Annotated in this window: 208 protein-coding genes, 4 pseudogenes and 1 other annotated feature (1 of these 213 only partly in view); of the genes and pseudogenes, 93 read left to right on the plus strand and 119 right to left on the minus strand. The window is 65.9% G+C overall.

Going from position 1 to position 226,830, the window contains the following annotated elements; translation table 11 throughout:
- Positions 1-145 precede the first annotated feature (145 nt).
- The gene (locus tag AB4118_RS03110) at positions 146-685 is read right to left on the minus strand and encodes a MarR family winged helix-turn-helix transcriptional regulator (RefSeq protein ID WP_441488352.1); all 540 of its coding nucleotides are present in this window, start codon (positions 683-685) and stop codon (positions 146-148) included.
- Between the two features lie 221 nt (positions 686-906).
- Between AB4118_RS03110 and AB4118_RS03115 the strand changes: the two genes are divergently transcribed.
- The 8 genes from AB4118_RS03115 to AB4118_RS03150 all read left to right on the plus strand — a co-directional run bounded on the left by AB4118_RS03115 (position 907) and on the right by AB4118_RS03150 (position 8,574).
- A complete protein-coding gene (locus AB4118_RS03115) occupies positions 907-1,932 on the plus strand; it encodes an ABC transporter substrate-binding protein (protein ID WP_441488353.1) in 1,026 nt (341 codons plus the stop codon).
- Positions 1,933-2,065: 133 nt separating this feature from the next.
- On the plus strand, positions 2,066-3,148 hold the full coding sequence (locus tag AB4118_RS03120) for an ABC transporter ATP-binding protein (RefSeq protein WP_441488354.1): 1,083 nt from the start codon (positions 2,066-2,068) through the stop codon (positions 3,146-3,148).
- A complete protein-coding gene (locus tag AB4118_RS03125) occupies positions 3,145-3,996 on the plus strand; it encodes an ABC transporter permease (RefSeq protein WP_441488355.1) in 852 nt (283 codons plus the stop codon). Before AB4118_RS03120 ends, AB4118_RS03125 begins: the two co-directional genes overlap by 4 nt.
- Positions 3,993-4,796, plus strand: coding sequence for an ABC transporter permease (locus tag AB4118_RS03130; protein ID WP_441488356.1), 804 nt, complete (start codon positions 3,993-3,995; stop codon positions 4,794-4,796). The genes AB4118_RS03125 and AB4118_RS03130 overlap by 4 nt, the downstream gene beginning before the upstream one ends.
- Before the next feature lie 15 nt (positions 4,797-4,811).
- A complete protein-coding gene (locus AB4118_RS03135; RefSeq protein WP_441488357.1) occupies positions 4,812-5,645 on the plus strand; it encodes a polysaccharide deacetylase family protein in 834 nt (277 codons plus the stop codon).
- Positions 5,642-6,403: an SDR family NAD(P)-dependent oxidoreductase gene (locus AB4118_RS03140; protein WP_441488358.1), complete on the plus strand. Its 762-nt coding sequence runs from the start codon at positions 5,642-5,644 to the stop codon at positions 6,401-6,403. Before AB4118_RS03135 ends, AB4118_RS03140 begins: the two co-directional genes overlap by 4 nt.
- A 10-nt stretch (positions 6,404-6,413) precedes the next feature.
- Positions 6,414-7,175, plus strand: a complete 762-nt coding sequence (locus AB4118_RS03145) for an SDR family NAD(P)-dependent oxidoreductase (RefSeq protein ID WP_441488359.1) — start codon at positions 6,414-6,416, stop codon at positions 7,173-7,175.
- A gap of 13 nt (positions 7,176-7,188) precedes the next feature.
- Complete coding sequence (locus AB4118_RS03150; RefSeq protein ID WP_441488360.1) at positions 7,189-8,574, plus strand: amidase; 1,386 nt, start codon at positions 7,189-7,191, stop codon at positions 8,572-8,574.
- A gap of 166 nt (positions 8,575-8,740) precedes the next feature.
- Here the strand turns inward: AB4118_RS03150 and yghX are convergent, their stop codons facing one another.
- Positions 8,741-9,628 (minus strand): YghX family hydrolase, encoded by an 888-nt coding sequence (gene yghX, locus AB4118_RS03155; protein ID WP_441488361.1) that lies wholly within the window; start codon positions 9,626-9,628, stop codon positions 8,741-8,743.
- Positions 9,629-10,149: 521 nt separating this feature from the next.
- On the opposite strand from yghX, the gene AB4118_RS03160 reads away from it, so the two are divergent.
- On the plus strand, positions 10,150-10,716 hold the full coding sequence (locus AB4118_RS03160) for a manganese efflux pump MntP (protein WP_441488362.1): 567 nt from the start codon (positions 10,150-10,152) through the stop codon (positions 10,714-10,716).
- A gap of 3 nt (positions 10,717-10,719) precedes the next feature.
- On the opposite strand, the gene AB4118_RS03165 is transcribed toward AB4118_RS03160, so the two are convergent.
- Positions 10,720-11,613 carry a LysR family transcriptional regulator gene (locus AB4118_RS03165; protein WP_441488363.1) on the minus strand — a complete coding sequence of 298 codons (894 nt, stop codon included), beginning with the start codon at positions 11,611-11,613 and terminating at the stop codon, positions 10,720-10,722.
- A gap of 504 nt (positions 11,614-12,117) precedes the next feature.
- Here AB4118_RS03165 and AB4118_RS03170 point away from each other — a divergent pair.
- Together AB4118_RS03170 and AB4118_RS03175 are read left to right on the plus strand one after the other, a co-directional pair.
- A complete protein-coding gene (locus tag AB4118_RS03170) occupies positions 12,118-13,287 on the plus strand; it encodes a mandelate racemase/muconate lactonizing enzyme family protein (protein ID WP_441488827.1) in 1,170 nt (389 codons plus the stop codon).
- Between the two features lie 486 nt (positions 13,288-13,773).
- A complete protein-coding gene (locus AB4118_RS03175) occupies positions 13,774-14,655 on the plus strand; it encodes a DMT family transporter (protein WP_441488364.1) in 882 nt (293 codons plus the stop codon).
- On the opposite strand, the gene AB4118_RS03180 is transcribed toward AB4118_RS03175, so the two are convergent.
- Positions 14,610-15,533, minus strand: a complete 924-nt coding sequence (locus AB4118_RS03180; RefSeq protein ID WP_441488365.1) for a LysR substrate-binding domain-containing protein — start codon at positions 15,531-15,533, stop codon at positions 14,610-14,612. The two genes, AB4118_RS03175 and AB4118_RS03180, sit on opposite strands and share 46 nt — an antisense overlap.
- Positions 15,534-15,721: 188 nt before the next feature.
- Between AB4118_RS03180 and AB4118_RS03185 the strand changes: the two genes are divergently transcribed.
- On the plus strand, positions 15,722-17,539 hold the full coding sequence (locus AB4118_RS03185; protein ID WP_441488828.1) for a chloride channel protein: 1,818 nt from the start codon (positions 15,722-15,724) through the stop codon (positions 17,537-17,539).
- A 162-nt stretch (positions 17,540-17,701) separates the two neighbouring features.
- On the opposite strand, the gene AB4118_RS03190 is transcribed toward AB4118_RS03185, so the two are convergent.
- The 8 genes from AB4118_RS03190 to AB4118_RS03225 form a co-directional block, all read right to left on the minus strand.
- Positions 17,702-18,583, minus strand: coding sequence for a hypothetical protein (locus AB4118_RS03190; RefSeq protein WP_441488366.1), 882 nt, complete (start codon positions 18,581-18,583; stop codon positions 17,702-17,704).
- A 12-nt stretch (positions 18,584-18,595) separates the two neighbouring features.
- On the minus strand, positions 18,596-18,880 hold the full coding sequence (locus AB4118_RS03195) for a hypothetical protein (RefSeq protein ID WP_441488367.1): 285 nt from the start codon (positions 18,878-18,880) through the stop codon (positions 18,596-18,598).
- A gap of 113 nt (positions 18,881-18,993) precedes the next feature.
- The gene (locus tag AB4118_RS03200) at positions 18,994-19,356 is read right to left on the minus strand and encodes a hypothetical protein (protein ID WP_441488368.1); all 363 of its coding nucleotides are present in this window, start codon (positions 19,354-19,356) and stop codon (positions 18,994-18,996) included.
- A gap of 291 nt (positions 19,357-19,647) precedes the next feature.
- The gene (locus AB4118_RS03205; protein ID WP_113517473.1) at positions 19,648-19,779 is read right to left on the minus strand and encodes an ABC transporter; all 132 of its coding nucleotides are present in this window, start codon (positions 19,777-19,779) and stop codon (positions 19,648-19,650) included.
- 335 nt (positions 19,780-20,114) lie between these two features.
- Positions 20,115-20,333 carry a hypothetical protein gene (locus AB4118_RS03210; protein ID WP_441488847.1) on the minus strand — a complete coding sequence of 73 codons (219 nt, stop codon included), beginning with the start codon at positions 20,331-20,333 and terminating at the stop codon, positions 20,115-20,117.
- Entirely contained in the window at positions 20,302-20,739 is a 438-nt protein-coding gene (locus AB4118_RS03215; protein WP_441488369.1) for a GNAT family N-acetyltransferase, read from the minus strand. Before AB4118_RS03215 ends, AB4118_RS03210 begins: the two co-directional genes overlap by 32 nt.
- A gap of 147 nt (positions 20,740-20,886) precedes the next feature.
- Complete coding sequence (locus AB4118_RS03220) at positions 20,887-22,977, minus strand: catalase (RefSeq protein WP_441488370.1); 2,091 nt, start codon at positions 22,975-22,977, stop codon at positions 20,887-20,889.
- 335 nt (positions 22,978-23,312) lie between these two features.
- Positions 23,313-24,389: a D-alanine--D-alanine ligase family protein gene (locus AB4118_RS03225; RefSeq protein ID WP_441488371.1), complete on the minus strand. Its 1,077-nt coding sequence runs from the start codon at positions 24,387-24,389 to the stop codon at positions 23,313-23,315.
- A gap of 247 nt (positions 24,390-24,636) precedes the next feature.
- Between AB4118_RS03225 and pdxR the strand changes: the two genes are divergently transcribed.
- Positions 24,637-26,142, plus strand: a complete 1,506-nt coding sequence (pdxR, locus tag AB4118_RS03230) for a MocR-like pyridoxine biosynthesis transcription factor PdxR (protein ID WP_441488372.1) — start codon at positions 24,637-24,639, stop codon at positions 26,140-26,142.
- A gap of 39 nt (positions 26,143-26,181) precedes the next feature.
- Here the strand turns inward: pdxR and AB4118_RS03235 are convergent, their stop codons facing one another.
- The 3 genes from AB4118_RS03235 to AB4118_RS03245 form a co-directional block, all read right to left on the minus strand.
- Positions 26,182-26,583 carry a GFA family protein gene (locus AB4118_RS03235; protein ID WP_441488373.1) on the minus strand — a complete coding sequence of 134 codons (402 nt, stop codon included), beginning with the start codon at positions 26,581-26,583 and terminating at the stop codon, positions 26,182-26,184.
- A gap of 101 nt (positions 26,584-26,684) precedes the next feature.
- Positions 26,685-26,945, minus strand: a complete 261-nt coding sequence (locus tag AB4118_RS03240; RefSeq protein WP_441488374.1) for a hypothetical protein — start codon at positions 26,943-26,945, stop codon at positions 26,685-26,687.
- Between the two features lie 312 nt (positions 26,946-27,257).
- Complete coding sequence (locus AB4118_RS03245) at positions 27,258-28,130, minus strand: DMT family transporter (RefSeq protein WP_441488375.1); 873 nt, start codon at positions 28,128-28,130, stop codon at positions 27,258-27,260.
- Between the two features lie 152 nt (positions 28,131-28,282).
- On the opposite strand from AB4118_RS03245, the gene AB4118_RS03250 reads away from it, so the two are divergent.
- A complete protein-coding gene (locus tag AB4118_RS03250; protein ID WP_441488376.1) occupies positions 28,283-28,900 on the plus strand; it encodes a TetR family transcriptional regulator C-terminal domain-containing protein in 618 nt (205 codons plus the stop codon).
- Between the two features lie 89 nt (positions 28,901-28,989).
- Here the strand turns inward: AB4118_RS03250 and AB4118_RS03255 are convergent, their stop codons facing one another.
- From AB4118_RS03255 to AB4118_RS03295, 9 genes are all read right to left on the minus strand, one after another.
- On the minus strand, positions 28,990-30,477 hold the full coding sequence (locus AB4118_RS03255; RefSeq protein ID WP_441488377.1) for a mannitol dehydrogenase family protein: 1,488 nt from the start codon (positions 30,475-30,477) through the stop codon (positions 28,990-28,992).
- Between the two features lie 4 nt (positions 30,478-30,481).
- A complete protein-coding gene (locus tag AB4118_RS03260) occupies positions 30,482-31,240 on the minus strand; it encodes a glycerophosphodiester phosphodiesterase family protein (protein WP_441488378.1) in 759 nt (252 codons plus the stop codon).
- Between the two features lie 31 nt (positions 31,241-31,271).
- Positions 31,272-32,162, minus strand: a complete 891-nt coding sequence (gene ugpE / locus AB4118_RS03265; RefSeq protein WP_441488379.1) for a sn-glycerol-3-phosphate ABC transporter permease UgpE — start codon at positions 32,160-32,162, stop codon at positions 31,272-31,274.
- Positions 32,163-32,177: 15 nt separating this feature from the next.
- Positions 32,178-33,182, minus strand: coding sequence for an ABC transporter permease subunit (locus AB4118_RS03270; protein ID WP_441488380.1), 1,005 nt, complete (start codon positions 33,180-33,182; stop codon positions 32,178-32,180).
- A complete protein-coding gene (locus AB4118_RS03275; RefSeq protein WP_113517495.1) occupies positions 33,166-34,479 on the minus strand; it encodes an extracellular solute-binding protein in 1,314 nt (437 codons plus the stop codon). Before AB4118_RS03275 ends, AB4118_RS03270 begins: the two co-directional genes overlap by 17 nt.
- Positions 34,480-34,663: 184 nt before the next feature.
- On the minus strand, positions 34,664-35,611 hold the full coding sequence (locus AB4118_RS03280) for a sugar-binding transcriptional regulator (protein WP_441488381.1): 948 nt from the start codon (positions 35,609-35,611) through the stop codon (positions 34,664-34,666).
- A gap of 6 nt (positions 35,612-35,617) precedes the next feature.
- Positions 35,618-36,292, minus strand: a complete 675-nt coding sequence (locus tag AB4118_RS03285; protein ID WP_441488382.1) for an HAD family hydrolase — start codon at positions 36,290-36,292, stop codon at positions 35,618-35,620.
- Between the two features lie 76 nt (positions 36,293-36,368).
- Positions 36,369-37,829, minus strand: coding sequence for a xylulokinase (gene xylB, locus AB4118_RS03290; RefSeq protein ID WP_441488383.1), 1,461 nt, complete (start codon positions 37,827-37,829; stop codon positions 36,369-36,371).
- A gap of 209 nt (positions 37,830-38,038) precedes the next feature.
- On the minus strand, positions 38,039-39,079 hold the full coding sequence (locus AB4118_RS03295) for a zinc-dependent alcohol dehydrogenase (protein ID WP_441488384.1): 1,041 nt from the start codon (positions 39,077-39,079) through the stop codon (positions 38,039-38,041).
- Between the two features lie 216 nt (positions 39,080-39,295).
- On the opposite strand from AB4118_RS03295, the gene AB4118_RS03300 reads away from it, so the two are divergent.
- Positions 39,296-40,243 carry a sugar-binding transcriptional regulator gene (locus tag AB4118_RS03300; RefSeq protein ID WP_441488385.1) on the plus strand — a complete coding sequence of 316 codons (948 nt, stop codon included), beginning with the start codon at positions 39,296-39,298 and terminating at the stop codon, positions 40,241-40,243.
- Positions 40,244-40,263: 20 nt separating this feature from the next.
- On the opposite strand, the gene AB4118_RS03305 is transcribed toward AB4118_RS03300, so the two are convergent.
- A complete protein-coding gene (locus tag AB4118_RS03305) occupies positions 40,264-40,500 on the minus strand; it encodes a DUF1127 domain-containing protein (RefSeq protein WP_441488386.1) in 237 nt (78 codons plus the stop codon).
- Between the two features lie 127 nt (positions 40,501-40,627).
- Between AB4118_RS03305 and AB4118_RS03310 the strand changes: the two genes are divergently transcribed.
- Positions 40,628-42,142 carry a winged helix-turn-helix domain-containing tetratricopeptide repeat protein gene (locus AB4118_RS03310; protein ID WP_441488387.1) on the plus strand — a complete coding sequence of 505 codons (1,515 nt, stop codon included), beginning with the start codon at positions 40,628-40,630 and terminating at the stop codon, positions 42,140-42,142.
- Between the two features lie 28 nt (positions 42,143-42,170).
- Here the strand turns inward: AB4118_RS03310 and AB4118_RS03315 are convergent, their stop codons facing one another.
- The 15 genes from AB4118_RS03315 to AB4118_RS03385 all read right to left on the minus strand — a co-directional run bounded on the left by AB4118_RS03315 (position 42,171) and on the right by AB4118_RS03385 (position 58,925).
- Positions 42,171-42,560, minus strand: a complete 390-nt coding sequence (locus AB4118_RS03315; RefSeq protein WP_441488388.1) for a GFA family protein — start codon at positions 42,558-42,560, stop codon at positions 42,171-42,173.
- Between the two features lie 74 nt (positions 42,561-42,634).
- Entirely contained in the window at positions 42,635-43,426 is a 792-nt protein-coding gene (locus AB4118_RS03320) for an inositol monophosphatase family protein (RefSeq protein ID WP_441488389.1), read from the minus strand.
- Positions 43,419-44,264, minus strand: coding sequence for a phosphodiesterase (locus tag AB4118_RS03325; protein WP_441488390.1), 846 nt, complete (start codon positions 44,262-44,264; stop codon positions 43,419-43,421). The genes AB4118_RS03320 and AB4118_RS03325 overlap by 8 nt, the downstream gene beginning before the upstream one ends.
- Before the next feature lie 92 nt (positions 44,265-44,356).
- A complete protein-coding gene (locus AB4118_RS03330) occupies positions 44,357-45,628 on the minus strand; it encodes an ABC transporter substrate-binding protein (protein WP_441488391.1) in 1,272 nt (423 codons plus the stop codon).
- 108 nt (positions 45,629-45,736) lie between these two features.
- The gene (locus tag AB4118_RS03335; protein ID WP_441488829.1) at positions 45,737-46,501 is read right to left on the minus strand and encodes a carbohydrate ABC transporter permease; all 765 of its coding nucleotides are present in this window, start codon (positions 46,499-46,501) and stop codon (positions 45,737-45,739) included.
- A 110-nt stretch (positions 46,502-46,611) separates the two neighbouring features.
- Positions 46,612-47,535 (minus strand): carbohydrate ABC transporter permease, encoded by a 924-nt coding sequence (locus tag AB4118_RS03340; RefSeq protein ID WP_441488392.1) that lies wholly within the window; start codon positions 47,533-47,535, stop codon positions 46,612-46,614.
- 2 nt (positions 47,536-47,537) lie between these two features.
- Complete coding sequence (locus AB4118_RS03345) at positions 47,538-48,719, minus strand: ABC transporter ATP-binding protein (protein ID WP_441488393.1); 1,182 nt, start codon at positions 48,717-48,719, stop codon at positions 47,538-47,540.
- A gap of 75 nt (positions 48,720-48,794) precedes the next feature.
- A complete protein-coding gene (locus AB4118_RS03350; protein ID WP_441488394.1) occupies positions 48,795-49,616 on the minus strand; it encodes a metallophosphoesterase family protein in 822 nt (273 codons plus the stop codon).
- A gap of 507 nt (positions 49,617-50,123) precedes the next feature.
- Positions 50,124-51,260 carry a M24 family metallopeptidase gene (locus AB4118_RS03355; RefSeq protein WP_441488395.1) on the minus strand — a complete coding sequence of 379 codons (1,137 nt, stop codon included), beginning with the start codon at positions 51,258-51,260 and terminating at the stop codon, positions 50,124-50,126.
- A complete protein-coding gene (locus AB4118_RS03360) occupies positions 51,257-52,477 on the minus strand; it encodes a M20 family metallopeptidase (RefSeq protein WP_441488396.1) in 1,221 nt (406 codons plus the stop codon). The genes AB4118_RS03355 and AB4118_RS03360 overlap by 4 nt, the downstream gene beginning before the upstream one ends.
- 17 nt (positions 52,478-52,494) lie before the next feature.
- A complete protein-coding gene (locus AB4118_RS03365; protein ID WP_441488397.1) occupies positions 52,495-54,117 on the minus strand; it encodes a dipeptide ABC transporter ATP-binding protein in 1,623 nt (540 codons plus the stop codon).
- A gap of 4 nt (positions 54,118-54,121) precedes the next feature.
- Positions 54,122-54,946, minus strand: a complete 825-nt coding sequence (locus tag AB4118_RS03370) for an ABC transporter permease (protein ID WP_441488398.1) — start codon at positions 54,944-54,946, stop codon at positions 54,122-54,124.
- The gene (locus AB4118_RS03375; RefSeq protein ID WP_441488399.1) at positions 54,939-55,886 is read right to left on the minus strand and encodes an ABC transporter permease; all 948 of its coding nucleotides are present in this window, start codon (positions 55,884-55,886) and stop codon (positions 54,939-54,941) included. Before AB4118_RS03375 ends, AB4118_RS03370 begins: the two co-directional genes overlap by 8 nt.
- A gap of 89 nt (positions 55,887-55,975) precedes the next feature.
- Complete coding sequence (locus tag AB4118_RS03380) at positions 55,976-57,532, minus strand: ABC transporter substrate-binding protein (RefSeq protein WP_441488400.1); 1,557 nt, start codon at positions 57,530-57,532, stop codon at positions 55,976-55,978.
- Between the two features lie 34 nt (positions 57,533-57,566).
- Complete coding sequence (locus tag AB4118_RS03385) at positions 57,567-58,925, minus strand: M20 family metallopeptidase (protein ID WP_441488401.1); 1,359 nt, start codon at positions 58,923-58,925, stop codon at positions 57,567-57,569.
- Between the two features lie 182 nt (positions 58,926-59,107).
- Between AB4118_RS03385 and AB4118_RS03390 the strand changes: the two genes are divergently transcribed.
- On the plus strand, positions 59,108-59,872 hold the full coding sequence (locus tag AB4118_RS03390; protein ID WP_441488402.1) for a GntR family transcriptional regulator: 765 nt from the start codon (positions 59,108-59,110) through the stop codon (positions 59,870-59,872).
- A 134-nt stretch (positions 59,873-60,006) separates the two neighbouring features.
- On the opposite strand, the gene AB4118_RS03395 is transcribed toward AB4118_RS03390, so the two are convergent.
- Together AB4118_RS03395 and AB4118_RS03400 are read right to left on the minus strand one after the other, a co-directional pair.
- Positions 60,007-61,266 (minus strand): flavin monoamine oxidase family protein, encoded by a 1,260-nt coding sequence (locus AB4118_RS03395; RefSeq protein WP_441488403.1) that lies wholly within the window; start codon positions 61,264-61,266, stop codon positions 60,007-60,009.
- A complete protein-coding gene (locus tag AB4118_RS03400; RefSeq protein ID WP_441488404.1) occupies positions 61,263-62,807 on the minus strand; it encodes a cation:proton antiporter in 1,545 nt (514 codons plus the stop codon). The genes AB4118_RS03395 and AB4118_RS03400 overlap by 4 nt, the downstream gene beginning before the upstream one ends.
- 315 nt (positions 62,808-63,122) lie before the next feature.
- Between AB4118_RS03400 and AB4118_RS03405 the strand changes: the two genes are divergently transcribed.
- The 6 genes from AB4118_RS03405 to AB4118_RS03430 all read left to right on the plus strand — a co-directional run bounded on the left by AB4118_RS03405 (position 63,123) and on the right by AB4118_RS03430 (position 67,550).
- Positions 63,123-64,520 (plus strand): metal-dependent hydrolase family protein, encoded by a 1,398-nt coding sequence (locus AB4118_RS03405; RefSeq protein ID WP_441488405.1) that lies wholly within the window; start codon positions 63,123-63,125, stop codon positions 64,518-64,520.
- Positions 64,521-64,694: 174 nt separating this feature from the next.
- The gene (locus AB4118_RS03410; protein WP_441488830.1) at positions 64,695-65,168 is read left to right on the plus strand and encodes a VOC family protein; all 474 of its coding nucleotides are present in this window, start codon (positions 64,695-64,697) and stop codon (positions 65,166-65,168) included.
- Between the two features lie 205 nt (positions 65,169-65,373).
- The gene (locus tag AB4118_RS03415; protein ID WP_441488831.1) at positions 65,374-65,649 is read left to right on the plus strand and encodes an AbrB/MazE/SpoVT family DNA-binding domain-containing protein; all 276 of its coding nucleotides are present in this window, start codon (positions 65,374-65,376) and stop codon (positions 65,647-65,649) included.
- Positions 65,636-66,025, plus strand: coding sequence for a type II toxin-antitoxin system VapC family toxin (locus AB4118_RS03420; RefSeq protein ID WP_441488406.1), 390 nt, complete (start codon positions 65,636-65,638; stop codon positions 66,023-66,025). The genes AB4118_RS03415 and AB4118_RS03420 overlap by 14 nt, the downstream gene beginning before the upstream one ends.
- A 363-nt stretch (positions 66,026-66,388) precedes the next feature.
- Complete coding sequence (locus tag AB4118_RS03425; RefSeq protein WP_441488407.1) at positions 66,389-66,853, plus strand: Rrf2 family transcriptional regulator; 465 nt, start codon at positions 66,389-66,391, stop codon at positions 66,851-66,853.
- Positions 66,843-67,550, plus strand: coding sequence for a class I SAM-dependent methyltransferase (locus tag AB4118_RS03430; protein ID WP_441488408.1), 708 nt, complete (start codon positions 66,843-66,845; stop codon positions 67,548-67,550). Before AB4118_RS03425 ends, AB4118_RS03430 begins: the two co-directional genes overlap by 11 nt.
- A gap of 34 nt (positions 67,551-67,584) precedes the next feature.
- Here AB4118_RS03430 and AB4118_RS03435 read toward each other — a convergent pair whose 3' ends face one another.
- Positions 67,585-68,172 (minus strand): LysE family translocator, encoded by a 588-nt coding sequence (locus tag AB4118_RS03435; RefSeq protein ID WP_441488409.1) that lies wholly within the window; start codon positions 68,170-68,172, stop codon positions 67,585-67,587.
- Between the two features lie 152 nt (positions 68,173-68,324).
- Here AB4118_RS03435 and AB4118_RS03440 point away from each other — a divergent pair, with 152 nt between their 5' ends.
- The 3 genes from AB4118_RS03440 (at position 68,325) to AB4118_RS03450 (ending at position 71,156) form a co-directional block, all read left to right on the plus strand.
- Positions 68,325-69,260 (plus strand): LysR family transcriptional regulator, encoded by a 936-nt coding sequence (locus AB4118_RS03440; RefSeq protein ID WP_441488410.1) that lies wholly within the window; start codon positions 68,325-68,327, stop codon positions 69,258-69,260.
- A gap of 95 nt (positions 69,261-69,355) precedes the next feature.
- Positions 69,356-70,126: a class II aldolase/adducin family protein gene (locus AB4118_RS03445; protein WP_441488411.1), complete on the plus strand. Its 771-nt coding sequence runs from the start codon at positions 69,356-69,358 to the stop codon at positions 70,124-70,126.
- Positions 70,127-70,169: 43 nt separating this feature from the next.
- Positions 70,170-71,156: a Bug family tripartite tricarboxylate transporter substrate binding protein gene (locus tag AB4118_RS03450; protein ID WP_441488412.1), complete on the plus strand. Its 987-nt coding sequence runs from the start codon at positions 70,170-70,172 to the stop codon at positions 71,154-71,156.
- Positions 71,157-71,241: 85 nt separating this feature from the next.
- On the opposite strand, the gene AB4118_RS03455 is transcribed toward AB4118_RS03450, so the two are convergent.
- A complete protein-coding gene (locus AB4118_RS03455; protein ID WP_441488413.1) occupies positions 71,242-72,252 on the minus strand; it encodes an aldo/keto reductase in 1,011 nt (336 codons plus the stop codon).
- A gap of 67 nt (positions 72,253-72,319) precedes the next feature.
- On the opposite strand from AB4118_RS03455, the pseudogene AB4118_RS03460 reads away from it, so the two are divergent.
- Positions 72,320-72,648, plus strand: a pseudogene (locus tag AB4118_RS03460) (type 2 periplasmic-binding domain-containing protein); the annotation flags it as partial.
- Between the two features lie 158 nt (positions 72,649-72,806).
- Here AB4118_RS03460 and AB4118_RS03465 read toward each other — a convergent pair.
- From AB4118_RS03465 to AB4118_RS03525, 13 genes are all read right to left on the minus strand, one after another.
- Positions 72,807-75,455 (minus strand): AMP-binding protein, encoded by a 2,649-nt coding sequence (locus AB4118_RS03465; protein ID WP_441488832.1) that lies wholly within the window; start codon positions 75,453-75,455, stop codon positions 72,807-72,809.
- 409 nt (positions 75,456-75,864) lie between these two features.
- Positions 75,865-77,037, minus strand: coding sequence for an acyl-CoA dehydrogenase family protein (locus tag AB4118_RS03470; protein ID WP_441488414.1), 1,173 nt, complete (start codon positions 77,035-77,037; stop codon positions 75,865-75,867).
- A complete protein-coding gene (locus AB4118_RS03475; protein WP_441488415.1) occupies positions 77,034-78,266 on the minus strand; it encodes a dihydrolipoamide acetyltransferase family protein in 1,233 nt (410 codons plus the stop codon). The genes AB4118_RS03470 and AB4118_RS03475 overlap by 4 nt, the downstream gene beginning before the upstream one ends.
- A gap of 2 nt (positions 78,267-78,268) precedes the next feature.
- On the minus strand, positions 78,269-79,051 hold the full coding sequence (locus AB4118_RS03480) for an enoyl-CoA hydratase/isomerase family protein (RefSeq protein ID WP_441478142.1): 783 nt from the start codon (positions 79,049-79,051) through the stop codon (positions 78,269-78,271).
- A gap of 17 nt (positions 79,052-79,068) precedes the next feature.
- Positions 79,069-80,043, minus strand: coding sequence for an alpha-ketoacid dehydrogenase subunit beta (locus tag AB4118_RS03485; RefSeq protein ID WP_441488416.1), 975 nt, complete (start codon positions 80,041-80,043; stop codon positions 79,069-79,071).
- Positions 80,043-81,056 (minus strand): thiamine pyrophosphate-dependent dehydrogenase E1 component subunit alpha, encoded by a 1,014-nt coding sequence (locus AB4118_RS03490; protein ID WP_441488417.1) that lies wholly within the window; start codon positions 81,054-81,056, stop codon positions 80,043-80,045. The genes AB4118_RS03485 and AB4118_RS03490 overlap by 1 nt, the downstream gene beginning before the upstream one ends.
- A gap of 136 nt (positions 81,057-81,192) precedes the next feature.
- Positions 81,193-82,551 (minus strand): MmgE/PrpD family protein, encoded by a 1,359-nt coding sequence (locus AB4118_RS03495; RefSeq protein ID WP_441488418.1) that lies wholly within the window; start codon positions 82,549-82,551, stop codon positions 81,193-81,195.
- An 18-nt stretch (positions 82,552-82,569) separates the two neighbouring features.
- A complete protein-coding gene (locus AB4118_RS03500; protein WP_441488419.1) occupies positions 82,570-83,301 on the minus strand; it encodes an ABC transporter ATP-binding protein in 732 nt (243 codons plus the stop codon).
- Positions 83,298-84,050, minus strand: a complete 753-nt coding sequence (locus AB4118_RS03505; RefSeq protein WP_441488420.1) for an ABC transporter ATP-binding protein — start codon at positions 84,048-84,050, stop codon at positions 83,298-83,300. The genes AB4118_RS03500 and AB4118_RS03505 overlap by 4 nt, the downstream gene beginning before the upstream one ends.
- A complete protein-coding gene (locus AB4118_RS03510; protein ID WP_441488421.1) occupies positions 84,043-84,831 on the minus strand; it encodes an SDR family NAD(P)-dependent oxidoreductase in 789 nt (262 codons plus the stop codon). Before AB4118_RS03510 ends, AB4118_RS03505 begins: the two co-directional genes overlap by 8 nt.
- On the minus strand, positions 84,828-85,826 hold the full coding sequence (locus tag AB4118_RS03515; protein ID WP_441488422.1) for a branched-chain amino acid ABC transporter permease: 999 nt from the start codon (positions 85,824-85,826) through the stop codon (positions 84,828-84,830). The genes AB4118_RS03510 and AB4118_RS03515 overlap by 4 nt, the downstream gene beginning before the upstream one ends.
- Before the next feature lies 1 nt (position 85,827).
- Positions 85,828-86,730 (minus strand): branched-chain amino acid ABC transporter permease, encoded by a 903-nt coding sequence (locus AB4118_RS03520; RefSeq protein WP_113517917.1) that lies wholly within the window; start codon positions 86,728-86,730, stop codon positions 85,828-85,830.
- Positions 86,731-86,832: 102 nt separating this feature from the next.
- Positions 86,833-88,092: an ABC transporter substrate-binding protein gene (locus AB4118_RS03525; protein ID WP_441488423.1), complete on the minus strand. Its 1,260-nt coding sequence runs from the start codon at positions 88,090-88,092 to the stop codon at positions 86,833-86,835.
- 202 nt (positions 88,093-88,294) lie between these two features.
- Here AB4118_RS03525 and AB4118_RS03530 point away from each other — a divergent pair, with 202 nt between their 5' ends.
- Together AB4118_RS03530 and AB4118_RS03535 are read left to right on the plus strand one after the other, a co-directional pair.
- Entirely contained in the window at positions 88,295-89,785 is a 1,491-nt protein-coding gene (locus AB4118_RS03530; RefSeq protein ID WP_441488424.1) for an AMP-binding protein, read from the plus strand.
- Between the two features lie 55 nt (positions 89,786-89,840).
- On the plus strand, positions 89,841-90,479 hold the full coding sequence (locus AB4118_RS03535) for a TetR/AcrR family transcriptional regulator (RefSeq protein WP_441488425.1): 639 nt from the start codon (positions 89,841-89,843) through the stop codon (positions 90,477-90,479).
- A gap of 88 nt (positions 90,480-90,567) precedes the next feature.
- Here AB4118_RS03535 and AB4118_RS03540 read toward each other — a convergent pair whose 3' ends face one another.
- Positions 90,568-91,509 (minus strand): LysR family transcriptional regulator ArgP, encoded by a 942-nt coding sequence (locus AB4118_RS03540; protein ID WP_441488426.1) that lies wholly within the window; start codon positions 91,507-91,509, stop codon positions 90,568-90,570.
- Between the two features lie 69 nt (positions 91,510-91,578).
- Between AB4118_RS03540 and AB4118_RS03545 the strand changes: the two genes are divergently transcribed.
- Positions 91,579-92,229, plus strand: coding sequence for a LysE/ArgO family amino acid transporter (locus tag AB4118_RS03545; RefSeq protein WP_441488427.1), 651 nt, complete (start codon positions 91,579-91,581; stop codon positions 92,227-92,229).
- A gap of 150 nt (positions 92,230-92,379) precedes the next feature.
- On the plus strand, positions 92,380-92,841 hold the full coding sequence (locus AB4118_RS03550; RefSeq protein WP_441488428.1) for a DUF6894 family protein: 462 nt from the start codon (positions 92,380-92,382) through the stop codon (positions 92,839-92,841).
- On the opposite strand, the gene AB4118_RS03555 is transcribed toward AB4118_RS03550, so the two are convergent.
- Together AB4118_RS03555 and AB4118_RS03560 are read right to left on the minus strand one after the other, a co-directional pair.
- Positions 92,797-93,570: a CE1 family esterase gene (locus AB4118_RS03555; protein ID WP_441488833.1), complete on the minus strand. Its 774-nt coding sequence runs from the start codon at positions 93,568-93,570 to the stop codon at positions 92,797-92,799. The genes AB4118_RS03550 and AB4118_RS03555 overlap by 45 nt on opposite strands.
- Positions 93,551-94,021 (minus strand): annotated as a pseudogene (locus AB4118_RS03560) (CE1 family esterase); the annotation flags it as partial. The pseudogene AB4118_RS03560 and the gene AB4118_RS03555, both read right to left, overlap by 20 nt.
- Between AB4118_RS03560 and AB4118_RS03565 the strand changes: the two are divergent.
- Positions 93,906-94,187, plus strand: coding sequence for a hypothetical protein (locus AB4118_RS03565; RefSeq protein ID WP_441488848.1), 282 nt, complete (start codon positions 93,906-93,908; stop codon positions 94,185-94,187). The pseudogene AB4118_RS03560 and the gene AB4118_RS03565 sit on opposite strands and share 116 nt — an antisense overlap.
- A gap of 47 nt (positions 94,188-94,234) precedes the next feature.
- On the opposite strand, the gene AB4118_RS03570 is transcribed toward AB4118_RS03565, so the two are convergent.
- Both AB4118_RS03570 and AB4118_RS03575 read right to left on the minus strand, forming a co-directional pair.
- A complete protein-coding gene (locus tag AB4118_RS03570; protein ID WP_441488429.1) occupies positions 94,235-94,891 on the minus strand; it encodes a hypothetical protein in 657 nt (218 codons plus the stop codon).
- 52 nt (positions 94,892-94,943) lie between these two features.
- A complete protein-coding gene (locus AB4118_RS03575) occupies positions 94,944-95,282 on the minus strand; it encodes a hypothetical protein (RefSeq protein ID WP_441488430.1) in 339 nt (112 codons plus the stop codon).
- A gap of 400 nt (positions 95,283-95,682) precedes the next feature.
- On the opposite strand from AB4118_RS03575, the gene AB4118_RS03580 reads away from it, so the two are divergent.
- A complete protein-coding gene (locus AB4118_RS03580; protein WP_441488431.1) occupies positions 95,683-95,865 on the plus strand; it encodes a DUF3606 domain-containing protein in 183 nt (60 codons plus the stop codon).
- Positions 95,866-96,302: 437 nt separating this feature from the next.
- Here the strand turns inward: AB4118_RS03580 and AB4118_RS03585 are convergent, their stop codons facing one another.
- Complete coding sequence (locus AB4118_RS03585; protein ID WP_441488432.1) at positions 96,303-96,626, minus strand: hypothetical protein; 324 nt, start codon at positions 96,624-96,626, stop codon at positions 96,303-96,305.
- A 101-nt stretch (positions 96,627-96,727) separates the two neighbouring features.
- The gene (locus AB4118_RS03590) at positions 96,728-97,627 is read right to left on the minus strand and encodes a LysR family transcriptional regulator (RefSeq protein ID WP_441488433.1); all 900 of its coding nucleotides are present in this window, start codon (positions 97,625-97,627) and stop codon (positions 96,728-96,730) included.
- A gap of 165 nt (positions 97,628-97,792) precedes the next feature.
- Here AB4118_RS03590 and AB4118_RS03595 point away from each other — a divergent pair, with 165 nt between their 5' ends.
- The 4 genes from AB4118_RS03595 to AB4118_RS03610 all read left to right on the plus strand — a co-directional run bounded on the left by AB4118_RS03595 (position 97,793) and on the right by AB4118_RS03610 (position 103,904).
- On the plus strand, positions 97,793-99,913 hold the full coding sequence (locus tag AB4118_RS03595) for a hydantoinase/oxoprolinase family protein (protein ID WP_441488434.1): 2,121 nt from the start codon (positions 97,793-97,795) through the stop codon (positions 99,911-99,913).
- A complete protein-coding gene (locus AB4118_RS03600) occupies positions 99,910-101,631 on the plus strand; it encodes a hydantoinase B/oxoprolinase family protein (protein ID WP_441488834.1) in 1,722 nt (573 codons plus the stop codon). Before AB4118_RS03595 ends, AB4118_RS03600 begins: the two co-directional genes overlap by 4 nt.
- 91 nt (positions 101,632-101,722) lie before the next feature.
- Positions 101,723-102,538, plus strand: a complete 816-nt coding sequence (locus AB4118_RS03605) for an NAD-dependent epimerase/dehydratase family protein (protein ID WP_441488435.1) — start codon at positions 101,723-101,725, stop codon at positions 102,536-102,538.
- Between the two features lie 82 nt (positions 102,539-102,620).
- Positions 102,621-103,904, plus strand: a complete 1,284-nt coding sequence (locus AB4118_RS03610; protein ID WP_441488436.1) for an NAD(P)/FAD-dependent oxidoreductase — start codon at positions 102,621-102,623, stop codon at positions 103,902-103,904.
- Between the two features lie 108 nt (positions 103,905-104,012).
- Here the strand turns inward: AB4118_RS03610 and AB4118_RS03615 are convergent, their stop codons facing one another.
- A complete protein-coding gene (locus tag AB4118_RS03615) occupies positions 104,013-108,029 on the minus strand; it encodes an AAA family ATPase (RefSeq protein ID WP_441488437.1) in 4,017 nt (1,338 codons plus the stop codon).
- 189 nt (positions 108,030-108,218) lie between these two features.
- On the opposite strand from AB4118_RS03615, the gene AB4118_RS03620 reads away from it, so the two are divergent.
- Positions 108,219-112,703 carry an autotransporter domain-containing protein gene (locus AB4118_RS03620; protein WP_441488438.1) on the plus strand — a complete coding sequence of 1,495 codons (4,485 nt, stop codon included), beginning with the start codon at positions 108,219-108,221 and terminating at the stop codon, positions 112,701-112,703.
- 118 nt (positions 112,704-112,821) lie between these two features.
- Here AB4118_RS03620 and AB4118_RS03625 read toward each other — a convergent pair whose 3' ends face one another.
- The 3 genes from AB4118_RS03625 to AB4118_RS03635 form a co-directional block, all read right to left on the minus strand.
- A complete protein-coding gene (locus AB4118_RS03625) occupies positions 112,822-113,496 on the minus strand; it encodes a phosphoribosylanthranilate isomerase (protein ID WP_441488439.1) in 675 nt (224 codons plus the stop codon).
- Positions 113,497-113,618: 122 nt separating this feature from the next.
- Positions 113,619-114,236, minus strand: a complete 618-nt coding sequence (locus tag AB4118_RS03630; protein WP_441488440.1) for a GyrI-like domain-containing protein — start codon at positions 114,234-114,236, stop codon at positions 113,619-113,621.
- A 301-nt stretch (positions 114,237-114,537) separates the two neighbouring features.
- Positions 114,538-116,325: a peptide ABC transporter substrate-binding protein gene (locus AB4118_RS03635; protein WP_441488441.1), complete on the minus strand. Its 1,788-nt coding sequence runs from the start codon at positions 116,323-116,325 to the stop codon at positions 114,538-114,540.
- A gap of 967 nt (positions 116,326-117,292) precedes the next feature.
- Between AB4118_RS03635 and AB4118_RS03640 the strand changes: the two genes are divergently transcribed.
- The gene (locus tag AB4118_RS03640) at positions 117,293-118,009 is read left to right on the plus strand and encodes a carbonic anhydrase (RefSeq protein ID WP_441488442.1); all 717 of its coding nucleotides are present in this window, start codon (positions 117,293-117,295) and stop codon (positions 118,007-118,009) included.
- A gap of 163 nt (positions 118,010-118,172) precedes the next feature.
- A complete protein-coding gene (locus AB4118_RS03645; protein WP_441488443.1) occupies positions 118,173-119,138 on the plus strand; it encodes a LysR family transcriptional regulator in 966 nt (321 codons plus the stop codon).
- A 27-nt stretch (positions 119,139-119,165) separates the two neighbouring features.
- On the opposite strand, the gene AB4118_RS03650 is transcribed toward AB4118_RS03645, so the two are convergent.
- From AB4118_RS03650 to AB4118_RS03685, 8 genes are all read right to left on the minus strand, one after another.
- Positions 119,166-119,996 (minus strand): ABC transporter substrate-binding protein, encoded by an 831-nt coding sequence (locus tag AB4118_RS03650; RefSeq protein WP_441488444.1) that lies wholly within the window; start codon positions 119,994-119,996, stop codon positions 119,166-119,168.
- Positions 119,997-120,137: 141 nt separating this feature from the next.
- Positions 120,138-120,917: an amino acid ABC transporter ATP-binding protein gene (locus AB4118_RS03655; protein WP_441488445.1), complete on the minus strand. Its 780-nt coding sequence runs from the start codon at positions 120,915-120,917 to the stop codon at positions 120,138-120,140.
- The gene (locus AB4118_RS03660; RefSeq protein WP_441488446.1) at positions 120,914-121,798 is read right to left on the minus strand and encodes an amino acid ABC transporter permease; all 885 of its coding nucleotides are present in this window, start codon (positions 121,796-121,798) and stop codon (positions 120,914-120,916) included. Before AB4118_RS03660 ends, AB4118_RS03655 begins: the two co-directional genes overlap by 4 nt.
- 270 nt (positions 121,799-122,068) lie before the next feature.
- The gene (locus tag AB4118_RS03665) at positions 122,069-123,343 is read right to left on the minus strand and encodes a M20/M25/M40 family metallo-hydrolase (protein WP_441488447.1); all 1,275 of its coding nucleotides are present in this window, start codon (positions 123,341-123,343) and stop codon (positions 122,069-122,071) included.
- Positions 123,344-123,633: 290 nt separating this feature from the next.
- Entirely contained in the window at positions 123,634-124,983 is a 1,350-nt protein-coding gene (locus tag AB4118_RS03670; RefSeq protein WP_441488448.1) for an LLM class flavin-dependent oxidoreductase, read from the minus strand.
- A 23-nt stretch (positions 124,984-125,006) separates the two neighbouring features.
- Complete coding sequence (locus tag AB4118_RS03675) at positions 125,007-125,750, minus strand: ABC transporter ATP-binding protein (RefSeq protein WP_441488449.1); 744 nt, start codon at positions 125,748-125,750, stop codon at positions 125,007-125,009.
- Positions 125,747-126,631 carry an ABC transporter permease gene (locus AB4118_RS03680; protein WP_441488450.1) on the minus strand — a complete coding sequence of 295 codons (885 nt, stop codon included), beginning with the start codon at positions 126,629-126,631 and terminating at the stop codon, positions 125,747-125,749. The genes AB4118_RS03675 and AB4118_RS03680 overlap by 4 nt, the downstream gene beginning before the upstream one ends.
- A gap of 8 nt (positions 126,632-126,639) precedes the next feature.
- Positions 126,640-127,683: an ABC transporter substrate-binding protein gene (locus AB4118_RS03685; RefSeq protein ID WP_441488451.1), complete on the minus strand. Its 1,044-nt coding sequence runs from the start codon at positions 127,681-127,683 to the stop codon at positions 126,640-126,642.
- A 403-nt stretch (positions 127,684-128,086) separates the two neighbouring features.
- Here AB4118_RS03685 and AB4118_RS03690 point away from each other — a divergent pair, with 403 nt between their 5' ends.
- The gene (locus AB4118_RS03690) at positions 128,087-128,563 is read left to right on the plus strand and encodes a CYTH domain-containing protein (protein ID WP_441488835.1); all 477 of its coding nucleotides are present in this window, start codon (positions 128,087-128,089) and stop codon (positions 128,561-128,563) included.
- A gap of 147 nt (positions 128,564-128,710) precedes the next feature.
- Here AB4118_RS03690 and AB4118_RS03695 read toward each other — a convergent pair whose 3' ends face one another.
- Positions 128,711-129,043 (minus strand): hypothetical protein, encoded by a 333-nt coding sequence (locus AB4118_RS03695; protein ID WP_441488452.1) that lies wholly within the window; start codon positions 129,041-129,043, stop codon positions 128,711-128,713.
- Positions 129,044-129,375: 332 nt separating this feature from the next.
- Here AB4118_RS03695 and AB4118_RS03700 point away from each other — a divergent pair, with 332 nt between their 5' ends.
- From AB4118_RS03700 to AB4118_RS03710, 3 genes are read left to right on the plus strand one after another with little or no spacing between them, the layout of a single operon-like run.
- Entirely contained in the window at positions 129,376-130,365 is a 990-nt protein-coding gene (locus AB4118_RS03700) for an aldo/keto reductase (RefSeq protein WP_441488453.1), read from the plus strand.
- A 32-nt stretch (positions 130,366-130,397) separates the two neighbouring features.
- Entirely contained in the window at positions 130,398-130,580 is a 183-nt protein-coding gene (locus tag AB4118_RS03705; RefSeq protein ID WP_441488849.1) for a hypothetical protein, read from the plus strand.
- A 47-nt stretch (positions 130,581-130,627) separates the two neighbouring features.
- Complete coding sequence (locus AB4118_RS03710; protein WP_441488836.1) at positions 130,628-130,816, plus strand: hypothetical protein; 189 nt, start codon at positions 130,628-130,630, stop codon at positions 130,814-130,816.
- Here AB4118_RS03710 and AB4118_RS03715 read toward each other — a convergent pair.
- On the minus strand, positions 130,813-131,487 hold the full coding sequence (locus AB4118_RS03715) for a LuxR C-terminal-related transcriptional regulator (RefSeq protein ID WP_441488454.1): 675 nt from the start codon (positions 131,485-131,487) through the stop codon (positions 130,813-130,815). The genes AB4118_RS03710 and AB4118_RS03715 overlap by 4 nt on opposite strands.
- Before the next feature lie 322 nt (positions 131,488-131,809).
- On the opposite strand from AB4118_RS03715, the gene AB4118_RS03720 reads away from it, so the two are divergent.
- Positions 131,810-131,935, plus strand: coding sequence for a hypothetical protein (locus AB4118_RS03720; RefSeq protein ID WP_274533569.1), 126 nt, complete (start codon positions 131,810-131,812; stop codon positions 131,933-131,935).
- A 115-nt stretch (positions 131,936-132,050) separates the two neighbouring features.
- Here the strand turns inward: AB4118_RS03720 and AB4118_RS03725 are convergent, their stop codons facing one another.
- The 5 genes from AB4118_RS03725 to AB4118_RS03745 form a co-directional block, all read right to left on the minus strand.
- Positions 132,051-132,920, minus strand: a complete 870-nt coding sequence (locus AB4118_RS03725) for a DUF4344 domain-containing metallopeptidase (protein WP_441488455.1) — start codon at positions 132,918-132,920, stop codon at positions 132,051-132,053.
- Between the two features lie 773 nt (positions 132,921-133,693).
- The gene (locus AB4118_RS03730; protein ID WP_441488456.1) at positions 133,694-134,392 is read right to left on the minus strand and encodes a RibD family protein; all 699 of its coding nucleotides are present in this window, start codon (positions 134,390-134,392) and stop codon (positions 133,694-133,696) included.
- 101 nt (positions 134,393-134,493) lie between these two features.
- The gene (locus AB4118_RS03735; protein ID WP_441488457.1) at positions 134,494-135,561 is read right to left on the minus strand and encodes an NAD(P)-dependent alcohol dehydrogenase; all 1,068 of its coding nucleotides are present in this window, start codon (positions 135,559-135,561) and stop codon (positions 134,494-134,496) included.
- On the minus strand, positions 135,558-135,914 hold the full coding sequence (locus tag AB4118_RS03740) for a carboxymuconolactone decarboxylase family protein (RefSeq protein WP_441488458.1): 357 nt from the start codon (positions 135,912-135,914) through the stop codon (positions 135,558-135,560). Before AB4118_RS03740 ends, AB4118_RS03735 begins: the two co-directional genes overlap by 4 nt.
- Positions 135,911-136,327 carry a (R)-mandelonitrile lyase gene (locus AB4118_RS03745; protein WP_441488459.1) on the minus strand — a complete coding sequence of 139 codons (417 nt, stop codon included), beginning with the start codon at positions 136,325-136,327 and terminating at the stop codon, positions 135,911-135,913. Before AB4118_RS03745 ends, AB4118_RS03740 begins: the two co-directional genes overlap by 4 nt.
- Positions 136,328-136,453: 126 nt before the next feature.
- On the opposite strand from AB4118_RS03745, the gene AB4118_RS03750 reads away from it, so the two are divergent.
- Complete coding sequence (locus AB4118_RS03750; protein WP_441488460.1) at positions 136,454-137,347, plus strand: LysR family transcriptional regulator; 894 nt, start codon at positions 136,454-136,456, stop codon at positions 137,345-137,347.
- 257 nt (positions 137,348-137,604) lie between these two features.
- On the opposite strand, the gene AB4118_RS03755 is transcribed toward AB4118_RS03750, so the two are convergent.
- Entirely contained in the window at positions 137,605-138,537 is a 933-nt protein-coding gene (locus AB4118_RS03755) for a LysR family transcriptional regulator (RefSeq protein WP_441488461.1), read from the minus strand.
- 291 nt (positions 138,538-138,828) lie between these two features.
- On the opposite strand from AB4118_RS03755, the gene AB4118_RS03760 reads away from it, so the two are divergent.
- The 10 genes from AB4118_RS03760 to AB4118_RS03805 all read left to right on the plus strand — a co-directional run bounded on the left by AB4118_RS03760 (position 138,829) and on the right by AB4118_RS03805 (position 148,471).
- Positions 138,829-140,262 carry an NAD-dependent succinate-semialdehyde dehydrogenase gene (locus tag AB4118_RS03760; RefSeq protein ID WP_441488837.1) on the plus strand — a complete coding sequence of 478 codons (1,434 nt, stop codon included), beginning with the start codon at positions 138,829-138,831 and terminating at the stop codon, positions 140,260-140,262.
- 40 nt (positions 140,263-140,302) lie between these two features.
- Complete coding sequence (locus AB4118_RS03765; RefSeq protein ID WP_441488462.1) at positions 140,303-141,289, plus strand: dihydrodipicolinate synthase family protein; 987 nt, start codon at positions 140,303-140,305, stop codon at positions 141,287-141,289.
- Positions 141,290-141,322: 33 nt separating this feature from the next.
- Positions 141,323-141,874: a 3-hydroxyanthranilate 3,4-dioxygenase gene (locus tag AB4118_RS03770; RefSeq protein ID WP_441488463.1), complete on the plus strand. Its 552-nt coding sequence runs from the start codon at positions 141,323-141,325 to the stop codon at positions 141,872-141,874.
- Between the two features lie 118 nt (positions 141,875-141,992).
- Positions 141,993-143,159 carry an ABC transporter substrate-binding protein gene (locus AB4118_RS03775; protein ID WP_441488464.1) on the plus strand — a complete coding sequence of 389 codons (1,167 nt, stop codon included), beginning with the start codon at positions 141,993-141,995 and terminating at the stop codon, positions 143,157-143,159.
- A 15-nt stretch (positions 143,160-143,174) separates the two neighbouring features.
- On the plus strand, positions 143,175-144,089 hold the full coding sequence (locus AB4118_RS03780) for a branched-chain amino acid ABC transporter permease (protein WP_441488465.1): 915 nt from the start codon (positions 143,175-143,177) through the stop codon (positions 144,087-144,089).
- Between the two features lie 4 nt (positions 144,090-144,093).
- A complete protein-coding gene (locus tag AB4118_RS03785; protein WP_441488466.1) occupies positions 144,094-145,095 on the plus strand; it encodes a branched-chain amino acid ABC transporter permease in 1,002 nt (333 codons plus the stop codon).
- Entirely contained in the window at positions 145,092-145,844 is a 753-nt protein-coding gene (locus tag AB4118_RS03790) for an ABC transporter ATP-binding protein (RefSeq protein WP_441488467.1), read from the plus strand. The genes AB4118_RS03785 and AB4118_RS03790 overlap by 4 nt, the downstream gene beginning before the upstream one ends.
- Positions 145,844-146,545 (plus strand): ABC transporter ATP-binding protein, encoded by a 702-nt coding sequence (locus AB4118_RS03795; RefSeq protein WP_441488468.1) that lies wholly within the window; start codon positions 145,844-145,846, stop codon positions 146,543-146,545. Before AB4118_RS03790 ends, AB4118_RS03795 begins: the two co-directional genes overlap by 1 nt.
- Entirely contained in the window at positions 146,532-147,653 is a 1,122-nt protein-coding gene (locus tag AB4118_RS03800) for an alpha/beta hydrolase (protein WP_441488469.1), read from the plus strand. Before AB4118_RS03795 ends, AB4118_RS03800 begins: the two co-directional genes overlap by 14 nt.
- A gap of 2 nt (positions 147,654-147,655) precedes the next feature.
- On the plus strand, positions 147,656-148,471 hold the full coding sequence (locus AB4118_RS03805; protein WP_441488470.1) for an aspartate dehydrogenase: 816 nt from the start codon (positions 147,656-147,658) through the stop codon (positions 148,469-148,471).
- Positions 148,472-148,694: 223 nt separating this feature from the next.
- Here AB4118_RS03805 and AB4118_RS03810 read toward each other — a convergent pair whose 3' ends face one another.
- The gene (locus tag AB4118_RS03810; RefSeq protein WP_441488471.1) at positions 148,695-149,318 is read right to left on the minus strand and encodes a class I SAM-dependent methyltransferase; all 624 of its coding nucleotides are present in this window, start codon (positions 149,316-149,318) and stop codon (positions 148,695-148,697) included.
- 370 nt (positions 149,319-149,688) lie between these two features.
- Here AB4118_RS03810 and AB4118_RS03815 point away from each other — a divergent pair, with 370 nt between their 5' ends.
- Positions 149,689-150,096: a hypothetical protein gene (locus AB4118_RS03815; protein ID WP_441488472.1), complete on the plus strand. Its 408-nt coding sequence runs from the start codon at positions 149,689-149,691 to the stop codon at positions 150,094-150,096.
- Positions 150,097-150,195: 99 nt separating this feature from the next.
- Here the strand turns inward: AB4118_RS03815 and AB4118_RS03820 are convergent, their stop codons facing one another.
- The 5 genes from AB4118_RS03820 to AB4118_RS03840 form a co-directional block, all read right to left on the minus strand.
- Positions 150,196-151,704 (minus strand): amidohydrolase family protein, encoded by a 1,509-nt coding sequence (locus tag AB4118_RS03820; protein WP_441488473.1) that lies wholly within the window; start codon positions 151,702-151,704, stop codon positions 150,196-150,198.
- Positions 151,705-151,733: 29 nt separating this feature from the next.
- Positions 151,734-152,522 (minus strand): ABC transporter permease, encoded by a 789-nt coding sequence (locus AB4118_RS03825; RefSeq protein WP_441488474.1) that lies wholly within the window; start codon positions 152,520-152,522, stop codon positions 151,734-151,736.
- Positions 152,509-153,288, minus strand: a complete 780-nt coding sequence (locus AB4118_RS03830) for an ABC transporter ATP-binding protein (protein WP_441488475.1) — start codon at positions 153,286-153,288, stop codon at positions 152,509-152,511. Before AB4118_RS03830 ends, AB4118_RS03825 begins: the two co-directional genes overlap by 14 nt.
- Positions 153,289-153,325: 37 nt before the next feature.
- A complete protein-coding gene (locus tag AB4118_RS03835; RefSeq protein WP_441488476.1) occupies positions 153,326-154,330 on the minus strand; it encodes an ABC transporter substrate-binding protein in 1,005 nt (334 codons plus the stop codon).
- Between the two features lie 136 nt (positions 154,331-154,466).
- Positions 154,467-155,378 carry a LysR family transcriptional regulator gene (locus tag AB4118_RS03840; protein WP_441488477.1) on the minus strand — a complete coding sequence of 304 codons (912 nt, stop codon included), beginning with the start codon at positions 155,376-155,378 and terminating at the stop codon, positions 154,467-154,469.
- Between the two features lie 116 nt (positions 155,379-155,494).
- Between AB4118_RS03840 and AB4118_RS03845 the strand changes: the two genes are divergently transcribed.
- From AB4118_RS03845 to arsH, 6 genes are all read left to right on the plus strand, one after another.
- Complete coding sequence (locus AB4118_RS03845) at positions 155,495-156,436, plus strand: N-carbamoyl-D-amino-acid hydrolase (protein ID WP_441488478.1); 942 nt, start codon at positions 155,495-155,497, stop codon at positions 156,434-156,436.
- A 287-nt stretch (positions 156,437-156,723) separates the two neighbouring features.
- A complete protein-coding gene (locus AB4118_RS03850) occupies positions 156,724-157,173 on the plus strand; it encodes a helix-turn-helix domain-containing protein (protein ID WP_441488479.1) in 450 nt (149 codons plus the stop codon).
- A 185-nt stretch (positions 157,174-157,358) separates the two neighbouring features.
- Entirely contained in the window at positions 157,359-157,730 is a 372-nt protein-coding gene (locus AB4118_RS03855) for an ArsR/SmtB family transcription factor (RefSeq protein ID WP_441488480.1), read from the plus strand.
- A complete protein-coding gene (gene arsC / locus AB4118_RS03860; protein WP_441488481.1) occupies positions 157,708-158,133 on the plus strand; it encodes an arsenate reductase (glutaredoxin) in 426 nt (141 codons plus the stop codon). The genes AB4118_RS03855 and arsC overlap by 23 nt, the downstream gene beginning before the upstream one ends.
- A gap of 40 nt (positions 158,134-158,173) precedes the next feature.
- Positions 158,174-159,226 (plus strand): ACR3 family arsenite efflux transporter, encoded by a 1,053-nt coding sequence (gene arsB / locus AB4118_RS03865; protein WP_441488482.1) that lies wholly within the window; start codon positions 158,174-158,176, stop codon positions 159,224-159,226.
- Positions 159,223-159,921, plus strand: coding sequence for an arsenical resistance protein ArsH (gene arsH / locus AB4118_RS03870; protein ID WP_441488483.1), 699 nt, complete (start codon positions 159,223-159,225; stop codon positions 159,919-159,921). Before arsB ends, arsH begins: the two co-directional genes overlap by 4 nt.
- Positions 159,922-160,014: 93 nt before the next feature.
- Here the strand turns inward: arsH and AB4118_RS03875 are convergent, their stop codons facing one another.
- Positions 160,015-161,490, minus strand: a complete 1,476-nt coding sequence (locus AB4118_RS03875; RefSeq protein WP_441488484.1) for a SulP family inorganic anion transporter — start codon at positions 161,488-161,490, stop codon at positions 160,015-160,017.
- Positions 161,491-161,595: 105 nt separating this feature from the next.
- Positions 161,596-161,651, minus strand: a sequence feature (sul1 is cis-regulatory element that is thought to sense ions involved in sulfur or methionine metabolism; They are found in Alphaproteobacteria).
- 215 nt (positions 161,652-161,866) lie between these two features.
- Here AB4118_RS03875 and AB4118_RS03880 point away from each other — a divergent pair.
- Positions 161,867-163,045, plus strand: a complete 1,179-nt coding sequence (locus AB4118_RS03880) for an acyltransferase family protein (RefSeq protein ID WP_441488485.1) — start codon at positions 161,867-161,869, stop codon at positions 163,043-163,045.
- 21 nt (positions 163,046-163,066) lie between these two features.
- Here AB4118_RS03880 and AB4118_RS03885 read toward each other — a convergent pair whose 3' ends face one another.
- Both AB4118_RS03885 and AB4118_RS03890 read right to left on the minus strand, forming a co-directional pair.
- Entirely contained in the window at positions 163,067-164,392 is a 1,326-nt protein-coding gene (locus AB4118_RS03885; RefSeq protein ID WP_441488486.1) for an O-antigen ligase family protein, read from the minus strand.
- 272 nt (positions 164,393-164,664) lie between these two features.
- Positions 164,665-165,786: a 2OG-Fe(II) oxygenase gene (locus tag AB4118_RS03890; protein WP_441488487.1), complete on the minus strand. Its 1,122-nt coding sequence runs from the start codon at positions 165,784-165,786 to the stop codon at positions 164,665-164,667.
- 212 nt (positions 165,787-165,998) lie between these two features.
- Here AB4118_RS03890 and AB4118_RS03895 point away from each other — a divergent pair, with 212 nt between their 5' ends.
- Positions 165,999-167,339 carry a hemolysin family protein gene (locus AB4118_RS03895; RefSeq protein WP_441488488.1) on the plus strand — a complete coding sequence of 447 codons (1,341 nt, stop codon included), beginning with the start codon at positions 165,999-166,001 and terminating at the stop codon, positions 167,337-167,339.
- Between the two features lie 100 nt (positions 167,340-167,439).
- Positions 167,440-168,108: a hypothetical protein gene (locus tag AB4118_RS03900; RefSeq protein ID WP_441488489.1), complete on the plus strand. Its 669-nt coding sequence runs from the start codon at positions 167,440-167,442 to the stop codon at positions 168,106-168,108.
- A gap of 174 nt (positions 168,109-168,282) precedes the next feature.
- Here the strand turns inward: AB4118_RS03900 and AB4118_RS03905 are convergent, their stop codons facing one another.
- Genes AB4118_RS03905 through AB4118_RS03920 form a run of 4 tightly spaced genes read right to left on the minus strand, consistent with a single transcriptional unit; the run spans position 168,283 to position 171,574 of the window.
- Entirely contained in the window at positions 168,283-169,038 is a 756-nt protein-coding gene (locus tag AB4118_RS03905; RefSeq protein ID WP_441488490.1) for a transporter substrate-binding domain-containing protein, read from the minus strand.
- A gap of 38 nt (positions 169,039-169,076) precedes the next feature.
- Complete coding sequence (gene hpaI, locus AB4118_RS03910; protein ID WP_441488491.1) at positions 169,077-169,841, minus strand: 4-hydroxy-2-oxoheptanedioate aldolase; 765 nt, start codon at positions 169,839-169,841, stop codon at positions 169,077-169,079.
- 19 nt (positions 169,842-169,860) lie between these two features.
- Positions 169,861-170,643 (minus strand): 2-oxo-hept-4-ene-1,7-dioate hydratase, encoded by a 783-nt coding sequence (gene hpaH / locus AB4118_RS03915; RefSeq protein ID WP_441488492.1) that lies wholly within the window; start codon positions 170,641-170,643, stop codon positions 169,861-169,863.
- Positions 170,644-170,680: 37 nt separating this feature from the next.
- The gene (locus tag AB4118_RS03920; RefSeq protein WP_441488493.1) at positions 170,681-171,574 is read right to left on the minus strand and encodes a dioxygenase family protein; all 894 of its coding nucleotides are present in this window, start codon (positions 171,572-171,574) and stop codon (positions 170,681-170,683) included.
- Positions 171,575-171,854: 280 nt separating this feature from the next.
- Between AB4118_RS03920 and AB4118_RS03925 the strand changes: the two genes are divergently transcribed.
- Together AB4118_RS03925 and AB4118_RS03930 are read left to right on the plus strand one after the other, a co-directional pair.
- A complete protein-coding gene (locus tag AB4118_RS03925; RefSeq protein ID WP_441488494.1) occupies positions 171,855-172,580 on the plus strand; it encodes a GntR family transcriptional regulator in 726 nt (241 codons plus the stop codon).
- A 16-nt stretch (positions 172,581-172,596) separates the two neighbouring features.
- On the plus strand, positions 172,597-173,496 hold the full coding sequence (locus AB4118_RS03930; protein WP_441488495.1) for a sugar phosphate isomerase/epimerase family protein: 900 nt from the start codon (positions 172,597-172,599) through the stop codon (positions 173,494-173,496).
- A gap of 28 nt (positions 173,497-173,524) precedes the next feature.
- Here AB4118_RS03930 and AB4118_RS03935 read toward each other — a convergent pair whose 3' ends face one another.
- The 9 genes and pseudogenes from AB4118_RS03935 to AB4118_RS03975 form a co-directional block, all read right to left on the minus strand.
- Positions 173,525-174,451, minus strand: a complete 927-nt coding sequence (locus AB4118_RS03935) for a Gfo/Idh/MocA family protein (RefSeq protein ID WP_441488496.1) — start codon at positions 174,449-174,451, stop codon at positions 173,525-173,527.
- 10 nt (positions 174,452-174,461) lie between these two features.
- Positions 174,462-175,556 carry an ABC transporter ATP-binding protein gene (locus tag AB4118_RS03940; protein WP_441488497.1) on the minus strand — a complete coding sequence of 365 codons (1,095 nt, stop codon included), beginning with the start codon at positions 175,554-175,556 and terminating at the stop codon, positions 174,462-174,464.
- A 71-nt stretch (positions 175,557-175,627) separates the two neighbouring features.
- Positions 175,628-176,938, minus strand: coding sequence for an alpha-glucosidase/alpha-galactosidase (gene melA / locus AB4118_RS03945; RefSeq protein WP_441488498.1), 1,311 nt, complete (start codon positions 176,936-176,938; stop codon positions 175,628-175,630).
- Between the two features lie 36 nt (positions 176,939-176,974).
- Complete coding sequence (locus AB4118_RS03950; RefSeq protein WP_441488499.1) at positions 176,975-177,832, minus strand: carbohydrate ABC transporter permease; 858 nt, start codon at positions 177,830-177,832, stop codon at positions 176,975-176,977.
- Entirely contained in the window at positions 177,829-178,761 is a 933-nt protein-coding gene (locus AB4118_RS03955) for a carbohydrate ABC transporter permease (RefSeq protein ID WP_441488500.1), read from the minus strand. Before AB4118_RS03955 ends, AB4118_RS03950 begins: the two co-directional genes overlap by 4 nt.
- Positions 178,762-178,799: 38 nt before the next feature.
- Positions 178,800-180,095, minus strand: a complete 1,296-nt coding sequence (locus AB4118_RS03960) for an ABC transporter substrate-binding protein (RefSeq protein WP_441488501.1) — start codon at positions 180,093-180,095, stop codon at positions 178,800-178,802.
- A 69-nt stretch (positions 180,096-180,164) separates the two neighbouring features.
- The gene (locus tag AB4118_RS03965) at positions 180,165-181,235 is read right to left on the minus strand and encodes a LacI family DNA-binding transcriptional regulator (protein WP_441488502.1); all 1,071 of its coding nucleotides are present in this window, start codon (positions 181,233-181,235) and stop codon (positions 180,165-180,167) included.
- A gap of 234 nt (positions 181,236-181,469) precedes the next feature.
- A pseudogene (locus AB4118_RS03970) lies at positions 181,470-181,643 on the minus strand (helix-turn-helix domain-containing protein); the annotation flags it as partial.
- Positions 181,644-181,732: 89 nt separating this feature from the next.
- The gene (locus AB4118_RS03975) at positions 181,733-182,221 is read right to left on the minus strand and encodes an MgtC/SapB family protein (RefSeq protein WP_441488503.1); all 489 of its coding nucleotides are present in this window, start codon (positions 182,219-182,221) and stop codon (positions 181,733-181,735) included.
- 373 nt (positions 182,222-182,594) lie between these two features.
- Between AB4118_RS03975 and AB4118_RS03980 the strand changes: the two genes are divergently transcribed.
- Both AB4118_RS03980 and AB4118_RS03985 read left to right on the plus strand, forming a co-directional pair.
- Positions 182,595-182,906: a hypothetical protein gene (locus tag AB4118_RS03980; protein ID WP_441488504.1), complete on the plus strand. Its 312-nt coding sequence runs from the start codon at positions 182,595-182,597 to the stop codon at positions 182,904-182,906.
- A gap of 273 nt (positions 182,907-183,179) precedes the next feature.
- Positions 183,180-183,842 (plus strand): annotated as a pseudogene (locus tag AB4118_RS03985) (hydrolase).
- 211 nt (positions 183,843-184,053) lie between these two features.
- Here AB4118_RS03985 and AB4118_RS03990 read toward each other — a convergent pair.
- Positions 184,054-184,920 carry a LysR family transcriptional regulator gene (locus AB4118_RS03990; RefSeq protein WP_441488505.1) on the minus strand — a complete coding sequence of 289 codons (867 nt, stop codon included), beginning with the start codon at positions 184,918-184,920 and terminating at the stop codon, positions 184,054-184,056.
- A gap of 378 nt (positions 184,921-185,298) precedes the next feature.
- On the opposite strand from AB4118_RS03990, the gene pcaD reads away from it, so the two are divergent.
- From pcaD to AB4118_RS04030, 8 genes are all read left to right on the plus strand, one after another.
- Entirely contained in the window at positions 185,299-186,108 is an 810-nt protein-coding gene (gene pcaD, locus AB4118_RS03995) for a 3-oxoadipate enol-lactonase (RefSeq protein WP_441488506.1), read from the plus strand.
- A 9-nt stretch (positions 186,109-186,117) separates the two neighbouring features.
- A complete protein-coding gene (locus AB4118_RS04000) occupies positions 186,118-187,488 on the plus strand; it encodes an MFS transporter (protein ID WP_441488507.1) in 1,371 nt (456 codons plus the stop codon).
- A gap of 238 nt (positions 187,489-187,726) precedes the next feature.
- The gene (locus AB4118_RS04005) at positions 187,727-188,899 is read left to right on the plus strand and encodes a muconate/chloromuconate family cycloisomerase (RefSeq protein ID WP_441488508.1); all 1,173 of its coding nucleotides are present in this window, start codon (positions 187,727-187,729) and stop codon (positions 188,897-188,899) included.
- Positions 188,900-188,904: 5 nt separating this feature from the next.
- Complete coding sequence (gene catC / locus AB4118_RS04010) at positions 188,905-189,195, plus strand: muconolactone Delta-isomerase (protein ID WP_043230486.1); 291 nt, start codon at positions 188,905-188,907, stop codon at positions 189,193-189,195.
- A 56-nt stretch (positions 189,196-189,251) separates the two neighbouring features.
- Positions 189,252-190,181, plus strand: a complete 930-nt coding sequence (locus AB4118_RS04015; RefSeq protein ID WP_441488509.1) for a dioxygenase family protein — start codon at positions 189,252-189,254, stop codon at positions 190,179-190,181.
- A 160-nt stretch (positions 190,182-190,341) separates the two neighbouring features.
- Positions 190,342-191,145, plus strand: coding sequence for a benzoate diol dehydrogenase BenD (gene benD, locus AB4118_RS04020; RefSeq protein ID WP_441488510.1), 804 nt, complete (start codon positions 190,342-190,344; stop codon positions 191,143-191,145).
- An 8-nt stretch (positions 191,146-191,153) separates the two neighbouring features.
- Complete coding sequence (locus AB4118_RS04025; RefSeq protein ID WP_441488511.1) at positions 191,154-191,990, plus strand: 3-oxoadipate:acetyl-CoA acetyltransferase; 837 nt, start codon at positions 191,154-191,156, stop codon at positions 191,988-191,990.
- Between the two features lie 184 nt (positions 191,991-192,174).
- Positions 192,175-198,162: a DUF3320 domain-containing protein gene (locus AB4118_RS04030; protein ID WP_441488512.1), complete on the plus strand. Its 5,988-nt coding sequence runs from the start codon at positions 192,175-192,177 to the stop codon at positions 198,160-198,162.
- A 110-nt stretch (positions 198,163-198,272) separates the two neighbouring features.
- Here AB4118_RS04030 and AB4118_RS04035 read toward each other — a convergent pair whose 3' ends face one another.
- Positions 198,273-199,040, minus strand: a complete 768-nt coding sequence (locus AB4118_RS04035) for an SDR family oxidoreductase (protein ID WP_441488513.1) — start codon at positions 199,038-199,040, stop codon at positions 198,273-198,275.
- Between the two features lie 11 nt (positions 199,041-199,051).
- Entirely contained in the window at positions 199,052-200,251 is a 1,200-nt protein-coding gene (locus tag AB4118_RS04040) for a mandelate racemase/muconate lactonizing enzyme family protein (protein WP_441488514.1), read from the minus strand.
- Between the two features lie 205 nt (positions 200,252-200,456).
- On the opposite strand from AB4118_RS04040, the gene AB4118_RS04045 reads away from it, so the two are divergent.
- From AB4118_RS04045 to AB4118_RS04070, 6 genes are all read left to right on the plus strand, one after another.
- On the plus strand, positions 200,457-201,218 hold the full coding sequence (locus AB4118_RS04045) for a GntR family transcriptional regulator (RefSeq protein WP_441488515.1): 762 nt from the start codon (positions 200,457-200,459) through the stop codon (positions 201,216-201,218).
- A 23-nt stretch (positions 201,219-201,241) separates the two neighbouring features.
- Positions 201,242-202,228, plus strand: coding sequence for a 2-hydroxyacid dehydrogenase (locus AB4118_RS04050; RefSeq protein ID WP_441488516.1), 987 nt, complete (start codon positions 201,242-201,244; stop codon positions 202,226-202,228).
- A gap of 84 nt (positions 202,229-202,312) precedes the next feature.
- Complete coding sequence (locus AB4118_RS04055; protein ID WP_441488517.1) at positions 202,313-203,116, plus strand: transporter substrate-binding domain-containing protein; 804 nt, start codon at positions 202,313-202,315, stop codon at positions 203,114-203,116.
- A 69-nt stretch (positions 203,117-203,185) separates the two neighbouring features.
- Positions 203,186-203,881, plus strand: coding sequence for an amino acid ABC transporter permease (locus tag AB4118_RS04060; RefSeq protein ID WP_113516339.1), 696 nt, complete (start codon positions 203,186-203,188; stop codon positions 203,879-203,881).
- The gene (locus tag AB4118_RS04065; RefSeq protein WP_441488518.1) at positions 203,881-204,534 is read left to right on the plus strand and encodes an amino acid ABC transporter permease; all 654 of its coding nucleotides are present in this window, start codon (positions 203,881-203,883) and stop codon (positions 204,532-204,534) included. The genes AB4118_RS04060 and AB4118_RS04065 overlap by 1 nt, the downstream gene beginning before the upstream one ends.
- Positions 204,515-205,246, plus strand: coding sequence for an amino acid ABC transporter ATP-binding protein (locus AB4118_RS04070; RefSeq protein WP_441488519.1), 732 nt, complete (start codon positions 204,515-204,517; stop codon positions 205,244-205,246). The genes AB4118_RS04065 and AB4118_RS04070 overlap by 20 nt, the downstream gene beginning before the upstream one ends.
- Positions 205,247-205,361: 115 nt before the next feature.
- Here the strand turns inward: AB4118_RS04070 and AB4118_RS04075 are convergent, their stop codons facing one another.
- Both AB4118_RS04075 and AB4118_RS04080 read right to left on the minus strand, forming a co-directional pair.
- Positions 205,362-206,585 (minus strand): mandelate racemase/muconate lactonizing enzyme family protein, encoded by a 1,224-nt coding sequence (locus AB4118_RS04075; protein WP_441488520.1) that lies wholly within the window; start codon positions 206,583-206,585, stop codon positions 205,362-205,364.
- Between the two features lie 41 nt (positions 206,586-206,626).
- Positions 206,627-207,580, minus strand: a complete 954-nt coding sequence (locus AB4118_RS04080) for a dihydrodipicolinate synthase family protein (protein WP_441488521.1) — start codon at positions 207,578-207,580, stop codon at positions 206,627-206,629.
- 112 nt (positions 207,581-207,692) lie between these two features.
- Between AB4118_RS04080 and AB4118_RS04085 the strand changes: the two genes are divergently transcribed.
- The 5 genes from AB4118_RS04085 to AB4118_RS04105 are packed head-to-tail and all read left to right on the plus strand — an operon-like array spanning position 207,693 to position 212,867.
- The gene (locus tag AB4118_RS04085) at positions 207,693-208,418 is read left to right on the plus strand and encodes a FadR/GntR family transcriptional regulator (RefSeq protein WP_441488522.1); all 726 of its coding nucleotides are present in this window, start codon (positions 207,693-207,695) and stop codon (positions 208,416-208,418) included.
- Positions 208,419-208,430: 12 nt separating this feature from the next.
- The gene (locus AB4118_RS04090; protein ID WP_441488523.1) at positions 208,431-210,008 is read left to right on the plus strand and encodes an ABC transporter substrate-binding protein; all 1,578 of its coding nucleotides are present in this window, start codon (positions 208,431-208,433) and stop codon (positions 210,006-210,008) included.
- A gap of 55 nt (positions 210,009-210,063) precedes the next feature.
- The gene (locus AB4118_RS04095) at positions 210,064-211,023 is read left to right on the plus strand and encodes an ABC transporter permease (RefSeq protein WP_441488524.1); all 960 of its coding nucleotides are present in this window, start codon (positions 210,064-210,066) and stop codon (positions 211,021-211,023) included.
- Positions 211,023-211,925: an ABC transporter permease gene (locus AB4118_RS04100; protein WP_441488525.1), complete on the plus strand. Its 903-nt coding sequence runs from the start codon at positions 211,023-211,025 to the stop codon at positions 211,923-211,925. The genes AB4118_RS04095 and AB4118_RS04100 overlap by 1 nt, the downstream gene beginning before the upstream one ends.
- A 24-nt stretch (positions 211,926-211,949) precedes the next feature.
- Positions 211,950-212,867 carry a dihydrodipicolinate synthase family protein gene (locus AB4118_RS04105; RefSeq protein ID WP_441488526.1) on the plus strand — a complete coding sequence of 306 codons (918 nt, stop codon included), beginning with the start codon at positions 211,950-211,952 and terminating at the stop codon, positions 212,865-212,867.
- 127 nt (positions 212,868-212,994) lie between these two features.
- Here AB4118_RS04105 and AB4118_RS04110 read toward each other — a convergent pair whose 3' ends face one another.
- From AB4118_RS04110 to acnA, 4 genes are read right to left on the minus strand one after another with little or no spacing between them, the layout of a single operon-like run.
- A complete protein-coding gene (locus tag AB4118_RS04110; RefSeq protein ID WP_441488527.1) occupies positions 212,995-213,690 on the minus strand; it encodes a transporter substrate-binding domain-containing protein in 696 nt (231 codons plus the stop codon).
- Entirely contained in the window at positions 213,687-214,604 is a 918-nt protein-coding gene (locus AB4118_RS04115; protein ID WP_441488528.1) for a GntR family transcriptional regulator, read from the minus strand. The genes AB4118_RS04110 and AB4118_RS04115 overlap by 4 nt, the downstream gene beginning before the upstream one ends.
- Before the next feature lie 5 nt (positions 214,605-214,609).
- Entirely contained in the window at positions 214,610-215,758 is a 1,149-nt protein-coding gene (locus tag AB4118_RS04120; RefSeq protein WP_441488529.1) for a 2-methylaconitate cis-trans isomerase PrpF family protein, read from the minus strand.
- A complete protein-coding gene (gene acnA / locus AB4118_RS04125) occupies positions 215,755-218,427 on the minus strand; it encodes an aconitate hydratase AcnA (protein WP_441488530.1) in 2,673 nt (890 codons plus the stop codon). The genes AB4118_RS04120 and acnA overlap by 4 nt, the downstream gene beginning before the upstream one ends.
- A 103-nt stretch (positions 218,428-218,530) precedes the next feature.
- On the opposite strand from acnA, the gene AB4118_RS04130 reads away from it, so the two are divergent.
- From AB4118_RS04130 to AB4118_RS04140, 3 genes are read left to right on the plus strand one after another with little or no spacing between them, the layout of a single operon-like run.
- Positions 218,531-219,481 (plus strand): Bug family tripartite tricarboxylate transporter substrate binding protein, encoded by a 951-nt coding sequence (locus AB4118_RS04130; protein ID WP_441488531.1) that lies wholly within the window; start codon positions 218,531-218,533, stop codon positions 219,479-219,481.
- Entirely contained in the window at positions 219,478-219,984 is a 507-nt protein-coding gene (locus AB4118_RS04135) for a tripartite tricarboxylate transporter TctB family protein (RefSeq protein WP_441488532.1), read from the plus strand. The genes AB4118_RS04130 and AB4118_RS04135 overlap by 4 nt, the downstream gene beginning before the upstream one ends.
- Entirely contained in the window at positions 219,984-221,492 is a 1,509-nt protein-coding gene (locus AB4118_RS04140; protein WP_441488533.1) for a tripartite tricarboxylate transporter permease, read from the plus strand. The genes AB4118_RS04135 and AB4118_RS04140 overlap by 1 nt, the downstream gene beginning before the upstream one ends.
- A gap of 112 nt (positions 221,493-221,604) precedes the next feature.
- Here AB4118_RS04140 and AB4118_RS04145 read toward each other — a convergent pair whose 3' ends face one another.
- Both AB4118_RS04145 and AB4118_RS04150 read right to left on the minus strand, forming a co-directional pair.
- Positions 221,605-225,381: a DUF2339 domain-containing protein gene (locus AB4118_RS04145; protein WP_441488534.1), complete on the minus strand. Its 3,777-nt coding sequence runs from the start codon at positions 225,379-225,381 to the stop codon at positions 221,605-221,607.
- A 323-nt stretch (positions 225,382-225,704) separates the two neighbouring features.
- Positions 225,705-226,049 carry a hypothetical protein gene (locus AB4118_RS04150; RefSeq protein ID WP_441488535.1) on the minus strand — a complete coding sequence of 115 codons (345 nt, stop codon included), beginning with the start codon at positions 226,047-226,049 and terminating at the stop codon, positions 225,705-225,707.
- Between the two features lie 204 nt (positions 226,050-226,253).
- Here AB4118_RS04150 and AB4118_RS04155 point away from each other — a divergent pair, with 204 nt between their 5' ends.
- A complete protein-coding gene (locus AB4118_RS04155; protein WP_441488536.1) occupies positions 226,254-226,379 on the plus strand; it encodes a hypothetical protein in 126 nt (41 codons plus the stop codon).
- Between the two features lie 48 nt (positions 226,380-226,427).
- Here the strand turns inward: AB4118_RS04155 and AB4118_RS04160 are convergent, their stop codons facing one another.
- Both AB4118_RS04160 and AB4118_RS04165 read right to left on the minus strand, forming a co-directional pair.
- Positions 226,428-226,742 (minus strand): hypothetical protein, encoded by a 315-nt coding sequence (locus tag AB4118_RS04160; RefSeq protein ID WP_441488537.1) that lies wholly within the window; start codon positions 226,740-226,742, stop codon positions 226,428-226,430.
- A gap of 73 nt (positions 226,743-226,815) precedes the next feature.
- Positions 226,816-226,830, minus strand: partial view of a hypothetical protein gene (locus AB4118_RS04165; RefSeq protein WP_441488538.1) — the 3' portion only. The gene runs 327 nt beyond the window's last position; the window shows 15 of its 342 coding nt (coding positions 328-342); its start codon lies off the right edge, out of view; the stop codon is at positions 226,816-226,818.

Below are 226,830 nucleotides of genomic sequence, written 5' to 3' on the forward strand. Positions count from 1 at the left end.
CTCCGACCCGAGCCTCCAGATCCACATAGGAAAACAGCGATCCAGAGCGCTCATCCGACCCGCGCATCAAATGCCCCCAGCCAACTCCTCAAGCCGAGTGAATCACGCCAAACGCCGCCCCGCTACAGACTTTTTCAACAGCCTGTTAGCGGGTTCCCAGCATCATCTGCCCTAGCGCTTGCCCGACCTGCTGCTGATCGGCGGCCGAGAGCATCGCGACCAGGCGGCGTTCGGTCTCGGCGTGATCGCGCATCGCCGGCTCGACGATGGCGCGGCCGCGTTCGGTCAGTTCGACAATAACGCCGCGCCCGTCGGTTTCGTCAGCCATGCGTCGGATATGGCCGGCCTTCTCCAGCTTGCGCAGCAGGTTGGACAAGCCGCCCGAAGTCAGGATCAGCGAGTCGAGCAGAGCCTTGGGGGACATCCGGTAGGGCGCGCCCTCGACGCGCAAGGTCGCGAGCACGGCAAAGGCGGGGTATTTTAGCCGATGCTTGGCCAATGTCCGGTTGATCGCGGTGAGGAAGACCTCATGCAGATGCAACAGACGGCCGACCACCGCCTTGCCGGAGCAATCGACATCCGGGAACTCGTGACGCCAGCGCTGCATGCCAGCTCCGACGCGGTCATTCTCCCAGAGCGCGGCCGGCCCATCCGGCTCGATGCGTCGCTGGGCGTTGTTGCGCATGCCATTCCTCCTGCAGAGGTCTTTTCCGACCATGATGTGCGCCGCGGCGCAAGCGCGGCACGCCTCACCGGTGGCAAGAGAATATCTTTTATTTATCTTTCTTGAAAGACAAATCGGAGCGTGCCATGCTCCTCCCCGGAGGACAGGAGAGACCCGTCCTCCGCGCCGAGAAGCCGCGGGACAGCGGTGGGCGCTGCGCAACAGACGGGGAAACTAAGACCATGCGCCACACGCTCCGCTTCGCGACGGCCACCGCCATTCTCAGCGCCGGCCTCTCCATGACCGCCCATGCCGAGGAACTGGTCGTCGGAGCTTTCGGAGGCTCCTTCGCCGAGAACGTCAAAGCCTGCCATATCGCCGCTTTCGAGAAGGCGACGGGGGCAACGGTCGCGCTGAAGCTCGGTAATTCCTCGCAATTCGCCGCGTCCATCCGCGCGACCGCCGGCAAGCCCGATATGGATATCGTCTATATCGACAACGCGCTGGCCGCACAGACGCATGGCGAGAAGCTCAACGAGACCATCGACAGGAAGAAGTTGACCAATGCGGGCGACGTGATCGCCTCGGCCTGGGGCAAGGACGACAGCTATGTCGTCGCCATGGTGAGCGCGACGGCGCTCGTCTACAATCCGAAGCTCGTGAAGGCTCCGCCGACCTCCTGGCTCGACCTTGCCGACCCGGCCTATGCCGGCAAATACGCGATCGGCGATATCAGCGGCACGTCCGGCCTGCATTTCCTGTTGGCGCTCAACAAGATCAAGGGCGGCACGCTGGAAAACGTCGACCCAGGGATCGAAGCGATGAAGCCGATCGCGAAGGGCTCGGCCGTGCTCTACACCCAGGCCGACCAGCTCCTCTCATTGTTCGAGCGGCAGGAGATTGCGATCGCTCCCTGGTATCCTGACCGCGCCGGGGTCGCCATCGACAAGGGGCTCTCGCTTGCCGTCGCCTATCCCAAGGAAGGTGCGGTCGGCATCCTGCCGGCGGTGATCATCCCAAAGGGCACGGCCAAAACGGAACTGGCGCATAAATTCCTCGACCAGATCCTCTCGGCCGATGGCCAGGGCTGCTTCTCCGAGCGCGCCTATATCGGCGCGGTCAACACCAAGGTGAAGCTCTCGGACAAGGTCCAGAAGATCGTCCCCAACGGCGAAACGCTCGAGAAGGCCTGGTTCATCGATCCCGAGGTCATCGCCAGGAACACGGCCAACTGGACGCGTCGCTGGCAGCGCGAAGTGGCGCGCTGATCCCTGGATCATCGGACCCGATAGCGCATCCGGCCCGATGATCTAACCTTTTTGTGTTTGCATCGGCTTTCCCGAAAACCGCAATCCACTTTTCGGGCCGATGCTTTGAAACTCCGAAAGACAGGAGCAGCCGATGAGCGCGCTGACCTTCGAGCGGCTGGGCAAATCCTATGGCGATGTCGCCGTCGTCCAGGACGTCTCGCTGGCGATCAAGGAGGGCGAGTTCGTTTCGCTGCTCGGCCCCTCGGGCTGCGGCAAGACGACGATCCTGCGCATGGTTGCGGGGCTGGTGACGCCGAGCCGCGGGCGCATCCTGATCGGCAGCGACGATGTCACCGCGCTGCCGCCGAACAAGCGCGGGCTCGGGATTGTCTTCCAGTCCTATGCGCTGTTTCCGCATCTCACCGTCTACGAGAACGTCGCCTTCGGCCTGCGCCGGCGCAAGGTCGCAGGGGCCGAACTCGAGAAGCGGGTCAAGGAAGCGCTCGCGATGGTGCGGCTTGCCGCCTTTGGCGAGCGCTATCCCCGCCAGCTTTCGGGCGGCCAGCAGCAGCGCGTCGCAATTGCGCGCGCACTTGCTCCCCACCCGCGCGTGCTCCTTTTCGACGAGCCGCTCTCCAATCTCGATGCCCAGCTTCGGGACGAGATGCAGATCGAGCTGAAGCGCCTGCAGCGCGGGCTCGGCATCACCACGCTCTTCGTCACGCATGACCAGGGCGAGGCGCTGTCGATGTCGGATCGGGTCGGCGTCATGGCCAAGGGCGTGATGCAGCAATTCGCGACGCCCGAGGACATCTATCACCGCCCGGCGACGGGCTTCGTCGCAAGCTTCATCGGCAAGCCGAACCGTCTCGCCGGCTCGGTCGCCTCGCGGAATGGGGCAGGAGGAACACTGAGCCTCGCCGGCGGACTTCAGCTGCCCGCCAGTCAGATCGCCCAGCCTGAAGGCGCTCAGGTCGATATCGTGATCCGGCAGGAGGCGATCCGGCTGCATCGCGACGGCACGGAAGCCGTTGCACTTGCGGGCACGATCACGCTGCGCTCCTTCAGCGGCGCGCGGGTGCAATATGTCGTGAAACTCGCCGAGCAGGTTGAACTCGTGGCGGAGGCGCCGTCGAGCGGACCCGATTCCGAACTGGCGATCGGGAGCCCGGTCGCGCTCGCGATCGATCCCGCATCGGTCTTTGCAATGAGCGCCGAAGGGACCGCGGCGTGATCGCGACCCGGCACGGCCTGATGCTGATCGCGCCTCTGGCGCTGGTGCTGGCGGGGTTCTTCCTGGTGCCGGTGCTGATGATGCTGCCGACCAGCTTCGCCGAATATGTGCCGGGCGCGGGCCTGGCCAAAGGCGTCTGGACGCTGGAGAACTACACCCGCATCGTCACGGACGAGTATTATCGCGAGGTGATCTGGCGGACGCTGGGGCTCGGTTTTGTCGTCACGCTGGCCTGCCTCGTCATGGGCTATCCGCTGGCCTATCTGATCGCGCGGGGCCCGGAACGCTGGCGCGTGCCGCTGATCCTGCTCGTTATCTTCCCGATGATGCTGAACCTCGTCGTGCGCTCCTTCGGCTGGATCGCGCTTCTGGCCAATCGCGGGCTGGTGAACAATCTGCTGATCGATCTCGGCCTGATCTCCGCGCCGCTCAAGCTGATGTTCAACCTGACCGGGCTGATGATCGGCCTCACGCATATCTATCTGCCCTTCATGGTGCTGATGCTGGTCGCGGCGATCCGCAACGTGCCGCGCGACGTTGAATCGGCGGCGGCAACGCTGGGCTCGAGCCGGCTTCATGTCTTCACCTCGGTGACGCTGCCGCTGTCGGCGCCGGGCATCCTGGCTGGATCGATCCTGGTCTTTGTCTTGACGATCAGTGCGCTGGTGACGCCGCGCATGCTGGGCGGGCCGACCTACAAGGTCATGGCGACGCTGATCTACGACGAATTCATGCAGCTTCTCGACTGGCCAAGCGGCTCGGCGCTGTCCTTCGCGCTGACCTTCATGGCGATCGGCGTGATCTGGCTGTCGAGCCGGCTGACCAAGCGTTGGGCGGGGATGGCATGACAAGCGCAAGCGACAGCGACGACCGGCCAGGCCTGGCCGTCACCACGACGGCGCTCGCGGTCATCGTCTTCCTGCAGGTGCCGGTGATCGTCGTCATGCTGGCGGCTTTCTCGACGACGTCCTATCTCACCATCCCGCCGCAGGGCCTGACGCTCGCCTGGTTCGGCAAGGTGCTGAGCGACCCGACCTATCTCTCCGCCATCCGGATGAGCCTGATCCTGGCCTGCGGCTCGACCGTGATCTCGCTCGTACTCGGTGTCGCGGCCGCCTATGCACTGTTCCGCAAGACAGTGCCGGGGTCGGAGGCGATCACCTCGTTCCTGATGGCGCCGCTGATCCTGCCCGCGGTCGTGATCGGCGTCGCGCTGCTACAGTATTTCAGCCTGACCGGCCTGCGTGGCAGCCTGATTGGCCTGTTGATGGCCCATGTCGTGATCACCGTGCCCTATATCGTGCGCTCGGCGCTGGCCAGCCTGAGCGGTCTCGATCTCGCGGTCGAGGAGGCGGCGCGGGTGCTGGGCGCCACGGGTTTCGAAGCCTTCCGGCTCGTCACATTGCCGCTGATCCGGCCGGGCCTCGTTGCCGGCGCGCTCTTCGCCTTTATCACGTCGCTCGACAATGTCCCGGTGACGATCTTCCTGATCGGCGCCAACCAGACGACGCTGCCTGTCCTGATCTTCTCATCGGTCGAGATGGGGATCGACCCGAGCGTCGCCGCCGTCTCGACCCTCCTCATCGTCGCGACCGGCATCGTCCTGCTCATCGCCGAGCGCCGCGCCGGCTTCCACCGCTTCGTCTGACGCGAGTTTTTCATCATGCCGCTGACCAGCAAGGGCTTCCCGCTGTTCCTGACCTTCGATCTCGATGCCGAGACGATGTGGACGGGGCGTGACCCGGATTATGCCAACCGTCCCATCCTGATGTCCCAGGGCGCCTATGGCTGGAAGGTGGGCACCGGCCGCGTGCTCGACCTGCTCGACCGCTACGGCATCAAGGCGACCTTCTTCGTGCCGGGCCTGATCATCGACCAGCGGGAATGGCTGATGGAGGAGATCCTGAAGCGCGGCCATGAGATCGCGCATCACAGCTACAGCCATACCTGGATCCTGAACCTTTCGCCGGAGCAGGAGCGCGAGGAGATGGAGCGGGGCTTTCAGTCGATCAAGCGGGTCAGCGGGCGTGCCCCGCGCGGCTGGCGCTCGCCGGCAGCGGAGATCAGCCCGATCACCATGCCCATGCTGGTCGAATATGGCTTCGACTACTCCTCGAATTTCTTCGACGACGACTCGCCCTATCTGCACGAGGTCGAGGGCAAGGAAACCGGGCTCGTCGAGCTGCCCTTCCGCTGGGTGCTCGATGATGCTCCCTTCTTCCAGTACTCGATCGTGCTTCCGGGCCGCACCATGCAGCCCCCCTCTGCGCTGCTCGAAGCCTGGAAGGGCGAGTTCGACGTGCTCTACGCCGAGGACCGGATGATGATGGTCGGCATGCATCCCGAGATGATCGGCCAGCCCTCGCGGATCAAGGCGCTCGAGGGGCTGATCGAGCACGCGCTGAAACATCCCAATGTCTGGATCGGCCGCTGCGACGAGATGGTCGAGGATATGCGCCCGGGGCTGGAGCAGGCGCGCGCCGGAGCGCGCCGGTGAGCGGCGCCCTTGCCGGCCGGCGGATCCTGATCACGGGCGCAGCCAAGGGCATCGGCCTCGCCAGCGCTGCCCGTTTCATCGCGGAGGGCGCACGTGTCGTAGCGCTCGATCGCGACAAGGCGGCTTTGGCCGAGCTGGCCGCCCGCTTCGACAAAGCCTCGCTCCATGCGGTCAGCGCCGATGTCGTCGATCCGACCGCGGTTGCCGCTGCGGTGGCCGCCGGCGCCGATGCGCTGGAGGGGCTCGACGGCATCGTCAACGCGGCTGGCATCGACCTGCTGGCCGAGATCGAAGCGATGACGCTGGCCGACTGGAACCGGATCATCGCCGTGAACCTGACCGGGCCGATGCTGGTGATGCAGGCCGCGTTCCCGCATCTGCGGGCGGCGGGCGGCGGCACCATCGTCAATGTCTCCTCGGGCGCGGGGCTCTCCCCCCTGAAGCATCGGACGGCCTATTGCGCCTCCAAGGCGGGCCTGCAGATGGCGTCCAAGGCGCTGGCGATCGAAGCCGCGGAATTCGGCATCCGCGTCAACACGATCTGTCCCGGCGCAGTCGAGACCGAGCTGTTCCGTTCGAGCATCGACGGCGCCGACGATCCGCAGGCCGCCTATGACGCCGTGCGGGCCCGTTATGCCCTTCGGCGCATCGCCTCGCCAGACGAGATCGCAGCGGCGATCCTGTGGCTGACCAGCGGCGAGTCCTCCTACGTCACCGGCACCGCCATCGCTGTCGATGGCGGCCGGACCTTTCATTGAGGAGCGAGCGATGACGGCGATCACGCAACGCTTTTTGGGCAAGACCGTCGCCATCACGGGCGCAGCGCATGGCATCGGTGCGGCAACCGCGCGCCGCTTTCTGGCTGAAGGTGCCAGCGTCGCGGTGATCGATCGCGAGGCGGACGACTTCGCCGAAGCCCTCGGCGCGTTCCCGCCGCAGCGCCAGTTCTCCCTGGTCGGCGATTGCACGGATGCGGCGGTCCTGGCCGAGTTCCACGCCCGCACCATTGCCGCCTTCGGGCCGGTCGACATCCTCTTCAACAATGTCGGCCAGAGCGGACGCGAGCGCGCGACGCAGTTCCATGAATCCGAGGAGGAAGTCTGGCGCTTCGTCCTCGAGATCTCGCTCTTCACCACGATGCGGATGTCGCGGCTCGTTGCCCCCGCCATGCGCGAACGGGGAAGCGGTCGCATCATCAACATGTCGAGCGATGCGGCCCTGGTCGGCGATGCCGGCCTTGCCGATTATGCGGCGGCCAAGATGGGGATCATCGGCTTCACGCGCTCCCTTGCCCGCGAGCTGGCGCCGCATCGCGTCACCGTCAACGCGGTTGCGCCTGGCGCGATCCGCACGCGCGCCCATGACCGCCTCACACCGGAGGTCATCGAGCGGATCAAGGCGACCACGCCTGCCGGCTTCATCGCCGAGCCTGAGGACGTCGCCGGCTGCGTCGCCTTCCTTGCCAGCGAGGATGCCCGCTACGTCACCGGCCAGACGCTGCTGATCGATGGCGGCCGCTGGATGATCTGACAAGGAAACGACCATGACCGCCATTGCCGATCTGTCTGCCGGCGCCCTCGCCTCTGCGATCAGAAGCAGGACTGTATCGCCGGTCGAGGCGGTGGAGGCCGCCCTCTCCCGCCTGGAGGAACGCTCCGAGCTCAACGCCTTCATGGCGGTCTGTTCCGATCGCGCCCGGGCCGAGGCAAGGCGCGCGGAAGAGCAGATCATGCGTGGTGAGCCGCTCGGCGCGCTCCACGGCATCCCCTTCTCGGTCAAGGACCTGACCAATACCGAAGGCGTGGTCACGACGCAGGGTTCGGCCCTGTTCGCCGACACCGTCCCGGCGGCAGATGCCGTCGCCGTAGCCCGGACGCGCGCGGCCGGCGCGATCCTGATCGGCAAGACGACGACCCCGGAATTCGGCCACAAGCCCTTCACTGAAGGACCGTTCTTCGGCCGCACTCTCAATCCGCATAGCCACGCCCACACCTGCGGCGGCTCTTCCGGCGGCGCGGCCGTCGCGGTGGCAGCCGGAATCGGGCCGCTTGCCCTGGGCTCAGATGGCGGTGGCTCGATCCGCATCCCGGCGGCGTGCTGCGGCGTGGTCGGTCTCAAGGCGACGCTGGGCGCCATTCCGAACCTGCAGGCGCCCGATCTCTTCGGGGCCAACTCCTATGTCGGGCCGATGGCACGGGATGTGGCCGGCACGCGAGCGATGTTCGATGTCCTGGTCGGGCCCGATCGGCGCGATCCATACGGCCAGATCGCCCCCCTGCCGCGCCGGTCGTTGGCTCAGGGCGAGCGACCGCGCATCGCCTTCCTGCTGCGCTGCGGCAACCTGCTCGATCCGGAGGTCGAAACGGCGGTGGTTGCCGCCATGAAGCGGGCCGAGGCGCTCGGCATGATCATCGAGCCGATCGAACTCGATCTCGTGGCGATGGAGCCGCATTTCCTGGTGCTCCTGCGCTCGCTGCTTCTGGCGCGGCTCGGGGCACGCGCGGAGCGTTCGCCGGAGCTGTTCGATCCGACCCTGCTGGCCACGATCGAGACTGGGCGCCATTACAGCGCCACCGATCTCTGCGAGGCGCAATTCGCGCGGACCGACTGCTTCGGCAAAGTGCAGGAGATCCTGTCGAAGCACGACGTCATCGCGTCGCCGACGCTGTCAGCGCCGGCGCTCCCCGTCGGCCTCGCCCCGCTGGGCTCGATCAGGATCGCGGGCCAGGATGCCGGCACCATTCGCGGAGCCTGGTACCCCTACACATTCCCGTTCAATCTGACGGGCCATCCGGCGCTGTCGCTTCCCTGTGACCGTTCGACAGAGGGCTTGCCGATCGGGCTACAGCTTGTCGGTCGCTGGCACGAGGACAGCTATCTCCTCGACATCGCCGCACGGCTGGAGCAGACCATCAGGGATGGCTGCTGAACTGCGGGTCGGCGGCGCCGACCCTGTCCGTTTGGGCGCTTTCCCGACCTATGGCCGCACAGCGCGGAGCGCCGTTGGGCCATAGTCAAGCCTTGGCCCTCGATCGCCAATTCCCGGGGGTCTGGCCGCCGCCACCCTGCACGTGTGGGATGACGCGGCTCGTCGTTCAACTCAGGTAGCGCTTGAACCAGGCGATGGTCCGGTCCCAGGCTAGCTTGGCGGCCGCCTCGTCATAACGGGGGGTGGAGTCGTTGTGGAAGCCATGATTGGCGCCAGGATAGATATAGGCCTCATAGGTCTTCCCGCCCGCCTTCAAAGCCGCCTCATAGGCCGGCCAGCCGGCATTGATGCCGGTGTCGAGAGCGCCGTAATGGATCAGGAGCGGCGCCTTGATCCGCGGCACGTCCTCGGCGCGGGGCTGACGGCCGTAGAACGGCACGGCCGCGCCGAGTTCGGGATAAGCGACGGCAGCCGCGTTGGCGACGCCACCGCCATAGCAGAAGCCGGTGATGCCGACCTTGCCGGTGGTCTGATCGCTCTTCATCAGGAATTCGATGGCCGCGAAGAAGTCATTCATCAGCTTCTCCGGATTGACCTGCTGCTGCAGTTCTCGGCCCTTCTCGTCATTGCCGGGATAACCGCCGACGGAGCTCAGGCCATCCGGAGCAAGCGCGATGAAGCCTGCCTTCGCGACCCGGCGCGCGACATCCTCGATATAGGGGTTCAAACCGCGGTTCTCATGCACGACGACCACCGCGGGGACGCGGCCGGATAGTTTTGCCGGACGCACCAGATAGCCGCGGACATCGCCATGGCCCTTCGGCGAGGGGTAGGTGATGTAACTGGCGGTGATATCGGGGTCCGTGAACGAGATCTGTTGCGCGAGCGCGTAGTCGGGGCTCATCGAGGCCAGGATCGACGCCGCCGTCATGCCACCCACGGCGAATTTGCCGGCGCGATCGAGAAACTCGCGCTTGGTGATCTTTCCGTGCGCGTAATAGTCGTACAGTTCGAGCAGTTCCTGCGGAAAATCCTTGGCGGTCAGGCGCGGCACAGTCGTTCTCCCCTGTGGTGTTATTGGCATCACGCGGCCGATCCTACGCACCGGGCCAATCCTGTCTTGGGAATTCCGGTTGCTGCCGTTTCAAGATCGCGTGTTTGACGTCCGGCAGGGACAGGACTGGCGCAAGCGCGATGGTCGAGAGGCACGAAATCGGACTGGCGGATGTGCCCCTCCCCGCGTGATCTCACCAGCCGTAACCTTTCGACGCAGAGGTCGTCGAGCGCGCCCGGCGTCGCGTCCGCAGGGCCGCGGCATTTTTCTACATGCAAATGCATCTCAATGCTAAGAATTTGAAATCATTATCGAATTGACATCAGGAGCGCGATTCACTAGGTGCAGACGCATCGGGGAGTAGCGGCGTGCTTCGGCGCGCGATCGCATCAACACGCTCGCGGCGAGGACTGCGTGGTGCGATCAGCCGGATGATTTCGGCCAAGCGAGACCGTGACGGAGAGGCCTTGCGGACAAGGCCCGAGATCCGTCTGGTCCTCCGTCCGCAATTTGAGACTGCCATGTCACCTGCTTCTATCGCCGTGCTCGCCGTGGGCATGTCCGTCGACGCCCTGCTGGCCTCGATCGGCCGGGGCGCCGCCTCCAGCCGCCCGCGCTTCACGCAGGCGCTTCGCACCGGTGCGGTCTTCGGCATCGTCGAGGCCATTACGCCGCTCATCGGCTGGGCCGCGGGGTTTGCCGCAAGCCAGTATGTCGCGGCCGTCGACCACTGGATCGCCTTCGTTCTGCTCGGCATCGTCGGCGGACGCATGCTGCTGCATTCCATGAAGCCTGCGGCCGAGCGCAATGATGCTGCGCAAGGCAACTCGCTCTGGGCCCTGATGGCGACCGCGATCGGCACCAGCATCGATGCTATGGCGGTCGGCGTGTCGCTCGCCTTCCTGGACGTGAACATCTTCGTCGTCGCGCTGGCCATCGGCTTTGCGACATTCGTGATGTCGACAGGGGGCATGATGGCCGGCAACCTGGTCGGCGCCAAATTCGGGCGCTGGGCCGAGCGGATCGGCGGTCTCGCCCTCATCGGCCTCGGCACCTCGATCCTGTGCAGCCACCTGATGGCGGGCTGAACCTCAACCCCGCTCGAATGCGGCCCAGACGGCCTCGGCAATGGGTCCCTGACGAGCCATAGGACGAAACAGTCGGATCTCAATCGGTATGGCCAGGCCCGGATCACCGGCCTGGACCAGCCGGCCGAGTGACATATCCTCCTCCGCCAAAGTTCGGGGCAGCCATGCGACACCGTCTCCGGCGCGCGTCATCGAGAGCAGCGTGGCGGCGAGGTGCGATGTAAAGACAGTCTCCAGCGCAAAGTTCCGATCTGCAGCGCCCCGAAGTCCGGCAATGATCCGCCCCAGGCCGGACTGCTCGCTGTAACCGAGATATCTGACCGGCACAGTGCGCTCGAGCCGCCAGCGTGGCGCCCCATCCTGGTCAGGCGCACTGAGTGGCACGAGCGTATCGGCCCCGACCACGATGCTCTTGAACTGGCTGGTTTCGATCCGGCTGCCGATGCTGGGGTGATGGTGGCAAAGCAGGAACTGCACATCCCCCCGCAGCATCATCTGCTCGCAGGCCTGCATGCTGTCGGAGATCAGGTTGAGGGTCCCAAGAGCCAGGATCTTCTCATTTCCACGAACCCATTTCGGAAAGAACGTGAAGGAAAGCGCATGGGTTGCCGCGATCGACAACGGACCGGCGCCACGTCCGGCAACCTCCAGGGTATCGCGCCGCAATTGATGCAACGCGCGTGTCAGGACCTCGGCCTGATTGCGGAACTGCTTGCCTGCCGGTGTCAGCACGACGCTATGCGTGGTGCGGACGAACAAGGGCGCACCGATCCAATCCTCAAGCGCGCGGATCCTCCGGCTGAAGGCCGGCTGGGTCACGTGCCGTGCAGAAGCGGCCCTGGAGAAATTCAAGGCATCAGCCAGCGCCAGGTAATCCTCAAGCCAGATCAGTTCCATTGGTAATGCCTAAAACGCATGATCAATCCCGGCAACAGCATTGGCGTTTGCCGCAAGCCAGTTCTAACCATCGCTCCCGTCGACACCTGCGATCGTTTCCGTCGGCGCGGCCCCCTCGGTGCGGAGGTTCCGCCCGACGGCGGCCGAACAGAGGCAGGCAAGTGCCTCGCGGGAGCAGAATGGGGCGCCTTTGTGAATGGAAAACCCTTCAATAATCAACCGGATCAGCGAATTCTGCTTCCAGCGTCGATCGACCTTCCGGCAGGATCGGACGGCGCTCGCCCTAGGTCGACACCAGCTTGCAGCCGATCGCCCAGGCTTCACCAGGCGAGCGAATGTCCCCAGCCGCCCCTCTTCGGGAACGTTCGTTATCGGCATAGCCAAGCCGAGCGGCCCCACGGAGGCCAGCCGATGCCGGCCGCGGCCGGCCAGCGGGCCAGGATCGCGCCGACTCCGGCGCATTGACGCTCCACCAGCACAAAATCCAGAACCAAACGGAAGGACCTGACCATGCGTATCGTCGATGTCGTCGAGATCACGAAGCCCATCTCCTCTCCCATCCGCAACGCCTATATCGACTTCTCGAAGATGACAGCGAGCCTTGTCGCGGTCGTGACCGATGTCATGCGCGACGGCCGACGCGTGGTCGGATACGGCTTCAATTCCAACGGGCGCTATGGCCAGGGCGGCCTCATCCGAGAGCGCTTCCGCAATCGCATTCTCGAGGCCGAGCCGAAGAGCCTGCTCGATGATGCCGGCACCAATCTCGATCCCCAGCGCGTCTGGGCAGCGATGATGTCGAATGAGAAGCCGGGCGGACATGGCGAGCGCTCCGTCGCGGTCGGCACTCTCGACATGGCGGTCTGGGATGCGGTCGCGAAGATCGCCGGCAAGCCCCTGTTCCGCCTTCTGGCCGAGAAGAAGGGCCGCGAAGCCGATCCGCGTGTCTTCGTCTATGCGGCAGGCGGCTACTATTATCCAGGAAAGGACAACTCGGCGCTCCAGGCGGAGATGCGGGGCTATCTCGATCGTGGCTACACCGTCGTCAAGATGAAAATCGGCGGGGCCCCGATCGACGAGGACCGCGAGCGCATCGAGGCGGCGCTGAAGGAGATCGGATCGCAAGCCCAGCTGGCGGTGGATGCAAATGGCCGTTTCGACCTGGAGACCGGCATCGCCTACGCCCGGATGCTGCGGGACTATCCTCTATTCTGGTACGAGGAAGTCGGCGATCCGCTCGACTACGCCCTCCAGGCCGCCCTCTCGGAATTCTATCCGGGGCCGATGGCGACGGGCGAGAACCTCTTCTCTCACCAGGACGCACGCAACCTGCTGCGCTACGGTGGCATGCGCCCGGATCGCGACTGGCTTCAATTCGACTGCGCCCTGTCATACGGGCTTGTCGAATATCTCAGAACGCTCGATGTCCTCCAGCAATTTGGCTGGTCGCCGTCCCGCTGCATTCCCCATGGCGGGCATCAGATGTCGCTGAACATTGCGGCTGGCCTCGGCCTGGGCGGCAACGAGAGCTACCCCGATCTCTTCCAGCCCTATGGCGGCTTCCCGGATTCGGTTCGTGTCGAGGACGGCCACATCGTCATGCCGGACCTGCCGGGAATCGGCTTCGAGGGAAAATCCGACCTGATCAAGGTCATGCGAGCGCTGGCTGAGTGAGCGCGCGCCGACGTACCGATGCTCAAGCGGCACCGGCGCGCTGACGCTGACCGGCGCCTCCTCGCACCGCCTCAGCGGCAATGTGACGATCAACGCAGGCGCCGGTTTCGGGTTCGCGCAGGCCACTAACGGGGTCTTTGCCGGGACATTCGCGGGCGCTGGCGTTCTCGCCAAGACGGGAACCGGGACAGTGATGCTGACCGGTGACAGTTCCGGGCGCGCATTTGCGCCCACCAAGACATCCCGCTTCGGCGCGGGTCGCCCGCTCTGGGATGCCTGGCCCCGTGTCCGGCTGCGTCAACTCGACACCCGGTGCTCCGCCGTCCCGGTTTCACCGGCTCGCGGCGCCGGCAGAGCGGACTCGTCGCCTCGGGAAACGCACCCGGTCGCCGCGATCATTTCCATTGATGCTGGCATTCGAATTATGGATTTCTTCTGAGCGCGCTTTTCTGCGCCTAGTTTCCTGGCTCAACCGGGGATGACGAGATGGATCAACGACAGCTGACCGGGGTCGTTCTGCTCGTTCTCGCGCTCCAGATACTTCCGATCTCCGACACCATCGCGAAATACATGTCACTGACGCTGCCGGTCATCCAGGTGATCTGGGCGCGCTTCTTCTTCCATTGCCTGGCGACCGGCGCCTATATCTCAGTTCGGCACGGGCCTGGGTCCCTGCTACCCGTGCTGTCCTGGCGGCACGCCGCCAGAAGCGCCGCACTCTTTCTGGCGGTCGCGCTGTTCTATGTGGCGATCCATTTCATGCCCCTGACGACGGCCCTCACCCTGTGGTTCGTCGCCCCCTTCCTGCTGACGATCCTGGCCATGGTCTTTTTCAAGGAACGGGTCAGCCAGGTGCAGTGGGCCGCGATCGCCGCCGGCTTCCTCGGCATCGTCCTTGCGATACGGCCGAGCGCGACGTCCTGGGAATGGACCTATCTCGTCGGATTGCTGGCGGGCGTTGGCTATGCCGTCTTCCTGCTCCTCACCAGGATCGTCGAGAACCGCATCCCCCCTCTCGTCTCGGTCTATCAGACCGGCCTTGTCGGCTGCATCGCATCCAGCGCCATCGTCGCGGCCGTCTGGAAGCAGCCCGTCTGGTTGGAATGGTTCCTGCTCGCCGCGATCGGGATCGTTGCCGCGGTTGCTCACCTCCTCATCATCAAGGCGTTCGAGCGGGCCGATGCCAGCACATTGGCGCCCTTCACCTATGCGGAAGTCGTCGGCGCCGCGCTCCTCGGCTTTATCGTGTTTGGCGACGCACCCGATCTCCTGGCCTGTGCCGGCCTCGCGATCATCATCCTGAGCGCGGTCGCTGTCGTCGCCTATGATCGGCCCACAGCACCTGCCGCAGCCGCGAGCGATGCCTGACGGGGCAGCGTTGCCGGCAAGTGCCCGGCCACGGCCAGCCCCCGCCGAATTTCCTCGCCAAGTGCTGCGACGGCCGGCGACGTGCTCATCGGATTTGCCTTGAGCACCAGGCAGATCTGTCCCAGCGCGGGAAGGCCATCCCCGCGCTCCGCAATCCGGACGCCGCTCGGCACCAGATTGCGCTCGACCGCGGTGACGGCGATGCCTGATCGAACGGCGGCGTGAATGGCAGCAATGTTGTCGCTTGCAAACACGACGCGCCAGTCGAGAGCGGAGCGATGGAGCGCATCGGCCATGGCGCTGCGGCACACGCATCCCTCGGGGAAGACCGCCAGTGGAATGGGGCGAGCCCGCGTCAGCTCCTGCCTGCCACTGATCCAGACGAGCTCCTCCGTTCTGAGCGTGTCGCGGTCGGAGGCTGCGCCAGGGCGAGCGACGAGAACGAGGTCCAGCACGCCTTCGCCGAGCTTGCGCTCCATCGCCTCGCCGTTTCCGCAGACGAGTTCGATCTGGATTCCCGGGTGCAGGCTTGCAAAGCGCCGCAGACTATCGGGCAGCAATAGCGTGGCGTAATCGTCGGATGTCCCGAGGCGCACGATGCCCTGGGCGCCGGCTTGCGCGATCCGGGCCTGGGCCTCGTCATCGAGGGCCAGGATACGCCGCGCGTAATGAAGCAGGATGTCGCCTTCGCGCGTCAGCCGGATTCCCCGGCTGGCTCGATCGAAGAGCGTTTTCCCAAGCGCCTCTTCGAGCCTCTTCATCTGCATGCTGATCGCCGGCTGCGTCCGCCGGAGATGTTCACCACTGCGGGTGAAGCTCTGCGTCTCGACGATCGTCACGAAGGTCTTGAGAAGCTCGGAATCAATCGGCGATGCCACGGCCATCTCGCGTCGGTTTCGAGGAGGCTACACCATCGACGCTCCGGCCGCCACGCGAAGCCATGGGGCAGTTCGCCCTCCATTGCGGTCCCGGCAGCGGGTTGACGCGCAGGGGTCGGGCCATCTAGCACGCGGCAGGTTGACACGGCCGGGGCGGCTCGATGCGCCTCGTCGTGGTTCCCAGCCGAATGCGGCTAGCTGGGGTGACAGGCGTGGTGGAGCCAACGGTCTTCGGAACCCTCGGTCGCAACCGTCTGCGCCGCAACGCGCGTGCGGCCTGGCTACGCTTCAGACGGGACCTGCCACGGCGGCTGCGCAGCGACGAGATCGCGCTCGTCGTCTTCGCCGGCCTGGTCGGCATCGCGGCCGGCCTGCTCGTCGTTGCGATGGTCGGGGCTTCGAAATTCCTGCACCTGTCCTTCTTTGCGACCCATAAGGGCGACGTCAGCGGGGCCGCCCTGGTCGATCCGCTCCGCGCGGTCGCAATACCTGTCCTGGGGGGCCTCTTGATGGGGGTGCTCGGCGTGGTGCTGGCTCGCCGCAGGCGGGGCTCCGTCGTCGACCCGATCGAGGCCAATGCTCTCCACGGCGGGCGCCTGTCGCTTCGGGACAGCCTGATCCTCGTGGCCCAGACGCTGGTCTCGAACGGTTTTGGCGCGTCCGTTGGCATGGAGGCCGGCTATACGCAGGGCGGTGCCGCCTTCGCCTCCAAGATCGGACGCCTGCTGCAGGTCCGGCGCGCCGACTTGCGGGTGCTGGTCGGCTGCGGCGCCGCCGGCGCGATCGCCGCGGCCTTCGATGCGCCGCTGACCGGCGCCTTCTACGCCTTCGAGCTCATCATCGCGACCTATACCGTCGCGATGCTCGCCCCGGTCGTCGTCGCCTCGCTCTGCGCCATAGGCGTGACCCGGCTCTTCCTGACGCCGATGCCGTTCCAGGTCGACATCACCGCGCCGCTCACCGGGCAGGACTATGTCCTCGTGATGGTGATGGGGGCACTCTGCGCCGGCCTCGGCATCCTGCTGATGCGGGGCGTATCGCTGGCCGAGTACCTGTTCAGGCAAAGCCGACTGCCGCTCGCCCTGCGTCCCGCCATCGGGGGGTTGATGGTGGGCCTGCTGGCCCTGCTGACGCCGACCGTCCTGTCCTCGGGACACAGCGCGCTGCATGTCGGCTTCGCCGCCGACTACACGGCGTCCTTCCTCCTCACCGTAATCCTGCTGAAATCGGTCGCCTCGGCGGTCTCGATCGGCTCTGGCTTTCGCGGCGGCCTGTTCTTCGCCTCGCTCTTCATCGGCGCCATGTTCGGCAAGCTGATGGCTCTGGCCTGGACCGCCGGGTTCGGGATTCCGGCCGCTTCGACGGTCTTCGCCGTCGTCGGCATGAGCGCGATGGCAACCGCGGTCGTCGGTGGCCCGCTGACCATGGCCCTGCTCGCCCTCGAGACGACGGGCAGCCTGCCGCTCACGGTGGCGGTGCTCGCCGCCTCGGTCGTCTCCTCGATCACGGTGCGCCGCACCTTCGGCTATTCCTTCGCGACCTGGCGCTTTCACCTGCGCGGCGAGGCGATCCGCAGCGCTGCCGATATCGGCTGGGTTCGCGACCTCGCCGTCGGGCGCATGATGCGCCGGGATGTCAGGACGGTCGCGGAAGGCACATCCCTCGAAGGCTTCCGCCGCGCATTCCCGCTGGGCGCGAACCAGCGCGCCGTGCTGGTCGATGGACAGGGCCGCTATGCCGGCCTGGTGCTGGTATCCGAGGCGTATGGCGCCGATCTGGAGGTCGCCACGGTCGCTGAACTCGCCCGCAACCAAAAGGACGTCCTGCTGCCCTCGATGAATATCCGCGAGGCTGCGGCGCTGTTTGCCGCATCGCAGAGCGAGGAGCTCGCCGTCGTCGACAGCCGCGAGACGCTGCAAGTGATCGGCCTTCTGACCGAGCAGTTCGCCCTGCGCCGCTACAATGCGGAGCTCGATCGCCAAAGCCGCGACCTGACCGGCGGCTGAGCGCAACCCAAACAGGGGTGCTCCGGCCCCTCCAGTGCCGTGATTGCGGAGTCCTGGGCCCGAGAACGCAGAAGGGCCGCCAATCCCGGCGGCCGCTTCATCCTGCCTGAATGCAAGGACAGGGCGAAACCCGGCGGGCTTCGACCTGTCGGAACGACTGGATCAGAGCCGGCGCCGGCCCCAACCCGGCATTTCGCGCTGCTCGTCACGGTGGCCACCTCCAAGCACCGCCCCGAACCAGCCCGCGGCAGCACCGACGAGAAGCACGGCGGCCGTCAGGAAGGCCGAGATAATGCCGACCTTCCGTGCCTTTTCGGCGGCCTGCTTCGCCGTCTCCTTGGCCTGGTTCAGTTTTGCCAGCGTGTCATCGACACGCTTTTCCGCCTCGGGCTTGCCGATCCCGGCACGGCTTGCCATGCGGGTCGCGATATAGTCGCGGTCCGCCGGATCGAGCGTGCCATTCACCATCGCCGTCGACATCAGCCGGCTCAGCTCCGAACGCTCTTCGGGCGTCACCGGCGCACCGGCGCCGGGCGCCCGCAGGATGCCATCGAGGGCCGAGCCGAGCGGATCCGGCTTCAGCTTCAGGAGCGAAGTCGCCCCCGAGGTTGCGGCTCCCGCGCCCTCAAGGGCTGTGCGGCCGGCGCCGACAGCTGATGACGTCGCGATGAAAGCCAGCAGGAGCGCCCCCGTTGCCCAGACCAGGAGGCCATGCGCTCCGTCACGCATCTCCCGTTCGTGGGCGGTGGCATCGGGAACAGGGCGCCGCATCCGGCCGGCCACATAGCCGCCGGCAATGCAGGCCGAGACGGTGACCCAGAGCGCCCATAGCGCTGCTGCGATGCCGAGCACGGCGAGCGAAGAGCTGCGCGACGGCTCCGCCGAAACCAAGGAAAGCCCGATCGCCGACCCGAAGGCCGTCATGATCGAGGAGATGGCGGCTGCGAGCACCGCTCCCCCCAGGATGGGGGCCCATTCCAGATAGGAGGACGGAGCCGGCGCGACCGCGATCGAGACATCGGTTTCTGTGGGAAGAACAGCCATTCTCGCCTCCTCTCAACGCAGACCAAGGAACGAGAGGATGGCCATGACCACCACAATCAACCCGACGAGATAGATGATACCGTCCATTGCCCCCTCCTCCTGATTGCCCGTGGCCAGCGCCACAATCGAGCAACATCCGGTGGGGCATTCGGTTCCCTGCGCTATGGGGCGGCCTCTCAGGCCAGCGAACGAGCGGCTACCATTGCTCAGGACGACGGGCTGAAGCTGCGCCGTGACGGGCCGGGCCTCTTTTTTTGGGCAGTGACGGAGCAGGACATGGACAGCACCGACACGCATGACCAAATCGTTGCGATGCTCCCGGCTCCGCAGCGTGCTGTGTATTTCTCGTCCACGGGCAGGTTTGGCTGATCCGCCCGCTCGTTACTCCTCGCCCATACGATCGCGCGCAATTACGACCCCTGCCCGCACTTCGCGCCAATAAATCGTTTGGTCGATGCGGCGAGATGCTCGGTGCCTCGGTGGAAATCTCCGTCGTATAAAAATTCCTTGCTGCCCATATGGAGAATAAATCTGCGGTACCCCACAAAAGCGCCGAAGCTATTCTTTGAATCGATCCATCCGCAAAGGTATACGTTCTCAGACACAGGCCTGACATTTCTGATTTTAGTCGAAGTACCGTCGTTCATGTGCAGATCGATAGCCTCAATCAGAGTCGCTCGGTCTATCGGATCCAGCTTGGCCAAACTGCCATCGATATCTTCGAATGCGACGACGCCTGTCACGAGCAGCGCCGCAATGACCACAATGGACATTCGCAACATCTGGCTTCAATCCTCGATGACAGGCCAAGTTCGCTGAACAGCAGGGTGTCGTTGCCAGCAGTTCGGATCGCGCGGTCGGCAGCCGATCATCCACCCCACCCTTGATCATCGTCAACACCCAGGGGACGAGGCGCTCGTCCGTTCGGCAGCGGGTGCCACGCGCGGCTCGCTACGTCGGGCCGATCCGCGGCAGGACCGGCACAGGCAGACAAAAAAAGACCCGCCGCCCCTTTCGGAGCAGCGGGCAAACTCGGGCGACCCGAGGGTCGCTGGATTCGGGCCTCAGCCCTTGGTCACGATCGGCGAAGCCACCGGCGGCGGGGCTTTGCCTTTGCCCTTGCCGTACATATCGGCGGCACAGCCACCAATGCCCATCAGCCCCACAGAAACGGCCAGAACCAGTATGGTTTTCATATCGGTTATCCCTCGTTGCCAGGACGACGACGCCGCCCATTCAATGTAGCATGACGGAAGGGAAATTCCCATTTCCCCAATCGGTTCCATCGATTGAGGAAGTTATCTTGCGAAGGTTAACGAAAAAGACCCGCCTTCTCTCTCGGGATGGCGGGCCAGTTCGTGGGAATCCTCGCGGATCACTGTGAAACGAGCGGGCATCCCTCTGGTCCCCGATGGGCCGCGCCCGGCGCCCCGGTCGCCCGCGTCCTGGCCGGCACGGTGCCGGGACGCGACTGCTGACGGGTCAAGCGCAGGCCGGCTCTGCACATGCCGGATTGGCAAGGTTGCAGAGGCTAGACGAGCAGAGTGCGCATATTGTCGATGTTTTCGAGATATCGAATGTCGGCAAGCAGTTTCGCTGGATCCAAAACCTTGCTGCCCGCGAGTTTCATGAATTTCGTACCGAATTCAACGGCACCGGCCGAAAGCGCTCCGGAGACGGGCCAGTCGGCGGAGATCCGATGCCAGCGCGTGGAACGGCTAGAGTGTCTTGCGAAGAACCCATTCGCCATGGGGCGTGGTCTCATTCGCCTCTGTAAATCCAAGCGACAGGTAAAAGCCCAGCGGGCTGTGCTGGCCCAGAACAACGCTGGTGATCACCCGGTCGAAGCCGAGCGCACGCCATTCCGTAAAGGCCAATTCCATCGCGGCACGCGCATGGCCCTTCCCCTGGTGCTTCCTGTCGACCATGAAGCGCCAGAGATAAGCCGATTTCGGCGGTTCCCCGCTGCGCCACAGGATGAAGCCCACGGGCTCGTCATCCGCATAGATCGCTCGAAACATCGATGTCGGCTCGAAATGAGCCTGAGCTATCGATACCGCTACAGGCGCAACATACGTGCGCTGTTCGTCGGCGACCTCCAGACTGCAGATCGATCGAACGGTTGCGGCGGTCACTTCGCGCAGCTCGACGCCCATGCTTCGCCTATCCGCGTCCCACCCGATCTGCCGCATTCCTAGCAGCAAACCGCTTTGACGCCTCCTGCCCAACGGAAAGACCCACCACCGTTCTGCATGGTGGGCCCATCCTGACGGCCGAGCCTTGCGGGTTCCCGGCCTTCCGGCTCAAGCCAGGGTACGAACCTTTGGCTCGCGGCCCCATTGGCGCGTGCGGGCGGGGGCAAGAAAGGCCTGAGCCTTGGCACCAAGCTCCACGACGCCCGCATCCGCGACGATGCCCGCCTTGTCGAGGAGCGGTTTCGCTTCGGCGCTGAAGCCGATCGCCTTGAGATGGCCAAAGGCGTCCTTGGCGAAATCGATGGCTGCACCCTCGCTGAGCAGGGCTGCGCAACCCGCTTCGGACAGCACGAGGGCGATAGCGTCGAACATCACCGACGGCGTGCCCGCCAGTTGACCGTCGGCCTTCAGCGTCCTGCCGCCCTTTAAGGTCACGCCGCCGATCCTTGGCGCGACGATCTTGACCGTGCCGCCCTCGCCCTCGACGGCCTTCCCAAGCATGTCGATCAAGGCTCCGTCCGCCCCGTCCGAAACCAGGACACCGACCACCCGGCCCTTCAGCGTCTCGGGATACTTGCCGACGATGCGCAGGGCTGGCGAAACCTCCATGTCCTGCGGGGCCACGGCCGGCGCCGATGCCTTGGGCAGCGCCATGTTCATGCCGTCCGCGACGCGACCGGCCAGTGTCTCGTCGACATTGCGCAGATTGGAGAGAACCCGCAGGCGGACATGGTCGAGCGAGACCTTCGACAGCTCGAAGACCAGCGCGCTGGCGATGTGGGCCTGCTCGATCTCCGTCTGCGATCGAAAGAACAGTCGGGCATGCGAGTAATGGTCGGCGAAACTCTCCGAACGCAGCCTGAGCTTCGTCTCCTCCACCGGCAGGGCGAAGGTCCGGAAGCCGCCGTTCGGATCCTCGCGCGGCCCGCCGTCCTCGCCGGCCTCGCTGAGGCTGTTGGGCTCGTAATTCGCTCGCCCCGTGAACACCTTTGTCTGCATCTGCCCGTCGCGCTGCAGATTCTGGAAGGGGCAGCCCTTGGCCTTGTTGATCGGGATCTGGTGGAAGTTGACGGTGCCAAGGCGCGAGAGCTGCGTGTCCTGATAGGAGAAAAGCCGCCCCTGCAGCAGCGGATCCTCCGAGACGTCGATGCCCGGCGGCATGTTGGTCGGCAGGAAGGCGACCTGTTCCGTCTCGGCAAAGAAGTTGTCCGGGTTGCGATTGAGCACCATGCGGCCGATGAAGCGGATCGGCACGAGCTCCTCGGGTATCAGCTTGGTGGCATCGAGAATGTCGAATGGCAGCGCGTCCGCCTCCTTCTGGCTCAGGAGCTGGACACCGAACTCCCATTCCGGAAAATCACCCGCAGCGATGGCTTCATGCAGATCGCGACGGTGATAATCGGGATCGGCACCGGCGATCTTCACGGCCTCGTCCCAGCAAGTCGATTGCGTGCCGAGCTTCGGCCGCCAGTGGAACTTGACGAAGGTCGGCTCATCCTTGTCGTTCAAAAGCCGGAAGGTGTTGACTCCAAAACCCTCCATCATGCGCAACGAACGCGGAATGGCCCGGTCCGACATCGCCCACATGATCATGTGGGTGGCCTCGGGCATCAGGCCGATGAAATCCCAGAAGGTGTCATGGGCGCTGGCGGCCTGCGGATACCCGCGATCGGCCTCCATCTTCACGGCGTGAATGAGATCGGGAAACTTGATCGCGTCCTGGATGAAGAAGACCGGGATGTTGTTGCCGACGAGGTCCCAGTTGCCCTCCCGGGTGTAGAACTTGACCGCAAAGCCACGCACATCGCGCGGCGTGTCGACAGAACCGGCGCCGCCCGCGACGGTCGAGAAGCGCGTGAACAGCTCCGTCTTGACGCCGACTTCGGTGAGGATCCTGGCGCGGGTGAATTCGGCCAGCGACTCAGTCAGCTCGAAATAGCCGTGCGCCGCCGAGCCGCGTGCATGGACGATCCTCTCGGGAATGCGCTCGTGGTCGAAATGCTGGATCTTTTCCCGGAGCACGAAATCCTCGAGCAGGGTCGGGCCACGCCGCCCCGCCCTGAGCGAGTTCTGGTTGTCGCTCACCGGCACGCCGTGGTTCGTCGTGATCCGCTTGTCCGGAGCAGAAGCAGTCTGGTGCGTCTCGCCCCCGTTGCCGGGGTTTGCCCTTGGCGTTCCCGTCGATCTTGATTTGCTCATGATGGCTGCCCGTCGCTGGCTTGCAAGTCGTCGGGGCCAGGTTTGGCGCCGCCCGGATCTTGCATGTGCGGCTCCAACGTCCGAGCCGGCCGCCCGTTCCCACCGAGACCGCTCCCGAAGCCCTGGTCCGGCGCCGACAGCGCGGGATCGAGTGCTCGCCTGCGCTGACGGTTGCTCGCCCCGGCTCCTTGCCAAATGCTCGCCCCTCAGAGGATCGAACTGCCGAACGAAGGCCGGAGTTGCCGGCAATCATCCGTTGAGAACAGCGACGCCGATCGGTCCGTTGCTCCAACCGCTGCTCGCCTCGGCGGCACTGATCCTGTTCACCGTCAGTGTCAGCCGGCCCGACCGGCGCGCGCCAGGCCATGCGAGACGAGACGATCGATGATTTCGGCATAGCTCACGCCGCTGGCGGCCATCGCCTTGGAATACATGCTGATATTGGTGAAGCCCGGAATCGTGTTCACCTCGTTCACGAGAGGCTGCATATCCGCCGTCAGGAAGAAATCGACGCGCGCCATGCCATCGCAGCCGAGAGCCCTGAATGCCCTGGCGGCCATCTCCCGCATCTGCGCCTCGACCTCTGCGGGCAATTCCGCCGGTACCTTCAACGCCGCACCGTTCTCGTCGATATATTTGGCGTCGTAGCTGTAGAAGCCATGGCTCTCGGCCGGAACGATCTCTCCGGGCCGGGATACGAACAATCCGCCCCTTTGATCTTCCAGCACACTGAATTCGATCTCGCGCCCCTGGATGAATTCTTCGGCAAGCAACTTGCGGTCATGCCGGAACCCCTCGCTCAGCGCCGGCCTGAATTCCTGGCTTCCGGAGACCTTTCTGACGCCGATCGAAGAGCCCTGCCGCGCCGGCTTGATGAAAAGCGGTAGCCCAAGTTCTCGTTCCAAAGCAGGAAGGTCAGGTGCAGCATCGTCGCTGATGGTCACGGATCGGGCGACCGGAAGGCCGGCAGCCCGCAGCAGGCGCTTGGCGATATCCTTGTCCAGCGCCGCCGCAGAGCCGAGGATGCCGCAGCCCGCGAGCGGCACGCGCGCGACTTCCGCAAGCCCCTGTATCGAACCGTCCTCGCCATAGAGCCCGTGCAGGACGGGAAACAGGATGTCGATCGTCCCGGCGTCGACCATCCTGCCGCCGGCCTCGATCGCGATCATTCGCCCGCGTCCGCCCGGGACGAGGGAGACCTCCGTACCGCTCTCGGGTTTGGCGAGCATGCCCCCCTCGAGGCGGCTCAGCAGCCATTGCCCTTCGCGCGTCACGAAAATCGGTACCGCGTCATATTTCGCGGGCTCCAGCGCATTCATCACATTGGTGGCCGACAGCACGGACACGTCATGCTCGGCGGAGCGTCCGCCGAACAGCACGGCAATCCGCAATCGGGGCGAAGACATCGACATCAGGAACTCCGGGAGATTCGCTTTGCAGAAGGCTCAAAAACCGACCGCGAAGCCGTGATGGGCGAAGACGCGGTCGAAGAGGGCCTGCAGCGGCGTGGCGCCTGCATCTCCATCCCTGCTTCTCCTCGTCGATCTGCGGCGGCATTTTGAAAGTGGCTCAATCAGAATGCATTATTGATTCAATTTACAGAGCCACTATACGATTCCACCCTGAGCCACTTGGTGAGCTATTTGGATGGGAGGCTTGATGAACCTGAAGCGGCGCAGGGAAAGCCCATCGGCTCGCTTTCAGCCGGGTATCAATCCATCCTCCCCGGCATCCCTGGCGCGGCAACTCTACCTTGCCCTGCGCGGTGCGATTGCCGACGGCCGGTTGGATGCGGGACAGCGCCTGCCCTCGACCCGCCTGGCGTCGCAGGAATGGAAGCTGTCGCGCGGCACCATTGCCGAGGCCTATGAGATCCTGATCGCCGAGGGCTACGCCATCGCCCGCCACGGGTCGGGCACCTATATTTCTGCAGGCGCACCGGATGGGCTTTTGAGAGCCGGTGAACGCAAGGAGCCAGTGGCTCACGCGACCGGCCGCACGCTCTCGCAAGCGGTCACGCGGGTTCTCACCTCCGGACCCAGCCTCGAACCACAAAGGCCCCTGCCGTTTGTGACGGGCCGGATCGCCCATGATGAGCGCACCGCCGGCCTCCTGAACCGCATTGCCGGCCGGCACATGAACTACGCCTTTGAAGGCTACGGCGATATTCAGGGGGAGCCCGCGCTTCGGGCTGCGATCGCCGCTCACCTGGCCGTTTCACGGGGGGTGCGCTGTACGCCTGATCAGCTGTTCATCACGGCCGGAACGCAGCAGGCGCTCGACCTGGCCTTTCGCGTGCTGGCCTCGCCTGGCGACAGCGTTGTTGTCGAGGACCCGTGTTATCCGCCGGCCAGACAATGCCTGACTCTCAATGGCGCGCAGATCGTCGGCCTGCCCGTGGATCACGAGGGGGTCATGACGGAGGTCTTGGCGGCCGGCTCGCTGCAACCACCGGCGCTGTTCTATGTGACGCCGTCAAACCAGTATCCGGTCGGCTCCGTTCTTTCCCTGCCGCGGCGGCTCGAGCTTCTCGCCTATGCAAGGGAGCATGGCTGCTGGATTGTCGAGGACGACTATGACAGCGAATTTCGCTATGACGGTCATCCGATCGCCTCGCTGCAAGGCCTGGATCAGGCCAATCGTGTCCTCTACACCGGCACGTTCAGCAAAGCCCTGCTGCCGAGCCTGCGGCTTGGCTATCTCGTGGTCCCGGCCGATCTGGTGCCGGTGTTCCGGGCGGTGCGCCCGGCGCTTGACCGCTGCCCGCCGACTTTCCAGCAACGCGTCGTCGGCGATTTTCTCAATGAGGGCTATTTTCCAGCCCATCTGCGCCGCCTCAGGGAGCGGCTGCGCGCTTCGCGGGATCTGCTGACGGGCCTCCTGAGGGACCGTACCAGCGAGCATCTTGCCGTCGTCGTTCCTGATCAGGGCATCAATCTCACCGCACGCAGCACGGGGACCTGGAGCAACGACAGGGCTGTCTCCGCGGCCGCTTTGGCGAAGGGCGTCGTCGTCATGCCGCTGTCCCGGATGAACGTCGCATCCTCCGATACATCGAGACTGCTGTTCGGATTTTCCGGGCTTTCCGAGGCGGAAGCCGATCTGGGAACGCGGCTTCTGGCGGAGGTGCTCGACGGTACGGATTTTCGCAAGGCGCCCGATTGAGGCGGCAATCCGGGAGGCGCGAGGCCGGTATCCGACCGCTCAGTCCGGGTCTCGCGGAAACGCCTGGATGCCGGTGGGCAGCGCAACCCATCCATGCCGCCGGATGTCGTAGACGGACACCTGGGGCAGCGGGAAATCCGGGTCGCCGAAGGCGCCGACAGCAACCGAGACCGACCCGGTCGCCCCCTCCTCGCCGTGGAAGAGATTGCTCCCGCAGACCGGGCAGAAGCGGAATTTGAACGCCGCTCCCTGGTCGCCGGTACGAACATATTCGGACGCCCGCCCGGCCACCGTGTAGGGAGCGGCGAAGCTGGCCAGATAGGCGAAAGCGCTTCCCGTTCGGCTCTGACATGCCAGGCAATGGCACAGGCCGACCCCACGCGGCTCGCCTTCGACGGTGATGCTCAGCTGGCCGCATGTGCAGGAGGCGACGCGTTGCATGGGATCTCCCGGACCTTCCAGGGCCGGCCGCCTGTGCACAGCGGACGCCCATTCGCCGCGCGGTCTCCTGTTGCAGCAGCGCGCTACGCGCCCGCGGGGGCTCAGTGCTTTGACGACCGGTGCTGGCCCGACTGGCGCTGCATCTCACCGGCCAGGCTTGTCTCGGAAGGGTGCCGCGTATCCGTCAGGGGCCTGCCGTCCCGCACGCAATAGCCCTGGGCCCGGCCGGCCAGGATCCATTGCTCGATCTGCTTGCCCAAAGCGTCGCCCTCGTCGTCATGGCCTGCGAGATAGTGCTCGCGCTGGGTTCGCTCCATGCGCTCCAGCACGGCCATCCAGTCTGTGTAGGTGGCTTTCGTCATCCCGGCCTCCCCTGCTGCAATCCCCGCGAAGCATGAATTGTGCCTGTCCGATATTCCTCCAGTCCGCCCGCGATCGAGCGCCGCAATCCATCCCATCTCTGCCCATTCCCGGACGACAGGGTCTGCCATATCCGACCACGCGTCCACGCCCGGTCAAACAAAAATCCGTGTTGGTTCATGGCCCGCCGATCGGGCTCGCTGATCACACCGGACATTCCAGGGCCTCGGGATGATCAGGGGGCCCGATCCGCAAGCGTAGCCAGACCCGACGTTTCGAGCCGACCTGAACGACCGGGCTGGCCGCATGTCACATCAGGAACGGCTCAGCCGGCGGGTCCGCGTCAATTCGATCGCCGTATGGCAGACGACCGCTGCGAAGATGACTGCGCCCCCGATGACCGTGGCAACCGGCGGTTTCTCGGCCAGCAGGAGCCAGACCCACAAGGGGGTCATCACGATCTCCGTGGTCCCGATGAGCGCCGCCTCGGCCGGCGGCAGGTGACGTGCGCCCATGATGAAGAGCACCAGGGCTATCGAGAAATTCGTGGCGCCGAAGGCCGCAAGCACGACCCAGTTATGGAGGTCGAGCGAACCAGCCGAGCCGAAAGGGGCAAACAGCACGAAGGTCAAAAGCGCGCTGACGATGATGGGCGGCAGCGCCGGCAGGTCCGGGTTAAGCCTTGGCAGCACGATGACCATGGCGAACGAGGCCGTCATGACGAGGGCAAGCAGGTCTCCGACGACCCGCCCGCCGCCGATCGACGACGCCATGATGATGCCGACCCCGATCAGGCAGACCAGGCCCGTCGCCAGCGTGCGCCAGGAGGCGCGCTCCTTCAGGAGCAGCCAGCCCAGCAATGCGGCAATGAACGGCGCTGTCGCATAAATCGCGGCCACGTTGGCGACGCTGGTCGTGTAATAGGCACCGATGAAGCTCGCCTGGCTGATCGTCTGGCAGGCGATCATGGCCAATCCGGCCGGCTGCACGACCGTCCGCCAGTGCCGGCGCGACAGGCCGCCGCCGAGAAAAAGCAAGGGCCCGATCAGGAAGAGGCCGGCGAACAGGGAGCGCCATCCGATCGCCGTCCAGACATCGGTGGTCAGCAGGCGCGAATAGAGACCGCTGGCGCTCCAGCAGATCGTCGCCGCCAGGACGAGGAACGTCCCCCTGGAGCGCTCGCTCATGTGTGTCGAATGCTGGGTCAAGCGCTGTGTCTGCCGGTGCGTCGGGTTCGGGATCGTGGCGGGTCTTGTGGCGCGGGACTATGCGAATGTATTGCAACTATGCAAGCGCATAATCCCGGCATGCCGACCCTGACTGCATCGGAGGCACAGTGATGACGGCGACATTCAGGCGGGCCCCCGACTTCAACCGACGCGCCGACCTGATCGAGGCCGCGCTCGACTGCATCGCGGAGCTCGGCATCCAGGGCACGACGGTACGCGCCGTGGCTGCCCATGCCGGCGTCAGCAACGGCCTGATCCGGCACCACTTCGCGTCGAAGGACAATCTGATGGTCGAAGCGTACCGTCGGACGATCGAGATCATCACCGGACCGCCTCTCGCGATCGTCGAGACGGAGGGCAGCGCGCATGAGAAGCTGCGTCGTTTCATCCTCGCGAGCATCAGCGGGCCGGTCGCCGATCCTCGCGTCCTGTCGCTATGGGCGACCTTCATCAGCCAGGTTCCGATCAACCCTGCCTTCGCCGAGGTGCATCGCGACAAATATCTCGCCTACCGACGCGCCTGCGACATCCTGATCGGCGAAGTGCTGACGGCCGAGCAGCGCAATCCAGGCCCAGCCGAGCGGCAACGCCTCAGCATCGCGCTCAACGCCGTGATCGACGGCCTCTGGCTTGAAGGATGCCTCAGCGCAGAGGAGATCGACGAGAGGCTCCAGGGGGAGACCGGGATCAGGACGATCGAAAGCCTGCTGGACATCAAGCTTGCCTGATAAGCCAGATTCCCGCCCCGTTCCGCGAACCGGACTAGCCTGATGCCCCGATTGTAGCCTGGCAGCGCGGCGCCCGAACGCCGACGCGCTCAGCCCTGGGCGTTGCGGGCCAGATAGTGGTCGAGGCTCGCCCGCGTGCCGACGTGCCAAATTCGTTGCAGGGTCTGACCAAAAGCCTCCCGGAAGCGCGTGTCGTCCGCCAGATCGCCATAGACATCCCGCATCGCGAGCCAGGACTCCGGCTGGATTCTGGCCTTGCGGGCCTGCTCCGTCAGCCTTTGCCAGCTCGGATCGTTCGGCGCGATCGCCTGCCCGCTTTCGGTTTCGCCATAGCAATAGCGGCACCAGAGCGCGGAGACGAGCGCGAGACCGTCGATGGGGCGGCCTGCCCCGAGCGCGTCGCGCAGCGTCGGCAGGATGAACTTGGGCTGGCGGTTCGACCCGTCCAGGCAAAGCCGGCGGATCGTGTCGCCGATCTTCGGATTGGCGAAGCGCCGCTCGATCGTCCGCCGATAAGCCCCGAGGTCGGTATTGGGCACAGGGGGCACGAGCGGGATGATCTCGTGATCGAGCAGGGCCCGGAGGAAACGCGCGATCTGCGGGTCCTCCATCGCCTCATGTACGAAATGGATATCGAGCAGGCCGGCGGGATAGGCGATCGCCGCGTGCCCGCCATTCAGGATGCGGATTTTCATCAGCTCGAAGGGCGCGACATCGGCGACGAATTCGACACCGACCTGTTCGAGCCGCGGCCGCCCGGCGGGGAAGCGATCCTCCAGCACCCATTGCCGAAAATCCTCGCAGAAGACCGGGCGCCGGTCGTCGATGCCGAAATCGCTGCGCAGGGCCGCGCGCTCGCGCTCCGAGGTCGCGGGCGTGATGCGGTCGACCATCCCGTTGGGAAAGGCGACGCTCTCGCGGATCCAGTGCGCGTCGGAACGGTCGACCAGTTCCACCAGCCCGGCGACGGCATTCTCCGTGACATGGCCATTGCCCGGCAGGTTGTCGCAGGACATCACCGTGAAGGGCGCAAGGCCGGCGGCGCGGCGCTGCAGAAGGGCGGCGCCGATCAGCCCGAAGGCGGTCTTTGGAGAGGCGAGCCTATCGGCGGCATCCGCAATGATATCGGGGTGGTTCGCGTCGAAGGCCTGCGTCGCCGGATCGATGTAGTAGCCGCCCTCGGTGACGGTGAGCGAGACGATCCGCGTGCGGGCATCGACGAGGCGAGCGAGCAGCCCTGCCCTGTCGCCGGGCGGGATGAAATTGATCATCGCACCGGTGATCCGCGCCTGCGCGGAGGTCGCTTCCTGCGCGACGACCGTGGTCAGGAAGTCCTGGGCGGCAAGCTCGCGCCCCATCGCCGCATCGCTTTCCTGCACGCCGGTGCCGATGATCGCCCAGTCGCGATCGAGCCCGCTCTCGAAGAGTTCGTCGAGATAGCAGGCCTGATGCGCGCGGTGGAAATTGCCGACGCCGAAATGGACGATGCCGGCGCTCAGATCCTCCGGCCGATAGCGCGGCCGGGCGACCGCGCTGCCGATTTCGCCGAGCCGGGCCCGCGACAGAGTGACGGCCATCGCCTCACCCAGCCTTCGCGGCCAGCAATTGCAGGGCGAGATCGGGGCGATCGCTGGTGATCTGCGCGATCGGCTGCCCCAGCCAGTAATCAAGCTCGCGCAGGGTGTTCGGCACCCAGACACCGAGTTTCTCGCGCCCGACAATGCCCAGCGCACGATCGAGTGCCAGCCGCAGCAGCGACTGCTCGACCGCGATGATGCAGCCGAGATCGACGAAGCGCCGCAAGGTGGCATCAACGCCGCCGAAGGCTTCGCAGGAGCGGCGATCGACCGAAGCGAGGCGGCGCATGTGCGGGGCCTTCGCCCGGATCTCCTCGATGACCTCGGGAACGAAGCAGGTCAGGACGACGCGCGAGGCCATGCCTCTGGCCTCGACCAGGGCGATGACCTTCTCCAGCAGTCCCGCATGGGGATTGCCGAGCGCGTCCATCTTCATCTCGATCTCGAGCTCTATGCTGGTCGGCGCGAAGACGTCGAGCACGGCCGCCAAGGTCGGGATCGTCTCGCCCAGCGTGTCGTTGAGCCGAACCTTGCGCAGCGCCTCGCGGGAGAGCCCGGCGACCGGCCCCTTATGGTCCGTGGTGCGCTCGAGCAGCGGATCATGGATCACCATGATCTCGCCATCGGCGGAGAGATGCACATCGAGTTCGACCGCGTCGACCTTGAGGTCGCAGACGTTCTTGAGGTCGCAGACTTGCCGGAAGCCGCTGAGACTGTTCTCCGCCCAGATATTGCGCGCGCCGCGATGTCCGATGATCCGCATGATGGTCGCCTTGGTTTTATGGTGCTGGCCGCTACTTGCCGCTGTCGACAAGTCCCTTCACGAACCAGCGCTGAAGGAGAAGGATGACGAGGGTCGGCGGCAGCATCGTCAGCAGGGCCGCGTTCATCAGGAGATGCCAGGTCGGCAGCGAGTCGGCCTGCGGCATCAGCTTCTTCAGCCCGATCACGGCATTGGCCATGGCGGGCTCGGTGGTGAGCAGCAGCGGCCAGAGATACTGGTTCCAGCCCATCAGGAAGAGGATGATCGCGAGCGCGACGATGTTGGAGCGCGAGAGCGGCAGCAGGATCAGGCGGAAGAACTGCCAGGGGCTGGCGCCGTCGATACGGGCGGCCTCGCAGAGTTCGTCCGGAATGGTCAGGAAGAACTGGCGGAACAGGAAGGTCGCGGTGGCCGAGGCAATCAAGGGCAGGATCAGGCCGGAATAGCGGTTGACCATGTTCCAGTCGAGATCGACCAGGACCTGCATGCCGAGCCATGAGCCGAGGATGTTGAGCGGCAGGGCGACATTCGCCGCCGATTCATAGGTCGGGACGATGCGGACCTCGATCGGCAGCATCAGCGACATGAAGATCAGCCAGAACACGGTCAGCCGGAAGGGAAAACGGAAATAGGTGACGGCGAAGGCCGCGATCACCGAGACCGAGAGTTTTCCGATGGTGATGCCGCTGGCGATGATGAAGGAGTTGAGCAGGAGCCGGCCGAAATTGGCGCTGCTCAACACGGTCTCCAGATTCGTGAAATAGGCGTCGCCAGGCAGCCAGGACATCGGCACCCGCATGACCTCCTGCTGGGTCAGCGTTCCCGTGACGAAGACGAAATAGAGCGGCAGGCAGACGAGTGCTGCGCCGACCAGCAGGATGAGATGGCAGACGACGTCAAGGACGGGCGTGCGCTCGTTCATGCTCAGGCGCTCCCCTTACACGCTGTAGTTCACGCGCCGCTCGATGAAGCGGAACTGCGCATAGGTGAGGAGCAGGGCCAGCCCCATCAGGATCACGGACTGGGCGGCGGACGAACCGAGATCGAGCGTGACGAAACCGTCCTGATAGACCTTGTAGACCAGGATCGAGGTCGCTCCGGCCGGGCCGCCGCGCGTCGTCGCGTCGACGATGGCGAAGGTCTCGAACAGCCCGTAGACGAAATTGATGACGATCAGGAAGAACAGCGTCGGCGCGATCATCGGCAGCGAGATGCGCAGGAACCGCTGGATCGGCCCGGCCCCGTCGAGATAGGCGGATTCCAGGATCGAATGGGGCACCGAAAGCAGCGCCGCGACCAGGAAGATGTAGTTGTAGCAGATGTGTTTCCAGGACGCCGCCATGACGATCAGGGCGAGCGCATGCGAGGAATTGCGGTTCGGATCCCAGTCGAAGCCGAGCCCCTGCAGCATATGGGCGACCGGGCCGACGCGCGGGTTGAACAGGAAGGCGAGCATGATGCCGGCGATCGCGGGCGCGATCGCATAGGGCAGCAGCAGGATGGTGCGGTAGGCACCGCGCCCGCGCAGGATGTGGTTCGAGGCGAAGGCGAGCAGCAGCGCGAGCGACAGCGTCAGCACGTTCTGCGCGACGGTGAACACGACCGTGACCTGGACCGAGGACCAATAAACGCTGCTGCGGAACAGCCGCTCGAAATTCTGGAAGCCGACCCATTGCGTCGTCGCGCCGAACGGATCGGTGAGCTGGAACGCCTGGATCAGCGCCCTGACGGAGGGGATGAAGAAGAACAGCAGGAGGATGAAGAGCTGCGGCGCCAGCAGCCAGAAGGGCAAGCGCCATTCCGTGAAATGGGCCCGCTTCAAGCCGCTCTCGGCCTGCCCGTCGGAGAAAGCCGGAGCAGTCCGGCGCCGCAGCGGCCAGCGCAAGCGCCAGCCGCCGGCAGCCGCCGCGGGAAGCTCCGCCGCGCTATTTCTTGCCAGCATTGAGCTGCTCGTAGCGGCGCAACGACTCGTTGCCGCGCGAAACGGCATCGTCGAGCGCCTGCTGCACCGGCTTGCGGCCGAGGAAGGCGGCCGAGACCTCTTCCATGATCGCGACATTGATCTGGTTGCTGTTGCCGATGCGGAAGCCCAGAGAATTGTCGCTCGGCGTGCCGCGCATCAGCTGCACGACCGCGATCTCGCGCGTCGGGTTCTTCTGGTAGTAGCCCTGCGCCTTGGCTGCGTCATAGGCGGCGACCGTGACCGGCACATAGCCGGTGGCCTGGTGCCACCAGACCTGCGTGTCGGTCTGCGCCAGGAAATTGTAGAAGGCGCCGATCGCCTTGTACTTCTCCGGCGTGTGCCCCTTCAGGGTCCAGAGCGCCGCGCCGCCGATGACGCTGTTCTTCGGCGTCACGCCCTGCTCGAACGGCATCTCGGCCGCGCTCCAGTCGAATTTGGCGGCGGCGACGACGGCGGCATGCGAGGCCGTCGAGGCGATGATCGTCGAGCATTCACCCGAGGTGAAGAGCTGGATCGGGATGACACCCTGCCCCGCGAGCTGCATCACGCCCGGGCCGATCAGGCGCTTCATCCGCTCAACCTGGCCGACGAGCTTGCCCTTGTTAAAGACGAAGCTGGTGTCGAGCCCGTCCATGCCGTTGCGCTTGGTCGCATACGGGATGTCGTTCACGGCGCTGTAGTTTTCCAGGAAGCTCCACTCGTAGTCGCCCGGCAGCACCATGGCGCATTTCGACACGCCCTTGGCCTTGATCGCTTCGAGCTGCGGCTCGAGTTCCTGCCAGGTCGCGCCGGGCTTGTCGAAGCCCGCGGCTTTGAAATGGTCGCGGTTGTAGAACAGGATCGGCGTCGAGGAGTTGAACGGCATCGCCTGGAGCTTGCCGTCGATGGCGTAGTAGCTGACGACCGGCGCGATGTATTTCTTGACGTCGATCGGCTGACCCTGCTGGGCCATCAGTTCGCTGGTCGGGATGATCGCCCCCGAATTGACCATGGTCAGGAAGGAGCGCTCGTTCGACTGCACGATCTCCGGCTGGCGCTTGGCCCGATAGGCGGCGATCGTGCCGTTCAGGACCTCGTCATAGGTGCCCTTGCCGACCGCCTTGACGACATAGTCCTTCTGCGAGTCGTTGAACTTCTTGACCAGCTCGTCGACGCGTTCGCCGAGCGTGCCGCTCATCGCATGCCAGAACTCGATTTCGGTTGCCGCCTGGGCGCAGGACAACCCCGCCAGAAGCATCGCACCCGCACCAGCGAGCGCACCAAAGACAGGTCGCATTCAAAGCCTCCCTCGTCGGTTTATATGAGCATCTGCTCTTGATTGAAGCATATGCTCGCACACTCCGCTTCTATGTCAACCATCGATGACAAAGCGATGACGGCCGCCGGCAATCAGGGGCACGGGCCGGACATCAGGACGAAGCGGAAGTGACGCGATGGACGCAGGGAGCTGCCAGCCGGACTCAGAGCGCCAGCAGGGCGCGCGCCGTATCCTCGTCCGTGACGAGGCCATTGATGAGACGACCGCTGAGCGCGGCACGCAGAGGAGCGACCTTGGCGGTACCCTGTCCGATGCAGATCCGCAGCCGGTCGCTGCCGGGCTCCGGCGGCACGGAGGTGACCCGCAGATTGGTACCGCGGTCGAGCAGCCTGCCCTCACCGTCGAAGACCCAGCCGGTAACCTCGCCGACCGCGCCGTGACGCACCATTTCGAGCAATTCGCTGCGCGTCATGAAACCGTCCCGATAGAGCACGGCGTCCTCGCCGATCTGGCTGATGCCCATTAGCCAGAGATCGGCCTCGCCGGCGATCGCGCGGATACGCCGGATCGCCTCGATCTCGATCAGCTGCGCCCGCTCCTCGGGGCTAGAGACATAGAGCGGCAGCGGCATCGGGAAATGCTGGGCCTTGGTGATCTCGGCGAGCTTGACCAGCGTGTCGAACGGGCTGGCGGAGCCATCCGGCGAGATCGTGCCGACCAGCGAGACGAGCCGGTGCAGCGGGCAGGACATCGGCGACACCCGCTCGATGCTGGCGCGCATCGAACGCCCGGTGCCGAGCGCCATGACCAGCGATTTGCGCGAGCGCAGCCAGCGCTCGATCAGCACCCCGCCGAGCGAGGCGACGCCGGCCGCAGCCGTATCGGCCGAGCCGTCGGAGGGCGCGATCTCGCAGTGCTGCAGCTCGAAACGATCGCGCAGCCGTGCCGCAAGCTCCATGCAGGCGCCGATCGGATGGTTCATCTGGAAGCTGATCAGCCCCTCGCTGCGGCTGAGCGAAACCAGGCGCTGCGCGGCGGGGCGCGAAATGTTCAGGATCCCGGCGATGTCGTCCTGGGTGCGGCCGGCAATGTAGTAGAGCCAGCCGGCGCGGGCGGCATCGTCGAGGCGCGCGCTGTCATTATCGGCCATGGCGCGTCAGCCCGCCGTTGCAGGCAGCGCGAGCTCGCGCCAGGCGCCGAGCAACCTGTCGGCTCCGGCCTCGACCAGGGCGCGCCGCTGGTCCAGCACCGCGAAGTGGCTGCCGGCGGTCAGGCCATAGGCGGTCATTCCCGCCGCCTTGGCGGCGAGCACGCCGCTGACGCTGTCCTCGATGACGAGGCAGCGCTCGGGTGCCACGCCGCGTTCACGCGCCGCGAGCAGGAAGAGGTCGGGCGCAGGCTTGCCGCGCTGGACGCGCGTCGTGCTGAAGATCCGCCCCGCGAACAGATCCCAGAGCCCCACCTTGCGCAGACAATGCTCGATGCGCTCCTCGTCGCTGGAGGACGCGACGCAATAGTCGACATCGAAGGCGTCGACCGCCTCGCGCACGCCAGCGACGGGCTGCAGCGCCGCGCTGAAGGCGGAGAAGAGCCGCGCCCGCCAGTCCTGCCTGAAACTCTCCGGAGCCGGCCGGCCGGTCATGCGCTCATAATCCTCGACGACTGCGCTGGCGGGGCGCCCGAGATAGCGCCGCATCACCGCTTCCAGATCATAATCCGGGTCCAGTGGCGAGAGAATATCGACCAGGGTGCGGCAGCTGATCGTCTCGCTGTCGACGAGCACGCCGTCGCAGTCGAGGATGATGAGGTCGAAGCGTGGATGCGGAGCCATGAGACAGCAACAATCTTGAACGGATGCTCCGATCAAGAGCATCCGCTCGCATTTCTGTCAAATCCTGCAACCGCGCCTACTGCAGCGCGCGACTGAATTCAGCGGCGCTCTGCCAATCGTCGTAGCGCTCCCGATAGGCCGCAACGAGATCCCGCTGCGGATTGAAAATCTCGGGGCTGCCCAGGGGTTGGGTACAGATTTCGCCGGAGTTCTCGCCGGTGCAGGCCAGGCGGGCGAGCCGCGCCGCCCCGAAGGCGGCGCCGGTCTCGGTCTGAGGATAGCGATGCAATCTCATGTCCAGGACGCTGGCGAGGATGGAGAGCCACAGGCCCGAGCGCGCCCCGCCGCCAATGACCACGGCCTCCGCGATCGGCCCGCCCGCGCTTTCCAGCGCCGCCTTGCCGTCCCTGAATGCGAAGGCGACGCCCTCCAGCACCGCCTGCGTCATGGCATTGCGGCCGGTTTCGTGACCGAGGCGGGCGAAGCCGCCGCGCATCTGCGGGTCGTTATGGGGCGTGCGCTCGCCGGAGAGATAGGGCGTGAACAGCACCGGCGATGGCGCCGTGACGGTCTCGCCGAGCGCCGCCAGCAGTTCGGCCTCTGTATGCCCCGCCACGTTCGCCCACCAGTTCAGGCTCGCGGCGGCGGAGAGATGGACCGACATCTGGTGCCAGAGGCCGGGCAAGGCATGGCAGAAGGCATGAACGGCCCTGTCGGCCCGCGGCTCGAAACCGGCGGTGGTACGCCAGAGCACACCCGATGTGCCGAGCGACAGGAAACTCGCCCCGGCGGCGACGGCGCCCAAGCCAACCGCGCCGGCCGCATTATCGCCTGCCCCTCCGGCAAAGAGCGGCGGTGAATCAAAGCCGAGTTCGCGGGCGAGATCCGCGCGCATCCGTCCGGCGGGCTGTGAGCCCTCGACGAGGGCTGGCATCTGGCTGCGATCGAGCCCGGTCGCAGCAAGCATCCTCTGCGACCAGTCGCGGGAACCGACATCGAGCCAGAGCGTGCCTGATGCGTCCGACATCTCCTCGATCGCTTCCCCCGTCAGCACAAGGCGCAGATAGGCTTTCGGCAGCAGGACCTTTCGGATGCGCCGGAAGAGACCGGGCTCATGCCGGCGGACCCAGAGCAGCTTTGGCGCGGTGAAGCCCGGCATCGCGATGTTGCCGGTGATGGCGCGCGAGGCCGGCTCGGCCGCCTCAAGCGCGGCGCATTCCGCGCTGGCGCGGCCATCATTCCAGAGGATGCAGGGACGCAGCGGCCGGTCGGCCTCGTCCAGGAGAACCGCGCCATGCATCTGCCCGGAGAGCCCGATGCCCCGGCAGAGACGAAAGGCAGCCGGAGCAGCGTCCCTCAGGTCGTGCAAAGCGCCCAAGGCGGCGGCGACCCAATCGCCCGGCTCCTGCTCCGACCAGAGCGGCTGCGGACGATGCACGGTGAGCGCGCGCGCCGTATCGGCGACGACGCGTTGTTGCCCGTCGACCAGGATGGCCTTGAGCGACGAGGTGCCGAGATCGATGCCGATATAGCTCACGTCAGGCGCCACCTAGCCAGTGTCGGACGCCCATCATGTTTCCACGAGCGCTTCGGTCATCGGACCGGATATTGTGTCCGGTCTGATGATCTAAGCTTATGTGTTTGCATCGGCTTTCCCGAAAACCGCAATCCACTTTTCGGGCCGATGCTCTTATGTGCTTGCATCGGCTCTTCCGAAAACCGCGATTCACTTTTCGGGCCGATGCTCTAGCGCGCGTCATCAGCGGGCCCTCGCGGGTAGATCAGGCTCTTCACCATGCCGGGCTCATTGGCGGCGTGGCGACGAAAGGCGTCGGGCCCGTCGGCAAGCGAGAAGCGGTGGCTGACGACCGCATCGACATCGACCTTGCCCTGCGCGACGAGTTCGATCGCCCGGGGATAGACATGGCCCATGCGCCGCGAGAACTTGATGGTGAGGCCGCGCCGGCGGGCTTCGGCGGCGGGAACGACATAGCTGTCGCCATCGGGAATACCGACGAGCACGACCCGCCCGCCGATGCGCGCGGCGCGAATGGCATCGCGAAAGCCTTCCGGTGCATTGGTGGCCTCGACCACCAGCGGCATGCCCTCGCCCTTCGTCCAGTCCGCGATCTCGGCCACGCTGGCGCCGGCCTTGCTCGCGCCGAGCTTGAGCGCCAGCGCGCGCCGATGCTGCTGCGGATCGCAGGCCAGAATCTCGCCGACGCCGACGGCCCGGAGCACCTGCAGGATCAGGAGCCCGATCGGGCCGCAACCAATCAGCGCGACGCGTTCGAGCAGGCGGGGCTTGGCGAGGTCGACCGCGTGGATCGCGACGCCGAGCGGCTCCAGCATCACGGCATCGCTCGGCGTGAAGCGTTCCGGCACGGGAACGATCTGCGATTTCGGCACCCAGATCCGCTCGGTCATCGCGCCATCATGCGGGGGCGCACCGATGAACACGACCTCGGGGCAGAGATTGGGGTGGCCGTCACGGCAATGCTGGCACTGGCCGCAGGCCTGATTCGGATCGACCGCGACCAGTGCGCCCCGCGCCAGGCCAAGCTCCGGCAGGTCCTCGGTCAGCCAGCCGCTGAACTCGTGGCCCGGCACGAAAGGGGTGGCAATCACGGCCGAACCGATGCCGCCATCCTTGTAATAGTGCAGATCGCTGCCACAGAGGCCGACGGCCGCGACATCCAGCAGGGTTTCACTGGCAGCCCCCTCGCGCAGGTTGAACGGCGCGAAGCGCGCGTCACCCGCGGCGTGAAGAAAGATGGCGTGGGACATTCTGCAACGCACTCCGGCTTCGCTGGGTCTTCTACAAATGTATTTGTGTATTTACATTAGTGAAGGTCAAGGCAAATCCGCAGCGGCAGGCCGCATCGCTGTGCGTTGTCGCAGCAAACGAAAGCGATGTAAGCCCGGTGCAGGAACGCAATCTCGACCGATTCCGCCGCGAAGGGCTGGCGGTCTCGACGCCGCTCTCGCCCTTGGGATGACGCGATGCCGGAGGATCCGCAAACCCAGGTCAGGGCCGCCTGGCTCTATTACATGGAAGGCCTGACCCAGGCGGATATCGCCGACCGGCTGAAAATGACGCGGCTGCGGGTCAACCGCCTGCTGAACGAGGCGCGCAGCAGCGGGCTCGTGAATATCACGATCAATTCGCGGCTGGAGAGCTGCGTCAGGCTGGAACAGGCGCTGGTCGAGGCGTTCGGCCTCAAGGACGCGATCGTCGTGCCGACGCCGAGCGACCCGGCACAGATCTCCGCGCAGATCGGCAAGGCGGCCGGCGAGCTGGTCTCGCAGATCATCGACGAGCATCCCTCGGGCGTCTTCGGCGTCGGCTGGGGCGGGACGCTGCGCGAGACGATCCGGCATGTGCGGGCCGGCCAGTATCGCGACCTGACCGTGACCTCGATGATGGGCGGGCTGACCTATGGCATCGAAATCAACACGTTCGAGATCGCCAGCCATTTCGCCAGGCTCTGGCAGGCGGAGTGCCATTATCTGGCGGCACCGATCTATGCCGGCACGCCGCAATCGCGCGACACCATCCTGGCGCAGGACGTGTTCGAGGCCGCCTTCGCCCGCATCCGCGCGACCGATGTCGCGATCCTCAGCGCCGGTGATCTGAGCGAGCGCTCGCTTTTGGTGCGCTACGGGCTACCCGGCGATGTCGGCCCCAGGGAATTGGCGGAGCATGGTGCGGTCGGCGACATGCTCGGGCAGTTCATCGACGCTGAGGGCAACGCGATCGACCACCCGATCAACCGCCGCGCCATCGCCCTGCCCCTGGACGGCCTGCGCCGCATCCCGACCGTGATCCTGGCATCCGGCGGCACGAACAAGGCCGCGGTGATCGCAGCCGCACTCCGCGCCAGGCTGGCGTCCGTGGTGATCACCGATGAAGACGCCGCCGCGGCGGTGCTGGCGCTGCATCGTGGCTGACGCGTGAGCGCGCGAGGCGCTCATCGCCGCCAGAAGGGCTTGGCGATCTCGGCCTCGACCTGCCATGTCGTCAGGCCGATATCCCTGATCAGACGCGGATTCTCCTGCAGGTTCCGCGCGAGCTGCCAGCGGAAGCGCAGCCGCCAGCGCCAGGTCGTGAGAATGCTGCGCAGGCTCGCCAGACTGGACTGCAAACGCGACATGCCCGGCGGCGCGGCCCGGTGCGGGACTGAGGCAAGGGTACAAGATCCGTCCATGACAACCTCCATCCGGTTTGAGGGGTCGGGAGCCCTCGGCCTGAATGAGGTTGAAGACTGCGGGAGACGAGCAGCGTCGTACTTAAGCCAGCCCAAATAGTTCCAAAAACTTCCAAACGGGCTATAAATGCGCCGCATGCAGGGATCGCGCTTTGCCTTTGGTCCGTTCGTGCTTGATTCAGGTGCGGGAACGCTGCTTCGCAACGATGTCCCCGTTGCCCTTGGCCAGCGCGGGCTGAAACTGCTTGCGGCGCTCGTCGAGCGGCCCGGCGAAATCCTGGAGAAGGCCGCGCTGATGGATGCGGCCTGGCCGGGTACGGCCGTCGAGGAAGGCAATCTCACCGTCCAGATCGCGCAGTTGCGGAAGCTGCTGGGCCCGGGCGCCGATAGCGGCGAATGGATCGTGACCGTTCCGCGCGTCGGTTACCGCTTCACGGGGGCGATCGAACAGCTTGACGGCGCGAGGCGCGCCCCTTTGGCGCTGCCCGGGAAACCCTCGATCGCCGTTCTGCCCTTCGTCAATCTCAGCACCGATCCCGAGCAGGAATCCTTCGCCGATGGCTTGACCGAAGACCTGATCACCGACCTGTCCCGCAATGCCGGCCTGTTCGTCATCGCCCGCAACTCGGCCTTTGCCTATAAGGGCAAGGCGATGGATGTGCGCGCGATCGCAAGCGATCTTGGCGTGCGCTACCTGCTGGAGGGCAGCGCCAGACGCGCCGCGGGCCGCGTGCGCATCAACGCACAGCTGGTCGACGCGGTGAGCAGCGAACATCTCTGGGCGGAGCGCTTCGATCGCAGCCTGGAGGATATCTTTGCCGTCCAGGACGAGGTCACCGGCAAGATCGTCGAGGCCCTGCTCGGCCGGCTCAGCGCCCCGCCGCCGCGCAACCGGCCCAAAAACCTCGAGGCCTATGACCTCTGCGTGCGGGCGCGCAAGCTGATCGATGAATCCCCGCAGACGGCGCGGGAAGCGCATCTGATGCTGACGCGCGCGGTTTCGCTCGATCCGGACTACGCCGAGGCCTATCGCTGGCTGGCCATGAACCACTGGATGGGCTGGGTGCATTGGGGCGAGCCGATGGAACCCGCCCGCAGCACCGGCCTGGCCCTGGCGCGCAAGGCGGTGGCGATCGACCCCAATGATGCCGGCTGCCGCTGGGTCCTGGCCTATCTGCTGGCCTATGACCGCAGCTTCGCCGAGGCGGATGCAGAATTCGCCCGGGCGATCGACCTCGACCCGAACGAGGCCGATATCTTTGCGACATTATCCGACATCGCGGTCCTCGCCGGGCGGACCGAGGACGGCCTCGCGCATATCGGCAAGGCGTTCCGGTTGAACCCGTATCCGGCGGGCTGGTACTATCTGACGCTCGGCCAGGCGCAATATGCAGCGGGCGACTACGAAGCCGCCGTCGAGACGCTGCGCAAGGACGAGACCTATCGCACGAGCTCACGCCGCTTCCTGGCGGCAAGCCTGGCCCAGCTCGGCCGGCTCGACGAGGCCGGCTCCGAGGCCGCGCTGTTCCTCGTCGGCAATCCGCATTTCACGACCAGGCACTGGGCCGCGACGGAGCCCTTCCGCGACGCCCGGACGCTCGCGCATTTCGTTGATGGCTTCCGCAAGGCCGGTCTGCCCTGACGTCGCTGGCGTGCACCGTTCCTGCGCCCTATTCCTCACGCCCCGGGGCGTCGCGATCGCGCTCGTAGCGTCTCGCAAGCGGAAAGGGCGGCAACCAGGATTCGCGCCGGATGATCCAGCTTTCATAGGTCGGCATCAGCTGGTCCGGGGCATCGAGCGAGCCCAGATTGACTTCGATTTCATCGCCGCTGCGTCCGAACAGGGGCGAACCGCAACGGGGGCAGAAGAAGCGCCCGCGATAGTCGCGGGTTTCGCCCTCGACCGTCACCGCATCCTCAGGAAACACCGCGGACGCATGGAACAGGGCGCCATGATATTTGCGGCAGTCGAGACAATGGCAGAGGCCGACGCGGTAGGGGCGGCCCGAGGCCACGATCCGGACATTGCCGCACCGACAGCCGCCCGTGAAACGGTCCATGCTGCGTCTCCTCGCGAGGTCAAGCCGCCGGAATGGTTACAGCGATCCCTGGGAAGCGTCCATGCGAGTGGGGCTCAGGCGCCCCTGATCGCCTCCAGGAGCTCCTCATGGATCAACCCGTTCGAGACGACCTTCTCCAGGTCCTCGTCGCGTGAATCCTGTCCGCCGACCGTCGTGACCTTGCCGCCGGCCGCGCGCACCAGCGGCATGGCGGCGGCGTGCGAGACGATGTCGGCCTTCAGCCCGATGAAGGCATCGAGCCGGCCTGCCGCCACCAGCGACATTTCAAGCCCGCCGGAGACGATGACGCGCACGCCGCGGCAGAGGCCCGACAGCCGCCGGATGACGGCGCAGGTCCGCTCCGTATCCTCAATCGAATAATGCGAGGTCAGGCAGATCGAGACGACCGCGTCGGCAAGGCTCTTGGTCCGGGAGACGGCGGCAGGCTCTCCATTGATGCTCGCGACGGAACCTTCGGCATAGCGCGCGACCAGCCCGGCGAGCGGGGCATGGGTCAGGCCGAGCACGGTGCGGCCCTCTTCCTGATAGGCGAGCGTCACCGAGAACCAGGGCAGGCCGCCGGCATAGTTCACCGTGCCGTCGAGCGGGTCGATGATCCAGCAGGGCGCGTCGGACGCGCCGGAGAAGCCGGCCTCCTCGGAGAGGATCGCCGCCTCCGGCGTCAACCGGCGCAGGCCCGCGATGACGAGACGCTCCGAGGCGAGATCGGCGGCGGTGACGACATCGCGCAATTCCTTGCGCGTCACGGAAAGCTGCTCGCCCTGCATCGCGACCAAGAGATCGGCGGCCTCGCGCGCCAGCGCGCCGGCCTGTTCGAGAAGGGAAATCAGGCGCTGGTCAGACATGGGCTGCCACCGCCTGCTGCTTGCCGGGATAGGCGGGGTCGAGCACGAAGGGCCGGCGCGGGCCGAAATCGCCGATCGGCTGGAGATGGCTGACCAGGCCGGTCTCCGGTTTCCAGACATGGATCGCGAGCGCGGGCGGCTCCATGACGAACCAGTTCTCCGTGCCCGGGCACAGGTCGAGCGCGACCTGATGGGCGGTGCCCGGCGCGACAAAGCCGATCGTGCCGGCGAAACGAAGCTGGATCGGGCGATGGTAATGGCCGCAAAGCACCCGCTCGATCTCGGGATGACGGGCGATCAGCGCGACAAAACCCGGCGAGACCCGGCAGGGCATGATGTCCATGCCGTCGACGCCGACCGCGAAGGGCGGGTGATGCATGAAGATCAGCGTCGGGCGGCCGCGCCCCTCGGCAAGGCGCTCAGCGAGCCAGGCCTCGCGCTCGGCACAGATCTCGCCGCCATCCTCGCCGGGAATGACCGTATCGAGCCCGATCAGCCGGACCGGGAAGTCCTCGATTACGTAGTGCAGGAAGCCGCTCTTCGGCAGGTAAGAACCGCCCTCCCCGAGCACGGAAGCGAAGACCTCGCGCCGGTCATGGTTGCCGGGCACGGCATAGACCGGCATCGGCAGCCGCGCGAGCTCGGCGCGGACGATCTCGTATTCCTCCGGCAGCCCGCAATCGCAGAGATCGCCGGTGACGAGCACGCAATCCGGCCGGGGCTCCAGCGCCAGCACCGCGTCGATCGCCCGTCGCGTCGCAGCATTGGTGTCGACGATGCCATAGGCCGGCTGGCCATGCGGGCGCACATGGAAGTCGCTGAGCTGGGCGATGATCATGAGGGCTCCGTAGGGCCAGGCAAGGATGATCGAAAGGATTTGCCGCCCGGCTGGCGCCGGGCGGCGTGGAGCGAAGCGTCAGGCGCGCCTGTTCACTTCATCAGCGCTTCGGTCTCGGAGACGATGCGCTCGATGCCGGCCTTGGGCTGGATGTCGCCGCGCATCACGCCGGAGATCACCTCGCGCTGTTGGCGCCAGATGCGGACCGAGTTGCCGCCGGGATAGCCTTCCCAGGGAGCAGCGCGCTGGACCTGGCCGTTGATCGTCCGGAAATTGGCGTTGTCCTTGTAGAACGGACCGAGATACGCGTCCCCGCCGGCGCGCAGGTTGGTCGGCATGTAGCCGGCGGTCTCGACGACGATCTTCTGGGCCTCGGGGCCGGTCACGAACTTGATGAATTCCCAGGCCGCCTTCTGCTTGGCTGAATCCTTCGCCGTGATCAGCGCGGCGTTGCCGCCGGTCGGCAGCTTGCCCTTGGCCTTGTCATCGACCGGGAAGAGCGCGGTCTTCAGGGTGAAGCGGTCGCCGATCAGGTCGGTGACCTGGCGCAGCCGTGCCGGCGTGTCGAAGAAGATGCCGATCTTGCCGGCGATGAACTGCTGGCGCGACTGGTCCCAGTCGATCACCGGCATGCCGCCTTCCGTGACGAGACTGCGCAGCAGGCCCAGCGTCTTCTCGCCCACCTCGCCGCCGAAGGCGACTTTCTTGCCGTCGGGCGACAGCATGGAATGGCCGCCCTGCAGGATCACGCCGCGCCAGAGCCAGTCGTCGGGCCAGTCATGGATATTGTAGGCGAGACCGGCGGTGTCGCCGCTACGGATCTTTTTGGCGAGCGCAACCACCTCGGCCCAGGTGTCGGGCAGTTTGTCGGGGTCGCCGCCCGCCTTCTTCACCAGCTCGGCATTGACATACATCAGCGGTGTCGAGGCGTTGAAAGCAAGGCCAGCCTGCTTGCCGCCGACCTGGCCGAGCGCGAGCAGCGCGTCGGAGTAATTCGCCTTGCGCCAGTCTTCCGGCTCCCCCTTCAGCAGCGGGCCGAGATCGACGACCTGCTTGCGCTTGTCGAGCGTCTCGACCAGTTCGCTCAAGAGATGGAAGCCGGAATAATAGACATCCGGCAGCTGGTTGGTGACGGACTGACGCAGCATCGCCTGATGCCCCTCGTCATAGCTCGCCGCCGGCGCGCGGAAATTGATCTTGATCTTGGGGTGCGCCTTCATGAATTCCGCGGCTATCGGCTCGTGGAACTTGGCGAAGGCCGGGAAGGCATAGAGCACGTCGAGCGTGACATCCTGGGCGCGGACGGCCGTGGATGCGACGAGGGCGAGCGCTGCCGCAGCAAGCGCCTTGCCAAAGGGTTTCATGTTTGATCTCCGTGACATGGACAGCGAAGCTGCCGGGTTGAATCGATGCGTCAGGCCTGAGCGTCTTGCGGTTGGAGCTTGGCAGTGCCGGTCCTTGTCGGAGCCTGCCTACTTCACCCCGGTCATCGTGATGCCGTCGATAAACCTCCGTCTGGCGATGAGGAAAGCGAGGACGAGCGGCGCGGTCAGGATCGTCGCCGCGGCAGTGAGCGCGCCGTAATTCGAGCCGGTCTCGGCATCGGCGAAGAACATCATCCCGAGCGGCGGCGGGGCGAGCTTGGCATCGGAAATGACGATCAGCGGCCAGTACAGGTCGTTCCAGTGCGCCACCGCCGAGAAGACCGAGAAGGCGGCGATGGCCGGCCAGGCGCTTGGCGTCACGATGCGCCAGACGATCTCGAACTCACTCATGCCGTCGAGCCTTGCCGCGTTGATGATGTCGTCCGGGAAGCTGCGGAAGAACTGGCGGAACAGGAAGATGGCGAAGACCGAGAGGAAGAACGGCACCATCATCGAGAAATAGGTGTTGAGCAGGCCGAGCTGGGCGAGCGCGATATAGAGCGGCATGGCCGGCACCTGCACGGGGATGCAGAGCCCGAGCAGCACCAGGACGAAGAGCGCGTTGCGGCCGGGAAAGTTCAGCTTCGCCAGGGCATAGGCGCAGGGAATGGCCACCAGCAGTTGCACGACGAGGATGCCGGCGCAGAGGATGACGCCGTTCAGCGCGAAGCGGAGCAGCGGCGCCTTCTCCATCGCGAAACCGTAATTCTGCAGGCCGTAGAACTGCTTTGGCCAGAGCGAGATCTCGGCGCTGAAGATCTCGGCCGGCGGCTTGATCGAGGTCACCAGCATCCAGATGAAGGGCGCCAGCATGAAGATGGCGCCCGCGATCAGCACGCCATGGACCAGGGCGAGCGAAAGGAAACGGCGCAGCACCGAATGCACGGGCGTGACGGCGGCGGGGGCAAGCGCAGGAGCGGCCATCAGTAATGCACCTTCTTGTCCAGCGCGAAGGTCTGCACGGCCGAGAAGACGAGGATGAAGGCGAGGAAGATGAAGGTCAGCGCCGCGGCATAGCCGGTGTGGAAATACTGAAAGCCTTCGAGATAGATGTTGTAGAGCAGCACCTCGGTGGAGCCGACCGGGCCACCGCGCGTCATCACCGCCACCGTGTCAAAAATCTTGAAGGCGGTGATCATCGTGGTGACGAGCACGAACATCGTTGTCGGCCCGAGCAGCGGCCAGGTGATGGTAAGGAAGCGGTCGATGCCGCTGGAGCAGCCATCGATATCGGCCGCCTCGTAGAGATCGCGCGGGATCGCGGTCAGCCCGGCGAGGAACAGGATCATGTTGAAGCCGAGCAGCTGCCAGATGCCGATCACGGCCAGCGTCGCCAGCGCCGTCGATGGCTCGCTCAGGAAGGCGACCGGCGCAAAGCCGAGCCATTTCAGGAGACCATTGACCGGGCCGAGCGAGGGGTGGAGCAGGAACTGCCAGACGGTCGCCATCGCGATCAGCGTCGAGGTCACCGGCAGGAAATAGATCACCTCGTAGAAGGACCGGCTGCGGCGGCGCCGATGCACCATGACCGCGATCAGCAGCGCGCCGAAGACGCCGCCCGGCACGACGATCGCGACATAGAGCAAGGTGTTGACGACAGAGCGCCGGATGATCGGATCGGCCGGCGCCTTCTGGAAATTGGCGAGGCCGACCCAGTCCATGTCGACGCCGCCGAACTCGTAATTCGTCAGGCTGAGCAGCATCAGCACCGCAAGCGGCAGCAGGATCGTCAGCAGCAGCAGGATGAAGGCCGGCAGCGCGAAGCCGAGCCCGGTCAGCCGCTCGATCAAGGCCCGCCGGCGGGCGACTGGCGCGAAAGCGGCGGGCGATGAGAGGGCAAGCGTCATGCTCAGGCCCTCAGCGGCACGACGGAGGCGCCGCCCTGCCCGCGCGGCTCGAGCCTGTCGCCGTCGGCATCGAAGATATGGCTCGCCGCTTCATCGAAGCCGAGCGTGACCTCGGCCGCCTCGTTGACGCCGGCGGCGACCGCGGGGCTCGCGCGCATGGTGACGCCCGGTGCATCGCGCCCGGCGAGATCGAAATGCAGGATATATTCGGAGCCGAGATTCTCCTTGCGCCTGAGCCGCGCCGAGAACCAGGCGCGGCCTGCGCCGGCCGGCTCGCCATGGATAAGCGTCAGCGCCTCCGCGCGGATGCCGAGGGTGACCGCCTGCCCCGCCGCCGGCGCCACCGCAAGCGCCATTGGCCGGCCAAACAATTCGAGGCGGCCTGCAGTGCCGACCGTCGCGGGCAGGAGGTTGATCGCCGGGCTGCCGATGAACTGCGCGACCTTGAGCGAGGCCGGTTTCTCATAGAGCTGCGAAGGCGTGCCGAGCTGCAGAATCTCGCCTGAATCCATCATCGCGACGCGGTCCGACATCGTCATCGCCTCGACCTGGTCATGCGTGACATAGATGAAGGTCGCGCCCAGGCGCTTGTGCAGCTCCGCCAGCTCGGTGCGCATATGGACGCGCAGCTTGGCGTCGAGATTGGACAGAGGCTCGTCCATCAGGAAGACATCGGGGCTGCGCACCATGGCGCGCCCGAGCGCAACGCGCTGGCGCTGGCCGCCCGAGAGCTGGGCCGGCTTGCGGTCGAGCAGATGGCCGAGCTGGAGCTGGGTCGCGACCGCGTCGACATCCGTCATGATGCCGGCCATGGCCTTGCGCCGCTGGCCCGAGAGCAGGCGGAGCAGCGGCAGGCGCTGCCAGAGTTTCAGCCGCGCCATCGTCAGCGGCAGCGCGATATTCGCCCGCACGCTCATATGCGGATAGAGCGCATAGGACTGGAACACCATCGCGACGCGCCGCTCATGCGGGCGCAGATGATCCACGCTGGCCCCGCCAATGGCGACGCTGCCGGAATCCTGCTGTTCCAGCCCGGCGATGATCCGGATCAGGGTCGATTTTCCGCAGCCGGAGGGGCCGACCAGCGTCAGGAATTCGCCATCGGCAATGTCGAGTTCGACCCCGCCGAGCACCTGTGTCGGCCCAAACGCCTTGGCGATGGAAGACAGTGCGACTGTGGCCATGTCGTTCGCCTCTTGAACTGTGAGGGATGGCGGGGCGGTGTCGAACGCGGCCGCGAGGCGCGGCCGACGGCGTCGTCAGGCGGCGCGCGGCGGGTAGACCTCGTGGATCACATCGTCGATCCAGAGCGTTGTCAGCGCGGGAATTTCATGGATCGCGGCGGTGAAATCCCGACCGTCGAAGCTATAAGTGACGGCGCCGAGCGTGCTTGAACCGGCCATGCCGGGCTGCAATTCGGGGCCGACGACGAAGCCCGAGGACGGCCCCCAGATGTAGCGCGTGCCATCGATCATGAAATCATGGGCCCGGTGCAGATGGCCGCTGGCGACGAAGGCGACGTCATGCCTCCGCACGAGATCGAGCAGATGGGCCCGGGGCCTCGGCGGCACGCTCCAATAGCCCTTGTCGCCTTCATCCGGCGTCTCGACGAAGAGCGGCCGGTGCAGGAACCAGCCGAGACGGCGCCCCTCGGCCTCGGCGATCTCGCGCTCGAGCCAGGCGAGCTGGCGCTCCTCATCCGCCTCGTCGCTGCCGAACAGCATGGAATTCAGGCCGATCAGCCTGAAGCCCTCGATATCGCGGCTCCAGAAATCCGCGCCGAGATGGCTGCGCCAGCGCGCGAGACGCTCTGCATTGACCGGCTGATGCGGATGCCAGGCCTCGCCGACATCATGATTGCCGGGAATGCTCAGCACCGGCAAGCCGAGCCCGTCCAGCAATTCGCGGCAATGGCGCATATCCTCGTCGACATCGGCGCCATCGACCGTGACATCCCCGGTATGAATGACGAGGTCCGGCCCCTGCCCCGCCAGCCAGGCTCTCAGCGGCTCCCAGTTGCAGGCAAAATGCGGCTTGCCCGGGCTGAGATGGGTGTCGGAAATCTGCACGAGCCGCTGCATGGTCCCCTCCCAAAGGGCGCTCCCGGTAGGAAGCGGCCTGCCGCCGTCAGATGCAGGGCAGTGCTTTTGCAGTGGATCATACAAATGAATGTTTTATGACACAAATGTATTTTGCGAGATGACGTGGCTTGCCGCGCGGGCGTTGTGCACCGGGCTGGAGGCGCTCGGTCACCGCAGGTTCGGCCGGCTGAGGGGGGGATCAGAGGGTGGCGCCGACCACGCGCCCCTCAGCGGCGCCTGCGCCGGACCGAACGCCCGGCCTTGATCTCTAGCCTACGGAACCGCACGCCTCGCCCACGCCAGAGATCGCCCACGCGGCGCGGGGACGAGCCGCCTTGCCCTCTCCGTTCGCAGGCGTTCGACTTTGCAGCCACACCCGTCCGTATTGCGTCAAGTTCCAACATTCGGCGCCTGTTGCTGAGCGGACATTCGCCGCAACATTGGAGCCAAGGGCACCTTACCAAATCGCAATCCGGACCCAGACCGAAACCGATGAAGGACGAAGCTTCAATGCACGGTGCTTGAGAGCAGCTTGCGGGGCAGCGAGCTCATTCTCCTGCAGCCATCGGTTTCGACTACGATGGTTTCGCTGAATCCCAGGCCGCCGGCCGTCACATACATGTGAAAGACCATGCCCTCTTCGAGTCTCCAGCGCGCGTTCGGCAGGAACACGCGAGAGAAGTCGCTGGGCCGCGGGGTGCGGGCGTAGAGGCCGAGCGTGTAGCCGGTGACGTTATCGTAGGCAGGACGCAAACCCTCACGAAGCACGGCTTCACGCAGCACGGCATCGATCTCGCAGGCCAGGGCGCCCGGACGCATGGCTGCGAACTGCTCGTCCTGGAGCGCGACCAGACGCTCGGCGAGCAGTGAAAGTCCACGCTCGTCCCCGCCGATAAGCACCGGACGCATCAGTCGGGCGCCGTAATTGCGCAGTTTCGGGATCAGTTCGACATGGAGGATGTCGCTCTCGCCGAGCGGCTGCGCCGTCATCACGCCGTGCAGGAATTCGTGGTCGCCAATGCCGGGCAGGATCGGGCCGGTTTCGCCTGTATCGGCGCCGTTCTCGAGAAAGCAGGCAGCGGCGACGGCTGAGGCTGCCCTTGGCGAAAGCCCGGGCCGCGCCCTTTCCGCGATTGACCTCATCGCCTTGTCGGCGATGCTGGCGGCCTGGCCGATCTGGTTGATCTCGGCCGGCGACTTCACGGCCCGGAGCAGGTCGCTCGCCTGCGGCAGGTCGACAAAGCGAGCCTGCGGCAGAAGCGCCGCGAACCGGTCGCGCGTCGCGGCCGTAAAGCCATAGGAGAGATGATCGGCGTCGATCCGCGCGTTGCCGAGGCCCCGTCGACGGATTTCATCGGCCATCACGGCGTGGGGCTCAGCCGTATCGGGAAACCCGACGATATCGGCAAACCAACAGGCGGCGCGGCAGGGCCCGGCGTCGAGCTCCCGCAGGACGAACCACGGCTCGCCCTCGAGCGGCAGGAAAGCCGCGCGATACATTGTCTCCGAGACCGTGAAGCCTGTCAGCCATGCCAAGCATTCGGCATGGTCGACCAGCAGAAGCTCCGCGCCGACTTCCGCCATCGCGGCGCGGGCACGCGCCACCCGCCCCGCAAATTCCTCGCGCGAGAAGAGCGGGCTCACGCCACCTCGCAGATATCCAGGATGGTCAGCATGTAGATGCGGACCATGTCGAGGAAGTCGCGGATCTCGACGCGCTCGTCGGGCATGGTGTTGTAGCGCCCGCCGGGCCCGCAGACGATGCCTTCCATACCGGCTTCGGCATAGAGATGGCCGGCATCGGTGCCGAAGAAGCCCGGCGGCTTGATCGCGCCGGTCGGCTGCTTTTCGCCGCGCACCGCCTCATAGGCCGCATTGACCGTCTTGACGATGCGCGCGTCCCTGGCGACCTCGAAGGCCGGCATCGACTGGTGGCCTTCCTTCTTCTCGATGCGGATCGTGGTCTTCAGGCCGGGGAAGCGGGCCTCCAGCGCGGCGAGCTCGCGCTGCATGTCGGCGAGCGCGCCTTCTTGCGTCTGGCCGGGCGCATAGCGGCCGGAACCCTTGAGCTTGCAATAGTCGGCGACCTGCGGCGCGCGCCACTCGTGCAGTTCCTTGCCGAGCGCGCCATGGACGACGCCGACATGGACGCGGTTGATCGATTCATGCTCGGCGGTCAGAGCGCCGGAGAAGGTCATGCCGTTCAGCCGCGGGATCAGGTCGCAGGCCGCCATGACCGCGTCGACCGCCTGCTCGCGCTTCGAGAGATGGCGCGTGTTGCCGACGAGTTCGATGACGAAGGAGAAGGCGCAGGCGTGCATGGTCACGGCCTGCACGTCGGTCGGCTCGCTGTTGACGAAATAGTCGGCGCGGATGCCGCTGCGGATCGCAGCGACGGTGCCGACCCCGCCCTGAAGCTCGCCGACGACATAAGTCAGGACGACGTCGCCCTTCAGCTTCACGCCGGCATCGAGCAGCGTCTTCACCGCGCAATAGGAGGCCGCGTCGCCCGCCTTCATGTTGGATACGCCGATGCCGTAGATGAACTCGTCGTCGACGAGCCCGCCCCAGGGATCGACCGTCCAGCCCTCGGTTGCCGGGTTGGTGTCGAGATGGCCGTTGAACATCAGGCTCTTGCCGCCGCCTGTCCCCTTCCAGCGCCCGATGGCATTGGCGCGGCGGCCCTCATCGAAGGCCTGCGCCTCCGCCTCGATGCCCATCGCCTTCATCTGGTCGACGACATGATGGACGAGCGCCCGCTCGCCGTCGGTCTCGGAATAGCTCTTGTGCCTCGCCCAGTCTGAGAGGAGCGCGAGGCAGGCCTTCTCATCGAGGGAATGGATCAGGTCGCGGGGATTCATCGTCAGGGCCTCGAATGTCAGGCTGCCGCCGCGGCCGGAGCCGGCACGGCGTCGAGCAGGGAGCGGGTATAGGGGTGGAGGGTTCCGTCGGTCAGCGCGGTGACATCGACGAGGTCGACGAGGTCGCCGCGATACATCACCGCGACCCGGTGAGCGATCTGCCGCACCAGGTTGAGATCGTGGGTGATGAAGAGATAGGCCGTGCCGAAGCGCTTCTGCAGGTCGACCAGGAGCTCGACCACCGAGGCCTGCACGGAGACATCGAGCGCCGAGGTGATCTCGTCGCAGATCACGAGTTTTGGCTTCGAGGCGAAGGCGCGCGCGATCGCGACGCGCTGCTTCTCGCCGCCGGAAAGCTGATGCGGATAACGGTCCGCGAAAGCGGCCGGCAGCCTGACCTGCTCCAGCAGTTCGCCGATAGCAGCCGCATCCTTGCGCGCGCCCGGCTCGCCATAGAGTTCGAGCGGCCGCGACAGGATCTCGCGAATGCGCTGGCGCGGATTGAGCGAGGAATCCGGATGCTGGAAGATGATCTGGACGTCGCGGCGATAGGCGCGGTCCATGTCGTGGAGCCCCGCGATCCGGCGCCCGGCGAAGCGGATCTCGCCCTCGAAGCGGTTGAGGCCGGTCATCGCCCTGGCGAGCGTCGACTTGCCCGAACCGGACTCGCCGACGATGCCGAGGATCTCGCCCGGCATCACCGAGAGGCTGACCTCGCGATTGCCGGTGAACTGAGTGTTGGCGCGCCCGAGCAGCCGGCCGAGAAAGGGTTTGCGGCCGTAATGGACGCTGACCTTCTCGACCTCGACCAGCGGCGTGCCGGCGGCAGGCTTCGCCGTCTCGACGAGGCGGTGGTCGGGCCGGGGCACGGCGGCGAGCAGCTTTTGCGTATAGGCGTCGCGCGGGCGGGCGAAGACTTCGCCGACCGCGCCCTGCTCGACGATCTTGCCGCGATGGATCACCGCGACCTTGGTCGCGATCTGCGAGACGAGCGCGAGATCATGCGAGATATAGAGCGAGGCGACGCCGGTCTCAGCCTGCAGTTCCTTGAACAGGTCGAGGATCTGGCGGGCCGTGATCACGTCGAGCGCCGTCGTCGGTTCGTCGAAGATGATGCATTCCGGCTGGCAGGCGAAGGCGGTCGCGATGACGACGCGCTGCTTCTCGCCACCCGAGGCCTCGTGCGGATAGCGTCGCATCATCTGGCCGGGCACCTTCAGGCCGACATGGGCGAGACGCTCCTCGCCCTCGGCCCAGGCCTGCCTGGGCGTCAGGCCGCGATGGCGCACCAGCACCTCGGCCAGTTGCGTACCAAGCGAGAGCGTCGGGTTAAGCGAGGTGCTCGGATCCTGGAAGACCATGCCGATGCGCTTGCCGCGGATCGCCTCGATCTCGTCTTCCGAGACCTTCAGCAGATCCTGCCCGGTCAGCCGGATGGCACCGGCCTCGCGCGCGCTCTTCGGCAGGTGGCGCATGATCGCCCAGGCGAGCGAGGTCTTGCCCGAGCCGGATTCGCCGACGAGGCCGAGCACCTCGCCCCGGGCGATGGAGAGCGTCACGTCGTCGAGCGCGCGGGTAAAGCCCGCAGGCGTCGCGTAGTCGAGGCCGTAGCCGGCAATGTCGAGGATCGGGGTCGCCATCACCTCAGCTCCTCGGGTTCAGCGCGTCGCGCAAGCCATCGCCGAGCAGGTTGAAACCGATCGCGACCAGCGCGACGGCAAGGCTCGGCCACAGGATCATCCAGGGGCTCAGATGCATGAAGCGGCGGGCCTCCGCGACCATCAGCCCCCATTCCGAGGCCGGTGGCTGGGCGCCGAGCCCAAGGAAGGAGAGCGTCGCAAACAGCATCACCGCGAAGGCGACGCGGATCGTCATCTCGACGACGATCGGGGCGACGACATTCGGCAGCATCTCGCGCCCGACGATATAGGCGGCGCTCTCGCCGCGCGCGATGGCGGCGTTGACATAGTCCTGCTTGCGCACGGCGAGCGCGACCGAGCGTGTCACCCGCGCCATGCCGGGCGCGAAGGCGAGCGCGATGGCGAGAAGTGCGTTCATGCTGCTCTTGCCGAGCAGGTTCACGATCAGCAGCGCCAGCAGCAGGCTCGGGATCGACATGATGGCATCGACAGTGCGCATGATCGCCTCGTCGCTGCGCCCGCCGAGAAAGGCCGAGACCGTGCCGACCACGGCGCCGACCAGCGTGCCGAGCGCAGTTGCGATCACCGCCATGACGACCGTGGCGCGTGCCCCATGCAGCAGGCGGCTCAGGATATCGCGGCCATACTGGTCGGTTCCGAGCCAGAACTGCGCGCTCGGCGGCTTGTAGCGCATCAGCGGCGCCATCTTCTCGGGGTCGTAGGGCGCAAACCACGGCCCGACGATAACGGCGAGCAGGATCAGGCCGACGATGATCAGGCCGAGCGCACCTTGCGGCGAACGCAGCATCCGCTTGAGGATCTCAATCATACTGGATCCTCCGGTCGAGCCAGGCATAGGCGATGTCGGCGAGGAAATTGGCGACGGCGTAGGTCGTCGCAAGGATCAGCGCGCCGGCCTGGATGGATGGCAGGTCGCGCGCCTGGATCGCGACGATGAGCTGGCGCCCGATGCCCGGCAGCGCAAAAATCTCCTCGACGACGATGACGCCGCCGAGCAGATAGCCGACATCGAGCGCGACGATGGTGATGGTCGGCAGCAGCGCATTGCGCAGCGCGTGCTTGAACAGCACTTGCCGCTTCGACAGGCCCTTGAGGCGCGCTGCGCGGATATAGTCGGAATGCAGCACATCGACCAGTTCGGAGCGCACCATGCGCGAGACATGGGCGATCAGGATCAGCGAGACGGTCAGCACCGGCAGGACGAGATGCCTGAGGCCGCGCAGCGGATCCTCGGTCAGCGGCACATAGCCCGTCGCCGGCAGCCATTGCAGCCAATCCGCCAGCACCAGCACGACGAGCGTGGCGGTGACGAATTCCGGAAGCGAAACACCGACATAGGAGAGAAAGCTCACCCCCAGATCGGCGGCCCGGCCGCGTCGCACCGCCGCGATAATGCCGAGCGGGATCGCCAGCACCAGCATCAGCACGATCGAGAACAGCGCCAGCAGCAGCGAGCGCCCGAGCGCCTCGAGCATTGCGGGCGCAACCGGCTGGCCGGTGCGCATCGAGAGGCCGAAATCGCCGTGCAGGACGCCTGCGAGCCAGTGCAGGTACTGCAGCCAGATCGGGTCGTTCAGCCCCATCTTGACGCGCAGCGCCGCGAGCGCATCCGGCGTCGCGTTCTCACCCAGCATCATGACCGCAGCATCCGCCGGCAGGATCTGGGTGATCGCGAAGACGATCAGCGACACGACCAGCAGCGTGTAGCCTATCAGCAGGATCCTTTTGAGGATATAGGCGGGCGACACGCGCTTATGCCTCGCTTTTCGCTTGGAGCCGGATCCGATCAGATTGAATCAATCTGATCGGTGAAGCCGTCTCTCGCTTTGGAACGGGCTCAGCCGCGCTTCGGCGCGTTGGCGCCGAGCGAGACGAAATCCAGCCGGAAGACGGCGCCGCGCGGATGCAGCTGGTAGCCCTGTACCCAATCGCGCTGTCCGCCGAGCAGGTCGAAGAAAGCGGGAATGATCGAGGGCACCTCGTCATACATCAGCTTCTGCGCCTGCGCGTAGAGCGCGCGGCGCTTGGTCTCGTCGACCGTGGCGCGCGCCTCGAAGATCAGCTTGTCGAAGGCGGTATTGTTCCAGCGCGTCTCGTTCCAGGCAGCGTTCGAGGTGTAGAGCAGCGAGAAGATGGCGTCGGCCGTCGCCTGCATGTTGTAGAAGCCGACATAGAACGAGCCCTTCTTCCAGACCTGGTCGAGATAGGTCGCGTGCGGCATAGTCTCGACCTTGATGTCGAAACCGGCGGGCTTGGCCATCTCGCGCAGGGCCACGGCCAGCTGCGTGCGTTGGCCCGGACGATCCGAGGCGATCAGCGTCGCTTCCAGCCCCTTGGGATAGCCGGCCTCCGCCAGCAGCGCCTTGGCCTTGGCGATGTCGGCCTTCTTCGCCGGCAGCTCGGCGAAGAAGCGATAGGCCGGGCTGAGCGGGGTATCGTTGCCGGGCGAGCCAAAGCCCTCGGTGACGAAATCGACCATCGCGGCGCGATCGACGGTGAGCGCCAGCGCCTGGCGCACGCGCACATCGTTAAAGGGTTTTTGGTCGCAGCCGAAATTGACGTTGCAGAACTGGCCCGACGGCACGCGCAGCGCCTTGACGCCCGAGGCCTTCTGCAGCCGGCCGAACTCGGTCGGCGGCGTGGTGCTGATCAGATCGGTATCGCCGGCGATCAGCGCCGAGGCTTCGGCACTGACATCGGGGAAGACCACGACCTCGACCTTGTCGAGATAGGGCCGTGCCTTGTCGTAATAGGCCTCGTTGCGGGCGACCACGATCTGCCGCTCCGGCTCGAAGGAGACGAGCTTGAACGGGCCGGTGCCGATCGCCTGGCGGTCAAGCTTCTCCAGCCCGCCCTTGATGACGGCAGCCGGCACGATCTTGGCGTTGGTATAGGCTAGCGTCACCGGCAGATCGGCGAAGGGCGCCGACAGGGTGAAGACGACGGTCGCGTCGTCCTTGGCCGCGACCTTGGCGATCGGCCCGACATTCTGGCGTGCTGGCGAGGCAGTCTTGGCGTCGAGAATGGCCTCGAAGGTCGCGACCACATCGGAGGCCGTGCAAGCCGAGCCGTCATGGAAGGTCAGGCCCTTGCGGAGCGCGAAGCTCCATTCGGTCAAATCGGCGGAATTCGTCCAGGATTCAGCGAGATCGGGCTCGGCGCTCATGTCAGGATTCAGGCGCGTCAGGCCGGAATAGAGCAGTTCGGCAACGAGATATTCCGGGTTCACCCGGGTGACGAGCGGGTTGAGCTTGGAGACGGCCTGATCGACGCTGACGCGCAAGGTGCCGCCGCGCCGGGGCGCATTCTGGGCGAAGGCCGGCAGACCGGTCAGGCTAAGCCCGCCGAAGGCGGCGGAGGCGGCGAGGAAATCACGACGGTGGATGCTCGGCATGGAACGCTCCTTCAGCTTCGGGATATGAGAGGGGTCAGGCAAGGTCGGGGTTGAGCTCGGGCCTGAACTCGGCGGCGAGATAGGCGAGCACGGCGCGCGCCAGCGCGATGATGTCGGAGACCGTCGTGTACTCGCCCGGCGCGTGGATATTGCGGTCGGGGCGGCCGAGCCCGCCGAGCAGCACTTCCGACCGGCCGGTTGCGCGCTGGACCCAGCCGAAATCAGAGCAGCTCGCCGCGCCCCAGCGGCGGAAATCCTCCGGCGCATAGCCGAAGCCCGCGCCGACGGCGGCCTGCCAGCGCGGCCAGTGCGGCCCGGCCGGATCGCTGGTCGGAGCGAGATGTCCGATCAGCGCCGTCTCGACGGTCAGGCCGGGGACGGAAGCGACGGCGCGGCGCACCGTCTCCTCGATCTCGGCCAGCGCGTCCTCAAAAGCTTCCTCCGGCATGTAGCGGCGGTTTAGCGTGAGTTCGAGCAGGGCCGGCACCTGCCCGCCGGCCGTGCCGCCGCCAATGGTCGCGATGTTGAGCTGCGCGGCCAGTGCCGGTTTTCCCGGCGGTGGCGGCAGTGCGGACAGGCGGGTCGCCACCTCCGCCTTGAGACCAGCCAGCGCGTTCAGCAGCGGCAGCGAACCCTCGATCGCGTTGAGGCCGCTGCCGCGCCGGTTGCCTTCGCCGGCATGGACCGCCTGCCCGCGGACCCGCACCAGCAGGTTGAAGAGCCCGAAGCAGCCGGCCCAGATGCGCGCCTCGGCGCTGCCGTTGAAATTGATGATGGGAGCGTGGAGCCTGCCCAGCTCGGCGCCGACAGGGCCGTCGAGCCGGCCCTGCTCTGCGAGATAGCGGATGCCGGGATAGAGGCCGCCCTCCTCGTCGGTGCAGAACAGCAGCATCGGATCATAGGCGAGTGCGATGTTGCGGGCCTTGGCCGCCCGCAGCGCCAGCAGCACGGCTGCGATGCAGCCCTTCATGTCGGCAGCGCCGAGGCCGATCAGGCGTTCGCCATCGCGGGCCATCGAGAGCGGATCGGTCGTCCAGCCCGGTGCGGCCGGGACCGTGTCGACATGGAAATAGAGCCCGCAGACCGGCTTTCCGGTCTTGGCGGTCGCAATCAGATTCGTCCTGGTGCCAGCGGCCGGGCCGTTCGGGACACGCCAGAGCTCGTCCGGCACATCGACGCGCTCGGTTTCCAAGCCGAGCGGGCGCGTCAGCGCCTCTATCAGCGTCGCGAAGTCGCCATAGCCCTGCCCCGGCGGAAATGAGGTATCGACCGCGATCATCGCTCCGAGATCGGCGATCGCCGCCTCGACCGCCTCAGCAATCCAGGCGCCGGCGCGCTCCAGCCCCGCCGTCTCGCGCACAGCCTCGCGCGCCTCCTGCCCGTCACGGCTCATCGGACCGCCCTGCCCCGGCGCGGTGGCTGGGCGGCGCGGACGCGATCTGCCATGGAGATGGCTGAGGTAGCGGAGTGCATGGCCATTGGCGCTCAAGCAGCTTTCATATAAACTATATAGAAATAGGACTCAGCCTCATGCCTCCTGTCAATGCCAAAAAAGCGACCGCGCCTGCCGCGGGATTGATCAGCGGCGGCGACGTGGCGTCCACGCTGCCGAACCTCGTCTCCCTCGATTCCGCACCGCTCTATGAGCGCGTGAAGCGGCATATGTCGGAGGCGATCCTCGTCGGGGAATGGCAACCCGGCATGGTGCTGCCCAACGAAACCGCATTGGCGCAAGGGTTTGGCATCGCTGTGGGCACGGTGCGCCGGGCGATGAGCGACCTCGTTGCCGAGGGTTTGCTGTCACGTCGGCGCAAGACCGGCACGGTCGTCACCGGCCGCGCGCCGCATCATTCGCTGCGCTTCTTCTTCCAGTATTTCCGTCTCCACCGGGCTGACGGCAGCCTGGTGCGGTCGACAAGCCAGTTCCTGACGGTAGAGACGCGGCAGGCTACGCCCGAGCAAGCCCAGCGCCTACAGATCAGAGCTGGCGGTGTGGTCGCGATCCACCGCATTCGGCATGCGGACGGCCGCCCCGTCATGCATGACAAGTTGCTGCTCGCAGAAGAAAGAGTCCCAAGCCTACCCCGCGAGCCGGCAGCTCTGCCGCCGCTACTCTACCTTCATCTGCTGGAGCATTACGGCATTCGCATCTCAGCAGTTCGCGAGCAGATTACCGCTGAACTTGCCAATGATGAGGACATCGCCCTCCTCGATCTCGCCGGGCCGGAAGCAGTGCTCGCCATTGACGAGGTCGCCTACGATCAGGCGGGCCTGCCGACCATTCTCGGCCGGCATCGCGCCAGTACGCGCGCGCATGCTTACATCAATGAGGTTCGGTAGGCGCCGCAACCGGGCATGGGAGGGTCGGCCAAAAGCTGACGTTGGGTGCCTGCACGGGCTATATCGGTTGGCGGCCCATCAGGACGCGAACGTCCTGGCCAACGGTCAGCGCCTTCCTTGGGTGTGGCAGCGATTTACCCATCGCGCCGCAGATGGCCACCGTTGCGCGCGAAATGATGGCTGCTCAAAACGCCCTCCGCCGCATCGAGCCCCGTCTGATACGCCCCATGCGCGGTCGAGAAATCATCCGTCGAACAGGCCTCGCCCGCGAAGAAGATGCGCTCGTCCCCTGGCTTTGCCAGAATGGCGCGCGCCTCGACGCAGCCGGGAAGCGCGTGGCTGTATGAGCCCCTGATGAAGGGGGATTTCGCCCAGCGCGTTTGCGCGACCGGTTTCAGCCGGCGCCGGATGCCGGCGCCGAACAGGCCGGCGAGCTCGTCTTGGGCGAAGGCGACCATGTCCTCGCTCGCTTCGAGTTCGCGCGCGGCGGCGCCGCAGATGAAGCCCTCGATCAAGGGTCGGCCGAATGGCCGCAAATGGTAGCTGCCGGTCTTCGCTGTATGCGGGTTTCCCAGCACCTGCGTGTCCGGCTCCAGATCGTCCGGGCGATCGATCGCGAAGGACACCTTGTCGGCGAGGCCGAGCGGCAGGCGGGACGCCGCCTCGATCCGGTCATCAAGCGCCGCCGGCAATTTGATTATTCCCGCGGCAAGGACATCGGTCGAAACCGTGATGATCGCAGCCCCTGCCCTGATCGTGCCTGAGCCCGTGACGATGGCGAGTTGGGACTGGTCAGCCTCGATTGCCGAGACGGGCATGCCGAGCGAGATCGGCAGCCCGGATGCCGCCCTGGCGATGAGCGCGCCATAGCCCTCGATGACGCGCCAGTTCACGCCCGTATCCGCATCGGCGAAGGCGAGATAGTCGCGGATCGAGAGGGATTTGAGGTCGGTTCCGTTGATATAGCTGCTGACGGCTTCGAGATAGGGATTCCAGGTGCCGCCCTCCTCCAGCAGGTCGGCTGCCCGGTCAGTGCCGGCCGGGGCCCGGCGCAGGCGCTGCTCGAAGCTAGTGAAGGCGGCGCGGGCGGCCATCTGATCGGCGGCGGGGAAGCCCAGATTCCTGAACTGGCGCCCCCAGGGCGGCAGCGTCCTGTCGATGGTGAAGCCGAGGTCAGGCGCCAGCGCAGTCCAGGGATTGCGCTCGGCGGAGTGCAGCCAGCCGCAGCCGAGATCGATCGGCAAACCCTCGTGCCGGATGGTCCAGGCGCGGCCGCCGACCCTGTCGCCGGCCTCGATAACGGCGAGCGACAGGCCTGCTTCGCCAAGCCGTCGCGCTGCCGCGATCCCGGCCGCGCCGGCGCCGACCACGACTACATCGAGTTCCGCGCTCATTCGACCGTCCTTGCTGCTGCGCCCAGTTCCAGCCAGTCGAGCTCTTCCTCGAGCCGATGGAAGGCATCGTCGCCGATCGTGCCGTCGCTTCGCAGCGCCAGCGCCTTGTCGCGCGCCGCGGCGAGTGCATCGCGCCGGAGCTGGTTCTGCGTGGTATCGAACTCGTCGCTGTCGCGCGTCTGCGCGAGCATGTCGTCATATTCGCGGCGCACCGCCAGCGCGGCCTCGGACGGCGCATCGCCGATCGTTGCGATGGCCGCCTTGAGGGCGAGCTTTCGCGCCATGCGAAACTCGCGCTCGACCGGGCGGTCGTCCCGCGGCGACAGCCGGCGCAGCAGGAGCGGCAGGGTCAGTCCCTGGATCAAGAGCGTCCCGACCACGACCGTGAAGGCGCAGAGCAGGATCAGGTCGCGGTGCGGAAAACCGCCCGGCAGGGCATAGGCGGCGGCAAGCGTGACGATGCCGCGCATGCCGCACCATGCGATGATCAGGCCGTCGGAACCCGCCGTTGACGCCGGGCGCGTCTCGTCCTTCGCGCCCTCCGTGGCCCGGCGCGTCAGTTTCGCGATCGCCTGATAGGTCATGACCCAGCTCAGGCGCACGATGATGACGGTTGCCAGGACGGCCAGCGCAATGACGGGAAAGGCGCCGATCTCACGCGGGCTGAGATTGGCGAGGATAGGCCGCAATTGCAGGCCGATCAGCACGAAGGCCAGGGTCTGGAGCACGAAGACGGTCGTCTCCCAGACCGCATAGGACGGGATGCGAAGGCGCGCGCTGGTGCGGGCGGGCGCGGTGCGCGCAATCACCATGGCATAGACGACGATGGTGATGATGCCCGACAGATGCAGCCGCTCCGCCAGGATCCAGACCCCGAATGTCGTGATGAACTGCAGGATGATGGCGCTCGGCGGGTCCTTGAACGCGCCGAGGAAGCGGACCAGCGACCAGCCGAGAAACGCGCCGAGCCCGATACTGCCGATGACGACGAGGCCGAAGGTCGGCAGCGCCGAGGCTGGCGAGAAGCCCCCGACGAGCACGGCCCCGACGGCAACGCGATAGATCAGGAGCGCGGTCGCGTCGTTGAGCAGGCTTTCGCCTTCCAGGATGACGAGGAGCCGATGCGGCGGGCGCAGGCGGCGCAGAACGGCGGTCGCCGCGACAGCATCGGGCGGCGCGACGATCGCGCCGAGCGCCACGGCGGCGGCCCAGGGCAGATCCGGCACTAGCCACCGGGCGACCGCCGCTACCGCGACCGTCGTCACCCCGACCGCAACGACGACGAGACTGCCGACGGAGAGCCAGTTCCGGCGCAGGTCGCGCGGCGAGGTATCGAAGGCGGCGTCGAGCAGGATCGGCGCGACGAACAGGGCGAGCACCAGTTCGGGATCGAGCGCGAATTCCGGTGCGTTCGGGACGAGCGCCAGCGCCGTCCCGGCGACCGCGAGCACGACCGGATAAGGCACGCCGATGCGCCGCGCGCCCGCCGAGAGCAGCACCGCCCCCAGCATGATGGCCAGGATCGACTCGAAGAAGATCATCGCCGGATTTTGCGCGGGGCCGCCGGCATTGTCGATTGGCGGGCAGATCAGACTGGAGGCAAGCCCGATCGCAGGAGGCGGACCGCAGGATGAGTGCGGCTGTGGCCGTCACGTCGCCTGTCCTCGCGCCCCTGCCCTGTCGCTGCGCTGAGCCCGCAACCTGGCGGATGACGGGAGCGTCATGACGAGAGCGCGCTGTAGAGCATCGGACCGGAAAGTGGAATCCGGTTTTCGGACGAATCCGATGCTCGAACAAAGAGCTGGATCGCCGTATGCATCCGGGCTCTCCTGGGTTACGCCTTTAAGCCTGCGGGCATGGCGTTCCCCCATCTGGCTTCGGGAGGTTGCAGCGTGGCATTTTTGACCCGACGGCGCTTTGTCGCCTCTCTTCCGGCTCTGGCCTCTTGCCTGACATCTCCGCTGCGCGCGCAGGTCGGCGCCCCGACAGGCACCGGCACGACACTGTTCCAGGACGTCCGCATCTTCGACGGGACGGGCAGCGGGCTCTCGGCACCGTCGCATGTGCTCGTCCGCGGCAATCTGATCGAGCGCATCTCGGCGGCGCCGCTCACTGCGGAGCCCGGCACCGAGGTCATCGCGGGCGGCGGGCGAACGCTGATGCCGGGGCTGACCGATATGCACTGGCACGCGATGCTGGTGCGCTCGACGCCGTCGCAATCGCTCTTCGGCAATCTCGGCTTCAATTATCTGACGGCCGGCGCCGAGGCGACTGAGACCCTGATGCGCGGCTTCACCACGGTCCGCGACATGGGCGGCCCTTCCTTCGGCCTCAAGCAGGCCATCGATGGCGGCGTGCTGCCAGGGCCCCGCATCTATCCCTCAGGTGCAGTCATCACGGTGACCAGCGGGCATGGGGATTTCCGCCAGCTGACCGACCTACCGCGAGCACAGGGCTCGCTGTCGCGGATGGAGCAGGTCGGCGGCAGCATGGTCGCCGACAGCCCCGACGAGGTGCGCATGCGCGTCCGCGAGCAGCTGATGCAGGGCGCCTCCCAGATCAAGCTGACGGCCGGCGGCGGCGTCGCCTCGCCGTTCAGTCCGCTCGATGTCTCGACCTTCACCGCAGACGAGCTGCGCGCCGCCGTGGAGGCCGCCGAGAACTGGGGGACCTATGTCACCGTCCACGCCTACACGCCGGCGGCGATCACCCGCGCCATCTCCGTCGGGGTGAAATGCATCGAGCACGGTCACCTGATGGACGAGGCGTCGGCGCGGCTGATCGCGGAAAAGGACATCTGGCTGAGCACGCAGGCCTTCCCGGACGAGATGGCGGAGGCCTTTCCGCCGGGCTCGGGCGAGCGGGCCAAGGCCTATACCGTGTTTGCCGGCACGGAGAAGACCTTCGAGCTGGCGAAGAAATACAAGCTCAAGCTCGCCTTCGGGACCGACATCCTGTTTTCGCCGCAGCTTGCGAGGCGGCATGGCGAACTTCTCGCCAAATGGACGCGCTGGTTCACCCCCGCCGAAACCCTGGCCATGGCGACCAGCACGAATGCGCGGCTGCTCGAACTGTCCGGCCTGCGCAATCCCTATCCGGGAAAACTCGGCGTGGTTGCGCCCAACGCCCTGGCCGATCTGCTGCTTGTCGACGGCAACCCGCTCGAGAACATCAATCTCGTCGCTGATCCGCACCGGTCTTTCGTCGTGATCATGAAGGACGGCAAGATCTACAAGAATGCGCTGCCGGGCTGAGGGCCTCCGGCGGCTCTGATGCCGCCATAGTCTTTCCTGCCTTGCCGGCGGAACCCCGATGGGCCCAGCGCATTCCAAGGTCGTGGGAGATTTTTGACGAACCGTGAACCGCCTTCGTCTGCGTGGAAACCAGGCCGGAATTGGCCGTAAACAGCGAAAGGACAAGCCGTGACGATCGCCAAGAACACGATCTGCCTCTGGTACGACAAGGACGCGGAAGCGGCCGCCCGCTTCTACGCCGAGACCTTTCCGGACAGCGCGGTGGGGGCCGTCCGCCGCGCCCCGACCGATTTCCCCTCCGGCAAGGCGGGCGACGTGCTGACGGTCGACTTCACCGTCGCCGGCATCCCTTGCCTCGGCCTGAATGGCGGGCCCGCCTTCAAGCATAACGAAGCCTTCTCGTTCCAGATCGCCACCGACGACCAGCAGGAAACCGACCGCTACTGGAACGCGATCGTCGGCAATGGCGGGCAGGAAAGCGCCTGCGGCTGGTGCCGGGACAAATGGGGCATCTCCTGGCAGATCACGCCGCGCGTGCTGACCGAGGCCATGGCGGCCGGCGGCGAGGAAGCAAAGCGCGCCTTCACCGCGATGATGACCATGAAAAAGATCGATGTCGCCGCGATCGAGGCGGCACGGCGCGGCTGAGGTTTGCAAGGGGGTTTTGCCCATTGTAGCCCCGCCGGCCATTGCGATACCGGGTCGTGTCCGGCGCAGATCCAGAGACGCTGCGTCGCGCTGGCGCGGCGGGCGCAGCTTGGGGATGCCGGATCCCGCCGCGGCTCGATCCCGCTTGAAGGCCAGCCCATGCGGCATTATCTTACCATCGTCTTACCCGCGGCATCTGGACACCATGGCAAGCGCGCCGAAATTGACAACGACGGTCTCCACGAAGGGCCAGGTCATTCTGCCCAGCTCGATTCGCCAGCGGCGCGAATGGGGGGCCGGAACGCGCCTCATCGTCGAAGAGACACCCGATGGCGTGCTGCTGAAGCCGGCTCCTGCCTTTGCGGAGACCCAGCCTCAGGACGTCTTTGGCGTTCTCCCGCCTGTCGGCAGGGCGAAGACGCTGGAAGAGATGGCGGCGAGTGTTCTGGCTGAGGCAAAGCGCCGGCATGCTCGCGATTGATACCAATCTGATCGTTCGCTACCTGACGGGCGACCATCCCCGGCAATCAGAGCGCGCGCGCATTCTGATCGATGGACAGCCGGTTTTCGTCGCGCAAACCGTGATGCTCGAGGTCGAATGGGTGCTGCGCAGCGCCTATGAGTATGATGCGGCCGATATCACCCGGGCCTTGAGAGCCTTTGCCGGCCTTCCCACAGTGACGGTCGAAGACGGCGCGGTGGTCGCTGCTGCCTTGGATCTGACTGAGCGCGGCATGGACTTCGCCGATGCCCTGCATCTCTGCAAGTCGGCCCATTGCGAGGGTTTCGCGACGTTCGATCGCAAGTTCATCACATTGGCGAAGGCGGCGGGCTATCGGCAGGTGCGAGAAGCCTGACAGGCAGGTCAGCGCGCGCCCCCAAACGAAAACGGCCCCGCATCACTGCGGAGCCGTCTTCCGTCGGGAGCTCACGCGGGGAGCTCGACCTTGGATGCCGCAGGTCTGACCAAGCAGGCCAGGAGCGAGCGGCCCGATTGCCTTACGACCTTCTGCTGCGCCGGGCCAGCGCCATAGCCGGCCACGATGCCGCAGTTGACGCCGCTAAGCTTCTCGTTTCCCCGCGGCATCGGCCGCCGCTCTATCCCCCGCGTCGGCGCGGCCCGGCAGCCAGCGCTTCGGTGCGGCCGTCAGGTCCCCGCCCCTTCCCTGTCCGCGCGGAGGCTCTTGACGTCGCTCCAATCACGCAACATATGAAGTTACATGAATCGTGATAGTCGTTTGTCCGGGGTGCTGCACGTTCTGCTGCACATGGCGGACCAGAACAGCCCGGTGACCTCGGAGGCGCTGGCGCGGATGATGCGGACCAATCCCGTGGTGATCCGGCGGATCATGTCGGGCTTGCGCGACCAGGGCTATGTCCGCTCCGAGAAAGGTCATGGCGGCGGTTGGACCATCGCCCGCGACCTCGCCGAGATCACCTTGCGCGACATTTATGAGGGCATCGGCTCGCCCGCCCTCTTCGCCATCGGCAACCGCAGCGAGGCGCCGGCCTGCGCCGTCGAGCAGGCGGTCAATGCGGCGCTTGATGGCAGCTTGCGCGAGGCGCAGGCGCTGTTGCTGGCCTCGCTCGAGACCGTGACGCTGGCAGCCTTGAGCGCGGATTTCCGGCAACGCCTGGCGCAACGCGCGCGGCTCCAGCCCGAAGGATCCACCTGTGTCGACTGAACGCGCGGCTCGCGAAGAGCCCTTCCTCAGGAATTTTTCCGATCCCGAAGCCGTCTCGCGCTATGCGGAGGGGCCGCGGCGTTTCGTGCCCGGTCTCGACGCGCTGCACCGGATGACCGGCCTGCTGCTGGCAGAAAGCGCCCCCGACGACGCGAAGGTGCTGGTGCTCGGGGCGGGCGGCGGCAGCGAGATCCGCGCGCTTGCAGAGGCGCATCCCGGCTGGAGCTTCGTCGGGGTCGATCCGGCAGCCGCGATGCTGCGCCTCGCCGAACGCACGCTGGGGCCGCTGATGGATAGGGTCACGCTGGTCGAAGGCTATATCGACGATGCGCCGGCCGGCCCCTTTGACGCGGCGACCTGCCTGTTGACGCTGCATTTCCTCGCCGCGCCCGAGCGCGAACGGACGGTGCGCGAGATCCACGCCCGGCTTCGCCCCGGCGCGCCCTTCGTCGCTGCACATGCGAGCTTTCCCCAGGGCGCCGACGAACGCGAAACCTGGCTCGATCGCTACGCCGCCTACCCGATCGCGTCCGGCGCCGATCCCGAGCAGGTGCAGCGCGCCCGCGCGGCGGTCTCAGCCAGCCTGCAAAGCTTCAGCCCCGAGCAGGACGAGGCGATCCTGCGGGCCAGTGGTTTTGCCAATGTCAGCCTGTTCTACGCGGCCTTCACCTGGCGCGGCTGGATCGCGAACGCCTGAGGGTCGGGCACGGTCCGAGAGCGGACGGGGCCCGTCAGAGCGAAACGAGTGTCCGCGCGGCCATCATGCTTGCGAGCAACCCGAGCACGGCCGCGCTGGCGCGGTAGCCGATCCGGGCCTTGGCCGGGTCCTGCAGACTGCGCTGCAACGTGCTGCCAAGCAGCACCCAGCCGAAGCCGATCGCGACGATCTCCGCCGACAGCACAACGAGCCAGGGCAGCAGCGCCAAGAACCCTGCCGGGGCGGCGGGCAGAAGGGTGAAGGCGAAGATGAGCCCTTTCGGATTGAGCAGCGTCGTCAGGAACACGCGGGCGAAGGTGATCGAACGGCCGTGAGCGAGAGGCAGGCTGCTGCGCTGCCAGAGCGCCGTTGCCAGGTAGACTAGATAGAGCGCAACGCCTGCCTGGAGCGCCGTTGCGACGATCGGCCGGGATGCGATGAACGGTCCCAGGGCCAGGCGCAGGATGGCGATCGCCAGGAGATAGCCGAGAAGCTCGGCTGCAAGCAGGGCGGCGGACCGGCGCCAGCCGATCTCGGCGCCGGAGGTCGCGAGAAGCGTATTGGTCGGTCCCGGCGTCGCCAGAAGCGAGGCACAGACCGCGATGAAGGCGAGCAAGCTCATGCCGAACTGATGCCGCAGACAGGCCCTCCCCGCCTTGATCTCGATCAGATTCCGGCGGTCCGCCCAGGCCGCCGCGCGCGCGGCAGACTCGTCAGAGCAAGCGCCTTCGTGGCAGGGTTCGCCGTCCGAAGCAGCCGATCCCGGAGCGGGCGTTGAACCTCCGCCAACTCACCTATTTCGTCCGTGTGGTTGAGGCCGCCAATATGACGCGCGCGGCCGATGAGCTGCGGATCGCGCAACCGGCGCTCGGCATGCAGATCAAGCAGCTCGAGGAAGGCCTCGGCGTCACGCTGCTGACCCGCCATTCGCGCGGCGTCTCTCCGACGGCCGCCGGCGAAAAGCTGTTCCGGCGCGCCGTCGAGATCCTCGATCTCGTCGCGCTGACGCACCGCGAACTGCGTGAGGACGCACGCGAGTCCGTGCGTTTCGGGCTGACGCCGAGCCTGATGCAAATCATCGGGCCGGAGCTGCTGCTGCGGATCTCGGAGCGCGCGCCTCACCTTGCCGTCAGCCTGACCGAAGAGATGAGCCACCTCCTGGTCGACAGCCTGCATCGGGCCGAGCTCGACCTGATCCTGGCCTATGAGGTTCCGGACGCGCCCGGCTGCTGGAGGCGCGCCCTCTACCAGGAAGACCTCGTCCTCGTCACCGCGACGGGAGACCGGAACACGGCCCCCATCAGCTTCACCGAGGCTCTCGCCCATCCTCTCATCCTGCCGGAGCCGCGCGATGGCGTGCGCTCACTCGTCGAGAAGACCGCCACCGAACATGGGCTCGTCCTCCGGCTCGAACATGAGGTCCGTTCGATCTCCGGCATCAAGACGCTGGTCGCGCGCGGGCCCGCGGCCGGCATCCTGCCCTATGGCACCGTGCTCGCGGAGGTCGCGGCCGGAACCTTGTCGGCCCGCCCGATCGTCGCACCGGTGCTCAGGCGCACGCTCTACCTCGCAGGCTCGCGCAAGGCCGGGCAGCTTGCCGCGCTCCCGATCATCCGCGACGCCGTTGCTGCGGCGATGACGACGCTCTCGGCGGCGGTGATCGGGTTGGGGCACCCGCTACCGGCCGCCGAGCCACAGCAAAACGCTTAGCGCTGACCTAAGCGCTTCGCATTGGATTTCGGCCGTCAGAATGAGTGATCCTGCCGCGACGGCGCAGATCCGCGCATTTCAATCGAGGGCGTCCCATGCTGTCGAACGCGCCTGCCGGAGCCAGTGAGGCTCCGCACCCAGAGGGCACCCGGGAGCTCGATGCGGTGGTTGCCGAGATCGTTCTCGCGAGCCGCATTCTCGCCCGCGAAGGCATCGTCGACAGTTTTGGACATGTCTCGGCGCGCCACCCCGATCGCAGCGATCATTACCTGATGCCGAGAACCCGCGCGGCCGAGCTGGTCACCCCCGGGGATGTGCTGGTCTTCGACCGCGAGGATGCCCTCGTCTCGGTGACGCAGGCCCGCATCTTCGCCGAACGCAGCATCCATAGCGCGATCTACCGCGCACGCCCGGATGTGCAGGCCATCTGTCACCACCATGCGCCGGCGATGATGCCGTTCTGCACGAGCGATGCCGAACTCGTTCCCGTCTTCCATCTGGGCGCGACCATGGGCGCGACCGTGCCGCTCTGGGACAGCCAGGATGAGTTCGGCGACACGAACCTGATCGTCTCGACACATGCGCAGGGAGATTCGCTGGCGCGGGCCCTCGGGTCGAACTGGACCGTGCTGATGCGCGGCCATGGCGCCACCGTCGCGGGCCGCTCGCTCCGGGAGGTGACCTTTCGGGCGATCTACGGCGCTCGCAATGCCGAGGTGCAGTTGAAGGCCGCCCAGCTCGGCGCGGTTCGCCGACTGACGACCGCCGAAGCGCTCTCTGCCGCCGAATTCAACCTGACGCCCTTCGCCATGGACCGCGCCTGGGAGCAATGGACCCGGCATGTCGAAGCGACAGGTCCGTTCTGATCATCGACCCCGACGACACCGAACAACTCGATGGGAGGTCACCATGTCCGAGCCGATGTCTCGCCGCGCCGCTCTGGCTCTCCTCGGTGCGGGCTCCCTCGCCCTGCCGGCGCTCGCCCAGAGCCAAGCCGGCTATCCCACCAGGCAGATCCTGCTGATCGTGCCCTACCCGGCCGGAGGCGCGGTCGATCTTGCCGCGCGGCTCGTCGCCGAGAAACTGCGCCTCGAATTCGGCCAGCCGGTCGTCGTCGAGAACCGGGCCGGCGCCAACGGCATGGTCGGGGCAGCGGCAGTCGCGCGGGCGGAGCCTGACGGCTACACGCTGCTGATGGCGCCGCGCGAGGTCTTTGGCATCAACCCGATCCTGATGCCGCAGCAGGCGCTCGATGGGAAACGGGACTTCGCCTATGTCGGTGTGGTCGCGACGGGCCCCTATGTGCTGGTCGTCAATCCCGGGCTCGGCGTCGGCAGCTTCGCTGAGTTCGTCGCCCTCGCGAAGCAGCGCGAGCTGCCCTATGCCAGTTTCGGCAAGGGCAGCATGGCCCATCTCAACATCGAGGCGCTGGCGCGCAGGCTCGGCGTCAAGATGGTGCATGTGCCCTATCGCGGTGCGCCGCCGGCCGTCACGGCGGTGGCGACGGGCGAAGTCGCGCTGACCATCTCCACGCCGCCGGCCGCGCTCTCCCTGATGCAGGACGGAAAGCTGAAGGCGCTCGCCGTCGGGAGCGAGCGCCGGCTGCGCGACATGAGCGAGGTGCCGACGATGACGGAACTCGGCCTCTCCGATGATCCGCTGATCCCGAATTTCTTCGGCCTCGTTGCCCCCGCGGGGACTCCAGCGCCGATCGTCGCACGCCTGAATGCGGCGGCCGCGCGCGCGATCATGGCTCCAGAAATCGCGTCGAGGCTCGCGGCCAGCGGGCTCGACCCCGCACCCGGCTCCCCCCAGGACATGGCGCGCGTGGTCAACGGAGACATCGAGCGTTTCGGCCGGCTGATCCGCGAACTGGATATCAAGGTCACGGAATAGACGTTTCATCGGCGGGACGGCAGGCGTCGGCTGCCCGACATGCGCTTCTCAAGCGCGAAGCACATGACGAGCGATCCGCCGGCTACTACGCGCCGGGCAAGGGAGCGTCGGGATGGACCAGCCCGGCCTCCCGCAGCTCCCGCCAGAACGCGGCAGGCACCACCTCCTGCAGTGCAGCCCGGTCTTCGGCGATGCGGCTCGGCTGGCTGGCGCCGGGGATCACCGCAGCGACCGCGGGATTGGCGAGCGAAAACTGCAGGCCGGCCGCCTTCATGCTGACGCCGTGGCGGTCGGCGATGGCCTTGATGCGCGCGACCTTGGCGCGGATCTCCGTCGTCATCGGTGCGTATTCGAAGTTCGGGCCGCCGACCAGGGCACCGGAGCTGTAGGGGCCGCCGACGACGATGCCGAGCCCGCGCTCGGTGACCAGCGGCATCACGCGCTGGAGGGCGCGCGCATGGTCGAGCAGCGTGTAGCGTCCCGCCAGCAGGAAGCCGTCTGGGCGCGGACCGTCGAGCCCGAGCAGCAGCTCGAGCGGCTCCACCCGGTTGACACCGAGGCCCCAGCCCTTGATCACGCCTTCGTCGCGCAGCCGGTCGAGGGCCCTGAAGGCGCCCTTGCGCGACGCCTCGAATACGCCGAGCCATTCGTCTCCGTAGAAATCCTGGGCGACATCATGGACCCAGGCGATCTCGATGCGATCGGTCTTCAGTCGCTTCAGGCTGTCCTCGATGGACCGCAATGTTGCGGCCTCGGAATAGTCGTTCACGATCCTGTTGGGGCGGCCGTGCTTGAAGACCTCGCCCTTCTCGCCGAGATCTCGCGCACTGACATCCTCGATCTCGTCGAGGATGACGCGGCCGACCTTGGTGCTGATGACGTATTCGTCGCGCGGCCGGCCATTGAGCGCCTCGCCCATGCGGATTTCGGCGAGGCCGGCGCCGTAAAAGGGAGCGTTGTCGAAATAGCGGATGCCGTCCTTCCAGGCAGCCTCGACCGTTGCGAGCGCCTCCTGCTCGGGAATGTCGCGGAACATGTTTCCAAGCGGGGCGGCGCCGAAGCCGAGCTTGCCCGGAAGAACATCCTTGAGTGACATGGTTTGATCCTTTCGTTGGAATGCCCGGTCGCTTCAGTCAGGCAACCCGCAGGGCGTCGAGCATGAGCGCGCAGCGGTCCGCGAGGTCAGCGATCCCTGCATGGTACAGGATTTCGATCCGGCACAGGCGCAGCGGCTCGTGACCATCGCAGCGAACAGCTATGTGGTTGCGCCCGGCATCAGGCTGCGCCTCAGGCCCTACGGCACCGATCTGGCCGAGACCGGCGTCATCTCCGGCACGCCTGCGATGGTGCTGGGTCGCATCGTCGCCCGCCGGACAACCTCGTCGTCCACCACCTGATGGATGCCGACCGCCCGGAGATCTCGGATTCCGTCTCCCGGAAGCGGTACGAACGGCTCAGGCATATGAACATGCTGCCTCCCGGCAAGCTGCGTGCCCCTTTTCGCGCCAATGCTCTTTGGGCCCATTCGGCACGCCAATCGACAACCCCGCTGGTGCGATCGGCCAGCGCCACCAAGGGCGGGATGGCTCGCCTGCGCCGATACCTTGAGAACGCCGCCGCTGCCGAGGGAAACGTCCACTGGAGGTTGACCTATCCGCCGCTCGCCAGGAAGGCGTGCTCGATCAAGGGGCGGTTATGGCCGAGGTGCGGTTCAATCAGCATATCGAGATGGCCGCCGACGATCGGGACCACGTTCAGATCGGTGAAGAGCTCGCTCCAGCCCAGATCTGACGGAACGCCGGGCCGTCGGCATCGAAACAGGGTGGCGGCTATCGGCAGCGCGGTTTTCGGCTGGTGTAGCCAGTGGTCGAAGGCGCGCATGCGCAGCACCTCCTCGAGCTCGAGGCGCAGAATGAAGCGTGGCCGGGCGAGGAACTCCCATTTCACCCGCTCGATGCCGCTGGCGAGCCGGGCCTCTGCGCCGAAACGGGCAAAGATCTTGGCGACGGCCCGCAACATCATGCGATCGACGGTCACCCGGTGCGCCCGGATGCGTTGCGTCGTGCGGGCCAGGGTCTCAGCGTAGCTGTGATGCCCGGGGCCGATATTGGTGTCGAGGATGCCCAGAAAGGTGACCGACCGGCCCGCCGCGACGAGCCTGGAGGCAACCTCGAAGGCGACGCCGCCGCCCAGGGAATAGCCGATGAGGTTCACATTGCCCTCGGGCTGGGCGTGGTTGATCTGGTCGACAACGGCATCGACCATCCGGGGTATCGTTCCCTGTCCGGCCAGCAGGTCCTTCAGGTTCTCGTAGCGCACGGCGACAACCCGGGCGACCTTGCCCATCTCCAGCCCGAAGGCCGCAAGGCTAGGGCCGTAGCCGATCGATCCCGGCACGATGAACAGGACGGGCCGCGTGTCGGAGGGGACAGGCGGATGCCTCGTGTCCTCGTCGCCAGACGCTGCCCTGACGATATCGGCAAAACTCATGTCGATGGTGAACAGGTCCAGATCGAGTTCCCGCCCAAGCGCCTCCTCGAGTTCCATGACGAATTGCAGCAGCTTCAGGGAATCGCCGCCCGCTTCATCCCAGCGGCTGCCTGCCGCTCCCTTGCCCTGGAGTATCCGTTCCCAAAGGGTCCCGACCACCGCCTCGACAGCATGAGGGTTTCCCATCTGTCGGGATTCCGGAGCATCATCGTTGTCCTTGGGCGGGCGCAGCCCGCCATCCAGCTCCCGCAGCCGGATGCTGTCGATCTTCCCGCCCCGAAGCCGTGGCAATTCGGCAAGACTATGCAGCCGCGTCGGATGGACGGCGGCCGGCAGCGACCGCCTGATCAGCGTGCGCAATTCTGGAATCAGGTCCGTGCCTGCCTGTTCGGCGGGAACGACAAAGGCCACCAGTTCGTTTCCGTCCGTCACGACCGCGACGGCATCGCGGATGCCGGGCGCGCGCCGCAGGACAAGTTCGAGTTCCGCCGGCTCGACGCGCCGTCCATTGATCTTGATCTGACGCCCTTTACGTCCAACGACCCGCATCAAGCCGGTTTCATCCACTGTGACGAGATCGCCCGTTGCGAAGAGCCGAAGCTGCGGATCAAGCAGGCTCGCCTGAAGCGGGAGATTTCTGCCGCGCTCCCAGTATCCAAGGGCGACGTAGCTGCTGCGGACCAGCAGCTCGCCCTCCTGCCCTGGAGCGACCGGGTCTCCGTTCTCGTCGACCACGGCATAATCGACGCCGGGCAGGACGAAACCGACCGGAACCGTTGCACCCTGTTCCGGATAGTCCCTCGGCAGGAACCACTGTGTTCCGGTGCTCTCGGTCGACAAATAGCTGATCTGGATGAAGCAGGTCTCCGGCACCACCGCGCGGAGGCGATCGATATCGGCCCAGAGCACCCTTTCGCCGCCGACCCGCACCACGCGGAGCGAGGCAAACGTGTCGGGCTGGGCGCCATTCATCAAGACGCGCAACAAGGCAGGCACGAGATAGGCGACCGTCACCTGCCAGGTCTGGAAATGCTCGCGAACGGCGCGAATGCCGGCGCTCTCGACATCCAGCAGATACAATGTCGCGCCGCAGAGCATCGGCGTCATCATTTCCCGGCATCCCGCGATGGTCGCAGGCCCGGTCAGCGGCATGAAGACATCATCGGGGCCGATATGGCCGGCGTTTACATATTGCTGAACACGCTGGAGGAGCGCGCGTTGGCTGTTGACCACGCCCTTTGGCGTTCCGGTGCTGCCCGACGTGTAGAGAACGATGGCCGGCGCATCGACGGAGATCTCGGATTGCGACAGCGGGACCCTGCCAGGCGGCGCCTCCGCGAGACATTTTGCCGGGTCGATCCATTGCAGCGGCACCGCATCCGGCCAGTCCTGCGGTTCGCCAGGGCCGACCCTCACGATGGCCTTCAGGCGCGCATCCGCCGCAATGGCCGCCAGGCGCGGCACCGGGTCCCGCGGATTGAGCGGCACCGCGGGCCTGCCGGCGCGCATGGCAGCCAGCATGGCCACCGGGTACCAGAGGGCGTTGCCGAGAAGCAGTCCGACCGTCTCTCCGGGCGGGACCGCATCGGCGATGACGGCGGCGAGGATCTGAACCGCGTGCAACAACCGCAGAAAGGTCAGCGATGTCGTGCCGTCACTGAGCGCGATCTTGTCTGCGTGCTTCTGGACAACCCGTTCCAGATGTTCGAACGCCGGTGCGTCCGAAAAATCGTCGCTCATCTCTGCGAAGGGATGGCTGGTGGGGCCATCCCTGTCGAGGGCGTGCGCCGATGCCCCTGCCCAGGCCACATCGTCCAAGATGCTGTTTCGGACGGTCGTTGCGTCCTGCGGCCTCCCATCACCTGGAATGGACCGCACGGCATGAGAAGGCGAACCTTCTGAACGTCGGCGCCCGATCGCTTCCAACATTGCCCCCATTGTTGACCGAGTTCTGCCGCATTCTGCGTTGCCGCTGCGGCAACGGCATCGTCAGAACGAATGAACCCGACGGGGGGCCTGCTGGCGGCGTTCGCATCTCCTCAAATCCTGTTCGGGCGTGGCTCCCCGGCTGCCGGTGCTGGCCGGACAGCCCGCATCGCATCGGTGCGCAGCGCCCCTAGATCATCAGACAGGAAAATCGTATCCGGTCCGATGATCTAACCCTTTGTGATGGCATCGGCTTTCCCGAGAACCGCAATCCACTTTTCGCGCCGATGCCCTAGTAGGAGCGCGGCAGCCCCAGGTCATGCTGGGCGACATAGTTGAGGATCATCTCCTCCGAGACCGGAGCGACGCGGAACAGGCGCGCGTCGCGCCAGAGCCGCTCGACATGGTATTCCTTCGCATAACCCATGCCGCCGAGGGTCTGGATGGCGCGGTCCGTCGCCAGCCCCGCGGCGTGGCCGGCAAGCCATTTCGCCATATTGGCCTCGCTGCCATAGGGCTTGCCCTGGTCGTAGAGCGCCGCCGCCTTCTGGTTCATCAGCCTGGCGCATTCCAGCTGGATATGCGCCTCGGCGAGTGGGAACTGGATGCCCTGATAGGAGCCGATCGCCGCGCCGTTGAAGATCTTGCGTTCGCGGGCATAGTCGGCTGCAAGCCGGATCGCGAGTTCGGCCGTGCCGACCAGCCCGGCCGTGGTGACGATGCGCTCGGTGTTCAGCACGTCGAGCAATTCGCGAAAGCCGCCATCGAGCGTGCCGACGAGCTCATGCCCCTCGACGCGCACATCCTCGAAGAACACGGCGCTGGAGGGCAAGGTGTTGGTGCCGACCTTCTCGATCGCCTGATGGGTCAGCCCCGCCCTGTCGACATCGATGAGGAAGAGACTGATGCCGTCGGTCTTGCGGCTGACCTCCTCGAGCTTGCGGGTGCGCGCGACGACCAGCATCTTCGTGGCCTGGGGCACCGCGGTGATCCAGATCTTCTGGCCGTTGAGGCGCCAGCCATTGCCGTCAGTGCGGGCGAATGTCTTGAGCGCGAGCGAATTCGTACCGGCATCCGGCTCGGTCAGCGCCATCGCGAACAGCGCGTCGCCCGCCACCAGCGCCGGCAAGAGCTCGCGCTTCATCGCCTCGGTGCCGAAGCGGCTGATGGTCACCCCGCCAAAGACCGGATTGCACATGAACATCTGGCTCAGCGTCGACCCGCCGGCCGCCGCGCAAAGGTTCTCGACCGCGATCGCGACTTCGGCCATGCCGAGCCCGGCGCCACCATATTCCTCCGGGATCGCGATGCCGCAGAGCCCGGCCGCGCAGATCTCGCGCCAGACGGCGCTGGGAAATTCCTTCTTCGCGTCGAGCTCGCGCCAGTAGTCCAGGCCGAACTTTTCGCCGACCCGCCGCGCGGTTTCCGCCAGCATCTGTTGCTCGTCGCTGCGGTCGAAATTCATGCTGGCCTCCGCTCCGCCGCGCGCTGGCGCAGCAGCCGCAACGGGTTTTCAAGGGTGTTGACGATGTGATCGAGGAAGCGCGCCGCCCGCACGCCGTCGAGCACGCGGTGGTCGCAGGAGAGAACCAGACCGATTTCGCGCCGCAGGCTCGGCAGGCCATTCGCATCCGGCCGGAAGACCGGCTTCTGCGCCGCGACGCCGAGAATGGCCGACTGGCCGGGATTGATGATCGGCACGAGATGCGAGGCGCCGAACATGCCGACATTGGAGACAGAGATGGCGCCGCCTTCGAGCTCGGCGCTCGCGAGGCGTCCGGAGCGGGCGCGGGCAACGAGATCGCCGCACCCGTCAGCGACCGCATCCAGGCTTAGGTGGCCGGCCTCACGAAGCACCGGCACGAGCAGGCCCCGTTCGCTGTCGACCGCGAGCCCGACATCCGGACTGGCGAGCTCGATGATCTCGTCCTCGGCCCAGAGCAGGTTGCAGGCCGGCATCTCGACCAGGGCCCGGCCCACCGCCGCCATGATGAAATGCGTGATGCTCAGGCGGGTCTGCCCGCCGCTGCCGTTCAATTCCTCGCGCAGGTCCAGCAGCCGCGAGATATCGGCCTCGGCATGAACGTAGAAATGCGGGATCGTCTGCTTGGACAGGGTCAGCCGGCGCGCGACGATCTTTTCCATGGTGCTGGCGGGGCGTCGCCGGTCGGACGTCGCTCGCACGGCCGGAGTCGGTCGGGCGTTCGCCTCGGTCGGTGCGATGGTCGCTGCCAGAGCCGCCTGGACATCGGCCTGCTTGATCCTGCCGCGCGGGCCGGAGCCTGCGACCAAGGCCAGGTCCAGGCCATGCCGGCGGGCGATGCGCCGCGCCAGCGGCGTCGCGATCACGCGGTCCCCGGCAACCGGGGCCGGCACGGACACCGGTTCCGGTGCCGGCTTGGCCGCGGTCATCTCCGGAGCTGCGGCCTTCTGCACCCCGGCAGCCGGGGCCGCGCCGGCCCAGGTTGCGAGCACGGCGCCGACAGGGACCGTCTCGCCTTCCGGGATCAGGATTTCGCCGATGTGGCCCGCCTGCTGGGCCTCGATCTCGGTGGCGATCTTCTCGGTCTCGACGATGAACAGGATGTCGCCGGCCGCAACCCTGTCGCCCGGACCGACGCGCCAGGACGCGAGCAGGCCCTCCGTCATGGTCAGGCCGAGCTTGGGCATCACGATGGGGGCGGCGCTCGACATGGTCACACGCCCCGGAAGCTGGCTTGGCGCTTCTGCAGGAAGGCCTGGCAGCCTTCATGTGCGTCGGCGGAATCGAGCACGAGGCCGATCATCGCCTGCTCATGGCGCAGCGCCGAGGGCAGCGGCATATCCGCACCGTCATTGAGCGTGCGCTTCAGGAGTTTCAGGACGAGCGGGGATTTGGTCGCGATGCTGGCCGCAAGCGCCAGCGCCTGGTCGAGCAGTTCGGCATCGGGCACGACGCGGTTGATCAAGCCGAGCCGCTCCGCCTCGGCCGCATCGATGCGGCCGCCGGTGAACATCAGCTCCTTCGCCCGGCACAGCGGGATCTGGCGGATCAGCCGCTGAGAGCCGCCTGCGCCGGGGAACAGGCCCAGATTGATCTCGGGCAGGCCGAACTTGGCCGAGCTCGCGGCAAGGCGAATATCGAGGCAGAGCAGCAATTCGGTGCCGCCGCCCAGCGCCCAGCCGTTCACCGCGGCGATCGTCGGCTTGTCCAGCGTCTCGATGCGGCGGAAGACGCTGTGCAGCCGCTCGCCGAGCTCGAGATAATGCGGCAGGCCCTGGCGGCTATCGAGATCGGCGATATCGCCGCCGGCAACGAAGGCGCGCTCGCCGGCTCCGGTCAGGACGACGACCTTGACCAGCGGATCGGCCCCGGCGCGGCCCACGGCCTCGTCGAGCGCCGCAAGCGTCGCCATGTCGAGCGCATTCAGCGTCGCTGGCCGGTTGATCGTGATCAGGGCGGTGGCGTCACGGCGCTCATAGAGAATGCTGTCGGACACGGGTGTTCCTCTCGATCTCAGGCGAGTGTGCGGCGCACGGCTTGCACCACCCGCTCGGCGGAAGGCAGGTAGGCCGTCTCCAACCCCTTGGAGAACGGCACCGGCATGAAGGGTGCGCCGACCCGTACGATCGGCCCGTCGAGTTCGTCGAAGCCGATATCGGCCATGCGGGCGACGATCTCGGCGCCGACGCCGAAGGCTTCGACGGCCTCGTGCACCACGACGAGGCGATGGGTTTTGGCGAGCGAGCGCAGGACGGCCTGCTCGTCCCAGGGCTGGATGCTGCGCAGGTCCAGGATTTCGGCCTCGACGCCCTCCCCCGCGAGCTGGGAGGCAGCGGCCAGGGCCGTATGCACGGCGGCGCCATAGGCAATGATGCTGACATCCCTGCCCTCGCGCAGCGTCGCCGCCTGGCCGAGCGGGATGACCGGCAGCTCGGTCGGCACTTCGGCCTTCATGGCGTAGAGCGCCTTGTTCTCGACGAAGACCACCGGGTCGGGATCGGCGATCGCCGCGCGCAGCAGGCCATAGGCGCTGGCGGGGTCCGAGGGGCAAACGACCTTCAGCCCCGGCACATGGGCGAACCAGGCCTCCAGGCATTGCGAATGCTGGGGGCCGGCCCCAAGGCCGCCGCCATGCGGCGTGCGCAGCACCATCGGCACGGAGCTCTGGCCGCCGAACATGAAGCGCGCCTTCGCCGCCTGGTTCACCATCGCGTCCATGACCAGCGTGGTGAAATCCATGAACATGATCTCGACGACCGGCCTGAGGCCGCTGAGTGCGGCTCCCACGGCGGCACCCGCGATCGCGGCCTCGGAGATCGGCGTATCGACGATGCGTTCGGCACCGAAGCGCTCGCGCAGGCCGCGGCTGGCCCCGAAGGCGCCGCCGGCCTCGGAGACATCCTCGCCGATCAGGATGACGGTGGGGTCGGCCGCCATCGCGTCGGCCAAGGCGAGGTTGATCGCCTTGAGATAACGAAGCTCCGGCATCAGCGTGCCTCCATCCCGGCTGGCGCCGCTGTGTAGACATCCGCGAGCGCAGCCTCGAAACCGGGGCCAGGTGCCGCGCGCGCCGCCTCGACCGCGGCATGAATGCGCGCCTTGACCTCTTCGGTGATGCTGGCCAAGGCGTCCTCGGCGATGCCGGCCTCAACCAGCTGCGTCGCGGTGATCCGCAGCGGGTCGCGTTCGCTCAGCGCAGCGAGGTCGTCGGCATCACGGTATTTCTGGGCATCGCCCTCGAAATGGCCACGCACGCGCGTCGTCATGCATTCGAGGATGCGCGGGCCGTCCGCCCGGACCTCGGGCACGATCCGCGCGGCGGCCTCGGCAACGGCAGCGACATCGTTGCCGTCGACCAGGACATGCGGGATCCGGTAGGCGGCGGCCAGATCCTGCAATGCAAAGGAGAGCTGCTTCGAGGTCGGCAGGAATTCGCCCCAGCCATTGTTCTCGCAGACGAAGAGCATGGGCAGCCGCCAGAGCGCCGCCATGTTCAGGCATTCATGCACGAGGCCCTCGGCCAGCGCCCCGTCACCGAAGAAGGCAACCGCGATCGCGCCGTTCTTCTGCGTCCGATGCGCGAGCGCGCTGCCGAGCGCGATCGAGAGCCCGGCCCCGACAATGCCGTTGGCGCCAAGCATGCCGACCGACATGTCGGCGACATGCATCGAGCCGCCGCGGCCGCGGCAGAGCCCGGTATCCCGGGCCAGCAGTTCCGCAAAGAACCCGTCGAGCGAAAGCCCCTTGGCGATGGCATGGCCGTGGCCGCGATGGGTCGAGGCGATCGTATCCTGCGCCGTCAGGGCCGCCATGACGCCAACCGACACCGCCTCCTGGCCGATGCTCAGATGGATGAAACCCGGCACCTCGCCATCGGCGAACATCGCGCTCAGCCGCTCTTCGCTGCAGCGGATCAGCACCAGCGAACGATAGAGCGCGAGCAACCCGTGGGCGGCGTTGTGGCCGGCCGGCGCGACGGAAGGGTCCAATGGTTCTGTCATGAAGCTCTCAATCCCCAGGAGTCGCATCTAACATAAAATGATTTATGAGTCATAATTCATTTTTTGAGAATGCAACTCCTTCGATGCCAGGACGTTGATGCGAAGCGGGTCACGCCAAGTGGATCACGCCGGGCCGTTACGCCGCCCGGCGCCGGCCTTCGATCTCCGAGAAGAGCCCGACGACCTCCGCGATGGCGCCATGCGGCAGGGCATCGACGACGGCCTCGATCCGCTCGAACAGAGATCGCGGCAGCCCCTGCTCGCTGCCGATGTGACCGAGCAATTCACGCAAGGTCGCGCGATCGAAGGCATAGTCGGCGGGCGTCATCCGCTGTTCATGGATCAGGGTCTCGCCGTCCAGCGTGTCGGCCTCGAGCACTGCGCTGAGCACCGGCACGCCGGGATCGGTGACGAGCGCGATCCTCTCGACCAGCGCATTCACCGCGGCATCGTCATAGGTCGTCATCTGCCGCGTGCTCGGCGCGCCGTGGACCAGGGTCGTGGCAATGCAGAACGGAATGCTCATCAGCGTGCCTGAAATCGAGCTGAACGGGCCGGTCGCATCCATGCCGGCATAACCGGTCTCATAGGGGTTCATCCGCACGCGCACCGCCGCGAGCGGCCTGCTAGCCAGCACCTCGCGCAGGGCGAGCGCACCGGTCACCGGCGTCTGGTTGAAAGCGCAAACCGGAAAGGGCTTGAAGGTGACGCGCAGGATCGCCCAGTCGCGGCCGAGGCTGGCGGCGAGACCGGCCGGCGCCTCCACCCCGGCAAAGCTGCGCGCGAGCCCCGCCCTGCCCTCCACGGCATGCGGCGCGGAGACCGAGCCGGCCGCGGCAAGCTCGGCGGCGGCCAGGCCGTTGCGGGCGACGATGCCGACCTGGTAGCGCCATTCGTCGGTGCCGTCGGCAAAGGATTGCAGGACGCCGCCGGTGAACGAGACGGCATTGGCCAGCGCTGCCGCGAGCGTCGCCTCGTCAAGCTCCATCAGCGTGCCGGCCGCAGCCGCAGCCGCAACGGTGCCATAGGTCGCGGAGGAGCGGAACCCGGCCGGCGTCGTGCGGCCGGCGAAGGCCTGTTCCAGCAAGCCGCCAGCCTCGTAGCCCGCGACCAGCGCCGGAAGCAGCCTAGCAAGCGGATAGGCCCTGGCCTCGATCATCGCCAGCAGCATCGGGATCAGGATCGTGCCGAAATGCGCCGCCCCGCAAGTATCCTCCTGGGCCCGGCCATGGAACAGCGCCGCATTGGCGAGGCAGGCAGCGCCGATCGTGCTGCGCCTGCCATCGCCGAGCAGGGTCGCCCCGTGGGCGATCTCGCCATCGAGCGCCAGGGCGGCCTTGCGCGCCACCGGCGCGTAGGGCGTGTCGAAGCCGTTGACCGCCATGCCGAGCGCATTGACGAGGCAGGACCGGGCCTTGGCCACAACCTCGGGCGGCAGGGTCTCCGTGCGCAATTGCACGACAAAACGGGCGATCTCGCGGGTGAGCGTCGGCACGAGCAATCTCCTGGGCTATCAGAGCGCGAGATAACGCTGGCGGATGTCGTCATTCGCCTTCAGGGCCGCGATCGAGCCCTTGAAGACGATCTGGCCCTTGTCGATCACGGTCGCATCGGTGGCGAGGCCGAGGCAGAAATGCATGTTCTGCTCGGCGATCAGGATCGTGACGCCGGTCTGGCGCAGCGTGCGGATCAGCTCGCCGATGCGCTGTACGATGATGGGCGCGAGGCCTTCGCTGGGCTCGTCCAGCAGCAGCACCGAGGGGTTGCCCATCAGCATGCGGGCGATCGCGAGCATCTGCTGCTCGCCGCCTGAGAGGCGCCCGGCCATGCGCTGGCGCAGGGGCACGAGCAGCGGAAACGCCTCGTAGATGCGTTCGAGGTTCCACTCGTCCCGCCCGTCGGGCCCCTTCTTCGCCGCGATCAGCAGGTTGTCCTCGACGCTGTGCTGCGGAAAGACCTGCCTGTCCTCGGGCACGAAGCCGAGCCCGGCGCAGGCGATGCGATGCGGTTTCTGGCGCGTCGTCTCGGCGCCGTTCAGGCGCACACTGCCGCGCCGCGGCGGGGCAAGACCGGCGATCGCCTTCATCGTCGTGCTCTTGCCGGCGCCGTTGCGGCCGAGCAGCGCCATGGTCTGGCCCTGTTCGACGGAAAAACCGACGCCGAACAGGATCTGGCTCGCCCCATAGAAGACGTCGACGCCGGACAGCTCAATGACCGCAGGGCTGGTGACGGAACCGCCGCTCATGCCGCCACCTCATGCTCGCTGCCGAGATAGGCCTCGATCACGGCCGGATTGGTCCGGATCTGCTGCGGCGTGCCTTCCGCCAGAACCCGGCCATAGCTCAGGACGCGGATCGACGGGGCGATCTTGAAGACGATGTCCATGTCGTGCTCGATGAAGACCACGGTCATCTTCTGCCGTTCCCAGAGCTCATGGACCTTGTCGATGACGCGCCAGCGCTCCTCGGGGCCCATGCCGGCGGTCGGCTCGTCGAGCAGGAGCACGCGCGGCTCGAGCACCAGGGCAAGCGCGATATCGAGCAGCTTCTGGTCGCCATGCGAGAGATTGGCCGAGAGGATGTGGCGCTTGTCATGAAGCCCGACCATCGCGACGCAATGGCCGGCATGGGCGCGCGTCGAGGCGAGCGGGAAACGCGTGCCGAGGCGGCCCGCGTGGCGGTGATGCGCGGAGACCGCGGCCAGCAGGGTTTCCTCGACCGTCAGCGACGGGAAGATGCTCGCGACCTGGAAGGCCCGCCCGACCCCGCGCCGCACGATCTCGCCGATGCTCAATCCGACGAGGTTCTGGCCATCGAGCCGGATCTCGCCGCTATCGGGCCGGATCGCCCCCGAAAGCTGGTTGAAGAAGGTGCTCTTTCCCGCGCCGTTCGGCCCGATGATCGCGGTCAGCGAGGCGGTCTCGAAGGTCAGCGTGACGTCGTCGGTCGCGCGCACCCCACCAAAGGCCTTCACCAGATTGCGGATCTCAAGCATCGCTGCCGTTCCCCGGATCGCGGAAGCCGCCATAGCTGTGCCAGGAGGTGCCCGCGAGCCAGCCGCAATCGACGGGAACGTCGATGCCCGTCATCGCGGACGCATCGGGCGAGGCCAGGAAGGCGACGACGCGCGCGACCTCTTCGGGCTCGACCAGACGGCCGAGCGCTGCGCTGCCGACGAGGTTGGTGATGTCGCGCTCGCCCTTGTCGATCGCGGCCTGCAATGCCGGCGTGCGGGTATAGCCCGGAGAGACGCAGTTGACGCGGACCTGGGCTGGTCCCCATTCGGCGGCGAGCCCGCGCGTGATCGCGATCACGGCGGCCTTGGCCGGCGCATAGGCGTGCAGCGGGACCGAGCGCGAGCCGGTGATCGAGGCGATGTTGACGATGCTGCCGGCGCGACGCGTCAGCATCGCGGCGCCGAAGACGACGCAGGCCAGATAGGTCCCGCGCTGGTCGATATGGATGACATGGTCCCAGACCGCCATCGGCAGTTCGGTCGGCCGCAGCGGCGGCTGCAGCACGCCGGCGCTGTTGACGAGGATCCCGACCGGGCCGATCTCGGCCTCGATCCGCGCCGCGACGCGCCGTAGCCCCTCCTCGTCGCCGACATCGCCCTGGACGGCGTGCCCGCCGAGCTCGGCGGCGACGCTTTCCGCCAGCGCCAGGTCGCGGTCGAGGATCACGATCCGGGCGCCGCGCCTGGCCAGTTCGCGGCAGCAGGCGGCGCCGATGCCGCTTGCGCCCCCGGTGACGACGGCGATGGTCTTCTCGGTCATGTCGACGTCCCCTTGACTGCGACGGGAGCAGGCGTGGCGGCACCGCGCGTGCGCCGCGCCACCAGCCATTCCATCACGAAATCCAGCAGGCCTTTGCGCAGGCCGAGCGCGAAGAGCAGGATGACCGAGCCGAGCACGAGCCCGTGATGCTCGGCCGTGCGCGTGACGAAATCGTTGAGCAGCAGCAGGATTCCGGTTCCGACCAGCGGCCCGAGGAAGTTTGCCGTGCCGCCGAGCATGACGATGAAGACGGCCTCGCCCGACATCGTCCAGAAGGCGAACTCGGGATAGGCGCCCGAGACGAACAGGCTCATGATCACGCCGCCGAGGCTGGCGAAGGCGCCGGCGAGAACGAAGGCGGTCAGCCTCGTGCGATAGACATTGATGCCGAGAAAGCCGGCGCGGGTGGCGTTGTCGCGGACCATGCGCAGCGCATAGCCGAAGGGCGAGGACACGATGTGCCGCATCGCCAGGAGCCCGAGCACCAGCAGCGCGGCGCTGAACAGATAGAGCTGCTTCTGGTCGGAGAGGTTGATGCCGAGGAAGGCCGGGCGCGGGATGCCGCCGCGCAGGCCCTGGTCGCCACCGGTGACCGGCACCCAGGCGATGATCATGCTGTGGACCAGCATCTGGAAAGCCAGCGTCACGAAGGCGAAATAGATCTCCTTCAGCCGCACGCAGATCGCGCCGACGACGAGCGCGACCAGCGCCGAGATGCAGAGCGTCAGCAGGACGGCGATCGGGATTGGCATGCCGGTGCGCTGCATCAGGATGCCGAAGCTGTAGGCGCCCATGCCGAAGAACAGGCCATGGCCGAAGGAGACCATGCCGCCATAGCCGACGAGCAGGTTGAGCGAGGTCGCAAACAGGCCGAGCGCGGCGCAGCGGATGACGAAATCGATCAGCGCGCTGCTGCTGGTGATGAGCGGTAGGATGGCCAGGACGAGGAAACCGGCAAGGGCGAGCGCGGCGTCGCGGAGGGCTGGACGGGTCATCTCAGGCCGCCTCGCGTCCGAACAGGCCGGTCGGCTTCACGATGAGGACGAGCGCCATGCAAAGATACATCAGAGCCTCGGTGAAGAGCGGAAAGCCGAGCGCGCCAAAGGCCCTGATCAGCCCGATCAGGATCGCGCCGACGAGCGCGCCCATGATCGAGCCCATGCCGCCGATCACGGTGACGATGAAGGACTCGATCAGGATCGAGAAGCCCATGCCCGGCGTCAGCGAACGGACAGGCGCAGCGAGCCCGCCGGCGAGACCCGCGAGCAGGCAGCCGAGCGCAAACAGGGCCGTGAAGAGCAGGCCGGTATTGATGCCCAGCACCGAAACCATCGCCGGGTTGTGAGCAGCCGCGCGGATCGTCTTGCCGATCCTCGTCTTGGCGATGGCCAGGCCGAGCACCCCCGCCATCAGCAGGGCCGCCGCAATCAGGAACAGATAGAAGGGCGGAACGACCCCGCCCATGATGAAGAGCGGCGGCACCTGGAAGGCCGGCGGCATGCCCATGGCGCGGAATTCCGGCCCCCAGACGATCCGCACGAGATCGTCGAGGATCAGCACCAGCGCGTAGCAGACGAGCAGCTGCATCAGGACGTTGCCGCCATAGATGCGCTGCATGAAGAAGCGCTCGATGACGATCCCGATCAGGCAGGTCCCGACCGCGGCACCGAGCAGTGCGAGCGCATAGCTCTGCGTCGCCTGGAACACCGTCATCGCGAGATAGGCGCCGATCATGTAGAAGGCGCCATGGCTGAAGTTCACGATCTTCATTACGCCGAAGATCAGCGTCAGCCCGACCGCGACGAGGAAGAGCAGCATCCCGATTATGAAGCCGCTCGTCGCCTGCGTCACGAGGCAGGATGACGAGGACAGGCAGTCCGTCAGGGCGTTGAGGTCCATCGCGCGCTCGCCGGGAGGAAATGGGCCGGGCCGCGCGCCAGGGCGCGGCCGGATCGGATGGGACGCAGGCGTCGGGTCGACCCCGACGGATCAGGACGGGCTTCAGACGAAGCCCTTGTCCTTCTTCCACTCGGCCTCGAGCTCGAAGATGCGCTGCCAGGACACGCTCTTCATCTCGGGAACATAGGGCTCCTTGGCGATCGTCGTGCCCCAGCCGACGGCATAGTCGACGAGCGTCTGGTCGTCGGCCCGCATCGTGACCTTGCCCTCGGCGCCAAAGGGCGACTCGATCGTCAAGCCGCGCAGGACCTCGGCCAGCTTCTTGCCGTCGGCCGAATTCGCCTTCTTCGCGGCAGCGGCGAGGAAATTGACCGCCAAGGCATTCTGCCAGGCCCAGTTGGTCGGGTACTCGCCATATTTCGCGCGATAAGCGTCGCCCCAGGCGGCGTTCTGGGGCGTCGCCGGGAAGGTCTTGATGTAGCGATTGCCGGAATGGATGCCGGGCGGCAGGTTCTTGACCGTGGTCAGCGCGGTGTAATCGGCCATGTTGACCGCGAAGAACTGCATCTGCGCGAAGAGCGCATAGATGCCGGCCTGGTCGATGAAGGAGGTCAGGTCACCGCCCCAGAGGCAGGAATAGAGCGCCTGCGGCTTGGCCTGCAGCAGCTTGGTGATCGACTCGGTATAGTCGGGCTGGAAGATCTTCGGCCAGGATTCCGCGACGACCTCGGCCTTGGGCGCGAAGCGCTTGAGATACATCACGAATTCGGCGGTGGTGTCGCGGCCGTAGGCGTAGTCCGGCGAGCAGGTCGCCCAGCGCGTCAGCCCCTTGGCATTGACGATCTCGGCCGCATAGGTTCCGCCCGCGACGGAATCATGGATGCCCTGGCGCGCGCAACGGAAGGCGTTCGGCAGTTTGAGCTTGGGATCGGCCGTCAGGGACGAGGTTTCGGAATTGCTGTGAATGCAGAGAACGCCGAGATCGCGCGCCACCTCATGGACGGCGAAGGCGCCGGTCGAGGCTTCCGCGTCGATCAGGATCTCGCAGCCGTCGGAATTGACCAGCTCGCGGGCGACGCGGGCGGCCTCCTGCGGCTGCCCCTTGGTGTCGCGCACCACGAGCTCGATCGGCCGGCCGGCAAGCCCGCCGGCGGCATTGGCCTTCTCGACCTCCATCTGCGCGGCATTGCGCGACGATGTACCGAGCTGGGCGACGCGCCCCGACAAAATGGTCGGCATGCCCACCTTGACGGCCTTGGCCTGGGCGCGAGCGACCCAGGGCGCAGCCATCACGCCAGCGGCTCCGGCCGTCAGCGCCAGAACGGCGCGCCGATTCATCTGCGAGGACGGTGTCTTGGTCATCACGCTTCTCCCTGGGGCCTTTGGCCGTTTCCTTTCCGGGTTGATCCGGAAGGCGGCATCTTGTCGGCGCCGCTGTGCGGCGCGCGCTTCTTGCAGCGATATTCGGCAGCCGCCGGGGTGACGTCAAGAGAAAAATGAATTACGAGTCATAAATCAGAAAAAGGAGATGGCGAGGCCTCGCGAGCTTTGCCAAGAGGGTGGAATGATCAATCTCTCGAGCTTCGTCCGCTACCACGCGAGCCGGACGCCGGACCGTACCGCTGTCATCTTCGACGAGGCCCACATCTCCTATGGCGCGCTTGCCGGGCGGGTCGCGCGGAGCGCCGGCTGGCTTGCCGCGCGCGGCATTGGGGCTGGCGATGTCGTCGCCGTGCTGATGAAGAACAGCGCCGCCTTCGTCGAGCTGGCGATCGCGGTCGGGCATCTCGGCGCCGTCTTCCTGCCGATCAATTTCCGCCTCTCCGCCGACGAGGTGCGCTACATCGTCGAGGATTCCGGCGCCAGGCTGCTGATCGCGGATGAGGAGCTTGCGGCCTCGGCCCGCGAGGCCGGCCCGGTCGTCCTGGTCGATGCGGCAGCGCGCGCCGACAGCACACGGCTCGGCCCCGGGGCTGCGCCTGCCGATCCGGTGCCGCGCAAGCCGTCCGACCTGTTTCGGCTGATGTACACGTCGGGGACCACGGACCGCCCCAAGGGCGTGATGCACAGCTACGAGAATTTCTACTGGAAATGCAGCGACCATATCGTGGCGCTCAGCCTCACCCATGAGGACCGGCTTCTCGTCGTCGGGCCGCTCTACCATGTCGGAGCCTTCGACCTGCCGGGCCTGGCCGTGCTCTGGGTCGGCGGCATCCTGTGCATCCAGCGCGAGTTCTCGCCGGTTGCCGCGCTCCAGGCGATTGCCAGGGAACGGTTGAACTGCGCCTGGCTCGCCCCCGTGATGATGAGCGCGATGCTCGCAGCCACGGAAGAGGCAGGCCAGGATCTGTCCAGCCTGCGCTGGGTCATCGGCGGTGGCGAGCGCACGCCCGAGGCGCGCATCCGCAGCTTCAGCGCCGCCTTCCCCAATGCCCGCTATATCGACGCCTACGGCCTGACGGAAACCTGCAGCGGCGATACGCTGATGGAGGCAGGTCGCGAGATCGAGAAGATCGGCTCTGTCGGCCGGGCGCTTGCCCATGTCGAAATCCAGATCAGGGACGAGGCCGGCAGGGTCCTGCCGCCGGGCGCGACCGGAGAGATCTGCCTGCGCGGCGCCAAGATCACCAGCGGCTACTGGAACGATGCGGCCAAGACCGAAGCCGCGTTCTACGGCGACTGGTTCCGCAGCGGCGACATGGGCTATCTCGACCCGGACGGCTTCCTCTATCTGACCGACCGCATGAAGGACATGATCATCTCCGGCGGCGAGAATATCGCCTCCTCGGAGGTCGAGCGCGCCATCTTCGAGCTGCCGCAGGTGCGCGAGGTCGCGGTGATCGGCGCGCCCGACGAACGCTGGGGCGAAAGGCCGGTTGCCTTCGTCGTTCTCGAGCCCGGCAGCGCCCTCACCCTCGATGCGCTCGCCGCCCATTGCCGCAGCCGGCTCGCCGCCTTCAAGGCCCCGCGCCAGCTGATCCTGCGGGAAAGCCTGCCGCGCAATCCATCGGGCAAGATCCTGAAGCGGGTCCTCCGCGACGAGTTGCGATCCTAGCCCGATCTGCGAGTTTGATCACACGTCAGCCCAAGAGCCCCGGATACGAGACCGCATGACGACACAAGCCCGTGCGAGCAGCAGCGCAAAACGCCCGAAGCTGACCCGCAGCGAGAAGAATGACGACGTCAAACGCCGCCTGTTCGGCGCCGCGGCGAAGGTCGTCGGCAAATCCGGCTATGCCGAGGCCTCGGTGGCCCGCATCACGGACCTTGCGGGCGTGGCGCAGGGCACCTTCTACAATCATTTCGAGAACCGGCAGGAACTGCTCGAGCAATTGCTGCCGGTCATCGGCCAGCACATGGTCGACTTCATCCGCGAGAAGATCGAGGCGTCAGCCTCCGAGCTCGAGAAGGAGGTCGCCCGCTTTCGCGCCTTCTTCGAATTCCTGCAGGATACACCTGAATTCCTGCGCATCTTGAACGAGGCCGAGGTTTTCGCGCCGCTCGGCTACCAGCAGCATCTCGACAATATCTCCGCGGCCTATGTGCGGCTGCTCAAGCGCGCACGCGGCCCCGGCAAGATCGGCGACTACAGCGACGAAGAGCTGGAGGTCATCGTCCATATCCTGATGGGTGCACGCGGCTATCTCAGCCGGCGCTATGCCTATGGCGAGGACGGCGTGAACCCCGTCCCCGAGCATGTCATCACCGCCTATGAGAAGCTGATGCGCTCAGGCCTGATCGGGGGATAGGCCGCGAACGCCGCCGGCCGGTCGGATCATCATGCCGTGTTTGCATCGGCTTTACCGAAAACCGCGATCCACTTTTCGGGCCGATGCTTTAGGGCCGTTCGGCGGGGCAGCTGCCCGGCCCGCGTCCTTCGTTTCCGGCCCTGGCCAGTTCGAGCGCGCTGATCGACCGGACGCAATGCGTCAGCCGGTCGAGCAGTCGCGCGGCCAGCCGCGTGCGCTGCCAGTACAGCGTGACCGAGATAGGCCGATGCGGCGGCAGTTCCACCAGGCGACCGGCATCGAGATGCGGCGTTGCCAGCGGCAGCGGCGTCATCGACCAGCCCAACCCGGCCAGCGTCATGTCCAGCATGCCCTGGGTCGAGGGTATCCAATGGACGGGGGGCGAAACCGGCGTCCCCCAGGACTGCCGCACCCAGCGCGCCTGCAACTCGTCGCGACGGTCGAAGCGCAGCATCGGCGCTTCCTGAAGGCTCGCGGCATCGACGCCGTCGGGAAAGAACCGGCTGATGAAGCCGGGGCTGGCCGTCGCCACATAGTCGATGGCGCCGAGCGGATAGATCTTGCAACCGGGAACGGGGGCGGGATCGGCCGTCACAGCCGCCAGAACCTCTCCCGTGCGCAGCCGCTCGGCCGTATGGGCCTCATCATCCATGACGAGGTCGAGCATCGCACCGGTCTGCGCCGCGAACTGTGCCGCCGCCCGGGGAAACCAGGTGCTGACGCTGTCGGCATTGACGGCGACCCTGACCGTGGTCGCGCCGGGCTCCTGAACCGCCAGTCCCGGCAGATCATGGACGACTTCGCCTTCGAGCAGCCGAACCTGCTCGACATGGGCGCAGAGCTTGGCGCCGATCTCGGTCGGGCGACAGGGAACGCCCCTTGTCAGCAGGATCGCGCCGAGCCGTTCCTCCAACCCCTTCACACGCTGGGACACAGCCGATGGCGTGACGCCGAGCGCCACTGCGGCCTTCTCGAAACTGCCCTCGCGGGCGACGGCAGCGACGGCCGCCAGGGACGCATAGTCCAGCATTAACTTGCCTAATTCATGATTAGCTTCTTTAGCTAGACTACATCGGCAGTCGCGCGCATCAAGGCCGGCATGACCAGCTCTCTCATGCCCTCTCTCTTGCCCTCTCTTTTGCCCGCCTTCGCCAAGGGTTTTGCCCTTTCCGCCGGCCTGATCATGGCCATCGGCGCCCAGAACATGTTCGTGCTGCGCCAGGGGCTCAAACGGGAGCATGTCTGGCCTATCGTCCTGTTCTGCGCGGCGGCCGACGCTGCGCTGATCGTGGCAGGCGTCAGCGGCCTCGGCAGCGCACTCGCCCTCATTCCCGGCCTGTCGCTCGTCCTCAGCCTGGGTGGCGCGGCCTTTCTCAGCTGGTACGGCGTTTCGGCGCTCAGGCGGGCCGCCAACCCTTCCGTCCTCCTTGTCGAGCAACAAGGCGGCATGACGCTCGGCGCAGCGCTGGCCGGCACCGCCGCCTTCACCTTCCTCAACCCTCACGTCTATATCGACACGGTCATGCTCATGGGGGCCGTCGGGACGAGCCTTCCGCCGATCGAGCGGCCTCCGTTCATGGCCGGCGCGGCGATTGCCAGCTTTGCCTGGTTCGCTTCGCTTGGCTTCGGCGCGCGCTTCCTCGCCCCGCTCCTGTCCCGGCCCGCCTCCTGGCGCGTTCTCGACCTCGGCATCGGCGCGATGATGCTGGCGCTCGCGACAAGCCTGCTCCGCGACGCGCTGATCCCCTGACCCAACGCCCTCGCCGAGCGGCCCACTCCGCGGAAAAGGCGGGAGCGCCCTAACAAAATTCGCATTCCCTTCCCCCGACCGGGAACGGGCAGTGTTCTGGCACGTTCTCAAACAGGAGCCCGCCCATCTCTCCTTCGCCAGGAGCGGAGCATGAGCCGTTATTTCTTCGACAGCACGGATGGCGACTTCGTCGATATCGACGAGGACGGAATCGAACTTGCCAGCGACGGAGAAGCGCGGCTGTCGGCTTTGGACGCCTTGCCCGACATGGCCCGCGCGGTGATGCCAAACGGCGACTGTCGGTTGTTCGTGGTCAGCGTCCGCCGGGACGATGGCGGCGTCATATATCGGGCGAGCATGGAACTCTTGGGTGAGCGGACCGAACGCTGGACCGCAACGGAGGTCGACATGGCGAAGGCAGATCAAGACAAGCCGACCGGACAGCCCGGCAGGACAAGCGATAGCCGCCCACGGCCGGGGACAGGCATACCCACGGACGATCGGGCGAAGCCGGCGGCGGATGCGAATGTCGCTGCGCCAGCAAAGGGCGATCCAAAGCCCTCCAGTTCACCGAGCGCCCTCGACCCTGGGCGTCCCGTGAAGAAGAACTGATTGCGGTGGCGATGGACCTTGCGATGGCGGTGGAACACTCGGGATTCTGCGAGTGGACGGGTTTGGTGGCATGCCAGCCCGACCATGACAGAGGTCCGCTTCCCGGCTGCGCCGACGGACCTGCGTCAGGACGCGTATCAGGCCTAAAGCCGGACTGAAGCTCTTCCCTTTGGAAGCGGCCGGTCGTCGGGCCTCGGGTGCACGTAGCGCCGTCTTGATCTTTAGCCTTCGAACGAGGAAGAAGCGCGCCATCTCCTTGGAGGCGTCGGGTCCGGCACTGTCCGTGTGCGCCCCAAAGACTTTGCCGCCGGACCAGGCGTGTCCAGTACCATGGACAAGCCATGTCTCCAGCAGGACATCGCCGCCAAGGGGACGGTAGCTTGTTCGGGTGAAATCACGCCCTCGATCAGATCGTCCGGTGCGGGTCTCGACCGCAAGCGTCGATCCGCAGGACTGTCGCAATCGATGGACAAAGCCGTCCGCATTCGCCGGATGTACCGTCGTGTCGCGATCGCCGTGAAAGAGGATCGTCGGAGGCGGCTGGGCGATCTGTCCGGTCGGAGCCGGAGGATTTGATCCTGGCCCCTGCCGCATGGCCAGGCGGGCTTGCGTCAGGCCGCTGACGGCCTCGCCCGAGAGGCCGGAATGGACGCCTACGGCGGCATAGAGATCGGGATACGCCGCGCCAGCGATCGCCGGTTGCCGCGCCTCCCGCGGAGATGCCCGCAATATACACGCGCGTGGGGTTACCCCTGCAGAGGGTGAGCACGTTTCGCGTCAGCGCCGCGATCATCGCGGGTTCGCCGGAGCCCCGCTTTTGATTGGCAGGCCGATGCCAGTTCCAGCAGCGTGCCATATTGGCAGACGCCGCCTGCTCGGGATACAGCACGAGGAAGCCGAGTTCGTCCGCGACATCGTTCATGCCTGTTCCGGACGCGAAGTCCGAAGCCGATTGAGTGCAACCATGGAGCATGACCAACAGGGGCAAGCGCCTGCGGGTTGAGCCAATGGGCGTGTAGAGCTTGTAGCGCAGTGTGCCATTGGCTCCACTGAATCGATCGCTGATGAAACTGCCCGCCGCGGGTCTGCGCGGCGGAACCGCGCTCCGTTTGGCCGTTTTGGTGGTCTTCTTGGCGCGTGCCGGCTTCGGCAGCTTTGTCAGCTTTGTCAGCTTTCGGATGAGGGCAGCTGAGCGGGCCGCGCTCCTGTTTGCGGCGCGCGTTGCTCTCAACAGCGATCGAAAAGGATTTCTCACGCGCAGATCCCCTGCCGGGCGCTTTCAACTGCGCATGAGAGCCCAACCGTTCACGGCTCGAAATGATCCCGCACTGCAGCATTGTTTTTGAACGGCGCACCACTCCCGTCCCCTCGTCGGCGATCGGTCGCTGCCGCGCTAAGGAACGACCGGGAGATCCCCTGGATTCACCGCCCCGAGCTGGCTGTGAAAGGTCAGCGTCCGGTCGAAACTCTGTTGTTGCGAAACCCCCGAAATGACGTGTTCGCCGGTGTCGTAGACCGTTCGCCTAGTTCCATCATCGATGACCAGGCGCCGCGCTGTCGGGAAGAACGCATACCGCATGTCGTTTTGGCTACCAGCCGTTGCCGCGTCCCCAAATTCTGCTGGCCACTTCCTGGATTCCCGGTCTTTCCGCGCCTCGGCTTCGTTTGCGGCATGTGGCGCTTCCATCGCGGCTTCGCCGCGCCGAAGCGCGTCCGCCAGATCCCCAAGAACACCGTCGAATTTTGCCTTGGTCGCAGCATTGAACATGTCACCGATCATGCTCATTCCGCCGGTCGACCATTGGGCCATGCCGCCGAAGGCAGGGTGAGAAAACTGGGCCATCGTCCCCCGACCTCGACGAAGCGCTGCCAACGCCGCCTCCACAACGTCGACGGCGACCCCATGATTCTGCGCCGTCCGTGTGATCAGGTCAGATGTCTCGTCCGCCAGTCCCTCCTCGGACGGGCGGGTATCGGTTCGGGATGTAAAATCCTGCTCGGGGGGAAGAGGGTTTCCGTGTCCGTCTTTCACCATGACGTCGTCCTCCATCTAGCACACCAAAGGGCCGGTCGGAACGCGGTCTCAGTCGATCTCGAGACGGTCACTGGTCCGAGAGCGTAACCCACGCCATGGCTGATCCCTGGGCCAGTCTCGCCCGTGCGACGGCGCAATCCTCGACATAGAGCCGCCGCGCTGCCGACGTGTTGCGCAGCCCATGATCCGAGAGCCATTTCAGGAGCGGGGGGCGCCGAACCGTCACGATCTGGATTGCCATTCCCGCGTTCAAGAACCGGGAATAGACGCCCGAAGCACGCTGGTGCCACTCGGAGTAGGACCGCGGCAAAACTGCTCGGTCTTCCGCAAGCGCCCAGAGTTCATCGAAATCCGACTGCTTGTACCAGGGAAGCGCAAGCCGATAGGTTTCAGACGGTGTATCCATGAAAACGTCTACCTACCTCGTGCGCATATCCTAATATTGAACGCTTGATCGAGCTTTCATTCGATGCTCGAAAGATGTGTCAGAAGAGAGTGCCTCCCTTCTTCGGATTGTCTGGCCAACAATTCGATCGACGATCCGATGGCCGGCGCAGTCGTCTCCACGAAAAGGGGAACCGCTGTTCAAGTCCTTTGTTCCCACCGGCTGATCCATCAAGAATCCGCGAGTCCATTTGAGCCCGCGCAGAATCACGCCCAGTCGCTCGTTACCGCACCAGAGCGAGGCGCCCTTGCGTACGAGTGCGCTTCAGCCGCCAGGCCGAGCCAGAACGCCACAGGAAGCGTTCGTCGCTGAGGAACATCGTTGCGACATTGCGGTTCCATGGGGCTCCAAGGAGGTTACCATGCCGGACGATCTTACCAACCGCGACGCGCAAGACCGCGCCCGCATCAATCTGAATGAACCTCACGAGGTCAAATACTGGACCCAAAAATGGGGCGTGAGCCTTGAGCAATTGAAGATGGCCGTTGCAAAGGCGGGTTCACGCTCGGCCGCGGTCGCGAAGCTGTTGGGCCGGCCCCTCTAGCGCATCGCAGGGAGTAGGCTTTTCCACGTCGGCAGTCGCCAAACGTCCGCCGGTCAGCGACCCTTCCGGAACACTCTCTCTGGGTGCGGTTCAAAGGCCTCCACCGGGAGAGATCATCATGGGTCGCGGTATTTTGCTTTGGATGCTCGCCATTCCTCTTCCGCTCATCATCCTCCTCGCGTTCTTTCGGTAGCGACCTGAATCGTCGTTCGATCGCCACATGACGGCCGGACGCTGGCCGCGCATCGCTGGATTTGTGCGATCACTCGACGTTTCCGCTGACTGCGGAAACGTCACGGGGACCATTATGGATGTCGGCTGGTTCCTGGCTCGCGTCCGAGACGCCAGTGCAGACTCGCGGCGCGTCGCCCCAGCAACGACCGTATGAAGTCAGCCTCGACCGCCTGTCGAAATCGGGCGCAACGTCCCGGCCCGCATCAGGGAGCGTGATTGCGTCGTCGTTGCCACCACGCCCGCAGCCTGATCCATAGATTCACTGTGGCAAGAGCAAAGCGCGCCATCGGCTTTCTCAATGGCGGGAAGTCTGCGGCGATCAGCAACAGGCCAAGAGGCAGCATCCAAAGCCCGAGCGCGGGTAAGATCGAGAAGATGCCGCCGACGATCAGGAGAAGCCCCACGGGCAGTCGAACCCAACGCGAGGCCGGGTGCCGCAGCCAACGCAATGTCGCTGAGAACCGCTCTGGAACCTCCCGCTCGATGTGCTTGAATGCCCGCCGGAGTTCCTGCTTCCCCTCATCCATCATTTCTCCCGAACGCTCACGCCGTTGGACAACGCGCGACGCCGGAGTTCGTTCATCGCACGGGCGCAGCCGACCTGGTCTCAGCATTGACGATCAACCGGTCAGGCCGCGTTCGGCTTCCAGTCGGCGACCGCGACGGCGAGTTCCGCCGCGGCCTCGACGATCGGCCGCGCCGGCATCGTCACATAGGATGCGGTGAAACTCATCGGGGTCGGCACCCAATCGCAGTTGAGGGCGACGAGTTCCCCGGATTCGACGAAGCGCTCGACCAGCGGCGACGGCAAGGTCGCGATGCCGAGGCCGTCCAGCGTCATGTTCAGGCAGGCCGCCAGATTGCTCGACGAGACCGGGCGGCTGAGCCGGCTGCTGTTGCGCTTGAAGTAGTCGACGACCTCCGCATAGGGCCGCGTGTTCTTGGCATGGGTCAGGATCGGAAACCGGGCGAGGTCATCGGCCCCGACGGGATCGGGCAAGGCTGCGGCAAACCGGGGGGCAGCGACCCAGGGCAGCGCCACCGTCCCCAGCGGCAGATTGGTGACAGAGAGGTCGGAGATCGGCCCGTTGAGGAAGGCGATGTCGAGTGAGCCGTCCATGAGGTTGCGCTGGAGATTGAAGGTCAGGTCGACACTCAGCTCGACCACGACCTCGGGGAAGCGCACGGCCATCTCGCGCAGGAAGCGATGCAGCCAGGTCTGGGCCACGGTTTCCGCGACGCCGAGCTTCAGGATGGATTGCCGGCTCGCCGCATCGCCCGCCTGGAGCAGCGCCTCGGTCGCCTCGAGCGCCCGCGCCGCGAGCGGCAGCACGCTCTTGCCTTGATCCGTCAGCACGACCGATCCGGCATCGCGTTCGAACAGGCGCAGGTTCAGGACCGTTTCGAGCGCCGATATCCGCGCCGAAATATTCGGCTGCGTCGTGTTCATCTGTTCGGCGACGCGGCGGAAATTCCTGAGCGAGGCCAGCCGGACGAAGGTTTCGATCTGCTTGAGCGTGATCTGCATCGAGAACCCCGGTCTGCGCCGCCACGGAGCGCGCCACAGGATCAATATTTTCTATCATCACGAGACAATCAAATAATTAGACGTGATCATCGATCGCGGCCATCTTTTTGCAGGTCCGGCTCTCCCGCAGCGCCGGGCATCTCCTTGCACTGAAAGGTGGTTTCGATGAGCGGCGGTGCATCCTCCCTAGGCAATCTGGGCGCCGATATCGGCGGCACTTTCACGGATGTCGTGCTGGAAATCGGGGGCGATAGCTACTCCGCCAAGGTGCTGACCACCTATGACGCACCCGAGCGCGCCATCATCGAGGGCATGCACCGCGTCTGCGCCAAGGCGGGCGTGACGCCCGCCTCCATCGGCCGGATCATCCACGGCACGACGCTTGCGACCAACGCCCTGATCGAACGCCGCGGCGCGAAGACGGCGCTGATCACGACCGAAGGTTTTCGCGACGTGATCGAGATGCGGACCGAAAGCCGGTTCGAGCAATACGACCTCAACCTGACGCTGCCCCAGCCCCTGCTGCCGCGCAACCGGCGCTACACGCTGCGCGAGCGCGTCGCGGCCAGCGGCAAGACGCTGATCCCGCTCCGGCGCGCGGATATCGTCGCGCTGGCCGAGCAGATCGCAGAAGCGGGCTATGAGAGCGTCGCGGTCGGGCTGATCCATTCCTATCTCGACCCCAGCCATGAGCGGCTGGTCCGCGAGGTGCTGCTGGAGCGGATGCCGGGTCTTGCGGTCTCGATCTCGTCGGAGGTCTCGCCGCAGATGCGCGAATACGAGCGCTTCAACACGGTGGTGGCCAATGCCTATGTCAAGCCGATGATGAAGCGCTATCTCGCCAGCCTGGCCGCAAGACTGGCTGGCGAAGGTGCGGACTGCCCGATCTTCCTGATGCATTCCGGCGGCGGCATCATGTCGCTCGAAGGGGCGGCGGAGTTCCCGGTTCGCCTCGTCGAATCCGGCCCGGCCGGCGGCGCGATCTATGCCGCCGATGTCGCCGCGCGCTTCGGCCTCGACCGGGTGCTCTCCTTCGACATGGGTGGGACGACGGCCAAGATCTGCCTGATCAAGAACCAGACACCGAAGACGAGCCGGGTCTTCGAGGTGGCACGGAGCTACCGCTTCAAGAAGGGCTCGGGCATGCCCATCTCGATCCCGGTGATCGACATGGTCGAGATCGGCGCTGGCGGCGGCTCGCTGGCCCAGGTCGATTCGATGCGCCAGATCCGCGTCGGGCCGGAGAGCGCCGGCTCGGAGCCCGGCCCCGCCTGCTATGGTCGCGGCGGCACACGGCCCGCGGTGACCGATGCCGACCTCCTGCTCGGCAAGATCGACCCCGCCAATTTCGCCGGCGGCAGCATGGTGCTGGACACAGCCGCCTCGCGCACAGCCGTGACGGCTGCGATCGGCGAGCGGCTCGGGATGAGCGGCAAAACCGCCGCCTTCGGCATCGTCGAGGTCGTCGACGAGAACATGGCGAATGCCGCCCGCGTCCACGCCGTCGAGAATGGCGAAGATCTCTCCGGCTATACAATGATCGCCTTCGGCGGCGCGGCGCCGCTCCATGCCGGACGGCTCTGCGAGAAGCTCGGCATCGCGCGCCTGCTGGTGCCGCCCGGGGCCGGTGTCGGCTCGGCCATCGGCTTCCTGCGGGCGCCGTTCAGCTTCGAGGCGACGCGCAGCGTCTATATGCGCCTGGCGGATTTCGACGCTTCGCTGGTCCGCGGCCTGCTCGCAGAACTCGAAAGCGAGGCCACGAGCTTCGTCCGCTCCTGCGACGCGCAGGCGCCGCTCAGCGTCGAGACCAAGGTCTATATGCGCTATGTCGGCCAAGGCTGGGAAATCCCGATCGATGTGAGCCGGGCCGCACCGACGATCGATGCCTATCGCGACCTGTTCGAGGCCGAATACGCCAAGCTGTTCTCAAGGACCGTCCAAGGTCTGGACATAGAGATCACCGTCTGGGCGGTGAATGCGAGCACGGCGAAGACGGTGCCGGTGCGGGCCGAGGGGCTGGGCGCCCTGGCACCGCTGACGGCGACCGCACAGCGCGAAGTCTTCGATCCCGCGCTCGGCGTTCGGGTGACGGCCGGCGTGTTCGCGCGCTCGGAGGTCGCGATCGGCCGGATCGTGACGGGCCCCTGCGTCATCGTCGAGGACGAAACCACGATCATCGTGCCGGCCGGCTGCGCGGCGACCTGCCGCTCGGATGGCTGCATCGAAGTCTTCAAGCAGAGCACCGACGCGGTGGAAGCCCGTCTCGCCGACATGATCGAGGCCTGACCATGATGACGCTCTCCACCGTCTCGCTGCAGGTGATGTGGAACCGCCTGATCTCGATCGTCGAGGAGCAGGCCCAGGCCCTGATCCGCACGGCCTTCTCGACCTCGGTGCGCGAGGCAGGCGACCTCTCGGCCGGCGTCTACAACCGGGCCGGGCTGATGCTGGCCCAGGCCGTGACCGGCACGCCGGGCCATGTCAACGCCATGGCCGACGCGGTCGCGCATTTCATCCGCGAGATCGGCCCCGGCAACATCCTCGAAGGCGATATCTACATCACCAACGACCCCTGGATGGGGACCGGGCACCTGCACGACATCACGGTCGTGACGCCCTCCTTCTACCGGGGGCGGCATGTCGGCTTCTTCGCCTGCACGGCCCATGTCGTCGATATCGGCGGCCGCGGCTTCGGCGCGGACGCCAACTCCGTCTATGAGGAAGGCCTCTATATCCCGATCATGAAGTTCGCCGACCGCGGCAAGGTCGACCAGCCCTTCGTCAGGCTGGTGCGCGGCAATATCCGCGAGCCCGACCAAGTCGTCGGCGACATCTTCGCGCTGGCGACCTGCAACGATGTCGGCCATCGCCGGCTGACCGGCATGCTCGACGAATTCGCCCTCGACGGGTTGGAGCAGGTCGGCGACTTCATCCTCGAGAACTCGCGCCGCGCGACCCTGGAGAAGATCGCGGCGCTCAAGCCCGGCGCAGCCGAGGGCGCCATGCTCAGCGACGGCTTCGCCACGCCGATCCTGCTCAAGGTCAAGGTCACGATCGGCGCGGACGAGGTTTGCGTCGATTTCGCGGGCTCGTCGGGCGTCGACCCCAAGGGCATCAACTGCCCGATGGTCTATTCCAAGGCCTATGCCTGCTATGCCTTGAAATGCGCGATTGCGCCCGAGATCCCCAATAATGCGGCCTCCCTCGAGCCCTTCCGCATCACGGCTCCGGAGAACACCATCGTCAACGCGCTGCATCCGGCGCCCGTCGCGCTACGCCATGTCATCGGCCATCTCATCCCCGACACGGTCTATGATGCGCTCGACAAGCTCCTGCCCAGGACCGTTCCGGCCGAGGGCGCAGGACCGCTCTGCAATTTCCAGGTCTCGCTGCGTCCGGCCTCGGAGGCCGCGCGTCTTTCCGGCGCGAGACGCGCCGAGGTCTTGATGTTCAATTGCGGCGGATCGGGCGCACGCCCGACGCTCGACGGCATGAACACCACCGCCTTCCCCTCAGGCGTCATGACCATGCCGATCGAGGCAACCGAGCATGCCGGCCCGATCATCATCTGGCGCAAGGAATTGCGGCCCGATTCCGGCGGCGCCGGCCGCTTCCGCGGCGGGCTCGGCCAGTTCATGGAGGTCGGCGCGGTCGAGGGCCATGTCTTCGACATGTCCGCAATGTTCGACCGCGTGAAGCATCCGCCGCGCGGGCGCCTCGGCGGGGCCGATGGTGGCGCGACCGAAATCCGCCTTGACGACGGCACCGCCATGGCCGGCAAGGGGCGCCAGGCCGTTCCCGAGGGTCGCAAGGTCATGCTGTCGCTTCCCGGTGGCGCCGGTTACGGCCCGGCCGCCGAGCGCAGTCGCTTCGCGGTGCTGCGCGACCTTGCGCTCGGCTATGTCTCGGCCGAGATGGCCAAGGCCGCATATGACGTCAGCGACGCCGAGATCGCGGCAGTCGAAGCCGGACTGAAGCGCGGCGAACTACCCTCCCCCGGATGACCCGGTGCCACGAGATCCGGAACGCCTATTCTCCCCATCGCCGCCGCGCCGGCCTGGTGCGGCGGTCAGCCTGTGACGACGCGAGGACCGCATGCCCCATTACGACCGCATCCTGATCACCGGCGCGGCCGGCCGCCTCGGCTCTCATCTTCGCACCGGGCTTGCGCATCTCGCCGGGACGATCCGCGTCGCCGATCGCGAGCCGCTCGGCCCGCTTGGCTCCCATGAGGAACAGGCGATCTTCGATCTTGCGGATATGGAGGCGACGATCGCTGCGACCGAGGGCTGCGATGCCATCGTCCATTTCGGCGGCGCGCCGACCGAGCGGGACTGGCAGACCATCCTCGATTCCAGTATTCGCGCCTCCTACCACATCTATGAGGGCGCCCGGAAACACGGGATCAAACGCGTCGTCTATGCCTCATCCGTCCATGCGATCGGCTTCCATGAGATCGGCGCGCAGATATCGGTCGATGCGCCGGTTCGGCCGGACTGCCTCTACGGCGTCGGCAAGACCTTCGTGGAAAGCCTGAGCCGGCTCTATTGGGACAAGTTCGGCATCGAGACGGCGTGCCTGCGCATCTTCTCGTCCTTCCCCGAGCCCGTCGACCGGCGGATGCTGTGGTCCTATCTCTCCTTCGCCGACTGCGTGCGCCTCGTCGAAGCCTCGCTGACGGCGCCTTTCGTCGGCCACACCATCTCCTTCGGCACCTCGGACAACACGGTGAAGGCGGTCGACAATAGCGGCGCCAACCATCTCGGCTATCACCCGCAGGACAGCTCGGAGCCGTTTCGCGGCAAGGTCGAGGCGAATGCGCCGGCTCTCGACCCCAAGTCTCCGACGGGCCGCTATCTCGGCGGCAAGTTCTGCGAGATGGGCCACCCCGACGACGAAGCGAAGGCCTGACATCTGCGGGCGCCCTCCGCGCCTGCACAATGTTGCGCCTGCACCAAGCCATTCACGGACCTGACAGAGCGGAGCCGATTCAATGCTAAGGGACAAGCGTTCGCACGGGCTCTGGGAGCTCTCGGCCCCTCCTGCCCCGCAGACCACGGTCCTGGGCGAAGCCGCATCCGCCGACGTCGTCATTGTCGGCGGAGGCTATACCGGGCTCTCGGCCGCCCTCCATCTCGCCAGGGGCGGCAAGAAGGTCATGGTCCTGGAGGCGGTCGAGATCGGCTTCGGCGCGTCCGGCCGCAACTCGGGCTTCGTCAATGCCGGCCTCTGGGTGATGCCCGACGATCTCATCGCCACGCTCGGCCCGGGTCATGGCAACCGCCTGATCGGACTGCTCGGCGAAGCGCCGCGCGAGGTTTTCGCGCTCACGGAACGCTATGGCATGGAATGCCAGGCCGACCATCGCGGAACCTATCATTGCGCCGTCGGCGCAAGCGGCCTGAAGCAGCTCCAGGCCCGCCAGGCGCAGTGGAGCAAGCTCGGCGCCAAGGTCGAGCTGTTGAGTGCCGGCGATACGCAGGCGAGGACCGGGGCTGCGGGCTATACCGGCTCGCTGTTCGACCCGCGCGCCGGCACGATCCAGCCGCTGGCCTATGCCCGCGGCCTGGCGGGCGCCGCGATCACCGAAGGCGCGACCATCCACACCGGCAGCGCGGTGACCGGCTTCGAGCGCAGCGGCAACGCCTGGAAGGTCAAGACCGCCGGCGGCAGCGTCAGCGCCGACTGGCTCATCCTGGCGACCGACGCCTATTCGACAGGCGCGACCGCCAACATCCGCGAGGAGCAGGTGCATCTGCCCTATTTTCACGTCTCGACGGCGCCGCTCGGCCACAATATCCGCAAGACCATCCTGCCGCATGGCGGCGCGGGCTGGGACACCAAGACCATCCTGAGCGGGTTCCGGCTCGATGCGGAGGGGCGCCTGATCGTCGGCAGCGTCGGCGCTTTGCGCGGGACCGGCTTGAGCGTTCATCGCGCCTGGGTGAAGCGGCATATCCGGAAGCTGTTTCCGCAACTTGGCGAATTCGAGCTTGAAACGGAATGGTACGGCAAGATCGGCATGACGCCGGATCATCTGCCGCGACTGCACAGCTACGGACCGAACGCGATCGGGTTCAGCGGCTATAACGGCCGCGGCATCGCGCCGGGCACCGTCTTCGGGCGCGAACTTGCCCGGCTCATCCTTGGCGAGATCGATCTCGCCGGCATGCCCTTGCCGGTATCCGAACTGGCCATCCCGGCCTTCCGGGGCGTCAGGGAGGCCTATTACGAGGTCGGCGCGCAAGTGGCGCATCTCCCGATCGCGCCGGCCTGAACCACGCAGTCGCGCGGTCGGCGAGATCGCGCGGTCGCGATGCAGTGCCTCCCCAGGGCCGGCACGCTGCCAGGCCTTCATGCCGTGAGCCGGCCCCGAGGCCGCCCGCTATGGCAACTGATCCGCCGCTTCAGTGGCCTGATCCAGCCAGAAGCGCATGCCCATCTCGCGGTACATCGTCGTGGCGATCTCGAGCTGGTTGCGAGCCTCGGCCGGCCGGCCTGCGCGCAGGTGCAGATTTCCGAGGCCATGATGGCAGCGCGCGACAAGCGAGCCCAGCCCAAGTTCCGTCGCGAGCGCGAGCGCCTCGCGGTAGTGAATTTCGGCCTGTCCTATGGATTCGGTGCGGACCAGAACGTCGCCAAGCAGATGGAGGGCCCCTGCCTCGCCACGACGTTGACCATTCTCCCGCGCCGTGGCCAGAGCCCGTCCAGCATATCTGAGAGCGTCCGCATGCTGGCCGGCGAGCAAATGCGCATCCCCGAGGGGCACCAGGAACAGGGCCTGGCCAAAGCGATGCCCCATGGCTTCCAGAGCGCTCAGCGCCTGCTCCAGCAGAGGCAGGCCTCGCTCGGTCTGCCCCAGCAGGGCATAGGCATAGCCGAGCGTGCCCGTACTGCCCGCGGCCATGAAGGGCAGGTCGAACTCGCGGGCCACGACGCAAGCGCGCTCCAACCGCGTTATGGCTTCGGCGAACTCGCCGCGAATGACCAGGAGGTCGGCGAGACACCAATAGGCGATCGTCAGGCCGAGCGGATCATCGACCGCCAGCGCGATGCGAATGCCCTCCTCGCCATGCAGGATGCCCTGCTCGAACCTGCCTTGCTCGGCATGGATCCGCGCCAGGAAAGCACGGACCGTCACGGCTGGATATCCAGCGAGACCAAATCGCTCGAAGCGGGGCTGACGATCGAGCAACTCCAGCGCTCGCACGAAGAGCGGCTCGACCTGGGGGAACTCAAGCGTCGAGAAGCAGGCCGTCCCGAGAAACAGGGTCGCCGCCATCTGGAGTGGGACGTCGCCAAGCGAATCCGCCAGCGCCAGCGCCTGCTGGCCAAAACCCGCGGCTTCCGCGGAATCGCCGCCCAGCGCCAGGGTCTGGCACATATGGAAGGCGAACCGCGCCAGGCGGTGTTGATCGTCCAGGCGTCTGGCCAGGCTTTCGGCCTCGCGAAGACGGCCGATGATGCGCTCGAACTGTCCGAGCGGAAGAAGCGATGCCTTCAATTCGAACCGGAGATCGATGGCCTGCTCGTGCGTCTCCCGGGTCTCCGGGAGTGTGGCCAGAACACGCAAGGCCTGTTCGAAGAACCCGGCGGCCTCGCGGTTGGCCCAGCGTGCCTGCGCCAGCCGGGCTGCCTTGACCCAGTAGCCGACCGCCTCGCCGCCGAGCCCGGCTTCCGTGAAATGGTGAGCGACGAGCTCGGGCTGGTCTTCGACCCAGGCCTGGAACTGATCGATCAGCGTCCGGGCGATCGTCGCATGCAGGTCGCGTCGCCGGCTCCTGAGCATCGTGGCATAGGCAGCATCCTGCACGAGCGCGTGCTTGAAGACGTAGCCTTGCCCTGACGATGCACTGCGGCGCGAGACGAGGCCGGATTCCAGCAGCCGCGCGAGCGCTGTCTCGAGCTCCGCGGCGGCAAGACCCGACACCGCAGCGATCAGCTCGTGGGAGAACTCCCGTCCGATCGCGGCGCCGATCATGGCTGCGTCCCTTGCCGGGCCGAGCAGGTCGAGCCGGGCCACCAGCGCGGCCTGCAGCGTCGTCGGGATAGCCACTGACGGCAGGGGCCCGTCGAGGACCCAGCCGTCCCCGGTCTGACGCAACAGCCCGCTTTCGAGGAGCGAGCGTGTCAGTTCCTCGATGAACAGCGGCACGCCATCCGCCCGCGACAGGATCTGGCCGATGACAGCATTGGGGAGCGCCCTGTCCCCGGCGACGCCGCGCATGATGCCGGTGCTGTCGCCCGGGCCAAGGCGGCTGAGCGACAGCGCAGTGACATGTGGCTGGTCGAGCCAGCCGGGCTGGAATTGGGGCCGGCAGGTGACCAGCAGCAGCAGAGGCAGCCGGGCGGCGCGGCTCACCAGGCGCTCGAGCAGATCGAGCGACGACGGATCGAGCCAGTGCGCATCCTCGAACAGGATCAGGACCGGTTTCCGGGCTGCGGCGCGCTCGATCTGGTCGAGGAGCAGACCGAGCGTCATCTCGCGCTTCTGCTGCGGACTGGCCGCCAGCGGGGGGGAGCGGTCCTCCAGCGGCACTCCGGTCAGCTCGGCAAGGAGCGCCACGTCGCGCGGCATATCGAGCGATGTCGGCGCGAGCAACGCCTCCAGCCTGTCGAGCCTCGCGCCGGCGCTGTCGTCGGGGCTGAAGCCGGCATCCTGCTGGACACGGGCAATGAACGGATGCAGCGGGCTCTGTGCAAGATGCGGAGCACAGGAATAGCGCAGGAGGGAATCGGGCCCGGAGCCGGTCCGGGCCGGCACGCTCTCGGCCAGGCGCGACTTGCCGATGCCAGGCTCGCCCGAGATCAGAACGACACGCCCTTCCCCCGCACCGGCCTGATCCCAGCGGCGAAGCAGCAGCGCGATCTCTTCCTCGCGGCCGATGAGCGGGCTCAGAACGGCGCCGCGCCGTGCATCGAAGCGGCTCACCCCGGCGATCTCGCCAAGGACCTGCCACGCTTCAAGAACCTGCCATGCTTCAAGGACCTGCAATGCTTCCGGCTGTTGCGCGCCACTGCGGACCGAGAGCGCCCGGCAGGCGAACTGCCGGCCCACAAGCTGCTGCGTGCTCGCGGCAATGACGACTTCGCCCCCTGCCGCACGGCCCTGCAGACGCGCCGCCAGGGCCGGGGCCTCGCCCGTCGCGACATGCTGGCGATTCTTGTCCGCGGTCGATTTCTCCCCGACGACGACGAGCCCGGTGGCGATGCCGACGCTTGCCTGCAGCGCCCCGGCCAACGGCGCGGTCAGGCTGCCGATGGCGGCAAGGAGAGCAAGGCCGGCGCGCACGGCGCGTTCGGCATCATGCTCATGGGCAGCCGGATAGCCGAAATACACGACAACGCCATGGCCCTGGTAATGGGCGACGAAGCCGCCAAATCGCGTTGAGACATCGGCGACGGTCGCGTGGAAGGCGGCGATCAGATCGTGGATATCTTCGGGATCGGGGCTCGCTGAGGGGCTGATCGCGCCGACCAGATCGCAAACCAGGATCGTCAGTTGGCGCTGCTCCAGAGCATCCGGGCGAAGCCCCTTCGTCGGGGCCTCGCCGTCTCGCGCCGCCACGATCCCTGCTGCGACAGGCGGTTCTACTGTCCCGGAAGCTGTGGGATGCCGTTCGCCGCTCGCGCGCGGCGCGCTTGCAACACTTGGCACACTTGGCGGCGCTGCGCTGCGAAGCTCCGCTGCCAGCGCCTGCGTGACCGCATCGGGCGCCGCGCCGAGTTCGTGCCTCAGCAGCGCGGCGAGATCCTGATAATGCCTGAGCGCCTCGGCCTTGCGTCCCATCGCGACGAGCGCCTGGAGGGCGACCCGATGCGCATCCTCACGCAGGGCATTCACCTGGATGGCCCGATGAGCCGCCTTGAGCGCAGCCTCCTCGTTCCCCGCCCGCATCGCGTCCTGGCTCTCGCTGACCATGGCGTCGAGCGCCAGGCCTTCGAGGCGCCCGCGCAGCGAGGCGCGCCAACTCAGCCACGCGTCTTCTTCGATATTCAGGTCGGCCAGAAACGAACCCCGGTGGAGATCGGCGGCCGCGGCGAGCGACGCAGCCCCGCCCTCGGTGATCAACGCCTCGAAGCGAACAGCATCGCAATCGATCGCGCCGGGCGCGAGCCAGACCTCGTCGTCGGTACTGACGAGCGTTTCCTGGCCTAAAATCCGACGCAGCCGAAAAATCGCCTGCCGCAGGTTCTGTCGGGCCTGTGTCTCGAAATGCGAGCCCCACAGCAGGTGGGCCAGCCTTTCACGCGGCTGGGGTTGAGGCGCCGTGCAGGCCAGATAGGCCAACAACCCCGACAGTTTCCGGCTCGGCAGCCGGACGATGCCATCGCGCGTTGCCAGCTCGAATCGTCCGAGCAGCGAGAGACGAAAATGGGGAAGAGCGACACCGTCCTTCATTCTGCCGGCAACACGAACAGGTCGATCCTTCTCGAAAAGCACAGATTCTGCCCGGCGCGAACGCAGAGGCAGGCAGAATTAACGCTCGTGTCACGGCGCAATAACGGCCTGACGACGGCGCACGAACTTAAACAATAGCCAGAGATCGCTGCGCCGGACAGCGGTGTTTTGCATGCATGAGACGGACTGATGACATCGACCTTGTTGACCAGCGCAACGCGCGGTTTGCGCCGCGGGCGGCTCTTGTCCACCACCGCGTTGGCGGGGTTGGTCCTGACGTTTCCGGGCGCGGGCAGCTACGCCCAGACCCTCGTGACGGATGGCACTTTGGTCGTGAGCTCCGACGCTCAACTCGGCGTCAATACCGTCACCGTCGACAATTCGGCCAACAAGAGTGCCACGCTGCAGATCAATGCGGGCGTCAGCATCGGCAACGAGGTCACCCTCAATAACGGGGGCACGCTGAGCAATGCGGGCACCCTTTCGCGAATGGCTGCAGGGGAGGCTGGCGTGCAGTCCATGACCGGTCGCGCCACGGTGGACAATCTGCAAGGCGCAACGATATCCGGGCAAACGCAAGGCGTGTTGGTGCACGGAGGCGGCACGCTGACCAATACCGGCGGCACGATCACCGGTGCGACGCTCGATGGGGCGTCGTTCGGCGGAGACGCGACGGTCACGAACACGCAGGGCGGAACGATCAGGGGCAAGCGAGCCGGCGTGCTTGTTTTCGGAAACGGAACAGTGACCAACACCGGAGGCACGATCATTGGCACCGACGTTTCCGGCGTGCAAATCGACACTGGAACGATCTCGAATACGCTGGGCGGAACCATCACGGGCCGGGACAGCGGCGTGACGCTGACTGCCGGCGGCACGATCATCAATGGTGCCGGCTCGACGATCGAGGCCGCGCTGGGGGCCCTGGCGGTGAGCTCGGTCATCGGAAACGTCTCGCTCAGCAATGCGGGCAAGCTGATCGGGCACGTGGCCCTGCGCTCCAACGCCAATGGCGATGAAATCCACGATGTCACGCTGTTCACAGGCTCCAGCATCACGGGCAATCTGAGCTTCGGCGCCAATGCCGCCTCCACGCTGACGCTGGATGGCACCGGCACGCAGCTCTATTCGGCGGCCGTCGGCGGCACGACCAGCTTCAGCGCCGGCACGCTTATCAAGCAGGGCAGCGGCACCTGGACGCTGGACAAGGCGATGACGCGCAGCGGCGCCACGCAGGTCAAAGCCGGAACCCTGGCGGTCGCCAATAATGCGGGCCTGGGCAGCGGCTCCGTCACGGTGGACAACAGCGGCGCTCTCGGCGCCACGCTGAAGATCAATGCGGGCATCAGCATCGGCAACGAAGTCATCGTCAACAACGGTGGCACCCTGAACAACGCTGGCACCATTTCGCGAACGGCTGCAGGGCAGGTCGGCGTGCTGTCCACCGCGGGCGTCGCCACGGTGGTCAACGCAGTCACCGGGCGGATCGAGGGGGATTATGTCAGCGTGCAGCTCGGTGATGGCGGCACGGTGACCAACCAGGGCGGCACCATCACAGCCGTGAGCCACGGCGTGCTGCTCGACAAAGGTGGCGACGTGAGCAATCTCGGCGCCACGAGTGTTATCCGCGCCAGCGGCACTGATGGCCTCGGCGTGTTCATCAATACAGACGGCACTGTGACCAACGGGACCGGCGCGAGCATTGCCGGCGGGTTGGGCGGCGTCCGCATCTGGGGTGCCGGCACGGTGACCAACACCGGCGGCACCATCAGCGTGACCGCGGACAACCAGGGTCACGGCGTGGAGATCGTCGTCGGCCAGGGCACCGTCACCAACGAGGGCGGCGGCAGGATCACGGGCAAGCTCTACGGGGTGAGCTTTGCCGATGGCGGGACGGTGACCAACACGGCAAGCTCGATCATCGCCGACGGGACAGATGCCCTTGCCGCGGGCGTGGGCATCAGCGGCGGGGCGGGCACGGTCACCAATACCGGGTCGGGCAGCCTCATCAAGGGCCCCTCGGCGGGCGTCCGTCTGATCAATGGAGGCACGGTGACCAACGGCGCTGGCGCCACCATCGAGGGCACGGAATCGGTGCAGGCTATCGGCGGCAACACCGCGCTCAGCAATTCCGGCGCACTGAAAGGCAATGTGGCGCTGCGCGCCGCGGGCACCAACACGGTCACGCTGTTCACCGGCTCCAGCATCACGGGCAACCTGGGCATCGGCACCAACGCAGCGTCCACGCTGACGCTGGATGGCGCGGGTACTCAGCTTTACTCGGCGGCCGTCAGCGGCACGACCAGCCTCAGCACCGGCGCACTCGTCAAGCAGGGCAGCGGCACCTGGACACTGGACAAGGCCCTGACGCGCAGCGGCATGACCCAGGTCAAGGCCGGGACGCTGGTGGTCGCCAATACGTCAGGCCTCGGCTCCGGCGGCCACGCGACGATATCGGGCGGCAGGCTGCAATTCGGTGACGGCGCAGCGGCTGGAACCTACACTCTCGCCGGCACGATCGACGTGACCGGCGGCAGCCTGGCGATCCAAAACCTGGCGGTGGTGAAGGTCGCGCAGGATGTCCGCTTTGCCAACAATACGGAGCTGTCGATCGTCGCCTTCGCCAGCGCCCCCCTGCTCCAGGCCGAACGCGTCACGCTCGGCAGCAATGTCGCCTTCAACCTCAGCGGCATCAGCGACGCGAACGGCCTGGACAAGGTCCTGATCGATACGCGCTCGGGCATCAGCGGCGACTTCGGCACGGTCACGGTCGGCGGCTTCAACGGGACAGTCGACTATCTGACGCTGTCGACCCGCAAGTCGGACGACAGCAAGCAATATCTCGCCAGCTATGGCTTGAGCTGGACTGCGGGCAACTCGCTCGCGCATGGCACGTTCACGCTGACCAATCCCGCCGACAGGTTCGATATGGGCGCGGCGCTGACCGACCGGGCGCCCAATGCCGCAACCGGCTGGGACGGCAGATCCCTGACCAAGGCGGGCGCCGGCACGCTCGTGCTCACGGGCGCCAACACCTTTACAGGCGCCACGACGGTCAATGCCGGCACGCTCGTCGTCAACGGCTCGACCGCGAGCGCGGCGACCGTGAATGGCGGTGGCACGCTCGGTGGCTCGGGCACGATCGGCGGCCTTGCCGTGATGAGCGGCGGCACGGTCGCGCCCGGCAACTCGATCGGCATGCTGACCATTGCCGGCAATGTCGCCTTCGCCGCTGGCTCGACCTATCAGGTCGAGATCAATGCGGCCGGACAGAGCGACCGGATCAATGCCACGGGCATTGCGACACTGTCGGGCGGCGCTGTCCAGGTCCTGGCAGAGAACGGCAATTACGCGGCCTCGACGAACTATACCATCCTGACGGCAGGCGGCGGCGTCAGCGGGCAGTTCGCCGGCGTCAGCTCGAACCTCGCCTTCCTGACGCCCTCGCTGGCTTATGACGCGCAGAACGTCACGCTGACGATGAGCCGCAACGGCACGTCGTTCGGGCCCGGCGGCGGCGGAGCCTTCATCGCCTTGACGCGCAACCAGAGCGGGATCGCGGTCGCGGCGGAACGGCTGGGTGCCGGCAATCGGATCTATGACAGCTTGATCTCGGCGACAGCCGATGAGGCGCGCGCCGGTTTCGACCAGCTCTCGGGCGAGGCCCATGCCCAGGGCGTCGCGGTCGCGATCGGCGAAAGCCGGCTGCTCCGCGAGGCGATCCTCGGGCGCCTGCGCGGGCCGCTGCTGGTCGCGCCAGGCCAGAGCGTCGCGGCGGAGTTCACGGCCGATCTGCCGAACGCGAAGGGCGCAATCATGCTGCCGGCGCCGCGCTTCGAGGAGCGCTTCACCATCTGGGGCGAAGCGGTCGGAGCACAAGCGAACACCAATGGCGACGGCAATGCGGCGAGTCTCTCGCAGCGCACCGGCGGCGCCATCCTCGGCGCCGACCTCAAGCTCTACGAGACGGCGGCGGGCTCGCTTCGGGTCGGCGTTGCCGGCGGCTACACCCGCTCGAATTTCGATGTCGACGCCAGGCTGTCCTCCGGCCGGCTGGAGAGCGGCCATGCCGCACTCTATGCCGGCGCCCGCCTCGGCGCATGGCGGCTCGATGGCGGCCTGGGATATTCGTTCGGCGAAACCAGCCTGACCCGCCAGGTGCAGCTCCGCAGCTTTGGTGACAGGCTGCGCTCGGATCGCGACAGCCAGGTGGCCCAGGCCTTCGCTGAGCTGGGCTATGCCTTCCGTTTCGAGCAGTTTGCCCTCGAGCCCTTCGCCCAGCTCGTCCTGCTCCGGGTCTCATCCGGCTCCGGCCTCGAGCAGGGCGGCGCGGCCGCACTGCGCGTCTTCTCCGGCGACCAGAATCTCGGCTTCACGACCTTGGGCCTGCGCGCCGAGGCGCAGATCGGCACGATGCCGCTCTTCGCCCGCGGCCTGCTCGGCTGGCGCCATGGCTTTGGCGAGTTGACGCCGCGAGCAGCCACGGCCTTCCTTGCCGGCACGACCCCGGCCTCGGTCTACGCGACGGCCATCGATCGCAATGCGCTGGTCGCCGAAGCCGGGCTCGACTGGCGCGCCACCGCCTCGACCACGGTCGGGATCACCTACTCCGCGGCCATCGGCGAGCGAACCCGCGATCACGCCCTCAAGGGACGCATCGACATCAGGTTCTGAAGGCGAGCGCAGGCCGGTTCCGGCGCCGTGGGTCGCGCGGCCGTGCCAGGCGCCGGGAAACGAGAATGGGCCCTTTGCGCGGGGGCAGGATGCCCGGGTTGGCCAAGCGCGCCCGCCTCTAGGCCGGGTTCAGAGCGTCATCCGCCTTCCGCACGGCCAAGGCAAAATCCGCCAACTTGACCGGGTCGAGCCGGCCTGCTGTCCGGGCGCCTGAAGACAGATCCACGCCGAACGGCCTGACCTGTCGGATGGCAGCGCCGACATTTGCCGGGGTAAGCCCGCCCGCGAGGAACACCGGCAGAGGGCTGGCATCGACGAATTCGGCGCTGATCGCCCAGTCATGCGGGCGCCCGGTGCCGCCCAGTTCCGGCGTCGCTGCGTTCGGACTCCCTGAGTCGAGCAGGAAGGCGTGAACATACGGGCTGTAGGCCTGGATCATCTCCAGAGCTGCGCGGCTCTCGACATGGACGACCTGAACGCGGCGCAGATCAGGCTCTATCTCGGCCAGGCGGGCGGACTCCGCCGGATCGATGTTCCAGAGAATCTGGACCGTGCTCGGACGCGTCCGGCGCACATGGGCCGCGATCGCCTCGGCTGTCCGCTCGACGGTCAGCAGGAATGTCGCGACGGGAGGCGGCGTGAGTGTCGTGATCGCGGCGACTGTCGGGTCCGCGACATGGCGAGGACTGGAAGGCCCCACACAATTGAAGCCAAGAGCGTCGACGCCAGCCGCTACCGCGAGGCGGGCTTCATCGGCTGACGCGATCCCGCAAACCTTGATCCGGGTTCTCATATCCCAGCAATCCGCCAAATCGGTTCATGACGCAATCTCGGCTCTTCGCCCCGCGGATAGCCTTCGTGCTCGTGGACAGCAGACATTGGCGCATGGGCAGGAACCGATTTCCGCCCTGCCCCCTATGCCAAGGATATCACCGGCTGGCGAAGGACCGTTTTGAGCCTGGCCGCTTCAGTCTTGCGCGGATCGCTCAGATAGATTTCGTGGTGGGGGCCGTTGAAGGTCATCCCCTTGCCCGGCATCACCTCATCATGGAGCCGGGCCAGGACCGGCACCTCCTCATCATAGCTGCCGACATGCAGGGTCTGGAGCGAGAGCCCTTCAGCATAGAATTCGTGGCGCAGGCTCTGCGGGGGCTGGCCAAGCTTTCCACCCGTTTTGGCCACCGCCTTCTCGAACATGTCATGGGTGACGAAATCAGGAACCATGATCATCATCGTCCAGCGCCACAGGTTCTTTTGGCGGGTGATGAAGCTTCGGGGATCGTCGGCCCACCACAATCCTTCCAGCGGCGGCACCACATAGTCCCTGCCGAGCGCAGCCTTTGCGGCGAACTTCACGGCATAGCTGACCCCGTAGAGCCATTCGATCGCCGAACGGTAAGCCGGTGCGGTGTTGGGATCGCCTTCGCCGTTGACCTTCACGAACGGCATCTGCGGCACGTCGACCAAAGCGAAGTCCCCGGCGAGCGGGTCATAAAGTGGTCCAAGGGCTTTCTTGAAATCGATCTTCGCCATCCGCGTCCCCCGTTCGCTGTCACCGAAACGACTGTGCGATGACAAGGAATGGCAGCAGTCGCTCGCGGAACGGGCCCAATGTGCCCGCAGCCGGACATGGGCGTTCAGAACAGGCCAAATCTGTTCGCGTGCCAGATCTATTCGCGTGCAAGTCGGAGGCCGGCCAGATTTCATCGAAAGCCTGGTCGATGAATTCGCCGGGCCCTGCCGCAGCGGGGTCGCGACGCCGTGCGGATGCCGGCGCCGCGGATATCGGTTGCGGCCCCTCACCGAGATGTCCCGGTGAGGGGCTGCTTCGTGCTTAGTTGCGATACCAGGAAGCGAGATTCCAGGTATCCACGTCCCAGCCGCTGTGATCATGCGCGAGGGTCAGCGCCGCAGCGACGACCTTGGTCCGCGACAGGACCGGCAGGATCACGTTGGCCTCGCAGAAGATCTCGTTGACCTTGATCAGCAGCGCAGCGCGCTTGGCCGGGTCGAGTTCCTTCTGCGCGGCCTTGTAGGCCTCGTCAGCCGCCGGGTCGGAGTAGCGCGAGACGTTGCGGCCGAGCCACTTGTTCTCCTTGTTGGCGATTTCCCAGGACACGAACTGGTTGAGGAAACGCTCCGGATCCGGCTGCGGCTGCGTCGTGGTGTACATCTCCATGTCGACATAGAGCTTGGTGTAGGTGTCGGGGTTGGCGACGTCCGAGGAGAAGAACACGGACGCGGTCACCGACTTCAGCTCGAGATCGATGCCGGCGCGCTGGCAGGCCTGCTTGATGATGGCCTGGACCTTCTGACGCGGCGCGTTGATCGAGGTCTGGAAGACGAACTTGAGCTTCTTGCCATCCTTCTCGCGGATGCCGTCGGCACCCTTCTTCCAGCCGGCGTCGTCGAGGATCTTGTTCGCCTTCTCGAGGCTGAATTCGTATTTCAGCTTCTCCGACTTGAACTGCTTCGGCTGGTTCACGAAGCTCGCCGTCGCGATGCCGCCGCGGCCATAGATGAACTTCTGGATCGAGTCGCGGTCGATCAGCAGGTTGATCGCCTGGCGCACGGCCGGGTCGCTCAACGTCGGGTGCTTGGTCTTGACGCTCGAACGCTCGCCATCGACCTCGGTCCACGGGTCGGTGGTGTTCAGGGTGATAAACTCCACGTCGCCGGCCTGCGCTGCACTGATCCTGCCGCGCCCACCGGTCTCCATGCGCTTGAGAACTTCGTCCTCGACCAGCGTATCCCAGGCATAGTCGTATTCGCCGGTCTGCAGCACGGCGCGCGCCGCCGAGATCGCGTCACCACCGCCCTTGACCTCGAGCGTGTCGAAATGCGGCTTGTTCTGGACGTGGTAATTCTCGTTGCGCGTGCCGGTGAGCACGTCGCCCGGCTTGAAGTCGACGAACTTGTAGGGGCCGGTGCCGACTGGCTTCAGGTTGGCCGGAGCCTCACGCGACTTGGCGCCCTTGTACTCGCCGAAATGGTGCTTCGGGATGATCATGCCGGCGACGCCGACGAAAGCATCGGCCCAGAACGGCGTCGCTTCCTTGAAGATCACCTTGACGGTGTGGGAGTCGATCTTCTCGACCTTGATGTCCTTGTAGGCGCCGGTCGTATAGGCGGCGGTCGCCGGATCGGCGGCATATTCCCAGGTGAAGACGACGTCATCGGCGGTGAACGGCTTGCCGTCATGCCAGGTCACGCCCTGCTTCAGCTTCCAGGTGACGCTTTTGCCGTCCTCGGAGAGGCCGCCATTGGCCTTGGTGGGAGCTTCGGCCGCGAGCTGCGGGAAGAGATTGCCCTCCTTGTCCCAGCCGGCGAGCGGCTCGTAGAAGACGCGCGAGGCGACCTGGTCCTTGGTGCCGGAGGCGAAATGCGGGTTCAGCAGGGTCGGTGCCTGCCAGAGCAGGATCTTCAACGGTCCACCGCCGCCAGCCTTCGTCGGCTTGTATTCGATCGTTGCGTTCGCCATTGCGACGCCGTTCCAGGCGAGGATCTGGCTCGCGATCGGCGCAGTAATACCCACTGCCGCCATTCGCTGAATAAAGGAACGCCGCGAGAGGCGACCTTCCTTCAGATTGTTCACCATCCCCTGGATATCTTGACTATTCATGACTTACCCTCAGATTCAACTGACAAGATACCGGTCAATAAATTGACCGGATCCAGCCTTCTTTTATTGAATCCAAAGCGTGACGATGCTTTGGATTCAACGCTGGTGGTAAGAGCTACAGAATTAAGCCCGGCTTAAGGCAATCGGCGAAGGTGGCGCTTAAGGTCCGCTTCCGGCACAAGTCGGATATGCGGATGCCGCGGGCCTAAGGGACGAACGTGCGAAAGCACCCTTGATCCGCACGCAACAGGGTTATTTTCCCGGAGGGCCTGCCGATGAAGCTTCCAGAGGGGTCCGTGGATCCCTGTATGACCTGGCCACAGTGACCTATTCCCTGTGCAGTCGAGAACTTGAATTGCCCATATTGGTTGTTATCGACTTCCACCCGAAACCCATGCGAGCTCAATTCATCCTTGAGCCTGGAATAATCGCTCCCAAGAGGGTACTCCGCCGCAATATGCGCCCTGAATTCGTGTCCATCTAAGGCAAAATCCGACCCGCAGGCCGTCAGTACGAGGCACATCGCGGCGGCGCCGTAGGCTTTATTTGATCCCATTTTCAACGCCGCCTCGATCCAAGCTCGTTTCGACCAAAACGCTCTCATTGCGAGATCACTGAAGCAATTGGGCTTTCGTTCCCTACGTTAGCTCTGAATTCGGTTCCGGCGCCCCTTGGAGCGCCCGTTCTTCATGCTGCCCCAAGGTCGGACGCCTGCCCTCTCCGGGGCCGCCCAGGCTTTCCGTCCGGTGCCGGCCTGCACGCGGGACCTATGGAGCGCTGCAATGGGCTTGGCTCAGGCAAGTCACGCATGACGCCACTCTACGCAATTAGGGCTTCGCAGCGTTCCCGTCCTGTAGCAGTAATACAGCGCATGCTCGGCCTGCGAACCTAACGGCAAGGTGGTGAATCGCCGCTCTGAGCGGCCGGGCTGCGCGCCATGCAGGCCGTTCTGAAGGAGACTTCCGTCATGTGTGATCTCTGCTGCTCGCCCGCGCCCGGCCTGTCCCGCCGTGGCCTGTTTTCCGGCATGGTGGCCCTTGCCGGCGCCGCCGCCCTGCCCCGGCAGGCCTTCGCCCAGGCCGCGCCCCCGCAGAATGCGATCTCGCCCGACGAAGTGCTGAAGCGGCTGATGGAGGGCAATGCCCGCTATGCCGCGAACACCCCGACCAATCAGGATTACTCGGCCGGCCGGGCTGCCCGCGCCAGCGCCCAGTATCCGGTCGCCGCGATCCTGAGCTGCGCGGATTCGCGGGTCTCGCCGGAACTCGCCTTCGACCAGGGCCCCGGCGACCTCTTCGTGGTTCGTCTCGCCGGCAATTTCGTCAATGACGATGGCCTGGCCAGCCTCGAATATGCCGTGAAATACCTCAACACGCCGCTCGTCATGGTCCTTGGCCATTCGGGCTGTGGCGCCATCGACGCCACGATCAAGGTCGTGCGGGACAAGGCGACCCTGCCGGGCCATCTCCAGGAAATGGTGCGCGAACTCAGGCCCGCAGTCGCGACCGCCAAGGCCGGCAAGCCGGACGACCTCCTCGCCGCGGCGATCGCGGAAAATATCCGCCGCGGCAAACGCCGCCTCGAGACCGCCAAGCCGATCCTCGCGGAGTTCGTTGCTAGCAGGCAGATCAAGGTCGTCGGGGCACATTACGAGCTGGCGAGCGGCAAGATCACGCTGCTCTGAGGCTTGGCCGGGACACCGGGCCGGAGCCGCGCGGCAGGTCACCCAACGGGGCGAGCCGCGCGATGCGCCCGCCTCTCGACTTCCGCTTTCATGCCCTCTCCGTTAGGCACGCTGGGAGAGCGAGCGGAACACTCCCCGCCGGTCGAGCGAACAGGGAACGGGCGTGCGCAAACTTGGCTTTGACCTGCGTCAGCTGGAGATTTTCCGGGCCGCTGTTTCCGCCGGAACCCTTACGGAAGCCGGGCGCATGCTCGGCCTCACCCAATCCGCCGTGTCCCAGGTCATCGCGTCATTGGAGAAGGAGTTCGAGGTTCCGCTGATCGACCGCAGTATTCGTCCGGTTCAGGTCACCACGGCAGGCCGGATGCTGCTGGAGCGGGCGGAAGCGCTGCTCACCGAGGCCACCGAGCTCGACATCAATCTGCGTCGGATGAGCCGCAATGCGACGCCCACCCTCAGGATTTCGATGGTCGCTTCGCTGACCACGGTTGTCGGCCCGCAATTCGTGCGGGAACTCGGCCATTCCTTCAAGCGATGCTCGCTCTTTGCAAACCTGCGCGGGCTCAGCGAACAGCAGTTCCGGAGTCGGGAGATCGACATCCTGATCGGCGTCGACCTGTTGAGGGAAACCGACGTCGCGCTCACCATCCCCCTCCTGATCGAGCCCTTTGCCCTGCTGCTGCCGGAAGCCTGGGACAAGCCGGTCGAGAGCCTGGCGGATCTCCAGGGACTCAGCTTCATCCGTCACACCCAGCGGACCAGCGCCGGCCGGCAGATCGAGCAGGCAATCCGCCAGCGAAGACTCGACTTTCCCCGCGAATTCGAAAGCGACACGGCAGACACCATCGCAACGATGGTGTCTGCCGGATTGGGTTGGACGATCACGACGCCGCTGATTGCCCTGCAGACACGGGAGCGGCTGCGCGGAACGCGTCTCGTCGCCTTGCCGGCCATGAAACTGAGGCGGCGTGTCGACCTCTACGCCCGGAAGTCCGAGCTCGGAACGATCCCGCAGGAGGTTGCGCAGCTTCTCTGCAAACTCCTGCGGACCCAGGCCCTCCCCCTCCTCCACGACATGGCTCCGTGGATGGGGGATCAGTTCCACCTGTTCGAGCAGGAGAAAGGCTGAACTCCTGCCTTTCTCCTGCCTGCCGGATCAGTCCAGCGGCTTGCCGTTGATCGCGATGCTCTTGAGCCCGCTCGGCTGGACACCGTATTTGTCGACGATCGCCTGGTAGCTGCCGTCGGCAATCATCGCCTTCAACGCTGCAGCCACCGCGTCCCGCAGCCCCGGGTTCTTCTTGGAGACGCCGATGCCCTGATAGGTCATCGCGAACGGCTCTCCCAGGAGCTTGTAGGTATTGGCTTCGAGAGCCATCAGGTAAGGCAGGGTCTCGTTGCCTTGAGCCCCGGCGTCGATACGCCCCTGGCGCAGTTGAGCCCGCGCATCGGCCGAGCCTTCGGTCCCCAGGATCTTGACCGCTGGCTTGCCCGACTTGACGCAGTTCTCCTGGCTCCAGCTCTCGATCTCCTTCGGGAAATTGGTCCGCCGGCTCGCTCCAACGGTCTTGCCGCAGAGGTCGGCTGCGGATTTGAATTCGTCGGTTCTCTTCTGCTGGACGAAGTACTGCACGCCCGATTGCATGTAATCGACGAAGTCGATGAGTTCGCGCCGCTCGGGCAGATCGTTCATCCCGGCCAGGATCAGGTCGACCCGCTCGGTCGTGACAGCACTGATCATCTGCTCGAAACTGGTTTCCTGCCACTCCACCTTGACGCCGAGCCGCTGGCCGATCGCGTTTCCGATATCGATGTCGTACCCGCTCAGCTGGTTTGTCGCCGGCTCCTTGAAGGTGACGGGCGGATAGTTCGCGACCGTGGCAATAACGATCTTTCCGGCTGTTTTGAATTTTTCCGGCACGGCTTGAGCGTGAGCGCAGGACAGGCTGGCAAGTAAAGCCGCGACGGCGCATGCATGGATCTTCATATCCCACTCCTCTTCTGTGTTGAAAGCGAACGGCCGGCGCTAGATCGCCATGCGTCCGTTCGAACGCAGGACCGGCGATCTATCTCTTTGTTTGAGCATCGGATTTTTCGAAAACCGGTTTCCACCTTTCGGTCCGATGCTCTAGGCGCGTACGGCAGAGATGAATTCCTGGGTGCGCCTGTGCTTTGGCGTGGCCAGCAAGGCGTCCGGCCGGTCCACTTCGACGATCTCGCCCCTGTCCATGAAGACGACGCGGTCCGCGACTTCGCGGGCGAAGGCGAGCTCATGGGTGACGACGATCATCGTCATGCCGCTCCTGGCGAGTTCCCGCATGACCTGCAGCACGTCGCCGACGAGTTCGGGATCAAGCGCGGAGGTCGGTTCGTCGAACAGCATCAGGTCGGGCCTCATGGCCAGGCCGCGCGCGATCGCCACCCGTTGCTGCTGGCCACCGGAGAGCTGGCTCGGATAGGCGTTCTCCTTGTCGGCCAGGCCGACCTGGACCAGCAGCGCCCGGGCTCGCTCGCGCGCCTGGCCAGGCTCCTCGCCCAGCACCTGCACCGGCCCTTCGACGATGTTTTCCAGCGCCGTGAAATGAGGGAACAGATTGAAGCGCTGGAACACGATGCCGATCGAACGGCGCTGGCGGGCGATCTCGCGATCCTTGAGGTGATAGAGCTTCTGCCCCTCGCGCCTGTATCCGACGAGTTCGGAATTGACCCAGATCGCTCCGCCGTCGATCTGCTCGAGCTGGTTGATGCAGCGCAGGAACGTGCTCTTCCCCGAACCCGATGGGCCGATGACGCAGACGACCTCCCCTCGCCAGATATCGAGCGTGATGTTCTTCAGCGCTTCGAAATCCCCGAAGGTCTTGCGGATATCGATGGCCCGCACCAGCGGCGTGGCATGGTGGCTGGTCATCGACGACCTCCCCTGTCGCCGCGACCGAAATACCGCTCGACGAAGCTCTGGCCGAAGCTCAGCAGGCTGACGATGGCGAGATACCAGATGCTGGCGACGAACAAGAGTTCAAGGACACGGGAATTGGCGTAGTAGATCGTCTGCGCGGCGTGAAGCATTTCGGAGTACTGGATGACGCTCGCCAGCGATGTGAGCTTGATCATCCCGATAAATTCATTGCCGACCGGCGGAACGATGACGCGCATCGCCTGCGGCATGACGATTCTGCGCAGCATTCGCATGCGCGTCATGCCGATGGCCTGGGCGGCCTCATATTGTCCCTGGTCGACCGACTGGAGACCAGCGCGAACGACCTCGGACGTATAGGCGCCCTGCTGAATGCCGAGCCCGAGAAGACCGGCCACGAACGGGGTCATGACATCCACGGTCCGGACATCGAACAGCCCGGGAAAGGCGATGCGCGGGAAGATCAGAGCCAGGTTGAACCAGATCAGCAGCTGCAGGAGCGCAGGCGCCGCCCGGAAGAGCCAGACATAGCCGATGGCGACGATGCGCAGCACCGGGTTCCTGGACAGCCGCATGACGGCGAAGACGACGCCGAGCACGATCCCCAGGACCATCGCGCAGACCGCGAGCAGGATGGTGTTGGCCAGCCCGTGCATGATCGCGGGAGCGGTCAGGAACTGCCCGACATAGCGCCATTCGATGTCGCCGAGCGCGAAGGCTCGCGCAATCGCGGCGAGAATGGCGAGGATCGCGGCAGCGGCAAGGAAGCGCCCGTAATGCCGCTGGGGCATGATGGTGTAATGGGCGATGCGGTATTCATCGGCAGGCAAGCCGCCGGGCCCCGGAGCGGCCATTGTCGTGACGGTCGATGTCATGGCGGGCTCCGATCGCAGCAGCCGGCCAGCAACGCGCAAGCGATGCGTCTCATTCACTGATCCCCATTGAGTGTTGGCGGCCCGGGATGGCCAGGGGCGCGCAGGCCGGCCTAGATCGCCTTGCGTCCGTTCGGACGCAGGAGTGGCGATCCAGCTCTTTGTTTGGGCATCGGATTTTTCCGAAAACCGGGTTCCACTTTTCGGACCGATGCTCTGCGTTCGGGCATCGGATTCTTCCGAAGACCGGATTCCATTTTCCGGTCCGATACCCTAGGCGGCCGGGCTCGCGGGGCGACCGAGATAGTCGACCGCGCACATCACGTGCAGCTTGAGGACGGCGATGGCCTCATCCAGCGTGACATGTTCCTCATCGGTGCCCATGCTGATCGGGGACGGCCCGCAGATCAGCGCGGGGATGCCGCGCCAGCGCCAATAGCGCGTGTCGGTTCCGCCCAGGCTGCAGACCGGCGGCGCGTCATGGCCGAGCAGGCCCTTCATGTTGTCGCGAAGGATCGTCGCCATCTCGCCGAACGGGTCGGTGCTGCTCGCGGGATAGCTGTGGTCCTCGTTGACGAGCAGCGTGCAGTCGAACTCGGAAGCGAGGTTCTCGAGCTCGCCGCGGATCCGGTCCCGATCCGGGCCGATGGGGAAGCGCATATCCAGGTGCACGGAGCATTGCGTCGGGATCTGCGTCGCCTTCTGGCCGCCCTCGATGATGCCGGCATTGACCGTGATGCGCCGCGCGTTGTCGGCAGCCCCCTTCCCGAGATTGGCATCGGCTGCCGCAATGGTTTCGGGAGAGGTCAGGATCGCGTCGATCTCGGGAGGCAGGGTCGCAAGCTGCCGGTGGTAGCGCTGGTAGATCGCGTGAACGGCGTTAGTGACCTGCTCGATCGGATTGTTGGCCCGGTGCGGATAGCCGCCATGGCCGCCCGGTCCCTTCGCCCACAGCGAGAAGCGCAACGTGCCCTTCTCCATGAAGCGGACATTGGAGAGCCCGCTCGGTTCGCCGTTCAGGCAGCAATCGCCGGTGATTGCGTCGGCATGCTCGTCGAACAGGAACTTCGTGCCGTAGCGGCCGCCCGATTGCTCGTCCGATACGACGGTCAGCGTCAGGGTGCCGTTCAGGCGATCCCGATAGGGGTAAAGCAGGCAATAGGTCAGGATGGAGGCGAGCGTTCCGGTCTTCATGTCGGACGCGCCGCGGGCGACGATGCGGTCCCCCACGATCTCCGCCGCCCACAAGGCATCGTCCGTCACCGGAAAGACATCCATGTGGCCGTTGAGGACGAGATGGCGCCCGGGCCGGTCGGTATCCCATCGCGCCAGAATGTTGGGCATGTCGTCGCGGCAGGAGACCGTGCGGTGAGCAAGCCCGAAGCGGTCGAGGATGCCGCGCACGAAATCGGCCGCCTCACGCATGTCGCCCGGCGGATTGACGCTCCGGATGCGCAGGAAATCCTGCAGGAGAGCGAGGAACTCATCACGCCGATCGTCGATGGCTCGGCAGAGTTCGTCTTTAACGGCGGCAATGTTGCTTGGCATGTATTGATCCGGAGGCACGGTTTTTTCACAGCCGCTCCGGTTTCCGGCGGGGCTGTCGCGATTCAACAAGAACCGGCCTGGCGCGCCATTTTTATTAGGAAAAGTAATGAACTAAATTAACCCACCTAATTTCACGTGATTTGCCGATGCCCGGCCCGCGCGAGGCGGATCGAGCGCCCGATGGCGCGCTCCCGCACGCCTGAGCGATGAACCGGAAACGCGCCGGTCACCGATTTCCCGACCGGCCGGCGGGAGCTCGCTCTCGCGCGGACGCGGGCGCGCTGCGGCGATCAGGCGGATCTTTGCAGCGGCGCCTGCCGATCGAATTGGCTCGGCACCGGATCGAGCCCCAGGCGCTGGCGCAAGGTGCCCTCGCCATACTCGGTCCGGAACAGTCCGCGCTTCTGCAGCAATGGCACGACCTCGCCGGTGAAGAGCGCGAACTGGCTCGGCAGGATCGGCGGCATGACGTTGAAGCCGTCGGCCGCGCCCGAGACGAACCAGTCCTCGATCACATGGGCGATCTGCTCGGGCGTGCCGGTCGCGGTGAAATGCCCACGCGCTCCGGCAAGGCTGTGCAGCAACCCGCGCAGCGTCGGCCGCTCGCGCCCGACCAGGGCGGTGATCGCCTGCGCCCGGCTGCGCGAGGCCTGCACCTGCGAGGGATCGGGAAAATCGTCGACCGACAGGACCTGGTCGAGCTTCAGATGCGAGAAGTCGTGGCCGCCGAAGCGGTTCGACAGGCGCGACAGGCCAACTGTCGGGTGGGACAGCTCGTTCAACTCCTCCCAGACCCGCTTCGCCTCGACTTCAGTCGAGCCGATCGCGGCGCTGATGCCGGGCAGGATGACGATCTGGTCGCCCCGGCGGCCGAGCACGCGGGCTTGCGTCTTGATGTCGGAATAGAAGGCAATGGCGCTCTCCTTGGTGAGATGCGCGGTGAAGATCGCCTCGGCATAGCGGGCCGCGAAAGCACGGCCATCGGTGGAGGCGCCCGCCTGGACGAAGACAGGCCGCCCCTGCGGCGAGCGTGGGATGTTCAGCGCGCCGGCAACGCCGAAATGCGTGCCGCGATGGTCGGCGCGGCGGATCCGGTCGGGCCTGGCGAAATGCCCGGTCTCGCGGTCGTCGAGGATCGCGTCCTGCGCCCAGCTGTCCCAGAGTTTCGAGGCGACCTCGACGAACTCGTGGGCCCGCTCATAGCGCTGGTCGATCCCGGCCTGCCGCTCCTGGCCAAAGTTCCCCGCGGCCGCCGGCGCCCAGGAGGTCACGATGTTCCAGCCGATGCGGCCGCCGCTGAGATGGTCGAGCGAGGCGAGCTGGCGGGCGAGATTGTAAGGCTCGCTATAGGTCGTCGAGGCCGTCGCTATCAGCCCGATGCGCTCGGTCAGGGCAGAGAGTGCGCCGAGCAGGGTCAGCGGTTCGAGTTCGCCGCGCGCCGCATGCTCCAGCTCGTCGCCCAGCGCGACATGATCGGCGAAGAAGACGGAATCGAGCTTTGCCGCCTCGGCCGCCAGCGTCAGGTCGCGGTAATAGGAGACGTCGGTCAGCGCCCGTTGCGTCGAGCCGTCGTGACGCCAGGCCGCCTCGTGATGGCCGCGACCGTTGATGAAGAGATTGAGGTGAAGTTCACGGGTCATGGGTTCGCTCTCTCGGGTGGCGGTCAGATGGGGTCGGTGACGCCGAGCGCGGCGAGGAGTTCGCCACGCAGCACAGCAAAGCCCGGGTGCCTGGCGCGCGGGTGGGCCAAGGAAACCGGCTGATCGAGGGTGATGCGCCCTTCGTCGATGACGAGCACGCGATCGGCGAGCTTGATCGCTTCGTCGACGTCATGGGTGACGAGCAGGACGGTCGGGCGATGCTGCCGGATCAGGCGGAAGAGGAGATCGTGCATCCGGATCCGCGTCAGCGCGTCGAGTGCGCCGAAGGGCTCGTCCGCCAGAAGCAGGCGCGGCTGGCGCACCAGGGAGCGGGCGAGCGCCACCCGTTGCTGTTCGCCGCCGGAGAGCGCGTTCGGCCACGCCTCCTCCCGCCCGGAGAGGCCGACATCGGCCAGCGCCTGCCGCCCGCGAGTGTCGCTATCAGCCGCATGCAGGCCGAAGACGACATTCTGCAGCACGCTCTTCCAGGGCAGCAGCCGCGAATCCTGGAAGAGGACGGAGCGGTCGGCCGGCACCGTGAGCGTGCCTTCGCCCTCGACACCATCGTCGAGCCCGGCGATGGCGCGCAGCAACGTGCTCTTGCCCGAACCGCTCTTGCCGATGAGCGCGACGAACTCGCCCGCGGCGAAATCCAGCGAGACGGGCCCGAGCACACTGCGGCCGGAGAAGCGGCGCGTGACGTCGCGCAGGCTGAGCGCGAGGGCGTCCGGCTGCGGCAGGCGGAGCGGATGAGCCGAGGCGTTCATGACGCCAGCGCCTTGCGATAGGACAACGCCTTGCGCTCCCAGAGCCGGACGGCGAAATCGGAGCCGAGGCCGAGCACCGCATAAATCGCTAGGCCGACCACGATGATATCGGTCTGGCCATAGTCGCGGGCGCGGTTCATCAAGTAGCCGATGCCCTGGCTGGTATTGATCTGTTCGAGCACGACGAGCGCCGTCCAGCAGGTGGTCACGGCAAGTCGCAGGCCGGTGAAGAAGCCCGGCAACGCGCCGGGCAGCGCCACCTCGCGCAGGAAGGCGCTGCGCGTCAGCCCGACGCTGCGGGCGAGCTCGACATGGCGGATATCGATGCCCCGCAGCGCCGCATGGGTGTTGATATAGATCGGCACGAAGACGCTGGAGGCGATCAGGGCCACCTTCATGGCCTCGCCGATCCCGAGCCAGAGGATCGCGAGCGGGATCAGCGCGAGCGTCGGGATCGCCCGCTTGATCTGGACGAGGCCGTCGATCGAGGCCTCGCCCATCCGGCTGAGACCGGATGCGAGCGCCAGCAGCAGGCCGACCGCGACGCCGATGCCGAGCCCCAGATAAGCGCGGCCCGCCGATGCCAGGAAATGGTCGGCAAGCGTGCCCGATTGCAGCAGCTCGAAGCCGGTGAACAGGGCGGTCGACGGCGCCGCGAGGAATTTCGGCGAGAGCCACCCCGTCAGCGAGGCGAGCTCCCAGAGAACGACCAGCGCAACTGGCCCGAACAGGATGGCGCCCGCAGGCAGGCGGCCGGGCGCCAGTTTCGGTAGCTTGCCCTGCGCGGGGGGCGCCGGGTGAGCCTGCGCCGGAACGCCCGCAATCGCGGCGAAGGGCACCGAATAGGCCGTGGCAATCAGCGCGTGGCTTTGATCGGACATGGACAGCCTCAATTGGATTTGGCGGCGATGATGTCGTCGAAGCGCAGATCGAATTCCTCGCGTGCATCGAGCCGTTTCGGCAGGTCGCCAGCCTCGTGGATGACGTCGATCAAGGCCTGCTGCTTCGGGATCAGGCTGGCGAGCAGGGGAAATTCGAAGCGCCCCTCGGCTTCGACGATCCTGCGCCCATCCGCCGGCTTGAGGTTCTGGCGCTTGACGTAATAGGCCTCGACCCAGCCCTCGGCATTCGCATGCGACCAGCGGTTGGCATCGATCCAGGCCGCCACGAACTCGCGAATGGCTGCGAGCTTGGCCGGATCGTCCAGGGCCCGCTTGCTCGCATAGAGATAGGTCAGGCTCTTCGGCAGTCGGTCGTTCTGGTCCTTCGGCAGGGCGCTCGCGCCGCGATCGGCGAAGTCGGCGAGATAGCGCGAGAAATGCGGCTCGTTCAGCGCCGCTACATCGACCTGCCCCGTTCGCACCGCATCCGGGAAATCGGCGGCCCGCAAGGGCACGAGCCGCACATCCTTCTTCGTCAGCCCCGCGAGTTTCAGCGCATTGAGAACGAAGGGCTGACGGCCCGTCCCCTCGCCATAGGCGATGCTCTTGCCGCGCAGTTCCTCCAGCGAGGCGACATTCAGTCCGGGGCGTACGGCCAGCGCGTAGTCGGTTTCGGACGAGGTGCGCGCCGCCACGATCGGAATCTGCTCGCCAGCCGCATGAGCCTGGATGGGCGGCGTGTTGCCGACGGTCGCGAGATCTAGAGCCCCCGCCCGGAAGGCCTCGAGAATGGCCGGGCCGCCGAGAAAATTGGCATAGGTCACCTGGCTCGACAGCCTGTCATGGGCGCCCGATGCCCGCATCAGGCTCTGCAGCGCCTCATTCTGATCGGCGACGACCAGCTTCGTGCCGACCGGAGCCTTCGCGAGTGGTGCGGGCTGCCCCTGGGCCGCCGCCAGACCGGGTGCGGCGACCGAAAGCAGGAGCGACATGGCCAGGATCGTGCGGCGCCTCAGCCCTTGTGTCCCTGCGGAAAGCGCATCGCTCGACATGGTTGTTCCTCACTCAGTTCGTGCCCGGCCAGGGATGAATGTCGCGACCGGTCGTCGAAATACTGGCGAAGAATCGTTCTTTTAGTCAAACAGAATGTTCTTTCTAAAATACGACGAAACGGCGAACGGCATTCTCCTGGAGCTGCGCATGCGAGAACGCTGCTGCTCGGCGAAAAATTCCGTCTCCGGGAGGGCGATGACGGAGCAAAGCGTTCGCTGTTGCTGCGGAGGCCCGGCCAGTATTGCGGCGGCACCGGAAAGGCCTTCGACGCCTGCCGGCCGAAACCCAATCCGGGATGCCGATCCGGGGCCCGGAGCGAAGCGGTGAGCTCCCCTTATGGGTTATGCCGAGAACGCCAATCAGGTTATCGCTGGTGAGACGAGACCCAACAGCGATCCGGACATGGGCACAGAGATTGAACGCAAATTCCTCGTCATCGCCGACGATTGGCGGGAGAAAGCTGGCCTGGGGCAGCCCCTGCGCCAGGGCTATCTTACGCCGAAGGGGACAACCAGCGTCCGCATCCGCTGTGCCGCCGCTGAGGCGTTCCTCACCATCAAGGGGGAGACTCATGGTCTGGCCCGCCCGGAGTTCGAATACGAAATCCCCGTCGCGGAAGCCGAGGAGATGCTGCTGACGCTGTGCATCGGTCCACCCCTCGAAAAGACGCGATACAGGGTCGAGCATGGCGGGTTGATGTGGGATGTGGATGTGTTCTCAGGCCGCCATGCGGGGCTTGTGCTCGCCGAGGTCGAACTGATCGAGGCCGCTCAGCATGTCGATCTTCCGTCTTGGGTCGGACTCGAAGTCACGAATGATCCTCGCTACCGAAATGCCGCGCTCGCCGAGGGGGACGTTCTGCCTCCAGCGTCGCCATAAGTTCGCCCCTCTTCCAGCGGTGACGAGCATTTTTGGGTTTGCCGCCTTCCGCCCCCCGGAGATATCGAGGATCAGTGGCAGGCGACAGCCTTCTGCCTCTGCATCGGCTGCCCGCAAAAGCCGCAATCCGCTTTTCGGGCCGGCGCCCTAAGGCTCCCCGCCATTGGGGTTCGGCCCCTCGCCGCCTCGCCGCGGCTGATCGCCAAGGCGCTCGGCCACGGCCTCCCGAGCCTGCGCAAAGATCATCCCGACCGTCGCGACGATATCGTTGAGCAGACGAGCATCCTCTTCGATGGAGACGCCTTCAATCGTTGCGTTCTTGGCGTCGTTCAGAAACCGCTGCTCCAGGGCATCGAGACGCTCCGGCCCGCCCAGAATGGCGATCTCGACCAGGGCGTTCCTGGCGAGGCTCGCTGCACCGGCCAGCGACGCTGCCAGCGTATTGATGAAGGCCTCCTGGCCATGGGGACCGCCGCGCATGGTTCCTCCCGGTTGCGGGCAATGATCGCACCGAGCGAGACGCCGTGTCGAATCCAGATGCCACTCCCAGCAGATTGTCCGAGCGGCCATCTGGGTTTGAGTTTCGCCCCGGAGCAGACCTCCACCAGCGGGGCGCTCGCCGCTCCCGAAGGGTATCACTCGGCGCGCACCGCGCGTGACGAACGCGCCAGTTTAGCACGCCACGGCCCAGGCTTACTCATGAACCACGGATATGACTTCATGCAGTTTATGCCGTCTAATTGATCGACGGCGCCTCCCCTATCTTCGGCAGCACGGCGAGAGAACGCCATTTGCACCGCGGAGAACAGGCGATGAAGACACGTCTTCTTGGACAGAATGGCCTAGCAGTCTCGGCCCTCGGTTATGGCTGCATGGGGCTGGATTTCGGCTATGCCAACAGGCTCAGCAGGCAGGAGGGCGTCACGCTGATCCGCCAGGCGGTGGAGCGCGGCGTCACCTTCTTCGATACGGCCGAAGTCTATGGCCCCTACACCAATGAGGAGATGGTCGGGGAAGCGCTACGACCGGTCCGTGACCAGGTGGTGATCGCCACCAAGTTCGGCTTCAACTTCGTCGAGGGCAAGCAGTCCGGCCTGAACAGCCGGCCCGCGCAGATCAAGGCGGTCGCGGATGCCTCCCTCAAGCGGCTCGGCGTCGATGTCATCGACCTGTTCTACCAGCACCGCGTCGACCCCGGCGTGCCGATCGAGGATGTCGCCGGCGCCGTCAAGGACCTGATCGCGGCCGGCAAGGTCAGGCATCTCGGGCTCTCCGAACCCGGCGCGAAGACAGCACGCCGCGCCCATGCCGTGCAGCCGATCACCGCCCTGCAGAACGAGTATTCGCTGTGGACGCGCAGCGTCGAGAGCAATGGCATCCTGGACACCTGCGAGGAACTGGGCATCGGCCTCGTGCCCTACAGCCCGCTCGGCAAGGGTTTTCTCACCGGCGCGATGAGCAAGGACACCAAGCTCGGCGAGGGCGATTTCCGCAGCATCCTGCCGCGCTTCACTCCCGAAGCCATGGCGAAGAACCAGGCCCTGGTCGATCTCTTGAAGCGTATCGGTACCGAGAAGGGCGCCACCCCGGCGCAAATCGCGCTCGCCTGGCTGCTCGCCCAGAAGCCGTGGATCGTGCCGATCCCCGGAACGACCAAGCTTCATCGCCTCGAGGAGAACCTTGGCGCCGTCGCGGTCGAGCTCACCGCCGCCGATCTTGCCGAGATCGAGCAGGCTGCGGCGGCGATCGCGATCGAGGGCGAGCGCTATCCCGCGCAATTGCTCGCGACCACCGGCCTTTGAGCGCCGGCAGGTCAACCGTACGGAACTGGCCCATGAGCAACGACATCGAAGCCAAGGCGCTGGCCTGCACCGCCTCCGGTCGCGCCCTGATGGCCGGCCAGCCCTGGCGGGTGCTCGGCTTGCCGAGCGCGCTGATGGGGTTCGCGTCGATCTCGACCGACCTCTATCTGCCCGCCTTGCCGGAGATGGCGCTCTTCGCGCCGATACCGGGCTGATCGAGCTCACGGTCTCGGGTTTCCTGACCGGCTTCAGCCTCGGCCAGCTGTTCTGGGGCCCGATCAGCGGCCGCTATGGCCGGTGCCGGCCGGTGGCGATCGGCCTCGTGCTCTTCGTCATCGGCACGGCCGGTTGCGCATTCGCGGGCAGCGCCGGAGCGATGATCGGCTGGCGCATCGTCCAGGCCGTCGGCGCCATCATCTCGGGCAAGCAGATGAGATCAGGCTTCCCTTAGGAGTGGAGCCTTGTGACCGTCGCGATGGTCATCGGCGGATAGAGCCTTTGCGCGGCGAGCACCACCTCGAGGCGGTTGCGCACGTTCAACTTGGCCATCAGGTTGGTCATGTAGCCCTTGATGGTCTTGTCGCTGAGCGATAGCTCGCGGGCAATCTCGCTGTTGCGTTTCCCGAGCAGCAGCAATTTGACGATCTGCTCCTCGCGGACGCTGAGCCTGTTGCTGATCGCCTTCTGGCGTTCGACTGCCTTGTCCTGCAAGGCACCGATCACCTTGGTCGCGAAGGCGGGTGTGACATAGACATCGCCGTGCTGCGCGGCCTGAAGCGCCTGGAACAGATCCTCGCCGGGGCTACCTTTCAGGACATAGCCCCTGGCTCCGGCATCCAGGGCCCTGATCGCATCATCGGGGCTTGTCGAGGCTGTGAACACGATGATATTTGTCTCGGCAGCGATCTTCAGCGCGTCCGCAATGGCTTGGAAGACATCCCCCACCATGTTGAGATCGACGATCATCTCACCGGGGCGGTGCGTCCTGACGATCGAGACGATATCCTCCGCGATGTTCCCGGTCGCGGTGAGCGCGAAACCGCCCCATCGTTTGAGCAGTGCTCCGATCCCCTCCATCAACAAGGGGTGGTCGTCGACGATCGCAACCGAGCGGTCCGGCATGATCCCAGAACCTCTGTACTGAACTTCACCTCCCCAGGCCGAGCGAATGGTTGCTTAGTCAACGCTCTTTGTAAATGCTAAAAAAATCGAAACATTCTCGAACCATCATGGGCCGGAAGCGGAGCAGGAAGGCCGGGCCGGCAGGGGTTCGACCATGGCTCCGCGATTTGCCACCCTTCTGCCCCGGCGCTGCGACGATCAGGGCAACGATCACACCATCAGTTTGCGCCGGGATAAACTTCGAGGCGAGAATTCATCGGGATTTAGTCGCCAATCTGTACTATGATGACGGGGTGGGGACCTACTCAACGAGGGCTGCGCAATGAAAACACTCCTGATCCTGGCTGTTTCAGTGGCGTTGTCTGGCGTCGGCGGATGCGCCTATTACGGCAAGGGCAAAGCACCCCCGCCCGCGCCAGCGGCAACGCCCATCGTCACCAAGGGCTGACGCCCCAAGCCAATTTGTCAGAGAACGGCCGGTTCAACTGGCCGTTCTCTTCTCGCAATACTTGCCAGCCCTGCTCTCGTTGCCTGGCAGGCTCCGCTTTCTCCAGACAGATGCCCTATTTCGGCGCGGCGGAATTCACCTGTGGATACAGTCGGGCCAGCGCCGCCTGGTCGAGATGCGGGACGAGCAGCGTCTTGAACGCGTGTTCGACCTGTTCATACTCGACCTTGCAGCCACTGGCGCGCTCGGCCGGCAGCACGCCCTTGTCAACCAGCGCCTTGTAGCGGACGGGGTCGGAGCCATAGGCGAGGCAAAGCACGTTGTACATGCGCTGCAGCGGAGTGCTGTGAGCATCGGCGAATGTCTGCCCGTCGACCGGGCCGCCCGGCATCCGCTTGAGCTTCTTGAAGCTGTGGACGCCCGCCTCGTTGAGGTAGCAATAGACGATGCCGGCGATCAGGCCGTACGCATCAGCCTTGTAAAGGTTGAGCTCCACGTAGGACGCGACGAAATCGGCGGCGTCCTCCTCATTTCCCAGCACCGGTACCTTCAGATAGTCGAAGATCGCGTGCCCGCCTTCGTGAAGAAACAGGTCGATGACCGGCCCGACAAGAGCATCGTTCTCACTCACCCAATCGGGCCGCTTGGGATTGCGCGCGATGTCGAGGACATACGCGACATACTCGTAGCAGATCGTGATCTCGTCATTCTCGAACCAGGCATCGATCTCGCCGTCGCAGCCCTTCGCCTTCAGCGTCAGTGGCCTCGGCAGCCGGAAAAGCCGGTAGAATTCGGCCGCCTTCTCGAGTGCCTGCTTTTCACGCAGGAGATCGAGAACTGGCTGGTGCGCCGGGTTCTTCGGCGCCTCATAGGTGCTGGTGACGACAGGTGCCGGCACGGCCGGCTGCGCAGACGCCGCTCCGGTCACGCTCAAAGCCAAGCCGAAAGCGCACAGGCCGAACGACAGTCTGGAGGCTGGCCTCATGGCGGCTCCTCTTCCTGATGCGACCGATCAGGCAGATGCCAGCCTAACCCAGAAGGAGTGCTTGCGGGAGAGCGTCTGCGCCGTGGCAGGTCGGCTGAGACTTCGGATGGGATGACCGGGTTTCGATCGGGACGGCACCTTGGCCTTGCCCGGCGTCGCCGCGCGTTGGCAATGGAGGATACGAGCCGGAATAACCGTAATGTGTCCTTCGCCTCATAGACCGGACCTTCCCGCCCTCGCGATGATCTGCCCATACTCATGGGGTGGGTTGCAGGGGGTATGAGATGGACCAGAGACGCGTCGCGGCGGCCGTCGAGGCGGCCGCCCGGGCATTGCATGAATCCGTACGAAACCATCATCAGTTTCATTGGGACAAGATGACCGAAACCTGGCGACAGGACTTGCGGAGCTACATTCAGCCCAGCGTGATCGCTGCGCTCGAGGCATCGGACCGGATCGTCGCGTCCTCGCCTCCCAGATCGGCATCGGTTGCGAGGCCGCGGCTGCCCTCGGTCGGGCGCTGACGCCGGCACCGCAAAGGCGGAGCGGCAGAAGTGGTTGCATCGCCAGGACTGGCCACGCCATGTGGAATGACGCGGCCATGATCCTGAGCGCGCGTGCCTGCGCCCCTGCCGCTGGACCAGCAAGGCCATGCCGATGACGCTGCGACAGCGCAGATCGCCACGCTCGAGCCGCTCGAAGGCGTCGTTGATCTCGTCCATGCGGATCATCTCGACATCGGGATGAACCCTTCTTGGCGCAGCGTCCGGGCCTCAGCGCGGCGCCACGATGTAGCGCAGATGCAGGATGCCATGCGCCAGCGGTTCGCAGCTCTTGAAGGAGAGCTGCACATCGCCGTCGAGGCCGTCTTCTCCGGCCTCGACGAAACCCTGATGTCCGCCCCGTCCGTCGAGGGCGGGCACGAGGAGCAGGCTCAACTCGTTGACGAGGCCCGCGGCGAAGAAAGAGCCGTTGATACCGGCGCCGCCCTCGAGCAGCAGCCGGTGGATGCCGAGCTCGTGGCCGAGGACATCCAGCATGGCGGCCAGATCGATCTTCGCGGTTTCGGCGACGATATAGGAGACACCGTCCGCGGCGAGTTCGGCGAGATGACTGTCTGCAACCCCACGGCCGAGCAGCACCACGACAGGGTCGCCGCCGATCTTCGGCCCGGCAAAGTGGAGTTTGCCGGATGGATCGAGCGCTATCGCAAAGCACTCGGCTTCACGGACCGCGAAATGGCAGGGCCGCTCGACCGGGCCGACCTGGGCCGGTGCGTGCGGACCGACCTTGCTGATCTCGGCCATCGTTACCCGGCCGACGAGCCAGGCGTCGGGCTCGAGCCCCTCATGGACCTCTTCATAGAGCCTGGACCATTCGGCCTTGCTGCCATCGGGGCTCCAGGTGAAGCGGCTCGGATGGAGGCTGCCGTCCAGCGACGAGAGCATGTGGCAGATGACGATGGGTCTCATGGCTTGCTCCCCCAAGGCGCTCGCACGGAATGGCACCGCCATTCGGAATGGCACCACCATGCGCGATGGCGCGGCCATGATCTTGATCCGACCCGCGCGCCCTACCCCGCCTGCGCTGGAACCAGCGAGGCCATGTCGATGACGAAGCGGTAGCGCACATCGGCGCGCTCGAGCCGCAGGAAGGCGTCGTTGATCTCGTCCATGCGGATCATCTCCACATCGGGATGAACCCCCTTCTTGGCGCAGAAATCGAGCATCTCCTGCGTCTCGGCGATGCCGCCGATCGGCGAGCCGGCGATGCGCCGGCGGCCGAGCAGCAGCGGCACGGTCGAGGGCTCCGCGAGCGGCCCGACCTGGCCGACCAGGACGAGCGTCGCATCGACATCGAGCAGCGAGAGATAGGGGTTGATGTCGTGCTTGACCGGAACGGTATCGATGATCAGGTCAAAGCCGTTTGCGGCCCTGGCCATGGCCTCGGCATCGCTGGAGACCAGCAGCCGGTCGGCGCCGAGCGCCAGCGCATCGGCCTGCTTGTCTGCCGTACGGCTCATCACCGTGACATCGGCGCCGAGCGCAGCCGCGAGCTTCACCGCCATATGGCCGAGGCCGCCGAGCCCAACCACGCCGACGCGGCTGCCCGGTCCGACATTCCAGGTGCGGAGCGGCGAATAGGTGGTGATGCCGGCGCAGAGCAGCGGCGCGACCTTGGCGAGATCGAGCCCGTCAGGCACGCGCAACGCAAACTCCTCGCGCACCACGAGGTGCTTGGAATAGCCGCCATAGGTCGGCTCGGCCGGCTCGCAGGAGAAGCGCTCCTTGTCGTTATAGGTCTGGACATTGCCCTTGCGGCAGAGCTGTTCCAGCCCCTTGCGGCACTGGTCGCAGGCCTGGCAGGAATCGACCATGCAGCCGACGGCGACATGATCGCCGGCCTTGCAGCGGCGGACATCGCGGCCGACCGCGGTCACCCGGCCGACGATCTCATGGCCCGGCACCATGGGATACTGGCTCCAGCCCCAGTCGTTGCGGGCCTGGTGCAGATCGGTGTGGCAGACGCCGCAATAGAGCACCTCCATCGCAACATCGTTCGGCCGAAGCTCCCGCCGCGTGACATCGAAGGGGGCGAGCGGCGAAGCGGCCGACCGGGCGGCATAGCCAATGGTCTTCATCCCAGATCTCCCGTCCTGATGGTCGTTGAAGCGCCGGCCTCATCGAGGGCCTGGCGCAGCACCGGAATGGCGGAATTGGCGGTCGGCCAGCCCCCTGAGAGGGCGAGATGGGTGACGAGCTCGGTCAGCTTGTCCGCCGTCACGCCGTTGTCGAGCGCGCGCCGGACATGGCCGGGCGGTTCGTTCGTGCGGTTGAGCGCAACCAGGCTCGCGACGGTGATCAGGCTGCGGTCGTACTTCGACAGGCCGGGGCGCTCCCAGACCTCGCCGAACAGGACGCGATCGCCCAAACCGGCAAGGGCCGGAGCGACATCGCCATAGGCCTTTTGCGCAGGGCTGCGATCATCCGTCATCCCTGCACCTCTGCGCGATGAACCTGCCCGAGATAATCCTGGTCCACGACCTTCTCCATCCAGGTCACCACCGAACCATCCTTCATCGCGGCAATGGCGACATGCGCCATGGCGCAGTCCGGCGCGGCGCCGTGCCAGTGTTTCTCGCCCGGTTCGAACCAGACGATGTCGCCAGGCCGGATCTCCTCGACCGGACCACCCTCGCGCTGCACCCGGCCCAGCCCCGAGAGCACCAGAAGGGTCTGGCCGAACGGATGGGTGTGCCAGGCCGTCCGCGCCCCGGGTTCGAAGGTGACGGTCGCGCCGCTCAAGGCGCCGCCGCCGGCGAAGGGCGCATCGATCCTGACCGTGCCCGTGAAATACTCGGCCGGCCCCTTTGCAGAAGGCTGCGCCCCGCTTCGCTTGATGTCCATCCACGTTTCCTCACGTCCTCGTGCCTGGAGCCGGACAGACTCCCGCTCCTCCCAAGCACTGTAGCCGCGCGACATTCATTGGATTAGGCGATAGAAACCGCATGAAGCCATATCGGGAGTTCATGAATGCGGCGCGAGGAACTGGTCGATCTCAATGCCTTCCTGACAGTCGCCGAGGAGCAGAGCTTCACGCGCGCGGCCGCCAAGCTCGGCACCTCGCAATCCTCGCTGAGCCATACGGTCCGCCGGCTCGAGACCAGGCTGGGCGTGCGCCTGCTGACCCGCACCACCCGCAGCGTCGCGCCGACCGCGGCCGGGGAGCGGCTGCTCGGCACGCTGCGCCCGGCTCTGGAGAGCATCGGCTCGGAACTGGCCTCCCTCAACGAGTTGCGCGAGAAGCCGGCCGGGACGATCCGCATCACGACCTCGGAGCACGCGGCGACGACCGTGCTCTGGCCGTCCCTGGAGCGGTTCCTGCCGCATTACCCCGACATCCATGTCGAGCTCAGCATCGATTCCAGCCTGACCGACATCGTCACCGAGCGCTTCGACGCCGGCGTCCGGCTCGGCGAAGCGCTCGCCAAGGACATGGTAGCGGTCCGGATCGGGCCGGATCTGCGCATGGTGGTGGTCGGATCGCCCGGCTATCTCGCCACCCGCTCCATTCCCCTGACCCCGCATGACCTCGCCGAGCACAGCTGCATCAACCTGCGCCTGTTGAGCGGCGGCGGCCTCTACGCCTGGGAGCTGGAGCGGGATGGACGCGAAGTCCGCGTCCGGGTGGAGGGTCGGCTCGCCTTCAACAATGTCAGTATGATCGCGCGCGCCGCCGAGGCCGGCTTCGGGCTCGGCTTCGTGATGGAGGACCATGTGGCGGAGCAGCTTGCCCGGGGCAGCCTGGTCCGCGTGCTGGAGGACTGGTGCCCGCCCTTTTCCGGCTACCACCTGTATTACCCCAGCCGGCGCCAGCCATCGGCGGCCTTTGCGCTGCTCGTCGAGGCTTTGAGGTATCACACGTGAGGCAGGTCTGACCGCCCCGGCGAATACTGCCGGATGATGAGAGCAGCGTCCGAGAATAGTCGCCCTTCCTCGTCGGCCGCTTTCCCCAGAGCGATCATTCGGCGCGGACAGCCGGACTGCCATGGCCAGCTGCTAGCGGATCTCCCCCCGGGCCTGGGGCCCGCGCTCGGAGGAAGCACAGTCGAGATCGAGCGGAAGCCGCGCTGCAGGCCGTGGGGCGAGTCTGCGTCGTCTGACGGCCGTAGGCTCCGTGCCCGTCACATCCCCGCCTCGCTCGACATGCTCCAGTCCAGTTCGCCCAGTCGCCGGATCGAGCCGCGCAGAATGCTCTCGAAAGCCAGGACGGCGGGCGACGGCGAACGGCCGCTGGGCCGGATCATGACGACGTCGCGTGCGATCGTCGGCTCGACCAGGGGGCGGGCGGCGATCGGGCGATGTGGGGTCATGGCCAGCGCATAGGTCGGGAGCACAGCGATCCCGAGGCCGGCCTCGACCAGCGCCAATGCCGTGGCGATCTGCGAGACCGCGTAGAGCGGTCGCAACGGCACTTCAGCTGTCTCATAGCCGACCTCCACCAGCAGCCTGATACCGCTGTCCCTGGTCAAGGTGATCAGAGGCTGCCCGGCCAGATCGGCCCATGGCAGCGAGGAGCGCGTGGCGAAGGGATGCGTCCGGGCACAGAACAGCATGAGACTGTCCCGCGCCAGCGGCATGCGTTCGATGCCGTCCTCGATCGCCGAGAACGTGCCCAGCCCGCAATCTGCCCGGCCAAGCCTGACCTCCTCGACGATCGCATCAGTCCGCGCGTCGATGATGGCGACCTCGATGCCGGGATAGCGCTGGCCGAGCTCGACGATGGCCATCGGCAGCAGGACGGCCGCCAGCAAGGGGGGAGCAGCGACGACAATCCGGCCACGCCGTCTTTCTGCGAGATTATTGGCGTTGCGCACGGCCAGATCCAGGTCGTGCATGATCTTGGCCGAGGCGCCCTGGAACTCGCGCCCGCCCTCGGTCAGTTCGACGCGCCGCGTCGTCCGGTCGAACAGGCGCAGGCCGAGTTCCCGCTCCAGCTCACGCACGAGCTGCGAGAGTGCGGGCTGGGCCATGTGCAGCCGTTCCGCAGCCTTGGTGAAGGTGCCGCATTCCGCCACGGCGAGAAAGGCTTGGATCTGTCGAAGCGAGACGGTCATGGCAGACACTCATAAGCAAATCATCTGAATTCATACAAATATGTAGAATTGCCGTATAGCCCATCCCAATCGATGATCCTGGTCAAGGCGGGGGTCACGCATCGGGCGGGCCCGGCCCTGGAGATGGCCGGGGATGGCAGGGCTTCAGGTCAAGGAGCGTCCCGCGCAGCAGGATGACAACGGGCCTCGCAGCGCGCCGCACGGGCCATCGTGCCCCTCGCGGAGCGAAGCCGGATGCTCGTCGATCGCAAGCGCTGTGCTCCCGCCGGCACCGTCCATTCGAGGCTCATGATGAACTGCTACCCTGACCTTCAGATGTATATCGGCGGCGCATGGAAGAGCGCCTCGAATGGGCAGCCGGTCCTGAACCCCGTCGACGAGAGCGTCATCGGCATGGTCCCGCTCGCGACGCGGTCGGATCTGGACGCCGCGCTGTCCGCGTCGGCCGACGGGTTCAGGATCTGGAGCCGGACATCGCCGCGCCGGCGCGGCGAGATCATCCTCAAGGCCGCCGCCCTCATGCGTGAGCGCATCGAGGAGATCGCCTTCTCGATCACGCTGGAACACGGAAAGCCGATTGGACAGGCCCGCCTGGAGGTGATCCGGGGCTGCGAGTTCTTCGAATGGGATGCCGCCGAAGGCCAGCGCCTCTATGGCCGCGTCATCCCCAGCGAGCCCGGCATCAAATATATCGTCATGCATCAGCCGATCGGGATGGTGGCGGCTTTCTCGCCGTGGAACTTCCCGATGAGCCAGCCCTCCCGAAAGATCGCCGGCGCGTTGGCGGCCGGCTGCTCGATCATTCTCAAGGCTGCCGAGGAGACGCCTGCCGGCGCCATCCATATTGCCCGGGCCTTTCACGATGCCGGGCTGCCGGCCGGCGTGCTCAACCTCGTCTTCGGCATTCCGTCGGAGGTGTCCGACTATCTCATTCCCCAGGAGCAGACCCGCCTGATCGCCTTCACCGGCTCGACCGCGGTCGGCAAGCACCTGACGACTCTGGCGGCGCGCCATATGAAGCCCGTGCTCATGGAGCTTGGCGGCCACGCCCCGGTCATCGTTTGCGACGACGTCGACCCGGTGGCCGCCGCCATCGCCTCCGCGCAGCGCAAATCGCGCAATACCGGACAGGTCTGCACCTCTCCGACACGCTTCTTCGTTCACAAGAGCATCTACGCCACCTTCGCCCAGACCTTCGCCGAGAAGGCCCGCGCCGTGACCATCGGCAATGGCCTGGACCCATCGACAGAGATGGGCCCCGTCGCCAATTCCCGCCGCATCGAGGCGCTCGAGACGCTTGTCGCCGATGCACGGGCCAAGGGAGGGCGCGTGCTGGCCGGCGGCGAACGGCTCGGCAACCGCGGCTACTTCTTCCCGGTCACCGTCATAGCCGATGTTCCCGATGACGCGCGCGCCATGCGAGAGGAGCCGTTCGGCCCGCTGGCGCTGATCAATCCGGTCTCGTCCCTCGACGAGGCGATCGAGAAGGCCAATGCCCTGCCCTTCGGGCTCGCCGCCTATGCGTTCACGCATGCCGCAAGCAATGCGGACCGGCTGGCGGAAAGGATCGAGGCCGGCAACCTCTCGATCAATACCCTCGAGGCCTCCGTCGCGGAGACGCCGTTCGGGGGCGTGAAGGACAGCGGCTACGGCCGCGAGGGCGGGGCCGAGGGGCTATCGCATTACACCGTCATCAAGAACGTCTCGCACCGCATGAGCATCTGAACGCGGTCTCTGACGGCGGGGCCGCAACAGGAGCATCGGCATGAAATATTCAAAGAAAGACGCAAAGGCCTATGCCCGCGCCAATATGAAAGGCATCTGGGCTGCCGCGCTGACGCCGTTCACCCGCGATCTCGCGATCGACCGGGACGGCTTCAGCGCGAATATCCGGCACTGGACCGATCAGCTCGGCATCGACGGCCTGTTCATCGCCGGCAAGCAGGGCGAGTTCTTCTCGATGTCGCTCGAGGAGCGCAAGCTCAGCTTCGAGATCGCCGTCGCGGCCGCGGCCGGCCGGGCCGCGACGATCATGTCCTGTTCGGACCAGAACATGGATGTGGTGATCGATCTCGCCCGGCATGCGCAGAAGGTCGGCGCCGACTACATCGTCATCCACGCCCCGGTCCTGCATTTCTTCAAGGCGCAGGAGGAGACGGTCTACGAATACTACCGGACGATTGCCGAGAAGGTCGATATCGGGATTGCGCTGTGGAGCCATCCCGACAGCGGCTACCTGCTCTCGCCACAGCTCTGCAACCGGCTGGCCGACATCGAGAACGTCGTCGCGATCAAGTACAGTGTGCCGCGCCCGATGTATGCCGAGCTTACCAGGCTCGCCGGCGATCGCATCCTGGTCAGCAGCGCCTCCGAGGAGGAATGGCTCGACAACATTCTCGAGCTCGGCTGGCAGCTCTATCTCTGCTCCTCGCCGCCCTGCCTGATCCAGACGCCGCATGATCTGCGGATGCGCGAATATACCGATCTCGCCTTCCGTGGCGACGCCGCGCAGGCGCGCGCCGTGCGCGACAGCCTGAACCCGGTCCGCGAGGCGCTGCGTGGCACACGGCCCGCCGAGAAGCCGCACGCCCATCAGAAATACTGGCAGGAGCTGCTCGGCCAGGCCGGCGGCCGGGTCAGGCCGCCGCTGCTGGAGCTGACGGAGACCGAGAAGGCCGCGACGCGCGCCGCCTTCGAGTCCTGCGGCCTGAAGCTGCACGCCGCAGATGCATCATTGGCCAAGACCGGCTGAACCGCCGGCAGACGAAACGGGAGAGGTGGAACGATGGCGACGGAAGGACGGCTGAAGGCCTTCAACTTCGCGAAATGGATCGAGGAGCACCAGCATCTGCTGAAGCCTCCGGTCGGCAACCAGCAGATCTGGACGGATTCCGACCTGATGGTCACCGTCGTCGGCGGCCCCAACCAGCGCACCGACTATCATGACGATCCGGTGGAGGAGTTCTTCTACCAGCTCAAGGGCGACATGATGCTCAAGGTCGTCGATGACGGGAAGCATTACGACGTGACGATCCGGGAGGGCGAGATCTTCCTGCTGCCGCCGCATGTACGCCATTCGCCGCAGCGCCCGCAGGAAGGCTCGATCGGCCTCGTCATCGAGCCGAAGCGGCCCGAGGGCTGGCTCGATGCCTTCGAATGGTACTGCTTCAACTGCACGAAGCTCGTGCATCGCGTCGAGGTCGATCTGGTCAGCATCGTCGACGACCTGCCGCCGCTCTACAAGGCCTTCTACAACAACGAGCAGGCCCGCACCTGCCCGCATTGCGGCACGCTCCATCCCGGCAAGGAACCGCCGGCCGGATGGGTCTGCCTGTAGGAATTCAACGGCGCGGCCGAATCCCGGCCGCGCCGTCGGTTCCTCCCACGCAAGCGCCAGCACGGATAAGGCGCAGCAAGAATCTCAGAGGCATGAACGCAAGCAACTGGAGCTCACGATGACATTTCGCAGATTGCTATTGGGCCTGCTGGCCTCCGCCTCGATGGCAGGAGCTGCCATCGCCCAGCAGCCCGTCAAGATCGGCATGATCACCACCCTGTCCGGACCAGGCGGATATCTCGGCCAGGATATTCGCGATGGCTTCAAGCTCGCCATCGAGATGCAGGGCGGCAAGCTCGGCGGCGTTCCCGTCGAGCTCGTCGTCGAGGATGACGCTCTCAAGCCCGGTCAGGGCAAGCAGATCGCGGAGCGCATGCTCAAGACCGATGGCATCAAGATCCTGACCGGCATCGTCTTCTCGAACGTCGCCGGCGCCACCGTGCCCGACATCGTCGATTCCGGCGCGCTCTATGTCAGCGCCAACGCCGCGCCGTCCAATCTCGCGGGCAAGGAATGCCACGAGAACTACTTCGCCATCGCCTGGCAGAACGACAGCCTGCACGAGAGCGCCGGCCAGAACGCCAACAATCTCGGCTACAAGAAGGCCTTCGTCCTGGCAGCCAACTACCAGGCGGGCAAGGATGCCATCGCCGGCTTCAAGCGGATGTTCAAGGGCGAGGTCGTGGGCGAGGTCTATACCCGTCTCGACCAGACCGATTTCGCCGCGGAGATGGCGCAGATCCGCGCCGCCAATCCCGACTTCGTCTACCAGTTCAACCCCGGCGGCCTCGGTATCGCATTCTTGCGCCAGTACCAGCAGGCGGGATTGACCGGCAAGATTCCGATGGTCGTCGCGGCCCCCTCGCTCGATGCGGTGACGCTTGCCGCGGTCGGCGATGCCGCGCTTGGCGTGAACGCCTCGAGCCACTGGAATTCCGACTTCGACAACCCAGCCAACAAGGCCTTCATGGCGGCCTGGACCAAGGCCTATAACCGCCCGGCGACCTATTACGCGAGCCAGGGCTATGACACGGCGCTGGCCATCGCCTCCGCGCTCAAGGCCACCGCTGGAAAACCCGATGTGCCGGCCCTGCGCAAGGCGCTCGCCAAGGCCGATTTCCAGTCCGTGCGCGGCGCTTTCAAGTTCGGCCCGAACCAGCATCCGATCCAGGATTGGTATGGGCTGCGGGCCGAAAAGGACAGCGACGGCAAGCTCGTCCTCAAGACCGTCGGCAAGATCCTGACGAATTACGGCGACGCCTACGCGGCGCAGTGCAAGCTCTGATCAGGTGGACCGCCCATGGCGCTGATCCTCGAACAACTGCTCAACGGCCTGCAGTTCGGCGTGATGCTGTTCCTGCTCGCCGCCGGGCTGACACTGATCTTCGGCATCATGGGCGTGATCAACCTGGCGCATGGCTCGCTCTACATGATCGGTGCCTATGCCGGAGCCTTTGTCGCGACCAGCACGGGCTCACTGCTGCTCGCAGTGCCAGCCGGGCTCGCCGCGGCGGCTGCGGCCGGCATGGCGGTCGAACTCCTGGTCCTGCGCCGGCTCTATGCGCGCGACCATCTCGACCAGGTGCTCGCGACCTTCGCGCTCATCCTCATCTTCAACCAGTCGGTGACGATCCTGTTCGGCAGGCAGCCGCTCTTCGTCTCGGTGCCTCCTGAGCTGAACGGCTCCGTCGAATTGCTCCCAGGGCTGGTCTATCCGGTCTACCGGATCGCGGTCATCGCGGTCGGCCTTGCGGTGGCCCTCGGGCTCTATCTCCTGATAAACCGCACACGCGTCGGCATGCTGGTGCGCGCCGGCGCGACCCATCGCGAGATGGTCAGGGCGCTCGGCGTGGACATTCGCCTGCTGTACACCGCCGTATTCGGGCTCGGCGCGCTGCTCGCCGGACTTGCCGGGCTGATGGCGGGGCCGATCCTCGCCGTCCAGGTCGGCATGGGCGAGCAGATCCTGATCATGACCTTCGTGGTCGTGGTGATCGGCGGCGTGGGCTCGATCCGGGGCGCCTTCTTCGGCGCGCTGATCGTCGGCCTCGTCGACACCAGCCTGCGCGCCTTCCTCCCCGGCCTGCTGCGCTCGGTCATGAATCCATCCGAGGCCGATGCGCTCGCGGGCGGCCTGTCCTCGATGGGGATCTACCTGCTGATGGCAATCGTGCTGCTCGTGCGCCCGAAGGGGCTCTTTCCCGCCCATGCATGACATCATGACCAGTCCTGTCGCCCGGGCGCCGGCCCGTGGCCGGCTCCTGACCGCTGCCGCGATTGGCCTGGCGCTCGGCGCCCTGCCCTTCGTCCTGCAGGCCATCGGCCAGCCCTCGCTCGTGCCCCTGGCGACCCTCGTGCTGATCTACGCGATTGCCGCCGCCAGCCTCAATCTCGCCCTGGGCTTCGGCGGGATGGTGAGCTTCGGCCATGCCGCCTTCTTCGGCATCGGCGGCTATGTCGTCGGCATCCTCTACCAGGGCTTCGTCGGCGACACCTTGCTCTTCGGCCTGCTGCCGGGAACGAACCAGCTCCTGATTACCCTTCCCGCCGCGATGCTTGTCGCGGGCATCCTCGCCCTCTGCATCGGCGCACTCTGCCTGCGCACGAGCGGCGTGCAGTTCATCATGATCACGCTCGCCTTCGCGCAGATGCTGTTCTTCCTGTTCGTCTCGATCAAGGCCTATGGCGGCGATGACGGGCTGATCATCCGCCGCCGCAATGTCCTGTTCGACCTCGATACCCGCAACGACACGGTGTTCTACTTCATCTGCCTGGCGGCGGCCTCACTGGTCTTCGGCGCGCTTTCGCGGATCGTCGGATCACGCTTCGGCATGGTCCTGATCGGCATCCGGCAGAGCGAGCGCCGCATGGCGGCGATCGGCGTCGCGCCCTATTCCTACAAGCTCACCGCCTTCGTCGTCTCCGGCATGGGGGCCGGGCTCGCCGGGGCGCTGATGGCCAATTACCTGCGCTTCGTCAGCCCCGACATGCTGCACTGGACCAAGTCGGGCGAGCTGATGATCATGGTCATCCTCGGCGGTGTCGGCACGGTCCTTGGCCCGCTGTTCGGCGCGGCTGCGCTCGTCATCCTGGAAACCGTGCTCACCGCCTGGACCGAGCACTGGCAGCTCATCCTCGGGCCTGTCCTGCTGTTCGTCGTCCTGTTCACGCAGGGCGGGCTCAGCGCGCTCTTCAACCGCGTCGGAAGGGTCGGGAGATGACGCAGCCCCTGCTTTCCGTCCGCAACCTGCAGAAGCGTTTTGGCGGACTCGTAGCCACCGACAAGGTCGATCTCGACGTGGTCGAAGGCGAGGTCCACGCCCTGATCGGCCCGAACGGCGCGGGCAAGACCACGCTGATCACCCAGCTCTTCGGCGAGCTCTCCCATGACGAGGGCGAGATCCGCCTGGACGGCGAGGATATCGGCCGGCTGCCGACGCCGCAGCGCGTCCGTCGCGGCCTCGCCCGCACCTTCCAGATCACCCATCTGCTGCCGGACTACACCATGCTCGACAATGTCGCGCTGGCCGTGCAGGCCCATGAAGGGCACAGCTTTCGCTTCTTCGCCAATGCCCGTCGCGACGAGGCGCTGCGCGCCAGGGCACGGCAGCATCTGGCGGCGGCCGGCTTGGCGGCGCGCGCCGAGGTGAGAGTCGCCGATCTCTCCCATGGCGAGCAGAAACAGCTCGAATTCGCGGTGGCGCTCGCCTGCGAACCGCGCCTTCTCCTGCTCGACGAACCAATGGCCGGCCTCGGCCATGCCGAGAGCGAACAGATGGTCGCGATGCTCCGGGCCCTGAAGGGGCGCGTCACCCTGCTGCTCGTCGAACACGACATGGACGCGGTCTTCGCGCTGGCGGACCGGATCTCCGTGCTTGTCTATGGCCGCGTGATCGCGACCGGGACAGCCGCCGAAATTCGCGACAACCCGGATGTCCGCATCGCCTATCTCGGCGAGGGAGACGCCTGATGCTGAGCGTACGCAACCTGCAATCGGCCTATGGCGCCAGCCAGGTCCTCTTCGACGTCGCGCTCGACATCGCGGAGGGCGAGGTCGTGACATTGCTCGGCCGCAACGGCATGGGCAAGACCACCACCGTGCGCTCGATCATGGGCCTGCTCCCGCCGAAGGCCGGCGAAGTCCGGTTCGGGGGCCGCGCCGTATCGGGCAGTCCGCCGGAGAAGATCGCCCGCTGTGGCATCGGCCTGGTGCCGGAAGGCCGGCAGGTCTTCCCTACGCTGAGCGTGCGCGAAAACCTCGTCGCCACCGCATCGAACCGGCTGAAGCGTGCACAGCCCTGGACGCTCGAACGGGTCTATCGCCTGTTCCCGCGCCTTGAGGAGCGCGCCTGGCAATCGGCGCGGACCCTGTCAGGCGGCGAACAGCAGATGCTCGCAGTCGGCCGGGCGCTGATGACCAATCCGAAGCTCCTGATCCTCGACGAGGCGACCGAGGGGCTCGCGCCGGTGATCCGCGCCGAGATCTGGTCCTGCATCGAGGTGCTCAAGGCGCAGGGCCAGTCCATCCTGCTGATCGACAAGAACATCAACGTCCTCAAGCGCATCGCCGATCGCCACTACATCCTCGAAAAGGGCCGCACCGTCTGGTCCGGCAGCAGTGTCGATCTCGCAGCGCAGGCAGAAATGGTCCATCGCTATGTCGGCGTCTGACATAGTCGCGGCAGAGCTCGTCGCGACGACATCCCTGACCGATCCGGTCGAGGCGCTGCGCGATGCGCTCGCGACGATCCTCGACGGGCTGGTCGCAGCCGGCTGCGGGCCGCAGCATCTGCTCTCGATGACATGGGAGACAAGCGAGCCGGCGGCCTTCCATCTCTCGCGCCATGAGGTCGAGCTCGCCTATCGCGAGGTCTTCGCCGGCTTCCGCCCGCCGATCCGGCTGCAGCCGAGAGCGGAGCCCGGCCTGGCGATCCGCGCGCGGCACTCCGAGCCGACACCACCACCGGAGAGGCTCGTTCAAGGCCACACGCTGCCGCAGCTCGCCCGCCAGTACAGTCCGCGCCTGCAGGCCGACATGAAGGCGCTGTTCCGGCAATGGAGCCGCGACGGCGAAGCCTTCCGCGCTCATCACCGCGGCCGCGACCTGGCCTATGGGCCGGGGCGTCTCGAGACGCTCGACCTCTACCTGCCACGGGGCGTCTCGCGCCCGCCGCTCTGGGTCTTCGTCCATGGTGGCTACTGGCAGGCCTCCGACAAGGTCCAGCACGCGCAGTTCGCACAGGGCATGCTGGCGGCCGGCTTCGCCGTCGCCATGCCGAATTACGGGCTTGCGCCCGAGACCCCGCTGGAGCGGAGCGCGGAGCAGATCGTCGCTGCCCTGAACTTCCTGGTCGGGGAAGCCGAGGCGCTCGGCATCGACGCCGCGCGGCTGCATCTCGCGGGGCATTCCGCCGGCGGCCACCTCGCCGCCATGGCGCTGGTTGCGTCGGATGCCCCGCCCATTGCCTCCGGGCTCTTGCTCTCGGGTCTCTTCGACCTGACACCGCTCGGCCATCTCCCGCTCGGGCGCCTGCTTGGCCTCGACGACCTGGCCCGGGCCGAACGCCTGAGCCTGCACGGCCGGCCCTGCCCCTCCGCACGCCTCGCCTTCGCCGTTGGCGAAGTGGAAAGCGATGCCTTCAAGGCCCAGTCAGCCGCACTTGCCACCGCCTGGCGGGCCGGACCGCCGGTCCTTTGCGCGGGACATCATTTCAGCCTCCTCGACGGCCTGAACGGTGGCAAGCTGCTCGAACTCGCTCGCAACACGGCCGGCGCTTGACCATGTCGCACCCGCGCAAGCCTCTTCGGATCGCCCTGATCGGCTGGGGCGCGATCAGCCGCCGCGTCGCCGGGTTGCTGGCGCAGCGCCTGGGCTCCCGCGTCACTGTCGCGGCCATCGGCCTTCGCGATCTGTCGAGCGCGCCCGGCCTGCCGACGGGCGCGGCGCCGATCACGGATCCGGGGCAGCTCGCCGGTCTCGGGCTCGACCTCGTCGTCGAAGCCGCCGGGCGCGAGGCTGTGGCCGGATGGGGCGCGGCAGCGCTGCGCCACGCCCCGGCCTTTGCCGTGGCCTCGACCAGCGCCCTTTGCGACGACGCGCTGCTCGGCAGGCTCCTGGAGGTGGCCGAGACCAATGGCAGCCGGCTCCTGATTCCGGCGGGCGCGCTCGGGGGGATCGATGCCTTGGCCGCGGCCGCGGCGCTTCCGCTGGACGAGGTCACCCATACCATCGTCAAGCCGCCCGCGGCCTGGCGCGGCACGGCGGCCGAGGCGATGGCGTCGCTCGACGCGCTTTCGGCGCCCTTGACCTTCTTCTGCGGAACCGCGCGCGAGGCGGCGTCGCTGTTCCCGCAGAACGCCAATGTCGCGGTGATCAGCGCGCTGGCCGGCATCGGGCTCGACCGGACCCGCATCCAGCTCGTCGCCGATCCCGGGGCGAAGGCAAACAGCCATCGCCTTGCCGCAAGCGGGGCGTTCGGCCGGCTCGAGATCGCAATCGAGAACCGCGCTCTTGCCGCCAATCCGAAATCATCGGAGATGACGGCTCTCTCGCTGGTCCGATTGATCGGAGCCGCGGTGAACCCGTTGGCCATCTGACCGGCGGGAGACGCCCCCTCTACCCGGCATAACCCAAGGGGACGCAGTCGTGTACCGGCGCGTCTTTCGTATCGTAAAGGGCGACGATCAGGCCAGTCGCGCTGGCCGGGCTGATAGGCTCAATGGCTCGATCGCGAGTTCTGCAACAGATGCTGGAGGACGTTCATTGGTTCCCGCGGTCCTCCCGGGCCGCGGGCGCAAATACCCGATTGAGCAAAAGCGGTCAGGTCTCCTTTGCGGCCTCGATCCACAGAAAGGAGGCCTCCTCGTTGTCCTGCTGTTCGATCGACGATTTGCGGACGAGCAATCCGGCATCGGATAGATATTTCAGTGTTTCCGCTTCGCCGTTGTGACCGAAGAACATCGTGGTTCCCAGCCATTCACCGGTCCACTCGCCGGAAACACCTGTTCCAAAGCTTCCAACAAAGACACCGCCCGGCTTCAGCAATCTCGCGATCTTCAGGATCAACGGCCCTTGCTGGACAGAGGGGACATGCGTGATGGAATAGAAGGCGCCAACCGCGTCGAAGGAACCGGCTTCAAGCGCCACGTCGCACATATCCGCCAGGATGAATGTCGCCAGCGGGACCTGCTTTCGAGCCCTGAGGATCTGTTGTGCCGATGCGTCGACACCGATGACGGCATGTCCCAATGCCGCAAGATCCCGCGCCACGGGGATGCCCGCACCGCAGCCGAGATCGAGGACCCGGCCGCCATCGGCTGGCAGGCTGTCGACAAGACGGCCGAGCCATTTCTGACGAACAGCAGATACCCCGAACCGTTCGAGATATGCGTCTGCAACGTCGTCATAACCTGCAGCGACAAGGTATTTGGGATCGCTAGCCATGCCGGAACAGTTGCAGACGACCGCACATGCGTCGAGCCGCGATGTCTGCAACCCCAAGCATCCCCTCAGAGCTTCAGCAAATCCTCAGACTCTTCCCTGCCCAAGCGGGCCCGGGCGCTGGCGCCCAGAACTCTGGCAACAGCCTATGCCGGTCATCAGGTCCGCCTCCTCCGACGCGCACCGGAGCATTGTCGCAAACGCGCGGCATCAAGGCTGCTGCATCCCGCCGGAAACGCGTGTAAATTCGGCATTATCGGAGACGGTTGGCGCGAAAGCACCGGCCCACGACGGCACTTCTGCCCGGGGATAGCGGAAGCGACATGACGTCGGTTGGCCTCGCTTGCGTCACAGCAAGAGGTGGGAGGGTGTCATGAGGAAACTCGCAACGCTCGCCACTGCCGCTTTGATCATGACCGGCAGTGTCGGAACCGCCGACGCGCAATATTGGCGCGGGGGCGGCTGGGGCTATCACGGCGGGTATTATCGCAACTATGGCTGGGGCGGCGGCGCTGTCGCGGCCGGGCTGGTCGGCGGGGCGCTTCTCGGAGGCCTGGTCGCCGCAGCAACGACGCCCGCCTATGCCTATGGATACGGTTATCCGGCCTATGGCTACGGATATGGCTATCCCGCCTATTCCTATTATGGCCCGCGGGTCTATTATCGCCCGGGCTATTACTATGCGCGGCCCGTCTATTACGCCCCGCGCTATTACGGCTGGAACCGGGCTTATTACGGCCCGCACTATTATCCCCGTACGGTTTACCGGGCATATTGGTGAGGCCGTCGCCGACGACCGGCCATCAGCGAAGCCGGCCGGTCGGTCGCGTCCGCGAAGGGGATCTCCGTTCGACGGCCGAATGCCGAACGGAGCCGTGCCTCAGCGCAGCGGCGCGCCGTAGCGCTCGACCTGGTAGGGCTGCCGGGCGAGGCCGACGCAGAAACTCGCGACCGCATCCTGCAGCTTCTCGGCCAGCAGTTTCATGGGCGCGTTCGCCGCTTCCAGCCGCTCGCGCGCCGCTTCCGCCTCGCGCGCCAGCTTCGCGAGGTCGAGCGTCAGCAGGCGCCCCTCCTTCACGACGAAGCGACCGCCGATCATCACGTCGCGCACCGCCGTGCCATCTTCGACATGGACGATCTGGTTCACGGTGCGGTTATGCGGCAGCCAGTTGATATGGCCGAGATCGACGAAGACGAGATCCGCCTTGTAGCCACCTTCGATCCGGCCGATGCGGCCCCGGAAGCCGAGCGCGCGGGCGCCGCCTTCGGTCGCCGCATGCAGGGCCTCAGGCGTGGTCAGCCATTCCCGGACATCGGGCCCGCGCACCTTCGAGACGAAGGAGGCCAGGCGCGTCGCCTCGTACATGTTCTGGTTGTCGCCGCTATTCGAGCCGTCCGTGCCGATCGCCACATTGACGCCGGCCGCGAGCATCGCCCGCACGTCGGCAAGCCCACTGCCCAGCCGCATGTTGCTCGCCGGGTTATGCGCGACCGAGGCGCCATGCCCGGCAAGGATGCGCATGTCCTCCGGATCGAGCCAGACGCCATGGGCGACCGTGAAATCGGGGCCGAGCAGGCCGAGCTGGTCGAGATGGGCGGTCAGCGTGCGGCCATAGCGCTTCATGCCGGAGAGCGCCTGGATCTTCGATTCCGCGACATGGCTGTGCAGGCCGAGACCGAAGCGGCGGGCACAGTCGCGACAGGCGCCGAGGAAACCGTCCGAGCAATGCAGCGGGATCGTCGGGGCGAGCGCGATCTTCAGCCGCTCCGTATCGAAGCGCGCCTGCGTGACAAAAGCCTCGAAGCCCTTCAGCGTCTCGGCATAGGGCTGCATCCGGAAGCGGTCGACCTCGGCGCGCAGCGGCTCGGGCAAGGCGTCGTAGAGGCCGGGAATGGCCTCATAGAGCGTCGTGTCGGCGACCATCGGCGCGATCGTCGCGCGCATGCCGACATCCTGATAGGCCCGGGCGACAGCCGACATGCCCTCGACCGACGGCGCCGGCACCTCGAAGAACAGGTCGTAGCAGGCGGTCGTGCCCTTCAGCACCATCTCGGCGCCGTTGAGTGCGGCGCTGAGATATTTGTCCTCGAGGCTGCGGTTGCCGCTGATCCAGGGGCCGGCGGCCAGGAGCAGTTCGAGCGACCAGCGGTCCCCCATGGCCTTGGCGAGCGCGCCATGGCCGTGGGTATGGGCGTTGACGAGGCCGGGATGAACGAGCTTGCCGGTGGCGTCGATCGCTGCCGCCCCCTCGGGGGCGGACATGCCGCGCGGACCGATCTCGCGGATCGTGTCGCCTTCGAGCAGCAGGTCGAGCGGTTCAGCCTGAACGCGCTCCGGCAGGAGGACGAGGGCGTTGCGGATGATCGTGTAGAGCGGGCTTGCGGTCATGGCGGGGTCTCCTTCTCGGCGCCGCGGGGTCAGCGCCGCTGCTCGGCCGCAGCCCAGGGGAAGAACACCCGCTCGGCGACGACGATCAGCTGGAACAGGACGATGCCGAGCAGGGCCAGGATCAGCATGGCACCGAAGGCGACGGGAACCTTGAAGAACGCGGTTGCCGAGGTGATGAGATAGCCCAGGCCCCGTTCCGCCGCGACGAACTCGCCGACCACGGCGCCGACGACGGAGAGCGCGATCGCCGATTTCAGGCCGGAGAACACGAACGGGATCGAATAGGGCAGACGCACCCGCAGCAGCTCCTGCAGCTTGCTCGCGCGGCAGGACCGGGCAAGCTCGACCAGCTCCGTCGGCACCGCCAGCAGACCGGTGGTCATCGAGATCACCAGCGGGAAGAAGGCGACCAGGAAGGTCACGATGACGCGCGGCAGCTCGTTGGGACCCAGCATCACGACCAGGATCGGCGCGATCGCGACCTTAGGCACCGACTGGGTCAGGACGAGCAGCGGATAGATCGCATCCGCCGCCAGCCGCGAGGAGGAGATCAGCACCGCGAGCGGGAAGCTGACCGCGATCGAGAGCAGGAAGCCGAACAGCACGGTCCTGAGCGTCGCCAGCGTATGCTCGCCCAGCGCCGGGCCCATCGCCGCCGTGTCCTGGAAGATCCGCGAAGGCGCCGGCAGCAGGTATTCGGGAATGGCGAAGACCCGGACGGTCACCTCCCAGATCGCCATCAGCACGACCAGAGCGACGAGCGGGATCACGAATTCGCGGCTCGCGCCGAGCAGGCGCAGGGCTTTAGTGTTCGACATCGAAATGCGTCCCCTGCTCGCCGAAGATCAGTTCGCGGATGCGGCCGGCGCAGCGCTGGAATTCCGGGTGGCCCGACATGGCGAAATCGCGCGGGCGCGGCAGATCGACATCGATGATCTCCGCGATCCGGCCAGGCCGGGGGGACATCACGACGACCCTGTCCGCCAGGATCACCGCTTCGGGAATGGAATGGGTGACGAAAATGATGGTCTTGGGCGCATTCGCCCAGATCCGCAGCAGCTCGATCGTCATGATCTCGCGGGTCAACGCATCGAGCGCGCCGAAGGGCTCGTCCATCAGCAGGATGTCGGGATCATGCACCAGCGCCCGGCAGATCGCGGCGCGCTGCTGCATGCCGCCGGAAAGCTGGCGCGGCCGGTGATCGGCGAAATCCGCGATGCCGGCGACGGCCAGCAGGTCCTTCGCCCGCCGGCGCGCCGTCTCGTCGGCACGCCCCATGATCGTGGAGGGGAACATCACGTTCTCCATGATCGTCGCCCAGGGCAGCAGGGTCGGCGCCTGGAAGACGATGCCCGTGTCCTGCCGCGGCGCGCTGACGCGCTCCCCATTGATGGCGATGCTGCCCTCCGTCGGCGGCACCAGGCCGGAGACGAGCCGCAGCAAGGTGGACTTGCCGCAGCCGGAGGGGCCGACGAGCGTGACGATCTCGCGGTCGCGGATCGTGAGATCGATCCCGTCGAGCGCGCGCACGCCGCCATTGCCGACCGAGCCAAAGACCTGGCCGGCCCCGCTGATTTCAATCATGTCTATTCTCCGGCGTCCCCTGCCCTGTCCGCTCTCGTCACTTCTTCGGCGGCAGGAAGGACATGTCGACCGCGGTCGCCGGATCGAGCTTGGGGTCGAGATTCTGCGACTGGGCAACGACCTCATAGGTCTTGTTCAGGCGCTCGGTGGTGATGCCGCCGACCCCGGCCTCCTTGGCGTGATCGGTGAAGATGAAGCCCAGCGTCGCCTTCAGGCTGCCGAGGCAATCATCGAGATCGACCTGCGGGATCGCCTTCACATGCGCCTCGCAGGTGGCCTGCGGATTGTCGCGCGCCGCCTCCCAGGATTCCGTGGTCGCCTTCATGAAGCTCTTCAGCATCTCCGGGCGGTTCTTCGCGCTCGCCTCGGTGGTGTGGAAGGCAAGCGAGTAGATCGCGAAACCCGCCTCGACGAAGGGCAGGAAGGCGAGCTCCTTGCCAGCGCGCTGGGCCTGCTTGTTCTGATAGTAGAAATTGGTCGAGTAGGACGGGATGGCGTCGACCTTGCCGCTGATCAGCAGCGGACCCATGGCCGAGCCGTCGACGGTCACCCACTCGATCTTGTTGGGATCGGTCTTTGCCGCCGCGGCGACCGCCGGGAAGTAGAGCCGGTGGCTGTTGCCCGGCGTGATGCCGATCTTCTTGCCTTCGAGCCCGGTGAAGGTGGTGATCCCGGAATCCTTGCGCACGAAGAGCGAGTGCGGGGAATGGGCGTAGACCGCGCCGATCATCTTCAGCGGTACGGAGCTGCGCTGGCGCGCGGTGAACAGGGCGGAAATATCGGCCATGCCGATATCGGCCGCGCCGCCGGCCACCTTGCTCAGCGTGTCGCCGGAGCCGTTGCCCTTGCTGATCCGCAGCTCGATGCCATTGCGCTGATAGATGCCCGACGCGATGCCGGCATAATAAGGCGCGTAATCGCCGGTCGGAATCCAGTCGAGCATGAGATGCACGTTCTCGGCCGCACGAGCGGCAGACGGTACGGACAACGCGACGGCCGCGCTGAAGATGGCTGTGAGAGTGCTCGACGTGAATTTCGACATTGTGGTCGCCCTTCCTGGTTCCCCTATGGACAGAAACAGTGGGGACGCCGATCAGATCAAATACCAATTTCGCTGCGATACATAATATATGGTTATGCTGCGGCGCACATCGTGCGGCGGCTGCATCCGCCCCCGCTCAATCCGGCATGGCGGGGTCGGTCGCGAGCGGCAGCAGCTCCATCAGCCCCTGCACGAAACTGCGGGCGATGCGCGACAGCGGCTCGACCCGCGAGGAGAGCAGATGAGGCCGCGTTGTCGTCTTCGGCACCAGAGGGCGGGAGCGGATATTCGGCCAGGCGTTGTCGACCAGCACGAAGTCGTCGACGATCGCGATGCCGCCGCCGGCCTGAACCAGCGAGCAGGCATTCGGCGTGAAGCGCACCTGCGCGTTGAAGCGGATGGGCTTTGGCGTGGCGCCAAGAGCGCGATTGACGACCATGCCATAGGGCGTCTGCGAGCCATACCCGATCATCGGATAGGGCACGAGATCGGCCGGCTTCAGCACGCGCTTGCTGCCGAGCGGATGGCCTTCGGGGAAGATCACGCGCAGGCGTCCCTCGGCGATCTGCGTTGCTTTCACGCTCGGATCCTCGACGGCCATGGAGGTGACGGCGAGATCGGCGCGATGGCTGGCGATGCGCGCGATCAGCTCGGCCAGCGTCAGGATCTCGAAATCGACGCGCACATCGGGATGCGACTGGCGGAAGCGGCCGATCGCCTTCGGCACCAGCATGTGGCCGACGCTGGGGCTTGCCAGCAGTCGGATCGACCCCGCGCTGCCGCGGCGCAACTCCTCCGCCATGTCGTTGACCCGGGTCACGCCCTGATGGACGAGCTCAGCCTCGGCGAAGAGCTGCCGCGCCTCGGGCGTCGGCTGGACGCGGCCCTTGACGCGCTCGAACAGCGTCAGGCCGAGCCGATCCTCCGTATAGGACAGGAGCCGGCTGATCGCCGGCTGGGAGACCGAGAGCAGGCGCGCCGCGCCGCTGATCGAGCCTGTCACCATGACCGCGCGGAACATCTCGATCTGCCGAAGATTCATCGCCATGGCACATAACCTCCCCTTATAGGTCAGTAGAGAAATGGTATATACTTGTTTTGGTGGCGCCCGGCTAGATTGCGGCCAGTTTGAACTGGCCTTCACAGCCCAAGGAGTCTCTTTCGATGTCCCGCCTTCTTACCGTTGCAGCGGCTCAGCTCGGTCCCATCCACCGCGCCGATGATCGCGCATCGGTCGTGCGCCGGATGATCGCGCTGATGCAGCAGGCAAAGGCCCGCGGCGCCGATTTCGTCATCTATCCGGAACTCGCCCTGACGACCTTCTTCCCGCGCTGGTATTGCGAGGACCGTGTCGAGGCCGACCAGTGGTTCGAAACCGCGATGCCCGGCCCCGACACGCAGCCGCTCTTCGACACGGCGCGCGCGCTCGGCATCGCCATGAGCTTCGGTTATGCCGAGCTGACGCCGGAGGGACGGCATTTCAACAGCTCGATCCTGGTCGACAGGACCGGCCAGATCATCGGCAAGTACCGCAAGGTGCATTTGCCCGGCCATGCCGAACGCGACCCGACCCGGGCGCACCAGCATCTCGAAAAGCGCTATTTCGAGCCTGGCGACCGCGGCTTCCCGGTCTGGCGCTTCGAGAACGGGCTGGTCGGCATGGCGATCTGCAACGACCGGCGCTGGCCCGAGACCTATCGCGTCATGGGGTTGCAGGGCGTCGAGATGGTCGTGCTCGGTTATAACACGCCGACCACCAACGGCCATTCCAAGACCGAGACGCTGGCCGACCGCCTGTTCCATCACCGCCTGTCGGTGCAGGCCGGCGCCTATCACAACTCGACCTGGGTCGTGGCGGTCGCCAAGGCCGGCGTCGAGGACGGCTTCCCGCTCTTCGGCGGCACGCTGATCGCCGATCCCAGCGGCAAGATCGTCGGTGAACTCGACCATGACGAGGACGGGCTCTTGATCCATGCCTGCGATCTCGATGCCACGCGCTTCGGCAAGGAGACGATGTTCAACTTCGCCGCTCATCGCCGCGTCGAACATTATGACCTGATCACCTCGCGGATCGGCGTCGGCGCGCCACTCGGCACCACCGACTAAGGCATCGGCAGGACAAGTGGATCGCGGCTTTCGGGAAAGCCGATGCGAACACGGAACACTCAGATGATCGGACCCGGTACGATATCCGGTCCGATCATCCAGGTGTGCTCCGCCCGGGCGATCCGCATCGGGGAAACCGGCGCGCGCCGGCCGCGCAAGAGCGCCTCGCCTTCTTCGCATCATTTGGTGCGACGTTGGTCGGCTGACTTATTCGACCAGAGCGGACAAGAACGGCTTGAAGGGCCTATAGTCCCTTTTCGATAGTCTGAAAATCAGGGGCGGCACAGGTGAAGGAACCAAACCGGGTCGATGAGTATGTCGGCATTCGCCTGCGAAGAATGCGCCGCCTGACGGGCTACAGCCAGACGAAGCTTGCCGAGTTGCTGGGGATCACGTTTCAGCAGATCCAGAAATACGAGAAGGGCGTGAACCGGATCAGTGCGAGCCGGCTCCAGCATATCGCCAATATCTTTCAGGTCCCCGTTTCCCATTTTTTTGAGGGAGCCCCCGTGATCTCCACTCCGGCGACCGACACAGCCCCGGAAGCCCCGCCCCCGGAGGTCGCTGACCTGCTCGCCACCCGCGACGGCATCCGTCTGGCCAAAGCCTTCGCTTCGATCAGGAACTTCAAGACACGCCGCCGGATTGTCGCCCTCACCGAAGCGATGGGCGACGCCGAGGAGGCGTCTGAAGCCGAGCCGGGTCGCGCCACGGCTGCAGGGTCCGGCTGCGACTGAACCGTTTTGTCGCGGCGCAGCTGAGGCAGCGGAAGAGGCGAACCCCTGGCGTTCGGCGACCGTTGCGACGTCGGCCCCACCTCCTTGCGCATGGGGCGCGTTCGGCACGGCCGGAAACACAGAGGGAGACATTCAAGGAAACGGAGGCCCTTGCCAACATCTATAATATCCATTAACTCGGATATATGGATAATTTACAAACCATTCTCGCCATGGCTGCACTGGCACAGCCCACGCGCCTCGACACCTTCAAGCTTCTGGTGAACCGCGAGCCCGAAGGCGTTCCCGCCGGCGAGCTCGCGCGGCTGCTGGATGTTCCGCAGAACACGATGTCGGCTCATCTCGCCATCCTGTCGCGCGCAGGACTGATCGCGGGCGAGCGGCAGAGCCGCTCGATCATCTATCGCGCCGATCTCGACGGCTTTCGCGCGGTGATCGCCTTCCTGCTGAAGGATTGCTGCGGCGGGCGGGCTGACCTGTGCCAGCCGCTCATCGACGAACTCGTTCCCTGCTGCCCACCAAAGGTCCCCGCCGATGGACGTCATCATCTACCATAATCCCGACTGCGGAACCTCGCGGAACACGCTTGCCCTGATCAGGAACGCCGGCGTCGAACCTCACGTCATCGACTACCTGAAGATGCCACCGTCCCCGGCGATGATCGTGGACCTGGTTGCGCGGATGGGTCTCACGCTCCGGCAGGTCCTGCGCGAGAAGGGGACGCCATTCGCCGAACTCGGCCTTGCAGACCTGTCCCTGGGCGACGACGCCTTGCTCGACGCAATCGAGAAGCACCCGATCCTGCTCAACCGGCCGATCGTGGTGACACCGAACGGCGTGAGGCTGTGCCGCCCCTCGGAAGAGGTGATTGACCTGCTGCCGCCGCAGCGCGGACCGTTCGTCAAGGAGGACGGCGAGCGCATCGTCGACGAAGCCGGCCGCCGCGTCACGAACGGCTAGATCACCGGCCCCGATCGGGCCGATGCCTTGGGAAAATCGCATGTCCACGTTCGAACGCTACCTGACGCTGTGGGTGGCTCTGTGCATTCTTGCCGGCGTTGCACTCGGCCAGCTGTTCCCGAGCGCCTTTCAAACGATCGGCAGCGCCGAGATCGCGAGGGTCAACCTGCCGATGGCAGTCCTGATCTGGCTGATGGTCATCCCGATGCTGCTGAAGATCGACTTCGCCGCCTTGCGCCAGGTCGGCCAGCACTGGCGCGGGATCGGCGTCACGCTCTTCGTGAACTGGGCCGTGAAGCCGTTCTCGATGGCCCTGTTGGGCTGGTTCTTCATCGGCTGGCTGTTTCGCCCTCACCTGCCCGCCGACCAGGTGGATTCCTATATCGCCGGGCTGATCATCCTGGCGGCGGCGCCTTGCACGGCAATGGTCTTCGTCTGGTCCAACCTGATCAAGGGAGAACCGCATTTCACCCTGAGCCAGGTCGCGTTGAACGACGCGATCATGATCGTCGCCTTCGCCCCGATCGTCGGCCTGTTGCTTGGCCTGTCCGCCATCACCGTTCCCTGGGGCACGCTGACACTGTCGGTCGCGCTCTACATCCTGGTTCCCGTCATCGTCGCGCAGGTCATCCGCAGGAGCCTGCTTGCCTCCGGCGGTGACGAAGCGCTGCATCGCCTTCTCGCCGCCCTGTCGCCACTGTCGCTGGTGGCCCTGCTTGCGACCCTGGTGATGCTGTTCGGGTTCCAGGGCGCGCAGATCCTGGCCCAGCCGCCGATCATCGCGATCCTGGCCATCCCGATCCTGATCCAGGTCTATTTCAATGCGGGACTTGCCTATCTCCTCAACCGTGCGGCCGGCGAAGAACACTGCGTCGCTGGTCCCTCCGCCCTGATCGGAGCCTCGAACTTCTTCGAGCTCGCGGTTGCAGCCGCCATCAGCCTGTTCGGTTTCAACTCCGGCGCCGCCCTCGCCACGGTGGTTGGCGTGCTGATCGAAGTCCCGGTCATGCTGTCAGTCGTCTGGATCGTGAACCGTTCCAGGGGCTGGTACGAGCGGGGAAGCCCGCGCAATCCTGCAAAGGCCACGTCATGACCGATCTTCCGAATGTCGACCTCGACCGTCTGGTCGCTACCGATCTCACCCAGCTCGAGCCCGCCCGGCGCGCCACGCATCCACCGCGCATCCTTCTGCTCTACGGCTCGCTTCGGACGCGCTCCTACAGCCGGCTGCTGACACTCGAAGCAGAGCGTATCCTCAAGCATCTCGGGGCCGAAACGCGGGTCTTCGACCCTGCCGGCCTGCCAATGCCAGACAGCGTCCCGCCGGACCACCCGAAGGTTCAGGAGTTGCGGGATCTGGCGCTATGGTCGGAGGGGCAGGTCTGGTGCAGCCCGGAGCGTCACGGCACGATCACCGGGGTGTTCAAGAACCAGATCGACTGGATACCGCTGGAGCTTGGCTCGATGCGCCCGACCCAGGGCCGAACGCTGGCGGTGATGCAGGTCTCGGGTGGCTCGCAGTCGTTCAACGCCGTCAACACATTGCGCGTGCTGGGGCGCTGGATGCGAATGGTGACCATCCCGAACCAGTCCTCCGTCGCAAAGGCCTTTCAGGAGTTCAACGAGGCGGGCCGCATGAAGCCCTCCGCCTATTACGACCGCGTCGTCGACGTGATGGAGGAACTCGTCCGCTTCACGCTGCTGACGCGCGACCGCTCCGCCTATCTCACCACGCGCTACAGCGAGAGGAAGATCGCTGCCGAGGCGATTCCGGTCGGCGCGATCTAAGTCAACACGGCGCGCGCGGGAGCAAAGCGAAACCTGTCACGCCCACGCGACGGGCGCAGAACCAGGCTGCGACTGACATCGCCGCGGCCCGTTTCAATGGCCCGATGCGAGCCTTCCGTCTGCCTTGTCGTGGACGGCGAGGCGCTCGATCATCGCCGCGGTCGCCTGGTTGACGCCGATCGTCTCGATGGCGATGCCCCGGTTCCGGAACTTGAGCACCACGCGGTCCAGTGCGTTGATCGCGGTGATGTCCCAGAAATGGGCTGCGCCAAGATCGATCACGACCTGCTTCACCTCCTCCTCGCGGAAATCGAAGGCCGCATGGAAGGCTTCGGCGGTTGCGAAGAAGATCTGCCCGGTGACGCGGTAGACGCGCGTGTCGCCCTCGCGCTCGGATCTAACCGCGAAGAAGCGCGTGACCTTGTGGGCGAAGAACAGCCCGCTGAGGATGACGCCGAACAGCACGCCCTTCGCCAGATCATGCGTTGCGACGACCACCGCGACAGTGCCCAGCATGACAATGCTGGAGCTCTTCGGGTGGATCAGCAAGGTCTGCAACGAGCGCCACTGGAAGGTGTTGATCGAGACCATGACCATGACGGCGATCAGCGCCGCCATCGGGATCCGGGCGACAGAGGGGCCGAGCACGACGATCAGGAACAGCAGGAAGCTGCCGGCCCACAGGCTCGAGAGGCGGCCGCGGCCGCCCGACGAGACATTGATCACGGATTGGCCGATCATCGCGCAGCCGGCCATGCCGCCGAAGAACCCGGCGACGATGTTGGCTGCGCCCTGGCCGGCGCATTCCCGGTTCTTGTCCGACGTGGTGTCGGTCATCTCGTCGAGAATCGCCGCGGTCATCAGGCTTTCCAGGAGTCCGACCATGGCCAGTGTCAACGCATAGGGCGTGATGATCCTGAGCGTCTCGAGGGTGAACGGCACCTGCGGGATGGCGAAGGCGGGCAATTCGCCGGGCAGCGCGCCCATGTCGCCGACCGTGCGGATATCGAGGCCGAAAGACAGCGACACCGCGGTGAGCAGGACGATGGCGACCAGCGGCGACGGCACCGCCTTGGTCAGCCGTGGCAGCAGGTAGATGATGGCGAGCCCGGCGGCGGTCATGGCGTAGACGACGGGTCCGCGGCCGAGCAGTTCCGGCATCTGCGCCATGAAGATCAGGATCGCGAGCGCGTTGACGAAGCCGGTGACGACGGAGCGCGAGACGAACCGCATCAGGTTGCCGAGCCTGAGGATGCCGGCCAGGATCTGAAAGATGCCCGTCAGGACCGTCGCGGCGAAGAGGTAGCCAAGCCCGTGTTCCCTGACGAGCGTGATCATGACGAGCGCCATGGCGCCGGTGGCGGCCGAAATCATCGCCGGCCGCCCGCCCGCGATGGCGGTGACGACGGCGATGCAGAAGGAGGCGTAGAGCCCGACCTTGGGATCGACCCCGGCGATGATCGAGAATGCGATCGCCTCAGGGATCAGGGCCAGCGCGACGACCGTGCCGGCCAGGATTTCGCGCGTGACGTTGGGCGCCCATTCGCTGCGCAGATGAGAGATTGCCATGGGGAGAGTGAAGCCTTCATGGCCTCGCCGCGAGCAATAGGCAGGCGAGGCGCGCACATACGGACAGCTCCGGACCGGGCCGGGGCGTTCATCGTTCCGTCGTTGCGTTGTCCGGCGGATCGGCGGCCGGAAGAGCCACCCGGGATTTCACCGGGTCCTGACTAGTGAAACCAGCTCTGTCGCAGTTTTCGCTGCGGCGCAACCCTATTGGCCGGGATCACGCGCGTGGCGGCATCGGCGCCGATACACAGATCGGGGCCGGGCGTGCCTCCCCTCTTCCGAGGGCTCCATCCGCCTAAAGTTAAGGATAAGTTTGAATAGAAATTGCCGGAAGGGCAGCTGGGCATCATCAGGCTATGGCAGAAGGATTCTCGCCATGCCTGCTCCCTCATCGCTCCGCGACGATCTGCTTCGGCGCCTGCGCAGAGTGCCGACCGCCGGCGACATCCTGCGCGCCAACAATGGCGAGGGACCCGGCTTCAACGCCCTGCGGCTCGCCCTGTCCCTGCTGATCCTCGGTGCCCATTCCGGCTGGGTCGCCGGCATGGACAGCAGCAATGACTGGGTCGGCCTGCAGGGCCTCTTCCGGCTCAGCCTCGTGCCGGCCTTCTTCGCGCTGAGCGGCTTCCTCGTCACCGGCAGCGCACTCAGGACCGGTGCGGTCAAGCCCTTCATCACCTTGCGCTTCATCCGGATCGTCCCGGCGCTGCTCGTGGAGGTGACGCTCTCGGCCCTGGTACTCGGCCCGATCTTCACGACCTATCTGCTGTCCGACTATTTTCACGACATCCGTTTCTTCGAGTATTTCGGCAATGTCGTCGGGCGCATCCGCTTCGAATTGCCCGGTGTGTTCGAAACCAACCCGCTGCCGAACACGGTCAACCAGAACCTCTGGACCCTGAAGCCGGAATTCTACTGCTATATCCTGATGGCCCTGATGATCTTCTTCGGCATCGTCAGGAACAGGCTGCTATTCGCCGCGCTGGTCGTGGCGCTGACGCTGGCTGCAACAGTCGCGGCCTACCAGTTCGGCTTCGGCGTCACGCCGGGCAATTATCACTGGACGGTGGTGGTCTTCTATTTCTTCGCCGGCTGCATCTGCTTCCAGTGGCGCGACCATCTGAAGATGCACTGGCTGCTGTTCCTCGGCTCGCTCGGGGCTTCGCTCGTCCTGATGTCCAGGGATCGCGAGCTCGCCTTCCTCGTCACGCCCTTCCTGACCTATTGCGTCGTCTATATCGGGCTGCTGCCGCTGAAGCTGCCGGAGGCGATCCGCAAGCTCGACGTCTCCTATGGCATCTATCTCTACGGCTTCCCGATCCAGCAGGCGCTGGTCGCCAAACTCGACGTCCTGCACGGCGACGGGTTGCTGCTGTTCCTGGTCTCGGCCCCGCTGGTGATCGGCTTCGCCCTGCTCTCTTGGCTGTTCATCGAGAAGCCGTTCCTCAAGGTGAAGCGCTATGTCCTCGGCAACCGGCCGCCGCCGCCAAGCCCAGCGGATCCGGCGGCCGAAAGCACCGGAAACGCGGCAAGCCTGGCGCCGGCAGTGCGCTGAGCGGCCCGGGCGCTGCCGCCCTCAGGGCCGCCTGGTCGACATGCGGCTGGCAAATTCGAGGCCGGACACGGCCAGAGCGAACAGCATCCAGAGCGGGTCGGCGCGATTGAGGAAGAACGATTCCAGCATGCCGACATAGGTCATGAAGATGACGATCATCAGAAAGAGGTCGGCCAGGTTCCGGCTCGCCGCGACCCGGTCGGCGCGGAGATAGTTCCTGAGAGGCAGGATCATCAGGCACCAGGTCATCACGATCCCGCCCGGAATTCCAAACATCACCATCGCATCGAGATAGCTGTTATGGGCGGACCCGATGCCGCGGACGTCCCAGCTCGCCTCGAAATTCTCCTCCAGCGTCGAGACCACGGGCGTCTGCCAGAAGCCGAAATAGCCGTAGCCGAACCAGGGCTTCTCGCCGATATGGGCACTGGCAAAGCGCCAGATCTCGTCGCGGCCGGTGAAGGTGGGGTCGGAGATCAGGGCAGTCGAGACCCTGAGCAATGTCGGCGACAGCACGGTGCCGACCGTGAGCGCGGCAACCAGCAGCGCCAGCACGGCATGGGTCAACAGCATCAGGCGAGGCCCGGCCATGGCGCGGCCGAGCAGGACGAGGCCGACCGCCACCGGCAGGAAGCCCATCGTCGTCTTCGAACCGCTGTTCAGCACGAAGATCGCACCGAGACCGATGATCAGCAGGCCGCGCAGTTTGAACCCCATGCGCCAGCAATAGATGCCGAACATGATGAGGATCGAGAACACCGGCGCAGCGAAGTTCTTGTGCGAGAGATGGCCGCGCCAGTCGCCGGCATGGCCGCCCTCGACGCCCTCTGAGCCATGGATCGCCAGATGCGGGGCAAGCAGGATGACGGCGTAGACCAGCAGAAGCACGGCGAGCGTGGCATTGGCCGCGGCGCTGGCGAAGTCCCGCTCCGTCCTGGGCAGGAGCAGGACGCCAATCACGACGACCATTGCGAAGGCGGTCAGCAGCAATCCGCGCAACGCGGCTTCCGGGTCCGGCGCGCGCGAGGTGGAGAGGGCGGCAACCAGCAGAACGATGATCCAGCTGCTGTTGCGCAGCTGTGCGAGAGCTGCCCGCTCGCTCAGCCGCAGCATCGCCCCGAGATAGACGATGGCGAGGCTGACATAGCCGATCTGGTTGACGACATTGCCGGTCGAGGCCCCGGTCTCCGTGCTGTCGGGCGCGCCGGCGAAGGGCTGCAAGGTCAGGATCATGATGAACAGGCCAACGCCGCTGAGCAGCGCGGCAACGAGCCGCGCATCGTCGGCCGGGACGCCTGACGCGGCGGCGGCCGCGCTGGTTCCTGTCTCTGTGATGCCGACCGTCATGCTGTCCCTGACACACTCGCCCCGTTCTGCAGGCCGCGCCGGAATGCAGCCGCGCGATCCCGCATCATATGCCATGCAACCTTAAGAGCCTGTAGCCGCAGACAGATAGGCCGCCGGCAAGGGCTGCGGCCTGGCCTGATGGCCGGCCGAATTCACCGGTCGTGGCCGGGCGCTGCGCCTGAGATGATCGGACCCAATATCGTGTCCGATCATCTCTCGGTCTGTGATTGCATCGGCTTTCCAACCGCAATCCACGCTTTCGGGCCAATGCCTTAGCTCGTCCTGGCGAGATAACTGCCTCCGGCCTCCATGAACACCTGATTGTCCTCCCGCAGCCTGGCTGCAGCATCGTCATAGAGGAATGGCAGGAAGGCGAAGCGCTTGCCCCGCGTCACCTGCGAGACGGCATGAAGCAGCGAACAGGAGAAGACGACGCCGCCGCCGGGCGGCGGCTTGAAGCTGCGCGCGCCATATTCGGGGAAGCTGACCTCGCCACCCTCGAAATCGGCGTTCAGGTTGATGGAGACGGCAAAGCGGCGATGCGCCGTGCCCTTGGTCGTGTTGTCCCGATGCGCGCCGAAATGCCCGCCGGTCTGCGCATCGTAACAGCCAACGAGATAGCGCTCCATGCGGGTCACCGTGAACTGGTGGACCTTCCTGATCTCGGGAACGATGCGCTTGCCGATCTTGCCGTGAATGACCCCGATCAGTTCCGTGTCGCCGATGAGGACGTCGGAGCGGCGCTTGTGGGCATGGTCGGAGATCAGGACGGTCTTCCCGTCCTTCTCGCGCATGAAGCCGGATTCATTGCCGCCATCGGCCTCGTGCAGGGCAATCAGCTGCCGGCAGAAATCCGGCTCGAAGACATTGGGCAATACCAGGACGGGCGCATGCACCTGGAAGCCCGGGAACGCGTCGACCGGTGGAAGCGCGGCGAGGAACGCCGCAACCTCGTGGCGCTCGCCCCCCTCGCGGGTGAACGGAAAGGCCGCCATGACGCGCAGCGTCGGATCGAGCACATACCAGGCGCGACGCAGGGGCGTATCCGTGCCTGGCTCGGCCTCGATGGGCGCGACGCCAAACTCCTTGCTGATCAGCAGATCGGAATCCCAGAAATAGCGGATGCCGGGCATGCGCTGCCTGACGCGCTGCTTGAGCTCGTCATCGGGGTCGTTGCTGACGCCGAAGAAGGCGATCTTGTCGTCGTCGAAGAGGTCGCGCTGCTCGGACAGGATCTTGAGCGCGGATACCGTGCTTGCGCGCGCGGCGGAACCGAAGAAGCACAGGACAATATAGCGCCCGGCTGCGCTGGAGAATTTATAGGCCGGGTTGCTTGTGGAACGCTGCTCGAACCACGGCGCAGGATCGCCGACGCCCATCGACCTGTATTTCACGGCCAATTCCCCAGATGTTATCGGATGAGAATGGCAGATCGCCCACTATTGGCAAGGATGACAGGCGCGACACCTTCGCTTCGATGAGCGATCGACGCGGCTTTGATCTCCGCGCAAGCGACTAGACCCCGCATACAGCGCGCGCCCCGCTATGCTATGGCTGGTTCCACCATCAACAACGCATGGCTGCTTCTGCAGCCGGAACGGAGTCCATGTCCAGTACCGATGGCAGCATGTTCGACCTGGTCGGAGTGCTTGCCGTATTGCTTCTCGTTGCCGCAAACGGCTTCTTCGTTGCGGCCGAGTTTTCGCTGGTCGCGGTGCGCCGAAGCCGCGTTTCCGAGCTTGTCACCGCGGGGCGCATGAATGCCGCCGCCCTCAAGCGCGCCGTCGACAATCTCGACGCCAACCTCGCCGCGACGCAGCTTGGCATCACCATCTCCTCGCTGGCGCTCGGCTGGATCGGAGAGCCCGCTCTGGCTCACCTGATCGAGCCGCTCCTGAACGGCCTGCCCGGCTCACTGGCGACGGCCAGCTCCCATGCGATCGCGGTCGCGATCTCCTTCGTCATCATCACGGCCCTGCACATTGTTCTCGGCGAACTCGCTCCCAAGAGCCTTGCCCTTCAGCGCAGCGAAGAAACGGCGCTCTGGATCGTGCGGCCACTCGGTCTCTTCCTGTTCCTGCTGCGGCCGGCGATCATCTCGCTGAATGGCCTCGGCAATCTCGTGCTGCGCCTGTGCGGCCTGCGGCCGGGAACGGGAGAGGAATCCCTGCATTCGCCGGAAGAATTGAAACTCCTCGTCCAGGCAAGCCAGGAGGCCGGCATCCTCCAGCCGGCGCAGCAGGAGTTGGTCGAGCGCGTGCTCAGCATCGGCGACCGGCGCATCGCCGACATCATGACACCGCGCCGGGACGTCGCCTGGATCGACGCCGACGACACTCATGACGAGATGCTGCGGACCATACGCGAATGTCGCCATGAGCAGTTGCTGGTCGGGCGCGGTGGCATCGACGAGCCCCTGGGCATGATCCTGAAGCGGGACCTTCTCGACCAGGTCCTGGACGGCAAGGCGCTCGATCCCATGGCCGTGATCTGCGACCCCGTCATCGTGCACGAGACGACGCCGATCTTCCGCGTGCTCGAGCGCTTCAAGAAGGCTCCGGTCCGCCTGGCAATCGTCATCGACGAATATGGCGGCCTCGACGGCATCGTCACCCAGACCGATCTCCTCGAAGCCATTGCCGGCGACCTGCCCGATGTCGAGGGCGAGGAACCCGATATCGTGGAACGCGACGATGGTTCGCTGCTGATCGACGGCATGATGCCGGCGCATGATGCCTTCAATCGGCTTGGCTTCCGACTGCGCTCGGCGGAAGGGGATTTCCACACGATCGCCGGTTTCGCCCTGGCCCGGCTCGAGCACCTCCCCGAGATCGGCGAGCATTTCGACTATGCAGGCTGGCGGTTCGAAATCGTCGACATGGACGGCAGGCGGATCGACAAGCTCCTGGCGCAGCGCATGACAAGCGAGGAGTCCGAAGGGGGCTGAACCGCCACGGCGACAGATGACGCTACGCCCTTTCCTGCACGGTCAGGGCGCGGTGCCGTCCGGAGGTGGCGAGCCATGTGCATGCAAACGGTCCACACGCTTGTCGCGCAACCTGCTTTGGGGCGAGCGAGCAACCCGCCCTTCTTCAATATGCCAGCCGCACAGGCTCATGATCGCTTTGGATGCTGAGCAGAATTGCCAATGTGCGGTTTCCCCGAACCGCCATAGCATGGCCGCCATGAACCTGATCTTTCTTCACGGGGCACCGGCAAGCGGCAAGCTGACGGTCGCCAAGGCCTTGCTTGCGGCGATGCCGGCGCGACTGCTGGACAATCATGCCGCCATCGACGCCGCGCGAACCATTTTCGACTTTGGCGCTCCTGGCTTCTGGGAGCTGGTGGACACGGTCCGCGGATCCATCTTGCGGGCCGCGATCGAGAACGACATTTCCTGTCTGGTCGTCACCCTCTGCTATTCCGAGCTGGAGGACCGTCCGTTCTTCGATCAGTTGGAAGACGATGTGGTCCGGAATGGCGGCTCTGTCTTTCCCGTGTTCCTGCATTGCTCGGAACGAGAGGCCGCACAGCGTGTCGGCAATGCCGACAGGGTCCAGCGACGCAAGACGAGTTCCGTCCAGGGTCGCTCCGATTTCCTGTCGCGCTACACCATAGCTCCGGTCCCCCGGGCGAACTGCCTTTCGATCGATACGGAGACTACCGCGCCGGAACACGCAGCCGAACAGATCATGCGGCACTTCGCCTTGCGCTAAAGCATCGGCCCGAAAAGTGGATTGCGGTTTTCGGGAAAGCCGATGCAATCACAGRTRGTTAGATCATCGRACCGGATACAATATCCGGTCCGATGATCTAGGGGGCGGCAGCGTATCGGGCGTCATGCGCACCGATACAACGGCTCAGCCGTCCTGGAGCGCTCCCTTCGCGGATCAGCCCTGATCTCGGGCGACCGTGAGACCCTCGACCCCATGCTTGTCGATCAACCCGGAAACCAAGCCGGACGAAATCGCGGTCGCCACGAAGCGCTTGATATAGTCGATCGCTGCGGCGTTCCTGGTCGGTGTTCCCACCGCCTGCTGCACGGCCATGTAGCGGCCTGGCAGGATCCGGGATCCCGGGATCGCCTTCTGGTCCGTCACCAATCTGGGGCGCAGGCCCGCAAGGGCATCGAGTTTGCCCTCGAGGAAGACTGACGCCGCATCAGCGATGGTCTTCGTCCGCACCAGCGTCGCATGCGCGATGTTGCGGTCGAGCCAGAGCCCGTAGGCCGTCCGATCGGTGACGGCGATGCGCCGGCCCGGCGCGTCCACGTCATCGATCCGTTCCAGCGACGAACCGTCCGGAACAAGGTAGCTCGCCTCGATCTCGGTATAGGCGGGGGTGAAGCTGATGAACGCGGCGCGCTGCGGCTCAGCCCCGATCAGGGCGATGTCCCATTCGTCCCGCTCGGCGGCATCGGCAATCAGGCCTGGCGATTCATAGGTGACGTAGCGCAGCTCCACACCCAGGAGGTCGGCAAATGCACGCGCCAAGTCAGGCGCCACCCCAACCGGCCCGCCATCGGGAGTCCTGTCGGAGACCAGCAGGAAGTTAGACAGATTGATCGCAGCCCGCAGAACCCCGCCAGGTGCGAGAAGCTCTGTCAGTTCCTCCGGGGGCGGGCCGACATGGTCCAGCAATCGCATCTTCGCCTCCGATCCCAGCACCGAATCCTGACCAGCCATCACGACCTGAACTGCCTTGCCAGGGCTTCCGTCGCCTTGACCAGCATGGCCGCATCGACGCCGACCGCCGTGAAGAGCGTGCCGAGCTCGATGCAGCGCGCCGCGAATGCGGTGTCGGGCGTCAAGATGCCTGCGGGCTTGCCGCAAGCGCGAATGCGACCGACCGCCTTCTCGATGAGTGCGGTCACCCTGGGATGTCCGGGCTCGCCGACATGGCCAAGGCTGGCTGCAAGATCGGCCGGGCCGATGAACACGCCATCGACGCCATCGACGGCCGCGATCGCCTCGAGATTGTCGAGCGCGTCTTGGGTTTCGATCTGGACCAGGAGGCAGAGCTCCTCCCCTGCCCGCTTGCCGTAGTCGGCGACCCGTCCGAACCGCGTTGCCCTCGTCACGCCGGAGACGCCGCGAATGCCGGCTGGCGGATAACGCACCGCCGCGACCGCCGCCTTCGCCTCCTCCGCATTCTGGACATAGGGGATCAGCAAGGTCTGGGCGCCGAAATCGAGGAACCGCTTGATCAGCACCGCATCGTTGCTCGCGGGGCGGACCACTGCCGAGACCGGATAGGGAGCCACGGCCTGCAACTGGGCCAGGACCGTCAGCGGATCGCCCGGCGAATGCTCGGTGTCGAACAGCAGCCAGTCGAAGCCGGAGCCGGCGACCGCCTCGGCCGCATAGGCGCCGGGCAGGCTGCACCAGAGGCCGAGCTGATGCCGGCCCTCGCTCAGGGCGCGTTTGAACGTGTTCGTCGGCAGTTCCATGGCAACCTCAGGTGCAACCTTAGTTGAAAGAGACGCCGATGGCGCCGAGCGGGCCGTAATCGACCTGTATGACGTCTCCGGCTGCGATGTCGACTGGCCGCGTGAAGGAGCCGGCGAGGACGATCTGCCCCTTCTTCAGCCCCGCGCCGACGACATGGAGCTTGTTGACCAGCCAGGCGATGCCGGCAGCCGGGTGGCCCATGATGGCAGCCGAAACCCCGGATTCCTCGATAATGCCGTTCTTCGACAGCGTCGCGCCGACCCAGCGGATGTCGACATCCATCGGACGGACCGGTCGGCCGCCGACCACGATCGCGCCGAAAGCGGCATTATCGGCAATCGTGTCGGTGATCGCGCGCGGAACGTCAGTACGGTAATCGATGATCTCGAGCGCCGGCACGACCATTTCGGTCGCGCGCATCACGTCATAGATGCGCTTTCCCGGTCCTTCGAGATCCTCGCCCATGATGAAGGCGAGTTCGACTTCAAGCCTCGGCTTGATGAAGAGGCTCGCCTTGATCTGGGCACCGTCGTTGAAGAGCGCATCGTCAAGGATGCAGCCATAGTCCGGCTCGCTGATCTTCGAGGCCATCTGCATGGCGCGCGAGGTCAGGCCGATCTTGTGGCCCACCATTCTCGCTCCGCCCGCGATCCGCGCATCTGCCCACAGGCCCTGGATGCGATAGGCGTCCTCGAGTTCGATCGCGGGATAGGTCCTGCTGAGCTGCGGGACCGGCTTCAGCGTGCGCTCTGCCTGGAGCAACGCATCGGCCGCCTGCTGGCGTTCGGTATCGGTCAGCATCGGAACACTCCTTGGCGGCGCGGGTCGCGCGAACGGGTCACTTGATCGGCGGGCGCGGCAGCACGGTCTCGCCGGGCTCCATGACGTAGGTGTAGTCGAGCGAATACCAGGGGACCGGCACCATGGCGTCGGATGGGTGGGGTTCGTCATGGCGGATGAAGTCGCCGACAAGAGCCCTGGTGACGCCGAATTGCACATCGGAATCGATATGCGGGTCGCGTGGGTCGTAGACCTGCGAGATCAGCACCTTGAAGCCGGGTTTGACGATCAGCGCATGCAGATGCGCCGGACGATAGGGATGGCGGTCCTGCACGGCGAGCAGCCGGCCGACCACGCCGTCGGTGGGGATGGGGTAGCCCACCATCTTCACCGTCGAGAACCAGAAGCGCCCTTCGCTGTCGGTGGTGAATTTGCCGCGCAGGTTCATCTCGGCCTGCTCGGGATCCTGGTTCTCGTAGAGCCCGACGGGGGACGCATGCCAGACATCGACCTCGGCTTCGACGATCGGTGCACCGCGCTGGTTCAGGACACGTGCGGTGACGAGCAGCGGATCGCCCGGCGTGTCGGAGCGGATGATCGTGCGGCCATTTTCGACATGAGGAGCATTCAAGCGCCAGAATGGTCCCAACAGCGACTGCGACGTTTCGGTATTGCCGCCATCGCCGTTGTTGAGCAGGCAGACGAGCGACGAGACACCCAGCGAGCCCGCCATGAGCACCATCTCGTTATGGCTATCGCTGGCCAGCTTGCCGATCTCGTTGAGGATCGCGGTTGCCTCGCGGAACTCCGCTTCGCTCAGCCGCACATCACGGACAAAGGCGTGGAGATGGCTGACCAGCGAGGTCAGGATCTCGCGCTGGCGCGGGTCTTTCGTGCGCTGCATCACGGCCAGCGCATCGCGGGTCACATCCTGGTGGCTCTCGATGATCATGGCGTCCTCCCTGCGATCTCCACTCCTGTAAAATCGATTATCTGTCAATCAAGAGCCGCATGAAGAACGCCATGCGCCGGCTCCGCACACGCTGAGCGAGGCCTTCCAGCGCAGTAATTCCGGCGAACCTGCTGGAATAAGTCCATCTGTGAGATAGTTCGCACCACATCTGGAGAAGCAGCCCATCTACTCGCGGCGTATCGATCGCCGCCCGGTTGACGTAGATAATCGATTATCATACCACCTCGACTCTCGCGCCGACGGGTTCAAGGGAGGGACGATGAACATCGCTGTCGACGACCTGCCCCCCGCCGAGTTTTCGTCGAAAGGCACTCCAGCGACGGCAAAGAACACCAAGGCGTCGCTTCTGGTGAATCGCCTCCGCGAGGCGATCCTGTCCGGGGAACTGGCGCCCGGCACCAAGATCAATCTCGATACCGTCCGTCGGCAGCTCGACGTCTCGCTCAGTCCCCTTCGCGAAGCGCTTGCCCGCCTGATTGCGGTGGGGCTTGTCGAGCTGCACGACAACCGCGGATACACTGTCGCGCCGGTCTCGCTGTCCAACCTTGCCGAGATCACGAAACTGCGCGTCGAGTTCGAGAGCCTGGCGCTCTCCTCAGCCATCGCGAAAGGCGACCTGGCCTGGGAAAGCGACGTGATGCGCGCCCTTCACCGTCTCAACCGGATAGAGCGGATCGCCAGTGAGCCGGCAACACTGGAAGCCTGGGAGCACGCGCATCGCGACTTCCACATGATGCTCCTCGCCGGTTGCGGGATGCCGCTGCTGCTGAACGCCTGCGTCATGCTGCACAACCTGAACGACCGTTATCGACGGATCTTCCTGGTGGCCCAAGGCGGGGACCGCAACGTCGCCGCCGAGCATAGCGAGATCGCCCAGGGCGCGGTCGCCCGCGACGCCGACTATGCCTGTGCCAAGCTGCGCGAGCATATCCAGCGCACCGGGTCCAACCTCCACACCCGCCTTGCCGGCCAGTTGCAGCCCTGAAGCGATGGAGCGTCCCGTGTCATCGCCATCAGGTCAGCCGCCTCTTGGAATCGCGCATTTCACGACGATCGATGTGCCGCCGCTCGACTTCGTCGCACTCGCGGCGAAAGTCGGTTTCTCCGCGGTAGGGCTTCGGCTGAATCCGGCCTTTCCTGGCGCGCCCTTCTACGAGATCCGCCCCGGCAGTGCCCAGATGCGGTCGATACGGTCCCTGCTGACCCAGACCGGCCTGCGCGTCTACGATATCGAATTCGTCGTCATCGACGCGAATTTCGCAGCGGACGCGCTGATCCCGATGCTGGAAAGCGCGGCGGACCTCGGTGCCAGGCGCCTGAGCGTCTGCGGCGACGATCCCGACCATAGACGGCTCGTCGCCAGCTTCGCCTCTCTGTGCGACGTCGCGGCACGCTTCGGCATGGGCGTCGACATCGAGAACATGCCATGGCGCCGTGTCGCCAGCATTCACGACGCCGCAGCGATCGTAGGGGAGGCCGACAAGGCAAATGGCGGGGTCCTGGTCGATGCCCTTCATCTTTCGCGAGGCGGCGGTCTTCCGATCGACCTGAGAACGATCCCGTCGCATTTCATCAGGAGCGCGCAGCTCTGCGACGCGGTGGCCGAACGCCCGACGACATTCGACGAGATCATCAGGGAGGCGCGCGCGGGACGCAGGCTTCCAGGCGAGGCCTCCCTGCCCTTGCAGGACCTCCTGGCGGAACTGCCGGCCGACGTGACGCTCTCTGTCGAGGTGCCCAATCAAGGGCTGCCGGCGGCAGAGCACGCGAAGGCGGTGTTCGAGGCGGCACGGCAGGTGATCGCTGCGCACGCACTCGCCACACCGACTTCGAGGACACCGCTTACGGAGGTGGCTACGGGGCGCTCTTCAGTGGCCCAAGCAGGACGGCGAGCGAACTGAGCACGATCAGATAGCGCCCCGGGGAATGTCAGCCCTCGAAGGGCTCGACGGTCAAACGCCGCCCCAGCATGAATGCGTCGCCGACCAGCGCCAGCGGCGCGAGGTCGACATCGCTGCGGCCTTCCGCGATCAGCGCTTCGAAGCGGCGATAAATCTCCGCATATTCCCGCTCCGGCTCGTCGACCAATATGCGGCGGTCATGGCTCAGCGTCCTGCCGCCCGAGGAGAGCATGATAAGGCCGGCCTCAGTCTCGACATGGATGTCCCAGCTCTGTTCGCCCTCCTGGCGGAAGTCGAATTCTGCGTGGATCGGCAGCCCCGAACCATCCGCGAGATCGAGCGCGGCGGCGATCGGCGCCTGGCGGTTTGCCGGGACGGATAGCGAGGCGCCGGTCACGAAGACCGGCTCGGGCAGAATGGTGGTCAGAATCGAGAGGGCGTTGATGCCGGGGTCGAAGACGCCGAGCCCGCCGGGCTCGAAGATCCAGTCCTGCCCGGGATGCCAGACGCGCACATCCTCCTTCCAGATGATCTCGACCGAGCGCGGCCGGTGCTGCGCGAGAAGGGCGCGCGCCGGCGCGACAGCGGGCGCAAAACGCGAATGCCAGGTGGTGAACAGCGTCCGGCCGCTCCGTTCCGCCTTTGCGACGAGAGGGCCGAGTTCGCTGACGCTGGCACCCGGCGGCTTTTCAAGCAGGACGTGCATTCCGGCTTCGAGCGCCTCTGCCGCCAGCGCATGCCGGCCTTGAGGCGGGGTGCAAAGGGCAACGGCATCGAGATCGATATCCGAGGCCAGCATCGCGCTGAGCGAGGTGAAGACGGGCAAGCCAGGCAGCGTGCCTTCCCGGCTCGCCGCCGCGACCAGCTCGAAACCGGGCGTGGCCGCAATCGCGCCGAGATGCTGGCTGTGCGCGATCTTGCCGAGCCCGACGAGTCCGAGGCGGATCCTCGACATCCCGCCCGCCTCAACTGTGCGCGACGGTTTGCGCAGTCACGCGCGCGCCGTCGGGCCGGAACAGATGCGCCAGTGCGATATCGACATGCAGCGGCACCCGCTCGCCGGGCTTCGGCTTCTGCTGTCCCTCGACCTGAACGGTGATCGGCTGGCCATCGGAGAGGACGCCGTAGATCAGCGAGGAGCCCCCGAGCTGCTCCACGAGCTGGACCTGCGCCTCGCCGATCCGCGTGCCGGCGCCGCCGAGCCGCAGGTGCTCGGGCCGCAGGCCCAGGCTGCAATCGGCGCCGTCCTGGCCAGCCAGATGCGGCAGGGGCAACACGGTCTCGGCCAGGGCCACGCGCGCTTCTCCTCCTGTCGCCGGCAGCATCCTGGCCTGCAGGAGGTTCATCTTCGGGCTGCCGATGAAGCCGGCGACGAAGCGGTTGACGGGGTTGTTGTAGAGCTCCAGCGGCGAGCCGATCTGCTCGACCTTCCCTGCCCGCAGAACCACGATCTTGTCGGCCATCGTCATGGCTTCGACCTGATCATGCGTGACATAGATCATCGTGTTGCCGAGCTGCTGGTGCAGCTTGGCGATTTCCACGCGCATCTGCACGCGCAGCTCAGCGTCGAGATTGGAGAGCGGCTCGTCGAACAGGAAGATCTTGGGTTCGCGCACGATGGCGCGGCCGATGGCGACGCGCTGGCGCTGCCCGCCCGAGAGCTCCTTGGGCTTGCGGTCGAGCAGATGATCGAGTTGCAGGATCGCCGCAGCACGGGCGACGCGCATATCGATCTCGGCCTTGGTCATCCGCGCCGTCTCGAGCGCGAAGGCCATGTTCTTGTAGACATTCATATGCGGGTAGAGCGCATAGGACTGGAACACCATCGCGATGCCCCGTTGCGCCGCCGGCACCTGGTTCATCACCGCGTCGTCGATGCGCAAGGTGCCGTCGCTGATATCCTCGAGCCCGGCGATCATCCGCAGCAAGGTGGATTTCCCGCAGCCGGACGGACCGACGAAGACCACGAACTCGCCGTTGGTCACGGACAGGTTCACATCCTGGATCACCGGGTGATCGCCGAAGCGCTTATGGACATGCTCCAAGGTCAGCCAACTCATCGTTCCCTCCTTGCGGCCTTATCGTTCTTGTCGTTGCGGGCAGGCAGGCCGCCTGCCCTGCTTGGGCGCGCTCAGGCAGCGAGTGCCGTCGAACGGATGCCGACCGGCATGGCCGAACCATGGGCCGCGATCAGGTCGTCCACCATGGCGCGGATCTCGCGCAGCGAGAGGACACTCGCGGCATGGCGGTCCAGCACCGCGGCGCGGTAGACCGCGTCCCGGTCGCCTTCCAGGGCAGCGCGCACGGTGAGGTCCTGGACGAAGACATGCGGCGCGCAATGGGCGGCGAGCTCCGGCGGCAGCGTGCCTGCATGGCAGGCGCGCAGGCCATTGCGGTCGACGATCACGGGCACCTCGACACAGCAATCCTGCGGCAGGTTCTCGATCAGCCCGGTGTTGCGGACATTTCCGTAGATGAGCTGGGGCTCGTTCGTGACCATGCCGTTGATGATCGATGCGCCGTATTCGTCGCTGCGCTCGAGCGGGAAGCTCTCGCCGGCCAGCAGCTTTTGCCGCGTGTCGGCATAGCGTCGCAGGTTGCGCTCGCTGCGGCGAATATACTCGTCGACCGGCACGTCGAATTCCGCGATCTGGTCCTCGCGGCGCAGGAAATAGGGCGTGTATTCGGCCGTATGCTCGCTGGATTCGCTGACAAAGCGGCCGAGATGCTCCAGCAGGGCGAAACGGATCTTGTCCTTCGCAAAGATCTCCGGATTGCGGGCGGCACGCCGCAGCTGCGGATAGGCATCCTTGCCGTCGATCTCGAGCCGCAGGAACCAGGTCATGTGGTTGATGCCGGCGCAGTCATAGCTCAAGCGGGAGCGATCGACCCCGAGATAGGAAGCAAGGTCGCGCGCCGTGTGCTGGACGTTGTGGCACAACCCGACCACCTGCTGCTCTGGGAAGGCCCTGTAGACCGCCCAGGTCAGGATGCTCATCGGGTTGGTGTAGTTCATCAGCAGGGCATTGGGGCAGACCGCCCGCATGTCCCCGACCAGGTCGACCATGAAGGGAATGGTCCGCAACCCGCGGAAGATGCCGCCGATACCGACGGTATCCGCGATGGTCTGCTTCAGGCCGTAGCGGCTCGGGATCTCGAAATCGAGCAGCGTCGCCTCGTGCATGCCGATCTGCACCATGTTGATCACGAAATCCGCGCCCTCCAGGCAGCGCCGGCGGTCGGCATGCTCGGTCACGGTCGCCCCGGCATCGAACTGGCCGGACGTCCAGCGCGCCATCATTCCCGCCGTTTCGAGGCGCTCGGCATCGATGTCGTACAATGCGATCTCGCATTGCTTCAGCGCGGGAAGACTGAGGATGTCGGTGAGCAGGTTCTTGACGAAGACGACGCTGCCGGCGCCGATCATGGCGATCTTGGTCATGTCATGGTCTCTCTTGGGTAGAGGTCGGGAAAGGGCTCACTTGAGGCCTGTGCTGGCAATCCCCTGAACCAGATAGCGCTGGAAGATCAGGAAGATGAGCAGCATCGGCAGGAGGGAGATCAGGGCCAGCGCCATGACGCCGCCCCAGTCCGGATTGGCCTCGCCGCGCAGCAGGTTCAGGCCCAGCGGCAGGGTGAAGAGTTCCTGGTCGGTCAGGACGACCAGCGGCCAGGCGAAGTCGTTCCAGCGCCACATGAAGGTGAAGATCACCAGCACGGCGATGATCGGCTTCGAGAGCGGCAGCACGATGCGCAGGAAGATCCGCATCTCGCTGGCGCCGTCGAGCCGGGCGGCCTCGATCAGCTCATCGGGAATGCTGACCATGAACTGGCGCACCATGAAGACACCGAAGGCTTCGGCCGCGCGTGGCAGGATGACGCCCCAGGGCGAATTCAGCAGCCCCAGCCAGGAGGTCACGAGGAATTCCGGCACCAGGATTACCTGGATCGGGATCATCAGCGCGCCCAGGATCGCGAAGAACAGGATGTCGCGCCCGGGGAAGCGGAACTTGGCGAAGACGTAGCCGCAGAGCAGGTTCGCGGACACGGTGATCAGCACGGCGATCACGGCGATGAAGGTCGAATTCATCACCCAGGTCAGGAACGGATGGCGCTGCGCGATATTCCTGAAATTCTCCAGCGTCAGCACCTGCGGGATCAGGCTCACCACCGGCTGGAAGACCTCGGAACGAGGCCGGATCGCGGTCGCGAGCATCCAGTAGAGCGGAAAGATCATCGCCAGCGCGCCGAGCACGACAGCGATCCAGATCAGCACGTTGCCGGTTCGGCGGGTGCCGGGGCGCCTGGCGCCAGCCTCGAAGGTGACGCCGCTCATAGCACGTTCTCCGATTGGCGGCTGACCCGCCACTGAATGATCGTGAAGCCGAGCACGATGGCGTAGAGCACGACGCCGATCGCGCTGGCATAGCCCATCTCCGAGGTCATGAAGGCGGACTGGTAGATGTATTGCACCAGCATCGTCGTCGAAAATCCCGGGCCACCGCCGGTCATGACGTAGATCAGGTCGAAGACCTGGAAGGAGTGGATCACGTTGAGGATCAGCAACAGGAAGGTGGCGGGCCGCAACAAGGGCAGTGTGATCTTCCAGAACTGGCGAGAGGGCGACGCGCCATCCATGGTCGCGGCTTCGTAATAGAGCGTCGGGATCGACTGCAGCGCGGCGAGATACACCACCATGCAGAAGCCGACCCTGACCCAGAATGTCGCAATCACCAGCGACGGCAGCGCCCAGGCCGGCGAGGAGAGCCATGGGATGCGGTCGCCGCCCAGGCGCACGATCAGGGAGTTGATGACGCCGTAATGCTCGTTGAACATCCAGGCGGCGATGATGCCGGTGGCGACGGCCGAAACCACGACCGGAAGGAAATAGACGCTGCGCAGGAAGACCCGCCCCGGCATCCGTCGGTTCAGCGCCACGGCCAGGAGCAGCCCGCCTGCCATGGTGGTGGGCACCGAAGCCACGGCATAGACCGCCGTATTCAACAGCGCGTGCCAGAACTGCGTGTCGGCCACCAGCCTGCGATAATTGGCCAGGCCGGCATAGGTGACGTCGCCGATCAGGCTCCAGTCATGGAAGCTGATATAGAAGGCATAGAGCAGCGGAAAGAAACTGAAGGCGCTGAACAGAAGCAGGTTGGGCGTGATCAGGAGATAGGGCAGCATCCAGGGCCGCCGGAAGGAGCGGCGTGCCCGCGCCCCGGTAACGGGGGGCGCGGTGCTGGTCATGACGACGCTGTCGGACATGGATCACCTCGCAGACGGGACGGCAGGCCGCACCGCCGTCAGCTCTTGAGGACGCTGCGGATGGTGCCTTCCACGTTCTCGGCCGTGTCCTTCGGCGACTGGCCGGAGGTGAAGGCGAGGTCGAGCTGCTCGCCGAGCTTCGTATTGATGCGGCTGAAATCCGGCAGCGTCACCGTCGCGGCCAGATGGTCCGGGATCGTCCGCGACTGCTCGACGAAGACCTGCATCGCGTCGGGGCGAAGCGGGTATTCCAGCTTCGTCTCCATGAGGCTGCGCCGAACCGGCAGGAAGCCGGCGGCGATGCAGAAGTCGCGCATATTGGCCTCGTTGGTGGCATAGCGCAGGAAGTCGATGGCGACGTCGCGATTCTTGCTGTCGCGCGTCACGGCGAGGCAGTTGCCGCCGAGATCGGAGGCCATGCTGACGCTGCGCGGCATATAGGTCACCTGCCACTCCGCCTGTTTCATCGCGTCCTGCAGGAACGGGATCTGCCAGTCGCCATGCACCAGCATGCCGATCGTCCCGTTGGCGAAGAGGTTCTGCGTCTGCTCGTTGGTCTTGATCGAGGTCGTGGGCGGCACGAGCTTGTCGGTGAACCAGGACTGGGCCCATGCGATCGCCTCAATGCCCTCTTTCGACGAGAGCTGCGGCTGGAGCAGCTGCTCGTCGAGCAATTTGCCGCCATTCTGGTAGAGGAAGGGCAGAAAGCGATAGGCGGCGGTGTTCTGCCAGGCGCAGGCGAAGCCGAATGGCGCTCCGGCCTTGTCCTTCAGCATCCGGGCGATCCGGATGAACTCCTCCCAGCGCCAGCTGTCCTCGAGCCGCCGCGGCAGCTCGATTCCGGCCCGCCGGAACATCTCCATGTTGCAATAGACCGCGAGCGTGTCGGTGTGGTGGGGAATGGCGAAGGCCTTGTCGCGATAGGTGACTGCCTTCCACAATGCGGGGGCGAATTGCGCTGCCAGGCCGCCGTCGAGATGCCCGCTCAGATCGACGATTGCGCCTGCTTTCGCATAGCGGCCGACCTGCTGGTACTGGATGCGGACCAGATCGGGGGCCTGCCGGCCGGCGAGGCGCGTATCGACCTGCTGATAGAGCTGGCCGGAGGATCCGCTGAGCTCCAGCCGGATCGAGACATGCGGGTTTTGCGCGGTGTAGCCCGCGATCAGCCGGCGGAAAGCGTCCTCCTCCGCCCGGTTGCCCCAGACCGCGAAATTGAGGCTCACCGGCGCCTGGGCCCGCGCCGCCCTCCCCGACCCGACCGAAAGAGCGAGCCCGGCGCCCAGAATATGCCGCCGAGAGAAAACCGTGCCTGTTCCGTTGAGGTTCGTCATCCCTGTTTCCTTCCCTGGATCATCACCGCTTTTCGCGGCTTGGTTTTTTGGTGTTGTTGGTCACGAGCTCTAGGCTGGCAGGCCACCACCCTTCAGGCCGCCGCAGGATTCCCGGATCACGAGCTGGACCGGAAGCTGCGTGTACCGAACGGGGCTTTCCCCGCCCTCGAGCTGGTCGATGAGGCTCGTCGCCGCCTGCTGGCCGAGCTCGAGCCGGCGGTGTTCCACCGTCGTTAGCGCCGGAACCGTGAAAGCCGCGAGCGCGATGCCGTCGAAGCCGACCACGGCCATGTCCTCGGGCACGCGCAGGCCGTGACGACGCAAGCCGTGCAGCACGCCGATCGCCATCTGGTCGTTGAACACGAAAAGCGCTTCGGGCCGCGGCTGCGGCAAGGCGAGCAAGAGCTCCACCGCCTTCACGCCTCCTTCCGGACTGTTCGCGACCTCGATTTCCCAATCCGGACGCGGCGGCAGACCGGCTTCGAGGAGCGCCCGACGATAGCCGTGCACACGCTCCCGCTCGCGCAGGGGATGCCGCTGCTGACCCGAAATATGGCCGATCCGCCGATAGCCGCAGGCGAGCAGGTGCTGCGTCGCCATGTAGCCCCCGCCCTCGAGATCGACGCCGACGGAGGTGATTTCGGTACCGTCGCCTTGATCCTGCAGCGCGACACAGGGGACGCCGTGGCGTGCCAGTTCCTTCAACGCGTCCCAGATCGCCCGCGTTGGAGCCGAGGTGATGACGCCGTCCGAGACGCCCCCGCGCAGCCGCGCGATCGCCTTGAGCTTGGCCGCCTCGTCTTCCGCAACGAGCACGTCGAGCAGATAGCCGCGCTCCTGCGCCACCTGCTGCACGGCGCCGATCACCTCGGCCGAGTAGGGATTGCCGATATCGGGGGTGATGAAGGTGAGCGTGTTGGTGCGCCGCTGCCTCAGGTTCCGTGCAACGGAATTCGGGGTGTAGCCGAGATCGGCGGCGGCTTTGCGCACACGCTGCTGCGTGGCCTCGGAGAGACCGACGCGCCCACTTGCGCCATTGAGCACCAGCGAAACCGTCGCCTGCGAAACCCCCGCACGCTTCGCGACATCGGTGCTGGTCGCGGCTCCCGGTCGCTTCGATGGTTTCTGCTCGCGCGGCAACGCCTTCTCCTGGAATCTAATACGTATTAGATTAAGAGCTAACCGCTCATGGAATGCCTGTCAACGAAGGCCGCAGCGCCGACCTGACGGCGCATTCCTAAGGCCGGGACCAGTCGATCAAGCTGGTCATGGCAGCCGCCCGGCTGGCAGAAAACCTCAACCTGCGCGCGCCGGTTGGCCAGTGCATCCGGGCGCACGGCAGACCCTGAGCCTTGGCGCGCAGCCGGCTCGCGCCACGGTCCGCCCCGCTTCCTTCAGCATCGGCTTCCGGGTGGAATCCCGGTCGAACAGCGGGAAGCCCAGCTGAGCCGCCAGATTGGAGATCGTGTAGCTGATCACCGAAGTCGCGCGCCCAAGCGCGCGCCGAGCCCGCCCGCCTCTGCCCCCTCCGACGGGCTTGTCGGGCATGGAGCCGATATTCGATGACTTCCGCTCCCGACGCGCCTTCCGCAATCGCGGGATGAGCGCAGGAAGCATGTGCCGCAATCGGGTGCCTCTCAGTCCTCGTCGCGCGCCCGTGCTTCCCCTTGAGCAGCTCTCGCCGCATCTCCCCCGGCCCGCCGCCCGGCCCAACGCTCGATCGAATGATTGATCGCCAGCAGCAGCAATGCGAGGCCCGTTGCGGTCACGACGATCTTCCAGTCGCCTAGGCCGGCAGCGCAGCCGAGAGCGGCCGTCACCCAGATGGCCGCAGCCGTGGTGAGCCCCCTCGGGGTCATTTCCCGATCGCGAAGGACGATCACCCCGGCGCCCAGAAATCCGATGCCGGTCAGAACACCCTGCACGACACGGCTTGCCGCATCGGCCTGATCCGGTTCGCCGAAGATCCCAGCTGCCGCTGCCGTTCCAAGTCCGACCAGACCGAATGTGCGAATGCCCGCACTGCTCTGCTTGAGCGTGCGCTCCCAGCCGACGGCTATGCCCGCGGCGGTCCCCGCCAACAACCTGAAGATCAGGTCGACTTCAGCCCATGAAAACAGCTCCATAGGGCTATTCCCGCCCGGGGGTATCAAGGTCGCTACGCCGTACGCGCTCGCGCGTGCCGGCCGCCTCGACGGCATCAGGGCCTGCCGGCCCAGCCGCCTTGAGCGGCACAGGCGAAGGTGAGAAAGGGCCGTCGGGGCCCCGTTGCGCTGAATCGCGCGCCCCAATCTGAGCTTCCTGGCCGTTTCTCATGGGGTCTCCTTCGCTATCACCCCTTCCCCAACGCCGCCCCCGACAGGCTGTTCCGATGCAGGCGTGAAGAAGACCGGCGAGGCACCATCCGCCAGGAATGCCCGGCCGAGGGCCATGCGCCGCCCCGTGGCGAACACGTTGCTCCGCCATGCGTTATCCGACCAACTTTGGACCGGAGAGATGATGAGCGACGGAAAACATGAGCTCCGATTGGCCTTCAAGCGCATCGAGCGGGCGGTTCCGCAGGGTTTCGCCTCCCTGTTGCGCTGGCTGCGCCATCCCGCCTCGCGCTGGGCCCGGCTCCCGGTGGGGCTCATCCTCATGATCGGTGGCATCTTCTCGATCCTGCCCGTGCTCGGGCTCTGGATGCTGCCGCTCGGCCTGCTGCTGATCGCAGCGGATATCGCGCCCTTGCGCAAGCCCATGGCGCGCTTTGTCCACGCTGCCATGGACCTGTGGGCGAGGCTGCGAGCACGCTGGCAGCGACGAGGCTAAGGCCGCTCCCGCCTTGTGGCAGTACGCGCGCCGCCAGCGCGAATACGGGCAATCCCACGGTCCGGTGGCGATTGGCGAGGCTTGCCGCGCTGCGCTTGCCGATCTGATCGAACACAAGCTTCGATATTATCCGACTTTCTCGAAACGGATCTGTATACAAGTATCCGCATCGATAGACGGCAAAATCAAAAATACAAACGCCTGAAATCACAATTCACTCAAGTATATCGTCGCGCGGACTTTGCGCCTCACCGACTCATGAGGATTGAAAGAATGACGAATTCCAAGCCGGGCAAGGTTGGGCTGGAGGCGATGATTACGCCTGACAACTGTGTTCTGGTCCTGATCGATCACCAGCCCTTCTAGGTCAGCGGCGTCAAGAGCATCGACCCCGCCTTGATGATCAACAACGTCGTGTCGCTCGCGAAAGCCGCGAAGCTGTTCCAGGTCCCGACTCTGCTGAGCACGGTCGTGCAGGATCGGGGCGGATATCTGATCAAGCCGCTTCAGGACGTATTCCCCGAACAGAAGCCGATCGATCGCACCACGATCAACACCTGGGAAGACCAGCGTTGCGTCGATTGGGTCAAGCGCACCGGGCGCAAGAAGATCGTGATGGCAGCACTCTGGACGGAGATCTGCCTCGCCTTCCCCGTGATTCACGCGCTTGGCGACGGCTACGACGTGTACTTCGTCACCGACGCGTCGGGCGGCACCACCGTCGAGGCCCATGAAATGGGCGTCCAACGCATGATTCAGGCCGGCGCGATTCCCCTGACGTCAGGCGTCTTCGCCGCCGAGCTGCAGCGCGACTGGGCCCGGGAGGCTACGGTCGCGGGCATACAGGAGATCATGCTCGAGCATGGTGGCGCCACGGCGACAAACCTTGCCTGGGAGTTGCAGCTGCTTGCTGGACGGGCCGGCGCCGGCATCTAGAGCGACAAGCGCAGTCGACAGGGCCCGGCCGCACCGCCCTAAGCGATGAGGATCAGCGACGAGCGCTCCGACGGGGCGCTCGTCGCGCGCACCGGTTGGGTCAGGGTGAAACGGAGTTGATCCTGCCGACCCGCTGAAACCGCTGCCACGCTGCGGCCGAGGTGACGGTCACCGCTCACGGGAGAGCGTCGGCCTGCCATCCTGGCGTCCCTCAGCCCGCCAGTCCGATGATCTGCTGCAGCAAGACCGAGGTGTCGTTTCGGCGATAGCTGACGATGATGGGGCTGGTGAATCGCTCGTCGAGATCGAGGAACTGGACATCGTCGCGGCCGAAGCGCCGGACCGAGGCCGGAACGACGCAAATCCCGACGCCCGAGGCGACCAGGCCGAGCGCGGTCTGCACGTCCCGGACCTCCATGCCGATGCGCGGCCTGACCCCCGCCTCGCGATAGAAGGACAGGACCTGATCGGCATAGCTCGGCCGGGGCGCCTTCGGATACAGGATCAGAGGTTCCGCCTCGAGATCGGCCAGCTTCGGCTTCCGGCCGCTTGCCAGCAGCGCATGGGCCCCGCCGACCGCCACGCATAATCCTTCCTCGCGTAGCACCTTTCGCACCAGCATGTCGTCATCGAAGCGCAGGCGTCCGAAGCCGACATCGATGCGACCGTCCTTCAGGGCCGAGATCTGCTCCAGCGTCGTCATCTCGAGGAGCTGGACCTCGACATCCGGCACCAGGATGCGAAAATCGCGGATCAGTTGCGGCAGCGTGTCGTAGAGCGTCGAGGCGACGAAGCCGACATTGAACTGCAGCACCAGGCGCTTGCCGATGCGCGTCGTCATGGCGCTCATCTCCTCGACGCGCTGCAGCACCTGTTGCCCCTGCTCGAAGAGATAGCGCCCGGCCTCGGTCATCGTGATCGGCCGGCCACGATCGAGCAGGCGCACGCCAAGCTCCTCCTCCAGCTGCTGAATCTGCCGGCTCAGCGGCGGCTGGGCGATATGGAGCTTCTCGGCGGCGCGGCTGAACGAGCCTTCGGCGGCGACGGTCGTGAAATAGCGCAGATGACGCAGATCCATCGCTGCCTGCTCCTCCCGCTCTCCGATCGATGCAGGGCGGCTGCACCCCGGAGACCGCCATCGCGGCGGTTGTCACATGCTCGCGGGCGACTGCCCGGCTTCCCCACCGCATCGGCAGGGAAGCGGGCTTCCATACCGTAGGGGTATTAATTTACACCAAAACGATCCTGTCCAGCGACACCATGCCTGCCTAGCCTGACAAGCAGGGAAGAAGCGTTCGCGCAGGAGGAACACTCCGCCGCGAACCTGAGCTGGCCGTCAGAGCCGCCGGAGAGCCATGTCTGAGACCGAACCGTTGCGGCCCGCGCCAGCGCGGCTTGCGAAACGCGCGCCGGCTGCCCTGTCGGGGCGCCGCGGCCGAAGCCGGCGAGCCTGATCATGCCCTATCTCGAAACCGGACCGGGCCTGCGCCTGTTCTACACGGTCACCGGGCCGGGCTCCGCGCCGGCCCTGGTCTTCTCGAATTCGCTCGGCACCACGCATCGGATGTGGGACGCCATCGCCAGCGAGCTCTCGGCCGAATATCGCTGCGTGCGTTACGACACGCGCGGCCATGGCGGCTCGAACCACGGCCCCTCGCCCTTCGAGATCGCCGATCTTGCCGATGATCTCGCCGCCCTGCTCGATCATCTCGACCTGACGCGCGCCCATGTCGCCGGCCTCTCGCTTGGCGGGATGATCGGCCAGGCCTTTGCCGCGCGGCACCCGGCGCGTCTGGCCGGCCTGACCCTGATGGCGACGACGGCCTATATGCCGACGCGCGAGGCCTGGGAGGAGCGTGCCGGGCTGGTGCGGCGCGACGGCACGCGAGCGATCCTCGCGGCCACGATGGAGCGCTGGTTCACGCCGGGCTTCCGCGACGCCCATCGCAGCGCCACGGACGCGGTGGCTGGCGAATTCGCCGCCATCGACCGGGACGGCTACGCCGCCTGCTGCGAGGCGATCGGCCGGATGGATCTGCGCCCGCTGCTGCACCGGGTGATTGCTCCCACGACCGTGATCGCCGGCCGCGAGGATCCCGCGACGCCGCTCGCGATGGCTGAAGCCCTGTACACGGGCATCGCCGGCTCACGCCTCGTCGTGCTCTCGCCCGCAGCCCATCTGCTCGCCATCGAGCAGGCCGAGCGCGTCGCTGCCGAGCTACGGCGCGATCTTTCCCGTTCATACCCACAAAAAACACAGATCTGAGGAACGCCCATGTCCAGTCCACCCGCCGGCACACAAGACATCAAGGACATCATCGATGCAGGTTCGATGACGGGCCGCAGATGGGCCGTGGTCGCACTCTGCTTCGTCATCGCCCTGCTCGACGGCTTCGACACCCAGTCGATCGCCTTCATCGGACCCGCGATCGCGCAGGATTTCGGCATGAAGGCCGCCGACCTGACCTGGGTCATCACCGCCAGCACGATCGGCATGACGCTCGGTGCGATCGGCCTCGGCAGCTTCGGGGACCGCTATGGCCGGCGCAAGGCGATCCTGATCGCCATCTTCCTATTCGGGGTGTTCTCCCTGATGGGCGCCTACGCGACATCGCCGACGCAGATCATCGTACTGCGCTTCCTGATCGGCCTCGGCATGGGCGGGGCCACGCCCTCGCTCCTGGCGCTGGCGGGTGAATACAGCCCCGCTTCCCGGCGCGGCACGATGATCACCGGGGTGCTGCTCGGCCTGCCGGCCGGCGCCATGCTCGGCGGCCTGATCGCGGCGAGCTGGCTGCCGATCCTGGGCTGGCGCGGGATTTTCCTGGTCGGAGGCCTCCTGCCGCTCGGGCTGATGGTCATCACCTATTTCCTCCTGCCGGAATCGCCCGCCTATCTCGTCTCGCGCAAGCAGAACGACAGGCAGGACGAGGCCCGCCGCCTGCTCCGGCAGATGACCGGCCAGCCGATCCCCGACCAGATGCGCCTCGTCAGCGCCGGCAGGGTCGTGCATGGCGGCTCCATCGCCGGCCTGTTCGAGGCGGGCTATCGCCGCGTCACCGTCGCGATCTCCGCCATCTACCTGTTCAACTGGATCGCCTGGTTCCTGCTGCTGCTCTGGCTGCCGACCGCGCTCACAACGCTCGGCCTGGAAAAGGCCCAGGCCGCCTATGGTACCGTCGTCGTCAACGCCGCCTTCATCATCATGGCCCTGCCGCTTTCGTCCTTCCTGCCGAAGGTCGACCCGCGAAAGCTCCTGATCGGCATGTTCGCCGTCGGGATCGCGGTTGCGCTCGGGCTGGGCTTCGCGGGCGACCGCTGGCCGCTGGTCTTCTCCCTCATCGCCCTTGCCGGCTTCGGCATCGGTGGCCAGCAACTCGTGCTGAACTATCTGATCTCGAATACCTACCCGACGCAGCTGCGCGCAACGGCCACGGGCTGGGGCATCGGCGTCGGTCGCTCGGGAGCGATCATCGGCTCCGCGATCGGCGGCACATTGCTGACCGGCGTGGGTCCGTCCGGCTACTTCATGACGCTTGCCATTCCGCTGGTGATCGCGGCGCTGGCGACGCTGATGGTTCGGCCGGCAGTCGGCGCCGCCCTCGCCTCGCCCGCTCCCGCCTCCGCCGCTCCGGCGATCCGGTGAGCCTCATGCGGCTGCATCAGGCATAGGCGAAGCCGGGAGAACAACCCGGGACGCGACCGCCGAAAGGCCGGTCGCGTCCCTCTTTTTTGTGCCCGATGCGAGGCGCAGGCGGGGCCGCCCCGCTAATCACGCCCTCGCGGGGCTCCATACCCTTCGGGTATCAAAATACACCCAATCGATCCTGTTCCCCGGGAATGGCGCGTTCTAGCCTTTGCTTCAATGAATATGGGAGCGAAACGTGTCTGAAGGTCCGCGGATTCAACAGGTCGAGACGATTCTGGTCGATCTGCCGACCATCCGCCCGCACCAGCTGGCGATGACGACGATGCATCGCCAGACATTGATGATCGTGCGGCTGCATCTGTCGGACGGCGTGGTCGGGATTGGCGAAGGCACCACGATCGGCGGGCTGGCCTATGGTCCCGAGAGCCCGGAGGGCATGCAGCTCGCGATCGATACCTATCTCGCGCCGATCCTGCTCGCCAGCGATCCAAGCCGCATCGCCCGGACGATGGCGACCATCGCCATGTCGGTCCAGGGCAATCATTTCGCCAAATGCGCCGTCGAGACGGCCCTGCTCGATGCGCTCGGCCAGCGCGTCGGCCTGCCGATTTCCGAACTGCTCGGCGGGCGCCAGCATGACCGGCTGCCCGTGGCCTGGACGCTGGCCAGCGGCGACACCGGCCGCGACATCGCGGAAGCCGAGGAGATGCTGGCGCGCCGCCGCCACAACATCTTCAAGCTCAAGATCGGCAAGGGCGATCCCGGCGCCAATGTCGCCCATGTCGCTGCGATCAAGCGCGCGCTCGGTGACCGCGCCTCGGTGCGCGTCGACATCAACCAGGCCTGGTCGGAAGCCACCGCGTCGGCGATGCTGCCGGCGCTCGCCGCCGCCGGTGTCGAGCTCATCGAACAACCCGTCGCCTTCCGCAATCTCGGCGCGCTCGCCCGGCTGGCCCGCGAGACGCCGGTCGCGATCATGGCGGACGAGGCGCTGAACGGCCCGGAAACCGCCTTCGCCATCGCTGCCCTCGCCGCCGCCGACGTGTTCGCGCTGAAGATCGAACAATCCGGCGGGCTCTTCGCCGCGGCCAAGGTGGCCGCGATCGCGGAAGCCGCCGGCATCGGACTCTATGGCGGCACGATGCTGGAAGGCGGCATCGGCACTGCGGCCTCGGCCCATCTCTTCTCGACCATCGGCAAGCTGGAATGGGGTACGGAGCTGTTCGGCCCGCTGCTGCTGACCGAGGAGATCCTTGAGACGCCGCTCGACTATGCCGATTTCGGCCTCACCGTGCCGACGGCGCCGGGACTCGGCGTGACGCTGTCCGAAGCTCAACTGAGCCGCTTCCGGCGCGACCGCGCCGAGCGCTCGGTCCATGTGCTGCCACGCGCCAAGACGGGGTTCTAAAAATCATGCTGTTCCAGGTTGAAATGGATGTCCGTATCCCGCCCGACCTGCCGGTCGAGACGGCGACCGCGCTGAAGGCGAGCGAGCGCAAGCGTGCGCAGGAGCTGCAGCGGGCCGGGCTCTGGCGGCATCTCTGGCGTCATGCCGGGCGCTATGCCAACACCAGCATCTTCGATGTCGAGAGCCCGCAGGCGCTGCACGACATTCTCTCGGAGCTGCCCCTCTTCCCCTACATGGACGTGAAGGTCACGGCACTCTGCCGCCACCCGTCGTCCGTGCATGACGACGACCGCTGACAAACAACGGCTGCGGCCTGAAATGGCCGCCAATCACCAGAACACGAGGAACCGCCATGCCCATCAACCTGATCTCCGACGAGGACAAGAAGGATCTCGCCGCCCGCGCGGCCGGGATGGACAATGACAAGGGCGACCAGCGCACCAAGGCCGTCACGGCCCAGCTGCTCTACCGGATCATGCAGGCGATCGACGAATGCGACGTCTCGATGGACGAGTTCTGGGCGGCGGTCGCCTTCATCGGCAGGGCCGCGAAGAATGACGAGCTCGGCCTGCTCGTCCCCGGCATCGTGCTCGAGCATTTCCTCGACCTGCGGCTCGACGAGGCCGAACGGCTTGCCGGACTCAAGGGCGGCACGATGCGCACCATCGAAGGGCCGCTCTATGTGCCCGGCGCGCCGCTCTCCAAGGGCGAGGCCCGCATGGATGACGGCACCGATCCCGGCGAGATCTTCATCATCGAAGGCCAGGTCACGGACGAGGACGGCAAGCCGATCGCTGGTGCGATCGTCGACCTCTGGCACGCCAACTCGAAGGGCGGATATTCCTTCATCGATGGCGAGCAGGCGCCCTACAACCTGCGCCGTCGCATCGAGACGGATGAACAGGGCCGCTATCGCGCCCGCACGATCGTGCCGAACGGCTATGGTTGCCCGCCGGAAAGCGCGACGCGCCAATTGATGACCGCGCTCGGCCGGCATGCTGAGCGCCCGGCCCATGTCCATTACTTCATTTCGGCGCCGGGCCACCGCCAGCTGACGACGCAGTTCAACTTCACCGGCGACAAATATCTCTACACGGACTTCGCCTTCGGCACCCGCGACGAGCTCGTCGTCACGCTGGACCGCGTCGTCGACGCGGACGCGATCCGCAATGCCGGGCTGAACCGCCCCTTCGCCCGCACGACCTTCGACATCGTGCTGACGAAGGAGCGCGAGGGCGTGCCGCAGACGCAGGTCAGCCGCGCCCACGTCACCGCCGGCTGAGGCCCTCGCCTCACCGGCTTGTGCCCGGCCAGGGTGCCCCGCCATAGACTGTCACGGCCAGCGCCACGCGGCGCGGCGGCCTTCGCCGCCCGCCCGACCGGAGACGGTGCGAAACCGTCCAGTCCCCGCCGTCATGGCGGCATAATCCCGGAGATCGACCATGTCCCAGCCATCCACGCGCAGCCGCCGGTTCGAAGGGCGCAGCCTCGTCGTCACCGGCGCGGCCCAGGGCGTCGGCAAGCAGGTGGCGCTGGATGCGGCCGCCGAAGGGGCAAGGCTGACGATCGTCGACCGCTCCCCCATCGTCCAGGAGGTCGCGCAGGAGATCGCCTCCGCCTACGGGCCAGGGCGCGTCATCGTGCTGGAGGAGGATCTCGAGACCTTCGCCGGGAATGAGCGGGTGATGGCGCGCGCGCAGGAGAGTTTTGGCGCCATCGACGTGCTGGTGACCAATGTCGGCGGCGCGATCTGGATGCGGCCCTTCCAGGAATTCGACGAACGCCAGATCGCCGCGGAGATCAGCCGTTCGCTGTTTCCGACGCTGTGGGGCTGCCGCACCGTGCTGCCCTATATGCTCGAGCAGGGACGCGGCGCGATCGTCAACGTCTCCTCGATCGCGACCAAGGGCATCAACCGCATTCCCTATTCCGCAGCAAAGGGCGGCGTGAACGCGCTGACCGCCTCGCTCGCCTTCGAGCTCGCGGGCACGAATATCCGCGTCAACGCCGTAGCGTCCGGTGGCGTCGACGCGCCGCCCCGCCGGATTCCGCGGGGAACCGACGTGCCGACCGGGGCGGACAAGCAGTGGATGCAGCAGGTCGTCGACCAGACGCTCAGCGCCTCGCATCTCGGCCGGTACGGACAGCTCGGCGAGATCGCAGCCGCCATCCTGTTCCTGGCGTCGGATGATGCCTCCTATGTCAACGGAACCGTGCTTCCGGCCGGCGGCGGAGACCAGGGATGACAGACGCCATGACCACTCGTCCCGTCGTGGTGGCGGTCGCCATCACCGGCTCCGTGCCGCGCAAGAAGGACAATCCGAACCTGCCCGTGCTGCCGGCCGAGCAGATTGCCTCGACCCGCGCCGCTTTCGAGGCGGGCGCCAGCCTCGTCCATATCCATGTCCGCCATGATGACGAGACGCCTTCCTCCGATCCGGAGCGTTTCGCTGAGGTGCAGGACGGCATTCGCAGGGCCTGTCCGGACATGATCGTCCAGTTCTCGACCGGGGGCCGCGGACGCGACCCGGCGGCGCGCGGCCTGAGCCTGGTGCATCGTCCGGACATGGCCTCGCTCTCGACCGGCTCGGTGAATTTTCCGACGATCGTCTACGAGAACCCGACGAGCCTGGTGAACGATCTCGCGGCGCGGATGCAGGAGCATCGGATCGCACCGGAGATCGAGATCTTCGACCTTTCGCATATCCATGCCGCGCGCCGCCTCATTGACGAGGGGCTGATCGGACCGCACCCGCATATCCAGTTCGTGATGGGCGTCCGGAATGCGATGCCGGCCGACGAGGTGCTGCTCGACATCCTGCTCACCGAGACCAGGCGGGTCATTCCGGGGGCGACCTGGACGGCCGCCGGCATCGGGCGCGACCAGATGCGGGTGATGGACTGGGCGCTCGCCCGCGGCGCGGACGCGGTCCGCACCGGGCTGGAGGACAATATCCGCATCAGCAAGGACCGGCTGGCGAGCGGCAATGCCGAGCTGGTCAGCCTCGCAGTCGAACTGATCGGCCGCCACGGCCGCCGACCGGCAACGCCAACCGAGGCGCGCGCCGCGCTGGGCCTCGCTGCCGATTGACACGGTGGCACGGGTGGCGCGAAGGTGGCCCCATGGACGGGGCCAAGCTGGCGTTCATCGCGTGGCCCGCCCAAAATTCAGGGCAGAGGCGCCGCCAACGCAAGCTGATCATGCCATGTAATTAATGTCGGCGCTTGGCACGTTTCAATTTCAGGCTCTATCCTCACCCTGCTGGGGTGAGGAAATGCTGGGTAAAGAAACTGAGAAGCCTGCGGAGTGTGACGGTGAGCTGCCGCCATCTGTCAAAATCGATGCACGGGTCGCCGGAAGCTTTACCTACGCTTCCTATCAGAATGCGATTCCCGTCCTGCGATCGCTTACCGTTGTAAATCCGACCGGCCGGTATTTCGAACAGTGCCGGCTGGCAATGATAGCTACGCCCGGTTTTCTTCGGCCGAAAATCTGGACACTCGATCGGCTTGTACCGGGCGATAGCATCGCGATAGGCGACCGGCGGATTGAGCTCGACGCAGGCTATCTTGCGGGGCTTGACGAGGCCGAGCGCGGGGAAATCACCTTCCGGCTGTACGCGAAGGACGAGTGCCTGGCTGAAACCCGCTTCCCCGTGCGGCTTCTGGCCCGCGACGAATGGGGCGGCGTCGATGACATGGCGCAATTGCTGCCGGCATTTGTCCTGCCCAACGACCCAGCAGTCCCGAAAATCCTACGCGCCGCGGCGCAGTCTCTGGCGGCGCACGGCTATCCTTCAGGGCTTGACGGCTACCAGTCGGGCGATCCTAGCCGCAGTCTGTTGCTGACGGCGGCTGTTTATTCTGCAATAGCCGGGTTGAGGCTGCATTACGCCGAGCCCCCAGCTAGTTTCGAACAACGCGGTCAAAAGGTTCGGCGCCCCTCTGCGATTGCCCGAGATAAGCTCGCGACCTGCCTTGACAGCTCCCTGCTATTCGCCGCCGCGCTCGAAGGTTGCGGGCTGAACTCAGCGGTGATGCTCTTCAAGGATCACGCCGCAGTCGGCGTCTGGCTAACGAAACGCACCTTTCCGAACGCCGTAGGGAGCGACCTGGCGGAAGTCCGCAAGGCAATCGCGGCCCGAGAGCTTGTCGTCTTTGAAACAAGCGGGGTCACCCATCGACCCGTCGCGACTCTGGACCACGCTCGCCGGCTTATCGAGCCACGCCTCGACGAAACGCAGACCTCAGGCTTCGAGGCCGCGATCGACCTGCACAGGTCACGCAGCGGCGGCATCACGCCTCTCGCTTCACATGCTCCCGCGCTGGCCGTCGCGGATGCAGAGGATGGCGAAATCGATCTGCCAATCATGATCGATCCGGCTATGTCCGACCTTCCGGCGGAGATCGTCGAACTCAAGCCGACCACTGCCGCCGGGCGTATCGACCGCTGGCAGAAGAAGCTGCTCGATCTGACACTGCGCAATCGGCTACTTAACTTTCCCGATTCCAAGAAGACGATCCCGTTCCTGTGTACCGACATCGCCTATCTCGAGGATAGACTTTCTGACGGTGCGGCGATGCGGCTGATCTCGCTGCCGGAGCATAATCCACTCGGCCAGCGCGATGAGACCCTCTATCGAGAAGTGCGCGGCCAGGATTTGCATCGCAGCTTTGCGGCCGATGCGCTCGCGCGTGGGGAACTGGCGTCGCCGCTCGACGCAAAGGGCCTCGACGCGCGGCTGATCGAACTCCATCGTCAGGTACGCAACGACTTTGCTGAAGGTGGCGCGAATACGCTTTTCCTCGCGGTTGGATTCCTACGCTGGAAGCGCAAGGCCAGCGATGAGCGCAATTACCGAGCACCGCTTCTGCTGCTGCCGGTGAAGCTCGAACGGCGGAGCGCGAGTTCGCAATTCACGCTGCGCTTTCACGAGGATGAGCCCCGCTTCAACGCGACACTGCTGCAGTTCCTGGAACGCGAGTTCGATCTCTCATTGCCGCAATTCGCCGGCGAGTTGCCGCAGGACGAGAACGGAATTGACGTGCCCCGTCTGCTCGCTGCGATGCGCCAAGCCGTGCGCGACGTGCCCGGCATGGAAGTGATCGACGATGCGGCGCTATCGACTTTCTCCTTCGCGAAATACTTGATGTGGAAGGATCTCGTCGAACGGACCGAAGCGCTGAGGCAGAACCGGGTCGTCAGGCACCTGATCGATACGCCCGAGCAGGCCTTTGTTGTATCCGGAGAAGGTTTTGTCGACGAACGCGAGCTCGACCGGCGCTACGCGCCCGCCGACATCGTCTCAGTGCTGCCGGCCGACTCCTCACAGATCGCAGCGAGCATGGCTGCCGCCGAGGGACGCGACTTCGTCATTATCGGGCCACCCGGTACCGGAAAGAGCCAGACGATCGCCAACATGATCGCGAACTGCCTGGCGAACGGAAAGACGGTTCTCTTCGTCGCAGAGAAGACTGCTGCGCTGAACGTCGTGCATCGTCGCTTGAAGGCGCACGGACTTGGCGACCATTGCCTGGAGCTGCATTCGAACAAGGCTGACCGCAAATCGTTCCTTGCCCAGTTGCGCACCTCTTGGGAGAAGGGTCGTGCCGCCTCGTCCTCCGAGTGGGTGACTGTCAACAATCGGCTGAAAGTGAAGCGGGACGTCCTGAACGCCTATGTCGAGGCGCTCCACCAACGCCATGCCAACGGGCTAACCGCCTATGCCGCACTCGGCGTCGCGCTGCGCGGTCGCGATCGCCATGCTCCCGAGCTGTCATGGTCGCATCGCGAGATCCACAACGACGAGGCGCGTCGCTCGCTCGGCGATCTTGCCGAAGAGCTCGGCCGTGTGTTCGCGGCCGTTGAGCGCGCGCCGGTCCTCGCCTGCGTCGATGCTGCTGAATGGTCCTCGGCTTGGCAGGAGCGCCTTTTGGCATCTGCGCGCAATCTTGCAGGAAAGGTAACCGAACTCAGAGCAGCGCTCACAGCCTTTCTGCCACGCCTCGGACTGCCAGCACGCAGCGATACCTCGGCGGCGGAGCTTGAAAGGCTATCGCTTCTGGCCTCCACATTGTGCGAGAGCGCCGGCAGCGACCAGCGGATCACGTTCGATCCTGACTTTGCACGCCTGAGGCAAGCGCTCACCGAACTCGAAGGCTCGATCACCTCCTACCGGGCGACGGAAGCCGAACTTTCGGCAACCTTCGCGGGCGACTCGGTCGTTCGGGTTCCAGTCGATGATCTGGAGCGCGACTGGCGCGAAGCCGGCGCCGCCATTTGGCCGCGCAGTTGGCTAGGACGCCGGCGGGTGAAGAAGCTTCTGCAAGGCTACGCCGCAACCGGTCAGCCGGACCCGGACAAGGACCTGCCCATCCTGCGCCGGTTGCAGGCGATCCGCTCGGCCGTCGAGACCAACGGTCTTGCCGGGAAGCCAGTAGCCTTCTCCGGCCTTGACAGCGACCTGACGGCGATCGATCGCCATCTGGCCGTCGCGACGAAGCTCCGCGATAGCCTTCTGAGACTTGGGCGCGCCGCCGACGATTTCCATTTCATCGTCCGAGCAGTCGCACCACTGCTCGTCCCAGGCGCGGACTCTGAGCCACTTCGGTCAGCTGCGGCCGCCTATCGCGACGTCTTCGCCAGCTTTTCAGCCACCAAGGCGGAGTTCGTTGCTACCGCCGGCACAGACCCATCGCGATCGGCCAGCGAGACGTCGTTGTCCGATCTCGCCGCGATCACGGATGAACTCACAAGCGCCCGCCAATTGCTGCGCGACTGGACAAGCTGGTGCCGCGTCAGGACTCAGGGTGAGAGTAAGGGGCTCGGTCCGCTGATCGCTGATCTGGAGAGCGGTTCGCTCGGGCCTCAGGAAACGCGGGCTGCCTTCGATCTAGCCTACGCACGCTGGTGGTTGCCGCAAGCGCTTGATGCGGATGCGACGCTGCGCGACTTCCGCCGATTCCAACATGAGCACGCGGTAGAAGAGTTCCGTGAGATCGACGATCTCGTCCGCGCCAAGGCAACTGCGCGCGTCGTCGGCGCTCTTTCTCACGGTTTGCCGCCGGTCCAAACCGTTCCGCGCAACTCGGAGCTCGGTCTGCTGCGCCATCAGATGGAGCTGCAGCGACCGAGCCGTTCGATCCGGGAGATGATCGGTGCGATGCCAGGTAGCTTCGCCAAGCTTGCGCCTTGCATGTTGATGTCGCCGCTATCGATCGCGCAGTATTTCCCACCGAACCAAGCTTTGTTCGATGTGGTGATCTTCGATGAAGCCTCGCAGATCACCACCTGGGACGCCGTCGGAGCTATCGCACGGGCACAGCAGACGATCATCGTCGGCGATCCCCGCCAACTTCCACCTACCAACTTCTTCGGTCGCAATGAAGACGATGAGGAGGTCGCCGAGCATGAACGGGACCTAGAAAGCATCCTCGACGAGGCCAAGGCAGCCGGCATCCCTGTCCGCGACCTCCGCTGGCATTATCGCAGCCGGAATGAGTCTCTGATCGCGTTCTCCAACGCTCACTACTACCAGAACCGTCTGATTACCTTCCCAGCGCCGGAGGTCGAGGACCGAGCCGTCAGGCTAGTGCGTGTCGACGGTGTCTACGACCGCGGCAAGAGCCGAACGAATCGCACCGAAGCCCGCTCGCTGACCGATGTCGCGATCAACCGCATGAAGGGCTGGTTGAAGTTGCCGGAATCAAGCCGGCCGACGATCGGCATCATTACCTTCAATGCGCAACAGCAGGCGCTGATCCAGGACCTACTCGACGAGGCTCGGCGCCAAGAGCCGGCGCTCGAATGGTTCTTCGCCGAGGACCGTATCGAGCCGACAATCGTCAAGAATCTTGAGAACGTGCAGGGAGACGAGCGCGACGTGATCCTATTCTCGATCACTTTCGCGAAGGACGCAGCCGGCAAGCGAACGATGGATTTCGGAGCGCTCAATCGGGACGGCGGCGAACGGCGCCTCAACGTGGCAGTGACGCGAGCACGACAGGAGCTCGTCGTGTTCTCCGGCTTCTGCGCCGACGATGTCGACACTGGCCGCACTAAGGCGATCGGCGTCCAGCATCTCAAGACGTTCCTCGACTTCGCTGAGCGCGGCGCGATCGCACTACCGGCCCAGGACGAAGGATCGGTCGGTGCGCTGGAGTCTCCTTTCGAGGAAGCAGTCGCAGCGGAGCTTACCCGCCTCGGCTGGCAGGTGGTGCCACAGGTCGGCATCTCGGGATTTCGGATAGACATTGGCGTGAAGCATCCAGACCGCGCGGGCGCATTTCTCGCGGGCGTCGAATGCGACGGCGCAACCTATCACAGTTCGGCGACGGCTCGCGATCGGGACAAGGTGCGGGAACAGGTTCTTCGCGGGCTCGGTTGGAGCATTATCCGCGTCTGGTCGACAGACTGGTGGTTTGATGCAGGAGGAGCCATCACAAGGCTTCACGAGGCTTTAGCCGCGCTGCTAGCGGAGGGCCGCGCGAAGGAAGCCGATCAAACACAAGCTCAGACCGTTCATTGGGATCTTGGCGAAGAGGTTGATTCTACTCAATCGGCAACCGAAATGATCGAATCTAGCGAAGCATTCGAAGAAGAAGCGACGTCGCCAATGGCTCAGGCTGCCCCAATTTCTGCCGCGAAACATGCAACCGACATCATGGCGGTGACACCGCCTCAACCCGTCGGACTGGGCGTGAGTCGCGCGGCGCTCGGCGCACCGCAGCAAGAGAACGGGCCGCGCTATCGCCTGACGGACCTTTCGCGTTTCCGAGCCGAACCGGATCTGTTTCACGAGTTCGGCTACCGCACCACTCTCCGCAGCATGGTGGATGCTGTGATGGAAGCTGAAGCGCCGCTGCGCGAGGAAGTGTTGGCGCAGCGCATCGCTCGCGCTCATGGCTGGCTCAGGACTGGCAGCAAGATCCGGGAGCGCATCCAACTGCACTTGCGCGATCTTGAGCGCACGAGGGAATCCAGTGGCGAATTTCTATGGAAACCGGGCACGATCGCGCCGATCCATCCTTATCGCACGCCGGTGGACGTCGAAGCGCGGCGGAGCATCGCGGATATTCCCCTGGCTGAGCTTGCCAGTATTATCGTCACCGAGCCTGCCCTTTTGGAAGAAAACGACCCCGCGCTGGCGTTGGCGCGCCTGTTGGGCGTCGAGCGGCTGGCGGCGACGTCGCGAGCGCGACTGGACGAGGCCTTCCAGCATGCTTCCGCCCAGCTTGCGCCAACCGAAGCGAATGCCCGATAGACGCGTCTCGTTTCTCTCGGGCACCCTCTCGTGAAGTTCGGGGCTGCCGCAGCCCAGCAAACCATCCCGCCGACGGCCATCGCTTGTCGGCGACGAACGCCCGTGGTCCATCACAGAACCGATGACATCCCGCCATCGACATAGATGATCTGGCCGTTGACGTAGTCCGATGCCGATGAGGCCAGGAACACGGCGGCCCCGACAAGCTCCTCCGGCCTGCCCCAGCGCCTGGCCGGCGTGCGGCCCTTGACCCAGGCGTCGAAGCTCGGGTTCTCGATCAGGGCCTGGTTCATGTCGGTGATCATGTAGCCCGGGCCGATCGCATTGGCCTGGATGCCATGCTCGGCCCATTCCGCCGCCATGGCCCGCGTCAGCATCTTGATGCCGCCCTTGGCAACCGTATAGGGCGCGACCGTCGCGCGGGCGAGTTCGCTCGTCAGCGATCCGATATTGACGACCTTGCCATGGCCGCGCGCGATCATGCGCTTGGCCGCCTCGCGCCCGATCATGAAGGCCGAGGTCAGGTTGGTGTCGATGACGCGCTGCCAGTCCGCCGTGGCGAGCTCGACCATCGGCTTGCGGAACTGAATGCCGGCATTGTTGACGAGGATATCGACCGCAATACCTGCGGCATCGAAGCCCTCGAAGGCCCGCAGAATCTCGGGCTCGTTGGTCACGTCGAATGGCGCCGCATCCGCCTGGTGGCCCGCCGCCCGGAACTCCGCGACGGCCTGTGCGACGCGCTCAGGGTCCGTGCCGTTGATCAGGATGCGAGCACCTGCAACAGCCAGTCCTTCCGCCATGGCGCGGCCGAGCCCACGCGAGGAGCCTGTCACCAGCGCGGTCTTGCCGGTGAGATCGAAAAGAGGGTTGGTCATGGGCATCGTCCTTACAGGCTGGAGCGACGAACGGTGAGGTCCGCGCGCTCGAAGACGGCGGGCAGGAGTTCGACACCGAGCCCCGCCCCCTCCATCGGCAGGACATAGCCGTCCTTGATCACCGGCATGGTGTCGACGAGCTGCTTGTACCAGCCGGTATAGAAGGCCCGCACCGATTCCTGGATCAGTGTGTTGGGCTGGCTGAAGGAGGCATGGATCGCGGCGATGAAGCCGACCGGGCCGATGCAGTCATGCGGGGCGAAGGGGCGGTGATAGGTCTCCGCCATGGCGGCGATCTTGCGCCCTTCGGTCAGCCCGCCGGTCCAGCACAGGTCGGCCATGACGATGTGCATGGCGTCGCGGTCGAGCATGTCCTTGTAGGGGAACCGCGAGCCCAGCGTCTCGCTGGCGCAGACCGAGACCGTGGTCGAACGGGCATATTCGGCCAGCGCCTGCGGCGAGTTCATCCGGATCGGATCCTCGTACCAGGTCGGGCTGTAGGGTTCGAGAGCGCGGGCGATCTTGATCGCGGTCGGCAGGTTCCAGAGCGAATGGAACTCGACCATGATCTCCATTCTGTCGCCGACCGCCTTGCGGATCTTCTCGAAGGGCTCGATCGCCTTCCGCATCTGGTCGGGGCTGATGAAAAGCCCCTGATTTTCGATCGCGGCCGGGTCGAACGGCCAGATCTTCATGGCCGTGATGCCGCTTTCGAGCAGGCTCTCGGCGACGGCATCGGCACGGTTCATGAAGCCGTCGAGGTCCTCATAGGGACCTGATGCATCCCCGAGATTCCAGGTCGAGACCGGCTTGATATTCTGCGAGCGAACATATTTGTACCCCGCGCAGGTATTGTAGATGCGCTGCTTGTCACGGCAGAGGCCGCCGAGCATCTGGTGCACCGGCTGGCCGCAAACCTTTCCGAAGACGTCCCACAAGGCGATATCGACCGCCGAGGTCGCACGCGACTCGACGCCGGTCGAGGCCTGCGCCATCGGCAGGTTAGTCATCTCCTTGTGCAGCGCCTCGATATGCAGCGGGTTCTTTCCGAGCAGCCGCATGGCGAGCGTGTCGTGCAGATGCGCCTCGACGGCGCCTGCACCATAGAAGGTCTCGCCGAGACCGATGATGCCCGCATCGGTATGCACGCGAACCCACAGGACATTGGCGAATTCTTCGGTTCGCAACGTCTCGATGGCGGTGATCTTCACGGCCTGCCTCCCTGGCGGCTGGCGTTCTTCACCGGGTTTGCAGCCGGGGAACGCCTTGGTTGAGTGCGAAACAGGCGAGCCCGATGACAGCCTCGTCCCCTCGAAACGAGGCGACCATAGGAGCGCTTGTAAAATATCACAACATGTTTATGGTCGACGCCAAGATGGATCCGTTCAACGAGTTCCACGACTGAGGAGACGGGACATGGCCAAGCGCCCAAGCCGCCCGCGGCTGGTCGCAGAGGGTGAAACGAGCGTGCCGCCGCGGCGCAATCGCATCAATCTCTTCGAACTCGCCTATCACCGGATCGAGGAACTGCTCGTCAAATGCGAGCTGGCGCCCGGCCGCTTCCTCGCCATGCAGGACCTGCAGGACCTGACCGGCTTCGGCCGCACCCCGGTGCACCATGCCGTCAACCGTCTCGCCGCCGACACGCTGATCATCATCCGCCCGCGTCATGGCCTGCAGATCGCGCCGATCGACCTCGCCCGTGAACGCGTGCTGCTGCATCTGCGCCGCGACATCGAGCGCTTCGTCATTCGCCTCGCGGCAGAACGCGCCGGCCCCTCGCATCGCAACCAGATGCTGCACATGGAACGCCTGCTGCGCGAGAAGCGCGACGGGCTGACGCTTGCGGAGTTCAATTCGCTCGATCGCAGGATCGACCAGATGGTGCTGGCCGCCGCGGGCGAGCCGTTCCTCGAACACACGCTGCGCCCGCTGCACACCATCTTCCGACGCATCGGCTTCATCTACCACAGCTACATGGCCGAGAAGACCACGCTCGACGGCACGATCGACCACCATCTCGCCGTGCTGAACGCGATCGCGACCCGCCATGCCGAACGCGCGGTCGCGGCCTCCGACGCGCTGATCGAATTCGTCGACAGCATGTTCGACGAGATGGAGGCCCGCATCGACCCTTCTTTACTCGATTGCAGCGTCGAGCCCCTGCTCGGCGCCTGAAACGCAACAGGCCAGTGGACCCCATGCGCATCATCTTCCATGGCGAGAACGCCGCCTCCTTCAGCTCCGGCTTTGCCGAACTCGTCGGCCCCGGGGCCGAAATTCGCATTCTGCCGGACGGGCTCGGCGTCGGCGCCGACCAGCAGGCCTATGCGCAGGCGGATGTCATCATCGGCGTGAAGTTCGACGCCAGCCTGCCGGTCCCGTCCGGGCTCAAGCTGTTCCATGTGCCAGGTGCCGGCTACGACGCGGTCGACCTTGCTTTGCTTCCGCCTGTGGCCAACGTCTGTAACTGCTTCGGCCATGAACAGGCGATAGCGGAATATGTCATGAGCGCGCTGCTGGCCCGGCATATCCCTCTGGCGGATGCCGACGCGAAGCTGCGCCGCGGCGACTGGGCCTATTGGGCCGGCTCACCTGCGCGCGTCCATGGCGAGATCGCCGGCAAGACCATCGGCCTGCTCGGCTTCGGCCATATCGGCAAGGCGATCGCGCGGCGCGCCAAGGCCTTCGAGATGAAGGTCCATGTCGCCAATCGCAGCGCTGTCCCGGTCTCCGATCTCGTCGACCGCGCCTTCACGCTCGATCGGCTGGAGGAATTCTGGGGCTCGGCTGACGCCATCGTAGTCTCCGTGCCGCTGACGCCGGAAACGAATGGCCTCGTCGGCGCCGCAGCCTTCGCGGCGATGCGCCGCGACGCTCTGATCTTCAATGTCGGGCGCGGCCCGACGATCGACGAGACGGCGCTGTTCGAGGCCCTGAAGGGCAAGCGCATCGGCGGGGCGGTGATCGACACCTGGTATCGCTACCCGGGCCCGGCCTCCGCCAATCCGCTGCCCTCCGAGCTGCCTTTTCACGAGCTGCCGAACATCGTGATGACCCCGCATATGTCGGGTTGGACGAGCGGGACGATCCGGCGCCGCCAGCAGACCATCGCCGACAACATCAAGCGCAGCTTCGCCGGGGAACCCCTCGTCAATCTCGTACGGGAGGCGCGCCAGACTGCCTGAACGACCACGCCTGCTCTCCTCTCAACGAACCGGACGCCACGAAGCCGGTCGCCAATGAAGCAGATCGCAACAAGGAAACGCACCATGAGCCTGTTCAAGAATCTCAGAATGATCGGGATGCTGTTCGCGCTGGGCGCCGGCGCGCTCGCGGCCGATCATGCCTCGGCCCAGTCGGTCACGGAAATCGTCAAGCGCGGCAAGGTCCGCGTCGGCGTGCTGATCGGCGCGCCGCCCTATGGCTCCGTCGACTCGCAAGGCAATGCGATCGGCTATGATGCCGACGTCACCGCCCTGATCGGCAAGTATCTTGGCCTGCCCGTCGAGATCGTCCAGCTGACGCCGCCGGCCCGCATTCCTGCCCTCGAGGCCGGCAAGGTCGACTTCCTCGTCGCGACGCTGGCGCCGACACCGGAACGCGCCAAGGCGGTGATGTTCACCATCCCCTACAGCGCCTTCCAGACCGGCATCTACGCCAAGAAGGGCACGCCCATCAAGGATTGGGCCGACCTCAAGGGCCGCAAGGTCGGCGTCAACCGCGGCTCCAGCGTCGAGCGGGAATTCACCAATCGCGAGAAGGAGCTCAACCTCACGATCCTGCGCTTCGAGGATGACGCCACCACGATGCAGGCACTGTTCTCCGGCCAGGTCGAAGCCATCGCCGGCCCCGACGCCCAGGCGAACGCCGCGATCAAGGCGCGCGGCGAAACCGAGACCGAGCTCAAGTTCGTCTTCGGCATGCAGCCGAACTCGATGACCGTTCGCAAGGACGCCTATGAGCTGAAGCAGTGGCTCAACAACATGATCTACTACATCAAGCAGAACGGCGAACTGAACGCGATCTCCGAGAAGTGGGTCGGCGGTCCGCTGCCGCCGCTGCCAACCTTCTGATCCGTTTCGCATCGTCCCCGCTGCGCAGATCCTGCGCGGCGGGGCCTCGCGCCAGACTGACGAGGGATCATGTCGCTCCAGTTCGAATCCGTACTCGCCGAAACCGACATCATCCTTGACGGGATCATGCTGACGATCGGCCTGTCTGCCAGCGCGATCGTGCTGGGCCTGATCTTCGCGGTGCTGCTTGTCGCGCTGCGCACGCTGGCAGGCCGCTGGGCCGGCATTGCCGTCGATTGCTATGTCGAACTGATGCGCAACACACCGTTCCTGGTGCAGCTCTTCATGATCTTCTTCGGCCTGCCGCTGGTCGGCATCCGCATGTCGGGCACCCAGGCCGCCCTGTTGGCCATGACGCTCAACCTTGCCGCCTATGCGACGGAGATCATCCGCGCCGGCGTCGACTCCATTCACAAATCGCAGCTCGAGGCCGGCCTGTCGCTCGCGCTCAGCAAGCGCCAGGTCTTCCAGTATGTCGTGCTGCAACCGGCCTTCGCCCGGGTCTGGCCCGCGCTGTCGAGCCAGTTCGTCCTGATGATGCTGGCATCGAGCATCTGCTCCTTCATCTCGGTGCAGGAGCTCTCGGGCGCCGCGGCCATCATCGAACAGCGGACCTTCCGCAGTTTCGAGACCTATATCATCGTCACCGTGATCTACCTCCTCCTGGCGCTGAGCTTGAAGGTCTTCCTGCTCTGGCTCGGCCAGCGGCTCTTCGCGCCGGTCTCCGGGCTCGCCCGCGTCGATGTCAAGGCGGAGGCAGCCTGATGACCACATTCGGGCTTCCCGAAGCGCTTTTCATCCTGCGCGCTGCCGGCTGGACGCTGGTTCTGACCAGCGTCGCCTTCATCCTCGGCGGGCTGATCGGCGGTGTCTTCGCGATCATGCGGCTCTCCCAAGTCGCCGCGCTGCGCCGCTTCGCGGCCGGCTACATCCTGGTCATCCAGTCGATTCCGGTGCTGATGGTTCTGTTCATGAGCTATTACGGGCTTTCGGCGATGGGCGTGGAACTGCCGCCCTTCCTCGCAGCGTCCGCCTCGCTCTCGATCTATGTCTCGGCCTATCTGGCCGAGATCTGGCGCGGCTCGATCCAGTCCGTCCCCTTCCAGCAATGGGAGGCGTCGGCCTCGCTCGCGCTGACGCGCGGGCAGCAATACCGCTACATCATCCTGCCGCAGGCGATCCGCATCTCGCTGCCGCCCACCGTCGGCTTTCTCGTCCAGCTCGTGAAGAACACCTCGATCGTCTCGGTCGTCGGCTTCGTCGAACTCTCGCGTGCCGGCCAGCTCGTCAACAACGCGACCTTCCAGCCTTTCCAGATCTTCACGCTGGTCGCGCTGATCTATTTCGCGATCTGCTTCCCCTTGTCCCGGCTCAGCCGCCATCTCGAACAGGTGATGAATGCCAGCCGTCCTCATTGACGACGTCCACAAGCGCTTCGGCAACCTCGAGGTTCTCAAGGGCGTCTCCCTCACCGTCGAACCCGGGCAGGTCGTCGCCCTGATCGGCCGCTCCGGCTCGGGCAAGAGCACGCTGCTGCGCTGCATCAACGGACTGGAGGCGATCCAGTCCGGCCGCATCGAGGTTGCCGGACATGTCGTCGACCAGGATCCGAAACACTTGCGCGAATTGCGCAAGGATGTCGGCATCGTCTTCCAGAGCTACAACCTGTTCCCGCACCTGACCGTCTCCCAGAACATCACGCTCTCGCCGCGGATCACGCAGAACGTGCCCCAGGCGCAGGCCGAGACGCTGGCCCGCGAGGTGCTGGCGCAGGTCGGCCTGTCCGAGAAATTCGACAGCTATCCCGACAATCTCTCCGGGGGGCAGCAGCAGCGCGTCGCCATCGCCCGCTCACTTGCGATGCGGCCGAAGGTGATGCTGTTCGACGAGGTGACATCCGCGCTCGATCCGGAACTGACCGGCGAGGTTCTGCTGGTGATGGAAAAACTCGCCAAGGGCGGCATGACCATGCTGCTCGTCACTCATGAGATGAACTTCGCCCGCAACGTCGCCAGCACGACGATCTTCATGCATCAGGGCAAGATCTGGGAGAGCGGGCGGTCACGGGAGCTCTTCGCCAACCCGCAGACGCCGGAGCTGCGCAATTTCGTCAGCGCAGGCGCGCATTGATCGGCCGGTCCCAGCGCCCGTCCCCATCTCTCGCGGAAGGGGCCAGGGCCGGACGATCCCTGCCGGAGGAAAAGCTCTGCTTGCGGCGGATATCCGCAGGGTCTGACGCCTCGCATCAAGCAACTCCACCAGCCGCGCCTCCGTCTTTCCAGTCCTCGTCCGGCGGTGCCCCCCACTCCTTCAGGACGCAGCTATAGACGGCGCTCGCGTCGAAGGGATAGCGCGCCTCCATCTCCGGGGTCAGCGTCAGGCCGAGGCCGGGCGCGGTGGGAAGCTGCAGCCGGCCGTTCTCGATCCGGCCCTGATCGCCGATCATGTCCCGGCCGAGCGGGAAATCGAGCATGGGGAATTCCACCAGCTTGCCGCCGCCGGCAAAGGCGGCGTGGTAATTCGCCATGATCGCGGCCGCTCCGCCCCAGGCGTGCACGACGACTTCCGTCGCGAGTTCATCTGCCGCGGCAAAGATCTCCATCACCGCGCTGATACCGCCGATCACCGAGGCGTCGGGCTGGACGAAGGCATAGGAGCCGGCACGCATGCGCTCGATCATTTCCTTCGGCGTCGTGATGATCTCGCCGCCGCAGACGGGAACGTCGATGCGCCGGCGCAGCTCGCGAAAGGCCTCGGGGCTGTCGGGGCCGACGGCCTCTTCGAGGAAGAGCATGCGCTCAGCCGTCCTGCCATGCACGGCCTCGACGAAGGCGACGACATCGTCGACGGGCTGCGGCGGATCGGCCAGATTCTGGCACATGTCGACGCCGACCCTTATGCCGCGCCTGGCCGCTTCCTCCAGCACCCAGACGGTCCGCCAGATGTCGGCCTTGAGCGAGCGGATCTTGTAGATCCGGATGCCCTTCGCGCCGAGCAAGTCGAGTTCGCGGATGAACTGGTGCCTCGCGTCGCAGCAGCCGCCGCTGCCATAGATCGGGATGGCATCGCATTGGGCGCCGCCGAGCAGTTCATGGACGGGCAGACCGAGGCTCTTGCCCCTGGCGTCCTGCAAGGCGCTCTCGAACGCGCTGATGACATGGCGCGCCGCGCCCTGGAGCGACCAGTAATCGCAGAGCGAGCGCAGGTCCCTGACCCGGCGCGGAATGTCGAAGCCATCCTTGCCCAGCATCAGCGGCGCGCAGAGATCGACGATCGATTTGAACACCAGAGGTGCGAACACGGCGATATAGCCTTCGCCGAGGCCAGTCACGCCATTGTCCAGCGTCACCTCGACCATGCCGATCGTGCGCTTCGGTCCGTTCGGGAAACAGGCCCTGATCTCGCGCTCATCGGCATCGGCATAGGGCGAACTCAGCAGGACGCAGCGAACCCCGGTAATCCTAGGCATGGCACTCCCTCGCTTCGCTACCGGTCAGGGCATGGTTAGGTTCAGCGCGCGTCCATGATCTCGGGCAGCATGCGCCGGGCGATCGGCCTCAGCCGCTCCGCCTCGGCCGCGTCGATCCAGCGATAGGGCCGGCGCAGGCGCGGCCCGACCGGCGCCCAGTTGCCGATGGCGGCGAGCAGCTTGTCGAGCGCGGCGTTGGAATAGCCATGGTCGCGCCGGAACGGCAGAATATGCGCATCCATGAAAGCGCAGATGCGCTGCTCGATCTCGCGGGCGGCGCCGATATCGCTCAGCATCATCTCGGTCCAGGCTTGCGCGCCGCGCGGGCTGAGGCAGGCGACATTGGAGAAGGCGCCGGCTGCGACCCCGGCCTCGACACCGGTCGCAAGATGGTGGCCGGGCAGGTAAAGCGCCCAGTCGTCCAGATGCGCCTGCGCTTCGGCGTACCAGTCCGCATCGCCATCGGCGAGCTTGATGCCGACGACCTGCGGCACCTGCTTCAGCACGGCCCCAAGCGTGGCCGGCGACAGGACACGCTTCGCATGCGGCGGGTTGTAGAGCACGAGCGGGATGTCTCCCGCCGCCTCGGCGGCCATCTGCAGGAAGTCCACGGCCTCGGGATCGCTGACCGGCCACCAATCAGGCAGGATCACCTGAAAGCCGTCCGGAGCATGCGCGACGGCGCGGCTCAGTCGGTCAAGCGCGATGCTCGGATCAGGCTGGCAGGCGCCAATCACGAAGGGCATGTTCGCGCGGCTGCAGCGCTCGGCCAGGACGCGCTGGATCGCGTCGAATTCGGCCTCGGTCTGGTTGTGGCACTCTCCGGCCGTGCCATTCGAATAGATGCCGTCGACCCTGGCGGCGATCAGCACGTCGATCTCGTCGGCGAGCCGCGACAGATCGATCCCTCCATCCGGCTCGATCGGCAGCAGCAAGGTTGCCCAATTGCCGCGCAGCGCGCCCCACCTGCCCGCCCGGTCGAGCTTTCCCGACATCGTCGTTTCCCCTCCTGCCGACTTGTTGACTTCACGGATATCCTACAAGTAGATATCGTTCAACAATCGGGCGGAAGCCGCCGGCGCTCTCGGGCGCGGCCGGTGCCACAGGATGAGGTCGAAGACCGTGACCCGGACGATCAGGCCCCTGGTGAAGCCGCAATCGCTGCACGTCTCCGTGCTGGAAAGCGTCAAGGCCTATATCGACGAGAGCGGCCTGCCTCCGGGCAGCCAGCTTCCGCCGGAGAACGACCTCGCTCAGCAGCTCGGCGTCAGCCGCAACTCAGTGCGCGAGGCGGTCAAGGCGCTGGAATCGGTCGGCATCGTCGAGACCAGGCGCGGCATCGGCATCTTCGTCAGCGACTTTTCCTTCGCTCCGCTGCTCGACAACCTCGCCTTCGGCCTGCGCGGCAGGCTCGATGATTTCGAGGAGCTCCTGACCATTCGCCGCGCGCTGGAAGGCGCTCTGATCGGCAGGACGGTGCAGGTGATCGGCGCCGACGACATCGCCGAGCTGCGCGCCCTCACCGCAAAGATGAAGGCCAGGGTCGATGCCGGCGAGAGCTTCCTCGAGGAGGACCGGCTCTTCCACCGCACCTTGTTCCGCTGCCAGGACAACCAGCTTCTGCTGAAGCTGCTCGACATCTTCTGGCAGGCCTTCGTCAAGGCCTCGGATTTCATCAATCTCGAAAATCGCGATCCGGTCGCAACCTGGCGCGATCACCACGAGATCGTCGAGGCCGTCGCGACACGCGACGCCGAGACGGCGCGCGAGCGCCTCGACCACCACTATCACGGCATCTCAAAAATAATCGCAGCCAACAAGGCGGCGAGCTGATGGGAGGTTACGATGACCATGAGGACGTATCATAGGGCGCTGATCGGCGCCGCGTTGCTGGCCGGCACGATGATGACGCCGGCCATCGCCCAGATGAAGACGATCACCGGCGGCTTCGATGTCGGCCCCGGTGGCCTGCAGGGCAATTTCAACCCGATGACGGCGCCGGCCGGCTACACCTGGCTGAGCACCTATTTCGAGCCGCTGGTGACCTATGATGCCGGCCTGACCAAGCTCGTGCCGGCCCTGGCGACGAGCTGGGAGATCAGCGACGACAAGCTGAGCTACACGTTCAAGCTGGCGCAGGAGACCTGGCATGACGGCCAGGCCTTCACCGCCGAGGACGTCAAGTTCACCATCGCGCTCAACAAGAACCCGAAGACCGCGAGCCTGCTGTCGGCGCGCCTGGCGGCCATCGACAGCGTCGAGGTCAAGGACCCGCGCACAGTCGTCGTCAGGCTCTCCAGGCCCGACAACGCGCTGATCGTCAGCCTGACCAAGATGATGATCCTGCCGGCGCATGCGCTTTCGGCGATCGCACCGGAGGACATGGCGAAGAACGTGCTCTGGTCGACGAAGCCGATCGGCACCGGCCCGTTCAAATTCGTGCGCTACGAGACCGACCGCTTCGTCGAACTCGCAGCCCATGAGAGCTATCGCGGCGGCAAGCCCAAGGTCGACCGGCTGATCAACCGCTACTTCGCCAATGCGGCCGCGGCGATCTCAGCGCTGCGGGCCGGCGAAATCCAGTTCACCTATATCGAGTCCGACGACGTCCCGACCTTCAAGGGCAACAAGGATTTCACGGTCATCGAAGGCGCCTCCTATGTCGCCAACTATATCGGCTTCAACAACCAGGTGCCGCTCTGGAACGACATCCGCGTCCGCCAGGCGGTGATGCATGCGATCGACCGCAACGCGATCATCGACAGCCTCTACAAGGGTGCCGCCAAGAAGGCCGATTGCGGCTATGTCGAAGGCAGCCTGATCCCGAAGGGGCTCGACGCCTATGCCTACGACCCGGCCAAGGCGACGCAGTTGCTCAAGGAAGCCGGCTGGGACAAGATCAACGGCACGAAGCCGATCACCTGGCTGACCTATTACAACAACCCGCTGACCGCCAATGTCATGGCCGCCGTCCAGTCCATGCTCGCCCAGGTCGGCATCAATGTCGTGCCGCGCGCCCTGGACCCCGCGGGCTATAACGCCATCGCCATGTCGCGAACGTCGAACCCGGCCGATTTCCCGCTGGTCTATGCCGGCCTGCAGAACGGCCCCGACCCCGGAACGCTCAATCTCGGACTGAACGAGAGCCAGATCCCGCCCGTCGGCCAGAACTTCCTGCAGATCAAGATCCCCGAGCTCAATTCCGCGCTGAACGCAGCCGTCGCCGAGACCGATCAGGCCAAGGCGACGACGAAATACCAGGACGTCTGCGCCGTCATGAACAAGACCCTGCCCTGGGGCACGATGTGGGTCGCCAATCGCTATGGCGTCGCCTCGGTCAAGCTCAAGGACTTCGTCTGGACGCCGGCGCCGGGCGGCGGGCCGTTCGCGGCCACGCCGGAGAAATGGTCGATCGCGCCCTGAGCCGGCGGGAGGGCCGAAAAGGCCCTCCCTCGTCCCTTCGACGACGGACTGACCCATGCTTGGCTTCTATCTGAAACGGCTCGCCGCCGGCCTGATGATGCTGATCGCGCTCAGCATCCTGGTCTTCGTGCTGCTGCGCCTGGCCCCTGGCGACCCGGTCGACGCCTATGTCAATCCGCTGGCGCCGCTGAGCCAGACCGAGATGGACGCGCTGCGCCAGCGGCTCGGCCTCGACCGGTCCTGGCCGGTGCAATATTTCGCCTGGCTCAGCGCGGCGCTCGGAGGGGATCTCGGCTACTCCATCGACAGGGCCGGCGTGCGCGTGCTGCCGCTGCTGGTCGAACGCACCGGGCCCACCTTGCTGCTGATGCTGAGCGGCCTCGCCATGGCGATCGTGTTCGGCATCACGGCTGGCGTCATTGGGGCGGTCAAGCGCAACTCCGCCATCGATATCGGGCTCGGCCTGGTCGCCTTCGTCACGATCTCGACGCCGGCCTTCCTCAACGCCCTGCTCGGCCTCTATGTCTTTGCGGTAGTGCTGCGCTGGGCTCCCTCGGGCGGGATGCTGACGCCGGGCGCCCCCTTCTCGCTCTCCGACCTGCTGGCCCATCTCATCCTGCCGGCCTCGCTGCTGGCGGTGGTCTATTCCGCGCTGTTCATGCGCTACATGCGCTCCTCGATGATCGAGGTGTTGAACCAGGATTATCTGCGCACGGCGCGTGCCAAGGGCGTCGGCGAATTTGCGGTCATCGTCAGGCATGCCCTGCGCAACGCCATCCTGCCCGTCATCACCCTGATCGGCTCGACCATCGGCATCGCCATCGGCGGCGCGATCTTCATCGAAAGCGTTTTTGACTGGCCGGGCATGGGGCTCCTGATGGTCAAGGCCGTCGAGACCCGCGACTACCCCGTGATCATGGGCGCGACGCTGCTGATCGGTGCCGGCGTCATCCTGGTCAACCTTCTGACCGACCTTGCCTATGCGGTGGTCGATCCGCGCATCCAGGTGAGATAATGAACGCGGATGCGCCGATCGCCGCGAGCGCGGTCCCTCTGCGAGGCAGCAGCCGGAGCCCGCTCCAGCGCGCGCTCGGGCGCTTTCTTCGCAATCGCGCGGCGATCGCGGGACTGCTCATCCTGGCGCCCGTCCTGCTCGCCGTGCTGACCTACCCGCTCTGGTGGCGCCATGCGCCCAACAGCATCGATCTGCGGGCGCTGAATTCCGGACCGACGGCTTCCCATTGGCTCGGCACCGACGGCGTCGGCCGCGATACGCTGGCCCGCCTGCTGCAGGGTGGGCGGATCTCGCTGCTGATCGCCTCGGTCTCGGTCGCGATCTCGCTTTGCGTCGGCTTCGTCGTCGGCGCGGTTGCGGCGTTCGGCGGGCGGGCCCTCGACGGCGTGATCATGCGCCTTGTCGATCTCGCGATGACTCTGCCGCCGGTCATCCTGCTTCTGGTGCTCGCCTCGATCACCGGCACGGGCATCCTGCCGACGATCTTCGTGATCTCCCTGCTCTCCTGGCCGGTGCTCTCGCGCATGGTGCGGGCGCGCCTGCTCGAGCTGCGCGAACGCGATTTCGTCGTCGCCTCGCGCGGCTTCGGGGCCGGTCTCGGGCACCTGCTCTGGCGCCATGCCCTGCCGAACTCGCTCGATATCCTCGTGGTCTACGCCACCGTGCAGGTCGCCAATGCGATCCTGCTCGAAGCCGGCCTCTCCTTTCTCGGCATGGGCATCGTCCCGCCCGAAGCGAGCTGGGGCAACATGCTCAGGGCCGCCCGCTCGACCGTCGTGCTGGAATTGCACCCCTGGCAATGGATGCCGGCAGGCGCTGCGCTGGTCGCCACCGTACTCGCCATCAATTTCATCGGAGACGGGCTTCGCGACGCCTTCGATCCCCGCGCCGACATCACCTGATCAACGCAGAGAAAGTTTCGGTCCATGGCACGTTTCCACGGTGTGGTTCCCCCGGTCGTCACTCCCCTGACACGGGATTTCCGGGTCGATTACCCCTCCTTCACCCGGGTGATCGAGCATCTGCTCGAGGGTGGCGTCGACGGGCTCTTCGTGCTCGGATCGACCAGCGAGGTCGTCTTCCACGGCGATGACGAGCGCCGCAGGATCATCGAGCATGCCGTGAAGATCAATAACGGCCGCGTCCCGATCTTTGCCGGGGTGATCGACCCGACGACCGACCGCGTCATCCAGCACGCCAGGGCGGCTCAATCGGCCGGCGCCGATGCGCTGGTCGTGACCGCCCCCTTCTACACCCGCACCAACCAGGCCGAGACGATCGACCATTTCCGCTATGTGCGCGAGGCGGTCGACTGCCCGGTGATCGCCTACGACATTCCCGTCTGCGTCCATATCAAGCTGGAGCGCGCGACGACCGTCACACTCGCCCGCGAAGGCACCGTGGCCGGCCTGAAGGATTCCAGCGGCGATGACGGCAATTTCCGTTTCGTCCGGCAGGATCTCGCCGACATGCCGGATTTCTTCGCGATGACGGGCTCCGAGATCGTTGTCGACAACGCCGCGCTGATGGGCGCCCAGGGCGTGGTCCCCGGTCTCGCCAATGTCGACCCCAAAGGCTACGTCAAGCTCTGGCGGCTCACTCAGGCAGGCCAATGGGACGAGGCCCGCAAGGAGCAGGAACGGCTCTGCCGCCTGTTCGAGATGGTCTGGATCTCGCTCGGCCGGACCAGCGCCGGCTCGGCCGGCGTCGGCGCGTTCAAGACGGCGATGCAGCTTCTCGGCATCATCGACACCAACACGATGGCCCGCCCGCAACGCTCCCTCAACGCCGAGGAAGCGGCAGCGATCAAGGCCATCCTCCGCGAGACCGGGCTTCTCGGTTGAGCCGAAGGCGGCAGAGCCATGCCGATCGCCAACGGCATCGCTGCCAGGGATCTGTCACCGGCCCGTCATCAGGCCCCCTGCCCCGCTGGGCAGCTTCGACAGAGCACAACCGCCGCCCGCGCCTATCCTATGAGGTCGCGAGCTTCGCGAGCGCGTCCTTGATCGCCGGGCGCCCGGTCGCCATGCGCAGGAACTGCGAGAGCGCCGGCACGGCATGCGCCCGCGCGATGGGAACCGCCATCGCCTGGCGGATCTCCATGAAGGGCTCATCGATGAGGCGAAGCCCCGGATGGGACGCGACGAAAGCCTGTGACGGCTGGCGGATGCCGGCGCCGGCGTCCAGCCCTGCCTCCAGGAAATGCGGCAGGGCCTCGGCAGAAGTCGGGACGCGGATCAACTCCGCGTGGCGCAGCATCCGGCTGAGATGGAGATCGTAGGCTGCGCCGCGGCCGACCGCGATACGGTGTTCCGGCCGGTCGAGTTCGCTCGGGCGTTGCCAGGGAGCCTCCCGTTTCACGACGAAGACGCCTTCGATGACGACATAGGGATCGCTGAAGGCAATCTGCGCTGCGCGCTGCGGATCGATTGCGAGGAAGGCGATATCCCAGGCTCCGCCTTGGCAGGCTTCGACGACACGGGCAGCCGAGTCGTAGGCCTTGAGCTCAAGATCGAGCTCGAGGGTTCCTGCAAGTTCCCGCGCCAAGGCAACGCTGATGCCTCCGAGTTCGCCAGTCCCGGAGGAACGCTGCGCCAGCACGGGATTGCCGAGATTGATCGCGGCGCGCAGCTTGCCACCCGGCGCGAGAGCGTTTGCCAGGTTCATCCCGGACGTCCGTTCGCAGACGAAGGGGAATTGCCGACGACCGCCTTTTCCTCCGCGGCTCCGGAGAGATGTCGTTCAAGCTCGGTCGCAGCCGCCGCCTTGTCGCCCGACATAAGCGGGGCAATGATCGCGAGATGTTCGTCGCAGACTCGGCGCACGCGCTCGCGATCAAGCGGACGGCCATATTCGATCAGGCGACGCAGATGGTTGAGCCGCGTCAGCGTCTGCACGAAGAAGCGGTTGCCGGACATTGCCGCCAACGTTTCGTGGAAGGTGGAGTTGATCTCGAAGAGTTCGACCTGGCTCAGGCTGCCATAGCCGCTGTCGCGCACGAAACGCTGCTGCTCGGCCAGCGCGATAAGGCGGGGCAGATCCGGAGCGAACTCCCCGGAGCGCATCGCGGTCGGCTCCATCATCTGCCGGAAACGGTAGTTCTCGCGATAGGCTTCGATCGTGTCGATCAGCGGCTGGAATGCCCAGCCGCGGCCTTGCCGGCGCTCGATCCAGCCCTCGGATGCGATTCTCGCCAGCACATTGCGCAGCCGTGCCCGCGACAGGTCGTAGCGACGGATCAGCTCGTTCTCGCTCACCGTGTCCGGAAGTACCTGGTTCAGCCGGTCCATGGCGATGGCGAGGTAGACGCCGGCGTCGTCATCCTCCCCCTCCGTCGCCGGCTGGGAATCCGCCGTTGCCGACGTGTCCTTGAGAAAGAACCCCTTGTTCGGGCGCTTCTCCAGCACGCCGGCTTCGGCCAGATGCGCCATCGCGGCGCGGATCGGCGTGCGCGAGGCGCCCAGTACCGGCAGCAGCGAATCCTCGGTCAAGTGATGGCCGCTCTGCCAGCCCGACAGTCGTGCATGCGACAGGATCCGGTTGGCGAGCTTGATCTGGAGTGGCGTGGGCGCGGCCGTCATTCCATTCACCTGGCAAGCGACAAGGGCACCGCGATTTCGCCCTGCATCAGCCGACGCGCCGTGCGGAACAGGACAGCGCTCTCTGCCATCCAGCGATCGCCGACATGTCGGACAACCGCACCTACCGACACCAGCCCGGAGGGATTGGCAACCCTGACCTCGCCTGCCGCATTGGCCGGGCGCGACAACCGGTTGGGCAGGGTTCCCGCAATCTGCGTCGCCACGCCGAGATTGAGCCCGCCGGTCCCTGGTATCGCCCGGTGCGCCCGCTGCATCGAGATCATGCGTGTGGCGATATCGAACGCATCCTCCTCATGGCGCTGGCCATCCAGTCCGGTGAAGGACCGTGGCGCGGCCACCATCGCGATGCGCGGCGTCTGGAGCCCGATCCCGTCCGGCGTGGGCGCCAGTCCGATCGTGACGCCCGCAAAGCGGCGCAGCTTTTCGAGAATGGCCATCACACCGGGCCGCGCCTCGATCTCATCGGGCGTCTCCGATCCGTCGAAACCGAAAGCTGCGGCATCGACATAGACGATCAGCGAGGTGGCATCGACGATCGACAGTTCGAAACGCCCCTCGCTGCCAAGGTCGGCATGGTCAAGAACGCGCCCGCTCGGCAGGAGCTTTCCCGTGACCGCACCGGCCGGCTCCAGGAAGTCGAGCCGGATCCGCGAGGCCGCGCCGGCAACGCCGGCAATGACATAGTCCCCCGCCGTTTCGGCCTTGCCGGCCCGGACCTGGAAGCGGGAGTGGATCAGCTTTTTCGTGTTGGTCTGGTGGATGCGGACCAGCACCTCGCCGTCGGAGGCCGGCACAAGGCCCTCGTCAACGGCGAAATGCCCGACGGCAGAGGAGAGGTTGCCGCAATTATTGCTCCAGTCGGCAACCGGTTCGTCGACCGCGATCTGAATGAAGGTGTAGTCGACGTCGGCATCGGGATGCGTGGACGGGCCGATGATGACCGCTTTCGACAGTGAGGAGATCCCGCCGCCCATCCCGTCGAGCTGGCGGCCGTAAGGGTCCGGGCTGCCGAGCGCCGCGAGCAGGATCGCGCTGCACTGGCCTCGATCGGCGGGGAGCTCGCTCGCGCGGAAGAAGACGCCCTTGCTGGTTCCGCCCCGATAGAACACGGCGGGAATGAAATGCTGGCTCATGCGGTCCTCGCGATCGGCAGGTCGGCGCCCATATAGTCACGCCAGACGAAGGGCAGAATGCCGCCATGGCGCCAATAGGCGATATCCTCCGGCGTATCGAGCCGGATCGTCAGGGGACAATCGAGCGTTTCGCCGGTTTGGCGCGTGACACGGCAGATGACGGTATCGCTGACGGCGAAATCGCCGTCGAGCCCTGCAATATCGAAGGTCTCGGTGCCGTCGAGCCCAAGCGTTTCCGCCGATATCCCGTTCTGGAACTGCAGCGGCAGCACGCCCATGCCGACGAGGTTGGTCCGGTGGATGCGTTCGAACCCCTCGGCGATCACCGCCTTGACGCCAAGCAGGGCCACGCCCTTCGCCGCCCAGTCGCGCGAGGAGCCGCAGCCATAATTCTTCCCGGCGATGACGACGAGCGGCGTGCCTCGCCTGAGATACTCCTGCGCCGCCTCGAATATCCGCATCTGCTCGCCCCCAGGCATCAGCCGCGTGTAGCCGCCTTCCACTCCGGGAACGATACGGTTGCGCAGGCGGATATTGGCGAAGGTCGCCCGGATCGCGACGTCATGGTTCGCGCGCCTGGTCGTGTAATTGTTGAAATCGGCCCTCTTCACGCCATGCGCGATGAGAAAATCCGCTGACGGAGTGCCCAGGCTGATGGCGCCCGACGGCGATATATCGTCCGTCGTGATGGAGTCGCCGAGGATCGCAAGCGGGCGCGCACCGAGAATATCGACACGGCGCGACGGCTCAGCACTCAGCCCCTCGAAATAGGGCGGCCGGCGCACATAGGTGCTCTCGGCCTGCCAGTCGAACAGCGCCGATGGCCGTGTCGCCAGACGGGCCCAGGGCTCCCCGCCATCGAACAGGTCGACATATTTTTCCGCGAACACATCGGGCGTATAGGCGCTTTCGACCAGCGCATCGATCTCGGCAGAGCTCGGCCAGATATCGGCAAGGTAGACCGGTTCGCCGTCTGAACCGGTGCCGAGTGGCTCGCGCCTGACGTCGAGGGTCATCGATCCCGCGATCGCATAGGCGACGACGAGCGCCGGCGAAGCGAGATAGGCCGCCCGCACATTGGGGTGGATCCGGCCCTGGAAGTTGCGGTTTCCGGAGAGGACCGCGGTCGCCAGCATCCCGCCCTTCTCGATCGCATCGGCAATGGCAGGGGAAAGCGGGCCCGAACCGCCATTGCAGGTGGTGCAGCCGAAGCCGACGACCTGGAAGCCAAGCGCGTCGAAATCACGCTGAAGGCCGCAGCGCTCCAGGATTTCGGCGACGACATGGCTGCCGGGTGCAAGCGAGGTCTTGACCCAGGGCTGCGACGTCAGCCCCTTGCGCACGGCATTGCGGGCGACGAGGCCGGCCGCGATCATGCCGACGGGGTTCGAGGTGTTCGTGCAGCTGGTGATCGCGGCAATGGCGACGTCGCCATCCCTGATCCCGAACTCCGCCCCAGCCACCGGAAAGCGCTCGACGGAAGGGCTATGGCCCGCGATCTCCCGGCAATGTCCGGCGAAGGCGGTCGCGGCCACCGAGAGGTCGAAACGATCCTCCGGATTCTTCGGCCCCGCCATGGAGGGCTCGATCTCTGCCAGATCGATGTCGACGACGAGATCGTAGCTCGGTGCCGGCGTCGCCTCGTCGCGCCAGAGTTTTTGGGCGCGCGCATAGGCTTCGATCAATGCGATGTGCTCGTCCGAGCGGGCCGTCATCGCGAGATACTCGATCGAGCGCCGGTCGATCGGGAAATAGACGGCGGTCGCGCCATATTCGGGCGCCATGTTGGCGATGGTTCCACGGTCGGCGACCGACAACGCCGCCACGCCCGGGCCGAAGAACTCCACGAATTCTCCGACGACGCCGACCTGGCGCAGGCGCTCGGTGATCGTCAGGACGAGATCGGTCGGCATGACGCCGTCGCGCAAGCGCCCCCTGACCTCCACGCCGATGACGCGCGGCAAGGCGATCGCGACCCCCTTGCCCAGCATCACGGCCTCGGCCTCAATCCCCCCGACGCCCCAGCCGAGAATGCCGAGGCCATTGATCATCGGGGTATGGCTGTCGGTCCCGACGCAGGTGTCCGGCGAGGCCAGCACGCGCCCCTCGAACTCCTCCGTCCAGACGACCTGACCGATCTTCTCGAGATGGAGCTGGTGCATGATGCCCTTGCCGGGCGGCACCACGCGGACACGGTCGAAGCTTTCCGAACACCAGCGCAGGAAGGCGAAGCGCTCTGCGTTGCGCCGGTACTCCATGTCGAGATTCAGGCGCGGGGCGTCGCGCGTGCCGAAATGGTCGACCTGAAGCGAGTGGTCGACGACGATGTCGACCGGGACCGCCGGGTTGACGCGACGCGGATCGCGCCCGGCCGCGGCCAGGGCATCGCGCAATGCGGCCATGTCGACCAGCATGACCTTGGCCAGGATGTCCTGACCGAAGATCCGGGTCGGCTTGAAGTTCAGCGCAGCCCCGGTCTCCCGCCTGAGCAAAGCGTCAACCTGGGCGGTGGTGTCGCTTCCCTCGACGACCTGCTGCCGCAGCAGGTTTTCCAGCACGATCCGCAGCGAGAATGGCAACCGATCGATGCCTTCCGCCCCGGCGATCGGAACATAATTCAGCCTCTGCGAGCCGCTGCTCAACTCGGCGATCGTGGCGTCCACGGGCATTCAATCCTCCCTTGCGTGTCGACCTTGATTATATCTTGATTATCTAAAAAACAATAGTTACGGATATCCAAAATACAATCTCGATCACCACAGGGAGGACACCATGCTGCGCAGAACATTCATCTCGATCGCTATGGCGGTTGGCGTTTCCGGGGCGGCGCTCGCCGAGCCGGCCAAGGTCATGGTCCCGGCAGGGGCCGGCGGCGGCTATGACACCACGACCCGTCTCGCGCTGGGCATGCTCGACAAGGCAGGGCTGTTCAAGGATGGGGCGGTCTTCACCAACAAGCCCGGTGCCGGTGGCACGTTGGGCTTGGGTGAGTTCATCCGGACGAGCAAGGGGCAGGACAATGCCCTGATGGGCATGGGCGTGATCCTGCTCGGCTCGATCATGGCGACCAAGGGATCCCTGCCGATCACCGACACGACGCCGGTCGCGCGGCTGACCTTTGAGTATAACGGGCTCGCCGTGCCGACGAATTCGCCCTTCAAGACCGTCAAGGACCTGACTGATGCCCTGAAGGCCAACCCGGGAGCCGTCTCCTTCGGCGGCGGATCTGCCGGCGGTGTCGACCATATCATTGCAGGCATGATCGCCAGGAGCGCCGGGGTTGCTCCCGCACGGATCAACTATATCGCCTATGGTGGGGGCGCGGAGGCCGTCACCCAGCTCGCCGGCGGCAAGATCGCCGTCCTGGTTTCCGGGGCGTCCGAGCTGAAGGGCCTAGCCGATGCCGGCCGCGTCCGGATCATCGCCGTCACCTCGCCGGAACGCCTGGCGGAGGTCGAGGCGCCCACCCTGAAGGAAGCGGGCGTCGATGTGGCGATGGGGAACTGGCGCGGAATCGTGGGTGCTCCCGGCATGTCGGCGGCGGCGCAGCAGAACTGGGTCGAGCGCCTGGAACGAATGACGGCCCAGGCCGAATGGAAGGCGGAACTCGCCAAGAGCGGCCTGCAGAGCGCCTTCCTCGGGGGCAGCAAGTTTGGCGCCTTCATCGCGGAGGAAAACGCCCGCATCCGACCGATCCTCGAAGAGCTTGGGGTGGCGAAGTGAGGACGTCGCCGGGCTCGTCGGCCCCGGCGCAGCGATTGCTGCGCTGGGGCCTTCCCCTCGCCGTGACCGGCCTTGGGCTCGCAGTCCTCGCTGACGCCGCGCGCCTGCCCCTGACCCAGGCCTATGCCGGCATCGGTCCTGGCTTCTTCGTCCTCGCGGTTGGCCTCGTGCTGACAGCACTGGGGGGCGCACTCGGATATCAGGTGGCGCGAGGCGCCCGGTTCGAAGCCGAGGAGACCGAGGGCGCAGACCTGACGCGACCGATGTCGTGGACCGGTTTATTGACCGCCGCCGCCGGGGTCTTTCTCCCAGTTGGCCTCATAAGCTATGCGGGGTTCCCGCTCGCCGGCGCCATAGCCTACGCCTTCATCACCCGCGCCTATGGCTCGCGGCGGCCGCTCCCAGACCTGGCGATCGGTCTCGCCGTATCGACCGTCACCTGGTTCGCCTTCACCAAGCTCGGCGTGCAGCTCGGCGGCTTCCTTCCGCTCGGAGGGCTGTGATGTCCGTTCTCGATGCGCTGATCCATGGCTTTGCCGTCGCCGCGCAGCCAATGAACCTGCTATGGGCGCTTGTCGGCTGCGCGCTCGGAACGGCGATCGGTGTCCTGCCCGGCATCGGCCCGGCCTTGACCATCACGCTTCTCCTTCCGGTGACGGTGACGCTGTCGCCGACAGCCGCCTTCATCATCTTCGCAGGCGTCTTCTATGGCGCCATGTATGGCGGCTCGACCACGTCGATCCTGATCAATACGCCCGGTGAATCCGGCTCGATGATCACGGCGCTGGAGGGCAACAAGATGGCCAAGAACGGCCGCGGCGCGGCTGCACTGGCAACGGCCGCGATCGGCTCCTTCGTGGCCGGGACCATCGGCACCATGCTGCTGACGGTCGCTGCACCGGCGATCTCCGAGATCGCCTTCGTCTTTGGACCTGCAGAGTATTTTGCCCTCGCCGTGCTTGCCTTCACCTCCGTCTCGGTCGTGCTCGGCACCTCGATCCTGCGCGGGCTGGTCTCGCTCTTCTTCGGGCTCTTCCTCGCGGTCATCGGCACGGATTTCCAGTCCGGCCTGCCCCGCCTGACGCTCAGTGTTCCGGAACTCGCCGATGGCGTCGGGATCACCATCGTGCTCGTCGCGATGTTTGCCGTCGGCGAGATCCTCTTCGTCGCAAGCCGCCTCAGCCGGGAGCCCCAGAAGCTGATCGAGGTCAAGGGCCGGATCGCGATGACCCGTGAAGACTGGAGACGATCCTGGAAACCCTGGCTGCGCGGGGCAGCCATCGGCTTTCCGATCGGCGCCATGCCGGCAGGAGGATCGGAAATCCCGACGCTTCTGTCCTACACGCTGGAGCGGCGCCTTTCCGAGAATCCCGAAGAGTTCGGACATGGCGCCATCGAAGGTGTCGCGGGACCGGAAGCCGCCAATAACGCAGCCGTCGCCGGTGTCATGGTTCCGCTGCTGACGCTCGGCCTGCCGACTTCGGCGACCGCAGCCGTCATGCTCGCCGCCTTTCAGAACTACGGCCTGACGCCGGGCCCGACCCTGTTCACCAGCAATCCGGAACTGGTCTGGGGCGTAATCGCCTCGCTCTATATCGGCAATATCATGCTGCTGGTTCTCAACCTGCCGATGGCGCGGGTCTGGGTGAAGCTGCTCGCCATCCCGAAGCCCCATCTCTATGCGGGGATCCTGATCTTCTCGCTGGTCGGGGTCTGGGGGTTGTCGCAGTCCTGGGTCGACCTCCTGATCCTCGGCCTGCTCGGCCTTGTCGGCTACGGCTTCCGCTGCTGCTCCGTGCCGATCGCGCCCGCGCTGATCGGTCTGATCCTCGGCCCCATGGCGGAACTCCAGTTGCGACGCGCCTTGGCGATCGGACAGGGCGACCCGGTGGTCCTGGTTTCGTCGCCGGTTGCCGCGATCCTGCTCGCCATCGCCCTGGCGCTACTCCTCTTCCCGCTCCTGCGGTTCTGGCGGCAGCGTTCGCAAGCTGATCTCGTCAAGGTCGCCTGATCTGATCAGGTACTCCGATCCGAGGTCTCCATTGGGAGCCGTGACGACCTCACGGCTCCCAATCCTGTGAGCGACGGCAAAGGACCAGGCGAGCGCCGCGCCCTTCGACAGGTCAGCTGTTTGCCGACGCTTCCGTTGCGGCCCCGCTTTCCCGGATCGCCGCGCCCTGCTGCGCATTCTCCCGCTGCAGCAAGCGCTGATAGGCGAGCCCGATGCCGACCAGGCTGGCGCCGAGGCCGATGAAGGAGAGCGCCCGCAACAGGCCTTCCAGTCCGGCCATGTCGACGAGGAACGCTTTGCAGATCGCAATGGTGACGACCGCGAGCGAGGCCAGGCGCAGATCCTTCGATTGCAAGCGGAAGCCGAGCGCCAGCAGCGCGACGCCATAGAGCAGGATCGCGGCCGAATAGGCGTAGAGCTCGGTTGCACCGATGCCGTCGGCCAGGAGATCGGGGCCGACGAACCAGCGCCGCACCTCGATCAGCACATAGGCGAGCGCCCCGATGATCGCCGTGCCGCCGAAGATCCGTCGCGGCAGGGCCGCCGCAACGAATTCGCGCGTCCAGCGCGCCGCAGCGAAAGCAAGCAGCGCCGGCATGAGATAACCGACCAGGGCATTGTCGAGGATGAACAGGCCCGCCAACGGGACCTCGCTCAGCAGCGGATTCGCGACGACGCCCGAGAGAACCGCGAAGACGGCGCAGGAGGCGATCGCCGCGCTCTCCGGGCGCAAGGGGACAGCGCGGCCCTGGATCGTGACCGTGCCGGCGATCATCGCCGCAATGGCCATGATGAAAGCGATCGCGGCGTAGCAGCCGGCCTCGGCCAGCGTGACCGGCTCGCCTGAGACCAGCAGCGGACCATGGAAGCCGTGGCGCAGCAGCAGGAAGGCGCAGAGCGCCGTGCCCGCCCATGCCGTCCAGGCGAAGGCCCGGCTGATCCCGGGCCGGGCATCGCGCAGCCAGAAGGCCGTTCCGGCAAAGGCGAGCACGACCGCGCCATAGCCCCAGAGGATGCGGTTGAAGATGATGGGGCCGGAGACGCCGCTCTGGTCGAACAGCGGATTGCGGACGATGCCGAGCGCCAGGGCAGCCCAGCCGATGGCGGCGAAGGCCAGCACGCGCAGGACCCAACGGGTGACGCGGTTCTGCGCCGCCTCGTGCCAGATGCGCGCGGCTGCCGCCAGGGCGAGCAGCGTGATCGTCACGATGACCGCCTCGACGAAGCCGACCGTCTCGCCCGAGCGTGGCGCCAGTTCCGGGCCGTCAAAACCCTGCCGGACGATCAGGATGGCGCCAAGCGAGACCAGCACCGCCGCGCAGGCGCTCAGGCATTCGCCGATGCGCGAGCGCGCCTGCCCGCGATCGAGCCAGAAGCCGAGCAGGCCGAGCGCGCCGCCGGCGAGCACATAGAACAGGAGCCGGTTGAAAATCGGTGGCCCGAGCACCGCCGTGCCATCGAAAAGCGGATTGAGCAGGCCGCAGAGCCCGGCGAGGCTGAGCAGGAGCAGGAGAGCCGCCGTGATATCGGCCGCCGGCCGCAAGACGCGCCCGCCCAGGCGGCGCGCCAGGACCTGCAGGCCAGCGCCGATCAGGCCGAGCGCCACGACATGGGTGACAGCCTCCTCGAACAGGCGGTTTCGCGGCAGGCCGGAATAATGGCCGGCGATCAGCCTGATGTCCGGGACGAGCTCGGGGCCGGCAAAGAACTGCCGGATCTCGAGCAGGATGAAGGCCGCGCCGAAGAAGGCCGCCAGGGCCTCAAAGACGCTGCGCGGCCGGTCCTGCTTGCCACGCAGCGCCAGCGCGCCGATCGCGAAGCACAGGGCCGGCCCGGCATAGGCGGGGATGACCCAGTTGACGAGCGGCCAGGAGCCCATGTCGGAGACGATCGGCTGCCAGACCAGGCGCGCGAGCGCGGCCGTCGCCAGGGCGGCGGACATGCTGCGCAGAAGCGGGATCGGCCGCAGGCTGGCGATGATCGCGACGCCGGCCGCCGCGACCGCAAGCCCGACGACGAGCCAGGTCTCGCGCAGGGCAAAGGCGACGGCGAGGCCGAGCGCGATCACGCCGCCGGCGGCATAGGCGGCCGAGCCGATCAAGGCCAGCGGGTTTGTCCGGGAGCGCGTGCTGCGGCGCTCGACCGGCAGCAGCAATTCGGAGGCGGCGAACAGGGCGACAGCGAGCAGAAGCGAGAGCACCGCAAAGCCCGTCGAGCGCTCGAAACCATTGCTCCGGAGCGCCGTCGCCAGCAGCAGGCAGATCGGCCCGAGCGCGGAGGCGAAGCCGAGGCAGCCGCGGATGATGAAGCCGCCGGCCCCGCCGCCCTTGCGCAGGAGCAGCGCGTAGAATGGCAAGCCGCCGATGATCAGGGCGAGCAGTGCCGCGCTCCACCGGATGCCCGGCCCGGCATTGCCGGTGATGCTCAGCCTGACGATGTCGAGGACGATGTCCGGCGAGAGCCCGAAGGCGCCCTGCACGCTCGGCCAGAGCAGCACCATGCCGGCAGCGGCGGCCGCGGCGAGCGGCGCCAGCGGGGCAAGATCGCCATGCCGGACGGCTGAGATGATGGCGACCAGCACGGTCGTCAGGATGGCGAGATGCAGCATGACGGGCCCGCCATCGGCCGTCCACAGCACCCCGGACAGGACCAGCGGCGTGGCGATCGCGGCAAGGCCGATGCCGTCGAAGCCGGCGACCGGCCAGGCGCTTCTGGCTGTGCCGCCCTTCAGTTTCGGCCATTCCTTCAGCAGCACGAGCGCCAGCACAGCCCCGACGACGAGCAGGAGGGATGACCAGATCGGGCTCTCCCCGGACAGCCCGATCAGGGCTGTCCAGATGCCATGGCCGGCGATGGCACCAAGCGTCACCACGCGGCTCGGCTGCCACGCATGGATGAGAAAGGCGACGGCCGTGACGAGGGCGAGGAACACGGAGAGCGCCGGAAAGTTCGGCGCGGTGCTCGCGACCAGCAGCGGCGTCGCATAGGAGCCGACCAAGCCAAACAGGCCGAGTACCGGGCCGTGGAGCAAGGATGCGGCGAGCGCCGCGAGTCCGATAAGCCCCATCAGCGTGAAAGCCAGGGCCGGCCCGATGAAGCCGTGGATCGCATGGGCCGCGTAGACGACGCCGAAGCCGCTGAGCACGCTGACGCCGGCGAGAACCGCAGGGATATTGGCCCCGCCGAGCCGGCCGAGCGCGCCCGGCCTCTCGCCAAGATCGGCGAGCCGATCGCTCCGCCTGAGATATTCGCTGGCCACGGCTGCAATGAGGGAGAAGGCTGCGCCCATCAGCAGCCGCATGCCGGGCCCGAAGACGCCGGCCTCGATGGAATAGCGGACCAGGAAGAGCCCGCCGAAGGCGAGCGCAATGCCGCCGACCCAGACGGCCCAGCGCGAACCGATGGCCTCCTCGAAATCGCGGCGACGCGCGGCTGGCACAGGTTCAGGCGTTGCAACGCTATCGAGCGACGGCGGGGCCTCCGCGTCCCGCGCCAGCTCCATTGCCGCGACAGCCTGCTCCAGCGCCAGCGCTTCGGCTGCGAGTGCGTCGGCAGGAAGCGGGTCAGCGAGCATGGGATCCGCCGCGGTCTCCAGTGTCGTCGGCGGCACGGCATCGGCCGTGAGGGTTGGACCCTCTGCCGGGGCAAGCTCGCGATGCAGCCATTCCACAGGGACGGCCACGTCCTCTGCCTCGGGCTCCGCCTGACCGGTTTCGCCGTGGGCTTCGCGGAGCGTGGAGAGGGCAAGCCGGAGCTGGTCGATCTCTTCCTGCTGCTTTGCGACCAGGGCCAGCGCGCGATTGGCGCGCGAGAGGGAGGAGAAAGCGGCCCAGGGAATGGCGATGAGGAAGCCAAGGACGGCAAGGCCGATAATCACCAGAGCTTCCAAGGCAGGCCCTCAACCTAAAGTCGTTCGCCCCCGACACTTAGGGCACCGGGCCGGGAATTGTCTAATCGCCGGCGGTTAACCTGCCAGCCGGCCAGGCTCGCCGTCCAGATCGGCCGCCATGTCAGCATCCCGAGTGCCACGCCGATCACGAATCCCACGGTGCTGGCAGCGAACCCGCCCCCTCCCTGCAGCCAAGGCCTGGACATGAAAGGCCCGCCATTCCCTTCGAAACGGCGGGCCACGATCGGCAAGGCGGACAGCGATATTCCCCCTGGAGGTTGATCAGGCCCGTCCGGGACATGCGTGCCCGGACAGGCTTTGGATCACCAGCGTTCGTAATATCCGGGACGCGGGCCATAACCAGGACGCGGTCCGTAGCCGGGGCGCGGGCCATAGCCAGGACGCGGGCCGTAGCCGGGGCGCGGCCCGTAGCCGGGACGCGGGCCATATCCGCCGCGACCATAGCGCTGCTGGCGGTTGGCCTCCTGCATCATCATCAGCCGGCGCTCCTTGGCGGCGGTCATGCTGTATTCGGCCGGCTGCCGGTCGAGGCCGGCGGCCAGGCCAGCGGGCAAAGCTTCGGCACTGGCGGGCGTGGGAGAGGCAACGGCTGCACCTGCGATCGCGATCGCACCCAGCACGCTCGCAAGGAAGGTCTTTCGGTTCATCTCGGATCCAATCTTCAAGGCCGCGTCGCGGCAAAACACAACAACTCCGCGTTGCGGGGGAATCATAGCAACACGGTTGTAACTGATTTGTTCCCGCGCTGGACGCATGCGGGACGCATCGCCCTTGCCTTGTGCGTTGCAGCATAAATGGTCATATAGGGGCTGCCTAAGCACCCTCCCTCACAATCTGAAAGGAGAGATTCGATGCTGGACAGGCACGTTCCCGACTGCACAGTCGAGACAGAACGCGAGCACCAAGAGGACCACGAGGAGCAGCAGGACGAGACGGTTTTCTCGCCCCGCGCCTATCAGGAAGGCTTCTGGAGCTAGACCGAAACAAGGACGTTACAGAGAGATCGGCGGCGGGCGGCCATTGGCTCAGCCTGCCGCCTGCGAAGGCCGAAACGCCCATGCTGCGCCTGCACAAAGCAGCAGGGCCAGCCCGGCACCGAAGGCGGCAGCGCCGTTCAGCCCGTCGACAAAGGCGTTGCGGGCAGCGTCCAGGAGCCGGCCGGCGAGTTCCTGTTCGAGCGTCAAGGCATAGGCCGCGGTCAGGCCGAAGGACTGCGCCATTTCGGGCAGCGCACCGACTGGAACGAACCCGGTCATCTCCAGGCGATACAGCCCCGCGGCGAGGCTCCCGATCACGGCAAGCCCCATCGCCATGCCGAGTTCGCCACTCATCCCCGACAAGGCGGCGGCTTCTCCCGAGCGGGCATTGATGATCAAAATGACGCGTTCTGATCCGCCGCCGCGGCGCAGCGGCTCAATTGGGCTTCGC

Origin of the sequence: Allobosea sp. 2RAB26 (assembly GCF_052115465.1) — a bacterium.
Taxonomy (GTDB): Bacteria; Pseudomonadota; Alphaproteobacteria; order Rhizobiales; family Beijerinckiaceae; genus Allobosea.

Bases quoted from the DNA above. Each gene is read 5' to 3' on its own strand.
- AB4118_RS03110 (WP_441488352.1), bottom strand. From the start codon at position 685: ATGCGCAACAACGCCCAGCGACGCATCGAGCCGGATGGGCCGGCCGCG.
- AB4118_RS03115 (WP_441488353.1), top strand. From the start codon at position 907: ATGCGCCACACGCTCCGCTTCGCGACGGCCACCGCCATTCTCAGCGCC.
- AB4118_RS03120 (WP_441488354.1), top strand. From the start codon at position 2,066: ATGAGCGCGCTGACCTTCGAGCGGCTGGGCAAATCCTATGGCGATGTC.
- AB4118_RS03130 (WP_441488356.1), top strand. From the start codon at position 3,993: ATGACAAGCGCAAGCGACAGCGACGACCGGCCAGGCCTGGCCGTCACC.
- AB4118_RS03135 (WP_441488357.1), top strand. From the start codon at position 4,812: ATGCCGCTGACCAGCAAGGGCTTCCCGCTGTTCCTGACCTTCGATCTC.
- AB4118_RS03145 (WP_441488359.1), top strand. From the start codon at position 6,414: ATGACGGCGATCACGCAACGCTTTTTGGGCAAGACCGTCGCCATCACG.
- AB4118_RS03150 (WP_441488360.1), top strand. From the start codon at position 7,189: ATGACCGCCATTGCCGATCTGTCTGCCGGCGCCCTCGCCTCTGCGATC.
- AB4118_RS03160 (WP_441488362.1), top strand. From the start codon at position 10,150: ATGTCACCTGCTTCTATCGCCGTGCTCGCCGTGGGCATGTCCGTCGAC.
- AB4118_RS03165 (WP_441488363.1), bottom strand. From the start codon at position 11,613: ATGGAACTGATCTGGCTTGAGGATTACCTGGCGCTGGCTGATGCCTTG.
- AB4118_RS03175 (WP_441488364.1), top strand. From the start codon at position 13,774: ATGGATCAACGACAGCTGACCGGGGTCGTTCTGCTCGTTCTCGCGCTC.
- AB4118_RS03185 (WP_441488828.1), top strand. From the start codon at position 15,722: ATGCGGCTAGCTGGGGTGACAGGCGTGGTGGAGCCAACGGTCTTCGGA.
- AB4118_RS03190 (WP_441488366.1), bottom strand. From the start codon at position 18,583: ATGGCTGTTCTTCCCACAGAAACCGATGTCTCGATCGCGGTCGCGCCG.
- AB4118_RS03195 (WP_441488367.1), bottom strand. From the start codon at position 18,880: ATGCGTGTCGGTGCTGTCCATGTCCTGCTCCGTCACTGCCCAAAAAAA.
- AB4118_RS03200 (WP_441488368.1), bottom strand. From the start codon at position 19,356: ATGTCCATTGTGGTCATTGCGGCGCTGCTCGTGACAGGCGTCGTCGCA.
- AB4118_RS03205 (WP_113517473.1), bottom strand. From the start codon at position 19,779: ATGAAAACCATACTGGTTCTGGCCGTTTCTGTGGGGCTGATGGGCATT.
- AB4118_RS03210 (WP_441488847.1), bottom strand. From the start codon at position 20,333: ATGGCGAATGGGTTCTTCGCAAGACACTCTAGCCGTTCCACGCGCTGG.
- AB4118_RS03215 (WP_441488369.1), bottom strand. From the start codon at position 20,739: ATGGGCGTCGAGCTGCGCGAAGTGACCGCCGCAACCGTTCGATCGATC.
- AB4118_RS03220 (WP_441488370.1), bottom strand. From the start codon at position 22,977: ATGAGCAAATCAAGATCGACGGGAACGCCAAGGGCAAACCCCGGCAAC.
- AB4118_RS03225 (WP_441488371.1), bottom strand. From the start codon at position 24,389: ATGTCGATGTCTTCGCCCCGATTGCGGATTGCCGTGCTGTTCGGCGGA.
- pdxR (WP_441488372.1), top strand. From the start codon at position 24,637: ATGAACCTGAAGCGGCGCAGGGAAAGCCCATCGGCTCGCTTTCAGCCG.
- AB4118_RS03235 (WP_441488373.1), bottom strand. From the start codon at position 26,583: ATGCAACGCGTCGCCTCCTGCACATGCGGCCAGCTGAGCATCACCGTC.
- AB4118_RS03240 (WP_441488374.1), bottom strand. From the start codon at position 26,945: ATGACGAAAGCCACCTACACAGACTGGATGGCCGTGCTGGAGCGCATG.
- AB4118_RS03245 (WP_441488375.1), bottom strand. From the start codon at position 28,130: ATGAGCGAGCGCTCCAGGGGGACGTTCCTCGTCCTGGCGGCGACGATC.
- AB4118_RS03250 (WP_441488376.1), top strand. From the start codon at position 28,283: ATGACGGCGACATTCAGGCGGGCCCCCGACTTCAACCGACGCGCCGAC.
- AB4118_RS03255 (WP_441488377.1), bottom strand. From the start codon at position 30,477: ATGGCCGTCACTCTGTCGCGGGCCCGGCTCGGCGAAATCGGCAGCGCG.
- AB4118_RS03260 (WP_441488378.1), bottom strand. From the start codon at position 31,240: ATGCGGATCATCGGACATCGCGGCGCGCGCAATATCTGGGCGGAGAAC.
- ugpE (WP_441488379.1), bottom strand. From the start codon at position 32,162: ATGAACGAGCGCACGCCCGTCCTTGACGTCGTCTGCCATCTCATCCTG.
- AB4118_RS03270 (WP_441488380.1), bottom strand. From the start codon at position 33,182: ATGCTGGCAAGAAATAGCGCGGCGGAGCTTCCCGCGGCGGCTGCCGGC.
- AB4118_RS03275 (WP_113517495.1), bottom strand. From the start codon at position 34,479: ATGCGACCTGTCTTTGGTGCGCTCGCTGGTGCGGGTGCGATGCTTCTG.
- AB4118_RS03280 (WP_441488381.1), bottom strand. From the start codon at position 35,611: ATGGCCGATAATGACAGCGCGCGCCTCGACGATGCCGCCCGCGCCGGC.
- AB4118_RS03285 (WP_441488382.1), bottom strand. From the start codon at position 36,292: ATGGCTCCGCATCCACGCTTCGACCTCATCATCCTCGACTGCGACGGC.
- AB4118_RS03295 (WP_441488384.1), bottom strand. From the start codon at position 39,079: ATGTCCCACGCCATCTTTCTTCACGCCGCGGGTGACGCGCGCTTCGCG.
- AB4118_RS03300 (WP_441488385.1), top strand. From the start codon at position 39,296: ATGCCGGAGGATCCGCAAACCCAGGTCAGGGCCGCCTGGCTCTATTAC.
- AB4118_RS03305 (WP_441488386.1), bottom strand. From the start codon at position 40,500: ATGGACGGATCTTGTACCCTTGCCTCAGTCCCGCACCGGGCCGCGCCG.
- AB4118_RS03310 (WP_441488387.1), top strand. From the start codon at position 40,628: ATGCGCCGCATGCAGGGATCGCGCTTTGCCTTTGGTCCGTTCGTGCTT.
- AB4118_RS03315 (WP_441488388.1), bottom strand. From the start codon at position 42,560: ATGGACCGTTTCACGGGCGGCTGTCGGTGCGGCAATGTCCGGATCGTG.
- AB4118_RS03320 (WP_441488389.1), bottom strand. From the start codon at position 43,426: ATGTCTGACCAGCGCCTGATTTCCCTTCTCGAACAGGCCGGCGCGCTG.
- AB4118_RS03325 (WP_441488390.1), bottom strand. From the start codon at position 44,264: ATGATCATCGCCCAGCTCAGCGACTTCCATGTGCGCCCGCATGGCCAG.
- AB4118_RS03330 (WP_441488391.1), bottom strand. From the start codon at position 45,628: ATGAAACCCTTTGGCAAGGCGCTTGCTGCGGCAGCGCTCGCCCTCGTC.
- AB4118_RS03335 (WP_441488829.1), bottom strand. From the start codon at position 46,501: ATGCTGGCGCCCTTCATCTGGATGCTGGTGACCTCGATCAAGCCGCCG.
- AB4118_RS03340 (WP_441488392.1), bottom strand. From the start codon at position 47,535: ATGACGCTTGCCCTCTCATCGCCCGCCGCTTTCGCGCCAGTCGCCCGC.
- AB4118_RS03345 (WP_441488393.1), bottom strand. From the start codon at position 48,719: ATGGCCACAGTCGCACTGTCTTCCATCGCCAAGGCGTTTGGGCCGACA.
- AB4118_RS03350 (WP_441488394.1), bottom strand. From the start codon at position 49,616: ATGCAGCGGCTCGTGCAGATTTCCGACACCCATCTCAGCCCGGGCAAG.
- AB4118_RS03360 (WP_441488396.1), bottom strand. From the start codon at position 52,477: ATGAATCCCCGCGACCTGATCCATTCCCTCGATGAGAAGGCCTGCCTC.
- AB4118_RS03365 (WP_441488397.1), bottom strand. From the start codon at position 54,117: ATGGCGACCCCGATCCTCGACATTGCCGGCTACGGCCTCGACTACGCG.
- AB4118_RS03370 (WP_441488398.1), bottom strand. From the start codon at position 54,946: ATGATTGAGATCCTCAAGCGGATGCTGCGTTCGCCGCAAGGTGCGCTC.
- AB4118_RS03380 (WP_441488400.1), bottom strand. From the start codon at position 57,532: ATGCCGAGCATCCACCGTCGTGATTTCCTCGCCGCCTCCGCCGCCTTC.
- AB4118_RS03385 (WP_441488401.1), bottom strand. From the start codon at position 58,925: ATGAGCCGTGACGGGCAGGAGGCGCGCGAGGCTGTGCGCGAGACGGCG.
- AB4118_RS03395 (WP_441488403.1), bottom strand. From the start codon at position 61,266: ATGAGCGCGGAACTCGATGTAGTCGTGGTCGGCGCCGGCGCGGCCGGG.
- AB4118_RS03400 (WP_441488404.1), bottom strand. From the start codon at position 62,807: ATGATCTTCTTCGAGTCGATCCTGGCCATCATGCTGGGGGCGGTGCTG.
- AB4118_RS03405 (WP_441488405.1), top strand. From the start codon at position 63,123: ATGGCGTTCCCCCATCTGGCTTCGGGAGGTTGCAGCGTGGCATTTTTG.
- AB4118_RS03415 (WP_441488831.1), top strand. From the start codon at position 65,374: ATGGCAAGCGCGCCGAAATTGACAACGACGGTCTCCACGAAGGGCCAG.
- AB4118_RS03420 (WP_441488406.1), top strand. From the start codon at position 65,636: ATGCTCGCGATTGATACCAATCTGATCGTTCGCTACCTGACGGGCGAC.
- AB4118_RS03425 (WP_441488407.1), top strand. From the start codon at position 66,389: ATGAATCGTGATAGTCGTTTGTCCGGGGTGCTGCACGTTCTGCTGCAC.
- AB4118_RS03435 (WP_441488409.1), bottom strand. From the start codon at position 68,172: ATGAGCTTGCTCGCCTTCATCGCGGTCTGTGCCTCGCTTCTGGCGACG.
- AB4118_RS03445 (WP_441488411.1), top strand. From the start codon at position 69,356: ATGCTGTCGAACGCGCCTGCCGGAGCCAGTGAGGCTCCGCACCCAGAG.
- AB4118_RS03450 (WP_441488412.1), top strand. From the start codon at position 70,170: ATGTCCGAGCCGATGTCTCGCCGCGCCGCTCTGGCTCTCCTCGGTGCG.
- AB4118_RS03455 (WP_441488413.1), bottom strand. From the start codon at position 72,252: ATGTCACTCAAGGATGTTCTTCCGGGCAAGCTCGGCTTCGGCGCCGCC.
- AB4118_RS03470 (WP_441488414.1), bottom strand. From the start codon at position 77,037: ATGAATTTCGACCGCAGCGACGAGCAACAGATGCTGGCGGAAACCGCG.
- AB4118_RS03475 (WP_441488415.1), bottom strand. From the start codon at position 78,266: ATGTCGAGCGCCGCCCCCATCGTGATGCCCAAGCTCGGCCTGACCATG.
- AB4118_RS03485 (WP_441488416.1), bottom strand. From the start codon at position 80,043: ATGCCGGAGCTTCGTTATCTCAAGGCGATCAACCTCGCCTTGGCCGAC.
- AB4118_RS03490 (WP_441488417.1), bottom strand. From the start codon at position 81,056: ATGACAGAACCATTGGACCCTTCCGTCGCGCCGGCCGGCCACAACGCC.
- AB4118_RS03500 (WP_441488419.1), bottom strand. From the start codon at position 83,301: ATGAGCGGCGGTTCCGTCACCAGCCCTGCGGTCATTGAGCTGTCCGGC.
- AB4118_RS03505 (WP_441488420.1), bottom strand. From the start codon at position 84,050: ATGCTTGAGATCCGCAATCTGGTGAAGGCCTTTGGTGGGGTGCGCGCG.
- AB4118_RS03510 (WP_441488421.1), bottom strand. From the start codon at position 84,831: ATGACCGAGAAGACCATCGCCGTCGTCACCGGGGGCGCAAGCGGCATC.
- AB4118_RS03515 (WP_441488422.1), bottom strand. From the start codon at position 85,826: ATGACCCGTCCAGCCCTCCGCGACGCCGCGCTCGCCCTTGCCGGTTTC.
- AB4118_RS03520 (WP_113517917.1), bottom strand. From the start codon at position 86,730: ATGGACCTCAACGCCCTGACGGACTGCCTGTCCTCGTCATCCTGCCTC.
- AB4118_RS03525 (WP_441488423.1), bottom strand. From the start codon at position 88,092: ATGACCAAGACACCGTCCTCGCAGATGAATCGGCGCGCCGTTCTGGCG.
- AB4118_RS03530 (WP_441488424.1), top strand. From the start codon at position 88,295: ATGATCAATCTCTCGAGCTTCGTCCGCTACCACGCGAGCCGGACGCCG.
- AB4118_RS03535 (WP_441488425.1), top strand. From the start codon at position 89,841: ATGACGACACAAGCCCGTGCGAGCAGCAGCGCAAAACGCCCGAAGCTG.
- AB4118_RS03540 (WP_441488426.1), bottom strand. From the start codon at position 91,509: ATGCTGGACTATGCGTCCCTGGCGGCCGTCGCTGCCGTCGCCCGCGAG.
- AB4118_RS03545 (WP_441488427.1), top strand. From the start codon at position 91,579: ATGACCAGCTCTCTCATGCCCTCTCTCTTGCCCTCTCTTTTGCCCGCC.
- AB4118_RS03550 (WP_441488428.1), top strand. From the start codon at position 92,380: ATGAGCCGTTATTTCTTCGACAGCACGGATGGCGACTTCGTCGATATC.
- AB4118_RS03565 (WP_441488848.1), top strand. From the start codon at position 93,906: ATGAAACTGCCCGCCGCGGGTCTGCGCGGCGGAACCGCGCTCCGTTTG.
- AB4118_RS03570 (WP_441488429.1), bottom strand. From the start codon at position 94,891: ATGGAGGACGACGTCATGGTGAAAGACGGACACGGAAACCCTCTTCCC.
- AB4118_RS03575 (WP_441488430.1), bottom strand. From the start codon at position 95,282: ATGGATACACCGTCTGAAACCTATCGGCTTGCGCTTCCCTGGTACAAG.
- AB4118_RS03580 (WP_441488431.1), top strand. From the start codon at position 95,683: ATGCCGGACGATCTTACCAACCGCGACGCGCAAGACCGCGCCCGCATC.
- AB4118_RS03585 (WP_441488432.1), bottom strand. From the start codon at position 96,626: ATGGATGAGGGGAAGCAGGAACTCCGGCGGGCATTCAAGCACATCGAG.
- AB4118_RS03590 (WP_441488433.1), bottom strand. From the start codon at position 97,627: ATGCAGATCACGCTCAAGCAGATCGAAACCTTCGTCCGGCTGGCCTCG.
- AB4118_RS03595 (WP_441488434.1), top strand. From the start codon at position 97,793: ATGAGCGGCGGTGCATCCTCCCTAGGCAATCTGGGCGCCGATATCGGC.
- AB4118_RS03605 (WP_441488435.1), top strand. From the start codon at position 101,723: ATGCCCCATTACGACCGCATCCTGATCACCGGCGCGGCCGGCCGCCTC.
- AB4118_RS03610 (WP_441488436.1), top strand. From the start codon at position 102,621: ATGCTAAGGGACAAGCGTTCGCACGGGCTCTGGGAGCTCTCGGCCCCT.
- AB4118_RS03615 (WP_441488437.1), bottom strand. From the start codon at position 108,029: ATGAAGGACGGTGTCGCTCTTCCCCATTTTCGTCTCTCGCTGCTCGGA.
- AB4118_RS03620 (WP_441488438.1), top strand. From the start codon at position 108,219: ATGACATCGACCTTGTTGACCAGCGCAACGCGCGGTTTGCGCCGCGGG.
- AB4118_RS03625 (WP_441488439.1), bottom strand. From the start codon at position 113,496: ATGAGAACCCGGATCAAGGTTTGCGGGATCGCGTCAGCCGATGAAGCC.
- AB4118_RS03630 (WP_441488440.1), bottom strand. From the start codon at position 114,236: ATGGCGAAGATCGATTTCAAGAAAGCCCTTGGACCACTTTATGACCCG.
- AB4118_RS03635 (WP_441488441.1), bottom strand. From the start codon at position 116,325: ATGAATAGTCAAGATATCCAGGGGATGGTGAACAATCTGAAGGAAGGT.
- AB4118_RS03640 (WP_441488442.1), top strand. From the start codon at position 117,293: ATGTGTGATCTCTGCTGCTCGCCCGCGCCCGGCCTGTCCCGCCGTGGC.
- AB4118_RS03650 (WP_441488444.1), bottom strand. From the start codon at position 119,996: ATGAAGATCCATGCATGCGCCGTCGCGGCTTTACTTGCCAGCCTGTCC.
- AB4118_RS03655 (WP_441488445.1), bottom strand. From the start codon at position 120,917: ATGACCAGCCACCATGCCACGCCGCTGGTGCGGGCCATCGATATCCGC.
- AB4118_RS03660 (WP_441488446.1), bottom strand. From the start codon at position 121,798: ATGACATCGACCGTCACGACAATGGCCGCTCCGGGGCCCGGCGGCTTG.
- AB4118_RS03665 (WP_441488447.1), bottom strand. From the start codon at position 123,343: ATGCCAAGCAACATTGCCGCCGTTAAAGACGAACTCTGCCGAGCCATC.
- AB4118_RS03670 (WP_441488448.1), bottom strand. From the start codon at position 124,983: ATGACCCGTGAACTTCACCTCAATCTCTTCATCAACGGTCGCGGCCAT.
- AB4118_RS03675 (WP_441488449.1), bottom strand. From the start codon at position 125,750: ATGAACGCCTCGGCTCATCCGCTCCGCCTGCCGCAGCCGGACGCCCTC.
- AB4118_RS03680 (WP_441488450.1), bottom strand. From the start codon at position 126,631: ATGTCCGATCAAAGCCACGCGCTGATTGCCACGGCCTATTCGGTGCCC.
- AB4118_RS03685 (WP_441488451.1), bottom strand. From the start codon at position 127,683: ATGTCGAGCGATGCGCTTTCCGCAGGGACACAAGGGCTGAGGCGCCGC.
- AB4118_RS03690 (WP_441488835.1), top strand. From the start codon at position 128,087: ATGGGCACAGAGATTGAACGCAAATTCCTCGTCATCGCCGACGATTGG.
- AB4118_RS03695 (WP_441488452.1), bottom strand. From the start codon at position 129,043: ATGCGCGGCGGTCCCCATGGCCAGGAGGCCTTCATCAATACGCTGGCA.
- AB4118_RS03700 (WP_441488453.1), top strand. From the start codon at position 129,376: ATGAAGACACGTCTTCTTGGACAGAATGGCCTAGCAGTCTCGGCCCTC.
- AB4118_RS03705 (WP_441488849.1), top strand. From the start codon at position 130,398: ATGAGCAACGACATCGAAGCCAAGGCGCTGGCCTGCACCGCCTCCGGT.
- AB4118_RS03715 (WP_441488454.1), bottom strand. From the start codon at position 131,487: ATGCCGGACCGCTCGGTTGCGATCGTCGACGACCACCCCTTGTTGATG.
- AB4118_RS03720 (WP_274533569.1), top strand. From the start codon at position 131,810: ATGAAAACACTCCTGATCCTGGCTGTTTCAGTGGCGTTGTCTGGCGTC.
- AB4118_RS03725 (WP_441488455.1), bottom strand. From the start codon at position 132,920: ATGAGGCCAGCCTCCAGACTGTCGTTCGGCCTGTGCGCTTTCGGCTTG.
- AB4118_RS03730 (WP_441488456.1), bottom strand. From the start codon at position 134,392: ATGAGACCCATCGTCATCTGCCACATGCTCTCGTCGCTGGACGGCAGC.
- AB4118_RS03735 (WP_441488457.1), bottom strand. From the start codon at position 135,561: ATGAAGACCATTGGCTATGCCGCCCGGTCGGCCGCTTCGCCGCTCGCC.
- AB4118_RS03740 (WP_441488458.1), bottom strand. From the start codon at position 135,914: ATGACGGATGATCGCAGCCCTGCGCAAAAGGCCTATGGCGATGTCGCT.
- AB4118_RS03745 (WP_441488459.1), bottom strand. From the start codon at position 136,327: ATGGACATCAAGCGAAGCGGGGCGCAGCCTTCTGCAAAGGGGCCGGCC.
- AB4118_RS03750 (WP_441488460.1), top strand. From the start codon at position 136,454: ATGCGGCGCGAGGAACTGGTCGATCTCAATGCCTTCCTGACAGTCGCC.
- AB4118_RS03755 (WP_441488461.1), bottom strand. From the start codon at position 138,537: ATGACCGTCTCGCTTCGACAGATCCAAGCCTTTCTCGCCGTGGCGGAA.
- AB4118_RS03760 (WP_441488837.1), top strand. From the start codon at position 138,829: ATGAACTGCTACCCTGACCTTCAGATGTATATCGGCGGCGCATGGAAG.
- AB4118_RS03765 (WP_441488462.1), top strand. From the start codon at position 140,303: ATGAAATATTCAAAGAAAGACGCAAAGGCCTATGCCCGCGCCAATATG.
- AB4118_RS03770 (WP_441488463.1), top strand. From the start codon at position 141,323: ATGGCGACGGAAGGACGGCTGAAGGCCTTCAACTTCGCGAAATGGATC.
- AB4118_RS03775 (WP_441488464.1), top strand. From the start codon at position 141,993: ATGACATTTCGCAGATTGCTATTGGGCCTGCTGGCCTCCGCCTCGATG.
- AB4118_RS03780 (WP_441488465.1), top strand. From the start codon at position 143,175: ATGGCGCTGATCCTCGAACAACTGCTCAACGGCCTGCAGTTCGGCGTG.
- AB4118_RS03785 (WP_441488466.1), top strand. From the start codon at position 144,094: ATGACCAGTCCTGTCGCCCGGGCGCCGGCCCGTGGCCGGCTCCTGACC.
- AB4118_RS03790 (WP_441488467.1), top strand. From the start codon at position 145,092: ATGACGCAGCCCCTGCTTTCCGTCCGCAACCTGCAGAAGCGTTTTGGC.
- AB4118_RS03795 (WP_441488468.1), top strand. From the start codon at position 145,844: ATGCTGAGCGTACGCAACCTGCAATCGGCCTATGGCGCCAGCCAGGTC.
- AB4118_RS03800 (WP_441488469.1), top strand. From the start codon at position 146,532: ATGTCGGCGTCTGACATAGTCGCGGCAGAGCTCGTCGCGACGACATCC.
- AB4118_RS03805 (WP_441488470.1), top strand. From the start codon at position 147,656: ATGTCGCACCCGCGCAAGCCTCTTCGGATCGCCCTGATCGGCTGGGGC.
- AB4118_RS03810 (WP_441488471.1), bottom strand. From the start codon at position 149,318: ATGGCTAGCGATCCCAAATACCTTGTCGCTGCAGGTTATGACGACGTT.
- AB4118_RS03815 (WP_441488472.1), top strand. From the start codon at position 149,689: ATGAGGAAACTCGCAACGCTCGCCACTGCCGCTTTGATCATGACCGGC.
- AB4118_RS03820 (WP_441488473.1), bottom strand. From the start codon at position 151,704: ATGACCGCAAGCCCGCTCTACACGATCATCCGCAACGCCCTCGTCCTC.
- AB4118_RS03825 (WP_441488474.1), bottom strand. From the start codon at position 152,522: ATGTCGAACACTAAAGCCCTGCGCCTGCTCGGCGCGAGCCGCGAATTC.
- AB4118_RS03830 (WP_441488475.1), bottom strand. From the start codon at position 153,288: ATGATTGAAATCAGCGGGGCCGGCCAGGTCTTTGGCTCGGTCGGCAAT.
- AB4118_RS03835 (WP_441488476.1), bottom strand. From the start codon at position 154,330: ATGTCGAAATTCACGTCGAGCACTCTCACAGCCATCTTCAGCGCGGCC.
- AB4118_RS03840 (WP_441488477.1), bottom strand. From the start codon at position 155,378: ATGGCGATGAATCTTCGGCAGATCGAGATGTTCCGCGCGGTCATGGTG.
- AB4118_RS03845 (WP_441488478.1), top strand. From the start codon at position 155,495: ATGTCCCGCCTTCTTACCGTTGCAGCGGCTCAGCTCGGTCCCATCCAC.
- AB4118_RS03855 (WP_441488480.1), top strand. From the start codon at position 157,359: ATGGATAATTTACAAACCATTCTCGCCATGGCTGCACTGGCACAGCCC.
- arsC (WP_441488481.1), top strand. From the start codon at position 157,708: ATGGACGTCATCATCTACCATAATCCCGACTGCGGAACCTCGCGGAAC.
- arsB (WP_441488482.1), top strand. From the start codon at position 158,174: ATGTCCACGTTCGAACGCTACCTGACGCTGTGGGTGGCTCTGTGCATT.
- arsH (WP_441488483.1), top strand. From the start codon at position 159,223: ATGACCGATCTTCCGAATGTCGACCTCGACCGTCTGGTCGCTACCGAT.
- AB4118_RS03875 (WP_441488484.1), bottom strand. From the start codon at position 161,490: ATGGCAATCTCTCATCTGCGCAGCGAATGGGCGCCCAACGTCACGCGC.
- AB4118_RS03880 (WP_441488485.1), top strand. From the start codon at position 161,867: ATGCCTGCTCCCTCATCGCTCCGCGACGATCTGCTTCGGCGCCTGCGC.
- AB4118_RS03885 (WP_441488486.1), bottom strand. From the start codon at position 164,392: ATGACGGTCGGCATCACAGAGACAGGAACCAGCGCGGCCGCCGCCGCG.
- AB4118_RS03895 (WP_441488488.1), top strand. From the start codon at position 165,999: ATGTCCAGTACCGATGGCAGCATGTTCGACCTGGTCGGAGTGCTTGCC.
- AB4118_RS03905 (WP_441488490.1), bottom strand. From the start codon at position 169,038: ATGCGATTGCTGGACCATGTCGGCCCGCCCCCGGAGGAACTGACAGAG.
- hpaI (WP_441488491.1), bottom strand. From the start codon at position 169,841: ATGGAACTGCCGACGAACACGTTCAAACGCGCCCTGAGCGAGGGCCGG.
- hpaH (WP_441488492.1), bottom strand. From the start codon at position 170,643: ATGCTGACCGATACCGAACGCCAGCAGGCGGCCGATGCGTTGCTCCAG.
- AB4118_RS03920 (WP_441488493.1), bottom strand. From the start codon at position 171,574: ATGATCATCGAGAGCCACCAGGATGTGACCCGCGATGCGCTGGCCGTG.
- AB4118_RS03925 (WP_441488494.1), top strand. From the start codon at position 171,855: ATGAACATCGCTGTCGACGACCTGCCCCCCGCCGAGTTTTCGTCGAAA.
- AB4118_RS03935 (WP_441488496.1), bottom strand. From the start codon at position 174,451: ATGTCGAGGATCCGCCTCGGACTCGTCGGGCTCGGCAAGATCGCGCAC.
- AB4118_RS03940 (WP_441488497.1), bottom strand. From the start codon at position 175,556: ATGAGTTGGCTGACCTTGGAGCATGTCCATAAGCGCTTCGGCGATCAC.
- melA (WP_441488498.1), bottom strand. From the start codon at position 176,938: ATGACCAAGATCGCCATGATCGGCGCCGGCAGCGTCGTCTTCGTCAAG.
- AB4118_RS03950 (WP_441488499.1), bottom strand. From the start codon at position 177,832: ATGAGCGGCGTCACCTTCGAGGCTGGCGCCAGGCGCCCCGGCACCCGC.
- AB4118_RS03955 (WP_441488500.1), bottom strand. From the start codon at position 178,761: ATGTCCGACAGCGTCGTCATGACCAGCACCGCGCCCCCCGTTACCGGG.
- AB4118_RS03960 (WP_441488501.1), bottom strand. From the start codon at position 180,095: ATGACGAACCTCAACGGAACAGGCACGGTTTTCTCTCGGCGGCATATT.
- AB4118_RS03975 (WP_441488503.1), bottom strand. From the start codon at position 182,221: ATGGAGCTGTTTTCATGGGCTGAAGTCGACCTGATCTTCAGGTTGTTG.
- AB4118_RS03980 (WP_441488504.1), top strand. From the start codon at position 182,595: ATGAGCGACGGAAAACATGAGCTCCGATTGGCCTTCAAGCGCATCGAG.
- AB4118_RS03990 (WP_441488505.1), bottom strand. From the start codon at position 184,920: ATGGATCTGCGTCATCTGCGCTATTTCACGACCGTCGCCGCCGAAGGC.
- pcaD (WP_441488506.1), top strand. From the start codon at position 185,299: ATGCCCTATCTCGAAACCGGACCGGGCCTGCGCCTGTTCTACACGGTC.
- AB4118_RS04000 (WP_441488507.1), top strand. From the start codon at position 186,118: ATGTCCAGTCCACCCGCCGGCACACAAGACATCAAGGACATCATCGAT.
- catC (WP_043230486.1), top strand. From the start codon at position 188,905: ATGCTGTTCCAGGTTGAAATGGATGTCCGTATCCCGCCCGACCTGCCG.
- AB4118_RS04015 (WP_441488509.1), top strand. From the start codon at position 189,252: ATGCCCATCAACCTGATCTCCGACGAGGACAAGAAGGATCTCGCCGCC.
- benD (WP_441488510.1), top strand. From the start codon at position 190,342: ATGTCCCAGCCATCCACGCGCAGCCGCCGGTTCGAAGGGCGCAGCCTC.
- AB4118_RS04025 (WP_441488511.1), top strand. From the start codon at position 191,154: ATGACCACTCGTCCCGTCGTGGTGGCGGTCGCCATCACCGGCTCCGTG.
- AB4118_RS04030 (WP_441488512.1), top strand. From the start codon at position 192,175: ATGCTGGGTAAAGAAACTGAGAAGCCTGCGGAGTGTGACGGTGAGCTG.
- AB4118_RS04035 (WP_441488513.1), bottom strand. From the start codon at position 199,040: ATGACCAACCCTCTTTTCGATCTCACCGGCAAGACCGCGCTGGTGACA.
- AB4118_RS04045 (WP_441488515.1), top strand. From the start codon at position 200,457: ATGGCCAAGCGCCCAAGCCGCCCGCGGCTGGTCGCAGAGGGTGAAACG.
- AB4118_RS04050 (WP_441488516.1), top strand. From the start codon at position 201,242: ATGCGCATCATCTTCCATGGCGAGAACGCCGCCTCCTTCAGCTCCGGC.
- AB4118_RS04055 (WP_441488517.1), top strand. From the start codon at position 202,313: ATGAGCCTGTTCAAGAATCTCAGAATGATCGGGATGCTGTTCGCGCTG.
- AB4118_RS04060 (WP_113516339.1), top strand. From the start codon at position 203,186: ATGTCGCTCCAGTTCGAATCCGTACTCGCCGAAACCGACATCATCCTT.
- AB4118_RS04065 (WP_441488518.1), top strand. From the start codon at position 203,881: ATGACCACATTCGGGCTTCCCGAAGCGCTTTTCATCCTGCGCGCTGCC.
- AB4118_RS04070 (WP_441488519.1), top strand. From the start codon at position 204,515: ATGCCAGCCGTCCTCATTGACGACGTCCACAAGCGCTTCGGCAACCTC.
- AB4118_RS04075 (WP_441488520.1), bottom strand. From the start codon at position 206,585: ATGCCTAGGATTACCGGGGTTCGCTGCGTCCTGCTGAGTTCGCCCTAT.
- AB4118_RS04080 (WP_441488521.1), bottom strand. From the start codon at position 207,580: ATGTCGGGAAAGCTCGACCGGGCGGGCAGGTGGGGCGCGCTGCGCGGC.
- AB4118_RS04085 (WP_441488522.1), top strand. From the start codon at position 207,693: ATGAGGTCGAAGACCGTGACCCGGACGATCAGGCCCCTGGTGAAGCCG.
- AB4118_RS04090 (WP_441488523.1), top strand. From the start codon at position 208,431: ATGACCATGAGGACGTATCATAGGGCGCTGATCGGCGCCGCGTTGCTG.
- AB4118_RS04095 (WP_441488524.1), top strand. From the start codon at position 210,064: ATGCTTGGCTTCTATCTGAAACGGCTCGCCGCCGGCCTGATGATGCTG.
- AB4118_RS04100 (WP_441488525.1), top strand. From the start codon at position 211,023: ATGAACGCGGATGCGCCGATCGCCGCGAGCGCGGTCCCTCTGCGAGGC.
- AB4118_RS04105 (WP_441488526.1), top strand. From the start codon at position 211,950: ATGGCACGTTTCCACGGTGTGGTTCCCCCGGTCGTCACTCCCCTGACA.
- AB4118_RS04110 (WP_441488527.1), bottom strand. From the start codon at position 213,690: ATGAACCTGGCAAACGCTCTCGCGCCGGGTGGCAAGCTGCGCGCCGCG.
- AB4118_RS04115 (WP_441488528.1), bottom strand. From the start codon at position 214,604: ATGACGGCCGCGCCCACGCCACTCCAGATCAAGCTCGCCAACCGGATC.
- AB4118_RS04120 (WP_441488529.1), bottom strand. From the start codon at position 215,758: ATGAGCCAGCATTTCATTCCCGCCGTGTTCTATCGGGGCGGAACCAGC.
- acnA (WP_441488530.1), bottom strand. From the start codon at position 218,427: ATGCCCGTGGACGCCACGATCGCCGAGTTGAGCAGCGGCTCGCAGAGG.
- AB4118_RS04130 (WP_441488531.1), top strand. From the start codon at position 218,531: ATGCTGCGCAGAACATTCATCTCGATCGCTATGGCGGTTGGCGTTTCC.
- AB4118_RS04140 (WP_441488533.1), top strand. From the start codon at position 219,984: ATGTCCGTTCTCGATGCGCTGATCCATGGCTTTGCCGTCGCCGCGCAG.
- AB4118_RS04150 (WP_441488535.1), bottom strand. From the start codon at position 226,049: ATGAACCGAAAGACCTTCCTTGCGAGCGTGCTGGGTGCGATCGCGATC.
- AB4118_RS04155 (WP_441488536.1), top strand. From the start codon at position 226,254: ATGCTGGACAGGCACGTTCCCGACTGCACAGTCGAGACAGAACGCGAG.